Source organism: Pseudomonas sp. H1_G08 (assembly GCF_054681355.1).
The window spans coordinates 738,325-969,010 of record NZ_CP162822.1; the positions used below are offsets into that span (position 1 = coordinate 738,325).

The following is a 230,686-nucleotide window of genomic DNA, read 5'->3' on the forward strand; positions in this document are numbered from 1 at the left end:
CGCCAGCGCCGCCGGTTCTTTCGGCCAGTTTGCGATGTTGCCGGGCACTCTCGGGTTGATCGGCTGGCTCGGCTGGTCGGCCGCGCTGTTGGTGTTGGGCCTGCTGGTGGCGATGATTGTGCCGCTGGTGAGCATGCTCAAGGATAAACCCCTGCCGGTGCTTGGCCATGAACAGACTCTTTCCGAAGCGCTGCGTGAGGCCTGTTCGCACTCCGGTTTCTGGCTGCTGGCGTTCGGCTTTTTTGTCTGCGGTTTTCAGGTGGTGTTCATTGGCGTGCACTTGCCAGCGTATCTGGTGGATCAGCATCTGCCCGCCAGTGTCGGCACCACGGTGCTGGCATTGATCGGGCTGTTCAATATCTTCGGCACTTACACCGCTGGTTGGCTTGGCGGACGCATGTCCAAACCGCGTCTGTTGACTGCGCTGTATCTGTTGCGCGCGGTGGTGATCGTGCTGTTCCTGTGGTTGCCGGTGACCACCACCACAGCGTATCTGTTCGGCATGGCCATGGGCTTCCTGTGGCTGTCGACGGTGCCGTTGACCAACGGTACGGTGGCAACCTTGTTCGGCGTGCGCAATTTGTCCATGCTCGGTGGCATTGTCTTTCTGTTCCATCAGCTCGGTTCGTTCCTTGGTGGCTGGCTGGGCGGGGTGGTGTATGACCAAACCGGAAGTTATGACTTGATCTGGCAAGTGGCGGTTCTCTTGAGTCTGCTGGCGGCGGCGCTGAACTGGCCGGTGCGCGAGCGTCCGGTGGCGCGCCTGCAAGCCGCGGCGAGCGCAGCATGAGCCGGATCTGCACGCGATTCGCGCTGACCGCACTGGCTGCAGCGCTGTTGGCGCTGGTGTGGTGGGGCTGGCAACGCGGCGGTCTGGCGCTGATGCAGTTGGGCATGAGCATTTGCTAGATCGCAGCGTGGCGAGTAACGTCGAAGCCTGATGAATGCCCAAGGAAGTTCGACATGTTGATGCGCTGGTGTGCTGTTCCCGCGTTGCTGATGGCGTTGACTGGCCTGGCCCAGGCTGCCGATTGTCCTGAGCTGCTGCAAGGCTCGCTGCCCAAGCTGCGCGCCAAGGAATCCATCGATCTGTGCAAGCAGTACGCCGACAAACCGCTGGTGGTGGTCAATACCGCCAGCTTCTGCGGTTTCGCGCCGCAGTTCGAAGGGCTTGAGGCGCTCAACAAGCGCTATAAGGATCAGGGGCTGGAAATGCTCGGCGTGCCGTCGAATGACTTCAAGCAGGAGTCCAAGGACAGCGCCGAAACCGCCAAGGTCTGCTACGCCAATTATGGCGTGACCTTCAACATGACCGAGCCGCAGAAGGTCCGTGGCGACGACGCCACGCATCTGTTTCAGGTGCTGGCCGCGCAGAGCAATGCGCCGAAGTGGAATTTCTACAAGTATGTGGTCGACCGGCAGGGCAAGGTCGTGGCGAGTTTTTCCAGCTTGACCAAGCCGGATGATCCGGAATTTATTGCGGCGATCGAAAAGGCCATTGCCTCCAAGCCGCTGAAGCCCTGAAGCCCTGAAGCCTTGTGATGGTCCTGTAGGAGCTGACGAGTGCAACGAGGCTGCGATCTTTTGTTCTTGAAATTCCAGGATCAAAAGATCGCAGCCTCGTTGCACTCGTCAGCTCCTACCGGTTTGTTCGATGCCCAGGCATGAAAAAGCCCCGCCTCTGCGAAGAGAGCGGGGCTTTTTCGTGGGCGAGGGGTTAGCCTCGCCACGGTGCATCAGAAGCGGTATGTCGCGCCGACACCGAAGCCGTTTGCCGAGTTTTCATACTTGGCATCGTAAGTCTGGCCACGCGCGTTTTCGTTGCGGATGTTGACCGACTCTTCTTTCAGGTACGAGTACGCGACGTCGATGGTCAGGTCGTCGGTCGGGCTCCAGCCGGCACCGATACTGAAGATGGTGCGGTCGCCAGTCGGGATACGCGGCGAGCGGTCTTCGTTATTGGTTGGCGACTGGTCGAAGGTCAGACCGGTACGCAGGACCCATTCCTTGTTCAACTGGTACGAGGTACCCACGGCATAGGCCCAGGAGTCATGCCAGTTCTGGTCTTCGTTGATCGAACCGAACTGACCGGCCAGCAGAGGCTGCACGCCGGAGTTCTTCACGGTGATCTTGTCCAGTTGGCTCCAGCGGGTCCAGGTGGTGCCGGCGTAGACGTTCCAGCGATCGTTGATCGCCTGGGTGACCGACAGGTCCACGGATTCCGGCGTGGTGATCTTCAACGAAGCGTCGTACTTCTGGTTGGCGCCAACGCCCACCAGCGCCAGAGCGTTGTAGTTGACCTTGGTGTCGCCTTCGAGCTTGTAGTCGACCTTGGAGTGATAGGTCAGGCCGACACGGGTGGTGTCGGTGGCCTGGACCAGCAAGCCGACGTTGTAGCCCAGCGCGGTGTCGTCACCCTTGATCTTGACCTTGCCGTCCGGCAGTGCCTGGGTGATCGACAGGTTGGATTCCAGCGAGCCGTCGATGCGGTTGATGGTCGGGCCGAAACCGATCGACACCTTGTCGTTGAAGGCGTAGCTGACGGTTGGCTGGAAAGTGATGACTTGCACTTCGGACTTGCTGCCGAAGTAACGACCGGCGAAGCCGTTTTCGTAATCCGTGATCAGACCGAACGGTACGTACACACCGAGGCCGAATGCCCAGTGATCATCGATCGGTTTTACATAGAAGCCCATCGGTACGGCAGTGAGGGGCACCATGTCGCCCTTGTTGCTGCCGCCATTAGGGCTGGAGCTGGTATCGCTGATATCGGTATGCGCGTCGACCAGGGCGACGCCGCCGGTGACTTGTTCGCGCTTGATGCGCGCCATGCCGGCCGGGTTGCCATAAACAGTGCTTGCGTCGTCGGCAGAAGAAGATCGCCCGGCAAAACCAGTCCCCATCCCACTGATGCTTTGTTCGTTGAGGGCAAAACCTGCCGCGAAGATTTGTGTGGAGGCAAGGGTAACGGCGAGGCTAAGGGTGGTTTTGAGCATGACTTTTTTCATTATTAGAACTCCTGGTGATCACCGGGGCGAAAATTACCAACATTTTCGTCCCAGCGCTATAGCTTGTAAGCCTTGAGTTAGAGCGGTTTTGTAGGACAATCCGACCAAAATGGCGACTTGTTGCGAGAACTTGTGAAACCGCCCGGTCAGCAAGCGACCTGATTCAACGGTGAAACACAGGTTTGCCAGGCATAGGTGAAGTCGCGCAAACGGCCTTGCGGTTGAAAGGTCTGGCGCCAGATGCGCGCCATGCCGAGCAGGTCGGTCGGAGCGGGGAGGATGGGGTTCTGTTCTTCTACCAGCAGCCAGGCGATGGCCGTGGCGTAACGCAGGTTGACGGTCAGTTCCAGATGCGGGCCGCTGAGGAATGCATGCTGACTGGCGAGGCCGCGTACCAGGCTGGCGCGCTCCGGGTCGAGCGCCAGATAATCGTCCCAGAGCGCCTGATGGCGATGCTCGGCAATCCGGTAGAGGCCGTGGCCGCGGCGGTCGTGCAGGGCAGAGCCGAGGGCGGATTGGCTGGCAGCGATACCCAGCAGCAGGGATTCGGCGGTTGCGCAGTGGCGTCCCAGATAGATCAATGTGGGACGGATCACATAGCGGCACAGTTCGCTGGCAGCGATACCCATAACACCCTCGGTTCTTGTTGTTGAGGGCGAGTCCTGAAGGGGCTTTGGCAGCAGTGGATCGAATCAGGCTCGCCGCAAGCGGGTCAAGCCGCTTGAGTTGAAGTGTAGTGTCATATTCAGCGTGTAAAGGACTGTTTTTAAAATATTTCCGCCATCGCATACCGGGCGTTAGATCGGAACATGCTTAGAAGCGTTGCGCTAAAAGTGAAATATCAGGCAATAAAAAGCCCCGCTTTTCAGCAGGGCTTTGCTTTTGCAGCCTGTCCGGCTTTCAGGCAACCAGTGCCTGACGGGTACGCTCGATCACGGCCTGCAGCGGTTCGGCGCTGGAGTATTGATCGGGGTACAGACGCTCGCTGTGACGAGCGATACCGTGTTCATTGACTACGGTGAAGCTGAAGCAGCCTTTGCGAGCGGCCATGATCAGGCAGTTCATTGGAGCAAAAGCGTTGGTTAGGGTGCGAATGGCATCCTGAGTCTGGATTTGAGTAGACATAGTTATTAGGTGTTCCTACAAATGACACGGATAAGAACCGTGCAACGTTAAAACGTTCCAGTAACGTTGATCACCATTGATCGAACGAAGAACCCGACTGGAACAAAGCAGCCAGTTTGAAGCGCTGATAAGTGAGCGCGCTTGGGCTGGCAGGTAGGTACTTAGGAGGACAGGCATCACAGCGAGGGCAAAGGTTCTGGGCCCGGGGTGAAGATCCTGATCAATTTGCAGGTTGGTTCGGTCAGAGTAAGTGTTCTTCGCAACGCCCTTTGCTTTCGTTCAAAGGCAGCGTCGTCGCAAGAGTTACCTGGAAACCATCGAGGGGTCGTTCCCGCTTTTTTCGGCAGTGTCTTCCTGTTGGAAGTTGACCGTGGGAGATGTTCGACCGGAATTGACTTTCAGCTTGGTACTAACGCCGCGGATAGTAACGGATCCGTTCGGGCGAAGCAAACCCCATGACGAAAAAAGCTTCGCACGGAATGGTCGTGTCACACCGTCCGTCGGCGTGCATGCTTTTCGCAGAGCCTTTCGGTCGTTCGCAGCTGCGCAAAATGACCCCAAAAAGCGCACGCATATAACCGGCGCACAGGTACTTGTGCACATTAGTTGCGCAGAGCGTAACGCAACTGTCACATCGATCCTGACTCCAGTCGCTGCCTGTATCAAAAGTTTAAGTCAATGAAAAATATCGTCTTTTTTTGTTGGTGAAAAAATCGTCAGTTTGACTGCGAGCCCCATTCCATAAGGCTTTGCGAGGATCACAGAGCGGTTGTCCACTGACTTATCCACAGCTTCTGTGGATTGTCCCTAGCGCTTGCTCTAGGACGGGCGTGCCGGGTTTTTTTCGACTTTACCTGTAAGAAAAAGAGAGTAAAGTGGCGCGCCTTCCGATCTGTCCCGCAGTGCTTTATGAAGTTTCGCTCAGTATCAGACTCTGTTACCTCCAATCCGACCTCTGTTACCGCTCCCAAGCGTTTTTCCGTACGTGTGGCTGAGTGGCTGCTCGATGCGCCGCGCCTGAGCGACAGCCCCAGCGCCAAACACCTCGCGGGCCGCCTGCTCAAGCAACCGGCCCGTGAAGGTGTAGTCGCTGCGCAAAGCCGTCTCGGCCAATTGATCTGCCGTGAGTGCGGCAATGCCCGTGACCGGCGTATCGGTCAGGAGCTGCTGCGTCAGGCCGCCCGCGCCGGTGACCGTCGCGCACAGCAGGAACTCGGTCTGATCGAAGACTGAGCTGTCCAAGCCCAGACACCTTGGTTAACCTTCAGGCTTTATCCGATTGGCAGGAGTCGCTATGGCTATGGACTTGACCAGCATATTGCTTGGTCTTGCGGCAGCAGGGGTGCCGCTGCTGGCGCTGGCCTGGCAACTGCAACGCCGGGCCAGCAATGCCCAGGCCGATCTGGCCTTGCTCGAGGAGCGCCTGGCGATGGCGCAACTGGCCCAGGACGGCCTCACCGCGCAGCTTGAAGCGAGCCGCGATGAAATCGCCGATCTCGGCCAGGCCAATGCCGCCAAACAGGCAGACCTCGCCGCCCTGCGCCGCGAAGTCGAATTGCTGCAGATCGAGCGCGATGACGCCCGCGATGCCTCCCACGCCTGGAACCTCGAACGCGCCAACAAGGACGCTGAGTTGCGCCGCCTCGACGCCCACGCTGCCTCGCTGAGTGCCGAACTGCGCGAACAACAGGAAAGCCATCAACAACGTCTCAACGACCTGCAAGGCTCGCGCGATGAGTTGCGTGCGCAATTCGCCGAGCTGGCCGGCAAGATCTTCGATGAGCGTGAGCAGCGCTTTGCCGAAACCAGCCAGCAGCGGCTCGGGCAGTTACTCGATCCGTTGAAAGAACGCATCCAGTCCTTTGAAAAACGCGTGGAAGAAAGCTATCAGGCCGAAGCCCGCGAGCGCTTCTCGCTGGCCAAGGAGCTGGAGCGTTTGCAGGCATTGAACCTGCGCCTGAGCGACGAAGCGACCAACCTGACTCGCGCGCTCAAGGGCCAGAAAACCCAAGGCAATTGGGGCGAACTGATCCTCGAGCGCGTTCTTGAGCATGCAGGTCTGGAGAAGGGCCGCGAGTACCAGACCCAGGTCAATCTCAAAGGCCCGGACGGTGAACGCTTCCAGCCCGATGTGATCATTTATCTGCCCGGCGACAAGCAAGTCGTGGTCGACTCGAAAGTCAGCCTCACGGCCTATCAACAATATGTTGCGGCCGATGACGACACCCTCGGACAGATCGCGATCAAGCAGCATGTATTGTCGCTGCGCAATCATGTCAAAGGTCTGGCCGGCAAGGATTACAAGCGTCTGGAAGGCCTGCACAGCCTCGATTTCGTTTTGTTGTTCGTACCGATCGAAGCGGCATTTTCCGCTGCGTTGCAGGCTGAGCCTTCGCTGTTTCAGGATGCTTTCGACCGCAATATCGTGATCGTCAGTCCGACTACGCTGTTGGCCACGCTGCGGGTGATCGACAGTCTGTGGAAGCAGGAACGGCAGAGCCAGAATGCCCGGGAAATCGCTGAGCGGGCGGGTTGGCTGTACGACAAGTTCGTGTTGTTTATTCAGGATCTGGACGAAGTGGGCAATCGTCTGCAGCAACTGGACAAGGCTTACAGCTCAGCGCGTAACAAGCTGACAGAGGGGCGCGGTAATCTGGTCAGCCGCAGTGAGCAGTTGAAGTTGCTTGGGGCGCGGGCGAGCAAGAGCTTGCCGGCGGATTTGCTGGAGCGGGCGATGACGGATGTTGATGGGTTGGTTGAGTTGCCTGAGTAAATCCAAAGGCTCGTTTTTTTCTGGCTGATTGGGGGCATATCCGTTGCTGCGGGCGTGGCGGCTGGCGGTTTCGCCTGACGGCGACTTACTTTTTTACAAGCGCCAAAAAAAGTAAGCAAAAAACGCTAGCTCCTGCGTTCGGCCCTCGCAGGCTCGGGTTCCTTCGCTCCGGGATCGATCCGGGCGCAGCGGCTACGGTTTGCTTCGCTGCACCTCCTTCCGCTGTGTCTGGCTGCGCCAGACGGTCGCTGCGCTCCCACGCCCGGATCAATCCCTCCGCTCAGCCTTCCGACGTCGCCGGTGGATCAAGATCAAAAGCACTCGAGCTTGCGCTCATTGTTGAGTGGGGCGGCTGCGCCGCGGGCAGCTGCGCTGCCTTGCTTTTGCTTTTGTGGGAGCGAGCCTGCTCGCGAAGGCAATTTGCCGACCAACCATTTCACTCAGATATCGACGGTCCAACTGTAGGAGCTGCCGAAGGCTGCGATCTTTTGCTCTTGCTCTTGCTCTTGCTCTTGCTCTTGCTCTTGCTCTTGCTTTTGCTGTTCTGTGGGAGCGAGCCTGCTCGCGAAGGCGTCTGCAAGGTTACCTTTTACAACGGCAAATACCGACTCAGCAGTGCCCGCAACGCCGCCGGCTTCACCGGTTTGGCCAGGTAATCCAGGCCCGCAGCATGCACTTGCGCTACGGTCTCCGGGCGTCCATCCGCGCTGATTACCACGCCGGGTACCGGCTCGCCCAGGCGTGTGCGCAACCACGCCATCAGCTCTGTGCCGGTATCGCCGTGGTCGAGGTGATAGTCGACCAGCGCCAGTTGCGGCCGCACGCCTTCATTCAATATCGCTGCGCATTCTTCGCGATTGCGCGCCGTCCACACTTGGCAGCCCCAGCGGCTCAACAGGCTGTTCATGCCGATCAGGATGCTGTCTTCGTTATCGATGCACAGCACCTGCGCGCCGCTGAGCATTTTGCTGTTCGGTTCGACCGAGGCGCTCGCCGCAGGTGTTTGCGTGCGCGCCAGCGGTACCGTCACGCTGAATACACTGCCGCGCCCCGGCCAGGAGCGAACGCGCAGGGTGTGCCCGAGCACGCGGCACAAGCCGTCGGCGATCGCCAGACCCAGGCCCAGACCTTTTTCGGCGCGGGTCTGGTGGCTGTCGAGGCGTTTGAATTCTTCGAAAATCACTTGTTGTTTGTCTTCCGGAATCCCCGGGCCGCGATCCCAGACTTCCAGACATAACTCGCCACCGCGCCGACGCACGCCCAGCAGCACCGGGCCTTTGGCGTAGCGGAACGCGTTGGTGAGGAAGTTCTGCAGAATCCGCCGCAGCAGTTTGATGTCGCTGTCGATGCGCAATTGACTGCCGCGCACCCGGAACGTGAGCTTTTGCTCTTGGGCCAGCGCCTTGAACTCCGCGCCTAGGGTGTCGAACAGTTCATTGACGACGAACGCTTTGCGGTCCGGGTTGATCTTGCCGTTTTCCAGGCGCGAGATGTCCAGTAGATCGCTGATCAGGTCTTCCGCCGAGCGCAGCGAGCTGTCGAGGTGTTGCACCAGCTGCTGCGCCTCTGCGCTCAAGCCTTCGTTCTGGTGGGAGAGGGCGGCGGAGAACAGCCGTGCGGCGTTCAGCGGTTGCATCAAGTCATGGCTGACAGCGGCGAGGAAGCGGGTTTTCGACTGGTTGGCCGCCTCGGCATTGCCCTTGGCTTCGGTGAGCGCGACGTTGAGTTGCGACAGTTCCTGGGTACGCTCGCTGACCCGTTGTTCCAGCCCTTCGTTCGCCTCGGTCAGCGCCTGTTCGGCTTCGCGGAACGCGGTAATGTCGGTGAAGCTCATGACAAATCCGCCGCCGGGCATCGGGTTGCCGATCAGCTCGATCACCCGGCCATTGGGAAACAGCCGTTCGGAAGTGTGCGCGCGGCCCTGACGCATCCAGTGCAAGCGTCGCGCGACGTGCACTTCCGCTTCGCCGGGGCCGCACAAACCGCGTTCGGCGTTGTAGCGAATGATGTCGGCAATCGGCCGGCCGACGCTGATCAGGCCGTCGGGGTAGTTGAACAGCTCCAGATAACGCCGGTTCCACGCCACCAGTTTCAGCGACTGGTCGACCACGCTGATGCCCTGGGTGATGTTCTCGATCGCGCCTTGCAGCAGCGCTCGGTTGAACTGCAGCACTTCCGAGGCTTCGTCAGCGATTCGGACTACGTCCTCCAACTGCATTTCCCGACCTTCGATGGCGGCCTTTACTACGGCGCGCGTCGAAGAAGCGCCAAGGACACCGGCGAGCAAGCGTTCGGTGTGGGCAATCCATTCGCTGTCGGCGTTCTGGTTGGGGTTGAAACCCTTGCCCTGACGGTAGGCGAAGCGAATGAAGCTCTGCCGCGCACGTTCTTCGCCGACGAAACGCGCCGCCAGTTGCAGCAGATCGTCGATCTGCACCGCCAGCATCGAACGGGCATTAGGCCGCGCGCTGATTTCCTGACCGATGAAGCGCCCGGCTTGCCAGTGCTCGGAAACGCGCGTGCGCGACAGCACCGAGACCCAGGCGAACAGGGTGAAATTACCCGCCAGCGACAGCACCACGCCTTGGGTCAACGGGGTGATCGGCAGGTTCAGCGGATTGCTGTGCAGCCACGCCAACCCCGGAAAACTCGCCAGCGACCAGCCGAGACTGTGCGCGGCAATCGGCAGCACCAGCGTGTAAAACCACAGAAACGTCCCGGTAGCGAGCCCGGCGAACACGCCACGGCGGTTGGCCTGTTTCCAGTACAGCGCGCCGAGCATGGCCGGCGCCAGTTGCGTTACCGCCGCGAAAGCGATCTGGCCGATGGTCGCCAGGCTTGCGGTCGAGCCGAGCAAGCGATAACTGACGTAGGCCAGCAGCAGAATCACCACGATGCTGACCCGGCGCACCGAGAGCATCCACTGGCGGAACACTTCGAACGGGCGCTCGGCGTTGTTGCGGCGCAACAGCCACGGCAGCAGCATGTCGTTGGAGACCATGGTCGACAGGGCGACGCTGGCGACGATCACCATGCCGGTCGCTGCCGATGCGCCGCCGATAAACGCCAGCATCGCCAGCGCCGGATGGGCCTGGGCCAGCGGCAGGCTGATCACGAACGAGTCGGGCAGCACATCGCTGGGCAGCATCATCTGACCGGCAAGGGCGATCGGGACTACAAACAGTGCGGCCAAAGCCAGATAGGCGGGGAAGACCCATTTCGCCAGTCGCAGATCCTGCGGGTCGATGTTCTCCACCACGGTCACGTGAAATTGCCGCGGCAGGCAGATGATCGCCATCATCGCCACGCCGGTCTGCACCACCATCGATGGCCAGTTGATGGTTTCCTTCCAATACGCCTCAAGGCGCGGGGCGAGCATCGCCTGATTGAACAGGTCGTCGAAACCGTCATACAGGCCGTACGTGACGAAGGCGCCGACGGCGAGAAAGGCGAACAGCTTGACCAGCGATTCGAAGGCAATCGCCAGCACCATGCCACGGTGATGTTCGGTGGCGTCGAGGTTGCGCGTACCGAAAACGATGGTGAACAGGGCTAGCACCAGCGACACGATCAGCGCCGTGTCCTGAGCGCGGGTGCCCATGGCATCGGCGCCGGCGCCGATCAACAGGTTCACGCCAAGGACAATGCCTTTGAGTTGCAGGGCGATGTAGGGCAAGACGCCGACGAGACAAATCAGCGCCACCACCACCGCCAACGATTGCGACTTACCGTAGCGCGCGGCGATGAAGTCGGCGATGGAGGTGATGTTCTCCTGTTTGCTGATCATCACCATTTTCTGCAGGACCCACGGCGCGCCGACCAGCAGCAGGATCGGCCCGAGGTAGATTGGCAGGAATGACCACAGTTGTTCCGCCGCCTGACCGACCGCGCCGAAGAACGTCCAACTGGTGCAGTAAACCGCCAGCGACAGGCTGTACACCCAAGCGCGCACCCGTGGCGGCAACGGCGTGCTGCGACGGTCGCCGTAGAAGGCGATGGCGAACATGATGGCCATATAGGCCAGGGCAACGACGGCGATCAGCCCGGTGGACAACGACATGCAGCACTCCCGACAAAAGACTCCCCGGCACTCCTGCCCGGGCGGACAGTCTCGCACGCGCGCGGCGGTTAGTCAGTGTCGACCAAGGTCGTGGCGTGGCGGGGTGTCGCAGGCGGGGTACCGGGTGGTTTTTGTGGTGCCCGGGCGGGCCTCTTCGCGAGCAGGCTCGCTCCCACTTTCTGGAATGCATTCCCTTGTGGGAGCGAGCCTGCTCGCGAAGGCGTCAGTCCTGCCGCAATGCAATATCGATCAACCGATGCAACTCATCCACCTCCAGCGCCGTGGCCGAAAACAGAATCCGGAACACCACCGGCGCCACCACCAGATTGATCAAGCGGTCGACACTCGGTGTGTTTTCATCCGGATAGCGATCGACAATGGTCTGCAACTGCGCACCGATGATCGCCACGCAATAGCCGGGCGTAGCGCTGGCCTGCACGTCGCGCATCATGTTGCGCCCGACCTCCGAGCTCATCTCGTCGAGATATTGCTCGGCCCAGGCGCGGATATCGCCGCGCAGGCTGCCAGTGTTCGCCGGCTCGCTGTCCGGGCGCATGCGGGCGAGGGCGACGTCCGCCAGCAACGCCGCCAGATCACCCCAGCGGCGGTAGATCGTCGACGGCGTAACCCCCGCGCGGGCGGCAATCTGCGGGACGGTCACGGTGGAACGTTCCTGCTCTTGCAGCAGCGCATTGACCGCCGAATGAATCGACTCCTGCACCCGGGCACTGCGGCCACCGGGGCGTAAACCTTCTTTAATAGCCATGCGGCAGACCTTAACACAAAGAATTTGCTTTAAGCGCTGGGCGGTAGCACACTCCGCAAAAGCAAAAAATTAGCTTTTGCGGAGTATGCCCATGACCAGCCCCTTGAATAGTGTCGCTTCCCACCGGTCCAGCTTGTGGTTTCTGGCGATCACCTTACTCAGTTTTCTCGCCGCTTCCACCGCTCCGACGCCGTTGTATCACTTGTATCAGGATCAGCTGCATTTCTCGGCAGCGATGTTGACGCTGATCTTCGCCGTTTACGCTTTCAGTCTGTTGGCGGCGTTGCTGACGGTTGGTTCGCTTTCCGACCATCTCGGACGCAAACCGGTGATCTTCAGTGCAGTGCTGCTCAATGCGCTGGCGATGCTGCTGTTCATTTATGCCGACAGCGTGTCGTGGTTGATCAGCGCACGGGTGCTGCAAGGTTTCGCCACCGGCATGGCCACTGCCGTATTGAGTGCAACGCTGCTCGACACCGACCGTCAGCAGGGGCCGCTGATCAACAGTGTCGCGCCGTTACTCGGGATGGCTTTGGGCGGTTTGGGCTGTGGCTTGCTGGCAGAATTCGCACCGGCGCCGTTGCAGCTGACCTATTGGTTGCTGTTGGCGTTGTTCGTGTTGCAGGGCGTTTATGTCTGGCGCCTGCCGGAAAGTGTCTCGCGGCAAGGTGGGGCGCTGGCGTCTTTGCGACCGACTTTGCACGTGCCGGTGCAAGCGCGTTCAACGTTGTGGCGAGTGCTGCCGCTGAACACCGCAACCTGGGCGCTCGGAGGTTTTTATGCCTCGCTGGCACCGTCGTTGGTGCGCACCGCCACTGGCTCTACCTCCAATCTGATCGGTGGCGCTACGGTCGCGGCGCTCACCGTGACCGGTGCGTTGATGATTTTCATGATGCGCAATCGTCCAGCCGCTCAGGCGCTGCGGCTGGGTGCGAGCTTGCTGCCGATCGGGCTGGTCCTGATCCTCCTCGGCGTGCATGGCGCCAGTCTGTCGCTGTTTTTCTTTGGCACCCTGGTCGCCGGTTGCGGCTTCGGTTCGGGTTTCCTCGGTGCGGTACGCAGTCTGGTGTCGCTGGCCTCGCCACACGAGCGAGCCGGGTTGATGTCGGCGTATTACGTGCTCAGTTATCTGGCGTTCTGTCTGCCGGCGCTGCTGGCCGGGCATCTCGCTCGCAGTTTCGGGTTGCTGGCGACCACTGATGGTTACGGCGTTGTATTGATCGTGCTGGCCGTGGCTGCGCTGCTGCTCAGTCTGCGTCCGCAGACAGGCAGAGTTTGCAGCGCTCCTTAAGCGCGTGTAGATACTTATCTGCAAAACAGATAACAGTTAGAGATATTACCCGTTATATCGATATTCGATTCGGATCTACCATTGACTCAACCTCACCAGAGGACAGGAGTTCATGATGATTTGCCCCAACAGTGTCACCCCCGGCTACAAACCTTTCAGCCAGCTTCAGCATCCGCGCGAAGTGATCCGCCAGTTCACGCCGAACTGGTTCGCCGCGACCATGGGCACCGGTGTGCTGGCATTGGCGCTGGCCCAGTTGCCGCTGGCCATTCCCGGATTGCGCGCTGTGGCCGAAGGGCTGTGGCTGTTCAACATTCTATTGTTCAGCTTGTTTACTGCTGCCTACGCCGCGCGCTGGATTTTGTTCTTTGACGAGGCGCAGCGGATTTTCGGTCATTCGACTGTATCGATGTTCTTCGGCACCATTCCCATGGGCCTGGCGACGATCATCAACGGCTTTCTGTTGTTCGGGCTGCCGCGCTGGGGCGACGGTGTCATTCAGCTCGTTGAAGTGTTGTGGTGGATCGATGTAGCGATGTCGCTGGCCTGCGGTGTGTTGATTCCGTACCTGATGTTTACCCGTCAGGAACACAGCATCGATCAGATGACTGCGGTCTGGTTGCTGCCGGTGGTGGCGGCGGAAGTGGCAGCGGCCAGCGGCGGTTTGCTCGCCCCGCATCTGACCGACGCCCATGCGCAACTCGTCGTACTGACCACCAGCTATGTGCTCTGGGCTTTCTCCCTGCCGGTGGCGTTCAGCATTCTGACCATCCTGTTGTTGCGTATGGCCTTGCACAAACTGCCCCACGAAAACATGGCCGCGTCGAGCTGGCTCGCCCTCGGTCCGATCGGCACCGGTGCGCTGGGCATGTTGCTGTTGGGCGGTGAGGCGCCAGCGATTTTTGCCGCCAATGGCCTGGCTGGCGTCGGTGAAATCGCTTCGGGCCTGGGCCTGGTGGCGGGGATTACGCTGTGGGGGTTTGGTCTGTGGTGGATGTTGATGGCGCTGCTGATCACCGTGCGTTATCTGCGTGACGGCATTCCGTTCAACCTCGGCTGGTGGGGCTTCACCTTCCCATTGGGCGTGTATTCGCTGGCAACGCTGAAACTGGCAAGCGTCCTCAGCCTCACGTTTTTCAGTGTGTTCGGTACGGCGCTGGTGATTTTGTTGGCGGCAATGTGGCTGATCGTCGGCAAGCGCACCGTGCAGGGCGCGTGGCGTGGCGAGCTGTTTGTCTCGCCGTGTATTGCAGGTTTGAAGAAATAATCCGAAAAGTTTAGGTAAGGTGTGGCCTGGATCGTGGTGCGGGATTCCAATAACAAGCACCCAGGCCTCACTACCTAACATCAGGAAACACGGAAGATGAGTCACCCCTCACAGTTCAACCTGTTGCGCACCCGGCGCTTTTTGCCCTTCTTTATTACCCAGTCGCTCGGCGCGTTTAACGACAACGTGTTCAAGCAGTCGTTGATCCTCGCCATCCTCTATCGGTTGACCATCGAGGGTGACCGCTCGATCTGGGTCAACCTCTGCGCGCTGCTGTTTATCCTGCCGTTTTTCTTGTTCTCGGCGCTGGCCGGGCAGTTCGGGGAAAAATTCGCCAAGGACGCGCTGATCCGTCTGATCAAACTCGCGGAAATCGCCATCATGGCCGTAGGATCGATCGGCTTTCTCTTCGATCATCTGTCGTTGATGCTGGTGGCGCTGTTCGCCATGGGCACGCACTCGGCGCTGTTCGGCCCGGTGAAGTATTCGATCCTGCCGCAGGCCTTGCGCGATGACGAACTGGTCGGCGGCAACGGTCTGGTGGAAATGGGCACGTTTCTGGCGATTCTCGCCGGGACCATCGGCGCCGGGATCATGATGTCGACCGAGCACTACGCGCCGGTAGTCTCCGCCGCGATCGTCGGCATTGCCGTGCTGGGTTATCTGGCCAGCCGCAGTATTCCGCGCGCGGCGGCCTCGTCGCCGGAAATGCGCCTGAACTGGAATATCTTCAGTCAGTCCTGGGCGACGTTGAAACTCGGTCTGGGCCAGACGCCTGCGGTGTCGCGCTCGATTGTCGGCAACTCGTGGTTCTGGTTCGTCGGGGCAATCTATCTGACGCAGATCCCGGCCTACGCCAAGGAATGGATGCACGGTGACGAAACCGTGGTCACGCTGATCCTGACCGTGTTCTCGGTGGGCATCGCGCTGGGTTCGATGCTCTGCGAGAAGCTCTCCGGGCGCAAAGTCGAGATCGGTCTGGTGCCGTTTGGCTCGTTTGGCCTGACCGTGTTCGGCCTGTTGCTGTGGTGGCATTCCGGTGGGATCCCGGACAGCGTCACCGGCCATAGCTGGATTGCGGTGCTGGGCTTCGTGCACACCTGGGCGGTGTTGATCGACATCCTTGGCCTCGGCATTTTCGGTGGCTTCTATATTGTCCCGCTGTACGCGCTGATCCAGTCGCGTACGGCTGAAAACGAACGGGCGCGGGTGATTGCCGCCAACAACATTCTCAACGCGTTGTTCATGGTGGTGTCGGCGATTGTTTCGATCGTTTTGCTGAGCGTCGCCAAGCTGTCGATCCCGCAACTGTTCCTGGTGGTGTCGCTGCTGAACATCGGCGTCAACGCCTACATCTTCAAGATCGTTCCGGAATTCAGCATGCGCTTCATGATCTGGCTGCTCAGCCATTCCATGTACCGCGTCGAACATCGCAACCTTGAAGCGATCCCGGACGAGGGCGCGGCGCTGCTGGTGTGCAACCATGTGTCGTTCGTCGACGCCTTGCTGATCGGCGGGGCGGTGCGTAGGCCGATTCGCTTTGTCATGTACTACAAGATCTACAACTTGCCGGTGCTGAACTTCATCTTTCGCACGGCGGGCGCTATTCCGATTGCCGGACGCCAGGAAGATATCCAGATCTACGAAAAAGCCTTTACCCGCATCGCTCAGTATTTGAGGGACGGTGAGCTGGTGTGTATTTTCCCGGAAGGCAAATTGACCGCCGATGGCGAGATCAACGAGTTTCGCGGCGGCGTGACGCGGATTCTCGAAGAGACCCCGGTGCCGGTGATTCCGCTGGCGCTGCAAGGATTGTGGGGGAGTTTCTTCAGTCGCGATCCGAACAAGGGCTTGTTCCATCGCTTGTGGTCGCGGGTGACGCTGGTGGCGGGGCCGGCTATTACCGAAGGGACCGAGCCGGCGAAGTTGCAGGTGTTGGTGGGGGAGTTGCGCGGATCCGTCAGATAGTTGTTGACTGGACGGCCCTCATCGCTGGCAAGCCAGCTCCCACAGGTTCGATGGTGTACACCAATCTTGTGGGAGCTGGCTTGCCAGCGATGGGGCTGGTGGCTTAAGCGCTGACCTTGAGCCCGATCAAACCGGTGACGATCAACGCCACACTGGCCAGCCGAATCAATGCCATCGACTCGCCGAACAAAATGATCCCGGCGATCACCGTGCCCACCGCACCTACGCCGGTCCAGATCGCATACGCCGTACCCAATGGCAATTCCTTCATCGCCAGACCGAGCAAACCAAGGCTGATGGCCATGGCGGCAACGGTGAGGGCGGTGGGAAGCGGGCGGGTGAAGCCGTCGGTGTATTTCAGGCCGACGGCCCAGCCGACTTCGAACAGGCCGGCGCAAAACAGAATGATCCAGGACATGCAGGACCTCCATCGATTGACGGGGTCGTCCCCAGATGAATGACTCGATCGAGCCGCAGGGTCGTCCCCGCGTTGCGCAATATAGTGACGAGCATTAACCCGGGGATCAAGTTTTCAGCCTCAGTCGACAGCCCGTTGCGCGAGGTTGTCGCGGTCTTCCTTCTCGCTCATGCGCCGGAAGTACGTCGACAGCAGCGCCCCGGAGATATTGTGCCAGACGCTGAACAGCGCGCTCGGCACCGCCGCCAGTGGCGAAAAGTGCGCACTGGCCAATGCCGCGCCCAGTCCCGAATTCTGCATGCCGACCTCCAGTGCCAGCGACTTGCGCTGAGCCAGAGGCAAGCCGAACAGGCGTCCGGTGAAGTAGCCGAGCAGATAACCGAAGCTGTTGTGCAGCATCACCACGGCCATGATCAGCAGGCCGGACTCGGCGATTTTCGCCTGACTCGCCGCGACCACGGCGGTGACGATAATCACGATGCTGACCACCGACACCAGCGGCAACACATCCACCGCATGCCGCACCTTGTCGCCGAGCAGCCGCTGCGCGACCACGCCGAGAACGATCGGCAACAGCACCACTTGCAGGATCGACCAGAACAGCTCCATGAACGATACCGGCAGCCACGCCGAGGCCAGCAGCCAGATCAGCGCCGGGGTCAGTAGTGGGGCGAGGAGGGTAGTGACCGCGGCAATCGCCACTGAAAGCGCCAGATCACCGCGTGCCAGCCAGGTCATCACGTTTGAAGAGGTGCCGCTCGGGCAGCAGCCGACCAGAATCACCCCGACGGCGATTTCCGGCGGCAGGTGGAACACCTGGCAGAGCAACCACGCCACACCGGGCATGATCACGAAATGCGCAACCACGCCCAGCGCCACCCGCCACGGATGGCGAGCGACGGCAGCGAAGTCGTCGAGTTTGAGGGTCAGGCCCATGCCGAACATCACCAGACCCAGCAGCGGTACGATCGCGCTTTTCAGGCCAATGAACCACGCCGGTTGCAGGAAGGCCACGACGGCGAATATCAGAACCCAGTAAGCGAAGGTATTGCCGACAAAGCGGCTGAGTGCAGCCAGTGCGCGCATGGCTTGATCCTTATTATTGGTTACACCACAAAACATTGTGGGAGCGAGCCTGCTCGCGAAAGCGGTGAGCCAGATACATTAATGTTGCTGGCGCACCGCATTCGCGAGCAGGCTCGCTCCCACAGGTTAGATGCTCGTCAGAGTCAGATCCCCTGCGGCATCTCTTCCCCACCCAACGCTTCAACCAGCGCCGGCAGGAAGTCGCCGAAGGTCAGCATCATCAGGGTGAAGCTGGCATCCAGTTGGCCCAGGGCTTCGTCGCCACCGTCCTGTTCCGCCTGATCCTGCAACAGATCCTCGAATTTCAGGCGCTTGACGGTCATCTTGTCGTCGAGCATGAACGACAGTTTGTCCTGCCAGGCCAGCGACAGCTGAGTGACGACTTTGCCGGTGCTCAGGTGCAGCTGGATTTCTTCGCTGGTCAGGTCCTGACGCTTGCAACGGACAATGCCGCCGTCTTCGTGGGTGTCGCGCAGTTCGCACTCGTCCAGTACATAGAAATCGTCGGCGGCTTTCTGTGTGGTGACCCACTCGGTCATCACCGCAGTCGGTGCCATTTTCACGGTCAGCGGACGCACGGGCAGGGTGCCGATCACTTCGCGCAGCGTCGACAGCAGGTCTTCGGCGCGTTTCGGGCTGGCCGAGTTGACCAGGATCAGGCCCTGTTTCGGCGCGATCGCGGCGAAGGTCGACGAGCGACGAATGAACGCGCGCGGCAGAAACGCCTGGATAATTTCATCCTTGATCTGGTCGCGTTCCTTCTTATAGACCTTGCGCATCTGCTCGGCTTCGATCTCTTCGACCTTTTCCTTGACCGCGTCACGCACGACGCTGCCCGGCAGAATACGTTCTTCCTTGCGCGCAGAGATCAGCAGGAAATCCCCGCTGACATGCACCAGCGGCGCATCTTCGCCCTTGCCGAACGGTGCGACGAAACCGTAAGTGGTCAGCTCCTGGCTTGCACACGGCCGCGCCAGTTTGGTCGCCAGTGCAGTTTCCAGCGCCTCGGCATCGACAGGCAGGTCTTGGGTCAGGCGATAGATCAGCAGGTTCTTGAACCACATGGGGCGAGTCACTCCTTTATACAAAGGGGGGCATTATTGTCTTCGCCGGGGCGTAGGCCAACCCTTCTCTAAGCCTTTGGAAGGCCTCGGAAAATTATTTAAAAAAGTGCTTGCCAGAGGTTGGGGTGCTCCGTAGAATGCGCGCCACACCGAAGCGAAGGGTGATTAGCTCAGCTGGGAGAGCGTCTGCCTTACAAGCAGAATGTCGGCGGTTCGATCCCGTCATCACCCACCATTCGTTTCAAGTGTTTAGCGCAGCGGTAGTTCAGTCGGTTAGAATACCGGCCTGTCACGCCGGGGGTCGCGGGTTCGAGTCCCGTCCGCTGCGCCATATTCGGTAACCTGGACCACTGAACGCCAGGTAACCACGGAAAAACCCGCTGATGCGGGTTTTTTTCTGTCTCAAGGTTGTACCCGCGGGATGTATCGTTTCACCGGTTTTCAGATTTTTTTGAAAAATATTCAATTAAATCAACACTTTACGAAAACTTGTGGCATAATGCGCCCCGTAACGAAGCGAAGGGTGATTAGCTCAGCTGGGAGAGCGTCTGCCTTACAAGCAGAATGTCGGCGGTTCGATCCCGTCATCACCCACCATTCGTTTCAAGCGTTTCGCGCAGCGGTAGTTCAGTCGGTTAGAATACCGGCCTGTCACGCCGGGGGTCGCGGGTTCGAGTCCCGTCCGCTGCGCCATATTCGGTATCTGGAACTGAACGCCAGACACCACAAAAAGCCCGCCTTGTGCGGGCTTTTTGCTGTCTGCGATTTATGAAATCGCCGCGCTACTGCGCCGCATTGCGGGCATGCCGATAATCGCTCACCGCCTCATACACCGCCCTGCGCAAGCGATTGATCCCGCCAATCGGCCGATGCGCCTCAATGCCGAACCACGGGTTGAACGACAGGTTGTCGCATTGCAGATTCAGCGCCGGCGTATCGAAGTCCTGTGCGGGCAGGGTGATCCGCGCCACCGTTGCAAACGGCGCATCCTGCTCACGCCACTCAATGCTGGTGTCTTCGATCGGCATGTACTTGTTCGCGTCCTGGCGCTGGATCTGCAAGGCGAAACACGCCGGCACCCGATCCGTGGATAACTGTTGATTCAGTGCACTGCGCAGAAAATTCGGCAAGTCGTGATTCTGTTTGGGCAAGGTATACGCCGGGCAACGCTCCGGATCCGGCACGACGCGGAATTTCGCATTGGCCTCACCGAACTTGTAGGGTGATACAGAGAAATATGTAGTCTCGGTCGGACTGTCCGGCGGCGCTGACAGGGTTGCCAACGCGATGAATAGATGGCGGACCTGCCAGGTGCGCGGATCCCACGTCGGAAAAAACGCCATGACCTTCTTGCCGTCAGCCTGCGCCGCTACATTCTGACGATACTCGGCGACATCGCTGACAAAGAAATTCGGATGGCTGAACATCACGAAATCCTGTTCATGCTGGTCCTGGCGGTTGCCGAGCAGTTGCTTGCCAGGAACCTCGAACAGCTTGATTGCCATCCCGCGCGCGTCGCGAATGCTGTCGAATTGCGGGTAGGCATTACCGTTGGACAACCGGATCAGCGCCTGCCAGGTCTTGCCCGGCTCGCTGAACACCCCCTGCCGCAGCGATTGCGCCAGTTCCGGTAACACTTGCACTTGCGCCTTCACGCAGCCATGCGCCTTGGCGTGGGCATCGCGCAGATAACGCGTGCTTTCGCGATGCTGGTCGACGATGCGCACAGCGGTTTGAATGATGTCCTGGGTCATCGCCGCTTCGCCTGGTGGAATCTGTTCCTGCGCCGACACCGGCCCACGATGCTGCCAAGCGGACCACGCGGCGGCGATGGCCCAGCCGAGCAGGCCGATGATCAGCAGGATCAGCAGCGTCTTGCCAAGCAAACGCCCCAACCAGAGCCAGAAGCGCGCCAGTGGCGGCAGTTCTTTTTTGAATGTCGGCATGATCATGGCAACTGCGCCTCCAGTGGTCCGCCCAGTACTTTCAGATATTCGAGCAGCGCCCAGCGCTCCTCGGGTTGCAGGAGGCGGCCGATCACCCCGTTGCCGCGCGCGCCGGCGCGGAATTCGTGGCCGCTGTTGTGGTTGCCGCTGATGCGCGTGTCGAACAGAAAACCGTTGGTGAAAGGTTCGGTGCGATAGCCGAGGTGGCGCGGGTCGTATTCGAGCGTGCCTTTATAGAAGGTGGTGGCGCGCTCATCCTGCGGTGACAGCAACTGATAGATGCTTGGCACCGAACCGTTGTGCAGAAACGGCGCAGTCGCCCATACGCCGGCCAGCGGCCGGGCCTTGTAAGCGACTTTCTCGCGCACGCCGATCGGCAGGCCGAAACCATCCATGCGCGGTTTTTCTTCCGGCGTGATCTGCGCGTCGCGATAGGCACGGTTTTCCACGAACGCGGTGACGTAAGCCAGGCCCTTGGCCACCGACAATTGGCTCAGATCAAGCGGCGCTTTAGGTTCGGGGTGCAGTCTGACGTCCATTTTTTCCAACTCTTTGACATCCCATTGCAGCGCGCTCAGGTCGAAACGATGGCTGGCAACGTTGTTGGCCGCATTCGGATCGGTACCGATCACCTCCACGGGAATCATGTGCAAGTGCTGCACCCAACGTTCGCCTTCCTGCGATTGGCGCGGGACATGGCAGCCGGCGCAGTTTTCCGCGAACAGCGCGCGGCCTTTGGCGGCCAGCGGCTTGTCGATCGCACCGAACAGATCTTCCGGCCAGGTCGGCGGCTTCAACTGCTGCAAGGTTTCTTCGATGGCGTGCAGATCGCGCACGCGCACGCTGGAGGGGTAGCGCTCAGCACCTTGCAGCGGCTGGCCGTTGCCGTCGAAGAAATTCAATGTGGCTCCGACGCCGAGCGCTTCGCCGATATTGCGCGCCATCGGCTGCTGGGCCGAGCCATTCCACTGCACCCAGTCGAACGTCCACATGTCCCACAGCTGCGGATAATCCACCGGGGCATCGGCTACGCGGTAGTTGGCAGGGGAAATCGCATCGCCAAACGTCGCGTTGGCAATCCGGCCGAACGCATCGGTGCGCCCCGGGCCTTCCTCGGTCGGGTACAGGCCGCGATGGGTGTCGTTCCACGCCACTTTGACGAAGGTGTTCAGCGAGGTCTTGAACTCCTTGCGCAATTGTTCGCGGCGCGCTTCGTAATCATCCCCGAGCACCTGACGGGCGAAGCGCTCGAACTTCCACGGGTTGTAGTAAGTCGAGGCGAGACTGGCGACCAGGGCCTGTCCGAAACTGCCACCGCGCAACGTAGGAACGCTGGAAGGCAACACGTGCTGTGCGCTGCCGCCATCGATACGTACGGCCTGGCCTTTGACGCGCAACTCGCCGGTGTGGCAAGCGGCGCAGGTGATGTCCAGATAATGCTCCGAGGCGTTGCCGGGATTTTGGTGCCGGGCAAAACCGACGGGAAGGTTGCCGGGGTTGTTCGCGCTAGCTTTCTGCTGCGGGTCGACCAGGAAGCCGAAACGGGCGAGATATTCAGGGGAGGCGAAGCGCTGCTCGGAGAACGGCAATTCCAATGCCTGGAACCACTCGTAACGCAGGCCTTTGACTTGCGTTCCTTGCGGCGTGAAGTAGTAGGTCTGCCGTTGCTCTTCGCTCCATTGATCCAGGTAACGTACCTGTTGCGGCGGGGTGTAGAAGGGCAACTTCGGGTTGGCGACGTAATAGACAATCACCGCAACGGCGATTATCGCCAGCACGATCACCAGAGTGAGAACGCGGAATAGAAGGCGCAAGTTAAACATCCTTGTCGAATTGTTGCGCTGTTATGCCTGAGCCATGACTGCTGGGCAAGTGGCCATTACGCCAGACGCTGAGGCAAGCTCCGATGACGCTTGTCGTCCGTGGATGACAGAAGCTTCATCCAGCCGTTGCCCAAATGCGTTTTAATCCCTGAACTTATCGGAAGATTCCTGCTCTCATGCCGGTAGCCATTGGTCGTGGCGGCCTGATAAGCTCGCGGCTTTACTCGATTGCCCATTCGGCGCATGAACAAGGAAATAGCATGAAACAGCATCGGTTGGCGGCGGCGGTAGCCCTGGTTAGCCTGGTACTCGCGGGTTGTGACTCGCAGACCAGCGTAGAGCTGAAAACCCCGGCGCAAAAAGCTTCCTACGGCATCGGCCTGAACATGGGCAAAAGCCTTGCCCAGGAAGGCATGGATGATCTGGACTCCAAAGCGGTAGCCCAGGGCATCGAAGATGCCGTTGGCAAGAAAGAACAGAAGCTGAAAGATGAAGAACTGGTCGAAGCCTTCGCCTCGCTGCAAAAACGTGCTGAAGAGCGTATGGCCAAGATGAGTGAAGAGTCGGCAGCCGCCGGCAAGAAATTCCTCGAAGAGAACGGCAAGAAAGCCGGTGTGACCACCACCGCTTCCGGCCTGCAGTACGAAGTAGTGAAGAAAGCCGACGGCCCACAGCCTAAGCCGACCGACGTCGTAACTGTTCACTACACCGGCAAGCTGACCAACGGCACCGTGTTCGACAGCTCCGTAGAGCGCGGCAGCCCGATCGATCTGCCAGTCAGTGGCGTGATCCCGGGTTGGGTTGAAGGTCTGCAACTGATGCACGTTGGCGAGAAGTACAAACTGTACATCCCTAGCGATCTGGCTTACGGCGCTCAGTCGCCAAGCCCGGCAATCCCGGCCAACTCGGTTCTGGTTTTCGACCTGGAACTGCTGGCCATCAAGGATCCAGCCAAAGAAGACGCCGCTGCCAAGTAACACGCAACGGCTCGAAAACAACGCCTCGCACATGCGGGGCGTTGTTGCATCTGCAGGTCAGGGAAGGTAAACAGAGCGAACTGACAGCGATCAGCACAGTCATAGCTTTGAGGCTGCCCGCGCTAGACGCCCTGAGCTGCCAAGTCAATGAAATATTGGGCTTTTTTATGTGAGTAAAAAACGCCCGATCTGAGCGCAGCCCTTATGAAACGGGGCTCTTAGCGCTGAAATGCAGCTCTGTTCACAAGGTTATCCACAATTTGTGTGGATAACATTTCAACGGGAAGAATAGATGAAAGCTCCGTGGAATTTCGCTCGATTCCTGCCGTTGGCCGGTCGCCTGCTGGCCCGTGGACGCTTGCCGACCCTGTTGTTTGCCGTGGCCAGCAAAGGCGCCGCGCAAGGCAATCGCCTGGGCAAACTCAAGGATGATCTGCGCTTGCTGCAGTCGCTGTGCCTGGCCTACTGGCGTGGCGAGTATCGCGCGATCAGTGCCAAGTCGCTGATTTCGGTGGTGGCCGGCCTGATGTATTTCCTCAGCCCGGTCGATGCCATTCCGGATTTCATTCCCATGTTCGGCATGCTCGATGACATCGCTGTCCTCGCCTGGCTGATGAAAACCCTCGATGACGAGCTCAACGCCTTCCGCCTGTGGCGCAAGCGCCAGCAACCCGAGAAGCTGGCGGTGGTTGAGCGCCTTCCTGATACCCCTGAACAATTGCAGCTGCAAGGCCCGAAAAAGCCCTGACTGACGAAGACTGCCTACAGATAGATACCACTCGCGACCTTGGCCGCTGTTAGGATTACACTTCTAGGGAAAAGTGCCGACTCGCTAAGTGGTGTTGTCCTACGGGGTAGTCATGGATATTCAGATAATTGCACGCGATGGCGAACCCGAATACGCGGTTCTGCCGTGGGCTCAATATCAGGCTTTACTGAAAGCAGCAGGGATCAACGCAACACCGGTGCAGCAGCCAGCAGCGCCGCTCGCCGCCTCGCCGGAGCCGATTCTTCCGGGTCTGGATCAATTACGCAGTTTGCGCGAAGGGAAGGGCATCGCCATCGAGGCGCTGGCCCGCACGGTAGGTATCAGCCCGTCTTATCTGGCCATGATCGAAAGTGGTGAGCGTCAGCCCGACGCCGCGATTCGCCGCAGCCTGGCCTGGGAACTGACGGTGCCGGGTTGGAGGGACGAATCGTGAGCGTACGCATCAGTCGTCAACATTGGGACGGATTGCTGGGGGAACTGGACCAGGCGCGTCGTCAGCGCCATCTTCTGACTTATCGAGCCTTGCTTGAGCGTTTGCAGCTGCCGACGCCGGCGATGCAGACACTGACGGCTGCGCTGGAGCATCTGGCCGCACTGGACGCCAAAGCCGAACAGCCGTTGCGCAGTTCGCTGGTCATCAGTCAGGGCGCCAGTCGTTTGCCGCGTACCGGTTTTTTTGAATGTGTCGAGCGTCTGGGGCGCTTTTCCGGGCCGTCGGATGGCGTTGCAGCGGCGTCCTGGCATGCGTCGGAAGTGGTGCGCGTCTTCGAATACGAATACCCGGAATCGGCGGAGGCCTGAGTGTTTCTGCGCCTCAAGGCGCGGGCCGGTTATTGGCTGGCCCGCAGGTTGTTTCGTTGGTCGTGGTTCGTTCGCCAACCGCGTGGCTGGCGCTGGCTCGAGGGCCAGTTTGCACGCATGGCCAACCTCGGGGATGTCGGTGCGCAAAGCTTTTATGGGCACATTCTGACTTTTCGCGGCGTCGGGTTGGGCGCGCGTGAAGAAGGCGTGCGTTTACTGCGTCTGGCGGCGTTGGCTGGTGATGGTAAAGCGGCGTATCAAGTCGGCGTGATCAGCCTCGCCGGTACCCCGAGCAAAGCACCGGATCCCGCTGAGGCCGCTCGTTGGTGGAGCATGGCCGCCGAAGCCGGCCACCCGTTGGCCGAGCTTAAGCTGCAACAGCTGATGGCTGGTGATTCAACGCAGTAATTCCATGTATGTCTTCTAAGTAAACGCGGCGTGAGGTTTTCCTCACGCCGCGTTTACGTTTTTGCCTGCACGTTTTTCGCTGGATGTTGGATTGCAGATTAGTCCTACATCCTTTGCCTACTCGCCTGACTTCTTTCCTTTCTGATCCCCCGCACAGTTCCCGCGACTAATTTCTTGCGCGAGGGACCGCTCATGCTTCAGCCCGTTTTTCAGCCCACCTTGTCTGCCTGCGTGTGTTGATGGAAGCCATCGCTCGCATCGAGCAGGAACTCGACAGTTTCCCGCAAACGCTCAGCCTCTACCGCAAACAGCTCGATCACTGGCTCAGTCGCAGGGTGGACCAGATCAGCGAGGCAGCAGACCTGCCATCGCTGGTGGGCATGGAGCGGATCATCCGCTTCGGCGATAGCCGCACGGCGGTCAGTAGCAGCGACGAGGAGTTTTCTTCCAGCGTTGTCCAGTGCCCGCAGGGCGGGCTCATGCAGATCGAGAGCAAGTTCGAATCGGTCTACGACATCCCGCTGGGCAACATTTCCGTCGATGTGGTCGACGTGGATAGCGGCAAGACCGCGCCGGTCACCCTTGATCAGCAGGGCAAGGGCGAATTCAGAGGTGAAGAGGGCAAGTTCTACCGCGTTCTTGTGCACAGCGCTGTCACCTCCAATCAAGTCGCGAAGCTGTTCGAATCCTATGACGGTTTGACCGGCGAGCTGGACGGCTGGCTGCGTAGCGAGGGGCAAGGTTTCAAGCCGCAGTGGTCACAGTCGGTAGCGGCCGCAGCCAGCAACGGCATGCTCGCCGGCAGTTGGGCGGCCATCGAGGGGGTATGGGACAGCCTCGGACTGCTCTCGGAAATTCTTCAGGAACCCGGCAAGTTCGCCGAGCGTTTGGGCAGTGGCGCGGCTGATCTGATCGAGCTGGCACAGACCGCTCCGGATCTCATGGAAAAGCTGCAGTTGCTGGTCAGTGACGAAGCGGCGATGTGCTTGCTGCTGCGGTCGGCAAGCCTGTGGCTGGACATGCTGCCGCCCAGCGAGATTGCCGGCAAGTCTGCTGAAGTGGCGTCGATGATGATCGTGCAACTGATCATCGATGTGTTGATCAGCGTGGTGCTGACGTTTGTCGGAGCGGGGGCGGGGATCGCTTATCTGACGCTGCGTCTGGCTGACCGCGCAGCGCAGCTGTTCAACGTCGCCAAGCGTCTGGTCAAGGCGCTGTTCAGCATCGTCAACGCCTTTATTGAATACGTCGACCGCTACAAAGCCGTTGCCGCGCGGGGCATCGCCGCCGGGGTGAAAAAGGGCCGGATGCAATTGCGCTGGGATGCCAAGCGCAACGCCATGTTGAAGAAAGACGAGCCCCACGACGACGTCCCCGACCAGGCGAAAAACCCCAACGGCGACGCCGCGGACTGCGTCCCCAATACCTGCAAAAACGGCTGCCCGGTGTCGATGGTCACCGGCGAAGAACTGCTGACCCTGACCGACGCGGTGCTCGATGGCGTGCTGCCCTTCGAGTTCACCCGCTTGTACCGCAGCAGCGCGGTCGAGATCGATATGGGCCTGGGTTTCGGCTGGAGCCACACGCTGGCCCATCGCCTTGCCTTCGACGGCGATGGCGTGATCTGGATCGACCACGAAAACCGCCGCACTCGTTTTCCCCTGCCCAACGTCGCGCGCCCAGCGATTCACAACAGCCTGTCGCGGGCGGCGATCTTTCTCGGCGATGAGCCGGAAGAACTGATTCTGGTTTTGGCCGGCGACAGCGCGCGCTTTTATCACTTTCGCGCCGGCCGGCTGACGGCGATCAGCGATGTCTACGGCAATCGTCTGACCCTGCAACGCGATCGCTCCGACCGCATTCAGCGTCTGGACAATGGCGCCGGCCGCGCGCTGCTGTTGCGTTATGACCGCACGCAGCTGGTGGCAGTCGATTATCAGGTGTTCGTCCAGGGCGAGTGGACCACCGAGCAAAACCTTGCCACCTACAGCTTCGATGCCCGGCAACGCCTGCTGGTCGCGACCAACGCGGTCGGCGACAGCGAGCGCTACGACTACGACGACCACCACGTCATCCTCCAGCGCCAGTTGACCGGCGGTGCGAGCTTCTTCTGGGAGTGGCAGCGCGAGGGCAAAGCCGCCCGCTGCGTGAGGCACTGGGCGTCGTTCTCGCAGATGAACACCCGTTACGTCTGGAACGATGATGACGCCAGCGTGACCGTGCATTACGTCGACGGTACCGAAGAAGTCTACGTCCACGACGAGCGCGCACGGCTGGTGCGGCAGGTCGCGGCCGATGGCGGCGAGCAGCTCAAGGCTTATGACCAGCAGGGGCGATTGATCGCCGAGCAGGATGCGTTGGGCGCGGTCACCGAATATCGCTACGACGAACTCGGACGGCTGATCGCGCTGATTCCGCCGGACGATGCACCAACGTCCTACGAGTACCGCAACGGTTTTCTCTACAAGCGTTGCCGTGGTGATGCGGTGTGGATCTACCGGCGCAACGCTGAAGGCGCCGTTACCGAAGCGGTCGATCCCCACGGCCAGGTCACCCATTACTACTACAACCTGCGCGGGCAATTGCTGTCGCTGCGTTATCCGGACAGCAGCCGCCACCGTTGGGTGTGGAACGAGCTCGGCCAGCTCATCGAAGAAACCCTGCCCGATGGCGGCGTGCGGCGCTTTTCCTACGATGCGCTGGGACGGCGGATTACCACCCATGACGAATTTGGTGTTGTCAGTCGTCAGCAGTGGGACGCGGCCGGCCGACTGATCCTGACGACTTCTCCTACGGGAAGCACGCGCGCCTACAGCTACGGCGCCTACGGCCAGATCACCGCTGAGCGCGACGAGCTCGGGCGCATCACCCGCTACGAATATGACGACGACCTGCATCTGGTCTCGCGGCGGATCAACCCCGACGGCACCCGCGTGCAGTACCGCTATGACCATGCGCGGCTGTTGCTGACCGAAATTGAAAACGAATCGGGCGAAAAATACCGACTGGATTACACGCCGACCGGATTGATCCGACAGGAAACCGGGTTTGATGGGCGGCGCACGGCGTATGTCTACGACCTCAACGGGCACCTGCTGGAGAAGACCGAGTGTGGCGAGCAGGGTTTATCGCTGGTCACCCACTACCAGCGCGATAAGGCCGGGCGCTTGCGGGTCAAAACCCTGCCCGATGGCGCCAAGATCCGCTACGACTACGATCGCCTCGGTCGGTTGATCGGCGTCGATGACGGGCAAAACCATCCGCTGGCCTTCGAGTACGACCGTCAGGACCGGCTGATCACCGAGCATCAGGGCTGGGGCACCTTGCGCTACGCCTATGACGCCTGCGGTCAGCTCAAGCGCCTGCGCCTGCCGGACAACAGCAAGCTCGATTATCACTACGCCAAGGGCGGTGCGCTGTCAGCCATCGACCTCAACGGCACGCCGCTGACCCGGCATGTGTATCAGTCCGGTCGCGAACAGCAACGCCAGCAAGGTCTGCTGCTCAGCGAATACTCCTACGACGATCAGGGCCGCTTGCTCGCCCACGCTGTAGGCCATCGCCACGCCTCGCTGTACCGCCGCGATTATGCCTACAGCGCCAACGGCAATCTCGAGCACATCGCCGACAGCCGCCACGGCCAGCGTACTTATGGCTACGACGCCCTCGACCGGTTGATCCGCGTACGTCACTCACGCGACGAACTGCCCGAATCCTTCGCCCACGACCCGGCCGGCAACCTGCTGATGCAGGACCGCCCCGGCCCTGCGCAGATCAAGGGCAATCGCCTGCTGATGCAGGGCGACCGTCATTACGACTACGACGCCTTCGGCAACCTGATCCGCGAACGCCGTGGCCACGGCCAGACCCTGGTCACCGAATACCGCTACGACTGCCAGCACCGCCTGATCGGCCTGACCCGCCCCGACGGCCAGACCGCCACTTATCACTACGACGCCTTCGGCCGGCGCATCCGCAAAACAATCGACGGCGCCGTCACCGAATTCTTCTGGCAAGGCGAACACCTCGTCGCCGAAAGCAGCGCCACGCAATACCGCAGCTTCCTCTACGAACCCGGCACCTTCCGCCCACTGGCGATGCTCGACGGCAAAGGCCCGAAAAAAGCCTGCCCGTTCTACTACCAACTCGACCACCTCGGCACCCCACAGGAACTCACCGACTACAGCGGCGAAATCGTTTGGTCCGCGCAATACGACGCCTACGGCAAAGTCGCCGCCGTCACCCTCGCTGGCGAAGACTACCTCGACCAACCGCTGCGCTTTCAGGGGCAGTACTTCGATGTTGAAAGCGGATTGCATTACAACCGGCATCGGTATTACGACCCAAGGCTTGGGCGGTATCTGACGCCGGATCCGGTGAAGCTCACGGGTGGGTTGAATCAGTACCAGTACGTGCCGAATCCGACGGGGTGGGTGGATCCGTTGGGGTTGAACGGATGCCCGCCAGATGGAGACGGAAAAGGGAATCCAACGGCACCATGCGGGAATGCAAAGGTTGATACCAGAGAACCTCTTCCACCGGATATAGAATGGTCGAGTCCTAGCGTTAAACGAGCTTCTGCGCTGCTGGATCAAGGTGCTAAGGACGTTACTGTTAACAGTCGAGCTGAAGCTGAAGAATTGTTCAGAGGGAAATATTTAGGTCAAGGATATAGGAATGCTGAAGAGTTCAATTCCGTTACCGCCAAAGACTATTTCCAAACGCCCTTTGGGAAAGAATCGTACTATCACTGGGATGACACAGCTGTATCTAATGTTGTGAATCGAAAAGTTTACATGGCAAATCATAGTCCTGACGATCCGCATGCTGTCATGCCTCATCTACAATTGCATCCAAAGGACGGCAAAGTAATCCGAATTTACTGGCCAAACTCATTTGCAGGTCAAAAATGAAACAGCAGAAGAAAATCGCTCGTAGCGTATGGTATGGACTCGAAGGGACGAGCTACGACAATATTGCACAAGAACTTCCGTGCAAAGATCACTCAAGTCGAAAATGGGTCTCAATATATGCTATATACAAATATTCTTTCTCAGGCGATCCGCATCAATATTACGATTTTATTCATAAATCGAAAGGGTTTAGGTTTTCGATTGTAGTGTTTACTCTGGCTATTAAAGAAATTGGCTCCAGCGATGGTATTGATGATCGGGATGTCGTGATATTAAACTTTGTGCCTGTTAATTCTGAGGAGGATATCTATACGGTTTTGGAACGGCTCGCGATCAATCCGGAATTATTCTGCCCCCCATGGCGGTGCGGGTATCCGATTTGATTAGTCCATTGCCACCGCCGGCGTAGAGCACACAACGCGATGTTGATGGAGTCTGTGAACTAACGAATTCACACGAGAGTAATATGGGGCGAGCCTCATCAAACGGAAAAATGAGCATTTACAAAGTGATTTCTAGAAAAGTATGGTGGGGGCTGGAAGCTAGAAATTACACAGAGATAGCCCAAGAGATGCCTTCGCATGATCGTTCGCTTCGGAAATGGGCTGCCATTTATGCTGTGTATCACTTGAATTTTATGGATAGGCACCCAGGAGAACGCTATTACGACTTCCTTGAGGATTCCAAGAGCTCTAAGTTCGTCTTCATTGAGTTCACCGTGCCAGTTCATATTTTGGAAACCAGAGATAGTTCTGGTGCTAGCGATACCACAATTACAAAACTGAAAAAAATGGAGACGGAGGACGAAATAAATGCCTTTCTTGAATTGAATGGGATCAATCCAGAGTTGTTCGTTCCCCCTTGGGCTTGCGACTATCCGATAGATTGAGAATTAGTAGTCACTACTTAGTACACCTCCCGTATCTGAAGAGGGTGCCATCTGATTGCTAGATTTTGATTTTGAACTAAATGGAGTTCATGATGCGCTACTGTGCTGGGGTATAACCAACTAGCTGTGATGTCTGGGCCGGAGGCGCTATAGCATCGAGCAAATACACACTAAACCCCACAACCCCCTTCGCATGATGCTTAGCCTGCGAAGCCATCTCCGCAAGCTGGCTGGCATCAAGCGCTGCACAAGCCTCAGGTCGCAGATGCACCACCCCAATCGATAACGACAACAACGCAAACTCCTGCCGCACACCCTGTCGGTTTGGCGCTACAAAACAACCGGCTTCCAGATGCTCGGGCCGATAGAACCGGCGGCATTGGCTTTGGAAATCGTCGAGCAGTTGGTTGAGGCGTTTGCGCCAGTCTTCGGGGCCGAGGACGAGGAGGAAGTCGTCGCCGCCTATGTGACCGACAAAGTCGCGGGTGGGGTCGATGCGTTCGTTGAGGCATTGCGCGAGGCAGAGCAGGACTTCGTCGCCGCGACCGTAGCCGTAGATGTCGTTGAAGGGTTTGAAGCTGTCGATGTCGACGTAGCAGATGATCGATTCGCGGGCCTGTTGCAGCAGGCGGGTGAGGCATTGCTGGATCGGTACGTTGCCCGGGAGCAAGGTGAGGGGATTGGCGTAGCGTGCTTGCTGGATTTTCAGTTCGGTGATCAGTTTCAGCACGTCGATCACTCGGCCGAGGCCTAGATAACCGCCGTTGAGGGTGATGATGAAGTCTTCTTCGATGCGCTGGCGGGCGCGGCTGGTGATCAGGCGGCTGACTTGCTGCAGCGACTGGCTGATTTCCACGGCGAGGAAATCATCGTTCATCAGGCGGCTGATCGGTTTGCGCGCGAACAGATCGGTGGCAAACGGTTTGAGCAGTGCGTCCGACAGCGAGTGGCGATGGACGATGCCGCAGGGCTGGCCTTGTTCGTCGAGCACCGCGAGCGAATTGAGGTTGGCCTGGCGGCGAAAGGCTTCCAGTACCGTCGCGGTGGGCGTATCGCGTTGCACGGCGGGCTGGTCGTTGAGCAGGGCGCTGAGGTCGCTGCCTTCGTCATTCAGTGCGACGGCGCTGCTGTCGTGTTTGGGCATCATCGCGCGAGCGTCGCGGGACGGATGTTCCTGAGGGCGGCCGAGCAGGTAGCCCTGCACCAGGTCGACGCCCATTTCAGTCAGCACCGCGAGTTCTTCCGGTAGCTCGATGCCCTCGGCGATGACTTGCGCGCGCGAGGCTTTGGCAATTTGCAGAATCGAACCGACAAACTCTCTTTTCAACGCATCCTGATGAATGCCATCAATGAAGTGCCGGTCGATCTTCACGTAATCCGGACGCAATTCCGACCACAGGCGCAGGCTCGAATACCCTGCGCCCAAGTCGTCCAGCGCAATGGAAAAACCCATCGCCCGGTAGTGATGCAGGGCGGTTTGCAGCAACTGGAAGTCATCGATTGGCGTCTGCTCGGTGAGCTCGATGACCACTTGGCTCGGCGCAATGCCCAAGTCCTGCAGCAGTTGCAACGTACGCCCGGGTTGGTGCGCGGCTTCGAGCAAGGATTCTGGAGACACGTTAAGGAACAGCTTGCCCGGCAGTTGCTGCTCATTGAACCGTCGGCAGGCGCTTTGTCGGCAGGCGATTTCCAGTTCACTCAATCGACCAGCCTGTCGCGCCACGGCGAACAGGGCAATCGGAGAGTGAAGAGGGCTGTTGGACGGGCCACGGGTGAGGGCTTCGTAACCGAGAATGCGGCGTTCGGAGAGACAGATGATCGGCTGGAACAGGCTGTGTAAACCGCTTTGAGTCAGGATCGAGCTCAAGGCGCTCAGCTGTTCGGTCGTGGTCATGGCAGTCTCTGGCGATAAAAAAAGGACCGGGAGCGCTTGCTCCCGGTCCTTTATTGCACGACAGAATGATGACTGTTTGATGACGATCCGGGGATCGTCAGCACTAAATTGCCATCACTTACTTCTTGGCCACCTGATTGCTCAGTTTCAAGTAATCCAGCAGCACGCGCCCGGTTTCGCTCAGGTAGGCATCGTCTTCTGGTTTGACCTTGTCCGGCTCGGCAGCGGCCAGTGCGTCTTCGTCTTCTTTCTTCAGCTCTTTGAGCGGTTCTTCGCCTTTGGCCTTGCGACGGATGTTCTCCATCGCCAGTTGCTTGGCGTCGATATCGGCGTGCTGGGCACGACGATCGGCTTCGTTGAGGCTGACAGTTTTTTCTTCCATCAGTTTCTGCGCCAGGGCCAGCTTGTCGCGGATGAACACGAACTCGGCATCCTTGTTGGTGCGCGAGTCATGTTCGGACTTCAACTGGGCGAGGAACGGCTTGAACGGATCGGCCGCCGGCTTGATCGCCGCGCGAATGGTGTCCCACGGCATGGCTTCCGGCAGGGCACTTTCGCCGATTTCCTTGGTGTCGATCAGCGACGGGTAGTCGATGTCCGGCAGTACGCCCTGATGCTGGGTGCTCTGCCCGGAGACACGGTAGAACTTGGCCAGGGTCAGTTTCAGTTCGCCGTGGTTCAGCGGCTGAATGGTTTGCACAGTGCCTTTACCGAAAGTCTGGCCGCCGATGATCAATGCGCGGTGGTAGTCCTGCATGGCGCCGGCGAAAATTTCCGACGCTGAGGCGGACAGGCGGTTGACCAGCAGCGCCATCGGGCCTTTGTAGAACGCGCCCGGGTTTTCATCTTCGAGCACGTCGACACGGCCGTCGGCGTTACGCACGAGTACGGTCGGACCTTTGTCGATGAACAGGCTGGTCAGCTCGGTGGCTTCCTGCAGGGAGCCGCCGCCGTTGTTGCGCAAGTCGATGACCACGCCGTCGACTTTGTCCTTCTGCAGCTCGGTCAGCAGCTTCTTGACGTCGCGAGTGGTGCTCTTGTAGTCCGGATCGCCGGCACGGAATGCCTTGAAGTCGAGGTAGAAGGCCGGGATCTCGATCACGCCAAGTTTGTAGTCCTTGCCGTCCTGTTTCAGGCTGAGAATCGACTTCTTCACGGCCTGGTCTTCGAGCTTCACCGCTTCACGGGTGATCGGCACGATCTTGGTGGTCTGGTCGTTCGGCGCATTGCTCGCCGGAATGACTTCCAGACGCACCACGGTGCCTTTAGGACCGCGAATCAATTTGACCACTTCGTCCAGACGCCAGCCGACCACGTCGACCATTTCCTTGTTGCCCTGGGCGACGCCGATGATCTTGTCGGCCGGAGCGACTTGCTTGGTCTTGTCCGCCGGGCCTGCCGGCACCAGACGCACGACTTTCACTTGATCGTTGTCGCTCTGCAACACGGCACCGATGCCCTCGAGGGACAGGCTCATGTTGATGTCGAAGTTTTCCGCGTTATCCGGCGACAGATAGTTGGTGTGCGGGTCGTAGGACATGGCGAAGGTGTTGATGTACGCCTGGAAAATGTCCTCGGCACGGGTCTGGTCGAGGCGCGCCAGCTGATTCTTGTAGCGCTTGGTCAGGGTTTCCTGGATCTGCTTCGGCTCTTTGCCGGCGATCTTCTGGCGCAGCACTTCGTCCTTGACGCGTTTGCGCCACAGGTCGTCGAGTTCCGCGGTGGACTTGAGCCAAGGCGCGTCCTTGCGATCGATCAGCAAGGTCTCCTTGGTGTTGAAGTCCATCTTGTCGACGCCTTTGTTCAGCTCGGCAAGGGCGAAGTCCAGACGCGCTTTGACGCGGTCCAGGTAGCGCTTGTAGATGGTGAACCCGGCGTTGAGGTCGCCGCTTTTGAGGAAGTCGTCGAACTGGGTCTTCCACTTGTCGAATTCGGCGATGTCGCTGGCCATGAAATAGCTGCGCGACGGGTCGAGCAGCTTGATGTAGCTGTCGTAGATGATCACCGAGCGCGCATCGTCGAGCGGCGGCTTGCTGTAGTGGTGACGCTTGAGCAACTCGACGACGTTCAGGCTGGCGATGACTTCATCGCGATCAGGCTGCAACTTGTCCCAGCTGTTGGCTGCGAATGTGGTGCCCGACACCGGCAACAGGCCGATACCGATGAAAAGAGCGAGGGCGGTGCTGGGGAGCAGATGCTTCATGCTGATTCGACGCGGGGACAATTGATAACGCATATTAGGCCGTCTTTGAAGTCGCCGGTTCTTTGAGAGCCGGTCGCATAATGCAAAAAGCCCGGCGCTACAGCTTCGGGCTCAGTCCAGACTCACTATGGAGGCAGTGTGAAGGCATTGCAAGGCGTTGAAGGTCAAGTGGCATGGGTTGAAGAGCCGAGTCCGACGTGCGATGTAGGACAAGTCCGCATCCGGGTGGCGGCAGCCGGCCTCAATCGCGCCGATTTATTACAGAAAGCAGGGCTTTATCCGCCACCACCCGGGGCCGGCCAAGTGCTTGGTCTTGAGTGCTCCGGGGTGATCAGCGAGGTCGGCGCGGGCTCGTCCTGGCAGGTTGGCGACCGGGTTTGCGCCTTGTTGGCCGGGGGCGGCATGGCTGAAGAGGTGGTCGTCGACGGACGGCATGTACTGCCCGTGCCCGAAGGTGTTTCGCTGATCGAGGCGGCGGCATTGCCCGAGGTGTACGCCACCGTCTGGCTGAATGTGTTTCAACTTGCAGCGCTGAAACCCGGTGAGAAAATTCTCCTGCACGCCGGCGCAAGTGGAATCGGTTCAGCCGCCATTCAGCTGTGCAAAGCCTTCGGTAACCCTTGCTGGGTCAGCGTCGGTTCCGCCGAACGCCTGGCTTACTGCGAAGCATTGGGTGCGCAGGGCGGCGTGGTGCGCACCGATGAAATTGAAAGTCTGCGCGACTTCGGGCCGTTCGATGTGATTCTCGACCCGGTGGGCGGCAATTATGCGGCGCTGAACCTCAAGCTGATGGCGCTGGACGGACGTTGGGTGCTGATCGGTTTGATGGGCGGGCGCGAGGCGAAGATGGATCTGGCGCAGGTGTTGGCCAAGCGTGTGCAACTGCTCGGTTCGACGTTGCGCAGCCGTAGCGATCAATTCAAGGCCGATCTGCTCAGTGATCTGGGCCAGCATGTGTGGCCGCTGTTTGCCGAGGGCCGCTTGCGTCCGCAATTGGCCAGAGCCTTTGCGGTGAAGGATGCCGAAGCAGCGTTTGCCCAACTGGCGAGCAATACGGTGGCGGGCAAGTTGGTGTTGGTGATCAATGAGGGTTTGAGCTGACAGCAAAGCAAGGTCAAAAGATCGCAGCCTTCGGCAGCTCCTACAGAGGCACGCATTCCAAAAGTAGCAGCTGCCGAAGGCTGCGATCTTTTGCTTTTATTTCCAGAGGTGGATCGGCCAGCCGGCCTTTTCTGCGTGCTCAAGCAGCACCGGATCCGGATTGACCACGTGTGGAAAATCCACTTTCAACAGCAGCGGCAAGTCATTGCGCGAATCGGAATAAAAACTCGCGCCCTCGAGGTTTTCTTCTTCGGCGTCCAGCCATTCCAGCAAGCGGGTGATCTTGCCTTCGCGGTAGGTCAACGTGCCCACGGTATGGCCGCTGTAAACGCCGTGCGCGACTTCCAGTTCAATCCCTAGAATCTCGTCGATGCCGAGTCGATCGGCAATCGGTCTGACCAGGTGCGTGCCCGACGCCGAGATCACCAGAATCCGGTCGCCGGCCTTGCGGTGCGCGGCGATGGTTTTGGTCGCGTCGCTGAAGATGATCGGTTCGATAAAGTCTTCAACCCACGGCCCGACCAGGTGCTCGACTTCTTCTGGCGTACGGCCGATCAGCGGTTCGAGGCTGAACGCCATGTAATCTTCCATACGTAATTTGCCATGGCTGTAGGCGTCCATCAGTTCGTTGTTCTTGCGCATGAACGACTCGGGATCGACCCAGCCCAGGCGCCCCATCTGCTCGCTCCAGAGGGTGGCGCAGTCGCCGTGGATCAACGTTTCGTCCAGATCAAAAATTGCCAGGGCCATCAGTGCAGTTCTCTCTTCAACGTCAGCAAAGTCATCAGGCTACCTCACACAGGGCCGTCGGATCGATGGAAAGTGCCAGGCGTTGTCCGTCGGGATGCAGATCGGCGGCGGAGCGGTTGAGTACGTCGACCACCAGTTCCACCCCGCGCGCTTCGACGCGATAGCGAATGACGTTGCCGAGCAGGCTGTGGCTGCGGATCTGCGCGTCGAGTTCGCCGTCAAGGCTCAGTTCGATGGCTTCCGGGCGGATGGCGATGCGATGGTTGACCGGCCGTTGCAACAGCTTCGAGGCGGCATCTGCGTCGAGCAGGTTGTAGTTGCCGATGAAGCCGGCGGCGAATACATCGACCGGAGCGGTGTAGAGGGTTTCGGCGTCGCCGCTCTGGACGATCTTTCCCTGGTTCATCAGGAAAATCCGGTCCGACATGGTCAGCGCTTCTTCCTGATCGTGGGTGACGAAGATCGTGGTCAGGCCGAGTTCGCGCTGGATCTGACGAATCTGTTCGCGCAGGTGTTTGCGAATCCGTGCGTCGAGCGCCGACAGCGGCTCATCCAGCAGCAACAAGCGCGGGCGGGTCACCAGCGACCGGGCGAGGGCGACACGCTGGCACTGCCCACCTGACAGTTGATGCGGATAGCGGCTGGCGAAGTCGTGCAGTTCAACCAGTTTCAACACTTCAGAGACGCGCTTGTGGCTGTCATCGGCGTTGACCTTTTGCATGCGCAGGCCGAAGGCGACGTTCTGTTCGACGGTCATGTTGGGGAATAGCGCGTAGCTTTGAAAGACCATACCGATGCCACGTTTCTGTGGGCTCAACGGCACGAGGTCGACACCGTCGAGGAGGATCTTGCCGCCATCCACCGGGGTCAGGCCGGCGATGCAACGCAGCAAAGTCGACTTGCCGCAACCGGACGGGCCGAGCAGGGTGACGAACTCGCCTTTGTTGATTTCGCAATCGATGTCGCTGAACACCGTGGTGCCGGCATAACTTTTCTGCAGGTGTTGGACGCTGACGTAGCTCATTCGCTTTTGTCCTTGTTCAAGATGTTGGCGATCCAGGTCAGGACCAGCACGAAAAAGAAATACGAAATGACCAGCGCACTGGTGAAGTGACCGCTGCTGTTGCGCATGTTGTTCAGGTACACCTGCAAGGTTTCGTAGCGGGTGCCGACGAGAATGTTGGCGAACACGAACTCACCGAAGAGGAACGAGAAAGACAGTAGCAGCGCCACCATCAGGCCTTTGCGCAAGTTCGGCAGCACCACCAGAAACGCCGCTTGAAAGGTGCTGGCGCCGAGCAGTTGCGCGGCGTCCATCAGGTCGCGCAGGTTGATCGCTTGCAGGTTGTTGGTGATCGCGCGGTACATGAACGGCAGCGCTACGGTGAAGTAGCAGCCGATCAGAATCCACGGTGTGCCGACCATCGCCATCGGCCCGGAACCGTAGAGCTGCAGCAGCCCCACCGAGGACACCACCGGCGGCACCGCGAAGGGCAGCAGGATGAGGATGTTCATCAGCGCATCGAGTTTCGGAAAGTAGTAATGCACGACAAACAGCAGCGGCAGGATCAGCACCACCGATAACACCAGCGCGCCGACACAGACGATCAGCGACTGCCCGAATGCGTGGAGAAAGCGCGGATCGCTCCACAGCTGGATGTACCACTTGAAGGTGAAGCCGCTCGGCAGAATGGTCGCCGACCAACTGCTGGCGATCGAATAGACCAGCGTGCCCAGCAGCGGCAACAACAGGATGGCGAACAGCAGATAGACCACGACGCGGTGGTAGAGGCCGGCCGGGCCGGATTCAGCGCGAGACATGGTAGCTCCTCTTCAACAGCAATTGATGCACGACGGTGACAATGGTCATCAGCGCCACGAGCACCACCGCCAGCGCGCTGGCCAGGTTCGGGTCAAGGGAAATGTCGCCGGAGACCATCGCCGCAATACGGATCGGCAGAACGTTGAAGTTGCCGGTGGTCAGCGCATAAACCGTGGCGTAGGCGCCGAGGGCGTTGGCCAGCAGGATCACGAACGTGCCGAGCAACGCCGGGGTCAACACCGGCAGGCCGATGTGCCGCCAGAACTGCCAGCCGTTGGCGCCGAGCAGTGCGGCGGACTCGCGCCAGTCCTCCCGCAGAGCGTCGAAAGCCGGGTAGAGGAGCAGCACGCCGAGGGGAATCTGGAAGTAGGTGTAGAGGATGATCAGGCCGGTTTTCGAATACAGGTTGAAGTCCTGAATGATCCCCGACTGCTTGAGCATGATGGTGATGCTGCCGTTGAAACCGAGCAGGATGATGAACGCGAACGCCAGCGGCACGCCGGCAAAATTGCTGGTCATGTTGGCGAAGGCATTCACGAAGTTGCGCAGCTTCGAATCGACGCGGCGTAGTGAATACGCACCAAGCACGGCGATGATGATGCCGAATACGCTCGACCAGAAACTGATCTCCAGGCTGTACTGGATTGCCTGCCGATAGAACTTCGAACCGAAGATCTTGCTGAAATTGGCCAGGCCCCAGCCGGACTCTTCCGATTGCAGGCTGTTGATCATCACCCAGACCAGCGGGGCGATTTCGAAGACGATAAAGAACAGCGCGAAAGGCACCAGACACAGCGCCGCGAGCCATTTGCCGCGAGTCATGGCATTCACTTGAGCAGCTCCCGGCACACAGGTTTGTCGTGGGGCACGCCGAGCAGCTCGCAAACCGTGCCGCAGAGCTCGGTCTGCTTCGGTGTGACATCAGGGTTGAGGCTGAACGCCTCGCCGAGGACGAACAGCGGCACCTGACGTTCTTCCGCCAGCAGGCCGTTGTGCGAGCGATCGTTGTTCATGCCGTGGTCGGCGGTCACCAGCACCTGATAACCAGCGTCGAGCCAGGTCTGCAGATAGTCGGCGAGGATGACGTCAGCCGAGCGCGCGCTGTTGCGGTATTGCGCGCTGTCGAGGCCGTGCTTGTGCCCGGCGTCGTCGATGTTCATCGGGTGGATCAGGAGGAAATCCGGCGCATGACGCAGGCGCAGGTTCTCCGCGTCGGCGAACAGGTGCGAATCCGGATAATGGTCGTTCCAGTAGAAATGCCCGTGCTGGATCGGCAATGTCGGATCGTCGGTGTGGCGGTCGCGCGCGGCCACGAACGGTGAGCGGTTATACAACTCGCTGACCCAGTGATACGCCGCAGCGGCGGTTTTCAATCCGGCATCACGGGCGTAGTGATAGATGCTGCGCTGGTTGGACAAGCGCGAGACATTGTTGTGGACGATGCCGCTGTCGATCGGCGGCACGCCGGTGAGGATACATTCGTAAAGCGGTCGGGACAGGGCCGGCAGTTCGCACTCCAGTTGATAGAGCGCCGCGCGTCCTGCGCCAACATAAGCCTGCAGATGCCCCATGGCGTGACACGCAACCTCGTAGTTGAGGCCGTCGAGCACGACAAGGATGACGTTGTGCTTCATAGGGGCAAGAACTCCGCGAAATTCAGATATTCCGAAATCAACCCGATCCCCTGTGGGAGCGAACCCGCTCGCGAATGCAATACATCATTCAACAGTGATGTCGACTGACGCGCCGCCTTCGCGAGCAGGCTCGCTCCCACATTCGGATCTTCAGCGGATCCCGAACAGGGGGATCACAGGATTACTTCATCTCTACGATGACTTCTTCGTTCCACTGCTGCGGCAGGGCTTTGGAGGTCTTTTCCCACGCGTCGGCGTCCTTGACTGGCGTAACGTTTTTGTATTGCTCGTTCGGCAGCAGTTTGGCTTTCACGTCTTCCGGCAGTTGCAGGTGTTCGGCGCGGATCGGCCGGGCGTTGCCGCGGGCGAGGTTGGTCTGGCCGGCGTCGCTGAAGATGTATTCGCGCGTCAGCTTGGCGGCATTGGGGTTCTTCGCGTACTTGTTGATGATCGTGGTGTAGCCGGAAATCACCGAGCCGTCGGATGGAATCAGCACTACGTAATCATCCGGGTTGGCCATCTTGGCTTTGTAGCTCAGGCCATTGAAGTCCCAGACCACGCCGACTTCAATCTCGCCTTTTTCCATAGTGGCGATGGTCGGGTTGGCCATCGACAGACGACCCTGTTTGGCGAGGTCGGCGAACAGCAGCAAGGCAGGCTTGATGTTTTTCTCGTCACCGCCATTGGCCAGTGCGGCAGCGAGGACACCGTTGGCGGCCTGGGCAGCAGTGCTCACGTCGCCGATGGAGACTTTGTATTTACCGGTTTTCAGGTCAGCCCATTTGGTCGGCACGTCGGAGCCGTTCAGCAGCTTCTTGTTGACGATGAAGGCGATGGTGCCGGTGTAGGCCAGTGCCCAGTTGCCGTCCTTGTCCTTGGCCCAGTCCGGAATCTGATCCCAGGTGCTTGGCTTGTACGGTTGCACCACGCCTTGCTTGACCGCGATCGGGCCGAAGGCGGCGCCGACGTCACCGATGTCGGCGGTGGCGTTGTCTTTTTCAGCTGCGAATTTGGCGATTTCCTGGGCCGAGCTCATGTCGGTGTCGATGTGTTTCAGGCCGTATTTCTTGGCCAGGTCTTCCCAGGTGCCTTTCCAGTTGGCCCAGTCATCGGGCATGCCGACGCTGTTGACGGCGCCTTCCGCTTTCGCAGCGGCTTCGAGGGTTTTCAGATCGGTGTCGGCCGCCATGGCGGCGCTGCACATTGCAATGGTCGAGCCTAACAGTGTTGCCAGGAAAAGCTGTTTCATTCCGAAGCTCCTTGGTCGTGTTCAACGCTGCGATTGCGGTTGTGTTGGTCTAGGTCAGCAATACCTGAGCCAATTTAGGCGGGCTGGATGACATTTTGATGTCGATGGCCTTATGGCTGATCTTTTCTCCGCCCGGGATTGGCGGTTGCCAAACAAGCGTAGACCATGACGCAGGCCCGATAAGCAAGGGACTTGGCCGATGTATTGCAAGCCGTGAAAACGACCGTTGGGTAGTTTTGTCATCTGTCGGTCATCTGCACTGCCTAGGCTTGCAACACACGAAAGCGCTCTGAGCAGCGCCCGGATTTGCCCTGAAACAGTGCTGGTCTAGTCCAGATAGGTAACGTTGATGCGCGATGAGGCAACGAAAGCGGTGACAGCGATTGGCCAGGTGCTGCAGGAGCAGATCGATCATGGTTTGCTGGGGGCCGGGAGCAAGTTGCCCGCTGAACGCAAGCTCAGCGAGTTGTTCGGGACGACGCGGATCACTGTGCGTGAAGCGCTGTTGCAATTGGAGGCGCAAGGGCAGATTTATCGTGAGGAGCGGCGCGGCTGGTTCGTGTCGCCGCCGCGTCTGGCGTACAACCTGATGCAGCGCAGTCATTTTCACGCGATGGTCAGTGCGCAGGGGCGTGAGCCGTCGACCGAGGTGATTTCGGCGCGGTTGCAGCCGGCGTCGGCGGCGGTGTGTGCGTGGTTGCAGCTGCCGGCGTTGTCGAGCGTGATCCAGATTTGCCGCTCGCGGCGGATTGATGGCCGACTGGTGTTGTATGTCGAGCACTACCTGAATCCGCAGTTTTTTCCGGGGATTCTTGAGTTTGATCTGAATCAGTCGATCACTGAGTTGTATGCGCGGCATTTCGATTTGCACTATGGGCGGGTGCGGTTTGAGATTGTGCCTACGTCTTTATCTGTCGATGCGGCGGCGGCTTTGCGGGTGTCGGTGGGGAGTCCGGGATTGAGGATTGCTCGGGTCAATTATGATCAGCATGGGCGGCTGATTGATTGTGATCTGGAGTTTTGGCGGCATGATGCGATTCACGTAGGGGTTGATGTGGTTTGATCTTTTTTGACCTTGGCGGCCTTTGGGCCGACCAGGTTTTGGGGGTTTGGGTGAATATCCGTTGCTGCGGTAACGGCTTCTTATGGTTCCGCCCTTACGGCGGGTCACTTTTTCAAACGCCAAAAAGTAACCAAAAGGCTGCGCCCTGACGTTCGGCCCGCTCGCTGGGGCTCGGGGTTCCTTCGCTGCGGGATCGATCCTGGCGCAGCGGCTCCGGTTTGCTTCGCTGCACCTACACTCGCTGTGTACGACTGCGTCGTACGGTCGCTGCGCTCCCACGCCCGGTTCAATCCCTCCACTCAGCCTGCCGACGGGCTCCGAGATCAAGATCAAAAGCGGTGCTCGAGCTAACGCTCATCGTGTGTAGGAGCTGCCGAAGGCTGCGATCTTTTGTTTTTGCTTTCGCTTTTCTGTGGGAAGCGAGCCTGCTCGCGAAAGCGGCCTGTCAGCCGACCAATCTCTGTCGGATGTACTTAATCCCTGTGGGAGCGAGTCTGCTCGCGAAAGCGCCCCCACAGTCACCCCTTCCTACTTGCCCACCGCCGCATTCCCATACAGATAATCCGTCGCCAACGACGCCAGTGTCCTCACCCCAACCACCAGCGCCGACTCATCCACAAAGAACCCCGGATTGTGATTCGGCGCGGCTTTGCTCATGTCCTGGTCCCGCGGGGTCACTCCAAGAAACACAAACAGTCCCGGCGCTTCCTTGGCGAAGAACGAGAAATCTTCCGCCCCACCCACCAGCGGTCCCTGCACCACATCATCCTTGGCCGCCCACTTCAATGTCGGCAGCATTTTCTCGGTTAGTGCAGGGTTGTTAATCGTCGGGTCGTATTTTTCGATGATGGTGACGTCGGCTTTGGCGCCGCCGCTTTCGGCGATTTTCTCGATGGTCTGGCGTACGTCGCTGTGCAGTTTCTGGCGGATGCCGTAGTCGTAGGAGCGGATGGTGCCGGTCATGTCGAGTGATTCGGGGATGATGTTGTAGCGGGTGCCGCCGTTGATGGTGCCGATGCTGACCACCGACGGGTAAGAGGAAATGTCGGTGCGGCGGCTCACCACGGTTTGCAGGCCGACGATGGTTTGCGCGCCGACGGTGATCGGATCGATGCCGTCCCAGGGGCGGCCGGCGTGGGTTTGTTTGCCGTGGATCTTGATGCGCAGGTCGTCGGAGCTGGCCAGGGTCGGGCCGGGGCGGTAGGCGATCTGGCCGGCGGGGACGCCGGCCCAGACGTGCAGCCCGAACACTGCGTCTGGTTTCGGCGATTTCATTACGCCTTCCTCGACCATCATCTTCGCGCCCCAGGTGTTTTTGCCGTCGGGAATGAAATCGCTCGGGCCTTCCTCGGCGGGCTGGAAGTAGAACACCACGGTGCCGGGCAGGGTGTCGCGCATGCCCGTCAGAATTTTCGCTGCGCTGAGCAGGATGGCGGTGTGGGCGTCGTGGCCGCAGGCGTGCATGACGTCGACTTCCTTGTCGAGATACGTGCCTTTGGCTTTCGAAGCGAACGGCAAGTCGGAGATTTCCTTGACCGGCAGCGCGTCCATGTCGGCGCGCAGGGCCACGGTCGGGCCGGGCAGGGCGCCTTTGAGAATGGCGACCACGCCGGTGCGCGCGACGCCGGTTTTCACTTCCAGGCCCATGGCTTGCAGCTGTTTGGCGACCAGTTCAGCGGTGCGTTTTTCGGTGTTGCCGAGCTCCGGATGAGCGTGAAGGTCGCGGCGGGTTTCCAGCAGCTCCGGTTCGAGCTTCTGCGCCTGCTCGGCGATGCGCGTGCGAGCGCTGTCCATCGTCGCGGCGCTGGCGTGGCTGGCGACCAGGGTGAGCAAAAGGGTCTGGGCAATACGCGTCAGTTGCATGGGCTTCTCCTTGATTATTGTTGTTGGCTTCCTTGCCTGTGACAAAGGCTTTGCACGCAAGTGCGATCGGGTCCGGAAAGCGCTATGCGCTCCGACAGATTTACGTTTGAGCATAAGTTATCAGCGAAAACTCCTACCGCTTTATCAGTTCCGTCCGGCGTGACAGATAAAACGCGGGCGATAACCATGTACCGCACCGCACAACATCTATTTCCATAAATTTCTCCAGGTGCCGGTCACGTTATTGGCTGTTTGAGGGTAACGAGTCAGTGCGACAAAACTATTGTCCATGGAGGACTTATAAATGCAGCGTAATGGAATAACGCTTCCGCCGATTGTTGTGCGTCCGGATAAACAAGATGAATATTTACATTATTTAGGTGCAGGGGACGGCTCGGGACCAGGCATTAACTTTGCGCCGCTGGGTGAAATACTCGATATGGAAAGTATCTATAAAGATACTTCCAGGAATATTGCTCAGGTCATTGAAAATGAACTTGCAGAAGCGCGGGCGGCAGGTGATCAAAGTGTCTTGCCGCCTTTGGATGCGCTGGCGCGGGAGATGCAATTCAGGGATTCCCTGATCGCCAGGAAGTTTGGTGCGCTTTTGGTGGCCAAGGACGTGGCCATCGAACGTTTCGGCCACGCCCAGGTTGAAACCTTTTTCAACGGAGGCCGCTTACCGCAAGTCAATCGGCGAAGCGCCAGCGTCAGCGTACGGCAGGCTTATAGCGCTCTGTTCAACGCCAAGTTACTGGTTGAAGGCATTGGCGTGTTGAACAGCCAGTCGGCCACGGTCAAGGGCATGATTGCCGTGGTGCAAGCGCAGGAAGCCGAGCGGATCGCTCAGGAGCAGGCGCGGTTGGCGGCGGAATACGCCAGGCAGGTTGCACAGGAACAGGTCCGCGTCGCTCAGGAGCAGGCGCGGCGGCAGGCGGAGGAGCTGGCGCGGCAGGCCGCGGCCGATGAAATCAGGCGGCTCGAAGAGGAACAGGCCCGTCTGGCGGCTGAGGCACTAGAGCGCAAGCGTGCCGAGGAACAGGCAGCGCTTGAGGCTGAGGCCGAAGCACGCAGGGTTGCTGAGGAAAAGCGCCGGCAGGACACCTCCGGTGGGCACAGTAGCCTGTTGCGCTTTCAGGGCAATACCAGCCACGCCCAACTGGTATTTGCGACGTCCGCTGGTGCGGTCGCGATTGCAGACAACCTGATGGCGGGTTTTGCCGCTTCGATTCGCGCGGCGGTGGCCGGTTTATCGGAGGTGGCTGCCGGCGCGGCGTCCGGGCTGATGGTGGGGGTGAGTGCGTTTGTCTACTCCCCGGTGTTGGGCAATGGGGAATTGCCTGAACGCTTTCTGCTCAGCCTCCCACTGGCAGATCTGCTGCCCGGTCAACTGCCTGATCTGGACAGGCTGGCAAGCGAAAGAGCACGACTGAATCTGCCGGTACGTTTGAGCGCCCGGCCGCTGACGGGCTCTCTCGCCGAACTGCTTGTCGTTCCGGTAGCGGGGACAAAACGGCCTTCCGGCGTTCGCGTGGTTGCAGCTGATTTCAACGCGGGGAACAACACTTACAGCGCGACGCTCACTGACATCCCGCCGACAACCGCGGTCTGGACTCCCGCAGTAACGCCGGCAGACAGTTCAACGCTGTTCCCCATCGAGAATCCGTCCCCACCTCGATATATCGGCGGCAACCTCGTGCCGATTGAAGGACGGATCGACGCTCACCCAGGGCGGGGCAGCATTCGTTTCGACGACTTCATTCTGGTCTTCCCGTCGGAATCGGGCCTGCCACCGCAGTACGTCATGTTCCGGGATCGACGCAATGATCCAGGGGTGGCGAGTGGTCATGGAGCGCCGGTTGCGGGTGGATGGCTGGAGGCGGCTACGCAAGGTGAGGGGGCGGCAATTCCCTCAAAAATTGCAGATCAATTGCGAGGCAAGAATTTCAAGGATTTCAGGGCATTCAGGGAGACTTTCTGGAAAGCGGTGAGCGCTGATGCGGAACTGGCGATGTCGTTTGATCCAGGTAGTCTCAGTGCAATGAGCAAAGGCCGATCACCGTATGTGAAAGCGGGCGATCGGGTTGGTAAACGAGTGAAGTTTGAGTTGCACCACGTCTCATCGTTATCGGATGGTGGGCAGTTGTACGATATTGACAACCTGCGGTTGCTAACTCCGAAACAGCATTTGGCAGTTCATAAGGGAGGCGAGTAATGAAAAAATTAATGATCAATGAAATGTCCGAAGAGCAATTCTTGCATTTCGTACAAAAGATATACCAATCGGATTACGCGACTGAGAAGGGGCAAACCTCAGCTGTAATGGAGTTTGAACGACTGAGCGAACATCCAGCGGGTTCCGATTTAATCTACTACCCAGAATCGGGAAAAAGCGGTCCGGAAAATATTGTGGCGGAAGTCAAAAGGTGGCGGGCCGCCGAAGGAAAACCTGGTTTCAAAGCCAGATAAAACTAGCCCCCTATTGGTATTACCTGCCAATAGGGGGCCATCTCTGTTCAGCTTTCCTTTTTGATTTCCACCCCAGGCGTAATCACCTGCACACTCATCCTTGGCGTCGCCAGATCCAGCCCCGCCTCATCCAGTTGCCTTTTCAGCGACAAATTGAACGCCCGGGAAACTTCCCACTGCTTGATCGGCGCAGTCTTGAACCGTGCGCGCAGAATCGCGCTGCCGGACTCGAAACTTTCCACACCCTGAATCTCCAGCGGCGACCAAATATTGCGGCGCTGCAACGGATCGCTGCGCATCTTCTGGCCGACGTCGCGCATCAGTTTGATCGCGTCGTCGATTTCCATGTTGTATGGCACGGCGACGCGGAAGATCGCGTAGCCGAATTCCCGCGAGTAGTTCTTGATGCTTTTGATTTCGCTGAACGGGATGGTGTGGACGATGCCGTCGATATCGCGCAGGCGTACGGTGCGGATGGTCAGGCCTTCGACGGTGCCGAGGTGGCCGCCAACGTCGACGTAGTCGTCGATGGCCAGCGAGTCTTCGATGATGATGAACAGGCCGGTGATCAGGTCAGCGACGAGCGACTGCGCGCCGAAGCCGATGGCCAGACCGATCACGCCGGCACCGGCCAGCAGCGGTGTGACGTTCATGCCCATGTTCGCCAACGCTACGATCAGCGCGATGATGAAAATCGCCACGAACAGCACGTTGCGGATCAGCGGCATCATCGTCTGCGCCCGTGCATTCGCCAGGCCTTTGCGCGAGCGGGTGAGGGCGTGGTGCACGGCGGTGTCGGCGAGTATCCAGATCAGCCAGGAGAAAATCAGCGTGCCGATCAGGCTGAACAGTTTGACGCTGATGTCATGGCCATCGCCTTCGGCGAACGCGATCAGCGAATGGCCCCAGACGCGCAGGCCCAGTTCGATGAAGATCAGCCACACCAGCAAATGCGTCAGGGTGTAGAAGAAGTTTTTCAATCGTTCCGAGTACAGCGCATGGCGTTTCGGCCCGCGCTGCGGTTTCAGCGAATGGCGGCGCACGAGGCCGTTGATCACCATGCACAGCACCAGCAGAACCGTGCAGATCAGCGACTGGCGCAGCGCGGTGCTGGTGTCGCCGGCGGAGACAAACGTGGCGAACAGCGAGATGCCGACCAGCACCAGTGCCGGCACGTACCAGAAGGTGCCGAGGATTTCGATGGTGTCGCTGAGGGCGCGGCGGGTCAGGCGCCGCGACAGCGGTTGGTTGCGGATCAGGTGCGCGATCGGTCGGCGGAATCGCAGAATGAACAGGCCGGTCGACAGCGCCGCGAGCACATTGGCCGTGGTCGCGGCGGTGTGCGCCAGATGTACGCCCAGGCTCTCGACCAGGCGCGGATCGCTCAGCGCTTCACCGAACGCGGCGAAGCTGCCGATCAGCCACAGCGGCCGAAACGCTTGATGACGCAGGATGTACAGCGCGCGATGGCGATGCGGGCCGTCGAGCAGGGAGAAGGCGATCACGCAGATCGCCGAGAAACAGGTGCCGACCACCAAGGCATAGGCCAGCACCATCGCCAGGCTTTTGCCCAGCGAAGACGGCAGCACGTAGCTCATGTACACCGTCATTACCAACGCGATCAGCCACGGCCCGAGCTTGCGCAGGGCAAAGCGCAGCATGTCGAGGGCCTTGGGGTGTTGCGGCAGTTCTTCGGTGAGGCCGAAGCGCAGACGCACGCGGTGGCTGAGCCAGATCAGCGCGGCGGCGAGCAGGCTCCAGACCATCAGGATCACCGCGAAACCGAAGATGATCGGCAGCCATTCATTGGCCGGCAGCAGCTTGCTGGTCAGTTCGTCCTTGGCCAGATCGAATTCGTTGGACCAGCGGGTGAGCGGGCTGTCGGCGCCGGAAAACTGCTTTTCGAAGTTGGCGAGGGTGCCGCCGATCAGGCCCAGCACGCCTTCTTCGGGGGTGGCCTGCGCTTTTTTCGTAGCGTCGCGCAGCTTCTTCAGATCGCTGAGCAACTGCGCGCGTTGCTTGTCGTTTTCCAGCGACTTGATCACTTCGTCCAGTGACTGGCCAAGAGGTTCTACGGCTTCAGGCTGCGGTTTGGAAGTGTTGAGCAGGCCGGGCAGACCGACCGCTTGGGCGGGCGCCAGCGGCAGCAGTGTCATCAGGCAGACAAGCAGCAGACCGGGCAAAGCAAAAAGACGAGCGAACACCAGAAGACAACCTCGCGATAGGCGGATGCGCTGGAGTGTACGAGGCCCTTTGGCTCAATGCGAGCCGGGCGCGGTCATTCGTTGAGTTTGGCGAGGATCTTGTAGACCACCGTGGCGAGGATCATCAGCATGCCGATCCACATGGCGAACACCCCGGCGTTCTTGTCGCGGAAGTTGAAGCCGATGGCCAGCAGGATCATTCCGCTGAGGATGGGAATGAGCATGGCGTGGAAGGAGGACATCGAGATCATGAAGACTGCCTTGTCTGTGGGGGATGTTTGCAGTCTAGGCGGGTTTTCGAGGCGGGGTGTGATGTGGCTCAGGAATGCATCAGGCCGGGAGGATTCTGCTGTCTGCACAGGCGATTTCGCGAGCAGGCTAGCTCCCACAGGTTGATTTGCATTCCAAGGGGAGATGACTGGCTCCCACAATGAAATGCAGTTCAATTGTGGGAGCGAGCCTGCTCGCGAAGCTTTTCAGCCTTTATGGCAATTCGCGACTGGCATAGAACGCACTGAGCACTTTGACCAGATGCGCCAGGTCATGGCTGCCGCACAGCTCGCGAATCGAATGCATGGCGAAGGTCGGCAGGCCGATGTCGACGGTGCGCACGCCCAGATGGCTGGCGGTGATCGGGCCAATCGTCGAGCCGCAGCCCATGTCGCTGCGCACCACGAAGCTTTGCACCGGGACTTCTTCGGCCATGCACAGATGGCGGAAGAAACCGGCGGTTTCGCTATTGGTGGCGTAGCGCTGGTTGCTGTTGACCTTGATCACCGGGCCGGCGTTGAGTTTCGGGCCGTGATTGGCGTCGTGCTTGTCTGCATAGTTGGGATGCACGCCGTGGGCGTTGTCGGCGGAGACCAGCAGGGATTTCTGAATGGTGCGGACGAACTCGTCGCCTTCTGGCAGCAGGCGGCGCAGAGTCTGTTCGAGCATCGGGCCGTCGGCACCGCACGCCGAGCACGAGCCGACTTCTTCGTGGTCGTTACAGACCAGCACGCAGGTCTCGTCGGTTTCGGCGGTGAGCAACGCTTGCAGGCCGGCGTAGCACGACAGCAGGTTGTCCAGACGCGCACCGGCAATGAAATCGCCGTTCAGGCCGATCACCGCAGCGCTTTGCGTGTCGTAGAAACTCAGCTCGTAATCCAGGACCACGTCGGCGTTCAGGCCGTGTTCGCGAGCCAGTTGATCAGTGAGCACGGCGCGGAAATCGACGCGCTCGTCACCGGCAAATTGCGCCAGGATCGGCGGCAGTTCGGTCTGCGCGTTGATCGCCCAGCCCTGGTTGGCTTCACGGTTGAGGTGAATGGCCAGGTTGGGAATGATCGCGATGGGTGCCTTGAAGTCGATCAACTGACTCTCGACCTTGCCGTCACGGCGGAAGGTCACGCGGCCGGCCAGCGACAGATCGCGGTCGAACCACGGCGCCAGCAGCGCGCCGCCGTAGACTTCGACGCCCAGTTGCCAGAAGCCCTGACGTTGCAGTTCCGGTTGCGGCTTGACCCGCAGACACGGGCTGTCGGTGTGCGCGCCGACCAGACGGATACCGTCGTGCAGTGGCGAGTTGCGGCCCATTTTGATCGCGACGATCGAGGAGTCGTTACGGGTAACGTAATAGCGGCCGTTGGCCTCGGTGGACCATGGCTCGCGCTCGTCGAGGCGCACATAACCGGCGGCCTCCAGACGCTGAACGAGGCTGGCGGTGGCGTGGAACGGGGTAGGGGAGGCCTTGAGAAAGTCGATCAGGCCCTGGTTCAACTCTGCGCGCATAAGAAACTCCAGACAGCAATGGGCGGCAGTTTAACGCATCACTCAGCGCCATTGGGCAAGTGGTTTGCGCAAGCACGCTCAGGAGTGCTGATCGATGCGCTTGCGCAGGTAGGCAATGATGGCTTGTTGATCATCCTTTCTGGCGGGTTTCGGCAGGTGCTTCGGCCAGCCCTTGCCGCTGCCGAAGAAGGCCTTTTGCGTGACGCTGTCCCAACGCAGGATTTCCCGCGACGCCGATTCCCACCATTCGTGACGGCAGATCTCGTAATACGGATGGGCAGGTGCAGCACTGCCGAACAGCAACGCCCGGCCGACTTTCTTCATGCCGCCGCGCTTTTTGCGCAGCTTCCACTTGATGCGCAGGCGCTCCCAGGTTGAGGGAACGGGTTTGCTGCGCGGAACCTCGTTGCACAGCGCTGGCAGTTCGAGGTGGAAGGCCTCGCCATAGCGGGCGAAAAAATGTTTCTGCATGGCGTGGAAGAAGTTCTTGTCGGCGAAGTAGTGATAGATGAATTTCTTCGCTTCCTGGATCGGCTGGTCGCGCATGGCAAAAGACAGTGCAATCTGTTCGATCGTATGGATGTCGAACGAACCCTGCGTCCACTCATCGATCAGCCGGACCGATTTCTCCAGCAGCGCTGCATCGCCATCGGTGACGCCGCACAAGCCGCTGTTGTAGAGCTTGAAGCTGTTCGTCGACGAGATGCCGTGGACTTGCAGGCAGCGCGCGAGTTTTTCGTAGTCCGCCCGGTTACAGACGTAACTCCAGTCATATTCGAAGCGGTCCATCACGTAACGGCCGGGCGTGATCATGCTGAACAGCCGGTGCGGCGAATCGAGAAACAGCGTGTCGGTGTCGACGAACAGGGTTTTTTCGGCGAGTGTCAGGCCCAGTGCAATGGCGCACGCTTTGCGGCGGTGGTGGTAGCCGTTCTCGCCCTGCCACTGGATCAGGGTCTGCTCGCTCAAAGGGACGGTCTCGACCGGCCAGCCGGCATAGTCCTGCGGACGATCGGTCAGGACTCGGATGCACAATGATTCACCTGGCTGCAGTTGTGCCAGGGCGGTGAGGATGCTGAATTTCGCCTCGCGCCGATAAACGTCTTTGTCGCCATAGATCAGGTAGAGCAGCTGGTGCGGTACTTTTTCCAGGGGGGGAAGGCTTCGCGCATAAGCGGCTCCATACGGCGGGGGGCGCGAGTTTACCGTATTGCTCCGCTGATTTGCAGGCCGGACACTTGCTTCAAAGTGTTGCCAGGGAGGGCGTCAACCGGTGATCAATCTGCCAGAGAGGAAGACTTCACGGCGTTGCTTGCGACCGACGTACTCATGTTTGCTCAACTGATAGACAGCCTCGAACCTGTCTCTCGATAAGCCAGGCAATGCACTGAGGTATTGATCTACCAGGCGATCGTAGGCGGCTTCGGTGATGAATTTGTAGATATCCCGACGATAGAAGAAGCCGAGTTGAAAACCGAGTGTTTCACTTGCGTGCGCGGTCGGGCCTGCGAAGCAGTTTTCAAAGTCGATGGCTTTGAGTGGCCTGTGCGTTTGCTCGGGCACCATGATGTTGCCCACCCAGAAATCCATGTGGGTGATGTTCTTGCTGGCGAGCGAGCTGAGCAGTTGAAACGCGTCGAGGATAAAGGCTTCGATGTTTTCGGGATTGCGTCTGATGCACTCGGCCCCATCAATATGGCCTTCGAGCAGATGAGTCAGCAGGAAGAACTCCTCGGTCAGGCCGAGTCTGCTGCGGGTATAGCCATACCCCTTCAGTGAAGGCATCTCCACGCCCCGGCGCTGAGCTTCGAGGGAATTCATCAGCTCTTCGAGAGGCCAGTCGAAGCGCCCGTTGCGTTGTGGTTTGTTCAGGCTCACCCGCACCTTTGCCTTGAACGTGTCCAATGGCTGGACCTTGGCAAATAGTGGTGTTTCACAGGACGATAACGGTGCGCTGGCTCGGGTCAGTTTGTGCGCGCGGCGTTTTTTAATGAGCTGCTCCAGGGCCTGGCGTGCCTGGATGCTGGGTGCTTCGCTCAAGTGCAGGGTCGTGTTACCGAATGCGTAGACGATCGGGTATTCGGATTGAAGTGTTTTGCTGCAGAACACGGGAAAGGCCTCCTGCCTGATATCGAAGTGCCATGATTTTATATTTGATTACAATTTTATGACAGTTCTTTACGTCAATCTATTGCCGGTGGATTTTTGGCAGGACAAAAAAAGCCCTTCATTGCGAAGGGCTTTTAAAGTATTCACGCAGTTCAGAACGGAGCCGGGCACTCGAAGCGCAGGCGCTCGCCGGTCTGCGGATGAGTGAAGCTGAGCATGCTCGCGTGCAGGCACAGACGCGGCCAGGCCGCCAGCGCTTGCTCGTGGGCGTAGAGTCCGTCACCGAGCAGCGGATGGCCGATCGACAACATGTGCACGCGCAGTTGATGCGAGCGGCCGGTAATCGGTGTCAGTTCGACACGGCACCAGTCGCCGCAACGTTCCAGCACCTTCCAGAAGGTCAGCGCGTGTTTGCCGAATTCGTGATCGACGACATGCCGTGGCTTGGTCGGTGGGTCGTAGCGCAGGGGCAGATCGATGCTGCCGCTGTCCAGCTCCGGCTGACCCCAGGCCAAAGCGGTGTAGGCCTTTTCGGTTTCGCGATCGTGAAACTGCCGCGACAGTTCGCGATGAGTGTCGGCGTCACGGGCCAGCAGGATGATCCCGGAGGTTTCCCAGTCCAGGCGATGAACGATGCGCGCTTCCGGGTAGCCGTTTTCCTGCAAGCGGGTAATCAGGCAGTCCTTGTTGTCGTCAGCGCGACCGGGCACCGAGAGCAGCAGGGTCGGTTTGTCGACCACCAGTACGGCGGCGTCCTCGTGGATGATGCGGATGTTGGACAGCGGCATTAAAACAGCCTCGTAACAAATGCCAACGGCGGCTCGGGACTGCTGATAACTCTGTAGGAGCTGCCGAAGGCTGCGATCTTTTGACTTTGAAGATCAAAAGATCGCAGCCTTCGGCAGCTCCTACACGAGCATCAACAGCCCGAGCCGCCGTAGCGACTGCCAAATCGACTCAGCGATCGGGCAGGGTGATGTTGAGTTCCAGAATCGAGCAACTGCCCTGGCTTTCCAGTGCAACATGTACGTCGTCGTTGCCGATGTTGACGTACTTGCGGATCACGTCGACCAGTTCCTTCTGCAAGGCTGGCAGGTAATCCGGCGTGCTGCGCTGGCCGCGCTCATGCGCCACGATGATCTGTAGACGCTCTTTCGCTACCGAGGCGGTACTTGGCTTTTTGTTGGCACGAAAGAAGTCAAAAAGGTTCATTACCTACCTCCAAACAGGCGCTCGAAGAATCCCTTCTTCTCGACATCGAGGAATCGGTGGGCTTTTTCTTTGCCCAGCAGGCGGTCGACGGTATCGCTGTAAGCCTGACCGGCATCGCTCTGGTCGTCGAGAATCACCGGCACGCCCTGGTTGGAAGCCTTGAGCACCGCCTGGGATTCCGGGATGACGCCGAGCAGGGTCACCGAGAGGATCTCCTTGACGTCTTCAACGCCAAGCATCTCGCCCTTCTCGACACGCTCCGGGTGGTAGCGGGTGATCAGCAGGTGTTCCTTGATCGGCTCTTCGCCACGTTCGGCACGGCGCGATTTGCTCGCCAGCAGGCCGAGCATGCGGTCCGAGTCACGTACCGAGGAGACTTCCGGGTTGGTCACGACGATCGCTTCATCGGCGAAATACATGGCCAGGTGCGCACCTTTCTCGATGCCCGCCGGGGAGTCGCAGACGACGAACTCGAATTGTTCCTTGAGCTCCATCAGGACTTTTTCCACGCCTTCGACGGTCAGCGCGTCTTTGTCGCGGGTCTGGCTGGCCGCCAGCACGTAGAGGTTTTCCAGGCGCTTGTCTTTGATCAGTGCCTGTTGCAGGTTGGCTTCGCCGTTTACCACGTTGACGAAGTCATACACCACGCGGCGCTCGCAACCCATGATCAGGTCGAGGTTACGCAAGCCCACGTCGAAGTCGACGATCACTGTTTTGTGGCCGCGCAGAGCGAGACCGGTACCGATAGCGGCGCTGGTGGTGGTCTTACCCACACCACCCTTGCCGGATGTAACCACGAGAATCTTGGCCAAGGTGTTTCACCCCTAAGGAAGAAGGACTGTTCAGCCCCTGAAAAACATCTCTTGAAAACTACTGCAGTCGGACAGCCTTGGCTGGAATTTGGCTTTGAGCCTTTTTCCTACTTCGTTTGAGCCGTTTTCGCTACGTTTTAGAGATGCTTGGAAAATGCGGCAGTATCCGTTAAAGCCGAATGATGTTCAACACGTCGCCTGACAGGCTGACCTGGACGCCCGAGCCCCACATCGGATCACGACGCAAATCCTCGGAGACCTTGTAATGACCGGCGATGGAGATCAGTTCAGCGCTCAATTGCTGACAGAAAATCCGTGCCTTGGTGTCACCTTTGACGCCGGCCAGCGCACGGCCGCGCATCGGGCCGTATACATGGATGTTGCCATCGGCGAGAAGTTCCGCCCCCGGACTGACCGATGAGACCACGACCAGATCGCCACCCTGGGCATATATCTGCTGGCCACCACGTACTGGCGTGGTGATTACTCGGGTCGGTTTGACGGTCGGCTCAGGTGGCTTTTCCGGCTTCTTTTTGACTTCGGCTTCCGGCGTCTCCAGCGGACGCTCGCGGGCGCCGGAGGGCGGTAGCACGGGGATGTCGATGGCGATGGCGGCGGCGATGTCTTCGATGCGGCTGGCACGAATGGCCAGGGTACGCAGACCGTGCTGACGGCAGACGCGCATCAGCCCCGGCAGGTCAACCGCGCCCTGGTTCGGCGGCAGTTTGTCCAGCGCCAGAACCAGCGGTGCATTGCTGAAAAAATTCGGCGCCTGGGCGACTTTGGCGGCCAATTGCCGATCGAGGCTTTCGAGGTCGTTACGGGCCAGTTCCAGCACAGTGATGGCCAGCATGCTGCCCTTGAGCTGGAATACGGGATCTTGGTCTAACGGGTCGGTTTGGCTCATGTCGGCATACAACGGCTTGTCACTAAAAGTGCCGAGACTTATAACGAGAACGCCCGCGAGCCGCAAGCCGGGTCGAACGATGTAGAATGCGCGGCCACTGTATTTACGGAAGCTTTAATGGATCGCCCGCGTTTTCGAAAAGCATATCTTGCTCCGCGCTTCTGGCCGCTCTGGTGCGGCCTGGGGCTTTTGTGGCTGATCGTGCAGTTGCCGTATCCGGCGCTGCTGACCATCGGTCGAGTTTTGGGCGCGTTGATGTATCGCGTCGCCAGCGACCGGCGAACCATCGCCCGGCGCAATCTTGAGTTGTGCTTCCCGGAAAAATCCGCCGCTGAGCGCAAACGCCTGCTCAAGGAAAACTTCGCCTCTACCGGCATCGCCTTCTTCGAGATGGCGATGAGCTGGTGGTGGTCGCGCGAGCGTCTGGCGAAACTGGCCCACGTCGAAGGCCTTGAACATCTGCAGAAAGCCCAGCGCGAAGGCAAAGGCGTGATCCTCATGGCCGCGCATTTCACCACCCTGGAAATCGGTGCGGCGCTGCTCGGCCAGCAGCACACCATCGACGGCATGTACCGCGAACACAAAAACCCCTTGTTCGACTTCGTCCAGCGCCGTGGCCGCGAGCGGCACAATCTCGATTCGCTGGCGGTGGAGCGCGATGACGTGCGCGGCATGCTCAAACTGCTGCGCTCGGGGCGGGCGATCTGGTATGCGCCGGATCAGGATTACGGCGCCAAGCAGAGCATCTTCGTGCCGCTGTTCGGCATTCAGGCCGCCACCGTCACTGCGACGACCAAGTTTGCACGGCTGGGCAAAGCGCTGGTGGTGCCGTTCACTCAGGAACGTCTGGCCGACGGCAGTGGTTATCGCCTGGTGATCCATCCGCCGCTGGAAGACTTCCCCGGCGAGAGCGAGGAGGCCGATTGCATCCGCATCAATCAGTGGGTCGAGAGTGCTTTGCGTGCCTGCCCCGAGCAGTATCTGTGGGCGCATCGGCGCTTCAAGAGTCGCCCACCGGGCGAGCCGAAGCTTTATCCCAAGCGTCGTTGATTCACCCGTACTGACAAGCACTGTGGAGTGTTGCGATGAGTCCTGCTGAACCGGTCACAGGTTTGATTCTTTCCGGCGGCGGGGCTCGGGCGGCTTATCAGGTCGGGGTGCTGGCGGCGATTGCCGAGTTGCTGCCGGTCGGTGCGGACAATCCGTTTCCGGTGATCGTCGGCACCTCGGCCGGGGCGATCAATGCGGTCAGCCTGGCCAGTGGCGCCACGGATTTTCGCGCCGCCATCGAACGCCTGACCCAGTTCTGGCAGGGCTTTCGCAGCCACCGCGTGTTGCGCAGCGACTGGCCTGGAGTCATCCATCAAGCCAGCCGCTTCGTCAGCCACAGCCTGCTCGGTCTCGGTCGACAGATGCCGGTGGCGCTGCTCAACAGTTCGCCGCTGCGCGAACTGCTCGAGGAAAAACTGCACCTGCCCGGCATCGCCGAATCCATCGCGCGCAAGCAATTGCATGCGGTGGCGGTGACCGCGTTCGGCTACGAGTCGGGGCAAGCGGTGACGTTCTATCAGGGCGGCGGCACCATCGACGCCTGGCTGCGGCACCGCCGCATTGGCGTGCCGACGCAATTGTCGGTCGATCACCTGTTGGCCAGTTCGGCGATCCCGCTGTTGTTCGCGCCGGTGAAAATCGGCGAGGAATATTTCGGTGACGGCGCAGTACGCCAGTCGGCGCCGATCAGCCCGGCGCTGCATCTGGGTGCCAGTCGCGTGCTGGTGGTGGGCGTCAGCGGCAACCCGCGCGGCGTTGATCCGCAGCAGCCGCTGGAGCGCGCCTACAGCGGCCAGCAACCGACGCTGGCGCAGATCGGCGGGCACATGCTCAACAGCACGTTTATCGACAGCCTGGAAAGCGATATCGAGTTGCTGCAGCGTCTGAATCAGTTCAGTCATTTGCTCCCGGCCGGCACACCCACTCGTGCACTGGGTGTGGCGCCGGTGGAGGTGCTGGTGATTGCCCCAAGTCAGCCGATCGACGAAATCGCCGCGCGGCATCGCCAGGAGCTGCCAGCGGCGTTGCGCCTGTTTCTGCGCGGGCCGGGCGCGACGAAGACGAGCGGGGCGGGGGTGCTCAGTTACCTGCTGTTCGAGGCGGGGTATTGCAGCGAGTTGATCGAGTTGGGGCGGCGGGATGCGTTGGCCAAGCGTGAGGAGCTGTGCCGGTTTTTGCGGATTTCCGAAGCCGTAGTTCCCGCCTGAAATCTGCGGTGAGGCCTTCGCGAGCAGGCTCGCTCCCACATTGGAACTCGGTCTGAATGTGGGAGCGAGCCTGCTCGCGAAGCTTTTAGGGTCAGAAGTGGAACTTGACCAGGAAGCTCGTGGTGCTCTGATCGGTCTTGAAGTACTGGCTGTCCTTGATCCCGTACTTGTCCGACCAGTAGTCGTACTCGACACCGACATACAACTGCTTCTCGCCGAAATTCAGCGCCTTGCCCAGGTCGTATTTGACCTGCGGGTTGAAGTGCAGGTTGGCGTGGTAGTCGCCCTTGGAATTGGAGTCGTTGTCGACCACCCAGTCCATGAAACCGTCGATGAGGATGTTCGATTTGCCCACCGGGATGGTGTAGGACCACACCGGGGTGATCTGCCAGACATTGTCACCGGCGCGTGCGCCCTGGGTGTGACGCTGGTAGAAGTTCAGCTGGAAGTAATCGAAGCCCGGAATCGCCAGGTCGAAGCCCGGACCGATCAGGTACGACTCGGTATCGCCTTCACCGAACTCGTAGGTCATGGCCAGCAGCACGTCAGTCACCGGACCAAAGGCCAGTTTCTGATCGAAGATCTTGCCGAATGACAGGCGCGGGCTGAGCTCGCCGTAGTAGGTGTTGGAGCCGACGCCGCCATCATCCTTGCCGTTGTAGAAGATCTTGTCGATGAACAGGAAGTTGTCCCCATACTTCCAGGCATCGGCGTGCTCGAAGGTCACGGTCTGCTGAATGCGCGGGTTGACCTGGAAGTCCTTGCCATACAGGTAGGTCAGGCTGTTGTTCTGCCACTGCAGCAGGCCTTCGGCCATCGCCTGGCCGCCGGCGAACATCGATCCGGCCAGCATCAGGCTGGTGCACATACGTTTCATTCGGTTGCTCCCAAAGTAGGTGTTCCACGTTATTTTTTTAAGATCGGCGCTCTGATGTGGCGCCTTTTTTCGTACCGCAAATTTCATCCGATCGGTCAGCTTTGAATGCTGGTAGCAAAAGCTGCGCCAAGGCTTTTGAAAAACCAAAAAACGCCCGTTCGGCTGCTGAAAAACAGTCGACGAGCGTGTTTTCGGGATGCCTCAGGACTGACCGCAGCCGGGATAAGTTGGCTTTTCGGTCAGAAATTGAATTCAGGCTTTTTTTTAGAGCGAATTCGGAAGGCCGCGGAGAATACTGACTCCTCGGCCAACGCTCAAGTGCCCCGCAACAGAGCACCGACGGCAGGCATGGCGCACGGTTGCGGGCCATCTCAGAAGTGCACCTTCAGCAGCAGGCTGGCGGTGTTCTGGTTGGTATCGAACGCGTGGCTGTTTTCGATGCCGTATTTGTTCTTCCAGTAGCTGTACTCGGTGCCGACGTACAGCTGTTTCTGGTTCCAGCCCATGGCTTTGCCGAGGTCGTATTTGATCTGCGGATTGATGTGCAGGTTGGCGTGGTAGGTGCCGCGCGAGTTTTCGTCGTTGTCGACGACCCAGTCGAGGTAGCCGTCGATCAGCACATCGGAATTGCCCAACGGAAAGCTGTAGGACCATGCGGGGGTGATCTGCCAGACACCATCGCCGGGCCGCGGGCCTTCGGTCTGGCGGCGGAAAATGTTCAGGGTGACGTAGTTGAAGCCGGGCACTTTCAGGTCGAAGCCGGGGCCGATCAGATAGGCCTCGCTTTCGCCTTCGCCGTACTCGTAGGTCATCGACAACAGCACATCCTTGATCGGGCCGAACTCGATCTTGCGGTCGAGGATCTTGCCGAAGGAAAAGCGCGGGGTGAACTCGCCGTAGAAAGTATGCGGCCCTTTGTTCGGGTCTTCCTTGCCGTTGTAGAAGATCTTGTCGACGAACAGAAAGTTGTCGCCGTACTTCCACTTGTCGGCGTGCTCGAAGGTGACCGTCTGCTGATACGAGGGGTTGATCGCGAAATTCTTGCCGTACAGATAGCTGAGGCTGTTGCTCTGCCACAGCAGCAGATCGCCGGCCATGGCCTGACTCGCGGCCAGCAGGCCGCCACTCAACAGAACGTTGCTTTGCGTGCGGATCATCTGTTGCTCCCTGTTGTTTTTATTGTTTGAGGCACAAGCAGTTGCGTAGTCCCTGTGGGAGCGAGCCTGCTCGCGAAGCGGTTGTGTCAGTCGCCATCAATGTTGAATGACACAGCGCTTTCGCGAGCAGGCTCGCTCCCACAGGTGGTGTGGTGGTTTCAATCAGTGCGCATGGCAATCGTTGATCGCCGTACGCTCCTTGCCGCCGAGGATGTTGAACAGCAGGTTCAGGGTCAGCGCGCTGAGGGTGGCCATGGCGATGCCGCTGTGGGTGATCGGGCTCATCCACATGGGCAAGTGGGCGAAGAATTCCGGACGCACCACCGGGATCAGGCCCATGCCGATGCTTACCGCGACCAGCAACTGATTGCGGCGGTCACCGATGTCGGCCTCTTGGAGGATCTTGATGCCAGTGGCCGCGACCATGCCGAACATCGCAATCGCCGCGCCGCCCAGCACCGCCGGTGGAATCGATGCCACCAGAAACGCCGCTTTCGGCAACAAGCTGAGGACGATCAGCAGGCCACCGGCAACGATGGTCACCGAACGGCAGCGCACGCCGGTCATCTGCACCAGGCCGATGTTCTGCGCGAACGAGGAGTGGGTGAAGGTGTTGAAGAAACCGGCGAAGAACGACGCGCCGGCATCGCACAACAAGCCACGACGGAGCATGCGCGGGCAGACTTCCTGGCCGGTGATCTTGCCCAGCGCGAGAAACATCCCGGTGGACTCGACGAAGATGATCACCACCACCAGACACATCGACAGAATCGGTGCCAGCTCGAATTTCGGCATGCCGAAATGCAGTGGGGTGACGAACTGAATCCACGGTGCGCTGGCCATGCCGCTGAGGTCGACCATGCCGATCACGCCGCACAGTACATAGCCCAGGCACATGCCGATCAGCACCGAAATATTGACCCAGAATCCGCGCATGAAGCGATGAACCAGCAGAATGGTCGCCAGCACCAGCGCAGCGATGGCCAGATAAATCGGCGAACCGAATTGCGCGGCGTCGACACCGCCACCGGCCCAGTTCACGGCCACGGGGAACAGCGATAAACCGATCGAGGTGATGACCGTGCCGGTCACCAGTGGCGGGAAGAAACGCACGACCTTGGACATGAACGGCGCGATCAGCATGCCGAAGAAACCGGCAGCTATCGTCGCACCGAAGATCCCTTGCAGACCGATGCCGGGCATGCCGGCCATGGCCACCATGCTGCCGACCGCAGCGAAACTGGCGCCCATCATCACCGGCATGCGAATGCCCATCGGGCCGATGCCGAGCGACTGCACGATGGTGGCGATGCCGGCGACCAGCAGGTCGGCGTTGATCAGGAAGGCGATTTCTTCACGACTCAGGCCAGCGGCCTGTCCAATGATCAGCGGCACCGCGATGGCACCGCCGTACATCAGCAGAACATGTTGCAGACCGACCAGGATCAGTTGCAAAAGGGGCAAACGCTGAATGGCGGGTGCGTCGGGGATGCGCGCTTTGGACAGCTCGGACATGCAACACCTCGGATCTTTTTTATTCTTGTGATTAACAGCTGCCGGGTTGCTTGCAGCTGTTTCTTTGCATCAGGCAGACCGCGGAGCGGCCATTCGCGGGCAAGCCCGCTCCCACACAGGCTATGCAAAACCCTGTGGGAGCTGGCTTGCCAGCGATGCTTTTAACGATTAATTGGTTTGTGCTCCCTGGGCAATCCAGGCACCGATCAGGTCACGTTCCTGCTGGGTCATCTGGGTGATGTTGCCCAGTGGCATGATCTGCGTGGTGATGGCTTGCGCCTGAATGCGCGCGGCGTTCTGGCGGATCTGCTCGGGGGTGTCGAACATCACACCGGCCGGGGCTGCGCTGAACAACGGGCTGGTCGGCTTGGACGAATGGCACACCGTGCAACGCTCTTGAATCACGTTGTGCACCTTGTCGAAACCGGGGCCGGCATTCGAGGCTTGCGCGGGTGCCGCCGCAGGGGCTGCGGGTGCCGCAGGTTGCGCCGCTTCGGCCGGTTTCGCGCCACCGCCCAGTGCCGTTTCCGGCAGCGGTTGGTACTCGATTTTCGCCGGTGCCTTGGCCACTTCAGGTGCGCTCGACATCGGCGCCGGGCCAGTGACGTAGGCCAGGCAGATCATGCCCACCGCTGCCACCGGCAGGGTCCAGGCAAACTTGTGGCTGTCGTGACGGGTGTTGAAGTAGTGACGCACCAATACCGCCAACACCGCGATCCCGGCGAGGATCAACCAGTTGTACTGGCTGCCGTAAGTGCTCGGGAAGTGGTTGCTGATCATGATGAACAGCACTGGCAGGGTGAAGTAGTTGTTGTGACGCGAACGCAGCAGACCCTTGGCCGGCAGGGCCGGATCCGGCGTGCGGTTCTCGGCAATCGCCGCGACCAGTGCCCGTTGCGCCGGCATGATGATGCGGAACACGTTGCCGACCATGATGGTGCCGATGATCGCGCCGACGTGCAGGTACGCACCCCGACCGCTGAACACTTTGCTGAAGCCATAGGCGGCGGCAATGATCAGCACGAACAGGATGAAGCCGAGCAGGGCGGGTTTCTTGCCCAGGGCCGAATCGCAGAGGAAGTCGTAGACAAACCAGCCGACGATCAGCGAGCCGATACCGATGGCCACGCCTTCAGGACCGCTGAGGCCACTGCCCGGTGCCACGAGGTAGAGCACCGGATTGGAGTAGAACACCACGCACAGCAGCGCGATCCCCGACATCCAGGTGAAGTAGGCTTCCCACTTGAACCAGTGCAGGTTGTCCGGCATGGACGGTGGGGCCAGTTTGTATTTTTCCAGGTGGTAGATGCCGCCGCCGTGGATCGCCCACAGATCACCGGCCAGACCGGTTTTCGGGTTGACGCGGTTGAGGTTGTTCTCCAGCCAGACGAAGTAGAACGACGCGCCGATCCAGGCCACGCCAGTGATCATGTGAACCCAGCGCACGCTCAGGTTCAGCCATTCCAACAGATGTGCTTCCACAGTCTTTACCTCTCGCCTGTCACTCTTGTTGTCGAGTGATCAGACCTTCTCTTATTGGTGGGGGGCGAGGATCAACCGCTCATCCTCTTTGAAAAAATGCTCATCGCAGTTATTGCCTGTGCCACTGCGATCAACCACCAGGAAGTCATCCCGCTTTTCGATCGTCAGCACCGGGTGGTGCCAAACGCCGCGATGGTAATTAATGCCCTGCCTGCCGTTGGTGACGAAGGCGCGGACCAAGCCTGATACAGGTTCATCGCCAACTGGCGCGACCACGATCAGAAAGGGGTTGCCGAGCAGCGGTATGAAAGCCTGGCTGCCCAGCGGATGGCGTTCCAGCATGCAAACGGTCAGCGGCATGTCCTGCGCGTCGGCGCGGAAAATGCTGATGATCGCGTTGTCCTCAGGCGTCGCGGTTTCGACCGTCGCCAGTTTGTGGAAGCGCATGGTCGAACCGTTGTTGATCATGAAGTGATCGCTGCCGTCGGTTTCGATCACGTCACCGAAAGGGGCGAAGGCTTCTTTGGTCAGCGGTTCAATCGTCAATGTGCGCATGCTGTTCTTCTTATCCGGATTCTGTGTTGTTAGATCTATCGCCATCGCGGGCAAGCCCGCTCCCACAGTGGACTGTGGCGTTCACAAAACCTGTGGGAGCTGGCTTGCCAGCGATTGGGTTCAACCTTGTTTAGCGACCTTGCCCAATACACGCAGGCGACTCACGCCACCATCCGGGAACACGTTCAGGCGGATGTGGGTGATCGGGCCGAGTGCCTTGATCTGCTCGACGAAGGTGTGTTCGGCGTGCATTTCCAGCTTCTGGCTTGGTAGCAGTTCGCGCCAGAACAGCGACTGGGTTTCGATCTGGCTGTCGGTGCCGCCCTTGACGAACGCGCCCTGGATCGAGCAGGTGTCCGGGTAGTTGCCTTTGAAGTGCAGGGTGTCGACGACGATTTTTTCGATCTCGCCCGGATGACCCAGGGCGACGATCACCCAGTCATTGCCCGGCGTGCGACGACGCGCGGTTTCCCAGCCGTCGCCCATGTTGATGCCACGGCCCGGGTTGAGGATGTTGCTCATGCGGCCGAAGTGTTCGTCGGAGCAGGCGAGGGCGCGGCCACCGTTAAGGGCTGCGGCCAGATCGACCTGCTCGTTGTCGCCCACAGCGGACCAGTCGCGGAACGGAATGCCGTACACGCGCAGACGGGCCACACCGCCGTCCGGGTAGATGTTGAAGCGCAGGTGGCTGAACGCTTTGTCGTTGCTGATTTCGTGGTAGTGGTGGCTGTTGCCCTGCAACTCGACGGCCGACAGCACTTCGGTCCACTGGGTGTTTTCATCCGGCTCGCCCGAGGCCAGGAAGCACGCTTCCAGCGAGGCCGATGGCGGGTAGTTGCCGGTGAAGAATGAAGTGTCGATGTCCACGCCTTTGATCGAGCCCGGTACGCCCAGACGGATCACCGCGCTGTCGAAACCTTCGAAGCGCTTGCGGCGCGACTCCCAGCCGTCCATCCACTTGCCGTTGTCATCGAACACGCCCTCCTTCCATACGGCCGGGGTCGGTTGGAACAGACGATTGGCGTCTGCGAACCAGTCATCGGTGACCGAAATGATCTTGGTGCCCAGACGGGCGTCGGCCAGGTTGACGTATTTTTCGAAAGGTACGGCGTAAGCTTTCATTCTTCTTGTCTGCCTTTGATAAGTTGGCTGGGGATGCTCGCAGGGCCCTGGGCGTTTGCGCGTTCATTCACGCTCGGGCCAGGCTTGCTAAAGAGTCAGTAAACGGAACAGGGCAATCTTGTTGATCTCCGCCAGCGCGCATTTGAACTCGGCTTCCACCGAATTGTTGATGCGCGTTTCGAACGCCGCGAGGATCTGATGCCGGTTGCTGCCTTTTACCGCCATGATGAAGGGAAACTTGAACTTGGCTTTGTAGGCGTCGTTCAGCTCGGTGAAGCGCTGGAACTCTTCGGCCGTGCATTGGTGAATACCGGCGCCAGCCTGTTCATTGGTGCTGGCTTCGGTCAGTTGGCCCTGGACGGCAGCTTTGCCGGCCAAGTCCGGGTGAGCGTTGATCAGGGCCAGCTGGCTGGCATGATCGGCGCTCAACAGGATATCGCTCATGCGCTGGTGCAGGGTTTCGATCTCGTCGATCGAAGCGTCCGCACCGAGGTCGTAGGCCTTTTCGGCCACCCATGGCGAATGTTCGTAGATGTCGGCGAAGGCTTTGACGAAAGCGTCGCGGCTCAGGGTCGACGGTTGCAGGGTTTGAAAGCGGCTCATTTTGCAGTCCCTTGGTACGGGTGGGTTTCTTGCCAGTGACGCGCGATGTCGACGCGACGGCTGAACCACACCTGTTCATGACTTTTGGCGTATTCGATAAAGCGCTTTAGCGAAGCGAGGCGACCAGGACGGCCGATCAGGCGGCAGTGCAGACCGATCGAGAGCATTTTCGGCGCCTCGGCACCTTCGGCGTAGAGCACGTCGAACGCGTCTTTGAGGTATTCGAAGAAATCGTCACCCTTGTTGAAACCCTGCACTTGCGTGAAGCGCATGTCGTTGGTGTCGAGGGTGTAGGGGATCACCAGATGCGGCTTGCCGGTCGGGTTGTTCGGTTCCCAGTAGGGCAGGTCGTCGTCGTAGGTGTCGCAGTCGTAGAGGAAACCGCCTTCTTCCATGACCAGGCGACGGGTATTCGGCCCGGTACGGCCGGTGTACCAGCCCAGCGGACGCTCGCCGGTCAGTTCGGTGAGGATGCGGATCGCTTCGAGCATGTGCTCGCGTTCCTGCGCTTCGTCCATGTACTGGTAGTCGATCCAGCGGTAGCCGTGGCTGCAGATTTCGTGGCCGGCCTCGACCATCGCACGGATCACGTCCGGGTGACGCTGGGCGGCCATGGCCACGGCGAAGATGGTCAGCGGAATATCGAATTCCTTGAACAGCTTCAAAATGCGCCAGACGCCGGCACGGCTGCCATACTCGTAAAGCGATTCCATGCTCATGTTGCGCGCGCCCTGCAGCGGCTGGGCAGCGACCATTTCCGACAGGAAGGCTTCGGATTCCTTGTCGCCGTGCAGAACATTGCGCTCGCCACCTTCTTCGTAATTGAGCACGAAGGACAGGGCGATCCGGGCATTGCCCGGCCAGTGTGGGTGAGGAGGGTTACTGCCGTAACCGATCAGGTCGCGTGGGTAGTCAGCGCTCACTGCAGTCTTCCTTCTTGTACGTTGACAGATTGGTGTGGCGGCCTGGCAGGCTGGCGTCACAGCGATGGGCTGATTGTATACAACTTTATTTACATTTTGTAAGCCTGAATTTTCGCATTTTTCACCGGCTGTCATCTTTTGCTGTTAATGGTTCCGGCCTGCAAGAAACCTGCCTGACCAGTCAGCTAATGAATAGAAGGTTCAATGATCAGGCGCTTTGGCTACAGATTGGCGATAAAGGCCCGGATGGCGGGGGTGAGGCGAAAAATGTCGTTTTTATTGTGTACAATTTTTTTGAAAAGTGTCTTAATTAGTCGCTCGCCGCAGCGTTTCGTGCTCCGAAACGGTGCGGTCTCCTTTTCAACTGACTTCGGGAGGCGCGAGGTCTGACCGCTTGTTGCGGCCGGGCGCGCAGAATCAATGGGACGTTTGACAACACACGTTTTGGACGCTGCACACGGTTGCCCGGGCAGTTCGATCAAGGTCGAGCTGTACCGCGTTGAAGGTTCGCACCTGGAATTGGTCGCCAGTGCGACAACCAACAGCGATGGCCGGGTCGATGCGCCGTTGCTGCAAGGCGATGATTACCGCACCGGGGTTTATCAGGTGCAGTTCCATGCCGGCGATTACTACCGCGCCCGGGGCGTGCAACTGCCCGAGCCGGCCTTCCTGGACGTGGTGGTGCTGCGTTTCGGCATCTCCGCCGAGCAGGAGCACTATCACGTGCCCCTGCTGATTTCGCCTTACAGCTATTCCACGTATCGGGGCAGCTGACCCCCAAGCAGCTGCCCCCACCGGGAAGCGACTGCGCATATAGCTTCTTTGGTCTTTCGCCCGCTCACACTGCGGGCTTTTTTTATGCCTGTTTACAGCTCATCTGCCGGTGCAGGCGGGTAGCTGCTCAGCGCTCGCGGATAATGAATACCGAATCTGGCGTGGACGCGACCTTCAATACGCCCCCGATCAGCCATACCACTTTGTTCTGCGCGGCTGCATCGGTCAGTGCCTTGAAGGCGTCCTGACCGATTCTGGCGGGCAAGCCAGGTTCCGTCAGTTCGTTGCCAGGCACATGAGTCAGGCCGGCCTGACTGATCGCGCCCAGTTTCAAAAAGAAGATCTGATCGTGACCGGCTCGTTTGAAGACCAGCGTCGGCATTCTGTGCTCATAAGTCAGTGGAAACAGCTCGTAACCACAGCCGACCAGCAACGCGCCGAGCAATCGCCGCAGATTCAGATCCGAGGGATAGGTCTTGTAATGATTCCAGGCAGAGGGGAAATGCTGCGGATCGAAGCTCAGGCGTTGCAATTCGCTGTCGGTCTGGGAAGGCATCGGAATAAGCCGTTTGCTTCCCAGGTCGATGTCCGGCGCAACGGCCAGCATGTTCAGCGGGTCGGCAAAATCGGGAGCTGTGGAAAACGGCAGTTGTTTCCACTGATGCAGAACGGCCTGGACATTGATCAATCCGGTGCCGGTAATCGTCTCGGAGTGATCGGCGAGTTCGAACAACCTGCGGGCGACGGCCCTTGCTGTTGCTTCAGAGAAATCGGGGAACGCGCGAGCGACGGACGTTGATATCGGCTCTTCAAAAAAGCGTTTGCCCGGATGGACCTCACCCGGATCACTGCCGATGCGAAAAGTCGCTACCGGCTGTCGCTCGGGCATGTTTATCAGCATGCTTTCGAAAGTATTGAAATCTGTCGGGACAAACTCGGGATGACATACGAAATACACTTTGGGTGTCGTGTTCGAGCCGACAGGGACGATTGGATAATGCAGCCAGCCAAGCTGTACCGATTCGATGTGCACAGGTTTGTTCAGGTGCCCCCAGGGCAGCCAGAAATATGGGGTCAGCTCCTCAGGCGGAGTCGTGGCTTTCGGCGCGGTTAGCGTTTCTGTGGCCTCGGCAAGTCGTGGACGCTTGCTCGGGCCGGGGACTGCGTTGTCGGACTGGCTGGCTTCGGGCTTGGTACCTGATGGCTTCGTCCCGGGCGTTTTCCGCCGCCAGAACACGGTGCCGGGGATTTGCTCGAAGAAAACGTCGGGTGCATTGGTCGTTGAGGCAAACGCTTGTTGATATTCACCGTCCTGGTTTTTGCGCACCATGACGGTGCCGTCTACCGTGGTTACGAAGGTCTGCCTGAGTCTGTTGTAACGAAGGCCTTCTGTCGCCATTTCCGGCTTGGTCAACGTCATGGCGTCGGCCGGCGAGATGTATGAGGGCAAGTGTGGCGTGGCGGACGCAGGCCGGTTGGAGGGCCTCTCGGGCCGCTGGATTTGCCAGATCGCCTGACCCTCGGTTCGCGTCAGAGGCAGGCCGGGCACGCCGGGCGCGAAGGTCAGTGGCACATGGTAGTTGCCTTGCCCGTCCTGCTCGACGACAAACTGGCCTTCATTGGCGATTTGAGCGTAGGTGCGCTGATCCGGTCCAGTGAACAAGCCATCGTTCTGCGTCACCGGCACCAATTCGTGGAAACGCTCTTGCGGCCAGGCGATTGCGTTCCGAGTGGCGCTGAAATCATGCGCTGCATCTGGCAACGCTTGAAGGCTGACCGTGGGCACTGCGTTGGCTGCGGCAGAGGTGGCTGGCGCTTGGCTGATCGCCGGCGAATCGATGCCCAGGAGCAGGGCGTCAGGCATGTCCAGGCCCACATTTCTGACGAGGGGCGGTGATCCGGGGTGTGTGGCATCGGGCGAATCGGGCGATTTTATGGTCGGGATTTTTTTGGGTGATTTGGCCATGGGAAATACTCGGAAAAAGAGCGCGCAGACGCGTGCGGGTGCCGCGTAGACAGTACGCTGATAAAAAAAGGGTGTTTGTTGACGGGTTACCGCGAATTACGCGGGAGGCACTTTCATCAGCGAAACAGGGCGGAAAATGTTGGTCTGGTGACTGCAGCGATTCACTACTCTTAACGCAGACTTTTCGATGCGGGATTTGTCGGCACGCAATACCCAGCCATGGGCGGCCAGGTTGTAGCCCACGCGCGCGGTTTCGTCGTTGACGCAGATAACGTTCCAGACTTTGACTTCGTCGTTGGCCAATGCGGCAAGATATGGCGGGAGCGCTTTTGAGGCGTCGGGCTCTTCGAAAAAACGTGCATCAAGCCCATCCAGATAAATGCGATCAAAGACCAGATCGACCGTGTGCACAACTCCACCGGTTGTAATAACGCGGATTTGATCTATCAGATCTTCGCTTCCATAGACCGGCAGATAAAAAGTGGTGGTGCCGATGGAGAGCCGGTTTTCTTCCAGCCTTATTTCGACCTTGCCGAGCTGCGTTGCATCAAGTTCCCAAGTGGATGAATAGGGCAGGCGAACTTTGGCATCGGCAAGTGCGCCGGGAGTCGAGAGTTTGATGGTCATGTCCGGGAGTACGTGGATGAGATAACTCGAACCTTCTCCTTCGTAGTTGTCCATGTCGGTTTGCACGGCCAGTCGAATCGGCGTTGCGCAAACTCTTGTACGGCCCATCGGTTCAGCTGCTTTTTCAGCCAGATTGTGAAAGTAGCGCTGAGAGCGAACCTCGAGCGGCAGTGTCATCTGGGTCACCCAATCCCGCGATACCGTGAAATCCGTAAAGGCAGGTGCGATTTCGGTTTGCGCTGTAAGCTCGGCATCTGCAACAACGCCATCCTTGAAGATCAATACGTAACGGCTGAACGGACGAACAGCCATGGTGCGCAGGATCTTCGTAATATTGTCGTGATCGTCTTCGTTACGCGCAGCGGAGTAATAATTGAGCTTGATGCTTTTCGCGCCGAAGTGATAGACGAGATGGCAACCAACAGTCAGGTGATATGACTTGGGGTTGTCCGAGAAAAAATGCGCCTCCGCTTTTGTCAGCTCGTCGCTGCGGAAATCCAGATATATCCGGGTAATGACATCAGAACGTAAAACTGCGTAAAAAGTGGTTGTCTTGCCGGTTCTCGGGACGTAATAGGCAGCGGGTTTGCGGTGGCGGATCCAGCATTCCGCTGCATAAATAATGATCGGGTTTACCGGTTTTCCTCGTTTGAGGAAAATTTCGGTTATTTCTACGGTGTGGCCGTCCGGGATTGTGTCTGGCAGATCAAGTCTGAAATGGAAATCATCGCTGGATACGAAAACCAGGTTTTTGTTGCTCAACTTTCTAGTGTGTTCGGTGTTCGTATAAACGTCATGAATGGTCAACACGTTTTTGAGGTGGTCAGACGTTTCGAAACCTGAGCGGATGACCAGGTCGTTACCCTCGATATCAAAGGATTCAATCAACTCCTTGCGCCAGTTCATGACGATGTAGCTGGTCTGTTCACCATCATCGACAATGGAAAAACGGCCCGCCACATGCGCAATGTAATATTGATCGGTGCCGGCGCCTCCCGACGCTTTTGCTCTTTCGTGAGAGAGAAATATCTGGTCGTCACCAGCGCCAGCGTCAATGCTGTCACAGCCCCGGGATTTGATGATGTTGTTTTGCGCGGAGCCCGTTACCACGCTTGCCGCGCGATGGACTGTCTCAACGTTTTCGATGCTGTCCAGCAAACTGTGCAGGATAGATATCCGGTTATTGTCGGCATCGACATCGCTCGTGATGATCTGCAATGTTCCAGCCAGCAGATCTACGTCATAGCCAGTTCTGTTGGTATTTCGGGAGGAGTAGCTGCCGCCGAGTACCAGTGTGTCATTTCCTGCGCCGCCGCTCAGCGTCGAATGATCTGCGACATGGCGACCCCTTTCAAGGAAGTCCGCTGCGTTCTCAAACAGGAACTGGTCATTTTCTTCGCCGCCCGAAAGTTGTTTTTTTCCTGACTTGTAATGGAAGGTGTTGGGTTTTTTTTCTACCCCTTTGATCGAGTCGTTGCCCTCGCTGATGAACCAGAGAACGTTCTTGCCCTCTGCGGCGACCCCCAACTCCGCGCCGGGTGTATCTTTTGTAACCCCTGCGCGTGCATCAATGATGTCATCGGTGCCTACCACTTCAGGGACATTGACCGATTCCCACGCATCCTGTTTGGTCCACCAGTTTCGTTTCCAGACCCGCGTTGGTTTCAGACGCACATCGAACTTGCCGTTGACGATGGCTTCGGTGGTCTCTTTCAAGGGGCCATCGAGCAGCGTTCTGGCGGACTTTTTCAGTTGCAGAGAGTGCTGCAACAGCGTCTTTGCCTTGATATAGCGGTTTTGAACGCTTTGATCGACCTCCATCATGCAGAACGAAAACCAACCGCTACGCCACCGTTCATCGACAGTCAATTCAATGTAGTCATCTATATCGTCAACGATACGCACCGCACCGTAGACCTGTGAGCCGATGGCGAGGATCGCGCCGGCTGCAAGTCCGACAGGGCCGGCAAACGAGAACCCGGCCATAGCGGCGGACCCGAGGATGACAGTCATGGCTGCACTGGTAATGCTCAGGCCAGCGCTGACGTAATGATCCATCGCTTCTTTGCCGGTGGCATTCTGAGCGGCGTTCATCGACCTCACGGCGGTAAAGATGTCGAAGGGCAGCGTCAGCATGCCGCCGACCAACCCTCCCGATCGACCCAATCTGAGTGCAAAGCGGGTTTTGGCGAAGTCCCGATAAGCACTTTGCCCGGCTGTGAGCATCTGCGTGGCTATCTTGCTCACCGCGACATCGGCCGCGATGGAGCCCAGCTCCGATACAATGCCTGCGCTGTTTATCGCTATTTCAGCAGTGTTTTCGGCTTTGATCGCATCGACAACGCCGCGAATTCCCATGAAGATGCCGAAGCCCTGGATGCCCACGCTGGAGCCCAGCGTCGCGTAACTTTTGGTCAATGCGGCCCAGCGGGGATGATGTTTGGGGACGTGCACGTGTTGCAGATCAAGCGACTGTGCGGCACTCAGAAGTTTGACAAGTTTGTCGCGGTAATTGCCGGATACAGTATCTGCAGCACTCTCCCTCAAGAGCCGGGGAGCGGTGAGCGGGCGCTGGCTGGCCATTTCAAACAGGAGCGTGGGCAACAAGTAGCTATCGCTGCCCGTTGAAGTTTTCAGGTAGTGTTCAACTTTATTGGCGTCGAACTGCAGGCTATTGATAAAAGAGCGTTTGGGGCGGCGAAAGAAACTGTTCTCGCCATTCAACGGATGACCATCAATGGTCGCGCCTAATCCGTCGAGTGCGGTACGGGTAATTGAAATATCGCCAATTTCCAAGGGGCCGAACACTTCGTCCACCATTTGCAACTGACTCGATTTTTCGTTAGTTCGGCTCTGATCAATGGTTGAGGGCTTGTATTCGTTGGCTTCATAGCCCAGATCCATGATTATTACGGTATCGGAAACAGGTTGCAGGTCCGCATGTATTGAAGGGTCGGTTTGTGCTGTTGCTTCGCTTATCAGTGTGGCCATTAGAACTTCCTTGTTCCGGCAATTGTCGTTAAGGCGAAGAATATTACGTTGGCTTTTCCAGAGCTGTATATCGGGGGGTTGTTGCTATCTATTGCATATCAAAGATTGAATGTTGTTCGAGTTGAATTGATTCAAAACAACACATCATCCCGCCCGAGGTCCGTTCCGGCAGGATGATCAATAGTGGCGCTTTTCAGTGGCTGCCAAGCAACGACGCGGCGCCAGCACCACCAAATAGTCCGGCACTGACCCGATTGAACCAACTCTGGCCTTTGCCGCTGCGCAGATAACGTGCGGCGCCATGGGCGCCCAGGCCATAGGCCAGCTTGCAGCACAGATCGAGCACTACCCAGGTCGCGATCATGATCAGCAATTGCGGCAGAAAAGGTTGCTCAGCGCGGAGGAACTGCGGCAGAAACGCGGCGAAAAACAGGATGTCCTTCGGATTGCTCGCACCCAGTACAAAGGCGCGTCCGAACAATGTGCGAAAGCGCGGCACCGGTGCAGCCTCAGGTACTTCGGCGCCCGTCGATGGCTGCCGCGACTGCTGCCAGCTCTGCCAGGCGAGGTAGAACAGGTACAGCGCACCGACTATTTTCAGTGCGCTGAACAACTGCTCCGAAGCCATTAGCAATGCGCCGAGGCCAAGTGCCGACGCGCTGAGCAGGCAGATCGAGGCGATCACGCCACCCAGGAACGCGGGGTACGACCGGCGCAAACCGTAATTCAGACTGTTGCTGATCATCAGCAATGACAGCGGTCCCGGGATCAGGATCACCACCAGCGCAGCGCCACTGAACAGCAGCCAGGTTTCCAGACTCATCGTATTGCTCCTTTGTTGTTATCGGGATGTGCAAAAGCCCCACCGCTGAGGGTGAGGCTGGTTTGAAGCCTGAACCGCGCAGCGTTTACAGGAAGATGAACTTGGCGATGAAGATCGCGCAGAGCACCCACAGGCTGACGGAAATTTCCTTGTACTTGCCGGTGCCAGCCTTCAACGCGACGTAAGTGATGAAGCCCAGCGCGATGCCGTCGGCGACCGAAAAGGTCAGCGGCATCATGATCGCCGTGACGATCGCCGGAATGGCGTCGGTCGCTTCGTCCCATTCGATGTGGGCCATACCGCCCATCATCAACATCGCCACGTAGATCAGTGCACCTGCCGTGGCATAAGCGGGAATCATGCCAGCCAGCGGTGCGAAAAACATGGCCGCTATAAATAGCACACCCACGGTAACTGCGGTAAGACCAGTCCGACCACCAGCGGCCACGCCAGCGGCACTTTCCACGTAACTTGTCACAGGTGGAACCCCCACCACGGCGCCGAATACGCTGGATGCGCTGTCAGCCTTCATGGCTCGGGAAAGATTTTCGATGCGACCGTCAGCGGCGACAAGGTTGGCGCGCTGGGCCACGCCCATCAGCGTACCGGCGGTGTCGAACATGTGCACGAAGAGGAAGGCGAGCACCACGCTGATCATGCTGACGTTGAACACGCCGGCGACATTCATTGCCATCCAGGTCGGTGCCAGGCTCGGCGGCGCGGACATGATGCCCTCGTAGTGCACCAGACCCAGGCCCCAGCCGGCGAGCGTGACGGTGATGATGCTGATCAGGATCGCACCGAACACACGGTGGTAACTGAGGATCGCGATCATCAGGAAGCAGATCGCGGCGAGCAGCGGGCCAGGTTCACGCAGCGAACCCAGCTTGATCAGCGTCGCCGGGCTGTCGACGACGATACCGGCCGTCTTCAGACCGATCAGGCCCAGAAACAGACCGACACCGGCGCCCATCGCGAACCGCAGGCTGACCGGGATACTGTTGAGCAGCCACTCGCGGATCCGCGAAAAGGTCAGGAACATGAACAGCACGCCCGAGACGAACACCGCGCCGAGGGCGGTTTCCCAGTTGTAGCCCATGGTGCCGACCACGGTGTAGGTGAAGAAGGCGTTGAGGCCCATGCCCGGTGCAAGCCCTACCGGCCAATTGGCATAGAGCCCCATCAACAGGCAACCGAGCGCAGCGGCGATGCAGGTGGCGACGAAGGCCGCACCGTGGTCGATGCCGGCATCGGCCATGATGTTCGGGTTGACGAAAATGATGTAAGCCATGGTGATGAAGGTTGTCAGACCGGCAATCAGCTCGGTCTTCACCGTGGTGCCATGCAAGCTGAGTTTGAACAGACGCTCCAGCAGGCCATTGCGTAATGGCGGCGTGAGCTCGAGCGGCGGTGCTTCGGATTTGCGGCTTTCCACAGCGAGTACTCCTCAAGAGTTTTATTGTTATTTCCAGGGCCGGACCCATGAGGGGTGGCAGCGGCCCTTTGAGGCATACGCGAATTTGTTGACCGTATAGTCAGGAACTCGCACGCAGTGGATTATGCTTTTGTGTACAAATAAAGCAAATATTGTTTTTTGTTTTGTCGGCGATTTTTTTGCCGATAGGGATATATGGCTATCAGGATGGCTACGCGAGCAGGCTCGCTCCCAGAGGAGAATGCGTTCCAATGTGGGAGCGAGCCTGCTCGCGAAGAGGGCGGTCCTATCACTCGAGATGCGTCTGACTTCCCCCAAGCGCCAGATTCACCGCCAACCACCCATTCACCGCCGCTTCCCCAGCCTCGGCAAACACCCGCTCGAGCAATTTCACCTGCTCACGGCGCAGCGCTTGCTCGAACTTCGCGCCTTCCGCCGTCAACTCAAGCAGGCGCTTACGCTTGTCCGTCTGCGAAGCGACGCTGTCGACCAGGTGCATTTCCTGCAACTGGCGCAGAGGCATGTTTAGCGCCTGTTTGCTCACGCCCAGCAGGGCCAGCAACTCTTTCACGCTGAGGTTCGGATAGCGCGCGATGAAAAACACGATGCGTTGATGCACTCGCGAGAGGCCGCGGCGCTCGAGCATTTCATCCGCCTTGGCAGTGAACGCCTGATAGCCGAAGAAAAACGCTTCCATGGCCTGTTGCTGAGTGGAGGGGTTCTTAAGGTCAAGCATGTTGACGTACTCGCTCAAGCTGTCGTAATTTCAGTCAACAAGTTTGACTCATTTCCTGCATGCCTTGCTACGGTGACCTCCATGGCTTTTTCCGAACGTGTCTCGCGCCTTAAAAGTTCTTTGATCCGAGAAATCCTCGCCGCCGCCCAGCGTCCGGAGGTCATGTCGTTCGCCGGCGGCTTGCCCGCTGAGGCGATGTTGCCGAAGGTGGAGTGGGACGAGATGCCGCTGTCGCTGGGGCAGTACGGCATGAGCGAAGGCGAGCCGGCCTTGCGCGAGGCGCTGGCGGCACAGGCGAGGGCGCTGGGCCTCGAGTGCGATGCGAGTCAGGTGCTGGTGGTCAGTGGTTCCCAGCAAACTCTGGATCTGGCGGCAAAACTGTATATCGACAAGGGCACGGAGATTTTGCTGGAGGCGCCGACTTATCTGGCCGCGCTGCAAATCTTCCAGCTGTTTGGCGCCGACTGCCTGACCGTGCCGCAGGAAGCGGACGGCCCCAACCTCGCGCAATTGCGTAATCGTTTAGAACAGCATCGCCCGGCGTTTATCTACCTGATCCCGACGTTCCAGAATCCTTCCGCCGTGCGCTACAGCGAGGCCAAGCGCGCAGCGGTCGCGGCATTGCTCGATGAATTTGGCGTCACCCTGATCGAAGACGAGCCATACCGCGAACTGACTTTCGATGGTGGCAGTGCCAAACCTATTGCGGCGCGCCTGAAAAAAGCCAGCTGGATCTACACCGGCACCGTGTCGAAAACCTTGCTCCCGGGTTTGCGTGTCGGTTACTTGATCGCCAGTGCGGATCTGTTCCCGCACCTGCTCAAACTGAAGCAATCGGCGGATCTGCACACCAATCGCATCGGCCAGTGGCAGGCGCTGCAATGGATCGGCTCGCAGAAGTATCAACAGCATTTGAGCGAGTTGCGGGATTTCTATCGGCAGCGGCGCGATGCGTTTCAGTTGGCGCTGGAAGAGCATTTTGCCGATCTGGCTGAGTGGAACATGCCCCAGGGCGGGCTGTTCTTCTGGCTGACGCTGAAGCAACCGCTTGATACGCGCACTTTGCTTAACGAGGCGTTGGCCAATGATGTGGCGTTCATGCCGGGTGAGCCGTTCTTTCCCGAGCCGGACAAGCATCATGGGCATTTGCGCCTGAATTTCAGCCACATCGATCCGGCGCGGCTGGATGAGGGGTTGAAGCGGTTGGCGGCGGTGGTGCGGCGGGCGCAGATGGAAAGGGCGGCCTGATAAGCAATAAACCGGCTGGAGGGCCGGTTTATCATTGTCTGAGTTTTGTGATGATTTGACGGGCCTCATCGCTGGCAAGCCAGCTCCCACAATTCTTGTCTACAACCTGAGATCAATGTGGGAGCTGGCTTGCCAGCGATGGCGCCATCAGCCACAGCACATCAATGTCAGACCGCCGCAAACCGCTTATCCAGATAATCAATAATCACCTTGGATTCATACATCCAGGTGGTTTGTCCGTTCTCTTCGATACGCAGGCAAGGCACTTTGATTCGGCCACCCTGTTCCAGCAGGGTCTGGCGATCCTGCTCGTTGTTCTTCGCGTCTTTCAGCGCCACCGGCACATTCAGGCGATGCAGGGCGCGGCGGGTTTTCACGCAGAACGGGCAGGCGTGAAATTGATACAGCGTCAGGTCCTTCGCGGCAGCGTCGACTTGCGCCTGAGCAGCGGTGGGGCGTTTTTTCTTCCCCGGGCGGGTAATAAAGTCGATGAAGATAACCAGTTGGCCGAGGCCGACACGAAGCGCTTTGACGAACACGTTGAAAGCCTCACGGTGCAAATGAAGAAGGCGCGCAGCTTACCCGATTTTTCACGGGCGAAAAAAAACCGGCGATCAACGCCGGCTCTTTTCTGTTGCGAATTACTTGATGAGGCTGAGGAATTCGCTACGGGTTGCCGCGTTTTCACGGAATTCACCGAGCATCACCGAAGTGATCATCGACGAATTCTGCTTTTCGACGCCGCGCATCATCATGCACATGTGCTTGGCTTCGATCACCACGGCCACGCCCAGCGCGCCGGTGACTTGTTGCACCGCATCGGCGATCTGGCGGCTGAGGTTTTCCTGAATCTGCAGGCGACGGGCGTACATATCGACGATCCGCGCAACCTTCGACAGGCCCAGCACTTTGCCGCTCGGGATATAGGCGACATGCGCCTTGCCGATGAACGGCAGCAGGTGGTGTTCGCACAACGAATACAGCTCGATGTCCTTGACCAGCACCATTTCGCTGTTGTCGGAGCTGAACAGGGCACCATTGGTGACCTCTTCGAGCGTCTGTGCATAACCGCGGCAGAGGTACTGCATGGCTTTGGCGGCACGCTTTGGCGTGTCGAGCAGGCCCTCGCGGGAGACGTCCTCGCCCAGTTGGCCGAGAATCGCGGTGTAATTCTGTTCCAGGGACATGAAACTACCTGTGGGGATTTTCGCAAAGGGCAAGGGTACGGTGGCGGACACAACCCTGCAAGTTCGGTGTGATGGCTTTATTCGTCGCGACCTTCCATCATCGTCCGTTTCAGCATCACATAAACCGCGCCGGCGCCGCCGTGACGGGCCTGGCAGGAGCAAAAGCCGAGGACTTGGGCGTGCTGGCGCAGCCAGGTGTTGACATGGCTTTTGATCATTGGCCGCTTGCCATCGAGGCGCACAGCCTTGCCATGAGTCACGCGTACGCAGCGGATTTCGAACTTGGTCGCTTCGGCGAGAAAGGCCCAAAGCGTTTCCCGGGCCTTTTCCACGCTCATGCCGTGCAGGTCGAGGCTGCCTTCGAACGGGATCTGCCCGACCTTGAGCTTGCGCATCTGGCTTTCCTGCACGCCGTCGCGGGACCACATCAGTTCGTCTTCCGGGCCGACGTCGATCACGAACTGGTCGGACAAGCCGTCAATGATGGTGGTTTCGCTGCGCACGGTGGCGGACTGACGCAGCTTGGCAATCTGCGCGCGGTCAGCCTTGGGTTTGCCGGTGTCGGCGCGTTCGTGCTTGATCGGCTTGACGCCCTGGATCGCACTTTTGAACAGAGAAAAATCGTCGTCTTGCATGTCAGCCTCCGCGAAGGGCGGCCAGTTTACCCAAGTCGACAGAAAACGGCCCGGCAAAAAGCCAGGCCGTTGGGTCAGTCGTGTTTTTTCATCAGATGCGGGGCCATGTTCAGTTCCCGCGATTGCCGTGCGCGACGGCGGCAGCGGCGCCACAGGGCAACGCCGAAATACAGAAACAGCAAGCCGACGGCGAGCATGATTGCCGAGCCCAGCGGTGATGCGTTCAGGTCACCCAGCGCCGGCGGGCGGCCGAGCAGGCTGGCTGCCCCGGCCATCGCCAGCAGCACGCCGAACGTCGCCAGAATGGCCGAGATCGCCGCGCCAAATCGAAAACGCCAGTTGCTTTGGCCTTTGGGCCGCAAACGGCGTGCGTCAAATCCATCGGATAACTTCATTCCGACCTTCCTCAATGGTATCGGCCCTTCGACCGGGAGTTGACCGGGTTGTTCCTGAGGCTATGGCATTTGCGGCAAATCAGCGGATATAGCGGATGAGCGGCGCCAACGCACCGCTCGCAAGGGCAGGATCAGATCAGGTCCTGAGTCTTGGCCAGCGTGGCGAAGTTGTCGGCCATGATCGCCATTTCCGCTTCCTGCACGCGTTCGGCGCTGAGTACACCGCCCTTGAACGGCAGATCGCGTGTCGCGCAGGCGTCTTCGACCAGGGTGCAGCGGAAACCGAGATTCTTCGCCGCGCGCACGGTGGTGCTGACGCTGGAGTGACTCATGAAACCGCAAACGATCAGGTCCAGCGAGCCGAGGTTCTGCAGGCGCTCGAGCAGTTCGGTGCCATGGAACGCGCTCGGCAGCAGTTTGCCGATAATGGTTTCATCACCCTGTGGTTCCAGACCAGGGATGAACTCGCCACGTTCGCCCTGCGGGTCGAACAGGCCACCCACGGTGCCGAGATGACGCACGTGCACGATCGGCCGACCGGCGGCACGGGCTGCGGCAACCACTTGTTTGATGTTCGCGACGGCCGCGTCCATGCCGCTCAGGGCCAGCGGGCCACTGAGGTATTCCTTCTGGGCATCGATGATGACCACGGTGGCATGGCTCAGTGTGGCCGCTGCGTAACCGCGGCCGCTGAGTTGAAACATCGTTTTTGGAACGGACATTCTGGGGCTCCTCGGGGTGGGGCTTTTGCGACATTGTCCTCTGGCTGAGCGGTTCTGTGAATCGCTACCATCGTAGGCGCCGTCGTTCTTGGCCTGCAGCCTTGTCAAGTTACACGTTCCGTTCAATGCCTGATGCAAAAAAAGAAATCTCCTACCGTTGCCGCGCGGTTTTTCCTGCGTCGTCGTCGCGCGTTTTGGCTGCTAGAATCGCCAGTCGTTTTTTCTGGAGTTCTACGCCGTGATCACTTCCCGACTTCGTACCCTGCGCGACCACATCCGTTGGGCCGTCAGCCGCTTCCATGGGGAGGATCTGTTTTTCGGTCATGGCACCGACAACGCCTGGGACGAGGCGCGCCAGTTGGTACTGGGCGCTTTGCACCTGCCTTGGGAAATCGCCGACAGCTATCTTGATTGCGCGCTGGAAGATGACGAACTGGTCAATCTGCAGCGCTTGCTCAAGCGCCGCATCGAGGATCGCGTTCCGACCGCCTATCTGCTCGGTGAAGCTTGGTTCTGCGGCATGTCGTTCATCGTCGACCCGCGCGTGTTGATCCCGCGTTCGCCGATTGGTGAACTGATCGAAAACCGCTTTGCGCCGTGGATCGGCAACGAACCGGCGCGGATTCTCGACCTGTGCACTGGCTCCGGCTGCATCGGCATTGCTTGCGCTTACGAATTCCAGAATGCCGAGGTAGTGCTCGCGGACCTGTCGTTCGAGGCGCTGGAAGTGGCCAATCAGAACATCGAGCGCCATGGCGTCGATGAGCGCGTCTATACCGTGCAGGGTGATGGTTTCGACGGCTTACCGGGTCAGCGTTTCGACCTGATCGTGTCGAACCCGCCCTACGTCGACGCGGAAGATTTCGCCGACATGCCAGACGAGTATCAGCACGAGCCTGAACTCGGTCTGGCCTGCGGTGATGATGGTCTGAATCTGGTCCGGCGCATGCTCGCCGAAGCGGCGGATCACCTGACCGCGAAGGGTTTGCTGATTGTCGAGGTGGGCAACAGCCAGGTGCACGTCGAGGCGTTGTACCCGGAAGTCGATTTCGCCTGGCTGGAGTTCCAGCGTGGTGGGCATGGTGTGTTCATGCTGACAGCGGAGCAGTGCCGCGCGCATCAGGCCCTGTTCGCGTCCCGCGTCTAAGGTTGTGACAGATCGTTCCCACGCTCCGCGTGGGAATGCATCAATGGACGCTCTGCGTCCGCTTTTGGGACGCGGAGCGTCCCGGGCTGCATTCCCACGCAGAGCATGGGAACGATCAGTACGCGCTCAAGCCCTCAGCGGTGCGTAGCAATCCAGATCAACAACCCCGCCTGAAACACCGCAAATGCCACCAGACACGTAATGGTGAAACGCAGCCCGGCATCTTCGCGCTTGAACTTGCTGACTTTTTCTTCCTGCTTCTTCAGTTTCACTTCCTGCTCGGCCAGGTTCTGTTCGGCCTGCTGGAGCATCTGCGCGGCTTCAAGAATTTCGACGATCTGCAGCTTTTCGCTGTTCCAGTCACCGAGCAGATCACCGACCTGCACGGCCTTGATGCTGCCTTTCAAATGCTGGGCGTCGGCGTAAGCCACATCGAAACCGTGCACGCGCAGGAAATGGTCGCGACGCAAGCGAGTGTCTTCGTTGAGCGCGTCCTTGTTGTTCAGGTCCATGCCGTCGACGGTGTAGCCGGGCCAGCGCTTTTTCGCCCAATTGATGCCTTGCGCAGCCATGAAGCGGCCGATACCGCGATTCAGCGGTTCAATCTGCAAGCCGCTATCGGGACCGAAGCTCACCCGTTTGCTCGCGTGGTCGACCCACACATCAAGATGATTCTGCTCTTTGCGCACGCGCTGGTTGGGCAGCTTGATCGCCATGCGCATCAGGCTGCGCTCTTTGCTGTTGCGCTCGGCGTAACCGAATTCGACAAAGCGCAACGGCCGGCCGCCGGTATTGCGGTCGGTCTGCAGCGGCGCCAGGCGGAGCATCTTGTGGTGCTCGGCCTGAACGTCCGCCCACGGCAGTTCGACCGCTGGCGGTGCGTCTTTTTCAGCGCTGGTGTCGGGTGAAGTCTGGGTTTCAGTCATAACGGCGAGATCCTGTCCAAGCCCTGCTTGCCGCCAGACGTTGCGCTGGCGACAAAGGCTTATCGGCCGTTTTCTGTGAGGCTGGAGGGTAAAACGCAGTTAACTTGCACGAATTCCGTCAATAAATTCGATGACGGCGGCGCCCAGTTCGGCGGCCAGGGGCAAATTCGGGTCCTTGTAGGAGGCCAATTGCCGCTTCATATCGTTGTGGACGATGCGCAGCACGTGATTCATACCGTCGATCACTGTCAGTTGCGCGTCCGGTTTCGCCGCCTTGAGCAGCTTCGCGTCCTCGGTGCCGACCTGAATGTCGTTGCTGCCCTGGACAATCAGCGCCGGCATTTTCAACTGGGCAAAGGCCTGCGCCGGGTCCTGACGGAACAGCGAAATCAGGTACGGCTGCACGCTCGGGCGAAAGATCACCTGCAACGGCTGCGGCACGTTGTCATCGGTATGGCCGGCCTTGAGGCTGTCGAGCAGTTCGTTGCTGCGCAGCATCAGTGGTGGCGGCAGGCTGCGCGCCAACTGTTCGCGGATGACCTGGTCGACCGGGCGCGCGCTGCCGGACAGCGAGATCACCGCCGCTGCGTCCAGCTTCGGCGCGGCGAGGCTGGCAATCAGCGCGCCTTCGCTGTGGCCGAGCAGAATCAGTTTGCCGAAACGCGGATCGGCCTTGAGCTTCTGCCCCCACGCCACGGCGTCCGCCGCATAGCCTTCTACAGACAAATCACGTTCATCGGGAGCGGCCGCCAGGCTTGCCGCAACGCCACGCTTGTCGTAGCGCACGCTGGCGATGTTGTGTTTGGCCAGCACCCAGGCCAAGCGCTTGAGGCTGTCGTTACGCCCGCCGTCGGGGTTGTTTCCATCGCGATCTGTAGGACCTGAGCCAGAAATCATCAGAACAATCGGCACCGGGCTGTCGGACTTGGGCAGTAACAGCGAACCGAAAAGTTCGCCGCTGCCGGTGTCCAGAGTGACCGGGCGCTGTAGGACTGTCGCTTGGGCAAAGCCGGTAAAGAGGGTAAGACTCAAGATCAGAACTCGCAGCATCATCACGCCATCATTGGTCAAGGTGCCGGTTGGACTCGCCAGCACCACTAAGGTTCGAGGATGAACTACTCGGTTAGCCTGCGTATACTGGCGCGCATCAAGAATTCGGGTTTGATTTCACGGAGCGTCCTGCATGTCCGGCAATACCTACGGCAAGTTGTTCACTGTCACCACCGCTGGCGAAAGCCATGGTCCGGCGTTGGTCGCCATTGTCGACGGCTGCCCGCCGGGCCTGGAGATTTCCCTGGAAGATCTGCAGCGCGACCTCGATCGCCGCAAGCCTGGCACCAGCCGCCACACCACCCAGCGCCAGGAAGCCGATGAAGTCGAAATCCTCTCCGGCGTGTTCGAGGGTCGCACCACCGGTTGCTCGATCGGCCTGCTGATTCGCAATACCGACCAGAAGTCCAAGGACTACTCGGCGATCAAGGACCTGTTCCGCCCGGCTCACGCCGACTACACCTATCACCATAAATACGGCGAACGCGATTATCGCGGCGGTGGCCGCAGTTCCGCGCGGGAAACCGCCATGCGCGTGGCGGCCGGTGCGATCGCCAAGAAGTATCTGGCCAGTCAGGGCATCGTCATTCGCGGTTACATGAGCCAGCTCGGCCCGATCGAAATTCCGTTCAAGACCTGGGATTCGGTCGAAGAAAACGCCTTTTTCAGTCCTGACCCGGACAAGGTCCCGGAGCTGGAAGCGTACATGGACCAGTTGCGCCGCGATCAGGACTCGGTCGGGGCGAAGATCACCGTGGTCGCCGAAGGGGTCATGCCGGGCCTTGGCGAGCCGATCTTTGATCGCCTCGACGCCGAACTGGCCCACGCGCTGATGAGCATCAACGCGGTCAAAGGCGTGGAGATCGGCGCCGGGTTCGCCTGTGTCGCCCAACGTGGTACCGAACACCGCGATGAACTGACGCCGGAGGGTTTCCTCAGCAACAACGCCGGCGGCATCCTCGGTGGCATCTCGTCCGGCCAGCCAATCGTTGCGCATCTGGCATTGAAACCGACCTCGAGCATCACCACCCCGGGGCGTTCGATCGACGTAAATGGCCACCCGGTCGACGTGATCACCAAGGGTCGTCACGACCCCTGCGTCGGCATCCGCGCGACGCCGATCGCCGAAGCGATGATGGCCATCGTGCTGATGGATCATCTGCTGCGCCACCGTGGGCAGAACGCCGATGTGCGCGTGAGCACGCCGGTGCTGGGCCAGCTCTGATGGCTGCGCTCAAAGCCGTCGCGGCATAACCGGCGTGGCGGCGCTTCCTTACTGGCGGCTGTCCAGTTTCTATCTGTTCTATTTCGCCTTGCTCGGATCGACAGCGCCGTTTCTGGCGCTGTACTTCGATCACCTCGGCTTCAGCGCCGCACGCATCGGCGAGCTGGTGGCGATTCCGATGCTGATGCGCTGCGTGGCGCCGAACATCTGGGGCTGGCTCGGCGATTACACCGGCAGGCGTCTGGCCATCGTGCGTTTTGGCGCGGTCTGTACGTTGCTGACCTTTTCGCTGATCTTCGTCAGTCAGACCTACGCCTGGCTGGCGATGGTCATGGCCCTGCATGCATTCTTCTGGCACGCGGTGCTGCCGCAGTTCGAAGTCATCACCCTCGCGCATCTGCAGGGGCAGACCTCGCGTTACAGCCAGATTCGCCTGTGGGGCTCGATCGGCTTCATCATCACTGTGGTGGTGCTGGGACGGCTGTTCGAATGGCTGAGTCTGGACATCTACCCAGCGGCGTTGGTGCTGATCATGGCCGGTATCGTTCTCAGCAGCCTGTGGGTGCCGAATGCGCAGCCCGCGCAAGGCAATCGGCCGACGGGTGAGGGCTTCCTCAAGCAATTGCGTCATCCCGGCGTGCTGGCGTTTTATGCTTGCGTCGCGCTGATGCAGGTCAGCCACGGGCCGTACTACACCTTTCTGACTTTGCACCTTGAACGCCTCGGTTACAGCCGTGGCGTCATCGGTATGCTCTGGGCCGTGGGTGTGGTGGCGGAAGTGCTGATGTTCATGGCCATGAGTCGCATTCTGGCGCGCTTTTCCCTGCGCCGGGTGCTGCTGGCGAGCTTCCTGCTGGCGGCGTTGCGTTGGGTGCTGCTCGGTTCGTTTGCGGAGTTTCTCTGGGTGTTGTTGTTCGCCCAGGTGTTGCATGCAGCGACATTCGGCAGCTTTCATGCGGCTGCCATCGCTTTCGTGCAACGTAGTTTCGGCGCCCGCCAGCAAGGCCAGGGCCAGGCGCTGTATGCGGCACTGGCCGGCACCGGCGGGGCGCTCGGCGCGCTGTATTCCGGCTACAGCTGGAATGCCCTCGGCGCAACATTGACCTTTAGTATTGCCAGTCTCGCAGCGCTTGCCGCTGCCGTTATCATTGCCACATGTATGCAAGAGGACAGGCCATGAGCCTTAGCCGTGAACAGCTCGCCCAGCAGATCGTTGACGCCGGGCGTTTTCTATATGGCCGTGGCTGGTCGCCAGCTACCAGCAGCAACTATTCGACACGCCTGTCGCCGAGCGAAGCGCTGTTGACCGTATCGGGCAAGCACAAGGGCCAGTTGGGTGTGGATGACGTGCTCGCTACCGATCTGTCCGGCAACAGCCTGGAGCCGGGCAAGAAACCCTCCGCCGAAACCTTGTTGCACACCCAGCTCTACCGCTGGCGCGCGGAAATCGGCGCGGTGTTGCACACCCACTCGGTGAACGCCACGGTGCTGTCGCGGCTGACCCCGGAAGATTTCATCGAGTTCGAAGACTACGAACTGCAAAAAGCCTTCAGCGGCATTTCCACCCATGAATCACGGGTGCGTGTGCCGATTTTTGACAACGATCAGGACATTGCACGCCTCGCCGCCAAGGTGCAGCCTTGGCTCGACGCCCATCCTGATTGCGTCGGTTATCTGATTCGCGGTCATGGCCTCTACACCTGGGGCGCGCAGATGAGCGACGCGCTGCGGCAGATCGAGGCTTTTGAATTCCTGTTTGAATGCGAGTTGAAAACCCGCAGCGTCATGAACCGCCAAGGCTGAGTTCATCTGAAACAGCCCGTTTGCCTGATGCCATGCGGCGCCCGACCGGTCTTCAAGAGCCGGACGGCGCCGCCGCTACCGAGGAATTGCCCATGAGCAGCCTGTCCGTTTATCACGTTTCCAGCCCTGAGATTCCCAACAAGGTGCTGACCCATTTCGAAGACATCGCCTCGACGCTGGCCGAGCAGGGCGTGCGTTTCGACCGCTGGCAAGCTGCCGCGAAAATTCAGCCCGGCGCCAGTCAGGAAGAAGTCATCAGCGCTTATAAAGAGCAGATCGACAGGCTGATGACCGAGCGCGGTTACATCACGGTCGATGTGATCAGCCTCAACAGTGATCATCCGCAAAAAGCCGAGCTGCGCGCCAAGTTCCTCGAAGAGCACCGCCATGGCGAAGACGAAGTGCGATTTTTCGTCGCCGGTCGTGGCTTGTTTACCCTGCATATCGACGATTACGTCTACGCCGTGCTCTGTGAAAAGAACGACCTGATCTCGGTTCCGGCCGGCACCAAGCACTGGTTCGACATGGGCGAACATCCGCATTTCGTAGCGATTCGTCTGTTCAACAACCCGGAAGGTTGGGTTGCCAATTTCACCGGCGAAGACATCGCCGGTCGTTTCCCGCGTCTGGAGGACTGAAACCGTGTCGATCAAAGCCATCCTCACCGACATCGAAGGCACCACCAGCGCGGTGAGTTTCGTCTTCGACGTACTGTTTCCCTACGCCGCCGAACACTTGCCCGACTTTGTGCGCCAGACCGCATCGCGTGCCGATGTCGCCGAACAGCTTGACGCCGTGCGCCGAGACAGCAATGAGCCGCAGGCCGATGTTGAACGGGTTGTTGAAATCCTCTTGAGCTGGATCGCTGAAGACCGCAAAGCCACGCCGCTCAAGGCGTTGCAAGGCATGGTCTGGGCGCAGGGCTATCAGGCCGGGCAGTTGAAGGGGCATGTCTATCCTGATGCCGTTGAAGCGCTGCAACGTTGGCATGCGGCCGGTTATCAAGTGTTTGTTTACTCGTCCGGCTCGATCCAGGCGCAGAAGCTGATCTTCGGTTGCTCCGAGGCGGGGGATCTGACACCGCTGTTCAGCGGCTATTTCGACACCACATCAGGGCCGAAGCGTGAGGCGCAGTCCTACCGCAACATTCAGCAGGCGGTGGGTGTTGAAGCCGATGAAATCCTGTTCCTGTCGGATATCGTCGAAGAGCTCGACGCTGCCCAGTCAGCCGGCATGAAAACCTGTGGCCTGGCGCGTGAAGGCGGGGAATTGGCAGGACACGTGACGGTGGACAGCTTTACCGGGATCGAACCGGAAGCGTTCTGACCATTGCACGCATCCCTGTAGGAGCTGTCGAGTGAAACGAGGCTGCGATCTTTCGATTTACGCATGAAATCAAGATCAAAAGATCGCAGCGTACCGCAGCTCCTACAAAAATCATGCGCACAAAAAACAGGCCGTGAAGCGCATGCTCCACGGCCTGTTTTTGTTTAAAGCCAATTACAGCGAGTGATAGGTCGGCAGAGCAAAACGCTGCTGGCTCTGCAGCATCGCAATTTGCGGCAGCTCGCTGGCTTGTTCGGCCAGGTCACGGCGGATCGCGCTGATCGCCCACGACAGTTGGTCGCCGGCATGCAGTTGCTGATACGAGAGTGCGCGTTTGAAGACTTTGCCGTCGCTGCTACGCAGAGTGAGCAGGATGCCACCGTCAGGACGTGGGGCAGTGCTGACTTCGTAGTTGGAGAACAGCGATGTAAATTTTTCTTGAATCAGGCTCATGTCATCAGCTCCGTATGTACTTGAATGGCAAGCATGCGGAGGTAGTTGCAGCGTTTGTGCCAGTATTGATGTGAATAAAATTCCTTTAAAATCAAGAAGTTGTAGGCATTGCATTTTGCAGGCATCGTGCAATCTGCATGAATGGCCATCGTGCATCCTGCATTTTGCGTGATTTTTCTCCGTACAACGGAACCAAACGTCCGTACCAGAATCCGCTCTTCCCCGGAGGCGCGACGGGATACAAATCATTGCAAAAACCGCGTGTACAGCCCCGCGAGCACTGACGTACTTTCCTTCTCGACCCACGGCGTAAACGCGTCGGTCGCAGTCATTACCCGATAACAAGAACAGCGGTCTGCACGTCAAGATCGAACGGGGAGCTTTTATGCGTCACGCACCAAGCGACACGATTACCTGGGGCATGATGCTCCGCAAACTGCCGATGATCGCCAAAGCCATCCCCCGGGTGGTCAAGGGCATGAAGGTGGCCAATGTCACGGATCCGACCCAAACGTGTGGTCTGGGCTGGACGTTCGAGCAGGCGACGCTGCGCAATCCCGATGGTGTGGCGTTGTTGCAGGGCGATGTTGCGTTGACCTACACGCAGGTCAACCAGTGGGCCAATCGCATTGCGCATTACCTGAGCGAGCAGGGCATCGGCAAAGGCGATGTGGTCGCGGTGTTCATCGAGAACCGTGCGGAATTGCTGGTGACAATCCTGGCGCTGGCCAAGCTCGGCGCGGTCAGTGCGCTGCTCAATACCTCGTTGATGCGCGACACGCTTGTTCACAGCATCAATCTGGTTGCGCCGGTGGCTATTGTGGTTGGCGAAGAACTGACCGCTGCCTATGCCGGCGTGCGTGATCAGGTTGCGATCGCCGCGCCGCGCACCTGGTTCGTCGCCGATCAGGACACCCACAGCCATCCGGGCATCGCGCCTGAGGGCTACGTCAATCTGATCAGCGCCAGTGCTGACGCCAGTAGCGATAACCCGCCGAGCAGCGCGCAGATTTTCTTCGACGATCCGTGTTTCTACATCTACACCTCCGGTACCACCGGCCTGCCCAAGGCCGGGGTATTCAAGCATGGACGCTGGATGCGCAGTTCGGCGAGCTTCGGCATGATCGCCCTCGATATGCGCCCGGATGATGTCGTTTACTGCACCTTGCCGCTGTATCACGCCACGGGCCTGTGCGTGTGCTGGGGATCGGCGATCAACGGCGCCTCGGGTTTCGCCATCCGCCGCAAGTTCAGCGCCAGCCAGTTCTGGAATGATGTGCGCCGCTATCGCGCGACCACCATCGGCTATGTTGGCGAATTGTGCCGCTACCTGGTCGAACAACCGGTCAGCGTCGATGACAGCCGTCACGATGTGCGCAAGATGATCGGCAATGGCCTGCGTCCTGGTGCTTGGGCCGAGTTCAAATCACGTTTTGCGGTGGAGCATATCTGTGAGCTGTACGCGGCCAGCGACGGCAACATCGGTTTCACCAACATCCTCAATTTCGACAACACCGTCGGGTTTTCGCTGATGGCTTGGGAACTGGTCGCTTACGACCATGACAGTGGCGAGCCGTTGCGCGGCGCAGATGGTTTCATGCGCAAGGTCGGCAAGGGCGAGCAGGGCCTGCTGCTGGCGCGGATCGACGACAAGGCACCGCTGGACGGTTACACCGACCCGCAGAAAACCGCGCGCGTCGTCCTCCACGATGTGTTCAACAAGGGCGATCGCTTTTTCAACACCGGCGACCTGCTGCGCAATATCGGTTTCGGCCATGCGCAATTTGTTGATCGCCTCGGCGATACCTATCGCTGGAAGGGTGAAAACGTGTCGACCACCGAAGTCGAAAACCTGTTGCTGCAACATCCGCTGATCGCTGAAGCGGTGGCCTACGGTGTGGAAATTCCCAACACCAATGGGCGTGCGGGGATGGCCGCAATCACTCCCGCCGAATCCTTGGCCACGCTGGATTTTGCCGAACTGCTGAGTTTCGTCCGGCAACGTATGCCGGCTTATGCCGTGCCGTTGTTCTTGCGGGTGAAAGTGAAAATGGAAACCACCGGGACCTTCAAATACCAGAAGACTCGCCTGAAAACGGAAGGCTTTGACCCCGGGCTCACCGGCGATGACCCGATCTTCGCCTGGTTGCCCGGCAGCGAAACTTACGTGCATGTCAGTGAGCAAATCCTCGCTGAAATTCAACAGGGCAAACATCGATATTGAGTGTGGCTATCGGGACGCTCGGAAAAAACCGAGTGACAGGCACCGTCGCGCTCGGGAAACTGTCGGCTTCCGATAGACCGAAATGGAGTGCCACATGTCTGACCAAAGCCGCCAGATGACCCCTGAGGAAGCTGCCGAATTCACCGAGCAGGTTTTCAACAAGGCGCGCGACGGTGATGCCGAGATGCTTGATCGCCTTGTCTCCGCCGGACTGCCGGTGAACCTGAAAAACAGCAAGGGCGACACCCTGTTGATGCTCGCCAGCTACTACGGCCATGTTGATGCGGTGAAGGTTCTGCTTAAACACAAAGCCGATCCGGAAATGCGCAATGGCAACGGCCAGAGCCCGATTGCCGGCGCTGCGTTCAAAGGCGATCTGGCGGTGGTCAAGGCGCTGGTCGAGGCGGGCGCCGAAATTGAAGGTTCTTCCTTCGACGGCCGCACGGCGCTGATGATGGCGGCGATGTTCAACCGCGTTGAAATCGTCGATTACCTGATCGGCCAGGGTGCTGACCCGAGAGCCAAGGACGCCAATGGCGTGACCGCGCTGGATGCGGCGCGGACCATGGGTGCAGTCGATACCACTGCGCAGCTGGAAAAGTTGTTGGCCTGATAAACGATCAAAAGATCGCAGCCTGCGGCAGCTCCTACACTTGATGCGTTCGCCAAGTGAACGCAGGACCTGTAGGAGCTGCCGAAGGCTGCGATCTTTTGCTTTTCTGCGCTATTCTTCGCGCCCGAAATTCTACTGTCACTACAGGATCCGCCCTCATGAAAGCCGCACTCGTCGAACTCATCAGCAAAATCAGCTCCGGCTGCATGGGCGAGGACGAGATCCTGAAAGTGGCCGACGAAGCCGCGCAGGCCTACGCCGATGCCAATGCTTTTCTGGCCGCCAATCCGGACATCAACTACGACGACACATTCCCGATCCCGCTGGGTGAGTGGGTAGTGGTCGGCAGCCTGCCGGAAACTGTGCTGTTCCAGGCCGATACCTATGTCGATCTGTTCGCACAAATCGTTGCTTCGTTTGGCCCCGGCGTGGATTTCAACCTCAAGCCCAAACAACTGGCCAAGACCGAAGCACTGACCGCACTCAACCGCATCCAGGTGCAGATGAGCAGCCTGAACAAGGAAAACGGCGGTTACACGTTGATGAACTTCAGCCAGTTGCTCGACGATGAGCTACAAATGGTCCTGGTCTACGGCAACGATGTGCCCCGCGTGCTGGAGTTATGCGCCGAGATTGGCATCGCCGCTGCGCCAGCGCTGGAAGCCTTGAAGGTCGCCGTTCACGTCTGAACGCAATAAAAGGGAACCCTGCGCGCGACCGTCTATCCTAAAAGTGCATGCCACTATTCTGGAGCGACACCATGGGTTCCACGTTCAACGGTCTGATTGGCCTGATCATCCTTGCCCTCGATATCTGGGCCATCATCAATGTGCTCAAAAGCGGCGCCTCCACCGGGATGAAAATCGTCTGGGTGTTGCTGATTATCCTCCTGCCGGTGCTGGGCCTGATCATCTGGGCTATTGCCGGGCCACGGGGTAACGTCCGGATCTGAGCTGATTTTCGATCACACGGTCATCCCTGTGGGAGCGAGCCTGCTCGCGAAGACGTTGTGTCAGTCGCCATCACCGGCAACTGATACTCCGCTTTCGCGAGCAGGCTCGCTCCCACATTGGTTTGCGCTGGTAAAAAACAACCGGAGGTTCGACCTGTCATCTTCGGCAACGTAGAATGCGCGCCTTTCCCGGGCAATCGTCCCCACGATGGCGCCCGCGCATTTATCGGAGCACTTGACCATGACCGTTACCAAGACCAGCGAGTACCTGGAAACCCTCTACGAAGGCTACGGCCAGCGTTTTCGCATGGAAAAACTGCTGCACGAAGTGCGCACCGAACACCAGCATCTGGTGATCTTCCAGAACCCGCGCATGGGCCGGGTGATGGCGCTGGACGGCGTGATCCAGACCACCGAAGCCGACGAATTCATCTACCACGAAATGCTCACCCACGTGCCGATCCTCGCCCACGGCACTGCCAAGCGCGTGCTGATCATCGGCGGCGGTGACGGCGGCATGTTGCGCGAAGTGACCAAGCACGCCGGCGTCGAACACATCACCATGGTCGAAATCGACGGCACCGTGGTCGACATGTGCAAGGAATTCCTGCCGAACCATTCCGCCGGTGCCTACGATGATCCGCGCCTGAACCTGGTGATCGATGACGGCATGCGTTTCGTCGCCACCACCACTGAAAAATTCGACGTGATCATCTCCGACTCCACCGACCCGATCGGCCCGGGCGAAGTGCTGTTCTCGGAGAACTTCTACCAGGCGTGCCACCGCTGCCTGAACGAAGGCGGCATCCTGGTGACTCAGAACGGCACGCCGTTCATGCAGATCGACGAAGTCAAAACCACCGCCGGTCGCCTGCGCAGCCTGTTCCCGGACTGGCACTTCTACCAGGCCGCCGTGCCGACCTACATCGGCGGCTCGATGACCTTCGCCTGGGGCTCGACCAACCCGGCCTACCGCAAGCTCAGCCGTGAAACCCTGCAACAGCGCTTCATCGGCAGCGGCATCGTCACCCGTTACTACAATCCGGAAATCCACATCGGCGCGTTCGCCTTGCCGCAATACGTGCTGCAAGCGGTCAACAAGCCGAGCAACGACTGATCACGCTGAAGGCGCTCTGCAAGGGAGCTTTTGTGGTGAGGGGATAAATCCCCTCGCCACAGAAGTCCGCCCTATCGATCGGATGGTTATTTTCACCGTTGGCGGCTGTAATCCTTTTGAACCAACTCTCGCGGAAAAAAGTCGAGATAGAGGTAAGCCCATTTACGGGTTGATCGAGGAGGCACTGATGCAAAAGTGGAAAGTCACTTTCGTGGATGATCACGGCGAAATTGTTGATGAAGTCTTCGAACGTGAGGAATGCCCGTCCGATGATGAAGCCGCGCGGCTGATCAAGGAGCGGCTTCTTCCGGTTGCCGCCCAGCTGGATCTCAACGACCTGCAAGGGCGCACCACCGATGCCGAGGTGAAAAACCTCAAGACCCAGAACGGCATCGAAATCCTCAGCATCACCCCTGTCTGAACACTTCCTGTCATCTCGTAAACCAGGCCTTGGCAGCGGCGCTCTCTTGGGGCTACTCTGCAGGCGAGATCAGCGAATGGATCGCTAAGGTCTGGTCTTGTCAGCTACATGCTTGTTTCCCGCGCGCAACCACGTTGCCGTAGTACTTAGGCCAAAAGGCCCGGGGCGGGAATACGGAAAGTCTATCCATCAATCGAGGGGGACGATTCATGAGCACAGCCTATCAAGAAGACATCAGCAGCAACGTTCTGCGCCGCATGAAAGAAGGCGGTTTCGATTTTTCCCGGTTTCATCCCATCGAGTTCTACGCGATTTTTCCGGACGAGGAGCGGGCGCGCAGGGCAGCAGGCAAATTTCGCGGTGAATCCATCAATGCCCAGGTCAGTGCGCGCGACGACGGCGCCTGGTCGCTGGAATTGAGCAAAGTGATGTACGCAACCTATGACGACATCGGCGATTTCGAGCAAGGCTTTTCTGCCGTGGTCGAACCGCTGGGCGGCATTATCGAGGGTTGGGGCGTGAAGCAGGAGGTGCGCAATCGTTACCGGTTGAATTGATATTGCGCATTGTTTGTCGGGCAACGGCTGACCTTCGGGTCGGCCGTTGTCGTTTCTGGCTTCTGCACATCGCAGTGGCAAAACCCTGAAACAAGAATCCCGGGCAAAAAAAAGCCACCGGAGAGGGTGGCTAAAAGGGAAGACGGGTGTGCAATAAAGTCCTGTCGGGACGGGGCTGCCAAGGCAGTTCAGATCAGTTGAGCTGACTACTTCGCGACGGCGTGCCGGGGAAGTTTTGCAGCGAATGCGCGGATTATCCGCAGTCGCGGTCGGGCAGTGAAATCAACTCTGACTATGCTGGTGATAGGCGATGCAGTGCGTCGCAATGAAGCGGGGGCAATCGGGCCGGGGCATTTGCCGCACAGGAATGGTGCGCAGCCTCCGGCGTGGATCTACAACCGATTGAAATCAAAGCGTTTATGCCGATGGCACGGGCCTTGCGAAGGCCTGTATGTCCGGAGTGACAAGGAGTACGGCATGATCCGCACCTATTTTGACGAGATGTACGATGCCGGCGGCCTGGTCCGCCCGCATTACCGGGAATTTGCCCGCTGGCTGGCCGAGACGCCCGACGAGCTGCTCGCGCAGCGCCGCCGCGAGGCCGATCTGCTGTTCCACCGAGCCGGGATCACCTTCACGCTCTATGGCGACGAGCAGGGCACCGAGCGCCTGATTCCGTTCGATACCATTCCCCGTAGCATCCCCGCCAGTGAGTGGCGGATTGTCGAGCGCGGCTGCATCCAGCGGGTCAAGGCGTTGAACATGTTTCTCGCCGACCTCTACCACGAGCAGCGCATCATCAAGGCCGGGATTATTCCCGCCGAACAGGTGCTGGCCAACGAGCAATACCAGTTGGCAATGCAGGGCCTGGATCTGCACCGCGACATCTACTCGCATATCTCCGGCGTCGATCTGGTACGCGATGGCGATGGCACTTATTACGTTCTCGAAGACAACCTGCGCACACCCAGTGGCGTCAGCTACATGCTCGAAGACCGCAAGATGATGATGCGCCTGTTCCCTGAACTGTTCGCCGCCCAGCGCATTGCCCCGATCGATCACTATCCCAATCTGCTGCTTGATACCCTGAAAAGCTCAAGTCCGATCGACAACCCGAGCGTGGTGGTGTTGACGCCGGGACGCTTCAATAGCGCGTTCTTCGAACATGCGTTTCTGGCGCGGGAAATGGGCGTTGAACTGGTGGAAGGCGCAGATTTGTTCGTGCGTGACGACAAGGTGTTCATGCGCACCACCGATGGCCCGAAAGCGGTCGACGTGATCTATCGCCGCCTCGACGACGCATTCCTCGATCCTCTGGCATTCAACCCGGATTCGATGCTCGGTGTGCCGGGGCTGCTGTCGTCCTATCGCTCCGGCAACGTGGTGCTGGCCAATGCCATCGGCACCGGGGTCGCGGACGATAAATCGGTTTACCCGTTTGTCACCGACATGATCCGTTTTTACCTCGACGAAGAGCCGATCCTGAAAAACGTGCCGACCTGGCAATGCCGCAACCCGTCCGAGCTGTCCCATGTGCTGGCCAATCTTGCGGATTTGGTCGTCAAGGAAACCCAGGGCTCCGGCGGTTACGGGATGCTGGTCGGACCGGCCGCGACGACAGCGGAAATCGATGCCTTTCGCGAGCGCATCAAAGCCAAACCCCATGCCTACATTGCGCAGCCGACGCTGTCGCTGTCGACCTGTCCGACCTTTGTCGAAAACGGCATCGCGCCGCGCCATATCGACTTGCGTCCGTTCGTGCTGTCCGGCCGCGAAACCCGTGTGGTGCCTGGCGGTTTGACCCGTGTCGCGTTGCGTGAAGGCTCCCTGGTGGTGAACTCCTCCCAGGGCGGCGGGACCAAGGACACCTGGGTAGTCGAGGATTGAAGGAAGCTTGCCATGTTAAGTAGAACTGCCTCGGATCTGTACTGGATGTCGCGTTACCTGGAGCGTGCGGAGAATCTCGCGCGCATGCTCGACATCAGCTATTCGCTGTCGCTGATGCCGCAGGACGGGCGCGGCGATGGCCTGCATGAACTCGCTATGCCGTTGCTGATCACCGGCACCTTGGACGATTACCTTGAACGCCACGGCGACCTGCACGCAGAGCGCCTGCTGCATTTCTTCGCACTGGACGCGGCCAACCCGGCGAGCATCTACAGCTGCCTCGGCGCTGCGCGGGCCAGTGCCCATGCCGTGCGCGGGCGAATCACTGCGGACATGTGGGAAAACATCAACGCGACCTGGCTGGAAATTCGTGGCATCGCCGAGCAGGGCCTGAGTCGTTATGGCATGAGCCGGTTTTGCGAATGGATCAAGGAACGTTCGCACCTGTTTCGCGGCGCCTCTTACGGCACGATCATGCGCAACGACGCGTTTCGCTTTATTCGTCTGGGCACGTTTATCGAGCGCGCGGACAACACGCTGCGCCTGCTTGATGCCCGTTACGAAATGGCCGGCGATCAGGCCGAAGCAGTCAGCGACGGCACGGCGCACGCCTATTACCAATGGAGTGCGCTGCTGCGCGCCTTGTCCTCATTCGAGGCCTACACCGAAATCTACCGCGACGCGCCCGGCGCCCGGCATGTCGCCGAATTGCTGCTGTTGCGCGCCGATGTGCCGCGTTCGCTGCGTGCCTGTACAGAAGAGATTGACCAGATCCTCGCGCAACTGCCCGGCGCCAACGGCCGCCCGGCACAACGCCTGGCGGCGGAAATGGACGCGCGCCTGCGTTACACCGGCATCAACGAAATTCTCGAAGAAGGCCTGCACGCCTGGCTGACCGAATTCATCCCGCTGGTGCGCCAGTTGGGCAACGCCATTCACAGTTCCTATCTGGAGGCTGCATGAGACTTTCCATAAGCCACGAGACCACCTATCACTACGAAGATCAGGTGCGCGCGAGCATCCAGTACCTGCGCCTGACACCCCACGACAGCGAGCGTCAGCATGTCCTCAGTTGGCAACTCGACCTGCCGCGTCCGGTGCGTGCGCAGCTCGATCCGTTTGGCAACATCCTGCATGTGCTGACCATGGACGAGCCCCACGAAGCGATCATCATCGGCGCCCGTGGTCAGGTCGATATCGATGAATTGCGCGAGGCCGAACATGAGAGCCAGTCGGCGCTGCCGTTCCTGCGCTTCACGCGCCTGACCGAAGCCGACGAAGCCTTGCGCGAGTTTGCCGCGAAGAACTGCAAGCAGCGGCGAGACCGCACCGCGCTGATCGACTTGATGCACGGTCTGAATCAGCACATGAGCTACACGCCGGGCTCCACCGAAGTCGACACCAGCGCCGCCGAAGCTTTCGCCGGTCGGGCCGGGGTCTGTCAGGATCATGCCCACGCCTTTCTAGCCTGCGCGCGCAGTCTCGGCGTGCCGTCGCGTTACGTGTCGGGTTATCTGTACAGCGAAGATTGCGAGCATCTCGCCAGTCATGCCTGGGCAGAAGCGTGGCTGGATGACGCTTGGTACAGCTTCGACGTGACCAACCAGCTGGCGCGCCCGGAGCGACACCTGAAGCTGGCGGTGGGCCTGGATTATCTCGATGCCTGCCCGGTCCGTGGCATGCGCCGGGGCGGTGGCTGCGAGCAGATGCATGCGAAGGTGTTCGTCTCGCCGACACCGGTTATTTCCGTGCAGCAACAATAGATTCGGGATACCGCTATCGCTGGCAAGCCAGCTCCCACAGGATGACCGCTGATTCGAACTCTGCGCATACCCTGTGGGAGCTGGCTTGCCAGCGAAGAGGCCAGTAATAACACCCTAAGGCTTACGGCTTAACTTTGCGCCCGGCCATATGCTTGAGATAGCCCACCAGCATTTCAAGATCGGTATCCGGCAATACCTCAGCAGAAAACCCCGGCATCTTCGCCTGCGGCCACTGGCGCAAACTCTGCGGATCGCGGATGTAGCGCTTCAAGAAATCCGCCCCGAAATACTCGGTCGGGCTATACGGAATATTCAGATCCGGACCGAACTGCGCGTCTCCGGCACCATTCAACCGGTGACAGGCCAGGCAGTTTTTTTGAAACAGGGCAAAACCCTGGTTCACCGGATCATCGGCCTTCAAGGCAGGATCGGGCAGCAGGGCAGGAAAGCGTTGGGCCACCGGCGCCATCAGCTTGATGCTGGCGACTTCGAACGGCCACTGCTCGGGGCTGATATTGCCGGCCTGCGGGTCGGTCCAGACCAGATAGAACGGCCCGGCGCTGTGCTTGCCGGCTGACAGCGGTGGCCACGGCTGCGCCGGATCCTCGATCGCCAGCCATGCCCGCGCGCCGTCCTTGTTCAGCAATGGCGCAGCGGCCAGCTCTGCGGCAAAGCCGTCCAGCGCCACCGCTTGCAAGTGATCCTCAGGTCTAACGCCCGTTAGCAAGGCGGCCAGCGGCACGGCCCGATAGGTCATGTCCTTCTTGTAGGAAACATCATTGTTGATCGTGAGAGTTTGCAGCTGAGGATGTTTGAGCAGCTCTTCGGTCTGCCAGGTGCGGCTGTTTGCGCCCAACTGCAGATCCAGTTGTGCGGCAGCCAAGGGCAAGCTCAGTAGCAAGGCACCGAGCGCAATGAGGGTTTTCAAATGATCGCCGTCCATGTCGTGGTAGTGCGCAAAGGTTGGCACAACCGCGCTGGCCCGGGTAGCGGGCCAGTCACATTTTCAACGGCGACATACAGCACGCGACGTTTGAATCAGCCGATGACCTTGGTCAGATTCGGCAAGATCAACAACAGCGTCGTGGCGAAAAGAATGAGTCCTGCTTGACGAACTTTCGGTTGTTTGAACATGGCTTGACCGCCTTTATTGTTATTTCCTGATGCGTGCCTGACTGCATTTCCCTGACGGCACGCGTTGCACTTCCTGTTGAAGCACGCCCGTCTCGGCAAAACCCGACGACCATGGCGTACATGTTCACCTTAGAGCCCGCGTCACCCTTCGCTTAGATCCATTTCATATGGGGATCTTGAAAAAAGCTTTTAAAACGGCATGAGGCGTATTGCCAGCTTCTTTGCCGCCCGCTGGCTAGACAACTCGACGACCTGAACCGGTTCACCTGAGGTCCGATGACCGTCCGTCTGAGCGTGTGCGTCAAGCGCTTTGAGCAATGTGGTCATTGCTTGCCAGGCTGCGCAGGGCGAAAGTGAAGCGACAATGAATCAGGTTCGAGGACGTCATGACTGAAGCTTTGATTTTCGATGCGTTACGCACTCCGCGTGGCAAAGGCAAGGCCGATGGCGCGCTGCACAGCGTGAAGCCGGTCAACCTGGTGGCGGGTTTGCTGAGCGCTTTGCAGGCGCGCACCGCGCTGGATACCAGTCAGGTCGATGACGTCGTCCTCGGCTGCGTCACGCCGATCGGCGATCAAGGTTCGGACATCGCCAAGACGGCGGTGCAAGTGGCCGACTGGGACGTCAGCGTCGCCGGTGTGCAGATCAACCGTTTCTGCGCTTCGGGTCTGGAAGCGGTGAATCTTGGCGCGATGAAAGTGCGCTCAGGATTCGAGGATCTGGTGGTGGTTGGCGGCGTCGAGTCGATGTCGCGGGTGCCAATGGGCAGCGATGGCGGCGCCTGGGCACTGGACCCGCAGACCAACCTGCACAGCCATTTCACTCCGCAAGGCGTCGGCGCCGATCTGATCGCCACCCTCGAAGGCTTCAGCCGGCAGGATGTCGATGCCTACGCACTGCACTCCCAGCAAAAAGCCGCACGAGCGCTGGCCGACGGCTCGTTCAACAAGTCGCTGGTGCCGGTGCAGGATCAGAACGGCATCATCCTGCTTGACCACGATGAGTTCATCCGCGCCGAGTCTACCCTCGAGGGCCTGGGCAAGCTCAAGCCGAGTTTCGAAATGATCGGGCAAATGGGCTTCGACGCCACGGCGTTGCGGGTCTACAGCGATGTCGAGCGGATCAACCACGTGCACACGCCGGGCAACAGTTCCGGAATTGTCGACGGTGCGGCGCTGATGCTCATCGGCTCCGAAGCCAAGGGCCGCGCGCTGGGGCTGCAGCCACGCGCGCGTATCGTCGCCACGGCCGTCACCAGCACAGATCCGACCATCATGCTCACCGGCCCAGCGCCGGCGACCCGCAAAGCCTTGGCCAAGGCCGGACTGCGCGTGGAGGACATCGATCTGTTCGAGGTCAACGAAGCGTTTGCTTCGGTGGTGTTGAAATTCATCAAGGACATGGCCGTCGACCCGGGCAAGGTCAACGTCAACGGCGGCTCGATCGCCATGGGCCACCCGCTGGGCGCCACCGGTTGCGCGATCCTCGGCACCCTGCTTGATGAACTGGAAGCGCGCAACTTGCGCTACGGCCTGGCGACGCTGTGTGTCGGCGGCGGCATGGGCATTGCCACCATCATCGAACGCCTCTGAGCCCCGACTTCAAGGAACCCTGTTATGAGCGAAGCCATTCGTTACGAAAAAGGCCAGGACGCTATCGTCGTGCTGACCATGGACATGCCGGGCCAGAGCGCCAACACCATGAACGCCGTGTATCGCGAGGCCATGGCCGCTTGCGTTGCTCGTTTGTCAGCGGAGAAGGACAGCATCGCCGGAGTGATCATCACCTCGGCGAAGAAAACCTTTTTTGCCGGCGGCGACCTCAATGAATTGATCAAGGTTGGCAAGCCCGAAGCCAAAGCCTTCTACGACATGGTGCTGACCCTCAAGGCGCAATTGCGCAGCCTGGAAACCCTCGGCAAACCGGTGGTCGCGGCGATCAACGGCGCTGCGTTGGGCGGCGGCTGGGAGATCTGTCTGGCCTGCCACCATCGCATCGCTGTGGATGATGCCTCGGTGCAACTCGGTTTGCCGGAGGTGACGCTGGGCCTGTTGCCGGGCGGCGGCGGGGTGGTGCGCATGGTGCGCATGCTCGGTATCGAAAAAGCCCTGCCGTACTTGCTTGAAGGCAAGAAGGTGCGCCCGCAACAGGCGTTGCAGGCCGGGCTGATTGATGAACTGGCAGCGAATCGCGATGAGCTGCTGGCCAAGGCGCGCGCCTGGATTCTCGCCAATCCGGCGGCAGTGCAGCGCTGGGACGTGAAGGGCTACCAGATTCCTGGCGGCACGCCATCGAGCCCGAAAGTGGCGCAGATGCTGGCGATTGCGCCGTCGATCCTGCGCAAAAAAACTCAAGGCACCCTGCCGGCGCCGGAGAAGATTCTATGCGCGGCGGTGGAGGGCGCTCAGGTCGATTTCGACACCGCGCACCTGATCGAAACCCGCTACTTCACCGAGCTGACGACCGGGCAGATTTCGAAAAACCTGATCGGCACGTTCTGGTTCCAGTTGAACGAAATCAACGCCGGCGGTTCCAGACCGCAAGGTTTTGCGCCCTATAAAACCCGCAAAGTCGGTGTGCTCGGCGCCGGAATGATGGGCGCGGGCATCGCTTTTGTCAGCGCCTCGGCTGGTATCGACGTCGTCCTCAAGGACATCAACTTTGCCGCAGCCGAGAAGGGCAAAGCGCATTCCGCAGCGCTGCTGGATAAAAAAGTTGCCCGTGGCCAGCTGACTGTCGAGCAGCGCGAGGCGGTGCTGGCGCGCATCGTTGCGAGCGAAAGCGATGCCGATCTGGCCGGTTGCGATCTGATCATCGAAGCGGTGTTCGAGGATCGCCAGCTCAAAGCCAAGGTATCTGCTGCCGCGCAACAGGTGGTGGGTGGCGACGCTGTCATCGCCTCCAACACATCGACCCTGCCGATCACCGGCCTGGCGACGGCCGTGCCCGATCAAAGCAAATTCATCGGCCTGCATTTCTTCAGTCCGGTGGAAAAAATGCCGCTGGTGGAAATCATCAAGGGCGCGCAGACCAGCGACGAAACTCTCGCTCGCGGTTTCGACTTCGTTCTGCAAATCAAGAAAACTCCGATCGTGGTCAATGACAGTCGCGGCTTCTTTACCTCGCGGGTTTTCGGCACATTCACCAACGAGGGTATCGCCATGCTCGGCGAGGGTGTCAGTGCGCCGATGATCGAGACCGAAGCGCGCAAGGCCGGGATGCCGGTCGGGCCTCTGGCAATCTCCGACGAAGTTTCCCTCAGCCTGATGAGCCATATCCGTCAGCAGACGGCCAAGGACTTGCAGGCAGAAGGCAAACCGCTGATTGAGCACCCGGCCTTCGCCGTGATTGACTTGATGCTCAATGAATTCAAGCGACCGGGCAAAGCTGCCGGAGGCGGTTTCTATGAGTATCCAGCCGGTGCCCAGAAGCATTTATGGCCGGAGCTGAAAACGCGCTTCGAGAAGGCCGACGGACAGATCTCTGCGAAGGATGTGCGTGATCGTCTGTTGTTCGTGCAGGCCATTGAAACCGTGCGTTGCGTGGAGGAGGGCGTGCTCACCTCGACGGCGGACGCCAACGTCGGTTCCATCTTCGGTATCGGTTTCGCCGCGTGGACCGGCGGGGCGCTGCAGTTCATCAACCAGTATGGCCTGGAGGACTTCATCGCCCGCGCGCAGTATCTGGCCGAGCAATACGGCGAGCGTTTTACCCCGCCAGCGCTGCTGCTGGACAAAGCGGCGAAAGGTGAAATGTTCTAGGGCCGGCGAGCATTTCGGGGCTTGCCTTGGCCGGGTGTTTCAGGGCAGGCTCTGGGTGTTCATTATTCCCATCACGTGTCAGGTATTTTTTATGTCGCTGCGCATCTGCATTCTCGAAACCGACATCCTGCGGCCCGAATTGATTGACCAATATCAGGGCTATGGGCAGATGTTCCAGCGCCTGTTCTCGCAGCAACCGATCGCCGCTGATTTCACTGTCTATAACGTGGTGAAAGGGGATTACCCAAGTGACGACGAGACTTTCGATGCGTACCTGGTCACTGGCAGCAAGGCCGATTCGTTCGGCACGGATCCGTGGATCCAGACCCTCAAGACCTACCTTTTGAATCGCTACGAACGCGGCGACAAATTGCTCGGCGTGTGCTTCGGCCATCAATTGCTGGCGCTACTGCTTGGTGGCAAGAGTGAGCGTGCGTCCCAAGGCTGGGGCGTCGGCACTCACAGCTATCAGCTGGCAGCTAAGGCACCGTGGATGAGCCCGGCGCGCGAAGAGCTGACACTGCTGATCAGTCATCAGGATCAGGTAACCGAGCTTCCGGAAAACGCCACGGTCATCGCCTCCAGCGATTTCTGCCCGTTCGCGGCGTATCACATCAACGATCAAGTGCTGTGCTTCCAGGGTCACCCGGAATTCATTCACGATTACTCCCGCGCGCTGCTCGATCTGCGCCAGGAAGCGCTGGGTTCGCAGATTTACAGCAAAGGCATGGCCAGCCTTGAGCAGGAACATCATGGCGCTACGGTTGCGGAGTGGATGATGCGCTTCGTAGCGCACAAGCCAGAAACGGCTCAACGCTAAAAGGGCCTGCTCCCACAATCCCTGTGGGAGCGAGCCTGCTCGCGAATCTCCGGGGCAACGCGGTCCCGGCTACAGCCACCCGGACCGCTTGAAGCTCGCCCACAAACTCACACACCCCACCGCAATAAACCCCAGCACTGCAAAATAACCGTAGTGCCAGGTCAATTCCGGCATGTTCTGGAAATTCATTCCGTAGATCCCCGCCACCGCTGTCGGGAACGCCAGAATCGCCGCCCACGCTGCAAACTTGCGTTGCACCACGCTCTGCCGTGATGCCTCAAGCAACACGCCAATCTCGATGGTCTGGCTGGCAATGTCCGCCAGCGTGGTCAGGTCTTCCATCTGCCGCGTTACATGAATCTGCACATCGCGAAAGTACGGGCGCATGTTCTTGTCGATGAACGGGAAACTGAGCTTTTGCAGCTCCTCGCCGATCTCCACCATCGGTGCCGCATACCGACGCAAGCGCACCACATCGCGGCGCAGACCGTGCAGCTTCTGGATGTCGCGCTCGTTGAGGGCGCTGCACAGCACATTGCGCTCCAGCTCATCGATCTCGGCGTGGATCGCTTCGCCCACCGGCTGATAGTTCTCGATGACGAAATCGAGCAGCGCATACAGGACGAAATCCTCCCCGTGCTCAAGCAACAGCGGGCGCGCTTCACAGCGTTGGCGCACATAGGCATACGACGCGGAGTGGCCGTTGCGTGCGGTAATGATGTAACCCCTGCCAGCGAAAATATGAGTTTCGATGAATTGCAAAACGCCGTTTTCGCGGACCGGTGAGTAGGTGACGATAAACAAAGCGTCACCAAAGGTTTCCAGTTTCGGTCGGCTGTGTTTTTCCAGCGCGTCTTCGATGGCCAGCTCATGCAGGTTGAACTGTCGTTGCAGGTTGGATAATTCCTGTGCGTCCGGTTCTTCCAGACCGATCCAGACGAAATGGCCGGGTTTGGCGGCCCAGGCAGCACCTTCGTCCAGCGCAATATTGGTGACTTTCTTACCCTCGCTGTACACCGCAGCAGCAACAACTCGACCCATGGTGGTGATTCACTTCTTCTTGGCAGATGGCAGGGAAACTAGGCTTCAGCTTAGCCGTGTCGCTGCTTGAGAGTCAGTGAAACTTCTACAGTTCACCCGGCAAAAGAAAACCCGCACGGGGCGGGTTTGGTTTCACGCGGCTTGCAGTTGCCGATCCATCGACTCGATGCACTCGCGCATCTGCTCGCGGCATCGCTCGATGAGCATGGGCATGTCGTCCATGGTCATTCCGACTGTAGGAATCGCCGGCAAGGAACGTATGAGAACGTTGCCGCTGCGCCAGCGATTCAGGCGCATGTGTTTGATATAGCTGCTCACGCACACCGGAACGATCGGCACGCCGGCGGCAATTGCCATCTGGAACGCGCCTTTCTTGAACGGCAACAAATCTTCACCGAGGTTGCGGGTGCCCTCCGGGAATACCCAGATCGAGGTGTCTTCGTTCTGCAAGGTGTGGGTCGTCGTCAGCATCGACTGCCGCGCCTTGTGCGCATTGCCACGGTCGATCAACACATTGCCGGCCAGCCAGAACAACTGGCCGAACAACGGCACCCACTTCAGGCTCTTCTTGCCGATACAAACGGTGCGACGAGGGACGACATTGCCGAACACGAACAGATCGTAGTTTGACTGATGGTTGGCGATGATCACGCAACTGTCGGGCTTGTTCATCAAACCGTTGACCTCGGACCTGACCCGCAAACGCAAGATACACATCGCCGGCAAAGCGTAGAGGCGGGCGCAGAGTCGGCTGTTGTCCGGGTTGAACGGGCGGCACAATCCAAGGATCACGCCGAGCACGCCGGCCAGAATAAAGTGCAGGCCCATCAACAACATACGAAACACAAACAGCATTTTTGCAGGCCCACCGGGACAAAAGGTGGCGCAGTGTACGGATGTGCACTGTTTTCGGCAATTGCCGCTATAGAGTCCGGAGATGGCCGATGTTTAAGCACATGTTTCAGCGTTGCCTGTCAGGCGCGTCCTAGAGCTTTCAGCGAATCTTCAACGCTGAACGTAAGAAAAAGCCCGACCAAGGTCGGGCTATTCTCTTACCGGCAGATTTTGGACGAGTCAGCCCAGATGTTGCTGATCCTGCAGGATCGCGTCGTCGAGGGTTTCCAGCAGTTGCTTGCGCACTTTGAGCTTGGTGTTCTTGTGCGCCAGCATGTTGATCTTCTTCAACTGACGCGCGGCAGCCAGCGCGGCGCCCTGCAATTCTTCGGCAGTGACGACTTTGTCGAGGAAGCCTGCATCAACGGCACTTTGCGGATCGAACATCTCGCCATTGATCACCGAGCGATGGAAAGCCGAACGCCGCAAGCGGTCGCGTGCCAGCTCAATACCGGCGTGGTGCATGGTCATGCCGATCTGCACTTCGTTGAGACCGATGCTGAACGGGCCGTCGACACCGATGCGGTAATCGGCAGACAACAGCAGGAAAGCACCCTTGGCCACGGCGTGCCCCGGGCAAGCGACGATCACCGGGAAGGGGTGAGAGAGCAGGCGGCGGGCCAGGGTCGAACCGGCCGTCACCAGCGCAACGGCCTCTTTCGGGCCGGCCGTCATCACCTTCAGGTCATAACCACCTGAGAGAATCCCCGGCTGCCCGGTAATGATCACCACGGCGCGATCCGCCACCGCCTGATCCAGCGCCGCATTAAACGCCGCAATCACATCCGGAGAAATCGCGTTGACCTTGCCATTGTTCAGGGTCAGGGTCGCGATACCGTCTTCGAGGTGGTAGGCAATCAACTCGCTCATGACGCTATTCCTTATTAGAAAGATGGGCAGACGTTACCCACCGCCGCAGGCCAGGTAAAGCGCCGTGACTGACCTGCCAGTCACCGTTTTGCGCTTCGGCCAGCGCTGCGCGCGTGTTGCCTTCTATAAAGGAAGCGCACGGCTTACCCGAGATTGGCAGGTTTGCCATCGTCCGCTCTGGCTGAACGCAACGGCCTCTCTTAAGCGCATGAAAATTCTGAAAAAAAGTTTGCCATCGGAAAAGCTTTCGACTACATTAGCGCGCCTCGACAGACAGAACATGTCTGCAGAGATACGGTGAAGTGTCCGAGTGGCTTAAGGAGCACGCCTGGAAAGTGTGTATACAGGAAACTGTATCGAGAGTTCGAATCTCTCCTTCACCGCCACATTCAGTAAATGCAAACCCCTGATTTTCCTAGAGAAAGTCGGGGGTTTGTGGTTTTTGGTGTCTGGAAAATGGTCATATGGGACCGTTGGTGCTCGGCATCCATGAAATGTGTTTTGGTGATCATTCTCTCTCCAAAGCTATACAAAACCCTGTCACCCGTCGAAATCTCCTACACGCCTCATTGACCCCCCGAACCGTCCCGAGTTTACTGTATGCGCATACAGTAAACTCACTATCAGGTTCGTATCATGAGCGTCACCATCCTCGGCCCTTTGTCAGGCGCGGGCGAACAGCTTGCGCTGTATTCGTTTCGGATTCCCGCCGGTTTTCCTTCGCCCGCGGCTGATCACATTGAAAAGCACATCTCTCTGGACGAGGTTTTTGATATTCGTGCACCGCACGTTTATCTGGCGAAGATCGAAGGCGAGAGCATGCAGGACGCCGGGATATTTTGCGGTGATCTGGTGATTGTTGATCGCAGCCTGAATGCCGAGCACGGCGATATCGTCATCGCCGGTCTCAACTCCGAACCTGTCTGTAAGCGCCTGCACATGCGCGATAACACGATCATTCTTCTTTCGGCCAACAGCAAATACCCGCCTCGCTACGTGATGGAAGGGGATGAGCTGGTGATCTGGGGTGTGGTGACTTACAGCGTGCGCGACCATGGCAAATCGTGAGCAGGTTTTCGCGCTGATCGATTGCAACAGCTTCTATGCCAGCTGTGAGCGAGTGTTCCGGCCCGATCTGGCGAAGACGCCGATTGTCGTGCTGAGCAATAACGATGGCTGCGTGATCGCGCGCAGCTACGATGCCAAACCTTTTGTGAAAATGGGCGCGCCGTACTTTCAGATTCGTGATGATCTGCGCCGCCACGGCATTCAGGTGTTCAGCAGTAATTACGCGTTGTACGGCGACATGAGCGAACGGGTGATGACGATCATCGAATCCATGGTGCCGGCGGTCGAGGTTTACAGCATTGATGAGGCGTTCGCCGATCTCAGCGGCATTCCTGGGGACCTGACAGGTTTTGGCCGAACCATTCGCTCTGCTGTTTATAAGCGCACCGGCATCCCGGTCGGCGTCGGCATCGCCCCGACGAAAACGCTGGCCAAGCTCGCCAACCACACCGCGAAACGCCTGCAAGCGCATACCGGCGGCGTGGTCGACATCTGCGATCCGTCCAAACGCGACTGGGTGCTGCGCAATACCGATGTCGGTGACGTGTGGGGCGTCGGTCGGCGGATGAAAGCTCATCTGGAAAGCATGCAAATCAGAAGTGCGATGGACCTGGCGAAGGCCGATCCGTGGACACTGCGGCGCAAGTTCAGCGTGGTGATCGAGAAGACCGCGCGCGAACTGGGCGGCACATCCTGTCTGGAACTGTCGGAAACAGAACCGCCGAAGCAGGAAATTTGCAGCAGCCGCATGTTTGGCAACCGTTTGACTACCATCGAGCCGATCAAGGAAGCCGTTGCTACTTATGTGCATCGAGCGGCGGAAAAGCTGCGTGCGCAGAGTTCGCTGTGCAAAAAGATCCGCGTGAGTATCCGCACCGGCATGTTCAATCCGGAAGAGGCGAAGTACGCCAATGGCGCGCTGATCGAGTTGCCTTATCCGACCAATGATGTGCGATTGCTGAGCAAGGTGGCGAGCGAAGCGATCGATCGATTGTTCCGGCCGGGGTTCAAGTACAGCAAGGCTGAGGTGCTGTTGATGGATCTGCGACAGCCCGGAGAATTTACCGAAGACCTGTTTGCACAGTCCCAACCTCAAGCGGCGGAGAGGGTGATGGGCGTGCTGGACCAGATCAATCTGCGCTGGGGGCATGGAACGTTGCGAGCGGGGAGTGTGCCGGCGGATCCGGCCTGGGGCATGCGGCGGGAGATGATGAGTTCGAGTTTTACGACGAAGCTGGATCAATTGTGGGTCGTTAAATCCAATTGAGGCACGGGCCAGATCTGGTGCCGCGTTACAATCGCTGCCTTCACTTATGCAGTAAAGGGACGACTTTCATGATCATTTCCACCACTCATTCCGTCGAGGGGCGGCAGATCACGGCCTATCTGGACATCGTCAGCGCCGAGTCTGTGCAGGGCGTCAACGTGATCCGCGATATGTTCGCCGGCATGCGCGATTTCTTTGGCGGGCGGTCGCAGACGTTGGAGCGGGCTCTTAAAGAAGCACGCATTCAGGCCACCGACGAACTGAAAGATCGAGCGCGGGCATTGCAGGCTGACGCGGTGGTCGGCGTGGACTTCGAGATCAGCATGCCGGCAGGCAAGGGCGGCATGGTCGTGGTGTTCGTCACCGGAACTGCGGTCAAGCTGCGCTGATCATTGTGTTCAAGGCAAAGTCCACTCGCACAACGAATGGGCTTTTTCGCGTCAATCAGCCTTGTGGCTTGAGCAACACAGCGCCTCTTGAGTCATAGGTCAGCGGTGTATCGATGGCAACGAGGGGCGGCGTCCCGTCAGGCTGCGCCGATGGTGCGGGCTCGCTGGGATGGTAGACGACGCCCGGTTGCAGAAGCGGTTTGTCTGGGTATTTGATGGTGATTTCACCCGAGGCGATCTTTTCCTTGAGTTTTTCCGCACCGGCCTTGCCGGCAGCGATCTGCTCGTCCGTGAGTTTTACGACTGGCATGTTCGGGAATCCATTGATCTGCATGATCTCTCCTTGAGATTCATTTGTAGGAGTAAGGGCAGCGGCCGTTCGATGGAAATCTTTAGCGAATGATCGTTCACGACGCTTTTTTCCATTCGTCGGTGATCAGTCTTTCTGAACGGCAAGTCCAGTAGTGACCAGCTAGTCTCAAAAGCGCTGAGGGGCGATATTTTCCAGGCAAAACTGTTTTGTCGGTGTCGACCCAGTTGCGTAGGGGAGAGTCTATGTCAGGTCCATTTATCGAAGATGATGGCGCAGAGTTTTCATTCAACAATTGTGTGCGCTGCGGTCAGTCGGAGTATCAGTCGGGGTTTGGCGAGGATCCGGTGAGCATCGGCAAAATCAAATCCACGGCCCCCAAAGGGCCGAAAGCGAAATTCCTGCCCAAGGTCACGGCAAGGACCAGAAAGTGATTTCATCCTGCACCCCGTCACTGAACGGGGTTTTTTATGTGCGCAAGAATAGGGGTTTGAAATCTCTGGCAAGCATTGACATTAATGTCGGTTTTTTTTCACAAACTTTTCACGTTGGCCAACGTAGTGTGAAGCCATCCGTTAGAAAGCAAGTCTCCAGCCCGTCTCCCCAGCGGGCTTTTTTTTGCCCGGCATAAAACCTTTTCCCTGATCGCGGTCCAAACGACGCTGTCGCCTGCGTCTGGACTTTCCTGGGCCGAGCGCATTAAATCCCGCTCCTTTTCGTCATCCCGTTTATTTGAGGTTTTCGTCATGCGTTTAACACTGCCTGCTCTGGTTCTTGGCCTTCTGGTTGCTCAAGGTGCGATGGCTGCCGGTGATGGCACCGCTGCGCTGGGCGGTGGCCTGGGTGGCGCGCTGGGTAACGTGGTCGGTCAGAAAATGGGCGGCAGCACCGGTGCCGCCATTGGCGCTGGCGTCGCGGGCGCAGCAGGCAGTGCCGTCGCCGCACGCAAGGGCAGCCGCACCAAAGCGGCGATCGGCGGCGGTGTCGGTGCAGCCGGCGGTTCGGTGATCGGCAACAGCCTGGGCGGCCGCAACGGCGCCACCATCGGTGCAGGTCTGGGCGGCGCGGCCGGCGGCGCAGTCGGCAGCAACCTGGGCAAAGGTCACAGGCGCCACTGAGACTGATGGCCTGTCAGAAAAAGCCCGACTCGATGTCGGGCTTTTTCATGGCTGAACGTTTCATGCGAAATCATCTCCAATCTGCATACGCCCCGCTTGGGCGGACTGTCCCGATTCGGGAACTGCGAGGTTCATATGCGATTGTCATTATCTGCACTGTTTTTTGGCTTGGTCGTGGCGCAGGGCGCGATGGCGGCCGGAGACGGCACCGCTGCCGTAGGCGGTGGTCTCGGCGGTGCGCTGGGTAATGTGGTTGGCGGACAACTTGGCGGCAGCACGGGCGCAGCGGTCGGCGCAGGTGTTGGCGGCGCGGCCGGCAGTGCCGTCGGCGCGAACAAACGCAACCGCACCGAAGCCGCGATTGGCGGCGGTCTTGGCGCAGCAGGGGGCTCGGTCGTCGGCAACAGCCTCGGCGGCTCCACCGGCTCCGCCATTGGCGCGGGCCTGGGCGGCGCAGCAGGCGGCGCGGTAGGTAACAATCTTGGCGACGACGACGGCGGATCTCATTCCGGCGGCCACAAGCACAAGAACAAACACAAAAATAAACATCGCTGATTGATCAACGAAAACCCGGCCTGGCGCCGGGTTTTTTGTGTCTGGCCGTCAGGCAGAGGAACGATTGGCGGCAGGGCTTTTCGAACGTGATACATCCCACACGCTCAAGAGGTGCGCCATGACTCCCGAAACCGAAGGCAAAGAAGAGAAGGGCCCGAGTGGTTTGCCGTTTATCAATGATCCGGGGAATGAAGATCCCGGGTCGCTGATGGATGATGCGACGGTGCCGTTGAATGATGCGGATGAGGCGGATATGGAGTATGAGGAGGATGGGGATGAGCAGTGAGGGGAGGAGGGTGGATTGAAAGTTTGGATTTGGTTTTGAGGGCCTGAGTGAGCAGGCCCTTTTTGTGGTGAGGTCTAATCGATTTCTTTTGAGTCGGCTAATACATATAGGTTACTTATGGCTGACAATTTTTTTATTTTTTTTAGATTTATATATTCTTCTAACTCTTTTTCGATAATTTTTTTGTCGCAATATTTTTTATATTTTGATGGTCTCTCGCGAGCGAAGTTGTATAGCCGCCAAACATCAAATCCATTGATTTCACCATTAGGGCCATAGTTAAAATCTACACTTCCGGTCGATAAGTTGATTCGGCACCCAATGCCATGCAATTCATATTTAACGCCTCGAGTGACCCTCCCGCATCGCTTTATTGCCTTGGAGCGCCAAAGCCTTCGAATATCTCGAGTGCCAAATTTTCTCTCAAATACCAGAGTGCTGGACTCAACCATAGCGATAAAATCATTTATCAGGATTTCCAAAGTTTCACTTTGTTCACTCATCTTCTTCTGCGATGCTCCAATCTGTCTAAACCTACGTTGTTTGCTGACTCTAGTACATCCTCAATGCTGTTTAGAGTTTTGTCGTATTTTATGAGATCGGTTATGAGTCTGATTGTCACATTGGTCGAAGTTTGCCGTGCAGCTGCTGCGCGATGGTGTCCGTCCAGAATGTATAAATTCCCGTCATGTTCTACGACGTCGATAGGTTCCACTGAGTCGTATCCGTTACGCATTTGGCTTTTATAGTCCTCGACTGTCTTGGTTGAGGTCTTTCCCTCGATTGTATGTACTCTTTTCAAAATTTGTGGATCTATATCGTGAGCAATGGCCGGTAGATCAGGCTCCCCCTCATCAACCTTAACCCCATCACTCGCCCCCGGAACCTCACACCCAGGCTTCTTCGGCGGCGGGCAGTTGGACGTCAACCCCAACGGATCCACCCACCCCGTCGGATTCGGCACGTATTGGTACTGATTCAACCCACCCGCCAGCTTCACCGGGTCCGGCGTTAAATACCGCCCTAGCCTCGGGTCGTAATACCGATGGCGGTTGTAATGCAGGCCACTTTCAACATCGAAGTACTGCCCCTGAAAACGCAGCGGTTGGTCGAGGTAGTCTTCGCCGGCCAAGGTCACAGCGGCGACTTTGCCGTAGGCGTCGTATTGCGCGGACCAGACGATTTCGCCGCTGTAGTCGGTGAGTTCCTGCGGGGTGCCGAGGTGGTCGAGTTGGTAGTAGAACGGGCAGGCTTTTTTCGGGCCTTTGCCGTCGAGCATCGCCAGTGGGCGGAAGGTGCCGGGTTCGTAGAGGAAGCTGCGGTATTGCGTGGCGCTGCTTTCGGCGACGAGGTGTTCGCCTTGCCAGAAAAATTCGGTGACGGCGCCGTCGATTGTTTTGCGGATGCGCCGGCCGAAGGCGTCGTAGTGATAAGTGGCGGTCTGGCCGTCGGGGCGGGTCAGGCCGATCAGGCGGTGCTGGCAGTCGTAGCGGTATTCGGTGACCAGGGTCTGGCCGTGGCCTCGGCGTTCGCGGATCAGGTTGCCGAAGGCGTCGTAGTCGTAATGGCGGTCGCCTTGCATCAGCAGGCGGTTGCCCTTGATCTGCGCGGGACCGGGGCGGTCCTGCATCAGCAGGTTGCCCGCCGGGTCGTGGGCGAAGGATTCGGGCAGTTCGTCGCGCGAGTGACGGACGCGGATCAACCGGTCGAGGGCGTCGTAGCCGTAGGTGCGCTGGCCGTGGCGGCTGTCGGCGATGTGCTCGAGATTGCCGTTGGCGCTGTAGGCATAATCGCGGCGGTACAGCGAGGCGTGGCGATGGCCTACAGCGTGGGCGAGCAAGCGGCCCTGATCGTCGTAGGAGTATTCGCTGAACAGCAAACCTTGCTGGCGTTGCTGTTCACGACCGCAGTGGTAGACGTGGCGCGTGAGCGGCGTGCCGTTGAGGTCGATAGCGCTCAGCGCACCGCCCTTGGCGTAGTGATAATCGAGCTTGCTGTTGTCCGGCAGGCGCAGGCGTTTGAGCTGGCCGCAGGCGTCATAGGCGTAGCGCAAGGTGCCCCAGCCCTGATGCTCGGTGATCAGTCGATCCTGACGGTCGTACTCGAAGGCCAGCGGATGGTTCTGCCCGTCATCAACGGCAACCAAGCGCCCGAGGCGGTCGTAGTCGTAGCGGATCTTGGCGCCATCGGGCAGGGTTTTGACCAGCAAACGCCCGGCCTTGTCGCGCTCATAGTGGGTGACCAGACTGGGGCCGAAATCACCAAACTCGGTCTTCTCCAGCAAATGACCATTAAGGTCGTAGGCATAAGCCGTGCGCCGCCCATCAAACCCGGTTTCCTGTCGGATCAATCCGGTCGGCGTGTAATCCAGTCGGTACTTTTCTCCGGACTCGTTTTCAATCTCGGTCAGCAACAGCCGCGCATGGTCATAGCGGTACTGCACGTGGGTGCCGTCAGGATTGATCCGTCGCGAGACCAGGTGCAAATCATCGTCATATTCGTAGCGGGTGATGCGCCCGAGCTCGTCGCGCTCAGCGGTGATCTGGCCGTAGGCGCCGTAGCTGTAGGCGCGCGTGCTGCCCGTAGGAGAAGTCGTCAGGATCAGTCGGCCGGCCGCGTCCCACTGCTGACGACTGACAACACCAAATTCGTCCTGGGTGGTAATCCGCCGGCCCAGCGCATCGTAGGAAAAACGCCGCACGCCGCCGTCCGGCAGGGTTTCTTCGATGAGCTGGCCGAGCTCGTTCCACACCCAGCGGTGGCGGCTGCTGTCCGGATAGCGCAGCGACAGCAATTGGCCGCGCAGGTTGTAGTAGTAATGGGTGACCTGGCCGTCGGGATCGACCGCTTCGGTGACGGCGCCTTCAGCGTTGCGCCGATAGATCCACACCGCATCACCACGGCAACGCTTGTAGAGAAAACCGTTGCGGTACTCGTAGGACGTTGGTGCATCGTCCGGCGGAATCAGCGCGATCAGCCGTCCGACCTCGTCGTAGCGGTATTCGGTAACCGCGCCCAACGCATCCTGCTCGGCGATCAACCGGCCCTGCTGGTCATAGGCCTTGAGCTGCTCACCTCCATCGGCCGTGACCTGCCGCACCAGCCGCGCGCGCTCGTCGTGGACGTAGACTTCTTCGGTACCGTCGACGTAATGCACTGTCACGCTGGCGTCGTCATCGTTCCAGACGTAACGGGTGTTCATCTGCGAGAACGACGCCCAGTGCCTCACGCAGCGGGCGGCTTTGCCCTCGCGCTGCCACTCCCAGAAGAAGCTCGCGCCGCCAGTCAACTGGCGCTGGAGGATGACGTGGTGGTCGTCGTAGTCGTAGCGCTCGCTGTCGCCGACCGCGTTGGTCGCGGTCAGCAGGCGTTGCCGGGCATCGAAGCTGTAGGTGGCGAGGTTTTCCTCGGTGATCCACTCGCCCTGGACGAACACCTGATAATCAATCGCCACCAGCTGCGCGCGGTCATAACGCAACAGCAATGAGCGGCCGGCGCCGTTGTCCAGACGCTGAATGCGGTCGGAGCGATCGCGTTGCAGGGTCAGACGATTGCCGTAGACATCGCTGATCGCCGTCAGCCGGCCGGCGCGAAAGTGATAAAAGCGCGCGCTGTCGCCGGCCAAAACCAGAATCAGTTCTTCCGGCTCATCGCCAAGAAAGATCGCCGCCCGCGACAGGCTGTTGTGAATGGCTGGGCGCGCGACGTTGGGCAGGGGAAAACGGGTGCGGCGGTTTTCGTGGTCGATCCAGATCACGCCATCGCCGTCGAAGGCCAGGCGATGGGCCAGCGTGTGGCTCCAGCCGAAACCCAGGCCGATGTCTATCTCGACCGCGCTGCTGCGGTACAAGCGGGTGAACTCGAAGGGCAGCACGCCATCAAGCACTGCGTCGGTCAGGGTCAGCAGTTCTTCGCCGGTGACCATCGACACCGGGCAGCCGTTTTTGCAGGTATTGGGGACGCAGTCGGCGGCGTCGCCGTTGGGGTTTTTCGCCTGGTCGGGGGCGTCGTCGTGGGGCTCGTGGCGCTCAAGGCGCGCCATGCCCTGGGATTTTTCCCGCGCGAGCGGCGCCGGATTCGGCACGCGGAGCACCACCGCGTCGGCCTGACGAATGTTCAGCGGAATCGATGGCGTCGGCTTCAGCTCCACTTCGCGGGCATGGAACATCAGCGGCTTCAGCGTGCTCGCGTGCTGTTTGAGTTCCGGTGTCGAAGTCAGCTCAGCCAGACGCAAGGCTGAGGCGGCCAGCCACTCCCGCGCCCTTGGCGATTTGATCTTCGCCAGGACCTTGCTGCTCAAACGCAGCGATACGCCGGCACCGCCCGCCACGCGCATCAACAGGAAGCTGATCAGCAACTCGGTGCGAACTTCGGCCACCACCTCGGCGAGGTATTGCGGCGGCAGCATTTTTAGCCAACTGGTGAACGCGGCCAGATGAATGAACAACAACGGCTCGTCGCTGAGCATCAACAAGGCGTTGGCGATCGCTTCGTTTGAAGCGGCAAGCAGCGCCTCGAGTTCGACTTCGCTCAGGTATTCGAGGAGCTTTGCGCTGTGCTCCTGCAGATCGGCAAGTAGGGCGAACAGCTGTTGAATGTCATCCCAGACGCCATTCAGGGCTTTTTCCAGGCCGCGCCAATCGGCCCGCTGCAACTGCCCGTAACGATCAAGAAAACCGGCGCTGGAAAACTCCGTCCACTGCGGCTGGAAGCCTGTCCATTCGCTGCGCAGCCAGCCTTCAAGGCCGGCAATGACCCCTTCATATGAGGCATACAGGGCGCGGACATGGGCGGAGGAAACGTTGGGAAAGAAGGTGACGCGATAGCGCTGGCCGCGCATGCAATCGGTCACCTCGAGGATCCCGCTCGGGCCAATGGTGTAGCGCTTTGGTTCGCCGAAGGTCAGCACGCCGTCGACGTCGCTGAGCAGCGGTTCGAGGGTCACCGGGGTGTCGCCGATCGGCACGAAGCGCGCTGCTTCAAACAGATGCACCAGGGTCAGCGGTCCGCTGGCCGAACACATGACCACCGATGAACTGACAGGTGCGCGCGAAGTGATCGGCGCGCTCAGTTGTACGTCATTGCCAACCTTGAACACCTGCTCGATGTCCAGCGCCGTCCCGGTCCAGAATTGCTCGGCCCAGGCGTCGTAGTTGTTCAGGCACAGGCGGAACTCGTCGATCAGCGCTTCAAAATCTGGCTGCTTCGGATTCAGGGCGGCCACCACCAGCAGTCCGATGCTGTTGTTCAGGGCCAGGAGCTGATCGGGTTGAAACATTCGCAGTCGCTCGCGCATATGAAGAAACGGGAGCGCGGACTTTGCGGGGGATCAAAAAGGAAAGAAGTCGGGGAAGTAGGCAGTGTCTGTAGGAGTTTTCGCTAAATGCGAAAAGGCGTCGATGGCATTGCCCGTTGCTCAATGTCCATCGGCCTCGCTATGCTGCTGAACCCATTAATCAGATCCGCGTTGCGGCACGTTGCCTGTCGCCCGGGATGTCTTTGTTAACGGATCCGATGATGAATGCACCGCTGAAGACGTTCGGCCCGATCAAGGCCGTGATTTTCGATATGGACGGTTTGCTGCTCGACACCGAGGGCATTTACACCGAGGTCACCTCGCTGATTGCCGGGCGCTACGGGAAAACCTTCGACTGGAGCGTCAAGCAGAACATCATTGGTCGCGGTGCCAATGACCTGGCCAACTACGTGGTGCAGGCGCTGGAGTTACCGATCACTCCGGAAGAATTTCTGCAGATCCGCGAGCCGCTGATGCGCGAGCGTTTCCCCAAGGCGCAAGCGATGCCGGGGGCCGAAGCGCTGGTGCGTCACCTCAAGGCGCACAACATCCCGATCGCAGTCGGCACCAGTTCGTCGCGCCAGTCGTTCGGGCAGAAAACCACCTTGCACCGTGAGTGGTTTGCGCTGTTCGATTTCATCGTCACGGCGGACGATCCGGAAGTCGGCGCGGCCAAACCGGCGCCGGATATCTTCCTCACCGCCGCCCGGCGCCTGGGCATCGCGCCCGGGGATTGTCTGGTGTTCGAGGATTCGCCGTTCGGCGTCACCGCCGCGAAAGCGGCAGGCATGACCGCAATCGCCATCCCCGACGCAGCGATGGCTGATGAGAAATATGCTCACGCTGACGGCATTATCCGCTCGCTGAAAGCATTTATGCCCAGCGCCTTTGGCTTGCCGACGCTGGAACTGGCTTGACCGTCCGCACAAAAACGCCGTCCTTCCTGTAAAGAAGGGCGGCGTTTTTTCTTGCCGGTCTGTCAGGCGCCGAAACCACCGTCGATGGTCAGGCTGGCACCGGTGATGTAGCCGGCTTCCGGCCCGGCCAGGTAGGCGACGAAGCTGGCGATTTCATCGGCGGTGCCGTAACGACCGACGGCCATCAGCGGGATCAGGCTGTCGGCGAATTCGCCATGGGCCGGGTTCATGTCGGTGTCGACCGGGCCAGGTTGCACGTTGTTGATGGTGATGCCGCGAGGGCCGAGGTCGCGGGCTAGGCCTTTGGTCAGGCCGACCAGTGCCGATTTGCTCATCGCGTAGACACCGCCACCGCCGAAGGGCATGCGGTCGGCGTTGGTGCTGCCGATGTTGATGATCCGCGAGCCTTCGCCCATGTGTTTCGCCGCTTCCTGGGACGCAATGAACACGCTGCGCACGTTGATGGCCAGGGTCTGATCGAAGTCTTCGAGTTTGAAGTCTTCCAGCGGCGCGATGGCCAGTACGCCGGCGTTGTTGACCAGAATGTCCAGGCGTCCAAACGCTTCGACGGTGGCGCTGACGGCGTGGCGAATCGCGCTGGCATCGGCGCTGTCTGCCTTGATCGCCAAGGCTTTGCCGCCGTTGCCAGTGATGCTGTTCTGCAGTTCTTCAGCTTTGGCGGCGGAGCTGACGTAGGTGAAAGCGACAGCGGCGCCTTCAGCGGCCAGACGTTTGACGATGGCCGCGCCGATGCCGCGCGAACCGCCTTGAATCAGAGCGACCTTGCCGCTGAGGTGTTGAGTGGTCATGTTCGATCTCCAAGTGTTCAAGGCGGAATGCCTTGGTGTTGGTGCCGAGTATCGGCCTGGTATCGACAACCGGGTAGACCATGATTGCTATAGTCTGTGTAAACCAGAAGTTTATAGTGGCGATCATGGAAACATTCAGCAGTATCGAATGCTTTGTGCGCAGCGCCGAAGTCGGCAGCTTTGCCGAAGCCGCGCGACGCTTGAGCCTGACCCCGGCGGCGGTCGGCAAGAGCGTGGCGAAACTGGAAGCGCGGCTTGGCGTGCGGCTGTTCCAGCGTAGTACCCGCAGCCTGACGTTGACCGAAGCGGGGCAGCTGTTTTTGAGTGAAGTCAGCGCCAGCCTGACCACCATCCAGAATGCCGTAGCCAACCTGGCCAGTGCCGGCGGGCAACCGGCCGGCACGCTGAAAGTCAGCATGGGCACGGTGTTCGGTCGTCTGTATATCGTGCCGCTGCTCGGTGAGTTTCTGCGGCGCTATCCGGCGATCAACCCGGACTGGCATTTCGATAACCGCCAGGTCGACCTGATCGGGCAGGGCTTTGACGCGGCGATTGGCGGCGGCTTTGAACTGCCACAAGGCGTGGTTGCGCGCAGGCTGACACCGGCGCATCGGGTGTTGGTGGCATCGGAGGACTATCTGCAAAAACATGCCCCGATCAGCCATCCCGATGACCTCAGGCAACACGACGGCATTCTGATTCGCTCACCGCAGACCGGGCGCGTGCGTTCCTGGCAACTGACTCACCGCGATCAGCAACACAGTCCGCTGACATTGCGGACGCGGATGACCATGAGTGATTCCGAGGCGGCGTGCGCGACGGCGATGCAAGGTTTGGGCATTGCGCTGGTGAGCATGCCGTTTGCGGTCGCGTATCTTCAGGCAGGGACGTTGCAGCGAGTGCTGCCGGACTGGTTTGTCGATGACGGCAACATTTCGATCTATTACGCCGAGCACAAATTGTTGCCGGGCAAGACCCGGGCGTTTGTGGATTTCGTGATTGAACAGTTTGCTGAGCAGGGACTGGGGCGGCGGTTTAGTGCTATCTGAGCCAGGCATCAAACCGAGTTGCGGCTATCGCGGGCAAGCCCGCTCCCACAAGTTTTGAGTTGTTCACACATCTTGCAAACAACACAAAACCCTGTGGGAGAGGGCTTGCCCGCGATGAACGATAACTCGGTTTATCGAGCAAAGCGCTGCGCCCAGCCAACAATATTCTTCGGTCGTGGCGTCGCATAAGTGCGCACCTTGGACGTCGACAACTTCAAACGCACCAGCGACTCGGCAATCATCACGGCGGCTGTCACGCCATCCACCACCGGCACGCCGGTGCGCCGGCGAATCTGCTCGTCCAGCCCGGCCATGCCGCCGCAGCCCAGGCAAATCACCTCGGCCTTGTCCTGGGTCACCGCCAGTTCGGCCTGCTGCACGATCGCTTCCAGTGCGCGCTGCGGTTCATGTTCCAGCTCCAGAACTGCCAGACCACTGGCGCGCACCGAGGCACAGCGATCCCACAGGCCGGACAATTTCAGCCGATCCTCGATCAGCGGCACGGTGCGATCCAGCGTGGTCACCACCGAGTAGGCATGGCCGAGAAACATCGCGGTGCTGGCCGCCGCGTCAGTGATATCTACCACTGGCACGTTGAGCAGTTCCTGCAAACCTTCGCGGCCATGTTCGCCGTAGCCGGCCTGGATCACCGCATCGAAGGGTTGATCGTAAGACATCACTCGATCCATCACGGCGATGGCGGCCAGGTAACTTTCGAAATTGCCTTCAATCGATTCGGCGCCGAAGTACGGCGTCAGGCCGACGATTTCGGTACCGGGCGAAGCGACGGCCTGTGCCGAGCGGGCGATGGCGTCGGTGATGGATTCGGTGGTGTTGACGTTGACCACGAGAATACGCATGGAAAATCCTTATTGCGGGCAGTGGTGCGGCCCGAAACCGGGCCGCGAAGGGATCAGTGGCTGACGTTATCCACAGCGATGCACTCGCCGCTGACGTCGGCGTAATGCGTGTGGCGTTTGGCGACGATCAGGTAAAGCATGCCGGCGATACCGGCACCGATCAGCCAGGAGAACGGTGAGACGCTGTGGAAACCGGGCACCAGCGCCAGGATGATGGCGATCAGCGCTGCAGGAATAAACGCCGCCACCGCGCGGAAATTGATGCCGCGGCTGTAGTAATAAGCGCCGTTGGGGTCTTCGCTGTAGAGCTGCGGCACGTTGATCCGGCCTTTGCGGATCAGCCAGTAGTCGACCATGATCACCCCGTACAACGGGCCGAGCAGGGCGCCGAGGCCCGACAGGAAATACACGATCACCAGCGGACTGTTGTAGAGGTTCCACGGCAGGATCAGCACGGCGATGGTCGCGCTGATCAACCCGGCGCGGCGGAAGGTCAGGTACTTCGGCGCCAGGTTGCTGAGGACGAACGCCGGGGCGACGAAGTTGGCCATGATGTTCACCGCAACGGTGACGATCAGAAAAGCCAGGCAGCCGAGCACCAGAAAGAACGTGTTGGGGATTGAAGCGATGATTTCGGTCGGGCTTTCGATGATTCGCCCGTTGATCTGGAACTGCGCGCCACACAGCAACACGGTAATCGCGGCGAATACCAGAATGTTCACCGGCAAGCCCCAGAAATTTCCCACCTTGATGGTTTTGCGGCACGGCGAAGAACGGGCGAAGTCGCAGAAATTGAGGATCAGCGTGCCGTAGATCGCCAGCCACAACGCGCCGCCGGCAAAGATGTTGCGCCACATCTCGCCACCGGTCAGCGGCTCGCGGATCGACCAGGCAATGGTCGCGTTGGCCTGGAAGTACATCCACCCGGCGAGCGCAGCAACGGTCAGCAGAATCACCGGCCCGGCAAATGCCTCGTAACGGCGCACCATCTCCATGCCGTAGGCGAGGATCGCCAGTTGCACCAGCCAGATTGCTACAAAGCACACCCAGCCCAGACTCGACAGGCCCAGAATTGAGTCGTGATCGTATTCGGCAAAGCCCGGATGCACGGCGGTCAGCAGGACGCGGAATACCACCGAGGCGAGGTACGTCTGAATACCGAACCAGGCGATGGCGATAACCGCCCTGATCAATGCAGGAATTTGCGCACCGTGGATGCCGAAACTGATCCGGCTGATCACCGGGAACGGCACCCCGGTTTTCTGCCCCATGTACCCGGACAGGTTCATGAAGAAGTACACCAGCGCCGCGCCGATCCCCAGTGACAAGAGGATTTGCCAGCCGCCCAGACCCAGTGCATACAAGCCGATGGCGAACGAGTAGTTGGCGATGTTGTGCACGTCATTCGTCCACAGGGCGAAGATGCTGTACTGGCCCCAGCGTCGCCCTTCGGCTTTGGTCGGCGCCAGATCGCTGTTGTGCAGGCGCGGGCTCAGTTGCAGCGGCTCGCTCAGTCCGTCATCAAGCAACGGTTGATCAAGCGTGGAGGAGGGCAGATTCAGCGCGATGTTATTCGAAAGACTTGAACGCATTCCGGCAGGCTCCTGACGTTCGGCCACCGCGATGACTGTGCATGAGCGCTCAGGCTCGACAAATCTTCGTCGCGACGGTGAAGGCATCACTGGTTACGGGGCATCTGCAGCCTGTACGGGATAGGGCGCTTCAGGCTTGCGGATCGAAAGTGTGCATGTTTTGCGGTTTTGTATACAAAACATGTATGCGACAAAGCCAGATTTGTGCCAGTTGCGAATCTATAAGCGCCAGGGCTCATTTCGAATAGTTATCAATGCGGGGTAAGTGACTGAAAAACCGGCGATATAAATTGATCGATTGGACGGGAATTTTTTTCAGGGGAGGGAGTTTGCAGAGGGGCAAGCAGATGGGGATTCTGCTGGGGGATGTAACTTTTCAGGGCGTAAAAACAGAAAGTGCACACATAAATGGCACCGATGGTGACAACCTTGTGTACACCTTTTGCGTGCCTGGCACATATCAATGTGGGAGCGAGCCTGCTCGCGAATGCGGTGTATCAGGCAACTGAAACGTTGACTGGAACGGCGCTTTCGCGAGCAGGCTCGCTCCCACAGGGGAACTCATTTCAGCAAATGATCAAGCCTTGCTCTTGCTGATGATATTCCCCGCATGCAGTCCGCATTCTTTCTGCGTGGCTTCTTCCCACCACCAGCGGCCTTCACGCTCGTGCTGGTTCGGCAGCACCGGGCGGGTGCAGGGTTCGCAGCCGATGCTGATGAAGCCGCGCTCGTGCAGGCTGTTGTAGGGCAGTTCGAGCATGCGGATGTAACCCCAGATCTCCTCGCTGGTCATCTGCGCCAGCGGGTTGAACTTGTACAGGGTGCGTTCCGGTGTCGAGAAGGCTGTGTCGATTTCCAGCACCGCCACGGCGCTGCGGGTGCCCGGGCTCTGATCGCGGCGCTGGCCGGTGGCCCAGGCTTTGACGTCGGACAGCTTACGGCGCAGCGGCTCGATCTTGCGGATGCCGCAGCATTCGCCGTGGCCGTCCTTGTAGAAACTGAACAGGCCTTTTTCCTTCACGAACGGTTCGAGTTTCGTGTAGTCCGGCGAGACGATTTCAATATCGATCTTGTAATGCTCGCGCACCTGCTCGATGAAGCGGTAGGTCTCCGGATGCAGGCGGCCGGTGTCGAGGCTGAAGACTTTGACGTTCTTGTTCAGCTTCCACGCCATGTCCACCAACACCACGTCCTCGGCGCCGCTGAAAGATATCCACAAGTCATCTCCGAATTCGGCGAATGCGAGCTTGAGGATGTCCTGGGCGGATTTGTTGGCATAGGTCGTGGCGAGTTCCACGACGTCGAACGTTGGGCTCATCAGGGCGGCTTCCTACAGGTCAATGGCGCTCGGGCGCTCTATAGGGGGCCGATGGTAACAAAAAGCTGCCGCGGCCGGGGCGTCCTCTGCGTTGCGCGCCTCGGGTGCAGACGCTAGAGTTCGGCCTCGCTTGACTCAAATAATCACTATAAACGGGAGTGTCTTGTGGAAATTGCTTGCCTGGATCTTGAAGGGGTACTGGTACCGGAAATCTGGATCGCCTTCGCCGAAAAAACCGGAATCGACGCCCTCAAGGCCACCACCCGGGACATTCCCGATTACAACGTATTGATGAAGCAGCGTTTGCGCATCCTCGATGAGCACGGCCTCAAACTCTCGGACATTCAGGAAGTGATCGCCACGCTGAAACCGCTGGATGGCGCAGTGGAGTTCGTCAACTGGCTGCGCGAGCGCTTTCAGGTGGTGATTCTCTCGGACACCTTTTATGAGTTTTCACAGCCACTGATGCGCCAGCTGGGCTTCCCGACTCTGCTTTGCCATCGCTTGATCACTGACGAAAGCGGGCGGGTGACCAGCTATCAACTGCGCCAGAAAGATCCCAAGCGTCAGTCGGTGCTGGCGTTCAAGAGCCTGTACTACCGGGTGATCGCGGCGGGGGATTCATACAACGACACGACCATGCTCGGCGAGGCGGACGCGGGGATTCTGTTTCATGCGCCGGACAACGTGATTCGCGAGTTTCCGCAGTTCCCGGCGGTGCATACGTTTGAAGAGCTGAAGCAGGAATTTCTCAAGGCCTCTAATAGAGAGCTGAGTTTGTAGTCGTCTGGAAGGACGTCTTCGCGAGCAGGCTCGCTCCCACAAGAAAATGCATTGATGATCGTTCCCACGCTCTGCGTGGGAATGCCTCAACGGACGCTCCGCGTTCGGCTTTGGATGGGACGCGGAGCGTCCCTGGCTGCATTCCCACGCGGAGCGTGGGAACGATCATTCCTCAGAGGTTTTGCAGGGTTTCCAAGAGAATTCTGACTTTGGTCATCGACTCCTGATACTCCGCCTGCCAGTCCGAATCGGCAACAATCCCGCCGCCGCCCCAGCAGCACACCTGGCCATCCTTGACCAACAGACTGCGAATAGCGATGGAGCTGTCCATCTCACCGCGCACGTCCAGGTACAGCAACGATCCGCAATACAAACCGCGCCGGGTTGGCTCCAGCTCGTCGATGATCTGCATCGCCCGTATCTTCGGTGCGCCGGTGATCGAGCCGCCGGGGAAGCTGCCAGCGATCAGGTCCAGCGCATCACGATCCGTCGCCAATTCACCGGTCACGCTGCTGACCAGATGATGCACATTCGGATAGATCTCCAGGCTGAACAACTCCGGCACCCGCACCGAGCCGATGCGGCAGGTGCGCCCGAGGTCGTTGCGCAGCAGGTCGACGATCATCAGGTTTTCCGCGCGATCCTTGGGGCTGGCTAGCAGTTCGGCGGCGTTGGCAGCGTCTTCGGCTGGAGTCAGGCCGCGTGGGCGAGTGCCTTTGATCGGTCGGGTTTCGACTTGGCGCTGGCTGACTCTGACGAAACGTTCCGGTGACAGGCTCAGCACCGCGCCGCCGTCGGGCAGGCTCTGGAAGCCGGAGAACGGCGTCGGGCAGGCCTGACGCAAAGCGCAGTAAGCCAGCCACGGATCGCCCTGGCATTGCGCGCGGAAGCGTTGCGCGAAGTTGACCTGATAGCAGTCGCCGGCCTGGATGTATTCCTGAATGCGTTCGAACGCCTGACGGTAATCGTCGGCCGAAATATCAGCGGCCATCGGGGCGCTCAGTTTGAAGGGAGCCATCGCGTCAACTTGCGGCTGAGTGAACAGCGCGACCAATCGCTGCCGTTCACTGTCGACAAGCGAAGGATGAAAGACCAGTTGGCTGGTTTGCCCGTGGTGATCGCTGATCAGCGCCCAGTCGTACAGGCCAAAACGCGCATCGGGCAGTTGCAGGTCATCCAGTGCCTGACTCGGCAGGTTTTCCAGATGCCGGCCGAAGTCGTAGCTCAAATAACCGATCAGTCCGCCGGCGAACGGCAATTGGTACCCGGCAGGCAATTGTGCTTCGCCCAAGCGGCTGAGATTGTCACGCAGGCGCTGGAGGAAATGCGCGCCGCTCTCGTCCGGCAACACCGCCAGTTGTTCCAGCGGCCAAGCGCTGAGCAAGTCATAACGGCCGCGTTCAGCGCTCGGCCGGCCGCTGTCGAGCAGCACGGCGCCGGGTGCGTTGCGAATGGCCGCGAAATAGTCGGCCGGATTGGCGCGGTAGGGCAGTGGGTGTACGGAGCAGGTCAGCATGGGCGGGGCAGATCGGCCGTTGAGGCGGGGTGGGGATTGTAGTCCTCTGCGCTGCCAGATCAAAGTCAAAAGCCTCCCCCTCACCCCAACCCTCTCCCCCAAGGGGGCGAGGGGGAAAGGGAGCAGATCGGGGGCTTTTCAAAACTTGGGTTCGGCTCGATATCTTGGGGGAGGGAGCCGATCTTCATGCTTTTCAAAGCTTGAGTTCGACTCAAGACGTTCAGGTCGGCGTACCTCCAACATCCACCTCGGTCAGTCCCCTCTCCCTTTGGGAGAGGGTTAGGGTGAGGGGCTCTTGAGCTTTTAGCCTTCGACAGCTGGAATATGCCCAAACATCTCCTGGGTAAACGCCACCCGCTCTTCAACCGACTCCGTCACGCCCCGCGCCTTCAGCTCTTCCAGCCGCGCTTCAACCGCGTGGGTACGCAAGGTCAGGCCGCAATCGTTGGCGATCTGAATGTTCAGCCCCGGCCGCGCATTCAGCTCGAGGATCAGCGGGCCTTTTTCCTGATCGAGCACCATGTCCACGCCGATATAACCCAGCCCACACAGCTCATAGCAGCCGGCGGCGAGTTTCATGAAACCGTCCCAGTAGGGCAGTTGCACGCCATCCACCGCGTTGGTGGTGTCAGGGTGTTTGGTGATGATGTTGTTCAGCCAGGTGCCGCGCAGCGTAAGGCCGGTGGCCAGATCGACGCCGACGCCAATGGCGCCCTGGTGCAGGTTGGCCTTGCCGCCGGACTGGCGGGTCGGCAGACGCAACATCGCCATCACCGGGTAACCCATCAGTACGATGATGCGGATGTCCGGCACGCCTTCGTAGCTGATGCTCTTGAAGATCTGATCCGGGGTCACGCGGTATTCGATCAGTGCGCGGTCGCGGTGGCCGCCCAGCGAGTACAGGCCGGTGAGGATGCTGGAGATGTGATGCTCCAGCTCTTCGTGGGCGAGGATCTTGCCCGACACCGTGCGATAACGGCCTTCGAAGCGGTCGGCGATGACGATGATGCCGTCGCCACCCGCGCCCTGCGCCGGTTTGATCACGAAGTCGCTGCGCCCGCCGATGATCTCGTCGAGCTTGTCGATTTCCTTCTCGGTGGAGATCACCCCGTACAGCTCCGGCACGTGAATGCCGGCGGCGATGGCGCGTTCCTTGGTGAGGATCTTGTCATCGACGATCGGGTACAGGCTGCGCTTGTTGTACTTGAGCACGTAGTCCGCGTTTCGGCGGTTGATGCCCATGATGCCGCGCGCCTCGAGGGCCTTCCACGTCTTCCAGAAACCGAACATCAGACGTCAGCCTTCTTCAGGAAGGCCTTGAAACGTACCAGTTCGGTCAGGCGGTAGCCGCGATAGCGACCCATCGCCAGCATGAAACCGACCAAAATCAGCAGGATCGCCGGGAAGGTAAACACGAAGTACACCAGCTCCGGCACGGTCATGATCAGGTGCGCGAGGGAGGCAGCGAACAGCGTGCCGATCGCGACTTTCAGCGCATGGTTGGCGCCGCGTTCTTCCCAGGTGATCGACAGACGTTCGATGGTCATGGTCAGAATCACCATCGGGAACAGCGCCACCGACAAGCCACGCTCAAGCCCCAGCTTGTGGCTGAACAGACTGATCGCCGCAATCAACACCACCACGAACGTCAGCACCACCGACAGGCGCGGCAGCATTTGCAGCTTCAGATGTTCGAGATACGAGCGCAATGACAGGCCCAGCGCGGTGATCACTGTGAACAGCAGGATGCCGAAGCCCAGCTGCGTTTCGCGGAAGGCCAGGGCGATCAGCACCGGGGTGAATGTGCCGAGGGTCTGCAGGCCGACCAGGTTGCGCAGGATCAGGATCACCAGCACGCCGATCGGGATCATCACCATGATCATGAAGGTCTGCTGGGTCTGCAGCGGCAAGCCGTACAGCGAGTAATCGAGGAAGTTGGCGTCAGTGTTTTCGTCGGTCAGCTTGGCCAGACGAATCGCGTTCATCTCGCTGTTGTTCAGGCTGAAGGTCACGTTGGCTTTCTTGCCGCCGTCGACGGTGATCAGGTTTTCGTCACCGGTCCACCACAGCAGGCGATCGGTCGGCAGGCCTTGCTCACCGGTTTCCGGGTTGAAGTACAGCCAGTCGTTGCCGTTGAAGCTGCGCAGCCACAGTTCGGGAGTCTGAGGCTGATCGGCGACGAGGCGGACGGTGTGGACTTTTTCTACCGGAACGTGGGCAATCGACAGCAGCAGTTCGACGATCTTGGCTTTGTGCGAAGTCGACGGATCGCCGGCCAGCAGCAATTTGACGTTGTCGTCGTTGACGTTGTTGACGCGCTTGATCGCCTCGCCAATAAAGGTTTCGACGTCGGCCGAATGTTGGCGGATCGGCGCGAGCAGGGCTTCGGCGGCGATTTTTTCCGGGCCTTCGATGACCATGCTGTCACGGAAGGTCGGGCCTTTGACCTTGGATTTTTCCGCGGTGTAGCGCTTTGTCAGCACCAAACGGTAATACAGCGTCTGGTTGCCCTTGGCGCGACGGGCCGACCAGGTCACCTTGCGGTTGCCGTCGATGCGGTTCACCGCTACGCCGTAGTTATTGGAGATGAAGCTTTCGTTGAGGCTCACGTAATCGCGGCTCAACGGCGGCACGAACATCTGGATCTTCACCGGATCCTTGGTGCTGGCGACGAACTCGACCTTGGCGTCGATGTTCCACAGGTCGTCGGTGGCGTCTTCGGTCACCGGGATGCCGAGCACGAAAATCTGATAGGCCGTAACCGAAACGCCCAGCAGCACCAGCACGGCGATCAGGATTTTCAGGTGGAAGGTTAGAGAACGCATGGAAATTACTCGGCGGTGTGAGCGGCGATGGTGCAGGCAGGTTTGCCGGCAGCGTATTTAAGACTGGGGTCGACCAGCGCGTCGAAGCGTTTCAGCGCCTCGGAGCCGATCAAAAGCGGGTATTGGAACGCACTTCGGTCGGTGAGGTTCACTTCGATGCTGCGCAATGCCGAACCCATGCAGATATCCAGCTCGATAACCGGGCGGGCGGTGTACTGCTTGCCTTCTTCCGGATCGTAATCGCCGGCGCGGCGCTTGATCTTGCTGACTCGCGCCAGTGGCCGTTCGATGGGGTGCGAATGCGCGGTGTCGATGGCCAGGTAGAAGCGTACCCAGGATTCACCGTTGCGTTTGAAGCGTTTGATGTCGCGGGCACTCAGCGAGGCGGTTTTCGCCCCGGTGTCGAGTTTGGCCGCAACTTCGAGATTGATGCCGTCAAGCGAAGCGTATTCGTTGAGGCCGTACACGGTTTTTTCCCCCGCGGCGGCGAGGCCGGGCAGGCAAAACAGAGCAAAAAAGGTGGGGAAAGGCTTGAGTCTCATAAATCCTGGTGCGCAGCGTTCCGTTATCGGTTCAGGTGCCCGCACAACCGTGCGCAAGCCCCCGCGTGTGCCTGGCAGCTTTTTATGGCAAGCCGTACAAAAGACCCGCAAATGCGGGCGGCATTCTAGCACGGTGGTTTTATGGCGCCAGCGCTTGCGCCGACCCAAAACCTGCAAGGGGTGCCACCCTTGTGGGAGCGAGCCTGCTCGCGAATGCGCTGTGTCATTCGATGCAGAAGCCGACTGACCTGCCGCCTTCGCGAGCAGGCTCGCTCCCACAGTAATAGATGATCGATTGGCAGCGGTTATTAGACGATTGTCGACAATACCTATTTATCCTTTGACTCATCGGGCCAGATTGGCTAGTTTTTGCCGCATTGGATTTAAAGGTGTCGACAATCATGCTGGATCAACTCGATCCCCCTGTCATCAGTGGCGACGATTCCGAGACGCTGTCGGAAAACGTCTTCCGGCGCATCCAGGCCGCAATCGTCAAAGGTGAAATCGCCCCGGGCAGCAAGATTTCCGAGCCGGAACTCGCGCGCACCTATGGCATCAGCCGAGGCCCGCTGCGTGAGGCGATCCATCGTCTGGAAGGCCAGCGCCTGCTGGTGCGCGTGCCGCACGTCGGTGCGCGGGTGGTCTCGCTCAGCCATGCCGAATTGATCGAACTCTATGAAATCCGTGAATCCCTTGAAGGCATGGCCTGCCGCCTCGCCGCCGAGCGCATGAGCGTCGAGGAAATCGACGAACTGCGCCGGGTCCTGGAAACCCACGAGCGCGATGCGGCGTTTCAGGCCGGCGTCGGTTACTACCAGCAGGAAGGCGATTTTGACTTTCATTACCGGATCATCCAGGGCAGCGGCAATCGCACGCTGACGCAGATGCTCTGCGGCGAGCTGTATCAACTGGTGCGCATGTACCGCATCCAGTTTTCCACCACGCCGAACCGCCCGCACCAAGCCTTCGCCGAACACCACCGCATTCTCGATGCCATCGCCGACCGTGACGGCGAACTCGCGGAATTGTTGATGCGCCGCCACATCGGCGCCTCGAAACGCAACATCGCCCGTCACTACGAGGACGGCGCCCACAACAAGACAGCCACTGAACGAGGTGATGCATGACTTCCAACCTGAACACGCCGGGCCAGCGCTTCCGCGATGCGGTCGCCAGCGAGCATCCTTTGCAAGTGGTCGGCGCGATCAACGCCAACCACGCGCTGCTGGCCAAACGCGCCGGTTTCAAGGCGATCTACCTGTCCGGTGGCGGTGTAGCCGCAGGTTCTCTGGGCGTGCCGGACCTGGGCATCACTGGATTGGACGACGTGCTGACCGACGTGCGCCGCATCACCGATGTCTGCGACCTGCCGCTGCTGGTGGATGTCGACACCGGTTTTGGCTCGTCGGCGTTCAACGTCGCGCGCACGGTCAAGTCGATGATCAAGTTCGGCGCGGCGGCGATTCACATCGAGGACCAGGTTGGCGCCAAGCGCTGCGGCCATCGCCCGAATAAAGAAATTGTCAGCCAGCAGGAAATGGTCGATCGCATCAAAGCCGCCGTCGATGCGCGCACCGACGACAGCTTCGTGATCATGGCGCGTACCGATGCATTGGCGGTGGAAGGTCTGGAATCGGCACTCGATCGTGCGGCGGCGTGCATTGAGGCCGGCGCTGACATGATCTTCCCGGAAGCGATTACTGAACTGGAGATGTACAAGCTGTTCGCCAACCGCGTGAAAGCGCCGATCCTGGCCAATATCACCGAGTTCGGCGCAACGCCGCTGTACACCACCGAACAACTGGCCGGCGCCGACGTTTCTCTGGTGCTGTATCCGCTGTCGGCATTCCGCGCGATGAACAAGGCGGCGGAAAATGTCTACACGGCGATCCGCCGCGATGGCACGCAACAGAATGTCATCGACACCATGCAGACTCGCATGGAGCTCTACGATCGTATCGATTACCACACGTTCGAGCAGAAGCTCGATGCGTTGTTTGCACAGAAGAAAGGCTGAACAAAACCCTGTGGGAGCGAGCCTGCTCGCGAAGACGGACTGACATCCAACATTGATGTCGACTGATCCAGCGCTTTCGCGAGCAGGCTCGCTCCCACAAGTTTTCCCCATACAAATTCAAGAAGATTGGAGAACACAATGGCCGAAGCAAAAGTACTCAGTGGCGCCGGGCTCCGTGGCCAGGTAGCCGGGCAAACCGCACTGTCCACCGTGGGCCAGGCCGGAGCCGGGCTGACCTATCGCGGCTACGACGTGCGTGAACTGGCCGCCGACGCGCAATTTGAAGAAGTCGCGTATCTGCTGCTGTACGGCGAACTGCCGACCAAAGCGCAACTGGCCGACTATCAAAGCAAACTTAGCAAGCTGCGCGACCTGCCGCAGGCGCTCAAGGAAGTGCTTGAGCGCATTCCGGCTGACGCGCATCCGATGGACGTCATGCGTACCGGTTGCTCATTCCTCGGCAACATCGAACCGGAGAAGGACTTCGCCGAACAGCGCGACAAGACCGACCGCCTGCTCGCCGCTTTCCCGGCGATCATGTGCTACTGGTATCGCTTCAGCCACGACGGCAAGCGCATCGACTGCGTCAGCGACGAGCCGACCATTGGCGGCCACTTCCTGCATTTGCTGCACGGCAAGAAACCGAGCGAACTGCACGTCAAAGTCATGAACGTGTCGCTGATCCTCTACGCCGAGCACGAATTCAATGCCTCGACCTTCACCGCACGGGTTTGCGCCTCGACCCTTTCCGATTTGTATTCCTGCGTAACAGCGGCAATCGGTTCGCTGCGCGGTCCATTGCACGGCGGCGCCAACGAAGCGGCGATGGAAATGATCGAGCGCTTCTCGTCGCCGGAAGAGGCGATCAAAGGCACCCTCGGCATGCTCGAGCGCAAGGACAAGATCATGGGCTTCGGCCACGCGATCTATAAGGACAGCGACCCGCGCAACGAGGTGATCAAGGGCTGGGCGAAAAAACTCGCGGACGAGGTCGGCGACAAGGTGCTGTTCCCGGTTTCCGAGGCCATCGACAAGACCATGTGGGAGCAGAAGAAACTGTTCCCGAATGCCGACTTCTATCACGCCTCGGCTTACCACTTCATGGGCATCCCGACCAAGCTGTTCACGCCGATCTTCGTCTGCTCGCGCCTGACCGGCTGGGCCGCGCACGTGTTCGAACAACGCGCCAACAACCGCATCATCCGCCCAAGCGCCGAGTACACCGGCGTCGAACAGCGCAAGTTCGTGCCAATCGAACGTCGCTGAAATGGTGGGCTGACCCGGAACCAGAGAACACCGCTAGACCCTGTGGGAGCGAGCCTGCTCGCGAAGACGGACTGACATTCAACATTGATGTCGACTGATATACCGCTTTCGCGAGCAGGCTCGCTCCCACAGTGGACGGTGTGTAACTCAGGTTTCTGGCCCACCCTTTGCAATCACCGTGACCCGAGTCCTGACCCGATGAACACAGAATTCCGCAAGAACCTGCCCGGCACGCCGCTGGATTACTTCGACACCCGCGCGGCGGTCGAGGCGATTGCGCCTGGCAGCTACGACACCCTGCCGTACACCTCCCGCGTGCTGGCGGAAAACCTCGTGCGTCGCTGCGACCCGGCCACGCTTACCGATTCGCTCAAGCAACTGATCGAACGCAAGCGCGATCTCGATTTCCCGTGGTTCCCGGCGCGGGTGGTCTGCCATGACATCCTCGGCCAGACCGCGCTGGTCGACCTCGCCGGTCTGCGTGACGCCATCGCTTTGCAGGGTGGTGACCCGGCGCAGGTCAACCCGGTGGTGCCGACGCAACTGATCGTCGACCACTCGCTGGCCGTCGAGGCGGGCGGTTTCGATGCCCAGGCCTTCGAGAAGAACCGCGCCATCGAAGATCGCCGCAACGAAGACCGTTTCCACTTCATCAACTGGACCAAAAAGGCCTTCAAGAACGTCGATGTGATCCCGCCGGGCAACGGCATCATGCACCAGATCAACCTGGAGAAAATGTCCCCGGTGATTCAGGTGCGCGAAGGCGTGGCGTTCCCCGACACTTGCGTCGGCACCGACAGCCACACGCCGCACGTCGATGCGCTGGGTGTGATTGCCATCGGCGTCGGCGGCCTCGAAGCCGAGAGCGTGATGCTCGGTCGCGCGTCGTGGATGCGCCTGCCGGAAAGCGTTGGCGTCGAACTGACCGGCAAGTTGCAACCGGGCATCACCGCCACCGACATGGTCCTGGCCCTGACCGAATACCTGCGCAAACAGAAAGTCGTTGGCGCCTGGTTGGAGTTCTTCGGTGAAGGTGCAGCAGCGCTGACCCTCGGCGACCGCGCGACCATCTCCAACATGGCCCCGGAATACGGCGCCACGGCGGCGATGTTCTACATCGACCAGCAGACCATCGATTACCTGAAACTGACCGGTCGTGAAGACCAGCAGGTTCAATTGGTCGAGCAGTACGCCAAACTCACCGGCCTGTGGGCTGACAGCCTCAAAGGTGCGCAATACGAGCGCGGTCTGACTTTTGATCTGTCCTCGGTGGTGCGCAACATGGCCGGCCCGAGCAACCCGCACGCCCGCGTCGCGGTGTCCGATCTGGCGGCCAAAGGCATCTCCGGCCAGTGGGATGACGTGCCGGGGCAAATGCCCGACGGCGCGGTGATCATCGCCGCCATCACCAGCTGCACCAACACCAGCAACCCACGCAACGTCATCGCCGCCGGCCTGTTGGCGCGCAATGCCAACAAGCTCGGCCTGACCCGCAAGCCGTGGGTCAAATCCTCGCTGGCGCCCGGTTCGAAAACCGTGGCGCTGTACCTCGATGAAGCGGGGCTGACCACTGAGCTGGAACAGCTCGGTTTCGGCGTTGTGGCATTTGCCTGCACCACTTGCAACGGCATGTCCGGCGCCCTCGATCCGCTGATCCAGCAAGAGATCATCGACCGCGATCTGTACGCGACCGCGGTGCTTTCCGGCAACCGCAACTTCGACGGCCGCATTCACCCGTACGCCAAACAGGCATTCCTCGCCTCGCCGCCGCTGGTGGTTGCCTACGCGATCGCCGGGACCATCCGTTTCGATATCGAGAAGGATGTGCTGGGCGTGGTCGATGGCCGGGAAATTCGCCTGAAAGACATCTGGCCGAGCGATGAAGAAATCGATGCGGTGGTGAAGTCTTCGGTCAAGCCTGAGCAGTTCCGTCAGGTCTATATTCCGATGTTCGCCGTGCATGAAGACACCGGGCCGAAAGTCGCGCCGTTGTACGACTGGCGCGAAATGAGCACCTACATTCGCCGTCCGCCGTACTGGGAAGGCGCACTGGCCGGCGCCCGTCCGTTGAAGGGCATGCGCCCGCTGGCGGTGCTGCCGGACAACATCACCACTGATCACCTGTCGCCATCGAACGCGATCATGCTCGACAGCGCCGCCGGCGAATACCTGGCAAAAATGGGCCTGCCGGAAGAGGACTTCAACTCCTACGCCACCCACCGTGGCGACCACCTGACCGCACAGCGCGCGACGTTCGCCAATCCGAAGCTGTTCAACGAAATGGTCGTGGAAAACGGCAAGGTCAAGCAGGGTTCGCTGGCGCGTGTCGAGCCGGAAGGCCAGGTCATGCGCATGTGGGAAGCCATCGAAACCTACATGCAGCGCAAGCAGCCGCTGATCATCATCGCTGGTGCCGACTACGGTCAGGGTTCGTCCCGCGACTGGGCGGCGAAAGGCGTGCGCCTGGCCGGTGTCGAGGCGATTGCCGCTGAAGGTTTCGAGCGCATTCACCGCACCAACCTGGTGGGCATGGGCGTGTTGCCGCTGGAATTCAAACCCGGCACCAACCGCCACACCCTGGCCATCGATGGCAGCGAAACCTATGACGTGATCGGCGAGCGCAAGCCGCGTGCGGATCTTACGCTGGTGATCAATCGCAAGAATGGCGAGCGTGTCGAAGTGCCGGTGACCTGCCGTCTCGATACCGCTGAAGAAGTGTCGATCTACGAGGCCGGCGGCGTGTTGCAGCGCTTCGCGCAGGACTTCCTCGAAGGCTCGGCGGTCGCCGTTTAAATCAACTTGTGGGCATGGGATTTTCAAGTCCCATGCCTTCGGTAAGGAGCACCATGGCTCACGCACCACAAATAAAAATCCCTGCGACTTACATGCGCGGCGGCACCAGCAAAGGCGTGTTCTTCAGCCTCAAGGATCTGCCCGAAGCAGCGCAGGTCCCAGGACCGGCGCGCGACGCTTTGTTGCTGCGAGTGATCGGCAGCCCCGATCCCTACGACAAGCAAATCGACGGCATGGGCGGCGCGACGTCGAGCACCAGCAAAACCGTGATCCTGTCGAAAAGCACCCGCGCCGATCACGACGTCGATTACCTGTTCGGCCAAGTGTCGATCGACAAGCCGTTCGTCGACTGGAGCGGCAACTGCGGCAACCTCTCGGCGGCGGTCGGTTCGTTCGCCATCAGCAACGGTCTGGTCGACGTCAGCCGCATTCCGCACAACGGTGTGGCGGTGGTGCGCGTGTGGCAGGCCAACATCGGCAAGACCATCATTGCCCACGTCCCGATCACCAACGGCGAAGTGCAGGAAACCGGTGATTTCGAACTCGACGGCGTGACCTTTCCGGCGGCGGAAGTGCAGGTTGAATTCATGGATCCGGCGGCGGAAGAAGAGGGCGGCGGTGGCTCGATGTTCCCCACCGGCAATCTGGTCGATGAGCTTGAGGTCCCGGGTGTCGGCACGTTCAAGGCGACCATGATCAATGCCGGGATCCCGACGATATTCGTCAACGCCGAGGACATCGGCTACACCGGCACCGAGCTGCAAGGCGCGATCAACGGCGATCCGCAAGCGCTGCTGATGTTCGAGACGATTCGTGCTTACGGTGCGTTGCGCATGGGCCTGATCGCCAATCTGGAAGAAGCCGCCAAGCGGCAGCACACGCCGAAAGTCGCATTCGTCGCCAAGCCTGCGGATTACGTAGCGTCGAGTGGAAAAGCGATTGCCGCTGGTGATGTCGATCTGCTGGTGCGCGCGTTGTCGATGGGCAAGCTGCACCACGCCATGATGGGCACGGCGGCAGTGGCGATCGGCACGGCGGCAGCGATTTCCGGCACGTTGGTGAATCTCGCTGCGGGAGGCATTGAACGCAACGCGGTGCGTTTCGGGCATCCGTCGGGGACTTTGCGCGTGGGCGCTGAAGCGACGCTGGAGAATGGCGAGTGGGTGGTGAAGAAAGCCATCATGAGCCGCAGTGCGCGGGTGCTCATGGAAGGTTACGTCCGCGTGCCCGGAGATTCCTTTTAAGCGACAGCAATATCCTTGTGGGAGCGAGCCTGCTCGCGAAAGCGATGCATCAGACATGCAAATGTTGACTGACGCTCAGCCTTCGCGAGCAGGCTCGCTCCCACAGTGGATTGCATTTCAATCATAAGAAATCGTTAGCCCTGAACCGAGGTCCCATCAACGAACCACTTCACGAGTGAATCGAACATGAGCGCCAACGTCGACCTGAACAACCGCCCCGATTACGACGCAGTTCTGCAGGACATCGCCGACTACGTCCTCACCTTCAAGCCCGAATCCGCCGAAGCGCTGAACACCGCGCGCAACTGCCTGATCGACACGCTGGGCTGCGGTCTGCTGGCTCTGCGTTTTCCCGAATGCACGAAACACCTCGGCCCGATCGTCGAAGGCACGGTGGTGCCGTTCGGCGCACGAGTGCCGGGCACCAGTTATCGCCTCGATCCGGTCAAGGCCGCCTGGGATATCGGCTGCATCGTCCGCTGGCTCGACTACAACGACACTTGGCTTGCCGCTGAGTGGGGGCATCCATCGGACAACCTCGGTGCCATCCTCGCCGTAGCCGATCACCTGTCACAGAAACGCGTCGCCAACGGTGAGGCGCCGCTGACGGTTCGTGATGTGCTGGAAGCGATGATCATGGCCCACGAGGTTCAAGGCGTGATCGCTCTGGAAAACTCCTTCAACCGGGTTGGACTCGACCACGTCATTCTGGTGAAAGTCGCCTCGACCGCCGTCAGCGCCAGACTGATGGGTGCCAATCGCGAGCAGCTGTTGTCGGCGCTGTCCCATGCCTTCGCCGACGGTCAGGCGCTGCGTACCTATCGCCATGCGCCGAACGCTGGCTCGCGCAAATCCTGGGCGGCGGGGGATGCGGCGAGTCGCGGCGTGCGTCTGGCCGACATCGCCATGCGCGGTGAGATGGGCATTCCCGGTGTGTTGAGCGCGAAGCAGTGGGGCTTCTATGACGTTTCGTTCAGCCACACCAACAACGATCTGGCGCTGAAACCCGCGGACAAACGCGCTTTCAGCTTCTCCCGGCCGTTCGGCAGTTACGTGATGGAAAACGTGCTGTTCAAGATCAGTTTCCCCGCCGAATTCCATGCGCAGACGGCGTGCGAGGCGGCGGTGACCCTGCATCCGCAGGTGCGCAATCGCCTGCACGAGATCGACCGCATCGTCATCACCACCCATGAATCGGCGATCCGCATCATTTCCAAGGTCGGCCCGCTGGCCAATGCCGCCGACCGCGACCACTGCCTGCAATACATGACCGCCGTGCCGCTGGCATTCGGCAATCTGGTGGCTGAGCACTACGAAGACGACTTCCACAAGGCGCATCCGATCATCGATGTGCTGCGCGAAAAAATGCTCATCGTTGAAGAACCGCGCTTCACCCGTGAATACCTTGAGCCTGACAAACGCTCGATTGCCAACGCCGTGCAGGTGTTTTTCAAGGACGGCAGCAGCACCGACAACGTCGTGGTGGAGTACCCGATCGGCCATCGCCGCCGCCGCGCCGAGGGCATTCCGTTGCTGGAGGACAAGTTCAAGGCCAACCTGGCCACGCGTTTCGCCGGCCAGCGTTGCGCTGAGATATTTGCGCTCTGTGAGGATCAGGCGCGGCTTGAAGCCACCGCGGTGAATCGATTCATCGATCTGTTTGTGCTCTGACAGACCGCGTTATCGTTCTTCGCGGGCAAGCCCGCTCCCACAGGGAATTGTGATGAACACAGAAATTGTGAACGCCTTCAGAACCTGTGGGAGCGGGCTTGCCCGCGATAGCGTCAGATCAGGCACCGCAAACCTACTTGAACCGCCGCTCAACGCCTTTCTCCACCAGAATCTTCGCCGAAATCTCTTCCACCGAGAAATGCGTGGAATTGATATGCGGAATGTTTTCGCGGCGGAACAGGTTTTCCACTTCGCGCACTTCGAATTCGCACTGGGCGTAGCTCGAGTAGCGGCTGTTGGGCTTACGCTCATTGCGGATCGCGGTCAGGCGGTCGGGGTCGATGGTCAGGCCGAACAGCTTGTGCTGATGCGCGCGCAGGGCCGTCGGCAGGGTCAGGCGCTCCATGTCGTCTTCGGTCAGCGGATAGTTGGCCGCGCGGATGCCGAACTGCATGGCCATGTACAGACACGTCGGCGTTTTGCCGCATCGCGACACGCCCACTAGTATCAGATCGGCTTTGTCGTAATAGTGGGTGCGCGCGCCGTCATCGTTGTCGAGGGCGAAGTTCACCGCCTCGATGCGCTCCATGTAATTGGAGTTGTGCCCGATGGAATGGGACTTGCCGACGGTGTAGGAAGAGTGCTCGGTGAGCTCCTGTTCGAGCGGCGCGAGGAAGGTCGAGAAAATGTCGATCATGAAACCATTGGACGTTGCGAGAATCTCACGAATGTCCTGATTAACGATGGTGTCGAAGATGATCGGGCGAAAGCCGTCGGTTTCAGCGGCTTTGTTGATTTGTTGTACCATGGCCCGCGCTTTTTCCACGCTGTCGATGTAGGGCCGCGTGAATTTGCTGAAGGTAATGTTTTCGAACTGCGCCAGCAGGCTTTGACCCAGGGTTTCGGCGGTAATGCCGGTGCCATCGGAGATGAAGAAAGCAGATCGTTTCATTTGCACCTTGGGCCTTAAGCTAGTAACGAATCTTGGATATGATAGGCGCGATTTGCCGGCCGCCATTGGCCCGCATTCTCACTTATTTTCCAGGTCCAGGCCATACAACCGGCCAAGGCTCCCCCGGGCCGCCGGTTTCTGAGCTTTTCCAACACAGTTAGTGGAGAGATCACCTTGGTAGAGTACGTAGTTTCCCTCGATAAGCTCGGCAAACACGATGTTGAGCATGTGGGGGGCAAGAACGCATCCCTGGGCGAGATGATCAGTAACCTGGCAGGCGCCGGTGTTTCGGTCCCCGGCGGCTTCGCCACGACGGCTCAGGCCTATCGTGACTTCCTCGAACTGAGCGGCCTGAACGAGCAGATCCACAAGGCCCTCGACGCGCTCGACGTCGACGACGTCAATGCCCTGGCCAAGACCGGCGCGCAGATCCGTCAATGGATCATGGACGCCGAATTCCCGGAAAAACTTAACACCGAGATCCGCACCGCGTTCGCCGCGCTGTCGGTGGGCAACCCTGACGTAGCCGTGGCCGTGCGTTCTTCTGCTACCGCCGAAGACCTGCCGGACGCCTCGTTCGCCGGTCAGCAGGAAACCTTCCTGAACATCCGTGGCGTGGAAAACGTAATCCGCGCCGCCAAAGAGGTGTTCGCTTCGCTGTTCAACGACCGTGCGATTTCCTACCGCGTGCACCAGGGCTTCGACCACAAACTGGTCGCCCTGTCGGCTGGCGTGCAGCGCATGGTGCGCTCGGAAACCGGCACCGCCGGCGTGATGTTCACCCTCGATACCGAATCCGGTTTCCGTGACGTGGTATTCATCACCGGCGCCTACGGCCTGGGTGAAACCGTCGTACAAGGCGCGGTCAACCCGGATGAGTTCTACGTACACAAAGGCACACTGGAGGCCGGTCGTCCGGCGATCCTGCGTCGCAATCTGGGCAGCAAAGCCATCAAGATGATCTACGGCGACGAGGCCAAGGCCGGTCGTTCGGTCAAAACCGTCGATGTCGACAAGGCCGAACGCGCGCGTTTCTGCCTGACCGACGCCGAAGTCAGCGAGCTGGCCAAGCAGGCGATGATCATCGAGAAGCACTACGGCTGCCCGATGGACATCGAGTGGGCCAAGGACGGTGACGACGGCAAGCTGTACATCGTGCAAGCGCGTCCGGAAACCGTGAAAAGCCGCACCCAGGCCAACGTCATGGAACGTTACCTGCTGAAAGAAACCGGCACCGTGCTGGTGGAAGGCCGGGCGATCGGCCAGCGCATCGGCGCCGGCAAAGTACGGATCATCAAAGACGTCTCGGAAATGGACAAGGTCCAGCCGGGCGACGTGCTGGTTTCCGACATGACCGACCCGGACTGGGAACCGGTGATGAAGCGCGCCAGCGCCATCGTCACCAACCGTGGCGGACGTACCTGCCACGCGGCGATCATTGCCCGTGAGCTGGGCATTCCGGCGGTGGTCGGTTGCGGCAACGCCACCCAGCTGCTGAAGGATGGCCAGGGCGTGACCGTATCCTGCGCCGAAGGCGACACCGGTTACATCTTCGAAGGCGAACTGGGCTTCGACATCAAGAAGAACTCCGTCGACGCCATGCCGGAGCTGCCGTTCAAGATCATGATGAACGTCGGCAACCCGGATCGCGCCTTCGACTTCGCCCAATTGCCGAACGCCGGCGTCGGTCTGGCGCGTCTGGAATTCATCATCAACCGCATGATCGGCGTGCACCCGAAAGCGCTGTTGAACTACGACGGTCTGCCGCAGGAAATCAAGGACAGCGTCGACAAGCGTATTGCTGGTTACAGCGACCCCGTCGACTTCTACGTCGACAAACTGGTGGAAGGCATCAGCACCCTGGCTGCAGCGTTCACGCCGAAAAAAGTCATCGTGCGTCTGTCGGACTTCAAGTCCAACGAATACGCCAACCTGATCGGCGGCAAGCTCTACGAGCCGGAAGAAGAAAACCCGATGCTGGGCTTCCGTGGCGCTTCGCGTTACATCAGCGAATCTTTCCGCGATTGCTTCGAGCTCGAATGCCGCGCGCTGAAACGCGTGCGCAACGAGATGGGCCTGACCAACGTGGAAATCATGGTGCCGTTCGTCCGTACTCTCGGCGAAGCCAGCCAGGTGGTCGATCTGCTCGCCGAAAACGGCTTGAAGCGTGGCGAGAACGGTCTGCGCGTGATCATGATGTGCGAGCTGCCATCCAACGCGATTCTGGCTGAGGAATTCCTCGAATTCTTCGACGGTTTCTCGATCGGCTCCAACGACCTGACCCAACTGACGCTGGGTCTGGACCGTGACTCGGGGATCATCGCGCACCTGTTCGACGAACGTAATCCAGCGGTCAAGAAGCTGTTGGCCAACGCCATTCAGGCCTGCAACAAGGCTGGCAAGTACATCGGCATCTGCGGTCAGGGTCCTTCGGACCACCCGGATCTGGCCAAGTGGCTGATGGAACAGGGCATCGAGAGCGTGTCGCTGAACCCGGACACCGTGCTGGAAACCTGGTTCTTCCTCGCCGAAGGTCAGGCGCAGGCTTGATCAACATGTGAACGGGCCGCGCCCCCTGTAGGAGCGAGCCTGCTCGCGAAGACGGAGCAACATTCACCATGGATGTTGATTGATACACCGCTTTCGCGAGCAGGCTCGCTCCCACATGGGCCGGGCCTTGAGATTGAAGTAGGGCGGGCTCCATCGGATGCCGCCCTTTTTTGTGCAAGAGCATTATGCAAAGCAGCAGCAACCTGTTTCCTGTCGCGCTGATCAGCGCCGAGCGGCGCGGCGATCTGAGCGAAGACGTCTATCGATTGAAACCCGGCAACAGCCCGGACTGGTCCGTGGAGATCGCCGTCACCCGCCTGGGCATGGCCGATGACACGGCGCCACGCGGCGTGCCGGTGATTCTGTTGCACGGCAGCTTTTCCAATCGGCGCTTCTGGTTTTCCCCCAAAGGCCTCGGGCTCGGCGCGTATCTGACGCGGCTGGGCTTCGACGTGTGGATTCCGGAAATGCGCGGTCACGGCCTGTCCCAGCGCAACGAGGACTATCGGCGCAACCGCGTGGCCGATTACGCCCGTTACGATCTGCCGGCGATTGCCGCGTTCGTGCGTGAGCAGAGCGGACAGATCCCGCACTGGATCGGCCGTTCGCTGGGCGGCATCACCCTGGCAGCAGCGCTCGGCGGCGAGTATCTCGGCGAACCGGCCGTGGCCTCGGCGGCGTTTTTCGGCACCCAGGTCAGCCGCACCTATTGGCCTTTGAAAATCCCACCGGTGGAGTGGGGCGGGCGCTTTATTCTCAAGCGTTTCGCGCAGTTGTCCGGCTCACGCCTCAAGCGCGGCCCGGAAGACGAACCGATTGGCCTGGCCATCGAAAGCATGCGCTGGTACGGCTTGTTCGGTCGCTTCGGCGACAAGGACAAGGACTGGTGGGCCGGACTTGCCGAGGTTCAGGTACCGGTGCTGGCGGTGACGGCAGCGGGCGATCATCAGGATCCGGCGTGGGCTTGCCGCAAGCTGTTCGAGCAGATCGGCGCCGAGCACAAGCAGTTCATCAACCTGGGCCGCGAGCAGGGCTTCTCGGATAATTTCGGCCATGTCGAAATGCTGGTGAGCAAAGCTGCGCAGGCTGAAGTGTGGCCGCTGGTGGCGCGCTGGTTGAAGGATCAGCAGACACCGTTGCTTGCGCAGCCAGCGAATCTGGCCGCTGCAGTGTGAGGGGCGTTCCGTTCAGCCTGGCTTGCGGCTAAGATATGACGCATTGTGCGGTTCCGGTCATATTTCGTGACTGTTTAGCGATAACGTTTCAGCCGCGGTTCAGGTTCGCTCAGCGACCATGGCATGGACTAAGGTAAACAGCGACCGCCGGAACTCGTCTAATCAGAATGCGGCATCCTTGATCGTCTTCCTTGTTACAGGAGTTTTTCGATGGAACATTACCTTACGCCTGACCTGTGCGACGCCTACCCGGAGCTGGTGCAGGTGCTGGAACCGATGTTCAGCAATTTCGGCGGCCGGGATTCCTTCGGCGGCGAAATCGTGACCATCAAGTGCTTCGAAGACAATTCGCTGGTCAAGGAGCAGGCCGAACTCAACGGCAAAGGCAAAGTGCTGGTGGTTGATGGCGGCGGTTCGCTGCGCCGCGCCCTGCTGGGCGACATGATCGCCGCCAAGGCCGCGCAGAACGGCTGGGAAGGGCTGGTGATCTACGGTTGCATCCGTGACGTCGACGTCATCGCCCAGACCGATCTCGGCGTGCAGGCGCTGGCCAGCCACCCGATGAAAACCGACAAGCGCGGCATCGGCGACCTCAACGTCCCGGTGACTTTCGCCGGCGTGACGTTCCACCCAGGCCAATACATTTATGCGGACAACAACGGCGTGATCGTGTCGCCGAGCCCGCTGAAGATGCCTGAATAAGCTTTTCGACAAGGGATGCGGATGTTCGAGGAAGAAAACGCGCAATGGGGGCTGGTGCATGCCCTGGTGCTGGACGGCAAGGGCGGTGCGCGTTCGATAGCCCGGACTGAGCTCGACGATTTGCAGCTGCAGGCCCATGAAAGCCTGTGGCTGCACTGGGATCGCAGCCATCCGCAGACCCGTACCTGGCTGCGCAAATCCAGCGGGCTCAATGAATTCACCTGCGATCTGTTGCTGGAAGAGAATACCCGCCCGCGTCTGTTGCCATTGCCCGACTCCGAGCTGTTGCTGTTTCTGCGCGGGGTCAATCTCAACCCTGGGGCCGAGCCGGAAGACATGGTCTCGGTACGGATTTTCGCCTCCGCTCAGCGCGTGATTTCCCTGCGCTTGCGCCCGTTGCGCGCTACGGATGAGTTGCTGGCGCTGCTGGTTGAGGGCAAAGGGCCGAAAACTTCTTCGGAATTGATGCTGTATCTGGCGCAGTTCCTCACCAATAAAGTGCAGGATCTGGTCACGTGCCTGTCGGAAGTGGTCGATGAAGAGGAAGAAAAACTCGACGCCGACGAACGGTATACGCCCGAGCACGGGGCGATTTTGCACATCCGCCGTCGGGCCGCCGGGCTGAAGCGTTTTCTTGCGCCGCAGCGGGATATTTTTGGACAGCTGACCCGGATAAAATTGCCGTGGTTCGTCGAAGACGACGCCGACTACTGGAACGAATTGAACAACAGCCTGACCCGTTATCTGGAAGAGCTCGAATTGACTCGAGAGCGTGTGGGGCTTGTGCTGGAGGCCGAAGATCGGCGTTTGAGCGTGCACATGAATCGCACCATGTACCGCTTCGGCATCATTACCTGCATCTTTTTGCCGATGAGTTTCATCACCGGTCTGCTCGGGATAAATGTCGGCGGTATTCCGTTTGCCGAAAGCCCGTATGGTTTCCTGATTGCCTGCCTGACGGTACTCGCCCTGGCGTTCGGTCAGTGGTGGTTGTTCCGTCGATTGCGCTGGGTGTGAACATGGCGCATGTGACCCGAGTAAAACTGCCCGCGTCTTTCACAGACATCACGAGAGGTGCGTATGCACGATCCGTTTGAACAGTCTTTGCGCGACATGCTCAACGCTTCGCCGTCCAGCCGCGACGACGATGCCTGCCTGGGCCGCGTACTCAAAACCGCCAACCGCCAGGTTGGCGCCGGTGATCTGTTCAGCCTGCTGGGCCGCTGGCTGCCCGCGCTGATGATCGCCCTGAACAATGGCTCGGCGCATGTCTCGCCGGTTTCCCGTCTTCGTAAAACCACTGCTCGCACTGCTGATAAGGCTGATTGAATATGGAACTTGATCTCTGGACTCAGAGCCTCGTCACTGCAATGACTGCGTTGTGGACCAAAGTCGCTAACTTCATTCCGAACCTGTTCGGCGCACTGGTTGTGCTGCTGTTGGGTTTCGTCGTGGCCAAACTGCTCGACACCTTGCTCTCCAAATTGCTCGCCAAACTCGGCCTTGATCGTCTGATGGGCGGCACCGGGCTGACCAAGCTGATGTCGCGGGCCGGGCTGCAGGTGCCGATCTCGACGCTGATCGGTAAAATCGTCTACTGGTTCGTTCTGCTGATTTTTCTGGTTTCCGCGGCAGAATCCCTTGGCCTTGAGCGAGTTTCAGCTACGCTGGACATGCTGGCGTTGTATCTGCCGAAAGTATTCGGCGCCGCGCTGGTATTGCTGGTCGGTGTCCTGCTGGCGCAACTGGCCAACGGGCTGGTGCGCGGCGCAGCAGAAGGCGTAGGCCTGGACTACGCTTCCGGGTTGGGACGGATCGCGCAGGGGCTGGTCATTATCATCAGTATCTCGGTGGCGATCAGCCAGCTCGAGGTCAAGACCGACCTGCTGAACCATGTAATTGTCATCGTTTTGATTACCGTTGGTCTGGCAGTTGCGCTGGCCATGGGTTTGGGAAGCCGGGAAATTGCCGGTCAGATTCTTGCGGGAATCTATGTGCGTGAGCTGTATGAGGTTGGGCAACAAGTGCGTGTTGGCGAGGTCGAAGGCCAGATCGAAGAGATCGGCACGGTTAAAACCACATTGCTGACCGATGAGGGTGAGCTAGTCTCTCTCTCCAATCGGATCCTGCTGGAACAGCATGTGAGTAGCCGCTAAACCGGCAAACCCTGCTAATGTATGCCGCCGCAAAATGCCAGCCGAGGCTGGTTGTGGCGGACATTGACCTGACTGTCGGCACGACTTGTTTTGAATAAAGCCCAACCGCTATCCACGCGCTACGACCCCCGCGAGCTCTCTGATGAGGAGTTGGTCGCGCGCTCGCATACCGAGCTGTTTCACGTAACGCGCGCCTACGAAGAGTTGATGCGGCGTTACCAGCGAACATTATTTAACGTCTGCGCGAGATATCTTGGGAACGATCGCGACGCAGACGATGTCTGTCAGGAAGTGATGCTGAAGGTGCTGTACGGCCTGAAGAACTTCGAGGGGAAATCGAAGTTCAAAACCTGGCTTTACAGCATCACTTACAACGAATGCATCACGCAGTATCGGAAGGAACGGCGTAAGCGTCGCTTGATGGACGCTCTCAGTCTGGACCCTCTTGAAGAAGCGTCTGAAGAAAAGGCGCCGAAGCCGGAGGAGAAGGGTGGGCTTGATCGCTGGCTGGTGTATGTGAATCCGATTGACCGCGAAATTCTGGTGCTACGATTTGTCGCAGAGCTGGAGTTTCAGGAGATCGCAGACATCATGCACATGGGTTTGAGTGCGACAAAAATGCGTTACAAACGCGCTCTAGATAAATTGCGTGAGAAATTTGCAGGCATTGCTGAAACTTAGTTCAGCGCAAATATCTCTTACGTGTAGGCAAGTTCTGATAGACTTGCCGCCGAGTTGTCCCCCGGTTTGCGGGACTGCTTCACAATCACCAGATGGGGATTTAACGGATGAAACTGAAAAACACCTTGGGCTTGGCCATTGGTTCTCTGATTGCCGCCACTTCGTTCGGCGCTCTGGCACAAGGCCAAGGCGCAGTTGAAATCGAAGGCTTCGCTAAGAAAGAACAATTCGACAGCGCTCGTAACTTCAAGAACAACGGCAACCTGTTCGGCGGTTCGATCGGTTACTTCCTGACCGACGACGTTGAACTGCGTCTGGGCTACGACGAAGTGCACAACGTACGTGCCGACGATGGCAAGAACGTCAAAGGCGCTAACACCGCTCTGGACGCTCTGTACCACTTCAACAACCCAGGCGACATGATTCGTCCATACGTTTCGGCCGGTTTCTCTGACCAGAGCATCGACCAGAACGGTTCGAACGGTCGTAACCGTTCCACCTTCGCCAACGTTGGCGGCGGTGCCAAGCTGTACTTCACCGAGAACTTCTACGCCCGTGCCGGCGTTGAAGCTCAGTACAACATCGACCAGGGCGACACCGAGTGGGCTCCTAGCGTCGGTATCGGTGTGAACTTCGGTGGCGGCTCCAAGCCAGCTGCTGCTCCAGTTCCAGCACCTGCTGAAGTCTGCTCCGACAGCGACAACGATGGCGTTTGCGACAACGTTGACAAGTGCCCGGACACCCCAGCCAACGTAACCGTTGACGCTGATGGCTGCCCAGCAGTTGCTGAAGTTGTTCGTGTTGAGCTGGACGTGAAATTCGACTTCGACAAGTCGGTAGTCAAGCCTAACAGCTATGGCGACATCAAAAACCTGGCTGACTTCATGAAGCAGTACCCATCCACCACCACTACTGTTGAAGGTCACACTGACTCCGTCGGTCCTGACGCTTACAACCAGAAACTGTCCGAGCGTCGTGCAAACGCCGTTAAGCAAGTTCTGACCAACCAGTACGGTGTTGAATCGTCCCGCGTTCAGTCTGTTGGCTACGGCGAATCCCGCCCAGTTGCTGACAACAAAACTGAAGCTGGCCGCGCTGTAAACCGTCGCGTAGAAGCGCAGGTTGAAGCTCAAGCTAAGTAATTAGCTGCCGCTGATGGAAAAGCCCGGCTCAGGCCGGGCTTTTCTTTGTCTGCGATTTGGCTTCGCCGCTTAAAAGCGCGTGCGCGCGTTACGCCGTGCAGGAGCTGCCGAAGGCTGCGATCTTTTGCTCTTGCACGACACCAGCCACCGCACCAATCACCAGAATCGCCGGGCTCTTCAATTCAAACGCCGAGGCATCCTCAGCCATCGCACTCAGGTCACTGCGACATTCACGCTGATGCGCCAACGAGGCGTTTTCGATCATCGCCACCGGCGTATCCGCCGCCATCCCTCCCGCCAGCAGCTGATCACGAATCTCGCCCAGCTTGGCCACGCCCATGTAAACCACCAGCGTCGTCCCGCCTTGCGCCAGCGCCTGCCAGTTCAACTGGCTGTCATCCTGGGTGTGCGCAGTCACCAACGTTACTCCGCGCGCCACGCCCCGCAACGTCAGCGGAATATCGCACTGCGTCGCCCCGGCCAGCCCGGCGGTAATGCCATTGACCAGTTCCACTTCAACCCCGCGCTCGCGCAACCACTGCGCTTCTTCGCCACCGCGGCCGAAAATGCACGGATCGCCGCCCTTCAGGCGCACTACGCATTTGCCCTGGCGTGAATAACGCAGCATCAGCCGATGAATGAATGCCTGTGGCGTCGAACGGCAGCCGCCGCGCTTGCCAACGGGAATAACCCGCGCAGTCGGGCAGTGTTCCAGCACGGCGTCGTTGACCAGATCATCGATCATCACCACATCGGCCTCGCGCAACGCCCGCACCGCTTTGAGCGTCAACAACTCCGGATCGCCAGGGCCTGCGCCCACCAGCCAGACTTTCGCATTCATGGTGTTGTCCTCGTTAAATGACCGCGACCGGCCGCGCTTCGGCAGCCAGCAGACGCTTGATTTCCGGCACGCAGGAACCGCATTGCGTACCGCATCGGAGATTGTTTTTCAGGCCTTGCAGATCCAGGCCCTGGCGAATGCCGGCGCAGACTGCGTTGAGACTGACGTTTTCGCAATTGCACAAGGTCTTGTCGCTCGCAATGGCGCCGACAGCGCCCGGCGGCGCGCTCATCGGCGCGAGCAGCCAGCGCCGCAGTTGTTGGTCGGCACGGCCCTCCAGCCACAGGCTTTGCAGCCAGTGTTGCGCAAGGGTTTCGCCGGCGAGGCGAATCGCAGTGATACGGCCGTTTTCGATACGCACCCGCTTGCCGATGGCTCGGCGAGGGTCGTCGTAGGCCAGAACCGGGCCATCCAGCAGCGAGAGGCATTGGTCGATCTCGCCCAGCAACTGTGGATCGGGCGCCTCAGCGTGTGCAGCGCGTATCAGCAACGCTGGCCGCTCACGACCGACAAGGCTGAGGCTGACGTAGGAAAACGCCTCGCACAGCGGTCGTAGCGTCTCGAAATGCCGCTGAACATCACCCTCGATCAAAGCGAACAGTTGCCACGGCAGGTTGACTGCCTCCAGACGCACGCCGCTGTGCTTGAGCTCCGGTTGCCTGGACAGCGGATCAAACGCCGACAAGGTCAGCGTGTTGACGCCGCCCTTGAGATAGCGATCGCCCCAGTGCATCGGCAGAAACGCCTGGCCCGGACGCACGCTGTCGTCGCTGCCGACCGCAACAATCAGGGCGCCACGGCGGCTTTTCAGATTGACCAGATCGCCGGGATGCAAGCGGTGCCGACGCATTTCGTCCGGGTGCAGGCTCAGCACGGCTTCGCTGACGTGGCCGAACAATTGCGCGGCGGTGCCGGTGCGGCTCATGCCGTGCCACTGGTCACGCAGGCGACCGGTGATCAAAGTCAGCGGGAAGCGCGCGTCGCGTTGTTCCTTGGCGGCGCGGTACGGATCGGCAATGAACTGCGCGCGGCCGCTGGCCGTAGGAAAGACGCCGTCTTCGTAGAGTCGTGGCGTGCCTTGGCGGGCGCCGGCAGGGAAGGGCCATTGCTGCGGGCCGATCTCGTCGATCAAGGCATGACTGATTCCGCACAGATCCAGGTCTCGCCCTTGGGTCAGCGCTTTGAATTCATCAAACAACTGCGAAGGTTGATGGAAAGCGAACAGGCTCGGCTGCCTGGGGCGCAGACGTTTCTCCAGACGCTGTGCGAAATCCACCGTGATTGCCCAGTCCGGCCGCGCTTCGCCCGGTGCGACAACCGCTTTGCGCACGTGGGAAATACGCCGCTCGGAGTTGGTCACCGAACCTTCTTTCTCGCCCCAACTGGCGGCGGGTAACAGCAGGTCGGCAAACGCAGCGGTTTCGGTGGTGCGAAAGGCTTCCTGCAACACCACAAAAGGGCAGGCCTCAAGCGCTGCGCGGACTGCGCTCTGGTCTGGCATCGATTGCGCCGGGTTGGTACAGGCGATCCACAGTGCTTTGATTTTGCCGCTGCGCAGGTTTTCGAACAGTTCGATGGCGCTCAGGCCCGACGCCTCGGGCAAGCTCTCCACGCCCCAGTACGCCGCCACTTCGGCGCGATGTTCCGGGTTGGCGGCATCGCGATGGCCCGGCAACAGATTGGACAGACTGCCGGTTTCCCGCCCACCCATGGCATTTGGCTGACCCGTCAGGGAGAAAGGTCCTGCACCGGGTCGGCCGATTTGCCCGGTGGCCAGGTGCAGATTGATCAGCGCGCTGTTTTTTGCGCTGCCGGCGGTGGACTGATTCAGGCCCATGCACCACAGCGACAGGAAGCTCGGCGCAGTGCCGACCCATTCTGCGCATTGCTGCAGTTGCTCGATGCTGATGCCGCACAGTTGCGAAACCATTTGCGGCGTGTAATCGCGGACCAGGGTTTTAAGATCGGCGAGGCCTTCGGTGTGCGCCTTGATGAAATCGCGATCAATCCAGTCTTCCCACAACAGCAGATGCAAAATCCCATGGAACAAAGCGACATCGGTGCCCGGAAGAATCGCCAGATGCAGGTCAGCCAAATCGCAGGTATCGGTACGACGCGGGTCGATCACGATGACTTTCATCTGCGGGCGACGGGATTTGGCTTCCTCCAGCCGACGGAAAAGTACCGGATGGGCGTAGGCCATGTTACTGCCGACGATCATCACGCAGTCGCTCAGCTCCAGGTCTTCGTAACTGCACGGCGGTGCGTCGGCGCCGAGGCTGCGTTTGTAACCGACCACCGCCGAGGACATGCACAGCCGCGAATTGCTGTCGATGTTGTTGGTGCCGACCAGCGCCCGCGCCAGTTTGTTGAAGGCGTAATAGTCCTCGGTGAGCAACTGCCCGGAGATGTAGAACGCCACGCTGTCCGGGCCGTGTTCGGCGATGGTTTCGGCAAACACATTGGTCGCGTGGTCGAGGGCGGTATCCCAGTCAGTACGGCTGCGCGCCAGGCCTTTGCCCAGGCGCAGTTCCGGGTACAAGGCGCGGGCGGCGAGGTCGCCGGTCAGGTGCAGCGTCGAGCCTTTGCTGCACAGTTTGCCGAAGTTGGCCGGGTGCGCCGGATCGCCGCTGACGCCGAGGATGCGCTCGCCGTCATGCTCGATCAGTACGCCGCAGCCGACCCCGCAGTAACAGCAGGTCGAGGCGGTCGTCTGGCGGTTCATCAGATGGCGTCCCGCAGGGCCAGTTGCACCCGGCCATTCTCGACCCGCGCCGGATGATGGTGCGCACAGCCGATGTCCGGCGCCTGGGCTTCGCCGGTTGCGAGGTCGATCTGCCAGTTGTGGAGCGGGCAGGCCACGCGCTTGCCGTAGATCAGGCCTTGCGACAATGGCCCACCCTTGTGCGGGCAGCGATCATCGAGGGCGAAAACCTCGTCGTCGCTTGTACGAAAAATCGCGATGTCTCCTTTCGGCCCGGCAATGATCCGCGAACCGAGGGCGTTGATCTCTTCCAGCGCACAGATATCGAGCCAGTTCATGCCGGCACCTCCAGGTTTTTCACGGGGATCACGTCGAATTCTTTCTTCAGTTGCGGCTGCGCCAGGCGCTCTTTCCATGGGTCCTGTTCGAACGACAGGGAGAATTGCAGGCGCTCGTTGAGGGCCTTGCGCCGCTCGGCGTCTTCGAGCACGTTCTTCTTGATGTGCTCCATGCCGACCCGTTGCAGGTAGTGCACGGTGCGCTCAAGGTAGAAGGCTTCTTCGCGGTAGAGCTGGAGGAATGCGCCGTTGTATTCACGGACTTCCTCGGCAGTCTTGAGCTTGACGAAGAACTCGGCGACTTCGGTCTTGATCCCGCCGTTGCCACCGATGTACATCTCCCAGCCGGAGTCGACGCCGATAATTCCTACGTCCTTGATGCCCGCTTCCGAGCAGTTGCGTGGGCAACCGGACACCGCCAGCTTCACTTTGTGCGGCGACCACATGTTGAACAGGTCGTGCTCGAGTTCGATGCCCAGTTGCGTCGAGTTCTGCGTGCCGAAGCGGCAGAACTCGCTGCCAACGCAGGTTTTCACCGTGCGGATGGATTTGCCGTAGGCGTGGCCGGACGGCATGTCGAGGTCTTTCCAGACGCCGGGCAGATCCTGTTTCTTGATCCCCAGCAAGTCGATGCGCTGACCGCCGGTGACCTTGACCATCGGCACGTTGTACTTGTCGGCCACATCGGCGATTCGGCGCAGTTCTGATGGGTTGGTGACGCCGCCCCACATGCGCGGCACGACGGAATAGGTGCCGTCCTTCTGGATGTTGGCGTGGGCGCGTTCGTTGATCAGGCGCGATTGCGGATCGTCCTTGGCCTCGCCCGGCCAGGTGGAAATCAGGTAGTAGTTGAGCGCCGGGCGACAGGTCGCGCAGCCATTCGGTGTGCGCCAGTTCAGGTAACTCATGGTCTCGGCGATGGTCAGCAGGTGTTCCTGACGGATCGCCTGACGAATCTGCCCGTGGTTGAGGTCGCTGCAACCGCAGATGGCTTTTTCGCTTTTCGGTTTGACGTCCGCCGCGCCACCGACGGTGTTAATCAGGATCTGCTCGACCAGCCCGGCGCAGGAGCCGCAGGAGCTCGCAGCCTTGGTGTGTTTCTTCACTTCATCGACGCTGAACAGGCCGTGTTCCTGGATCGCCTTGACGATGGTGCCCTTGCACACACCATTGCAGCCGCAGACTTCGGCGCTGTCGGCCATGACCATGGCTTTGTCCTGGCCCTGATGTCCTACGTCGCCTAATGCATTTTCTCCAAACATCAGGTGATCGCGGATTTCGCCGATGGCGTGATTCTCACGAATCTGCCGGAAATACCAACCGCCATCTGCCGTATCGCCGTACAGACAGGCGCCGACCAGCACGTCATCCTTGATCACCAGTTTTTTGTACACACCGCCGATCGGGTCGGAGAGGGTGATGGTCTCGGTGCCTTCGCCGCCCATGAAATCGCCGGCGGAGAACAGGTCGATGCCGGTGACTTTCAATTTGGTCGAAGTCACCGAGCCCTGATAGCGAGCGAAACCCAGTTGCGCGAGGTGATTGGCGCAGACCTTGGCCTGTTCGAACAGCGGTGCGACCAGACCGTAGGCGATGCCGCGATGGCTGGCGCATTCGCCGATTGCGTAGATGCGCGGGTCGTAGGTTTGCAGGGTGTCGTTGACCAGAATCCCGCGATTGCACGGAATGCCGGCCTTTTCTGCCAGTTCAGTGTTGGGACGGATGCCGGCGGCCATTACCACCAGATCGGCAGGGATGATGTCGCCGTTCTTGAACTGCACCGAGCCGACCCGGCCATTGCCGGCGTCGTGCAGGGCTTGGGTCTGTTCGCACAGGCGAAAATGCAGGCCACGGGATTCCAGCGCCGATTGCAGAAGCTGGCCGCTGGTCTTGTCCAGTTGCCGCTCCAGCAGCCATTCGCCGAGGTGCACCACGGTCACGTGCATGCCGCGCAGCATCAGGCCGTTGGCCGCTTCGAGGCCGAGCAGACCGCCGCCGATGACCACGGCGTGCTTGTGGGTCCTGGCGGTGTCGATCATGGCCTGGGTGTCGGCGATGTCGCGATAACCGATCACGCCCTGCAAGGTGTTGCCGGGGATTGGCAGGATGAACGGAGTCGAGCCGGTGGCGATCAATAGACGGTCATACTCGGCCTCGGTGCCGTCCTCGGCGATTACCCGGCGTTTGACCCGGTCGATCTCCACCACTTTGCGGTTGAGCAGCAACTTGATGTTGTTTTCCAGGTACCAGTCGAGGTCGTTCAGCACGATCTCTTCGAAGGTCTGCTCACCGGCCAGCACCGGCGACAGCAGGATGCGGTTGTAGTTGGTGTGCGGTTCGGCGCCGAAGACGGTGATGTCGTAGAGCTCGTCGCTCAGCTTGAGCAGTTCTTCCAGGGTACGGACCCCGGCCATGCCATTGCCGATCATCACCAGTTTGAGTTTTTTCATCAGGTTCTCCGGGAGCTGCGGCTGGCCTCTGGTGGGCCGTCGGGCCTTGCTCGACAAATTTTGCGCAAACAAAAAAAGGCGTCCCGCTAGTTGCCTAGCGAGGACGCCTTTGTCCTGGTCCCGTTCTCTCGGGAAGCGCAGCCTTCGTCGTTGAAGGTTGGGCTTTATGTATGGTGATTGGGGTAATGCAGTGGTTGTGCCAACTTGTTATGGCGCCGCAATTGCTGGTTTTTTTGCCCGATTGGAGCTGGCTCGATGCACTTTCTCGAGGCGTGTTGCGCTTTTTTGGAGCGCAGGATCAAAAGATCGCAGCCTTCGGCAGCTCCTACAGGTGTACGCAACCAACTGTAGGAGCTGCCGAAGGCTGCGATCTTTTCAGGGCTGATGAAACAACAGAACCAGCAGCACCACATTCCCCAGCAACGACACCAAAGCCATCGTCCGCCAGACCTTCAACGGCTCCCGCTCCAACAAAGGCCGGGGCCGCACACTCAAACTTTGCCGCTCACCCTGTTCCAGCACCAGCAGCCACTCTTCAGCGGTTTCGAAGCGTTGCTGCGGATCGGCGGCGACGCCGCGTTCCAGACTTTGCGCCAGCCAGTCCGGCAAGTCCGGGCGATAGCGACTGGCATTCACCGGCACGCCAAATCGGGGCCGTTGAAACGCTTCGATCTCGCCATAGGGGAAATGCCCGGTGAGCAGGTAATAGAGAGTGACGCCGACTGAATACAAATCCTGCTGCGCATTCGGTGGTTCGCCACGAAACGCTTCGGGGGCGATAAAGCTTGGCGTCCCCGGCAGCGTCGCCGGCGCGTCTTGCGACAGCCCGGGGCAGTAAGCCAGACCGAAATCCAGCAGGCGCAGCTCGCCATCGTCACCTGACAGCAGGTTTTCCGGTTTGATGTCGCGATGCAGAATCTGCCGCCGATGCAGCAGCCCGACCGCGCGCAACAGCCGCTCGGCGATGTCCTGCCACTGCGCCAAAGGCAACGGGCCGCTGTGTTGAAACACGTCGGCCAGCGTCGTCCCGGCGTATTCGCGCATCACGTAATACAAATGCTGACGGTGAGTGCAGGCATGGATTTGCGGAAAATGCCGGCCGGCCACGCGCTTTAGGAACCATTCCTCGGACAGCAGCGCCTGCCCGGCTTGCGGGTCGTCGGCCAGGCGCGTCGGCAAGGTCTTCAACAGCCAAGACTGGCCCTGACCATCAAGCACGCGATACAGCAATGATTGCTGGCTCTGGCCGATGATGCCTTGCACCTGCCAGCCTTCAAACGCTTGCCCGGGTTTCAGCGCCGGCGGCAGCGGCCATTGCTGCAATTGCACCAGCGCATCGCCGATGCTCGCTTCGCCCAGCGCATCGACGCGCACCAGCAGGGCACTGGCGTTGTCCTGACTGCCGGCCAGATGCGCGGCGTTGACCAAGGTTTGCGCCGCGCTGGGCAGATCCACTTGATCGCGCAGAATCGCCGCGATCGCGGTATCGCCCAAGGTCGACCAGACGCCGTCGCTGAGCAGCACGAAGCTTTCGCCCTCACGCAGTTCGCCGTCGAGGAAATCCAGGACCAGATGCTGATCGAGCCCGAGCGCACGTTTGAGCACGTGTTGCATGCCCGGTTGCTCCCAGACGTGATCCTCGCTGATGCGCTGCAAGCGCTCGGCGTGCCAGCGATAGACCCGGCAATCGCCGACATGGGCGAGGGTGAAGCGTCGACCACGCATCACCAGCGCGCTGACCGTGGTCAGCAGCGGTTGCCCGCCGCCGTTGGCCTGCAGCCAGCGATTTTGCGCGAGCAGCAGGCGATCCAGCGCCTGGGCCACGCTCCAGGTTTCCGGCGTGGCGTAGTAGTCCAGCGCCAGGGCCTGCAAGGTCGAACGCGCGGCGAGGCCGCCATCGGCGCACTGGCTGACGCCGTCGGCGATGGCGAAAAGATAACCCTTGCTCACCGCCAGTGCCGGCGCCGGTGTCACTGAACGCAGGGCGTCCTGATTCTCCGCGCGCGGGCCGGTGGCGCTGGCTTCGGCGAAGCTCAGTTGCAGGGCCATTGGGGCCTCAGACCCGCGCCGCTGTCACCGCCGCCGAACCCCAGGTGGTTCTCCAGCGACGCTTGACGCCGTGCAGGCCAAACCATGCCAGCACGCCGAGGCTGGCGAACAACCACAGCGCCAATTGATAACTGCCGGTGCTTTGCTTGATCGCGCCCATGCCGGCCGCCAGGGCGAAGCCGCCAATTCCGCCGGCCATGCCGATCAGCCCGGTCATCACGCCGATCTCCAGACGAAAACGCTGCGGTACCAGTTGGAAAACCGCACCGTTGCCGGCGCCCAAGCCGAGCATGGTGCAGACGAAAAGCGCCAGCGCCGCGTAGGAACTTGGCAGATTGAAGCCCACCGCTGCGATGCAGATGGCAGCGACGGTGTACATCGCCAGCAAGGTGCGGATGCCGCCGAAGCGATCGGCCAGCGCGCCACCCAATGGCCGCATCAGGCTGCCGCCGAACACGCAGGCAGCGGTGTAGTAACCGGCGGTTACCGGGCTCAGACCGTATTGATCGTTGAAGTAACCGGGCAGGGCACTCGCCAGGCCGATGAAGCCGCCGAAGGTGACGCTGTAGAAAAACATGAACCACCAGCTGTCGCGATCACCGAGGGCCTTGAAGTAGTCGGCCATGGCTTTCGGCTTTGGCCGCTGGGGAGCGTTTTTTGCCAACAGGGCGAACAGCACCAAAGTCAGGACCAGCGGGATCAGGGCAAACCCGAAGACATTGCTCCAGCCGAACGCGGCGGCAATCACTGGCGCCAGCAGCGCGGCGAACACGGTGCCGGAGTTGCCCGCACCGGCGATGCCCATGGCTTTGCCTTGGTGCTCTGGCGGATACCATTGCGAGGCCAGCGGCAGGGCCACGGCAAACGACGCGCCGGCCATGCCGAGGAACAGGCCGAGGATCAGCGCCTGTTCATAACTGTGGATGCCCAGTTTCCAGGCGCCGAACAGCGCGCAGATGACGATGACCTGGCCGATCAGCCCGGCGGTCTTCGGCGACAAGCGATCAGCGAGCATGCCCATGGCGAAGCGCAACACCGCGCCGGCCAGAATCGGCGTGGCGACGACAAGGCCGCGTTGCTGGGTGGTCAGGTGCAGGTCGGCGGCAATCTGCACCGCCAGCGGGCCGAGCAGGTACCAGACCATGAAGCTCAGGTCGAAATACAGAAAGGCCGCGAACAGGGTCGGGGTATGGCCGGATTTCCAGAAGCTTGAATTCATCGCGCACCTCGGCTGAAAAGAGTCTCGAAAGGAGTCATGCACAGCAGGTGGAGCGCCTCACGGCCGCACCACCGGCCCCGTTCTGTGGGGCCAAAACGCAAAAACGCCGCTACCTGATTCGCCGAGGGGCGAACGGGGTGAGCGACGTCTTTGTCGTAGGTGGGGCAACCGCCGTTGGTTACCTGTGCGGTTTACTTAGCGAGATTTGTGCCAACAGCTGAAAAGCAAAAGCCCCTCACCCTAGCCCTCTCCCAGAGGGAGAGGGAACCGAGCGGGGGATGTCCGAATCATTTGCCGATCTGAACGATTTCGAGTGAATCCATAATCGACTCGGTCGTTCAGGTCGGCGGACAGCGCAAGACAACGCGGTCGGTCCCCTCTCCCTCCGGGAGAGGGAACCGAGCGGGGGATGGCCGAATCATTTGCCGATCTGAACGATTTCGAGTGAATCCATAATCGACTCGGTCGTTCAGGTCGGCGGACAGCGCCAGACAACGCGGTCGGTCCCCTCTCCCTCCGGGAGAGGGCTAGGGTGAGGGGCTCTTGATTTGCAGCGAAAACTTCAGCCCAGCAACTCGCTCATGGCAATGATCTGCTCCGCCACCTGAATCAGCTTCTGCTGGCGGCTCATCGCCTGGCGGCGCATCAGCGTATAGGCCTCTTCCTCGTTGCAGTCCTTCATCTTCATCAGCAAACCCTTGGCCAGTTCAATGCGCTTGCGCTCGGCCAGTTGCTGATCGCGCGCCTGCAATTGCGCGCGCAAGGCCTGGTCACTCTCGAAGCGCGCCATCGCCACGTCGAGAATCGGCTGCAACCGTTGTGCGTGAATGCCTTCGACGATGTAGGCACTGACCCCGGACTTGATCGCCTGACGCATCACCCCCGGGTCATGTTCGTCGGTAAACATCACGATCGGCCGGGGCTGGTCGCGGCTGACCAGCACCACTTGCTCCATGACATCGCGGCTCGGTGACTCGGTATCGATCAGGATCACGTCCGGGCGCACCGTTTCGACGCGCGCCGGCAGGTCGATGGTCAGGCCGGACTCGTCGATTACCTCGAAGCCGGCCTCGGTCAGCGCCGCTTTCAGGCGTCCGACTTTTTTCGCGGTGTCGTTGATCAGCAGAATGCGCAACATGTTCGCGGTCTCCTGTCAGCGCTGGGCGAGAAGGGGGGCGGTGTCGCTCAGGGCATGCAGTTTGAAACTGCGCGCATAACCCGCCGGGTCGCTGCCGTCCCAGACCTTGCCGTCGAGCAACTGGCTGCTGCGCAGGTCTGCGTACGAAGTCGCAACACCGACAGCGCTGGCGGCCTCGCGATACAGATCCAGACGCTGAACCTGGCGGGCTACGGCCAGATAATCCGGATCCTCGCGCAACAGACCCCAGCGACGAAACTGGGTCATGAACCACATGCCGTCGGAGAGGTACGGCAGATTGACCTCGCCACCGCCGTGAAAACGCAGCGCATGCGGGTCCTGCCAGCGATTGCCGAGGCCGTCGGCGTAGTCGCCCATGAAACGCGGCTCGATGCAGGCGGCGGGGGTGTCGAGGTATTCGGTGGCGCTGAGCAATTGCGCGGTACTGCGGCGGTTTTCCGGGCTTTCTTCGATGAAGCGGCTGGCCTCAAGAATGGCCATGACCAGCGCCCGCGCGGTGTTGGGGTATTGCTCGACAAATTCCCGGGTGCAGCCGAGGACTTTTTCCGGGTGGTCGGGCCAGATGCTCTGGCTGGTCGCCAGGGTGAAACCGAGATTCTGCTGCACGGCGCTGGCCGCCCACGGTTCGCCGACGCAAAAGCCGTCGATGCGCCCGGCTTGCAGGTGCGCAACCATTTGCGGCGGCGGCACCACCACGCTGTCGACGTCCTGCAACGGATGAATGCCCTGGCTCGCCAGCCAGTAATAAAGCCACATCGCATGGGTGCCGGTGGGGAAGGTCTGGGCGAAGGTCAGTTTTGCGCGGCTTTGGTGCACATGCTGATCGAGCGCTTCAGGACTGTTCACGCCAGCCTGTTGCAAACCATGGGACAGGTTCAGGCTCTGGCCATTCTGGTTCAGGCCCATCAGCACTGCCATGTCGGTCGGGGCGACGCCGCCGATGCCCAGGTGCACCGCGTAAATCAGTCCGTACAGGCTGTGCGCGGCATCCAGTTCGCCGCTGACCAGTTTGTCGCGCAGGTTGGCCCATGAGGCCTGACGTTTGAGGTTCAGCGTCAGGCCGTAGGGCTGGGCGAAGCCCTGGGTGGCGGCGACCACCACCGAGGCGCAGTCGCTCAGCGCCATGAAGCCGAGATTGATCGCGCTCTTCTCCGGCGCATCGCTGCCATTGACCCAGGCCAAAGGCCCCAAGGACGTTTCGTTCATACGCTACCTCAAAAAAAACGTCGTCCCGGATTCTGCGCAGGCAAAACCCGGGGACGACGCCATTGTCCTGGCCTGCGCGCCGTCATTGGTCGGCAGACTGATGAGCGGGGTGGTGCAAGGCATATGCCAGTCGCCTGATTCGCGCAGGCGCCTCGCGCCGGGGGACGATGCCCGGCTATAATCGCCGCCTCTTTTCGCCGCCCGAGTCATTGCCGCCCATGTACACCCTGGCCCGTCAGCTGTTGTTCAAACTTTCCCCGGAAACCTCCCACGATCTGTCGCTGGATCTGATCGGCGCGGGTGGACGTTTGGGCCTCAACGGCTTGCTGTGCAAGGCACCGGCGAAAATGCCGGTGACCGTCATGGGGCTGGAGTTCCCGAACCCGGTAGGGCTGGCGGCAGGTCTGGACAAGAACGGCGCGGCCATCGACGGCTTTGCGCAACTGGGTTTCGGTTTTGTCGAGATCGGCACCGTGACCCCGCGTCCGCAGCCGGGCAACCCGAAACCACGCATCTTCCGCCTGCCGGAAGCCGAGGCGATCATCAATCGCATGGGCTTCAACAACCTCGGCGTGGATAACTTGCTGGCGCGGGTCGCTGCGGCGAAATACCAGGGCGTGCTGGGCATCAACATCGGCAAGAACTTCGACACCCCGGTCGAGCGCGCGGTCGACGATTACCTGATCTGCCTGGACAAGGTTTACGCCCACGCCAGCTACGTCACCGTCAACGTCAGCTCGCCAAACACCCCGGGCCTGCGCAGCCTGCAGTTCGGCGACTCGCTCAAACAATTGCTCGCGGACCTGGCCACGCGCCGCGCCGAACTGGCTCTGCGTCACGGCAAGCATGTGCCGCTGGCGATCAAGATCGCGCCGGACATGACCGACGAAGAAACTGCGCAGGTTGCCCAGGCGTTGATCGAAACCGGCATGGACGCGGTCATCGCCACCAATACGACTTTGAGCCGTGTCGGTGTTGAAGGCATGGAGCATGGCGACGAGGCGGGCGGTCTGTCGGGTGCGCCGGTGCGTGAAAAGAGCACCCATACCGTGAAGGTGCTGGCGGGCGAATTGGCCGGGCGTTTGCCGATCATTGCTGCGGGCGGGATTACCGAGGGCAAACACGCGGCGGAGAAAATTACTGCTGGCGCGAGCCTGGTGCAGATCTATTCGGGCTTCATCTACAAAGGCCCGGCGCTGATTCGTGAATCGGTAGACGCCATCGCCGCGTTGCGCTGAGGATTGCCGAGGCCTTGGGGAGCCTTTGTGGCGAGGGGATTTATCCCCGCTGGGCTGCCCAGCAGCCCCAAACCTTGCACATTGATATGCCAGTTAAATTGAAATTCCGACTTCGCGACTGCTGCGCAGCCGAGCGGGGATAAATCCCCTCGCCACGTGGCTCCCGGTTAACCCTTTTTGCAGGCATTAAAAAGGGCTCCTCGAAGGAGCCCCTGGGCCGTAGCCCGCCGTCCGGGAGGGACGTGCGTGGTTAATTCAATGCAAATTCAGATTGTCGTGTCGGAATAAATGCCCTGTGTCAGCCGACGGCGTGAAGTTCGTTGAGTCTGTGGATTCCCGCAGTGCCGGTCATACCGTCCCAGTTGTCGCCGCGTCCTTCTCGCCAGCCGTTGATCCAGGCTTGACGTACCGACGGTAGAGTAAATGGGCAAAGCTCACGGGATTTGCCACCAACGCCATATTGATATCCGCGCAAAAATGCTCTTTCCAACGGATCACGCTTAAGTCTTCTCATAGGGTGTTTCCCTCACTTGTTGACTGTAGTGTCGCGTTGACCTCAATTGAGGTCTGGCAGAAAAAACCTGCCATCGTGCGGCTCGCTGCCGGCGTGGCGAGCCAAGGTGTTGACGCCGTTGCGACGTCAACCTGTGTTCAGTTCTAACCAATGAGTCACACCGAGGGAATGATCGTTTTGTCATAAGCACGTAACGTAAAGGATGCTATGGCGATAAATAACCGCGTATTTATTCAACGTTCATTGCGCAAACCCCGGTATGATCGGCGCCCCGCTGGCTCAGGGGGTTAATCCTTTAGTGAGAATGACCCACGTTTGCGCTTGGGTAATATTCGACGAAGGGTCGCTTTCAGTCTTTTTGTTTCACCAACTTTTTTATCTGTCCCGGCATCTAAGCTCTTTTAACCCGAGCAGCGGGGATGGAACGGCACACCTTCGTGCCACGCGGGCGCTCTTTCAGAAAAGCGCCTGATTGAAAACCGGGTCGGCAATGCGTTGCCGGCCCACTAGCCAAAGGCTCTGGAATTACCATGTCCGATCGTTTCGAACTCTTCCTCACTTGCCCCAAAGGCCTTGAAGGCCTGCTCATCGAGGAAGCCGTCGGGCTTGGCCTTGAAGAAGCGCGCGAGCACACCTCCGCCGTGCGTGGCATGGCGACCATGGAAACTGCTTATCGCCTGTGCCTCTGGTCGCGTTTGGCCAACCGTGTGTTGCTGGTGCTCAAGCGTTTCCCGATGAAGGACGCCGAAGACCTCTACCACGGCGTGCTCGACATCGACTGGCAGGATCACATGCTCAGCGACGGCACCCTGGCCGTCGAATTCAGCGGCCACGGCTCGGGCATCGACAACACCCACTTCGGCGCGCTGAAAGTCAAAGATGCCATCGTCGACAAACTGCGCACGCCACAGGGTGATCGTCCATCCATCGACAAGCTCAACCCGGACCTGCGCATTCACCTGCGTCTGGATCGCGGCGAAGCGATTCTCTCCCTCGACCTGTCCGGCCACAGCCTGCACCAGCGTGGCTATCGCTTGCAGCAGGGCGCGGCGCCGCTGAAGGAAAACCTCGCGGCGGCAATCCTCATCCGTTCCGGCTGGCCGCGAATTGCCGCCGAAGGTGGCGCACTGGCTGACCCGATGTGCGGTGTCGGTACGTTTCTCGTCGAAGCGGGGATGATTGCCGCCGACATGGCGCCGAACCTGCGTCGCGAGCAGTGGGGCTTTACCGCGTGGCTCGGTCATGTGCCGGCACTGTGGAAAAAACTCCACGAAGAAGCCGTCGAGCGTGCTGACGCCGGTCTGGCCAAACCGCCGCTGTGGATTCGCGGTTACGAAGCCGATCCACGACTGATTCAGCCAGGCCGCAATAACGTTGAGCGCGCCGGCCTCAGCGAGTGGATCAAGATCTACCAGGGCGAAGTGGCGACCTTCGAGCCGCGCCCGGATCAGAACCAGAAAGGTCTGGTCATCTGCAACCCGCCGTACGGCGAGCGTCTCGGTGACGAAGCCAGCCTGCTGTATCTCTACCAGAACCTCGGCGAGCGTCTGCGTCAGGCCTGCCTGAACTGGGAAGCGGCGGTGTTCACCGGCGCCCCGGATCTGGGCAAGCGCATGGGCATTCGCAGCCATAAACAGTATTCGTTCTGGAACGGCGCGCTGCCGTGCAAGCTGCTGCTGATCAAGGTCCTGCCCGATCAGTTCGTCACTGGCGAACGCCGCACTCCGGAACAGCGTCAGGCCGAGCGCGAGCAAGCGGCTTACGATCAGACCCCGGACGAGCCGCAAGAGCGCAAGTTCAACAAGAACGGCAACCCGATCAAGCCGACGCCAGCCCCGGCGCCAGTGATCGAACAGCCGCGCCTGAGCGAAGGCGGGCAGATGTTTGCCAATCGCTTGCAGAAAAATCTCAAGGCGATGGGCAAGTGGGTCAAGCGCGAAGGCATAGATTGCTACCGCGTCTATGATGCCGACATGCCGGAATACGCGATGGCCATCGACCTGTACCACGACTGGGTGCACGTTCAGGAATACGCCGCGCCGAAATCCATCGACCCGGAAAAAGCCTCGGCGCGCATGTTCGACGCTTTGGCGGCAATCCCGCAGGCGTTGAATGTCGACAAGAACCGCGTGGTGGTCAAGCGCCGCGAGCGCCAGAGCGGCACCAAGCAGTACGAGCGTCAGGCTGCGCAGGGCAAGTTCGTCGAAGTCAATGAAGGTGGCGTGAAGCTGCTGGTCAACCTCACCGATTACCTCGATACCGGCCTGTTCCTCGACCACCGGCCGATGCGCATGCGCATTCAGAAAGAGGCGGCCGGCAAACGCTTCCTCAATCTGTTCTGCTACACCGCGACCGCCAGCGTGCACGCGGCCAAGGGCGGCGCGCGCAGCACCACCAGCGTCGACCTGTCGAAAACTTATCTGGACTGGGCGCGGCGTAACCTGTCGCTGAACGGCTTCTCGGACAAGAACCGTCTGGAGCAGGGTGATGTGATGGCGTGGCTGGAAAGCAGCCGCGACGAATACGACCTGATCTTCATCGACCCGCCGACGTTCTCCAACTCCAAGCGCATGGAAGGCATCTTCGACGTACAGCGCGATCAGGTGCAGTTGATCGACTTGGCGATGGCGCGGCTGGCACCGGGTGGCGTGCTGTATTTCTCCAACAACTTCCGCAAGTTCCAGTTGGAGGAAAACCTCGCCGAGCGTTATGCGGTCGAGGAAATCAGCGCGCAGACCATTGATCCGGATTTCGCCCGCAATACCAAGATCCACCGCGCCTGGAAAATCACGGCTCGTTGACGCTTTCACTGGTTGGATCCACAGAGCCTTGATTTTTAACGGCTCGGTGGATCCAGCGGTGCTGGCTAAATTAGTGGCTAATAGCTATAACTCACACACCGCCAATGGGGTTTTCCCGTGAATCTGGCGGAGTGAGTCGTGCTTATGCCGTTGCACCCCGTGCGCCCGAAAATCCTCGGTTTCATCAGTGAAGACGTCTCAGCCTGGCTGGTCGCTTTGCTGGTGTTGCTTGCCGGCGGGATTCTCACCGGGCTGCTCGCGTGGGGCACCTTCAACCAGTTTCAGCAACAATCGCGTCAGCGCTTTCAACTGCTGGCCAACGAACGCTACAGCCGTATCGCCGAACGTTTTCAGGACCAGGAGCAACGTCTCGATAGTCTGCGCCGGTTCTTCGCCAACTCCGAATCGGTGTCCCGCGCCGAATTCGACGGCTACTCCCGCCCTTTATTGCTGCGCACCCAAGCCTATACCTATGCCCCGAGAGTCAGTGGTGCCGAACGCGCCGCGTTCGAACAGCAGGTGCGTGACGAAGGCCTGAGCAACTTCACCATTCGCGAGCTCGACGCCAATGGCGAGCTGCAACTGGCGGCAGCGCGCGACGCATATGTGCCGGTGCTGTACACCCAGACCCAAAGCCGATTGGCGCCACCACTGGGTTATGACTTGCTCGCCCAACCCTTGCGCCGCGAAACCCTGCAACGCGCCGACCAGCTCGGCAGCATGGCGGTGTCGCAACCGATGCACCTGGTCGGGATTGAGCCGTCCTACGCGCGTGGGGTGTTGCTACTGGCGCCGGTCAGTCGCGCCGGAGAATCGCAGCCGTTCGGCTATGTGATGGCGGTGATCAGCATGCGCCAGTTGCTCGCCGATGGTTTGCCCGATGCCCTGCACGATTACCTGTCGGTGCGCATTCTCGACCTGTCGACCCAAGATCAGCACGAGGCGCTGTTCGAATCGAGCAACGAGGCGGTGCCCGGCGATCTGGCGGCGACGCGCTTGCTGCGCATGGCCGACCACGACTATCAGGTCGATATCCTTCCGAGCGAGGCGTTCATGCAGGCCAACCATTCGTCGGTGGGCAGCGTGATCATTCTTGGCGGCTTGCTCAGCGCATTGCTCAGCGCCTTGCTTTACGTGCTGGTCAGCCAGCGCCAGCGCGCGGTGCGGCTGGTCGAGGTGCGCACCCAGGAATTGCACGAGCGCGAGCAGGAACTGCGCGGCACCCACGGTCAGTTGCGCGGCGTGCTGAATGCCGCCACTCAGGTCGCGATCATTGCCACCGACCTGCGCGGCGTGATCAACACTTTCAATCCCGGTGCCGAGCAAATGCTCGGCTACAGCAGCGCCGAAGTGGTCGGGCGCATGACCCTGGAGAACCTGCATTTACCCAGGGAACTGGCGGCGCGTTCGGCCGAGTTGAGTGCGCGCTACGGCAAAAGCATCCCGACTTGCCACGCGATGCTGGTCGAGGGCGGCGAAGTCGGCGGCCATGAAGCACGCGAATGGACCATGGTGCGCAGCGATGGCAGTCATCTGCCGGTGAACATGCTCGCCACGCCGGTGCTTGACGAGCAAGGCCTGTGGGTCGGTCATCTGGCGATCTGCATCGACATCACCGAGCGCAAACGCGTGCACGAAGTGCTGGCAGCACGCGACACGTTGCTGAAGAAGCTCAGCGCCCATGTTCCGGGCGGCATTTACCAATTCAAAATGGAATTCGACGGACGCTTCAGCGTGATCTACGCCAGCGATGGCATCCGCGAAATCTACGAGCTGGAGCCGGATGTGCTGCTGCTCGACTCCGAGGCGATTTTCAGCCGCATTCACCCGCAGGACGCGATTCGCGTGCGCTCATCAATCCGCGAATCGGCGGAAAATCTCAGCCCGTGGCGCGAGGAATACCGCGTGCAACTGCCCGAGCGCGGCCTGCGCTGGGTGCGCGGCGAGGCGACGCCTGAAGAACTGCCGGGCGGCGGGGTGCTGTGGCACGGTTATATCTCGGATATCTCCGATCTCAAGCGCGTGGAAGAAGAATTGCGCGCGTTGTCGATCACCGATTCGCTGACCGGCATTCACAACCGTCGCTATTTCCAGGAACGCCTGACCACGGAGATGGCCCGGGTCGAGCGGGGCGGCGGCGAGTTGTCGGTAATCATGCTCGACATCGACCACTTCAAACGCATCAACGACCATTACGGCCACGCCGTCGGCGACCGTGTGCTGCAAGCAGTCTGCGAGCGAATTGGCCATCGTCTGCGTCGCACCGATGTGTTCTGCCGTTTGGGCGGCGAAGAGTTCATGGTGCTGTGCCCGGACATCGACGGCGAGCACGCGTACATGCTGGCGATGGAGTTGTGGGAAGGCCTGCGCAGCGCGCCGGTGGATGTGGTTGGCGTGGTCACCGCCAGTTTCGGCATCGCCAGCTGGCGGCCGGGGGAGGGCGCGGATGCGTTGTTGCTGCGCGCTGACTCAGGGGTTTACGCAGCGAAGCAGAATGGCCGGGATCGGGTTGAGCGGGAGATGAGCTGATTCGAACCTGACACCTGACCCTGTGGGGCAGAGGGGATCTGGCGCTGATTTTCTGTGGGAGCGAGCCTGCTCGCGAAAGCGGTGTGACAGTCACTGAACATGCTGACTGAACCGACGCCTTCGCGAGCAGGCTCGCTCCCTCAATTGCATCTGCTGCGCCTACAGCACCGAAGCGGTCTGCGGCAGCTTTGGCTGTTTGTACAGATCCAGCAGCACCTGATCGAGCACCGACGAGGCGCCGAACGGGGCCTTGTCGTTGAGGATCGCTACCACCGCCCAGGTATTGCCGTTCACGTCACGGCTGAAGCCAGCGATCGCGCGCACGGTGTTCAGGGTGCCGGTCTTGACGTGGGCTTCGCCGCGCATCGCCGTGGTTTTCAGGCGTTTGCGCATGGTGCCGTCGGTGCCGGCAATCGGCAGCGAGCTGATGTACTCGGCGGCGTACGGGCTGTGCCAGGCGGCTTGCAGCATGTTGGCCATCTCACGTGCACTGACCCGCTCGGCCCGCGACAGACCGGAGCCATTCTCCATCACCAGATGCGGCGCGGTGATGCCTTTCTTCGCCAGCCACTGACGTACCACGCGCTGCGCTGCCCGGGCGTCGTCACCGTCGGCATCGTTGCGGAAACGCTGGCCAAGGCTGAGGAACAGCTGCTGGGCCATGGTGTTGTTACTGTATTTGTTGATGTCGCGGATGATCTCGGCCAGATCCGGCGAGTACGCACGGGCAAGCAGTTTGGCGCTGCTCGGCGTCGGCGCCAGACGATCCTTGCCCTGAATGCTGCCACCCAGTTCCTTCCAGATCGCCCGCACGGCGCCGGCGGTGTAGGTCGCGTGGTCGAGCAGCGACAGATAAGTCTGCGAGCTGCAGCCTTCGCCCAACTGGCCGCCAACGGTCACGGTCACGCTGCCATCGGCCTGCGGCACCGGGTTGTAGCGCACGCCGCCGGTGCATTGCTTGGACGGCAGGGCTTTGACGGTGTTTTCGATGCGGATGTTCGCGATCGGCGGCTCCACGGAAATCAACACGCGGCCACCGTCATTGCGCGCAACAAAGCGCAGGGCCTTGAGGTTGACCAGCAGCGAGTCGGGCTTGACCAGGAACGGCTTGTTGTCGTCGTTGCCGTCATCGTTGAATTCCGGCAATTGCGGCTGCACGAAGAAGTTGCGGTCGAGGATCAGGTCGCCGGTAATCTGCGTGACGCCGTTGGCGCGCAGGTCGCGCATCAACAGCCAGAGTTTTTCCATGTTCAGCTTCGGGTCACCGCCGCCCTTGAGGTAGAGGTTGCCGTTGAGAATGCCGCCGCTCAGGGTGCCATCGGTGTAGAACTCGGTTTTCCACTGATGGTTGGGCCCGAGCATTTCCAGCGCCGCGTAGGTGGTGACCAGTTTCATCGTCGAGGCCGGATTGACCGAGACGTCGGCGTTGAACACCGTCGGCGTGCCCGGACCGTCGAGCGGCACCATCACCAGCGACAGCGCAGTGGGCTGCAGCTTGCTGGCCTTGAGGGCTTTTTCGACGTTCGGGGTGAGGGAAGTGTTGATGGTGGCAGCGGAGACAGGCAGGGCCAGAGGCAGAAGAAGGCCGGCGAGAAACAGTGGACGCAACGATTTGATCATATGCAATAAAACCCTGCAAAAGAGGGGAAAAAAGACGAGGACATGGATGAAAAGGCCCTCAGTGGTCATGAAAGTGTCGGCATTATGCCCCAAGCTGTAACAGCTTGTGCCGTGTCGGGGCCGGCCAAGTGGTTATTTTTTTACAGGCGGTCGGCCGCAGCGACCAGAGAGTCGGGCAATCGCCGGCTTAAACTGGTAAAGTGCCGGCCGTTATTACTTAAGAGGATTGTTCCAATGGCGACTAACCGTTCCCAGCGTCTGCGCAAAAAACTGTGCGTAGATGAATTTCAAGAGCTGGGTTTCGAACTGAACCTGGACTTCAAAGAAGACTTGTCCGAAGAAGCCATTGACGCTTTCCTCGAAGCATTCATCAAAGAAGCCATGGCAGCCAACGGTCTGGGTTATGTTGGCGGCGACGACTTCGGTCTGGTGTGCCTGCAGAAGCGTGGCTCGGTCAACGAAGAGCAGCGCGCTGCCGTTGAAGCCTGGCTGAAAAACCGCTCCGAGCTGACCAAGTACGAAGTCAGCCCGCTGCTGGATGTGTGGTATCCGGAAAAGCCGATCAACGCGGCCAAGTGATACTGAAAAAAACGGCGACCTGAGGGTCGCCGTTTTTTTTCGTCTGGTGTTTAGGTGATACGGCTTGGATTTGATGGTGGACTCGCCCCTCACCCCAGCCCTCTCCCGAGGGAGAGGGAGCCGATCTGTGGGCTTTTCGGGATGTGAGTTCGACTTGATATCCCTCGTCGGCGTATATCTTCCGAGCACCTTGGTCAGTCCCCTCTCCCTTTGGGAGAGGGTTAGGGTGAGGGGCTTTTGATCTTAAGCTCTGCGCCAATTCAAAATCACCAGCGTCAAAACCCCCGCCACAATCCCCCAAAACGCCGAACCAATGGAATACAGCGTCAGCCCGGACGCCGTGACCATGAAGGTGATCAACGCCGCTTCCCGTTCCTTCACCTCGCTCATGGCAATGCTCAAGCCATTGATGATCGAGCCGAACAGCGCCAGCGCCGCAATCGACAGCACCAGTTCTTTCGGCAACGCGGCAAACAACGCTGCCAACGTGGCGCCGAACACCCCGGCAATCCCGTAGAACACCCCGCACCACACCGCTGCGGTGTAGCGCTTGTTGCGATCTTCATGGGCATGCGGGCCGGTGCAGATCGCCGCGCTGATGGCCGCGAGGTTGATGCCGTGGGAGCCGAACGGCGCCAGCAACAGCGAGGCGATGCCGGTGGTGGTGATCAGTGGCGAGGCCGGGACGTTATAGCCATCGGCGCGCAGCACGGCGATGCCGGGCATGTTCTGCGAGGTCATCGCCACCACGAACAGCGGAATGCCGATGCTGATGGTTGCGGCCAGGGAGAAGTGCGGCGTGGTCCAGACCGGGGTGGCCACTTCCAGATGAAAACCGTTGAAATCCAGCAGCCCCATGAAGCCCGACAGCGCGGTGCCGATCAGCAGCGCCGCGAGCACCGCATAGCGCGGCGACAGGCGCTTGACCAGCAGATAAGTGAAGAACATCCCCAACACCAGACCGGTACGGTGTTGCGCGGCGACGAAGATTTCGCTGCCGATCTTGAACAGAATCCCTGCCAGCAAGGCCGCCGCCAAAGAGGCCGGGATCTTTTTTACCAGCCGTTCGAAGCTGCCGGTCAGGCCGCAGATCGTCACCAGCACCGCGCACGTGATGTAGGCGCCGATCGCCTCGCCGTAACTGACGCCGCCCAGGCTGGTGATCAGCAACGCCGCGCCGGGGGTCGACCAGGCGATGGTGATCGGTGTGCGATAGCGCAGCGACAGACCGATCGAACATACGGCCATGCCAATCGAAATCGCCCAGATCCACGAAGAAATCTGCCCGCTGCTCAGGCCGGCCGCTTGCCCGGCCTGGAACATCAGCACCAGCGAACTGGTGTAGCCGGTCATCATCGCGATGAAACCGGCGACGATGGCGGAAGGCGAGGTGTCGGCAAGAGGGCGCAGGCGGGCGTGGGTAGCGTCGGTCATGACGGCGGTGTTCCTTATACCAATGGAGATGTCCGCCACAACACAGAACCTCTGTGGGAGCGAGCCTGCTCGCGAAAGCGCTATGTCAGTCAACATTCATAGTGAATGTGAAATGGCTTTCGCGAGCAGGCTCGCTCCCACGGGGGATTGCGGTCATGCAGCGGATTCTGCGATCAAGCCTAAACTCAAACCTGACAAACCGTTGCAATACAGCCGCAGGCGCAAACAGCCGTACAGTCGTGTTGCCACCATTCATTGTGTACAATCGCGCTGTTTTTTACGCGATACTTGCCAGCGACCTACTGTGCCGTATTACAGTCACGGTCTATTCGCCGCAGCTTTCCCGACTCGAGTGCCCATGAACGAACAGTTGCAACCCCTCAAGAAACAACCGCGAGCAGGCAAAGCCGGCCGCAGCGGAACCCAGGACGATATTGTCTACGCGCATATCTTCGAGGCCATCCTCGAACAGCGTCTGGCGCCCGGCACCAAATTGAGCGAAGAAGCGCTGGGGGAAATCTTCGGGGTCAGCCGCACCATCATTCGCCGCGCGCTGTCGCGTCTGGCCCATGAAGGAGTGGTGCTGTTGCGGCCGAACCGTGGCGCCGTGGTCGCCAGCCCGAGTGTTGAGGAAGCGCGTCAGGTGTTTCTCGCCCGGCGTCTGGTCGAGCGGGCGATCACTGAATTGGCGGTGCAACATGCCACTGCCGAGCAGATCGCCGAGCTGCGGCAGATGGTCAACGATGAGCGCGACAGTTTCTCGCGCGGCGATCGCGGTGCCGGTATTCGGCTGTCGGGCGAATTCCACCTGAAGCTGGCGGAGGCGGCGATGAACGCGCCGTTGATCAGCTTCCAGCGCAGCCTGGTGTCGCAGACTTCATTGATCATCGCCCAGTACGAAAGCGGCAACCGCTCGCATTGCTCGTACGATGAACACACGCAGTTGATCGACGCGATCGAGAAACGCGACGGTGAGCTGGCGGTGAACCTGATGATGCATCACATGGACCACATCGACAGCAAGCTCAACCTCGACGAGGAAGGCGCGTCGGATGATCTGCATGCGGTGTTCTCGCATTTGTTGCAGACCAAGAAGCCAGGGCGTCCAGCGGCCAAGCTCTGATCTGAAACCGAGTCGCGGCTTTCGCGAGCAGGCTCGCTCCCACAGGGGAATGCATCTCAAAGGTGGGAGCGAGCCTGCTCGCGAAGACAATCTGACCGGCAACAAAAATCCCCCGGGGTAAACACCACCGGGGAATGATCAGTGCGAAGAGGCTTAGCGCTGATGCACCAGCGCCCCCGCCGCATACGTCTGCGCCACCGTTCGGTCATCCCCCAGCGTCATCAGTACAAACAAGGTTTCGGCAATGTTATTGGACTGCTTCAAGCGGTAGCTGAGCAGCGGCGTGGCGTTGTAATCCAGTACCAGAAAGTCGGCATCGGAGCCCGGTTGCAGGTTGCCGATCCTGTCTTCCAGGCGCAGCGCCCGCGCGCCACCCAGCGTCGCCAGGTACAGCGACTTGAACGGGCTCAACCGCGCGCCTTGCAGCTGCATCACCTTGTAGGCTTCGTTGAGGGTTTGCAGCAGGGAGAAACTGGTGCCGCCGCCGACGTCGGTGCCGAGGCCGACATTGAGCTTGTGCTTCTCGGCCATCGGCAAATTGAACAGGCCGCTGCCGAGGAACAGGTTCGAGGTCGGGCAGAACGAGATCGCCGAGCCGGTTTCTGCCAGTCGCGCGCATTCTTCGTCACACAAGTGCACGCCGTGGGCAAACACCGAGCGTTCGCCGAGCAACTGGTAGTGATCGTAGACGTCGAGGTAGCCCTTGCGCTCCGGAAACAGCTCTTTGACCCACTCGATTTCCTTGAGGTTTTCGCTGATGTGGGTCTGCATGTACAGATCCGGATATTCCGTGAGCAGTTGCCCGGCGAGGGTCAGTTGTTCCGGGGTGCTGGTGGGGGCGAAGCGCGGCGTCACCGCATAGTGCAAACGGCCCTTGCCGTGCCAGCGCTCGATCAGCGCCTTGCTGTCGACGTAGCTGGATTCAGCGGTATCGACCAGATAATCCGGGGCATTGCGGTCCATCATCACCTTGCCGGCGATCATGCGCAGGTCGAGCTTCTCGGCCGCCTCGAAAAACGAATTCACCGATTGCGGATGCACGCTGCCGAACACCAGCGCCGTGGTGGTGCCGTTGCGCAGCAGTTCCTTGATGAAAATATCGGCCACTTCGTCGGCGTGAGCCTTGTCGCCAAACTGGCTTTCGCAGGGAAAGGTGTAGGTGTTCAGCCAGTCGAGCAGTTGCTCGCCGTAGGAGCCGACCATGCCGGTCTGCGGCAGGTGAATGTGTGTGTCGATAAAGCCCGGGGTGATCAGCGCATCCTGATAATGGTTGATCTCGATATCCGCCGGCAGGGTTGGCAGCAGTTCGCTGGCGTGGCCGAGGGCGCTGATCTTGCCGTCGTCGATCACCAGCAGGCCATCCTCGAAATATTCATACGAGGCTTCGATGCCGACTTCGGCAGGGTCGGCGATGCTGTGCAGGATGGCGGCGCGGTAGGCTTTGCGAGTCAGAGGCATGAGGGTTCTCTAATCAGTTTGAGGCTTTGAGTTTGGCGGCCTGACTGCGGCGCGAGGCGGGCAGCAGTCGGGCAATCGGTTCGGCGCGGGTGCTGTGCTGGCCGAAATTGGCGTTGTAAGTGGCGATGATTTCGCCGGCGATGGAGATGGCGATTTCCACAGGCAGTTTGCCTTTGACTTCGCCGATGCCCATCGGGCAGCGCATGCGCTGCACCACGCTCGGGTCGAAACCACGATCACGCAGACGGTGTTCGAATTTGGCGCGTTTGGTTTTCGAGCCGATCAGGCCGAACCAAGTGAAATCGTTACGCTTGAGAATCGCCGCGGTCAGCTCCAGATCGAGCTGATGGTTGTGGGTCATGACGATGCAGTAGCTGCCGGCAGGCAGATCATCGACTTCGTCCACCGGCTCTTCGCTGACGATTTTACGCACGCCGTGGGGAATGTGTTCGGGGAACTCCGCCTCGCGCGAATCGATCCAGCGCACCCGGCAGGGCAGGCTGGCCAGCAGCGGCACGAGGGCGCGACCGACATGGCCGGCACCGAACACGGCAATCTGCGCCTGCACCTGGCCCATCGGTTCGAACAGCAACACCGTAGCGCCACCGCAGCACTGGCCGAGACTGGCGCCGAGGCTGAAGCGCTCCAAATGGGTGTCCTGCTTACCGCTGGCGAGCATCTCGCGGGCGATCTGCATGGCTTTGAATTCCAGATGCCCGCCACCAATGGTGTCGAACAGGCGGTCGGCACTGACGACCATTTTCGAGCCGGCGTTGCGTGGCGTCGAACCGAGTTCTTCGATGATCGTCACCAGCACACAGGGCTCGCCCTGATTCTGCAGGTCGGCGAGGGCGTCGATCCAGTTGTACATGTTCACCTCGACATCTTCGTTGTCTGTGCCGGCCTCTTCGCGAGCAGGCTCGCTCCCACATTTGGAATGCATTGCCAATGTGGGAGCGAGCCTGCTCGCGAATGGCCGCGCCTCGGTCCTAGAGCGGAGCCAGCTCGGTTTCAGCTTCGACAGCCTTCACCGCTTTGAGCTGACGCATCTGCTCGCAACCCCACAACACCCGCTCCGGCGTGGCTGGCGCGTCGATTTTCGGCTGATGCTGATAATCACCGAGGCTCGCCACCGCGTCCTTGATCGCGCACCAGGCGGCGATGCCGAGCATGAACGGCGGTTCACCGACAGCTTTGGAATGGAACACCGTGTCTTCCGGGTTCTTGCGGTTTTCCACCAGCTTCACTCGCAGATCCAGCGGCATGTCCGCCACCGCCGGGATCTTGTAGCTGGCCGGGCCGTTGGTCATCAGCTTGCCTTTGTTGTTCCAGACCAGCTCTTCCATGGTCAGCCAGCCCATACCTTGCACGAAACCACCCTCGACCTGACCGATGTCGATCGACGGGTTCAGCGAGGCGCCGACGTCATGCAGGATGTCGGTGCGCAGCATCTTGTACTCGCCGGTCAGGGTGTCGACGATCACTTCGCAGCAGGCTGCGCCAAAGGCGAAGTAATAGAACGGACGGCCCCGCGCCTGACTGCGGTCGTAGTAGATTTTCGGGGTCTTGTAGAAGCCAGTGCTCGACAGCGAAACCTGATTGAAATACGCCTGCTGGATCAGCGCTTCGAACGTCAGGATCTGCTCGCGCACCCGCACGTGGCCGTTGCGGAATTCGACGTCTTCTTCGCTGATCTTGTAGTGCCGCGCGGCGAATTCGACCAGGCGTTGCTTGATGGTCTGTGCTGCGTTCTGCGCGGCTTTGCCGTTCAGGTCGGCGCCGCTGGAAGCAGCGGTCGGCGAGGTGTTGGGCACTTTGTCGGTGTTGGTCGCGGTGATCTGTACACGATCGATTTCGACCTGAAAAACTTCCGCCACGACCTGAGCGACTTTGGTATTCAGGCCCTGACCCATTTCCGTACCACCGTGGTTCAGGTGGATGCTGCCGTCGGTGTAGATGTGGATCAGCGCACCGGCCTGGTTCAAGAAGCTCGCGGTGAAGGAAATGCCGAATTTCACCGGAGTCAGCGCCAGGCCTTTTTTCAGGATCGGGCTGTTGGCGTTGTAGCGACGGATCGCTTCGCGGCGCTCGGCGTACTGGCTGCTTTCTTCCAGTTCGGCGGTCATCTCTTCGAGCATGTTGTGCTCGACGGTCTGGTAGTAGTGGGTGACGTTGCGCTCGGTCTTGCCGTAGTAGTTGGCCTTGCGCACCGCCAGCGGGTCGAGCTTCAGGTGCCGGGCAATCGCGTCCATCACTTCCTCGATGGCGACCATGCCTTGCGGGCCACCGAAACCACGATAAGCGGTGTTCGAGGCGGTGTTGGTCTTGCAACGGTGACCGTTGATGGTGGCATCGCCGAGATAGTAGGAGTTGTCCGAGTGGAACATCGCCCGGTCAACGATCGAGGCGGACAGGTCCGGCGAGCAGCCGCAGTTGCCGGCCAGCTCCATGTTGATCCCGTGCAGACGGCCGTTGCTGTCGAAGCCGACGTCGTATTCAACGTAGAACGGGTGGCGCTTGCCGGTCATCAGCATGTCTTCGACGCGCGGCAGGCGCATCTTGGTCGGTTGGCCGGTGAGGTGCGCGACCACCGCGCACAGGCACGCCGGGCTCGCAGCCTGGGTTTCCTTGCCACCGAAACCACCGCCCATGCGGCGCATGTCGACGACGATTTTGTTCATCGACACGTCGAGCACTTCGGCGACCAGTTTCTGCACTTCGGTCGGGTTCTGCGTCGAGCAGTAGACGATCATGCCGCCGTCTTCAGTGGGCATCACCGAGGAGATTTGTGTCTCCAGATAGAAGTGCTCCTGGCCGCCGATGTGCAGCGTGCCCTGAATGCGGTGTTCAGCCGTGGCCAGTGCAGAGGCCGAGTCGCCGCGCTGGTGGGTGTGGCTGTCGAGCACGAAATGGCGCTTGCGCAGGGCTTCGACGACGTCGAGCACCGGTTCCAGATCCTCGTATTCGATGATCGCCGCCATCGCCGCCTTGCGCGCGGTTTCCAGATCTTTCGCCGCTACCGCCAGCACTGGCTGGCCGACGAACTGCACGTCATCGATGGCCAGCAGTGGGTCGCCCGGCATCAGCGGGCCGATGTCTTTCAGACCTGGCACGTCTTCGTGGGTAATGACAATGCGCACGCCTTCGAAGGCGTAGCACGGCGACGTGTCGATGCTGAGGATTTTCGCGTGGGCGCGGTCCGACAGGCGCGCATACAGATGCAACTGGTTGGGGAATTCCAGGCGATCGTCGATGTACTGCGCTTCACCGGACACATGCTTGGCGGCGCTGTCGTGCTTGACGCTGCGACCGACACCGGTGGTCAGATCCTTGGCGAACAATTCGGCCAATTCAGCCTGGGTCTTCTCTACGGCGTGATGATTAGACATAAGCGGTCACCCGAGTCTCGATGTGCGGTGTTTGCAGTTCGATGAAGTATTTGCGCAGCAGGTTCTGCGCGCTGAGCAGGCGATATTCCTTGCTGGCGCGGAAGTCCGAGAGCGGCGTGAAGTCTTCGGCCAGCGCGGCGCAGGCGCGTTCGATCACGGCGTTGTTGAACGGCGCGCCTTGCAGCACGGCTTCGCAGTGCGCAGCGCGTTTCGGAATCGCCGCCATGCCGCCGAAGGCCACCCGGGCGTCGCTGATCACGCCGTTTTCCACACGCAGATTGAACGCAGCACAGACGGCGGAGATGTCGTCGTCCAGACGCTTCGACACTTTATAGGCGCGGAACAGCTGCTCGGCGCTGGCGCGCGGGACGATGATTTTTTCGATGAACTCGCTTTCCTGCCGCGCCGTGACGCGATAGTCGATGAAGTAATCTTCCAGGTTCAAGGTGCGGCGGGTTTCGCCTTTGCACAGCACGATCTGCGCGCCGAGGGCGATCAGCAGCGGTGGCGAGTCACCGATCGGCGATGCGTTGCCGATGTTGCCGCCGAGGGTGCCTTGATTGCGGATCTGCAACGAGGCGAAGCGGTGCAGCAATTCGCCGAAGTCCGGGTACTCGGCATTCAACGCCTCGTAGCAGTCGGAAAGGGCGGTAGCGGCGCCGATTTCGATGCGGTCATCGAAGGTTTCGATGCGCTTCATTTCGGCGACGTTGCCGACGTAGATCATCACCGGCAGGGTGCGGTGGAACTGGGTGACTTCCAGCGCCAGATCGGTGCCGCCGGCGAGCAGCCGCGCTTGCGGATAAGCGTCGTAGAGGTCGGCCAGGTCAGCGACGGTCAGCGGCACCAGGCAGCGTTTGTCACCGCTGTTGAGTTCACCGATATCGGTCGGTGCGATGGCCTTGAGGCGGGCAATGGTTTCGGCTTCGCGGGCGTCGAACTGATCCGCTGGTTTGCCGCAGCAGGATTGTTCGGCAGCGGCGAGAATAGGCCGGTAGCCGGTGCAGCGGCAGAGGTTTCCGGCCAGCGCTTCGTGGGCCTTGGCCTGATCCGGCGCATCGCTGTTCTTTTGCAGGGCGAACAACGACATGACGAAACCGGGAGTGCAGAAGCCGCACTGCGAACCGTGGCACTCGACCATGGCTTTCTGCACGCTGTGCAGTTCGCCCTTGTGCTTGAGGTCTTCAACGCTGATCAGTTGTTTGCCGTGCAACGACGAAACGAAGGTCAGGCACGAGTTGAGGCTGCGATAGCGAATATGCTCACGCCCGCTGTCATCGGTCTGCAACTCGCCAACCACCACGGTGCAGGCTCCGCAGTCACCGCTGGCGCAACCTTCTTTGGTGCCGGGCTTGCCCACATGTTCACGCAGGTAATTGAGCACAGTCAGATTCGGGTCCAGGGCGTGCTCGCTACGGAGTTCCTGGTTAAGTAAAAACTGGATCACGGAAGGCCTCGCAGACTCATTATTGTTGTTAACCGACGTGAACCGAATTTAGCAGGTCTGACTTTTCGGTCAATGGTTTTCTGACTTAAAGGTCAGAAAAACCGTTTCGTCGATCAACAGCGTGTCTATTCAGTATTGACCTTCATCGGTCACTGCGCTTTTTTGCGGGATTCGTGCCAAAAACCGCTGAGTGGGCACTCCGCCATGACCGCGCATTTGCGCTACACTGCGCCGCTTGTGCAGATCGATAGAGTTTGAAGGACAACCATGACGTTCAAGGCGCCGGACAGCCTCGCCGAGCAAATCGCTCACCACCTCGCCGAACGCATCATTCGTGGCGAAATGAAGCCAGGAGAGCGCATCCAGGAACAGAAGGTCACGCTGGCGCTCAACGTCAGCCGCGGTTCGGTCCGCGAAGCCTTGCTGATCCTCGAGCGCCGTCACCTGATCGCGATCCTGCCGCGTCGTGGCGCCCACGTTACCGAGCTGACGCCGCACAAGGTGCAGAGCCTGTGCACGCTGATGAGCGAGCTGTACATCCTGCTCGGCAATTCCGTGGCCAACGGCTGGCAAGTGCAGTCGGACATGGCGCCCTTCGTGCAGATCCAGCAGCGCCTGACCGCCAATTACGAACGCGGCGATATCCGCAGCTTCGTCGATGACAGCTTCGCGGTGATGCGCGCCGCCTATCCGTTTGCCAACAATCCGTACCTGCAAGAAACCGTCGAGAACCTCCAGCCGGCGATGAGCCGTGCGTATTTCCTCGCCCTCGAACAGCGCAAGGCGGAAATGAGCGAATTCCTCGAACTGTTCGAACGCTTGCTCGCTGCCGTACTCGCCCGTGATTTGCCGCAGATCCGCATCGTGCTCACGGCGTATGCCCAGCGCAGCTGCGATCTGGTGGTGTCTGCGCTGACGGTTGCCTGAGCGTGCGGCTGAAGTGCATCAAACTGGCGGGGTTCAAATCCTTCGTCGACCCGACCACGGTGAACTTCCCCAGTAACATGGCGGCGGTCGTCGGGCCGAACGGTTGCGGCAAGTCGAACATCATCGACGCCGTGCGCTGGGTGATGGGCGAAAGTTCGGCGAAGAACCTCCGTGGCGAGTCGATGACCGATGTCATCTTCAACGGCTCGACCAGCCGCAAACCGGTGAGCCAGGCCAGCATCGAGCTGGTGTTCGACAACTCCGACGGCACGCTGCTCGGCGAATACGCCGCCTACGCGGAAATTTCCATCCGCCGCAAAGTCACCCGCGACAGCCAGACCACGTATTACCTCAACGGCACCAAATGCCGTCGGCGCGACATCACCGATATTTTCCTCGGCACCGGCCTCGGTCCGCGCAGCTACTCGATCATCGAACAGGGGATGATCTCCAAGCTGATCGAATCCAAGCCCGAAGACCTGCGTAACTTCATCGAAGAAGCCGCCGGCATCTCGAAATATAAAGAGCGCCGCCGCGAGACCGAGAACCGCATCCGCCGCACCCACGAAAACCTCGCCCGACTCACCGACCTGCGCGAAGAACTGGAGCGCCAGCTCGAACGACTGCACCGTCAGGCCGAGGCGGCGAAAAAGTATCAGGAACTCAAGGCCGAAGAGCGTCAGCTCAAGGCGCAACTGTCGGCGCTGCGCTGGCAGGACCTCAACGAGCAGGTCGGCCAGCGCGAGTCGATCATCGGCAACCAGGAAGTCAGCTTCGAAGCGCTGGTCGCTGAACAGCGTAACGCTGACGCCGCCATCGAACGCCTGCGCGACGGTCACCACGACCTGTCCGAGCGCTTCAATCTGGTGCAGGGCCGCTTCTATTCGGTCGGCGGCGACATCGCCCGGGTCGAGCAGAGCATCCAGCACGGCCAGCAGCGTTTGCGTCAGTTGCAGGACGATCTGAAAGAAGCCGAGCGCGCGCGTCTGGAAACCGAATCGCACCTTGGCCACGACCGCACGCTGTTGCTGACCCTCGGCGAAGAACTGGACATGCTCACCCCCGAGCAGGAAGTCACCAGCGCCGCCGCCGAGGAAGCCGCTGCGGCCCTCGAAGAAGCCGAAACCACCATGCACGGCTGGCAGGAGCAGTGGGACGCGTTCAACCTGACCGCTGCCGAACCGCGCCGTCAGGCTGAAGTCCAGCAATCGCGGATCCAGCAGTTGGAAAGCAGCATGGAGCGTCTGGCTGACCGGCAGAAACGCCTCGCTGAAGAGCGCGCGTTGCTGTCCGCCGACCCGGAAGACGCGGCGATCATGGCGCTCAATGAGCAGCTCGCCGAGTCTGAAGCGACCCTGGAAGATTTACAGACCAGCGAAGAAGCGCAGGTCGAAAAGCTCGAACAACTGCGTCAGGAGTTGCAGCAGGCGTTGACCGCGCAGCAGCAGGCGCAGGGCGATCTGCAGCGGCTCAACGGGCGTTTGGCGTCGCTGGAAGCCTTGCAGCAGGCCGCGCTCGACCCGGGCACCGGCACCGCCGAATGGTTGAAGGAACACAATCTCGCCGAGCGTCCGCGTCTGGCCGAAGGCCTGAAGGTCGAGGCCGGTTGGGAGCTGGCGGTGGAAACCGTGCTCGGCGCCGATCTGCAAGCGGTACTGGTCGACGATTTCAGCGGCTTCGATCTGTCCGGTTTCACCCAAGGCGATTTGCGCCTGCTCAGCCCGGCCAGCGATGGCGTGCGGGTGGCGGGCAGCCTGCTGGACAAAGTCGAGGCGCAGATCGATCTGTCGCCGTGGCTCGGCCAGGTCAAACCGGTCGACAGCCTTGAACAGGCGCTGGCGTTGCGCGGTCAGTTGAGCGCCGGGCAAAGCCTGATCAGCCGCGACGGCTATTGGGTCGGACGACACTTTTTACGCGTACGTCGCGCCAGCGAAGCGGAAAGCGGCATGCTCGCCCGTGGCCAGGAAATCGAAGACTTGCAGCTTGAACGCGAAGAGCGCGAAGCCACCGTCGAGGCCATGGAAACCCGCCTGCAAACCTTGCGCGCGCAACAGCGCCAGCAGGAAAACGGCCGCGAACATCTGCGCCGCTTGCTGCAGGACGAAGCGCGCCAGCAAGGCGAACTGAAAGCACAATTGTCCGCTGGCAAGGCCAAGGCCGAGCAACTGACATTGCGCCGCACCCGTCTCGATGAAGAACTGGTCGAGCTCGCCGAACAGCGCGAGCTTGAGCACGAGCAGGTCGGCGAAGCGCGCATGCAATTGCAAGAAGCGCTGGACACCATGGCGCTCGACACCGAGCAGCGCGAGTTGCTGCTGGCCCAGCGCGACAGCCTGCGCGAGCGCCTTGATCGCGTGCGTCAGGAAGCCCGGCAGCACAAGGATCACGCCCATCAACTGGCCGTGCGTCTCGGCTCGTTGCGCGCCCAGCATGACTCCACGCGACAGGCGCTGGAGCGTCTGGAGATGCAGGCCGAGCGTCTGACTGAAAAGCGCGAACAGTTGAGTCTGAATCTGGAGGAGGGTGAGGCGCCGCTGGAAGAGCTGCGTCTGAAACTTGAAGAACTGCTCGACAAGCGCATGACCGTCGATGAAGAACTCAAGACTGCGCAGATCGCCCTGGAAGACGCCGATCGTGAATTGCGCGACGCGGAAAAACGCCGCACCCAAGCCGAGCAGCAATCGCAGTTGATTCGCGGCCAGCTCGAACAGCAACGCATGGAATGGCAGGCGCTGACCGTACGGCGCAAGGCTTTGCAGGATCAATTGCTCGAAGATGGCTACGATCTCAACGGCGTGCTCGCCACATTGACCGCACAAGCCAGTGAACGCGAGGCCGAAGAAGAACTCGAACGCATCAACGCGCGGATTCAGCGCCTGGGTGCGATCAACCTCGCGGCCATCGATGAATACACGCAACAATCGGAGCGTAAACGTTATCTGGATGCGCAGGACGCCGATCTGGTCGAGGCGCTGGAGACCCTGGAAAACGTCATCCGCAAGATCGACAAGGAAACCCGCAACCGTTTCAAAGATACCTTTGATCAGATCAACGGCGGTTTGCAGGCACTTTTCCCGAAAGTTTTCGGTGGCGGGCGCGCGTATTTGGAACTGACGGGCGAAGATCTACTCGATACAGGGGTGACGATCATGGCGCAGCCGCCCGGGAAGAAGAACAGCACCATCCATTTGCTCTCCGGCGGCGAAAAGGCCCTGACTGCACTGGCCCTGGTTTTTGCCATCTTCAAGTTGAACCCGGCGCCGTTCTGCATGCTCGATGAGGTTGACGCGCCACTGGATGACGCTAACGTTGGACGCTACGCACGCTTGGTCAAAGAGATGTCGCAGACCGTGCAGTTCATCTACATCACCCACAACAAGATCGCCATGGAAATGGCCGAGCAGTTGATGGGTGTGACGATGCATGAGCCGGGCTGCTCGCGACTGGTGGCGGTGGATGTCGAGGAGGCGATGGCGATGGTGGACGCCTGAGTCGGTGTGGTGTCGGAATAGTTTTGGAGGTCTGTAGGACTTTTTACTGACATCGGCCGGATGGCCAATCGACATATTCGCGCAAGCCAAATGAGACAGACGGTGTAAAGTTGTCTTTGGTCGTGCTAGTTTAATGTCAATTTTTCGTATACGTGGGCAAAACGCCTGTCAGAACATAGAGTTGGCGCCACGTTTTAAAGCGGTTTACGCAGTGTAAACCCCTTATTTTTCAGCATTTTTTATAGAGGCACGGGATTACATGGAAATCGGTCTGCGCGAGTGGCTGATCGTCATCGGCATCATTGTGATAGCCGGTATTCTTTTCGATGGCTGGCGCCGTATGCGCGGTGGCAAGGGAAAGCTGAAATTCCGTCTCGACCGGAGCCTGTCCAATCTGCCGGACGAGGACACCAGCGCCGAGCTGTTGGGCCCGGCCCGCGTCCTGGACACGCACAAAGAGCCGCAACTGGACGAGCACGATCTGCCGTCGGTGAGCATGCCCAACCGCGAAGCCCGCGAGCCGCGCGAGTCCGGTTCGAAACGTGGCAAGCGCGGCAGCAACGGCCCGGCGCAGGGCGACTTGAACCTCGACCTCGATCTGGACGGCGGCCCGAGCTTCAGCAGCCGTGACGACGATTTCGCCGAAGACAGCAAGCCTGCAGCGGCCGTGGCGGAAAAAGATCAGCCGCAAGCCGAAGAAGTCCTGGTGATCAGCGTGATCTGCCGCGACCCGGCCGGCTTCAAAGGCCCGGCGCTGCTGCAGAATATTCTCGAAAGCGGCCTGCGTTTCGGCGAGATGGACATTTTCCACCGCCACGAAAGCATGGCCGGCAACGGCGAAGTGCTGTTCTCCATGGCCAACGCGGTCAAGCCGGGTATCTTCGATCTGGACGACATCGACCACTTCAGCACTCCGGCGGTGAGCTTCTTCCTCGGTCTGCCAGGCCCGCGTCATCCAAAGCAGGCCTTCGACGTGATGGTTGCGGCAGCCCGCAAGCTGTCCCAGGAATTGAACGGCGAATTGAAAGACGATCAGCGCAGCGTACTGACCGCGCAGACGATTGAGCATTACCGTCAGCGCATCGTCGAATTCGAACGCCGCGCATTGACCCAGAAGCGCTAAGGCCAGATCAAAAGATCGCAGCCTTCGGCAGCTCCTACAGAGGATCGCGATACTGTAGGAGCTGACGAGTGCAACGAGGCTGCGATCTTCTGGCCCCGCCGCCGATAATGGAATAAAACTGGAGCAGCCTCGGCTGCTCTTTTGCTTTATGAGAGAACACCCATGACCGCCGCCAAAACCCGCATTCTAGAGCTGCGCGCTGAGCTGGATCAGCACAACTATCGCTATCACGTTCTCGACGAGCCGAGCATTCCCGATGCCGAATACGACCGCTTGTTTCACGAGCTCAAGGCACTGGAAGCGGCCAACCCGGAACTGATCACCAGCGATTCGCCGACCCAGCGCGTCGGTAGCATGGCGTTGACTGCGTTCACTCAGGTGCGTCACGAAATCCCGATGCTCAGCCTCGGCAACGCCTTCGAAGAATCCGACATGCGCGAGTTCGATCGCCGCGTCAACGAAGGCCTCGACGTGCCGGCCGGCGATCTGTTTGGTGGCGGCGCGGCGGTGGAATACAGCTGCGAGCCGAAGCTCGATGGCCTGGCGGTCAGCCTGCTGTATCAGGATGGTCTGCTGGTGCGCGGCGCCACCCGTGGCGATGGCACCACCGGCGAGGACATCAGCGTCAACGTGCGCACCGTGCGCAATATTCCGCTGAAGCTGCACGGCGAAGGCTGGCCGGCGACGCTGGAAGTGCGTGGTGAAGTGTTCATGTCCAAGGCCGGTTTCGAGCGCCTCAATGCTTCGCAGCTGGAAATCGGCGGCAAGACCTTTGCCAACCCGCGCAACGCGGCAGCGGGCAGCCTGCGCCAGCTCGATTCGAAGATCACCGCCAATCGTCCGCTGGAATTCTGCTGCTATGGCATCGGTCAGGTATCTCACGATATCGCCGACACCCACATCGGCAACCTCCAGCAGTTGCAGAAGTGGGGCATGCCGATCAGTCACGAACTGAAGCTGGCCAAGGGCATCGACGAGTGTCTTGAGTATTACCGCGACATCGGCGCGCGCCGTAACTCGCTGGCCTATGAAATCGATGGCGTGGTGTTCAAGGTCAACAGCATTGCCGACCAGCGTGAACTGGGCTTTCGTGCGCGCGAGCCGCGCTGGGCGATCGCGCACAAATTCCCGGCGATGGAAGAACTCACCGAGCTGCTCGACGTGGAATTCCAGGTCGGCCGCACCGGTGCGGTGACTCCGGTTGCGCGTTTGAAACCGGTGAAAGTCGCCGGCGTCACCGTGGCCAACGCCACGTTGCACAACATGGACGAAGTCGCGCGTCTGGGCCTGATGATCGGCGACACGGTGATCATTCGCCGCGCCGGCGATGTGATTCCGCAAGTGGTGCAGGTAGTTACCGAGCGTCGCCCCGATGACGCGCGCCCGGTGGCCATTCCTGAAAGTTGCCCGGTGTGCGGCTCCCACGTTGAACGCACGCAACTGGTCAAGCGCAGCAAGGGCAAGGAAACCTTCAGCGAAGGCGCGGTGTATCGCTGCGTCGGCCGACTGGCCTGCGGTGCGCAACTGAAACAGGCGATCATTCACTTCGTCTCGCGCCGGGCCATGGACATCGAAGGCTTGGGCGACAAGAGCGTCGAACAACTGGTCGACGAAGGTCTGGTCAGTTCGCCGGCCGATCTGTATGCGCTGAAGTTCGACGACATCGTCGATCTGGAAGGCTTCGCCGAGGTGTCGAGCAACAAGCTTCTCAAAGCCATCGAAGACAGCAAGCAACCGAGCCTGGCACGTTTCATCTACGCCCTCGGCATCCCCGATGTCGGTGAAGAAACGGCGAAGGTGCTGGCGCGCTCGCTGGGTTCGCTGGAGCGCGTGCAGCAGGCCTTGCCGCATGTGCTGACCTATCTGCCAGATGTCGGCCTGGAAGTGGCGCACGAGATTCACAGTTTCTTTGAGGATGCGCACAACCAGCAGGTCATCAGCGAATTGCTCGGCCATGGTTTGCAGATTCAGGATCAGGGCGAATTGGGCGCCGAATTCGCCGCCAGTACCACGTTGGGCGGCTTGCTCGACAAGCTGCACATTCCTTTCGTTGGCCCCGGTGGTGCGCAGAAACTGGCCGATCGCTTCGGTTCGCTGGAAGCGGTGATGAACGCTGACTGGCTGGATATGCGCCAGGCATTGCCGGAGAAGCAGGCCAACTCGGTGCGCGAGTTCTTCGCCTCGCCTGACCATCGGCAACTGGCCGAGCGGGCCGAGCAGCAGTTGCGCGATTTCGGCATGCATTGGCAGAGCGAGAAGAAAGTCGTCGAAGGTCTGCCGCTGTCCGGGGAAACCTGGGTGCTGACCGGCAAGGTCGAACTGATGAGCCGGGATGTGGCCAAGGATCATCTGGAAAGCCTGGGTGCCAAGGTCGCCGGTTCGGTGTCGGCGAAAACCCATTGCGTGGTCGCAGGCCCGGGTGCCGGCTCGAAACTGACCAAGGCCAACGAGCTGGGTGTGAAGGTCATGGACGAGGAAGCGTTTATCGCCTTCCTCAAAACCCACGGCGTCGCCGTCTGACCGGATGAACCCCTGTGGTGAGGGGTTTTATCCCTGTCCGGATGGACACCTGTGGCGAGGGGATTTATCCCCGCTGGGTCGCGCAGCGACCCCAAAACCCTGCAGCTGATCATTTTATCTGTATCGCGTGTACGGTTTTTTGCGACTGCTGCGCAGTCGAGCGGGGATAAATTCCCTCACCACAATGGTGCTATCACCCGGCTGCGCGGTTATGGGTGGGAACGATGTTGTCTTCAGAATGATCTAGTCTTGGCCAGTCCCAGGGAGAGATCGCCATGCACCGCTTTTTCGAGCAGCTCAGTTCCCGCATCATCGCGCCGTTCGTGGCCGGATCCTCGCGCAACAGCAAAGTCTGGCCGTGCCGTTGCGGCCAGTCGCTGTTCTTTCGCAACAGTCAGTGCCTGGCCTGTAACGCCTTGCTCGGTTATCAACCTGAACAAAGTCGCCTGACCTCGCTGCAGCCGGGGCCGGAAGAGGGCACCTGGACGCTCGACGTCGATCCCGACGCCGGACTGTTCCGCCGCTGCGCCAACCTCGACATGCCCGCCGCGTGCAACTGGCTGCTGCCGGCCAACGATCACGACACCTTGTGCATCGCTTGCAGCCTTAACCGCACCATCCCTGATCTCTCCGTCGCGGAAAATCCCGAACGCTGGCGCAAGGTCGAAATCGCCAAGCGTCGACTGGTCGCGCAACTGATCACCCTCGGCTTGCCGGTCATCCCGAAAACCGTCGACGAAGAAACCGGATTGGCTTTCGACTTCATCGGTGTCGACCTCGAAGGCAACGCGCCGATGACCGGCCACGCCAATGGCCTGATCACCCTCGACATCAAAGAGGCCGACGATGCGCACCGTGAGCAGGTCAGGGCGGCGATGCACGAACCTTACCGCACGCTGCTCGGGCATTTTCGCCATGAGGTCGGCCACTACTACTGGGATCGCCTCATCGCCAACGGCCCTTGGCTGGAGGCGTTCCGTAATCTGTTCGGCGACGAACGCGCCAGTTACGCCGACGCGCTGGACCGGCACTACCAGCAAGGCGCACCGCTGGACTGGCCGCAGCACTACGTCAGTGCCTACGCGACCATGCACCCGTGGGAAGACTGGGCGGAAACCTGGGCGCACTACCTGCACATGATGGACGCCGTGGATACTGCGCTGGGCTTCGGCATGAGCGCGCGGGAAATGGACTTTGACTATCAGCCGTTTCCGACCAGCACCCTGTACGACCCGGAGCACCCCGGCGGTGGCGCTTTCCTGTCATTCGTCAATGCGTGGATCGAGCTGGCGGGCATGCTCAACGAACTGTCGCGCAGCATGGGCCAGCCGGATTTCTATCCGTTCGTACTGCCGGCAGCGGCGATCGCCAAGCTGCACTTCATTCATCTGGTGATCCAGGATGCGGGCGGTCGCGCAGACGAAGTCCTGGCCCTGTAGAAGCTGGCGCAGGCTGCGATCTTTTGGCGTCACCGCATGTCCTTGAACCTGTTGGTATTTTTTATCTGCAACCAACGGTTGTAACTTCATCTCAGACAGGTACAATGGCGCGGCTCGCCGACAGGCAAGCGTCGTTATGGTGACCCCATCGGTCCCCCCGCAACGATTACCCGTGAACCTGGTCAGATCCGGAAGGAAGCAGCCACAGCGGGAACATTGTGTGCCGGGGTGTGGCTGGTGGGGGCACCACCTTAACGAACCTACCGAGAATTCAGAGAACTGCATGGGTTTGCCCACTGCGGTTTTTTTATGCCTGCGATTTGGCTAGTGGCGTTGATCCGCCAGCAAAAATGCTCGGATCAGCCGGGCAGCTTCCAGTGCCCTTGCGGCTGTCGACAGCGAACAGTGGCATACTCCCCCGCCTGGCAACGAGAGGTAAGGCAAGTGGGTGAAATTGACGATCTGACCCGGGAAAAGCTGCGCGAATGGCAGTTGCGTCGTCTGGAAGTCAAAGCACAGATGCAGGATCAGCCCGCGCGCACGCTGGAACTGTCGCGAGTGCTCGACCTGATGGATGAAGAACACGCTGCGATTCTGGCGGCATCTGCTGTTTTCAACGCGGCAGACGAGCCTGAACAGTCGATCCCGGTCGAGGCACAATCGGCGATCGTCGAGCACGCATCAGCCTCGCCTACCGCAAAGTACGACCTGCAACTGCAAGCCACCGCTCAAAGCCCTGAACACCTGCGCAAACTGCTCGAAATGGCCCTCTACGAAGTGCAGGCGCAGATCGATGCGGCGGCGGTGGCCAGCGGCACTGAACGACGCGGCATGTCCGGCACGCTCGGCGACTACTCCTTCGAGCTGCGCATCAGCCCCGAGGCCGGCAGTGAAGGAAACTTGCCGCAGTCCCATGAAATGCACGACGAGAATGACCAGGACTGATCTGGTGTTGTATTAAGGCCCAGGCGGCGAGGTTGTATGCACCCGGAACATTTTGATTTGGCCACCCCGGTATTTCTGCCCATCACCCATGATGCGTGTACGGCGCTGTTGCAGCCCGAGGGTGACGCGGCACTGGCCAACCTGAGCGACCCGGAACTGGCGGCGGTGCTGGTCATCCAGAACCTTGCCCAGGCCACGGAAAAGGACCTGAGCGCCAGCGCAGCGGAGAAAATTCTCGCCAGACTCATTGACTGGTCTGTCACCTCCCGGCGCTCCGGATCGGCGGGACTGCTTGCAGAGGCGCGGCGTCTGTTCGATTCGCGCAAATTGTATTTCGGCCTCAATGCGCTCAAAGGCCTGAACCTGCGCTTTCTCATGGCCGATGAAGTCACAGCGCAGGAATACCTGTTGCCCGGCGGGCAGTGGGATGTGGACTACAAGATCCGCCATCAGCAACAGAACAACCCGTTTCGCCAGCAAATGGTCACGCCACGCGAGCGTGAACACTGGTTAAGTGCGGCGCAGGACAAACTGCTGCGAACCTTCCGTGCCAACCTCGACGAAGACCTGCACGTGCAGGGTTATGCGGGCATCGGCAAGAGTTACATGCTCAGCGCGCTGATCGAATGCCTGCGCTCGAAACGCACCCTGGTACTGGCGCGCACCCCGGCGAAACTGGCGACGTTGCGCAAGCACATCGTGCAAGTGCACGACACGGAAATTGGCCAGACCTTCTACGATTTTGCCCAGGCCCAGTTGCTCGGCCCCCGATCGCACATGGCCAGGACGCCAGCGCGGATCCCGAGCAGGCAGGCGCTGGCGCAGGAACTGAATATGTTCGGCTTTCGCCACCACGATGGGCAGGGCACTCTGGAGGTTTGTCTGCGCGTGCTGGAGCTGTATTGCGCCTCAAGAGATCACACGCTATCCGCCAGGCACCTGCCGCATTTTCAGCAGCCGTTGACCGGCGCAGACTCACAGGCGCTGCTGGAATATTCCAGTCGCCTGTGGGTATATCTCGAGGCCAATCCGGCGTGGGCCAGCCAGAGCGGTTTTCCGACGTTGCTCATGATCAAGCGCGCCAGTCTGGCCGGTTGCCGCGTGCCGCCGCGCTACACCCATGTGATCATCGACGAAAGCCAGGACGTGCCGGCGTCGCTGCTGCAAATCATCGAGCGCGGGCAGCAGGTACTGATCACCCTCGGCGATGAGTATCAGCAGGCCACGGGCGAGGCGCCCAAGCGCAAGCGTGAAGTTCGTCAGAGCGATATCTGCTATTCGGTGCGTTCGGGGCGCAATGTCGAGCGCCTGGTCAATCCGCTGATCTCGCGCCACACGCACAAGAGCAAAGTGCCGTTCGAAGGCGCTCGTCACGCCGACGTCGATATCGAGTACTACCCGCAAGCCTTCGTGCCGCCCGAAGGTTGCGTGGTGCTGACCGCGTCACCCTGGGACACGATGATGTGGGCCATCCATCTGCACGACTCCAGTTGCGCCTTCAGTTTTCCCGACCGGGAAGCGCAGGACGACATCAAGCATTTCATGACCACCGCCATCGAGCTGTTCCGCCGCGATTTCTACAACGCCGGGTCCAGCGAGAAAGGACCGCACCCGTATTTCAGCGACATGGCTGATTGGCAGCAGGTGCGCGCCGCCAACCAGTTCGATGAAGCTTTCTTGTGGATCGAGGCGCAGTTGCAAAACGGCTTCATGATTGCCGACCTGACTCGCCTGAGCCAAAAGATCATCGAGCCAGGCAAAGCCTGTCTGTTGATGATGGCCGAGCGGGCTGGCGGCATGGAGTTCAAGCGCGTGCTGTTGACCCGGACGTTGCTCAGTAACGAGAAATTCAAGGATGCCTACGAGTTCGATCAGCGCATCTGCGCCGTGTACATCGCCGTGTCCCGTGCCCGGCAGCAGCTTTATCTGCCTTACGACGTGGTCGAGTGGATCGATTATCACCACAGCCGCGAGCCAAAATTCCGCGAGTCGCACGGTTATTGACCCGGCCAATCCTGTGGGAGCTAGGGTGTGGTTGAAGAGGCGCCGGTGTACAACCTGATTATGTCGTCGATCTCGCCGGACATTTTCATTCGCAGCAGCGTGCGCAGGATCCGCTGCACCGGCACGTTCGGGTCGTTCCTCACATAGCAGCCGATATTCTGTTCCTGCAGCACCGCGACCCCTTGCAGCTGCTGCTCCGGCAACAGGCGCTGATTGATCCAGTCCAGCGTCCACTGATTGCTCACCGCATAGCGGTATCGCCCGGCGAGGAGCTTTTCCAGTACCTGTTCCTGATTGCGCGCGTCTTCGCGTTGCAACTGGTCGGCGTCAAACAGCGGTTGCAGGGTAGGGTAGCTGTAGCCGAGAACGGTGCCGATGGCCTGGCGCGGCAACTGGGCGGGATTGATCTGCGCCGGTTGTTCCTTGCGGCTGATCAGCAGGTCGCGCTGGAACCACAACGGCACGCTCCAGATGTAATCGCCGGACTGATTCGGCAGCCACGACTGTGCGGCATAGCAGCGCACGTCGATGTCGCCGTGCTCCATGGCGCTCTGAACCCGCGCGCGCGGCAGGACGACGAATTGCGCTGGCGCGCCAACCTGGGTCGCCAGGCTGAGCAGGACGTCATGCAGGATGCCCTGGGTCGGTCTGCCGCCTTGCAGTTGCACCATCGGCATCGCCCAACTGTCCGGCACGGCGAAGCGCAACGGCGCTTGCGCTGCCATCGCGTTGAGGCTGATACCCAGCAATGCCGCCACGGCCCACCGCATAGACGCTCCGGTAATTCCCCATCCCGAGCTGATAAAAGCCTCTGCTGATGCAGCTTAGCCATATTAGACGAGGACACCGGATGCAATTTTGCCCTTGCTCCGCTAGCATTAGCCGCTTCTGCTTCCTTCGCTGCGACGGTTTTCGATGAGTTATCAGGTTCTTGCACGTAAATGGCGTCCACGCTCGTTCCGCGAAATGGTCGGCCAGACCCATGTGCTCAAGGCTCTGATCAATGCCTTGGACAGCCAACGGCTGCACCACGCCTACCTGTTCACCGGGACGCGCGGGGTCGGCAAGACCACCATCGCGCGGATCATTGCCAAGTGCCTGAACTGCGAGACAGGTATCACCTCCAGCCCCTGCGGCGAGTGTTCGGTATGCCGCGAGATCGATGAAGGCCGTTTTGTCGACCTCATCGAGATCGACGCCGCCAGCCGCACCAAGGTCGAAGATACCCGCGAACTGCTCGATAACGTGCAGTACGCGCCAAGCCGTGGGCGCTTCAAGGTCTACCTGATCGACGAAGTGCACATGCTTTCCAGCCATTCCTTCAATGCGCTGTTGAAAACCCTCGAAGAGCCGCCGCCCTACGTCAAGTTCATCCTGGCGACCACCGATCCGCAGAAACTTCCGGCAACGATTCTTTCGCGCTGCCTGCAGTTCTCCCTGAAGAACATGACGCCCGAGCGTGTGGTCGAGCATTTGACCCACGTGCTCACGGCGGAGAACGTACCGTTCGAAGACGATGCACTGTGGCTGCTCGGTCGCGCTGCTGACGGCTCGATGCGCGACGCCATGAGCCTGACCGATCAGGCCATCGCGTTCGGTGAAGGCAAGGTCCTCGCGACCGACGTGCGGGCCATGCTCGGCACGCTGGATCACGGTCAGGTCTATGACGTGCTGCATTCGCTGATCGAGGGCGATGCCAAGGCGCTGCTCGAAGCCGTGCGGCATCTGGCCGAGCAAGGTCCGGACTGGAACGGCGTGCTCTCGGAAATTCTCAACGTGCTGCACCGCGTGGCCATCGCTCAGGCGTTGCCGGAAGGCGTCGACAATGGCCACGGCGACCGTGATCGCGTATTGGCCCTGGCCCAGGCGTTGCCGGCCGAAGACGTGCAGTTCTATTACCAGATGGGCCTGATCGGTCGTCGCGATTTGCCGCTGGCGCCGGACCCGCGTGGCGGTTTCGAGATGGTCTTGCTGCGGATGCTCGCGTTCCGACCGGCGGATACGGCGGACGCGCCGAGGCAACCGCTAAAGCCAGTGGGGATCAGCCAGGCCACAGTTGATTCCGCAAACTCAGTGGCTGCCGCGCCGAAGCCTGCGCCGGTGGTCGCTGCGGCTGCTGCGCCAGCACCCGCGCCCGCGCCCGCACCAGTAGCAGCGCCGGCTGCCGAGCCAGAACCGGATGTGCCGGTTGTCGAAGCGCACCCGGAGCCTGAGCCAGTCGCCGTCGAAACCGTGGTCGATCTGCCATGGAACGACCCGGTGGAAGCCGAGGCCGAGCCGGCGCCAGTTCAGCAACCCGCCGTCGAACCGGTGCTGGAAACCGCCGGCGAGCAGCCTGAACTGCCGCCGATGCCGCTGCCGACCCCGGACAGCGTGGTCCCGGATGCGCCGGAGTGGGCCGCTGCGCCAATTCCCGAGCCGTCCGTCGCCGACGTCGATGCCGCTACGCCGGGCATGGACATCGACGACGAACCGCCGCTGGATGAAGACTACATCGAGCCGGACATGGATTCGGCCTACAGCTACCTCGACGAACTGGCCAGCGAACACGCCGCCGATCCCGAGCCTGAGCCCGAGCCGGAACCTGCCGCCGCGCCGGCCACCGGCCTGGCCCTGCAATGGCTGGAGCTGTTCCCGAAGCTGCCGATTTCCGGCATGACCGGCAGCATCGCCGCCAACTGCACGTTGATTGCGGTCGATGGCGATCACTGGCTGATGCACCTCGATCCGGCTCACAGCGCCCTGTTCAACGCCACGCAACAGCGTCGTCTCAACGACGCGTTGAACCAGTTCCACGGGCGCACGCTGACCCTGACCATCGAGCTGATCAAGCCCGAGCAGGAAACCCCGGCCCAGGCCGCCTCGCGCCGCCGCGCCAATCGCCAGCGTGAGGCGGAGGAATCGATCCACGGTGATCCGTTCATCCAGCAGATGGTTCAGCAGTTCGGCGCAGTGGTGCGAAGCGATACTATTGAACCTGTCGACGCCTTGGTCACCCAAGGCTAATAACTGAAGGTGCTCGGCCAAGATGGCCGGGCGCTGTTTTATCCAAGTACGTTTGAGGTGATTCCCATGATGAAAGGTGGCATGGCCGGCCTGATGAAGCAGGCGCAGCAGATGCAGGAAAAAATGGCCAAGATGCAGGAAGAACTGGCCAACGCCGAAGTCACCGGTAAGGCCGGCGGCGACATGGTCACCGTGGTGATGACCGGTCGTCACGACGTCAAGAGCGTGAGCATCGACCCAAGCCTGGTCGAAGGCCTGAGCGAAGACGACAAAGAGATGCTGGAAGCCGTGGTCGCCGCCGCCGTCAACGACGCCGTGCGCAAAATCGAAGCCAACAGCCAGGAAAAAATGGGCAGCATGACCGCTGGCATGAACCTGCCAGCGGGTATGAAACTGCCATTCTGATTCGCCTTTGGGCGGCAGATGAGCTACACAAAATGCCAGGCATTGCGCCTGGCATTTTTGTTTCTGCCTGATGGACATATGCCGGCTGGACTGACGCCTTCGCGAGCAGGCTCGCTCCCACATTTGGAATGCATTCCCCTGTGGGAGCGAGCCTGCTCGCGAATGAAGTCACCTCGGCACAACTGAAGAAACATCGAACACACCACCGCTACCAAGGTCTGCTCCCTATACACCGAATTCCCCATTCACAGGAGACGCTGACATGTCCGACCCTCTCACCCTCAATCAACGCTTCGTCCTCGCCTCGCGCCCGAGCGGCGCGCCGACCCCGGAGAACTTTCGTCTGGAGCGCGAGGCGCTGCCGGATCTGCAGGACGGTCAGGTGCTGTTGAAAACCCTGTACCTGTCGCTCGACCCGTACATGCGCGGACGTATGAGCGACGCACCGTCCTACGCTGCGCCAGTGCAAATCGGCGAAGTCATGACTGGCGGCGCGGTCAGCCGGGTCGAGCAGTCCAATCACCCGAAATTCCACACCGGTGATCTGGTGGTTGGCGCCACCGGTTGGCAGAGCCACAGCATCAGCGACGGTCGCAACATCATGCCGATCCCGGCCGGCCTGCCGAGCCCGTCGATGGCCCTCGGCGTTCTGGGCATGCCGGGCATGACCGCGTACATGGGCCTGATGGACATCGGCCAGCCGAAAGAAGGCGAAACCCTGGTGGTGGCTGCGGCGTCCGGCGCCGTCGGCTCGGTGGTCGGGCAAGTGGCGAAGATCAAAGGCCTGCGCGCGGTCGGCGTGGCCGGTGGGGCCGAGAAGTGCAAATACGTCGTTGAGGAGCTGGGTTTTGATGCGTGCATCGACCACAAGGCCGATGACTTTGCCGAGCAACTGGCCAAGGCCTGTCCCAACGGCATCGACATCTATTACGAGAACGTCGGCGGCCATGTCTTCGACGCGGTCGTGCCGTTGCTCAATCCCAAGGCGCGCATCCCGTTGTGCGGCCTGATCGCCGGCTACAACGCCGCCGAAGCGCCAACCGGCCCGGATCGCCTGCCGATGCTGCAACGCACGCTGTTGACCAAGCGTGTGCGTATTCAGGGCTTCATCGTCTTCGACGATTACGGTGATCGTCAGCCGGAATTCATCAGCCACATGGTGCCGTGGGTACGCGACGGCAAGGTGAAATTCCGCGAGGACGTGGTCGAAGGCCTAGAGCAGGCGCCCGAGGCGTTCATCGGTCTGCTGGAAGGGCGCAACTTCGGCAAACTGGTGGTCCGGGTCGCCCAGGACTGAGGATTTGACGCTGGCCAGAGGCGCGGGTATAAACCGCGTCTCGTTGTTTAGTCGGACTGTTTACCCATGAGCTTCAGCCCCTTGATTCGCCAACTGATCGACGCTCTGCGCACCTTGCCAGGCGTGGGTCAGAAAACCGCTCAGCGCATGGCGTTGCAGTTGCTCGAACGTGATCGCAGCGGCGGTACCCGTCTGGCCCAAGCCTTGAGCCAGGCCATGGAAGGCGTCGGCCATTGCCGCCAATGCCGCACGCTGACCGAAGACGATCTGTGCCCGCAATGCGCCGACCCGCGCCGCGATGACACGCTGCTTTGCGTAGTCGAAGGGCCGATGGACGTTTATGCGGTGGAGCAGACCGGCTTCCGTGGCCGCTATTTCGTGCTCAAGGGGCACTTGTCGCCGCTGGATGGCCTGGGGCCGGAAGCGATCGGTATTCCGCAACTGATGGCGCGGATAGAAGAGGCGGGGACTTTTACCGAAGTCATCCTCGCCACCAACCCGACAGTGGAAGGCGAGGCGACGGCGCACTACATCGCGCAGTTGCTCAACAACAAAGGCCTGGTCGCCTCGCGGATTGCCCATGGCGTGCCGCTGGGCGGTGAGCTGGAGCTGGTCGACGGCGGCACGCTGGCGCATTCGTTTGCCGGGCGTAAACCTATCTCCCTGTAAGTCTCTATCGCCCTTTCGGGCCACATCGCTGGCAAGCCAGCTCCCACAGTGTTGGATGTGACCCACAGCATATGTGTCCACACCGAACCCTGTGGGAGCTGGCTTGCCAGCGATGGCCGCGCTGCGGTCGATCTGATTCACACAATTTCATTGATAACCAAGCAAGCGCTCGGTTAACGTCGGCGAACCCTTCCGTGGAGCTCGCCCATGCCTGCCTTTCAGGAATACTTCGACCCCAGCCACCAATTGGTCCGTGACAGCGTCAGACGTTTCGTCGAACGCGAGATCCTGCCGGACATCGATCAGTGGGAAGAAGCCGAAAGCTTTCCCCGTGAGCTGTACCTCAAGGCCGGTGCGGCGGGCATTCTCGGTATCGGCTATCCCGAGGCGCTCGGCGGCAGCCATGAAGGCGATCTGTTCGCCAAGGTCGCTGCCAGTGAAGAGTTGATGCGCTGTGGCTCAGGCGGGCTGGTAGCGGGGCTGGGGTCGCTGGATATCGGTTTGCCGCCGATCGTCAAATGGGCGCGGCCTGAAGTGCGAGAGCGGGTCGTCCCCCAAGTGCTCAGCGGTGAGAAAATCAGCGCCCTGGCGGTGACCGAGCCCGGCGGCGGTTCCGACGTCGCCAACCTGCAAACCCGCGCCGTGCGTGACGGCGACTTCTACCGGGTCAGCGGCAGCAAGACCTTTATCACCAGCGGCGTTCGCGCGGACTTCTACACTGTCGCGGTGCGTACCGGTGCGCCGGGATTTGGCGGCATCAGCCTGCTGTTGATCGAAAAGGGTACGCCGGGTTTCAGCGTTGGTCGGCAGTTGAAGAAAATGGGCTGGTGGGCGTCGGACACCGCTGAATTGTTCTTCGATGACTGCCGCGTGCCGGCAGGCAACCTGATCGGCGCCGAGAACATGGGCTTCGCCTGCATCATGGGCAATTTCCAGAGCGAACGCCTGGCGCTGGCATTGATGGCCAATATGACTGCGCAATTGGCGCTGGAGGAGAGCCTGAAGTGGGCGCGCGAGCGTGAGGCGTTCGGCAAACCCATCGGCAAATTTCAGGTGATCAAACATCGCCTCGCCGAAATGGCCACGGCGCTGGAAGTGTCGCGGGAGTTCACTTACCGGCAAGCAGCGAAAATGGCGGCGGGGCAGAGCGTGATCAAGGAGATTTCCATGGCGAAGAACTTCGCCACCGACACCTCGGACCGGATCACCACCGAAGCCGTGCAGATCCTTGGCGGGCTCGGTTACATGCGTGAAAGCCTGGTGGAGCGGCTGTATCGGGATAATCGCATTCTGTCGATTGGCGGCGGAACGCGGGAAGTGATGAACGAAATCATCAGCAAGCAGATGGGGCTCTAAGTCCTGCGGTGTAGCTGCCGGCCCCTTCGCGAGCAGGCTCGCTCCCACAGTTGAAATGCATTCCCCTGTGGGAGCGAGCCTGCTCGCGAAAGCGGCCTGTCAGACGCTGCTTATTTATCGGTCAACGCAAACTGCGTCAGGCAAAACGTCGGAATGCCCATGTCCTGCAAGCGCTGCGAGCCTTGCAGCTCTGGCAAATCAATGATCGCCGCCGCTTCATGCACCCGCGCGCCCATGCGGCGAATCAGGTTGGCTGCTGCGATCAGCGTGCCGCCGGTAGCGATCAGGTCATCGAACATCACCACCGAATCGCCTTCACACAGGCTGTCGGCGTGCACTTCCAGAAACGCTTCGCCGTACTCGGTCGCATAACCTTCGGCCAGTACGTCCGCCGGCAGTTTGCCTTGCTTGCGGAACAGCACCAGCGGCTTGTTCAACTGATAGGCCAGCACCGAACCGATCAGAAAACCACGGGCATCCATTGCGCCAATGTGGGTGAAGTCGGCTTCGACGTAGCGGTGGGCGAAGCTGTCCATCACCAGGCGCAGGGCCGTCGGCGACTGGAACAGCGGGGTGATGTCGCGAAAGATCACGCCCGGTTTCGGGAAGTCGATCACGGGGCGGATCAGGGATTTGATGTCGAAGGAGTCGAAGACCATCGGGGTGTCCTGGCAGGGCTGCAAACGGCGCAGTATACCCGCGGCTGAAACGATTCGCTCAACCGCGGGTCGTGATCAGCCTTCGATCGAGCCGCCGGCCAGCGCACACAGCTGGATCGGGTCGAGGATGTGAATCTCTTTGCCCTCGGCGGCGATCAATTCGTTCTGCTGGAAACGGGTGAACACCCGCGACACGGTTTCCACCGCCAGGCCCAGGTAGTTACCGATCTCATTGCGCGACATGCTCAGACGGAACTGATTGGCCGAGAAGCCGCGAGCACGGAAACGTGCCGACAGGTTGACCAGAAAAGTAGCGATGCGCTCGTCAGCGGTCTTCTTCGACAGCAGCAACATCATTTGCTGGTCGTCGCGGATCTCGCGGCTCATCACCCGCATCAACTGGCGGCGCAGTTGTGGCAATTGCAGCGCGAGTTCGTCGAGGCGTTCGAAGGGAATTTCGCAGACCGAAGTGGTTTCCAGCGCCTGGGCCGAGACCGGGTGTTTTTCGGTGTCCATGCCCGACAGGCCAACCAGTTCGCTTGGCAGGTGGAAGCCGGTCAGTTGCTCTTCGCCGGCATCGCTCAGGCTGAAGGTCTTCAGCGCGCCGGAGCGGACTGCATAAACGGAATCAAAGGTGTCGCCCTGGCGGAACAGGAACTCGCCCTTCTTCAGCGGGCGGCCGCGTTTAACGATTTCGTCGAGCGCATCCATGTCTTCCAGATTCAGAGAAAGTGGCAGGCAGAGCGGGGCCAGGCTGCAATCCTTGCAGTGGGCCTGGTTGTGAGCGCGCAGTTTGACTGGCTCGGACATTTCTTCAATCCTTGTGGGAAAACACACATAAGCCGTAAGGGTAACCCACGGGAGGACATTCAGGCCAGCACGCGGCGGCGTTGTCCTACAGACATAAAGCCGCAGCACCGCCGGCCGATAACCCACTATCAGTACTCATCCAAGGAAGGCCCCGATGACCGCCATTGGCACGCTAAGCCCCGGTAGCAGCGGCATTGCTGCTTCGCCGGAGGTAACCGGTCCCGACGCTGCAATCGACCGCGACGACGCCTTGTCGAATACGGCAACCCCGACCTTGGTCGAGGGCGTCAAAGTGTCGCTGTCCGGCGCGGCCATCGCCAAATCCGCCGCTGTCGGCGGCGAAAACAGTGACATCGACAACAGTGGCTTGCCGGAGAACATCCAGCAGTTGCTGAAGATGATTCGCAAGATCCAAAAAGAAATCATCGAGAAAAAAGCGCGCATGGCGGCGGTCATGTCAGACAGAACCCTCTCCAACGAGGAAAAGATCAACAAGCTCGCCGCATTACGTGGCGCCATCGCCGCCCTCAACAGCGGCCTGATCACCGCCAACCTTTCCTTGTCGAAGGTCATGAACCAGTCGGCGCTCAATCCTGACCAGAACCTCAAGGTCGGCTCGTTGCTGACCAAGCCTTAAATCACTCGGGAGAAACGCTGGCGGTTCTGCTGCTCCAGGTACGCATCGAAGACCATGCACACCGAGCGAACCAGCAATCGACCCGCCGGCAACACCTCGATGCGCTCGCGCTCAAGCCTGATCAGGCCATCCTCGGCCATACCTTGCAACTGCGGCCACAGCGCGCCGAAATAGCCCTGGAAATCGATGTTGAACTGCTGCTCGATCTCGGCGAATTCAAGTTTGAAATTGCAGATCAGTTGCTGAATCACTGCGCGGCGCAAGCGGTCGTCGGCGTTGCACACCAGGCCGCGACTGGTCGCCAGCTGCGCGCTGTCCAGGCTGTTCTGATAGGCAGTGAGGTCGCTGTTGTTCTGGCAGTACAAATCGCCGATCTGGCTGATCGCCGACACCCCCAGACCAATCAGGTCGCAATGGCCGTGGGTGGTATAGCCCTGAAAGTTGCGCTGCAGGGTGTGTTCTTCCTGAGCGATCGCCAACTCGTCATCGGGCAGGGCGAAGTGATCCATGCCGATGTAGCGGTAGCCGGCAGCGGTCAGTTGCTCGATGGTGCGCTGGAGCATCTCCAGTTTGTGCGCAGGGCTCGGCAAGTCGAGACTGTTGATCCGCCGTTGCGGCATGAAGCGTTCTGGCAGGTGTGCGTAGTTGAATACCGAGAGGCGATCCGGTTGCAGACTGATCACTTCCTCGACGGTGCGGGCGAAATTGTCGGGCGTCTGCTTCGGCAGGCCGTAGATCAGATCGATGTTGATCGAGCGAAATTGCAGGGTTCGCGCCGCATCGATCACCGCGCGGGTTTCTTCCAGACTTTGCAGGCGATTGACCGCACGCTGCACCGCCGGGTCAAGGTCTTGCAGGCCAATGCTGACCCGATTGAAACCCAGTTCGCGCAGCAGGCCCATGGTCGACCAGTCAGCCTCGCGCGGGTCGATTTCGATGCCGTAATCGCCCGAGTCATCGTTGAGCAGATTGAAATGCTTGCGCAGGTGCGCCATCAACTGACGCAACTCGTCGTGGCTGAGAAATGTCGGTGTGCCGCCACCGAAATGCAGTTGCTCGACGGTTTGCGCCGGGTCGAGGTGGCAGGCAATCAACTGGATTTCCTGCTCGAGCCGTTGCAGATAAGGCTGCGCACGGCCGCGATCCTTGGTGATGACCTTGTTGCAGGCGCAGTAGTAGCAAATGTTCGCGCAGAACGGCACATGCACGTACAGCGACAGCGGCCGCTGCGCCTTGCGGCTGTCGCGCAGGGCGTGGAAAAGGTCGAAAGTGCCGACCTGACCGTGAAATTGCACGGCGGTCGGGTACGAGGTGTAGCGTGGCCCCGCCAGATCGTAGCGGCGGATCAGATCAGAGTCCCAACGAATGGCGTCGAGCATGCGGGCATTCCCCCGGATAGGCTGGCAGTGTGGCGAGTCTAGGGGAGGGCGTTACAGGGCATCTTGATTTGCATCAACGGCGAGGATTTGTGTTGTTCGTGCGGGCGTCTTCGCGAGCAGGCTCGCTCCCACATTGGATTTGCAGCGTACTCAAGACCTGTGGGAGCGAGCCTGCTCGCGAAGGCCGCCCCACACATTTAATGGCCCATGAGCCAATGCTGATGCGGGCCGGGAAGGGTCCACAGGCCAAACAGGATCACCAGCAAGCCACCCGCCATGCGCACGCTGCGTTTGCGCAGGATCGCGGTGACCCGTTCAGCCGCCAGCCCGGTGGCGAGCAGCACCGGCCAGGTGCCGAGGCCGAAAGCGAGCATCAGCAACGCACTGTCCAGCGCATTGCCCTGACTCGCGCTCCACAGCAAGGTGCTGTAAACCAGCCCGCACGGCAGCCAGCCCCACAGCGCACCGAGCAGCAAGGCGCGGGGCAGGCTGGAAACCGGCAGCAAGCGATTCGCCAGCGGTTGAATGAAGCGCCACAAGCCACGCCCGAGCGCTTCGATACGGGTGAGCCCGCTCCACCAACCGGCCAGGTACAAGCCCATGGCAATCAGCAGCAACCCGGCCAGTACGCGCATGAACAGCGCCGCCGGGCTGTTGGCGACTGCCCAGCCGGCGAGGCCGATGAGCAATCCCGCCGTGGCATAACTGAGAATCCGCCCGAGGTTATACGCCAGCAACAGACGAAAGCGCCGGCTGCGCTGCTCCTTGGGAATCGCCAGGGTCAGCGCGCCCATCAGGCCGCCGCACATTCCCAGACAGTGGCCGCCTCCGAGCAGGCCGAGGATCAGCGCCGAGACCAGCAGGGGCGCCAGTTCAAGCATGGGGCGGCACCTTGTCGTCCGGTTTGCCGGCGTTGGCTTCGTCCACCGCGGCGGTGTGGTTGGGGTCCTGATCGTCAAAAAGGATGCTGTGTGCCGGGCCGTCGAGGTCGTCGTACTGGCCGCTGTCCACCGCCCAGAAGAAGATGTACACGGCGATGGCGACGATGAGCAAGGCAGCGGGAATCATCACGTAGAGAGCTGGCATCGGTAACTCCAGGCCCGCGCGGCTCAGGCCGGCAGCGGGCGGGTTTGGGTCGGGCTGCCGGCGGCCGGCGCGCTCGGCAGGCGAGTCAGGCGCAGGGCGTTGAGCACCACGGTCAGCGAACTGATCGACATGCCGACCGCCGCCCACACCGGAGTGATCCAGCCGAGGGCGGCGAACGGCAACATGAGGCCATTGTACAGCGCTGCCCACAGCAGGTTTTCGATGATTACCCGGCGCGTGCGTCGCGCCAGCGCGAAGGCCTGTACCAAGGCGTCGAGGCGGTTGGACAGCAACACCGCATCGGCGCTGGTTTTCGCCAGATCGGTGGCCGAGCCCATGGCCACGCTGATATCGGCCGCAGCCAGCACCGGCACGTCGTTGACGCCGTCACCAAGCATCAACACTTTGCGTCCTTCCTTGTGCAGTTGTTGCAGCACTTGCAGTTTGTCATCGGGGCGCAAGCCGCCACGGGCCTCGTCGATGCCCAGTTCGGCGGCGACACTGGCGACCATCGGCGAACTGTCGCCGGACAATAGCAAGGTGCGCCAGCCCCGCGCTTTGCAGGCCGCGAGCAGGGCGGGAGCGTCGTCACGCAGACGATCATCGAGCACTAGCCACGCCAGCGGCCCGTGGGTGTCAGCGAGCAGCAGCCATTGACCGGCTTCATCGGGCATCGACGGCAGCGCCGCGCCGCTGAGGGCACAGGCAAATTCGGCCTGACCGATGCGCAAGCGTTGCTCACCGACCACGCCTTCAAGGCCCAAGCCGGGTGTGCTGTGCACGTCCTCAGCGGCCAGCGGCGCACGGCCGAAAGCGCGGGCAATCGGGTGTTCCGAACGGTTTTCCAGCGCAGCGGCAAGGCTCAGGCATTGCTCGCTGTCGAGCCTGCCGAGCGGGCGAATCGAGCGCAGCACCAAGCGGCCTTCGGTGAGCGTACCGGTCTTGTCGAAAATCACCGTGTCGATCTGGTTCAAGCCTTCCAGCACATGGCCGCGTGTCAGCAGCAGGCCGAGTTTGTGCAGGGTACCGGTGGCGGCGGTGAGGGCGGTCGGCGTCGCCAGTGACAGCGCGCACGGGCAGGTCGCCACCAGCATGGCGAGAACGATCCAGAACGCCCGCGCTGAGTCCAGCTGCCACCACAGCAGGCCGATCACTGCCGCCGCAATCAGCGACAGCAGCAAAAACCATTGCGCGGCGCGGTCGGCGATTTCGGCCAGACGCGGTTTCTCCGTCTGAGCGCGATCGAGCAGGCGCACGATCGCGGAGAGACGCGTGTCCTGTCCCAGCGCCTGCACTTGCACGGTCAATGCGCCTTCGACGTTGAGCGTGCCCGCAGTGACCGCATCACCGAGCGTGCGTGGCTGTGGCAGGTATTCGCCAGTGAGCAGCGATTCGTCGATGCTCGACTGGCCATCGATGATCTTGCCGTCAGCCGGCAGAATCGAGCCCGGCTGCACCAGAATCCGCTCGCCTACGCGCAACTCGCTGAGCAGGATGCGTTCGCTCTGGCCATCGCTATCCAGGCGCAGGCACGAGGCCGGTAACAGGTTGACCAATTGCGCGGTGGCGGCAGCGGTGCGTTCGCGGGCGCGGCGTTCCAGATAGCGTCCGGCGAGCAAAAACAGCGCGAACATACCGACCGCATCGAAGTACAGCTCGCCGACCCCGGTGATCGACGTCCAGATTCCGGCGATGTAAGCGCTGCCGATCGCCAGCGACACCGACACGTCCATGGTCAGGTGGCGGGTACGCAAATCGCGCATTGCGCCTTTGAAGAACGGCGCGCAGCTGTAGAACACGATCGGTGTGGTCAGAAACAGCGCGACCCAGCGCAGGATCGTGTGCAGCTCGGGACTGAGGTCGATGTTGAATTCCGGCCAGGTGGCCATGGTCGCCATCATCGCCTGAAACCACAGCAACCCGGCGACGCCGAGCTGGCGCAGGGCCAGGCGATTCTCGCTGGCCAATTGTTCGCTGGCACGGTCGGCCTGGTACGGGTGGGCGGCGTAACCGATTTGGCGCAGCTCGGCGAGGATCTGGCTCAGCGGCAATTGTGCGTCGGCCCAACACACGTGCAGGCGATGGTTGGACAGGTTCAACCGCGCTTCGGCGACGGCGGGCAGGGTGCGCAGGTGTTTCTCGATCAGCCAGCCGCAAGCGGCGCAACTGATGCCTTCCATCAACAAGGTGGTTTCGGCCAGATCGCCTTCGTGGCGCACGAAGGGCTGCTGCACGTCGGCGCGGTCGTACAGCGCCAGTTCATCGCTCAGTTGCACCGGCAGCGCTTCGGGATTGGCCGACGCTTCGCTGCGATGCTGGTAATAGCTTTCCAGACCACCGGCGACGATGGCTTCGGCTACCGCCTGACAGCCCGGGCAGCAGAACTCGCGGGCCTGCCCGAGGACGACGGCGGTGAAGCGGCTGCCGGACGGGACGGGCAGGGCGCAGTGGTAGCAGGGGATTGGGGTGGTCATGGCATTGATGAGGGTGTGAGCTCTTGCATTGGGAGTGTTCGCTTGCCCTCACCCCAGCCCTCTCCCGGAGGGAGAGGGAGCCGATCGATGTGAGCCTGAAGAGCGGCTTCAGTCGCCGACATTGTCACTGTCATACGCCCCGCTTCCAAGCAACCGAGATCAGTCCCCTCTCCCTCCGGGAGAGGGCTAGGGTGAGGGGCTCTTGATTTTGATTCACTTCTTCAGATCTTCCGCACCCTGCAATGGCTCATCACCCAGCAGCAGTTCCTTGTCATGACTGACCAGTTCTTCTTCAAACATGCGCCACACGTGCTCGTCCTGGCTGCCGAGCAACTCGACAAAGCGCCGCCCTTCGACCTTGTCGCTCAACTGGCCGATGTAGCGCCCGCTCTCGCTGCCACTGCGGGTCAGAACGATCTTGCGATCCTTCTCCGGCTGGGTTGGCGAGATCAGGTTCAGCTCCAGCGTTTGCGGCTGGCTGTCACCGTTCAAGCGCAAGTCGACTTCCCCGGTCACATCATCCAGATGCACCGCTGCACGCAGCTTCAGGGTTTGCGCCAGCAACTCGCGATCCAGTGAACGGTTGATGCCTTTGCCTGCTTCGTAATAGTTGTCGTTGACCAGATTGTCCGGGTTGTTCACCGCGATGGTCACCATCGACAGGGTCAAGGCCACCGAGCAGGCCAGAATCGCGATGATGATCCACGGCCAGAGGTGCTTGTACCAGGGACTTGCGGCGTTTGCAGCGGGCATGTTCAAAATTCTCTCAACGGATTTGTGGGCCGATGAATCGGCTCTTGGCTTCAACGTGGACGCTGTCGTCATCGGCGTCCTTGAGGATGAATTTCACCTCGTTGGTGCTCGATGGCAGTTGTTCCGGTGCGCTGGACAATTCGACCGGCATGCTGACGATATCCCCGGCGGCAACCTTGATCTCGCGCTTGCCTTGCAGGCGCAGGTCCGGCAGGCCCTCGGCTTGCAGCAGGTAAGTGTGGTCGCGCTGATCCTTGTTCATGATCTTCAGGCTGTAGACGTTCTCGATCCGGCCTTCAGCGTTTTCGCGGTACAGCACGCGGTCTTTGCTGACGTCGAAGCCGACCAGCGAACGCATGAAGAACGCGGCGACCAACAGGCTGATCATCGCCAGCAGCACCACGGCGTAGCCGATCAGGCGCGGTCGCAGTTTATGGGTTTTCTGCCCGGAGAGGTTGTGTTCGGTGGTGTAGCTGATCAGCCCGCGCGGGTAATCCATCTTGTCCATGATGCTGTCGCAAGCGTCGATGCACGCCGCGCAGCCGATGCATTCGATCTGCAGGCCATCGCGGATGTCGATGCCGGTCGGGCAGACCTGCACGCACATCGTGCAGTCGATGCAGTCACCCAGCCCCAGCGCCTTGTAGTCGATGCCTTTCTTGCGTGGGCCACGACTTTCGCCACGGCGCGGGTCGTAGGAAACGATCAGCGTGTCCTTGTCGAACATCACGCTCTGGAAGCGCGCATACGGGCACATGTAGATGCACACCTGCTCACGCAACCAACCGGCATTGCCGTACGTGGCGAGGGTGAAAAAACCGACCCAGAAATACGACCAGCCATCAGCCTGGCCGGTGAAGAACTCGATGACCAGTTCGCGGATCGGCGAGAAGTAGCCGACAAAGGTCATGCCGGTGACAAAACCGATCAGCAGCCACAGCGAATGCTTGGCCAGTTTGCGCAGGAATTTGTTGGCGCTCATCGGCGCCTTGTCGAGCTTGATGCGCTGGTTGCGGTCGCCTTCGGTGACCTTTTCGCACCACATGAAAATCCACGTCCACACGCTCTGCGGGCAGGTATAACCGCACCAGACACGCCCGGCATAGACAGTGATGAAGAACAGGCCGAACGCGGCAATGATCAACAGGCCCGAGAGCAGGATGAAATCCTGTGGCCAGAAAGTCGCGCCGAAGATGAAGAACTTGCGCTCCGGCAGGTTCCACCACACCGCCTGATGACCGCCCCAGTTCAGCCACACCGTGCCGAAATACAGCAGAAACAACGCCGCACCGCCAAGCATCCGCAGATTGCGGAACAGGCCGGTGAAAGCCCGGGTATAGATTTTTTCTCGTGAGGCATAAAGATCGACGCTGTTGTTCGCGTTCTTGCTCGGTGGCGTGACGTCGTGTACCGGAATCTGATTGCTCATCATTGCATCCCACGGCAGTGGAAAAATGCCTCGGTCGATACGTGCCAACCGAGGTCAAAAAGGCTGTTGCAGTAGCGCGATGATACGCCTGCCGCTCCGGCTCAAGGGTGCGACCTTTGGTCGCGTTGGGTAAAAAATGCGGATGGTGTAGCGATTGCGCAAAAGCCTGACGCAGATCAATTGACTTGTTGAGTATGGACGCTTTTGCCAAAGTGGCTAGTTCATCCTTTCAATTGTTTGTTCACGCCACTGCCGTTGATTTCGCAAGTTGAATAACACCCGTGATTGTTTTCGTCCAGGCGACAACTCAGGCCGGACGCTACGGGCTTCTATTGATTCGTATGTTGTAAGTTGTTGGGTCTGAAATATATTCACTCGATTGTTGTAGGTGAAGGCTTTGAAGTTTTCGCGGTATTCGAATAAGTTCTGTTCGCGCGAAACTTCTTTTGCGTACCGAAAATTAATTGAAATGGAATTTCAAGCATGGCTTTGAATAAATTCATGAGCACCTTTATGGGTGCTTGTCTGGTAGCTTCGGCTATTACCGCTCAGGCTACAACTGGCATGCCGAAACATATGGTCTTTGCTTCGGATACTCAATATCCGTGGACAGACAAGACTGATATCCGCGAGCCCGAATCGGATTCAGAATTCACGGCGCGCTCGAAATGGCTGATTGAAACCCAACTTGCAAGCATTGCCGAATTCAGAAATCTACACGGCTCCCAAGCGCAGGTTCCTTTGATGATCAATGGCGATATAACCGCTTTTGGTCATGGCTGGCAGCGCTCGTTCATGAAGGATTCGCTGAACAGGCACTTCAAGGGTGAATATCTTTACGGCTTGGGTAATCACGACTATGAAAACAATGTTGATGATTGCTTTACCAATAACTGTGCTGCAGGAAGTATTGTCGAGTTCAAAGAACATCATGAAGGTAAAGTCGATAACTTTGATCTGAAAATCACTGACGGTTTTCTGAGCAGGACGTATGCCGGTAGTCTCGCCTATTCGAAAAATATCGGCGAAGTGCATATGGTTCAGCTTAATAACGAGCCGACCTACACCACCCGGATTGCTCATCCGTTGAACCCGACAACGTTCGAAATCAACGACGCACTGGACTGGCTCGAGACCGATCTGCGACTGGCGCGAGCGTCGGGCTACGCCATCATTATCAATATGCATAAACCCTTGCGGCACCAGGGCAGCCCCGAGCAGAAGAAGCGTTTCCATGACATGGTCAACAAGTACCAGGTGACGGCCATTTTCGCCGGCCACCTGCATACCGAGGGAGGAAGTTCCTACTGGGAAGGCAGCGTCCCCATGTATCTCAGCGGAAGCACCTCTCAGCAAACCTACCTGACTGCGAATTTCACCGAGGATCGCAAGCATTTGCAGATCTATCTGGTGAAGAACAACCAGTGGCGTGAGCGGACGCTGATCGATACCACGGTTGTGCATTCAATCTTTGCCCAACGCCCATGAAAAAAGCCCCGCCGGTGATAGGGCGGGGTGTTCAGCAGTCAGTTATTGGCAGCGATCCATGGGTTGATCAGATTGACGCCGCTGAGTTGAAAGTCCGCAATGTTGCGAGTTACCAGCGTAAGCCCGTGCACAAGCGCGGTGGCGGCGATCAAGGCGTCGCATTCACTGCTGCGGTCGGGAACATGCAATCGTGCGCACCGGGTGGCGACGCTGGTATCGACAGGCAGGATTCTTCCAGAGAACGCCGGTTTGACGTGATGTTCCAGCCAGTTGCGCAGCAGCTGGCCTTGTGAAGGGTCACGACGTTCGATACGCAGGGCGCCCGTTTCCAGTTCCAGCACAGTGATTGCAGATAGATACAGGCTGGCTGGGGAAACGCTGTTTGCCCATTTCACCACATGCCTGTCGGCTTGTTTTTTCCGCAGCTCGGAAACTACATTGGTATCCAGTAGGAACATCAGGAAAGGTCCACGCTGCGAGGAGTGATTACAGCGCGCTCGGGTTCGAATTCGATTTCAAGCGCATTCGGCATCGCCAGCAGCTCAACGATGCTGGTCTCGCAACCGGTCAGTTTCTGGTACTCCTCAATGCTGAGCAATACGTGGGCAGGCCTGCCTCGGTCAGTAATGATTACTGGACCTTGACGCGTGGCTTTTTTGGCTGCACTGGTGTCCTGATTGAACTCGCGGCTGGAAATGGTGGTGATGGCCATCATGTTTGGCCTCCAGAAATTCTGATGTAGGAACGTTACTATTTTGAGGTTTTCACCGCAATCGAAAAGGCAGGTCGGGGACGATCGGTTTGTCAATTTCATAAGGGCACCGGCGAAGGCGCCTCCCGCCAAGGCGTGAGGCACTGGATACAGGGCGTAAATTCGGTGTTTTTGCTGCCCTTGTCAGAGCAATCTACCGCCGCCGAGGCCGTCGAGTCCGCCACCGTCGCCGGGGCTGTTCATGGTTTGCTGCGATACCTCGAGTAACGGTTTCACAGATGTTCGTTCGAACCCTGCCCTATGGGTAGAGCCGGGTTGAGGCTGATTTTGCAGTGCGCTTTGGTGATCTTTCGACATTGGGCTTCATCCTTGAAGTGGACCCGATATGGATTATCGGGGCGAAAAAAACCTACCGTGCATCGCAGCTCAGGTCCATTGAGCAAGCGTTTCGAATCATGAATGCCAGCATGAAAAAAGGCCCCGCCAATTCCCATTGGCGGGGCCTTTTTTGCTTCAAGCGTTGGCCTTACTCAGCCTTCGCCTCCGGTGCTTTTTCACCGTGAGACAGGCTGTAAACATACGCCGCCAGCAGGTGCACCTTGTCATTGCCCTGCAGTTGTTCCTGCGCAGGCATCTGGCCCTGACGACCGTAACGGATGGTCTGCTGCAGTTGCGCGAAGCTCGAGCCGTAGATGAATGCGCCCGGATGGGTCAGGTCGGGCGCACCCATGGCCGGCGTGCCTTTGCCGGCAGGGCCGTGGCAAGCCACGCAGTTGGCGGCGAAGAGTTTCTGGCCGTTGGCCGGGTCGGCCTTGGTGCCTTCCGGCAATTTACGGCCGTCGAGATTGGTCACCACGTAAGCAGCCACATCGGCCACGCCTTGCTCACCGATCACTTCCGCCCACGCCGGCATCACCGCGTGGCGGCCGCCCATGATGGTGGTCTTGATGGTTTCCGGCTCACCGCCCCAGCGCCAGTCGGCGTCGGTCAGGTTGGGGAAGCCATAGGCGCCCTTGGCGTCGGAACCGTGGCACACCGAGCAGTTGGACGCGAACAGACGGCCGCCCATCTTCAGTGCTTGCGGATCCTTGGCGACTTCCTCGATCGGCATCGCCGCGAACTTGGCGAAAATCGGACCGAAGCGCGCGTCCGAACGGGCCATTTCCTTTTCCCACTCGTGGACGCCGGTCCAGCCAGTCTGGCCGTTGGCGAACGCGGTCTGTTTCTCGGTATCCAGATAGTTGTAGCCCGGCAGCAGACCTTTCCAGTTGCCCAGACCCGGGTACAGCACCAGGTAGCCCAGAGCGAACACGATAGTGCCGACGAACAGCATGAACCACCATTTCGGCAGCGGGTTGTCGTACTCCTCGATCCCGTCGAAGGAGTGGCCGACCGTCTCGTCCGTCTGTTCGCTGCGTTGGCCCTTGCGGGTCGACAGCAGCAGCCAGGTCAGGGCGAAGATCGTACCGAGACTGAGGACTGTGACGTACAGACTCCAGAATGTAGTCATTCTTTGTTACTCCTAGAAGCTTGCTCGACGTGCTTGATGGCTTCGGGATCATCCGCAAAAGGCAGCATGGTCGCGTCGTCAAACTCCGACTTGCGCTTGGGGCTGAACACCCACAAGGCCAGACCGATGAAGGCCACCATCACGACCACGGTGCCCAGGCCTCGAATCATCCCGATATCCATCAGATTCACCGTTTGCTTTTGATGATGGTGCCCAGGCCTTGCAGATAGGCCACCAGCGCGTCCATTTCGGTTTTGCCCTTCACGGCATCCTGTGCACCGGCGATGTCTTCGTCGGTGTACGGCACGCCGAGGGTGCGCAAGACTTCCATTTTTTTCGCGGTTTCCTTGCCGTCGAGCTTGTTTTCCACGAGGAACGGGTAAGCCGGCATTTTCGACTCGGGGACCACGTTGCGCGGGTTGTACAAGTGCGCACGCTGCCAGTCATCGGAGTAACGACCGCCCACACGGGCCAGATCCGGGCCGGTACGTTTGGAGCCCCACAGGAACGGGTGGTCCCAGACGCTTTCACCGGCGACCGAATAGTGGCCATAGCGTTCAGTTTCAGCGCGGAACGGGCGGATCATCTGCGAGTGGCAGCCGACACAACCGTTGGCGATGTAGACGTCGCGGCCTTCCAGTTCCAGCGCCGAACGTGGCTTCATGCCCTCGACCGGCTTGTTGGTGACGTCCTGGAAGAACAGCGGAACAATTTGGGTCAGGCCACCGACGCTGACGGCGATGACCATGAAGAAGGCCAGCAGGCCAATATTCTTCTCGACAGCTTCATGCTTCATCAGTGAGCTCCAACGACGGCAATCTTGGCGGCGGCTTCGGCTTCAACCGGATCCGACGCACGGACAGTGCGGTACACGTTGTAAGCCATCAGCAGCATGCCGCTGGCAAAGAAAGCACCGCCCAGCGCGCGGACGATGAAGCCCGGGTGGCTGGCCTGCAGCGCTTCGACGAACGAGTAGGTGAGGGTGCCGTCATCGTTGATTGCACGCCACATCAGGCCTTGGGTGATGCCGTTGACCCACATCGACGCGATGTAGAGCACGGTGCCGATAGTGGCAAGCCAGAAGTGCGCATTGATCAGCCCGGTGCTGTGCATCTGCGCGCGGCCGAACAGTTTCGGGATCATGTGGTAGATCGCGCCGATCGAGATCATCGCTACCCAACCGAGGGCGCCGGCGTGTACGTGGCCGATGGTCCAGTCGGTGTAGTGCGAGAGCGAGTTGACGGTCTTGATCGCCATCATCGGCCCTTCGAAGGTCGACATGCCGTAGAACGCCAGCGACACCACGAGGAAGCGCAGGATCGGGTCGGTGCGCAACTTATGCCAGGCGCCCGACAGGGTCATCATGCCGTTGATCATGCCGCCCCAGCTTGGCGCCAGCAGAATTATCGACATCGCCATGCCCAGCGATTGTGCCCAGTCCGGCAGGGCGGTGTAGTGCAGGTGGTGCGGGCCGGCCCAGATGTACAGGGTGATCAGCGCCCAGAAGTGCACGATCGACAGACGATAGGAATAGATCGGGCGTTCGGCCTGTTTCGGCACGAAGTAGTACATCATCCCGAGGAAACCGGTGGTCAGGAAGAAGCCCACCGCGTTGTGGCCATACCACCACTGGATCATCGCGTCAGTGGCACCGGAGTAAGCCGAATACGACTTGAACAGGCTGACCGGCAGCGACATGTGGTTGACGATGTGCAGCATCGCGGTGACAACGATGAACGCGCCGTAGAACCAGTTGCCGACGTAGATGTGCTTGGTTTTGCGCTTGGTGATGGTGCCGAAGAACACCAGACCGTAAGTGACCCAGACAATTGCCAGCAGAATCGCGATCGGCCATTCCAGCTCGGCGTATTCCTTGGTGGTGGTGTAACCCAGCGGCAAGGTAATGATTGCGCCGACGATCACCGCTTGCCAGCCCCAGAAGGTGAAGGCAGCGAGGCTGTCGGAAATCAGTCGCGTCTGGCAGGTTCGCTGCACGACATAGTAGGAAGTGGCAAACAGTGCACAACCGCCGAAGGCGAAAATCACCAGGTTTGTGTGCAACGGGCGCAAGCGTCCAAAGCTCGTCCACGGCAGACCGAAGTTCAGTTCCGGCCAGACCAGTTGCGAGGCGATGAAGACACCGAGCCCCATGCCAAGGATCCCCCAGACCACCGTCATGATGGCGAACTGGCGGACTACCTTATAGTTATAAGCAGTCGGACTGATTGCTGTGCTCATTCTAAGGTTCCACGGTTTGGGTATTTTTATAGGGATAAAATCGGCCGCAAGTATGTATAAAGCAGGGGGTCATTGCAACGCGCCATGACCTGGGTCAATGCTTTCCAACGCTGATTCTGCGGCCTTTCCATGCGCCGCGTAGGGTCAAAAATGGCCTCTGACAAAATGTCGCAGTGCGCGTAAAAAGCTCGCAATCCTGATCGCCGTCAACGGTGCCCGTTCACAGGTCGTGATCGGGAAATTGCGGGCAATCGGCGCAACAGCCGTTATCTACCTGCGTTTGCGGCGAATCCATCAACCGGTTCACGGCGCGCATCGTTCGGGATTGATCTGGAAACCGACTTCAGCCGGTCCGCTTCGATGAAGCGTAGACCCGAATCCGGGGTTCCGAAAGGAGAGGATCCAAGGGGTGCGACAATGCGTCGCAAAGGGACGGGAAACTGCCGCAGCGAGAAAGCTGCGGCAGTGGTGTACGCAATTGCTATTTCTTGTTGTCTTCAGTTATCAGTTTTTCTGTGTTCAATCCGTGGCTCAGGCTGTACACATAAGCGGCGAGCAATTGCACTTTATCGTTGCCCAGCAATTCGTTCTGCGCTGGCATATGCCCCTGACGACCATGGCGAATGGTCTGTTCCAGTTGAGTCAGGCTGGTGCCATAAATGAAGCCGGCCGGATGGGTCAGGTTTGGCGCGCCCATCGCCTCAGTGCCCTGGCCGGTGGCGCCATGACAGGCAACGCAAGTGGTACTGAACGCTTGCTGCCCGGCTTGCAGATCTGCCTTGCTGTCGGCAGGTAGCGGCAGGCCCGCCAGTTCGTGGCGCACATACGCGGCAACGTTTTTCACCCCGGCCTCACCGAGCACTTCGCCCCAGGCCGGCATTGCCGCCATGCGGCCGCCCATGATGGTGGTCTTGATCGTCTCGGCATCGCCGCCCCAGCGCCAGTCGCTGTCGGCAAGGTTAGGGAAGCCGAACGCACCCTTGGCATCCGAGCCGTGGCACACCGAGCAATTGGAGGCGAACAGACGACCGCCCATTTTCAGCGCCTGCGGATCCTTGGCCACTTCTTCCAGCGGCATCGCCGCGAATTTGGCGAAGATCGGCCCGAACCGGGCGTCCGCCTTGTTCATTTCCTTTTCCCATTCGTGCACGCCGGTCCAGCCATCCTCATAGCCGGGCAGGATGCCTTTCCAGTTGCCCAGGCCCGGATAGAGAATCAGATAACCCACCGAGAACACCAGCGTGCCGGCGAACAGCATGAACCACCACTGCGGCAGCGGATTGTCGTACTCCTCGATGCCGTCGAAGCTGTGGCCCATGGTCTGGTCGACGCTGCCCTTGGTCTCGCCCCGACGGGTGCCGATCAGCAACCAGGTCAGGCCGATCAGGCTGCCAATGGTCAGTACGCAGATCCACGTACTCCAGAAGGTGGTCATGGCCGGGTACTCCTTGTTTCAGGGGCTGAAATTGTTTCGGGTAGTGGCTCGTCGGCGAACGGCAGCAGGCGTGCTTCGGCGAATTCCGGGGTGCGCTTGCGGTTGAACACCCACAAGGTCAAACCGATGAAGGCGACGAACACCACGACCGTGCCGAGGCCGCGGATCAGGCCTGCACTCATTTCAATGACCATGGCTCACCTCTTGCTCTTGATCGCAGTGCCGAGCACTTGCAGATAGGAAACGAGGGCGTCCATTTCGGTCTTGCCCTTGAGGCTGGCAACCGCGCCGCTGATGTCGTCATCGGTATACGGCACGCCGAGGGTACGCATGGTTTTGAGCTTGGTTTCGGTGTGGCTGCTGTCGACCGCTTGGGTGACCAGCCACGGGTAGGCCGGCATCTTCGACTCCGGCACGACGTTGCGCGGGTTGTACAAGTGCGCGCGGTGCCAGTCATCCGAGTAACGCGCGCCGACCCGGGCGAGGTCCGGCCCGGTACGTTTCGAACCCCACAGGAACGGGTGATCCCAGACGCTTTCGCCGGCCACCGAATAGTGCCCGTAGCGTTCGGTTTCGGCGCGGAACGGACGGATCATCTGCGAGTGGCAACCGACGCAGCCTTCGCGGATGTAGATGTCGCGACCTTCCAGTTGCAGCGCGGTATAGGGCTTCATGCCCTCCACCGGTTTGTTGGTGACGTCCTGGAAGAACAGCGGGACGATCTGGGTCAGGCCGCCGATGCTCACGGCGAACACCATCAGCAGCATCAGCAGGCCGACGTTCTTTTCAATCGTTTCGTGTTTCATGGCGGACTCCTCAGGCCATCTGCGCGGCAGCGACGACGTCGGCAGGCTGCGAGGCCCGCACGGTGCGCCAGGTGTTGTAAGCCATCAGCAACATGCCGCTTAAGAAAATCGCCCCGCCGATCAGCCGCACGACAAAGCCCGGATGGCTGGCCACCAGGGTTTCGACGAAGGAGTAAGTCAGCGTGCCGTCCTCGTTGACCGCGCGCCACATCAGGCCCTGGGCGATGCCGTTGACCCACATCGAGGCGATGTAGAGCACGGTGCCGATGGTCGCGAGCCAGAAATGCGCGTTGATCAGGCCAACGCTATGCATCTGCGCCTTGCCGAAGATTTTCGGGATCATGTGGTACAGCGCGCCGATGGAAATCATCGCCACCCAGCCGAGGGCGCCGGCGTGAACGTGGCCGATGGTCCAGTCGGTGTAGTGGGAGAGGGCGTTGACGGTCTTGATGGCCATCATCGGACCTTCGAAGGTCGACATGCCGTAGAACGCCAGCGACACCACGAGGAAGCGCAGGATCGGGTCGCTGCGCAACTTATGCCACGCGCCCGAAAGGGTCATCATGCCGTTGATCATGCCGCCCCAGCTCGGTGCCAGCAGAATCAGCGACATCACCATGCCCAATGACTGTGCCCAGTCCGGCAGCGCGGTGTAGTGCAAGTGGTGCGGGCCGGCCCAGATGTACAGGGTGATCAAGGCCCAGAAGTGCACTATCGACAGGCGATACGAGTACACCGGACGTTCGGCCTGTTTCGGCACGAAGTAATACATCATGCCGAGGAAGCCGGCGGTGAGGAAAAAGCCCACAGCGTTGTGGCCGTACCACCACTGCACCATGGCGTCGGTTGCACCGGCGTACACCGAGTAGGACTTGGTGAAACTCACCGGCAACTCAAGGTTGTTGACGATGTGCAGGATCGCCACGGTGATGATGAACGCGCCGAAGAACCAGTTGCCCACATAGATGTGCTTGGTCTTGCGCTGCATGATCGTGCCGAAGAACACGATCGCGTAGGCGACCCAGACGATGGTGATCAGGATGTCGATCGGCCATTCCAGTTCGGCGTATTCCTTGGAGCTGGTGTAACCCAGCGGAAGGCTGATCGCCGCCAACAGGATCACCAGTTGCCAGCCCCAGAAGCAGAACGCGGCGATTTGCGGCGCGAACAATTGCGTCTGGCAGGTGCGTTGCACCGAGTAGAAGGAGCTGGCGAACAGCGCGCAGCCACCGAAGGCGAAGATCACCGCGTTGGTGTGCAGCGGGCGCAGACGGCCGAAACTGGTCCAGGGCAAATTGAAGTTGAGTTCCGGCCAGACCAATTGCGCCGCGAGAAAAACCCCGAGGCCCATGCCGACGATGCCCCACACCACCGTCATAATGGCGAATTGGCGGACCACCTTGTAGTTGTAGGCGGTACTGATAGAAGTGTTCATGGTTCCCCATCCACGGTTCAGCCGAAGTGAGCGCGCAAACGACGCGAATCCTTCGCCTGGAGTTATAGGCAGACTAAAAGCGAGGCAAGCATGGACAAACAGCACAAGGCCAGTATTGACGGGGATCAATGGGCGCAGTGTGTGCTCGATCATGGGTGGCTTTGGGATGCCGCTGTTGGTGAGGCTTCGGCAACGCTGATTCTGGCGCACGGGGCGGGGGCGCCGATGGATAGCGACTGGATGAACGACATGGCTGGGCGCCTTGCCGGGCTTGGGGTCAACGTGTTGCGCTTTGAGTTTCCGTATATGGCGCAGCGGCGGGTGGATGGGGTTAAGCGGCCGCCGAATCCTGCGCCGAAACTGTTGGATTGCTGGCGGGAGGTGTTTGCGCTTGTGCGGCATCATGTCGCTGGGGTTTTGGCTGTTGGCGGTAAGTCGATGGGTGGGCGAATGGCGAGTCTGGTGGCGGATGAGCTGGGGGTGGATGCGTTGGTGTGTCTGGGATATCCGTTTTATGCGGTGGGGAAGCCGGAGAAGCCTCGGGTTGAGCATTTGGCTGGTTTGAAGACTCGGACGTTGATTGTGCAGGGGGAGCGGGATGCTCTGGGGAATCGCGAGGCGGTTGAGGGGTATTCGTTAGCGCCGGCGATTGAGGTGTTTTGGTTGGTGGGGGGGGATCATGATTTGAAGCCGCTCAAGGCTTCTGGCTTTACGCATTCCGATCATTTGGCGGGTGCTGCGCAGAAGGTGGCTGAATTTCTCGGTGACTGATTTTGAGCCGGGCCGGGATTTTGCGTTGCATGAAGACCTGCTCCCTTTCCCCCTCGCCCCCTTGGGGGAGAGGGTTGGGGTGAGGGGGCTAGCTTTTGATCTTGCTCTTGGGGGCATATCCGTTGCTTTGGGAGCTGCGGCTGGCGGTTTCGCCTGACGGCGACTTACTTTTTTACAAGCGCCAAAAAAAGTAAGCAAAAAACGCTAGCTCCTGCGTTCGGCCCTCGCAGGCTCGGGTCCCTTCGCTCCGGGATCGATCCGGGCGCAGCGGCTCCGGTTTGCTTCGCTGCACCTCCTTCCGCTGTGTCTGGCTGCGCCAGACGGTCGCTGCGCTCCCACGCCCGGATCAATCCCTCCACTCAGCCTTCCGACGTCGCCGGTGGATCAAGATCAAGAGCACTCGAGCTTGCGCTCATTGTTGAGTGGTGCGGCTTCGCCGCGGGCAGCTGCGCTGCCTTGCTTTTCTGTGGGAGCGAGCCTGCTCGCGAAGGCGGCCTGACAGCCGACCTGATTCTTCCTGATGTACACCGCGCTCCTTGTAGGAGTGAGCCTGCTCGCGATGGCGGTCTCCCAGTCGACCAATCTCTACCGTTTGGACCAAATCCCTGTGGGAGCTGGCTTGCCAGCGATGGCGGCCTCCAAGCCGACCAATCCCTCACTGATGTACCCGATCCAAATGTGGGAGCGAGCCTGCTCGCGAAGGCGGCCTGACAGCCGACCTGATTCTTCCTGATGTACACCGCGCTCCTTGTAGAAGTGAGCCTGCTCGCGATGGCGGTCTCCCAGTCGACCAATCTCTACCTTTTGGACCAAATCTCTGTGGGAGCTGGCTTGCCAGCGATGGCGACCTCCAAGCCGACCAATCCCCCACTGATGTACCCGATCCAAATGTGGGAGCGAGCCTGCTCGCGAAAGCTCCCTTCCAGACGACATCAAACCACCTGCCTGTCAGAGGCAATCCCTGCATTTAAACATCATCAAATAGCCACGTTTAAACTACACGGCCCGTTACGCCATCCCGGCTACAACTCCTTGCGCCATTGCCTACGCCTACGCCAGAATCCGCCGGCTTACGCGCCATGAGGTTGGCTATATCGTTTCTCGGTCACTGACAGAAAGCAGTGATCGGGTTTGGTAGCCCGTCTGTAATGGCCGTATGTCTACGCCTTCAGACCGTCCTTTTTTTGGGGGCATGGTTATATGGTGGTCATGCGTGGGGCTCGTTCGCGAGCGCCGGGTTCCTATTGCAGCCGGTCTACCAACCCGCGTATGGCCGCCACCCTCGTTTGGTAGCGAAGGTGATGGCTCCTTCAGTCTGCGATAGGAGTTTCATCATGTTCAAAGTCACCCCCAACCCGCCACCCCCCCACGACCGCGCTCTCGATCCGCAAAAAATCCAGGAAGCCACCGACCGCGCCCTCGATTACTACCTCAAACCCGAAGATCTGGCCGCTCCACCAAGCTCTCCAAAATATCGCCCGATCTATGTCGTGGACCCCACGCTGGATGACGAAACCCTGTTGATCGAAGCCTGCGAGTCGCTTTCATACGCGCATGCCATGGCCGGTAACATCGCCAACTCGATAGGCGGCCCGGAACGCAAACCACTGCTGGCGCTGCAACAGGTAATCATGCTCAACGAACTGTTGGTCAATCGACTGCTGGATAAGCTGAAGTTGCCTCAATAATTTCGCTGGCTGTTATGGCCTCTTCGCGAGCAGGCTCGCTCCCACAGGGGATTGGTGTCTGGCACCTAGTCTGTGATCAGCGCAGATCCAATGTTGGAGTGAGCCTGCTCGCGAAGCGCCATACGGCTGAAAGGGCGGGGATGCAATCTGATCGAAACGTTGTCGCGAAAAATCACAAATCATCCCTAAGCAAGTTGAAAGTACCTATAGGCTGCGTTCGGTATCCATGGCTTTTGAACTTTGCTTCAAATGTACCTTTAGCAATCCCCTTGGTGGGATGGATGTCGATAGTGACCGTGGCTTCATCAGCATCAACATAAGTAAATCCATAAAACCCAGAGGGTCCAGGTGACGAGTGGCCGTGCTGGAATGTCAGCCCGTCTTCTAACGTATAAGTTTTATGGAACGGGGCGTCACTGGTATAGGGGATCGAGAAAGAGTAGAGAAAGATGTTCTTCTCCTCCAGCGTTCCTGTAGATCCTGAGATTGACCAGCTCTTTTCGCCCGTCGGAATAAAATGACGTAGTTCAAAAGAAATTATATTGGCCGTTGTTTCAGGGTTGGTGCCGAATTGCCAAGTGAAAACATTAGACTGTTTTGGAATGGCACCTGGTTTTGGGATGAGGATGCTATGTTTGCTCATTTTTTAGCTCCTTGGTCATATCGTGATAATGAAAACCATCTGTTCAACGATTTATAGATATGCCCCTGAAACTTGAATGTCTACTGTAAGACCTGACAGTAGACATACGCTGTGTTCTGTGGATTTCCGCCAGGATTTCCGAATGTGCAGCGCAAAACTTTCTGATGAAGTTCAATATTAGATGTCTGGGTTTGGCAGGCGGCGCAATGCATGACTGAACTACTCAAGCACAGTCTCAACCTACTCAAATCCTATTGAGTAGTTCATTGACACAAGAAAAAACCCGGAAGGCTCACGCCATCCGGGTTTTTTCATTCCAGCCTTCCAATCAGCGGTTAAACCGCGCCACCAACGAATACTGCGTGTTGGCCGTCTTCGTCAGTTCTTCACTGAGCAACGCCGAGTTGTGCGCTTGTTCCGAGGTCTGATCGGCCAGTTCCGAGATATTGCTGATGTTACGGCTGATCTCTTCAGCCACGGCACTTTGCTCTTCGGTCGCGGCGGCGATCTGGGTGGTCATGTCGGTGATGTTGGCCACCGCTTCGCTGATGCCGACCAGTGCCTGATCCGCTTCCAGGACCCGCGCCACGCCTTCTTCAGCCTGGCGATGCCCGGCTTCCATGGTTTGCACGGCGCTGGAGGCAGTCTGCTGCAACTTGGCGATCAGGGCGTGAATCTGCCCGGTGGATTCGCTGGTGCGTTGCGCCAGTTGGCGGACTTCGTCAGCCACGACCGCAAAACCACGGCCCATTTCACCGGCACGCGCTGCTTCAATCGCAGCGTTGAGGGCGAGGAGGTTGGTCTGGTCGGCGATGCCTTTGATCACGTCGACCACGCCGCCGATTTCGTCGCTGTCCTTGGCCAGTTGCGTCACGGTCAGGCCGGTTTCGCCGACGACCACCGACAGACGCTGGATCGCTTCGCGGGTTTCGCCGGCGATGTCGCGGCCGCGGCCGGTCAGGCGGTTGGCTTCCTGGGTGGCGTCAGCGGTGCGCTGTACGTGGCTGGCGACTTCCTGGGTGGTGGCGGCCATCTGGTTGACGGCGGTGGCGACCTGTTCGGTTTCCACGCGCTGGCGTTCCAGGCCGGTTGAGCTGTTGTGTGCCAGGGCGTCGGACTGCTTGGCCTGTTCGGTCAAGTGCTCGGCGGTGTCCTGCAGGCGGGTCAGACAGGTTTTCAGGCGTGCTTCCTGGCTGAGGATCGACATTTCCAGACGCGCCTGGGCGCCACGGCTGTCGGTGTACATCTGCGCGATCAGCGGGTCGGAGGTGGTCTGTTCGGCCAGGCGCAGCAGGCGCTTGAGCCCGCGTTGCTGCCATTGCAGGCCCATCAGGCCCAACGGCACCGAAAGACCGGCGGCGAGGGCGAAGCCCCACTGCGAGTTCAGCGTCGCGCCGATCATGAAGCTCAGCTGGCTGACCAGAATGAACGGCAGCCAGTCCTGCAGGAGCGGCAGCCATTTGTCCGTCGATGGAATCGCCGACTTGCCCTGGTTGATGCGTTGGTAGAGCGCTTCGGCGCGGCGGATCTGTTCGGCGGTGGGCTTGACGCGCACGGACTCGTAACCGATCACCTGGCTGCCGTCGAACACCGGTGTGACATAGGCGTTAACCCAATAGTGGTCACCGGATTTGCAGCGATTCTTGACGATGCCCATCCATGGCAAGCCTTGTTTCAGTGTGCCCCACATGTGCGAGAACACCGCCGATGGCACGTCAGGGTGGCGGACCAGATTGTGCGGCGCACGGATCAGTTCCTCCCGCGAAAACCCGCTGATCTCGACAAAATCGTCGTTACAGTAGGTGATCATGCCCTTGGCATCGGTGGTGGAAATCAACCGTTGCTGAGCTGGAAAGGTCCGCTCGCGTTGTGTAATGGGCTGGTTGTTACGCATGGTTTTTCAATCCGCAAGGCTTTGAATGGTTGTCGGCGCCGACAGGTTTTTATTGAAGTTTTTTTTCAGATTTAAGTACGCCGTCGCAAAACCGCGCTTGCGTCAACTGGCCAGCATCGGATAGGTGAACAGGCCGAAGTGCAACAGATTCAGGCCGAAATGGGTGGCGATCGCCGCGCCCAGTCCGCCGAAACGGTAGGCCAGACCATAGCCGACCCCGGCCAGTCCCGCCAGCAACACCCAGGTCCAGCCAGCACCGACATGCACCAGACCGAACAATAGCGATGCCGACAGCAGTGCGAGGTTGTCTCCGTAGGGCAGGTGCTTGAGGCGACGGCTGAGTCCGCCCTGTATATAGCCGCGAAACAGTGCTTCCTCGACCAGCGTCACCAGCAGCAGATTGTTCAGCACCCACAGCCAGGCCTGATCCGGCCATTTCGGTGCCCAGGCGATCACGCCAAGTAAAAGCGCGCCGCCGAGGGCGAGAATCGCACATAGCGTCAGGGCGAGGGCGGTGGCATAGACCGTCAGGCGCAACGATCGCCGCGCGACGATCCACGGACAAACCAGCAGCAACCAGAAGCCCACCAGCGGTTTGTCGAGATTGAAGTACATCGCGAACGGCACCGCGTTGTCAGTGAAACGTTGCGGATTGATCACCCGGCCGTTGGCGAAGCCCGGCAGCCAGTGCAGCGCCAGTGCCACGGCCAGAACGATGAACAGGCCATGGCCGAGCCAACGCGCGACCGGCACCTCTTGCTGACGCACGGCGAACGCGGCGAACAGCAAAAGCCCCACGGAGATCAATGCCAGCCAACCGAGCTGGCCGTAGCTCAGGGCCAGTCCGTAACCGAGGCCGAGCAGCGCGAGGTAGAGCCAGGGCAGCGCCTTCATCGAAAGTCCTTGTGCGAGATTTCTGGAAGGGGCTTTCTACACGGGCGAGGGAGGTGGGACAAGTGAAGGTGTGGCAGTCATGCCAGACACAAATCAAATGTGGGAGCGAGCCTGCTCGCGAAAGCGGTCTTCCAGATGACGTCACTGGCGACTGACACTCCGCTTTCGCGAGCAGGCTCGCTCCCACAGGTTTTGCATTCGGCTGGATATCAGCGCAGGCCCAGTTTGGCCGCTGCGCGTTCGGTAATCTCGGTGCGCAGCTTCAACGAAGGCGCCGCGCGTAACCGCGCTTCATCGACAACTGCACTCGGTGCCACGTCCGGGCTGCCGGCATTGAACGGCGGTGCCGGGGCATATTCCAGTTGCAACTGCACCAGTTGCGCTGTGTCGGCATCGACCAGTTCCGCCGCCAGCACCAAGGCAAAATCGATCCCGGCAGTGATTCCGCCACCGGTAAACAGATTGCCGTCGCGTACCACCCGATCCTTCACCGCAACCGCGCCCAGCGTCGGCAGCAACTGGTGATACGCCCAATGCGTGGTCGCACGTTTGCCCTGCAGCAGGCCCGCCGCGCCGAGCACCAGCGAGCCGGTGCACACCGAGGTCACGTAACGTGCCTGGGCGGCCTGATGTTTAATGAAGTCCAGCGTCTGCTGATCTTCCATCAACGGCCCGACGCCACTGCCGCCGGGCACGCAGATTACGTCCAGATCCGGGCAATCCTCGAAAGTCGTAGTCGGTTTCAGCAGCAGCCCGGTGCTGGATGTCACTGGCATCAGATCCTTCCAGATCAGGTGGACCTGCACGCCGGGCAACGAGGCGAGGACGTCGTAGGGGCCGGTGAGGTCGAGTTGCTGGACCTGCGGGAATAACAGAAAACCGATCTGCAGCGTCATCGTTCTTGCTCCGTTGAAAGAAGTGGACGACTTCACTGTAGGCGGGTAGGTTCTGGCGCATACGCCAATAACCCCACGAATTACGCCAAATGCCTAAAGCCATTCACGTCCTCGCGTTTGCCAATATGCAGATTCTTGATGTCACCGGGCCGTTGCAGGTGTTCGCCTCGGCCAACGATCTGGCCCGCCAGCGCGGTTTGCCCACGCCCTATGCGCCGAGCGTGATCGCCAGCGGCGGCGGGGCGGTGATGTCATCGGCGGGGTTGGCGGTGCTCGCCGAACCGTTGCCGCAAACGCCCAGCGACACATTGATCATCTCGGGTGGCTGGGGCATTTATGCGGCATCGGAAGATCTGCAACTGGTCGACTGGGTACGCGAACATGCGCGCGGCTGCCGGCGCGTGGCTTCGGTATGCACCGGGGCCTTTCTACTCGCCGCCAGCGGTTGGCTCGATGGCCGCCGCGTGGTCACGCACTGGACGCGCTGCGAGCAACTGGCCGAGCAACATCCCAATCTGCGCGTCGAAGCCAATCCGATTTTCATCAACGACGGCCCGGTGTGGACGTCCGCCGGGGTCACGGCCGGTATCGATCTGGCGCTGGCCATGGTTGAAGAAGACCTCGGCCGCGACATCGCCCTCGACGTCGCCCGGCACTTGGTCGTCTTCCTGAAACGCCCGGGCGGGCAGTCGCAGTTCAGCGTGACGCTGTCGCTGCAACAACAGGGCAACCGCTTCGATGAACTGCACGCCTGGATCGCCGAGAACCTGACCTGCGACCTCGGCATCCCGACCCTCGCCGAACAGGCCGGCATGAGCGAACGCAGCTTTATCCGCCACTACCGCGCCGACACCGGCCAGACCCCGGCGCGGGCGATCGAATTGATCCGCGTCGAAACCGCCCGCCGACTGCTCAGCGATACCGGTTTGCCGGTGAAACGCATCGCCGCCAATTGCGGCTTTGGCAGTGAAGAGACGCTGCGGCGCAGTTTTCTGCGAGCGATTGGCGTGACGCCGCAGGCTTATCGGGAGCGGTTTTCGGTCAGCGTTGCAGCAGATCCAGTATTGCCTTGAGGGTTTCCTGCGGCGCTTCTTCGGGAATGTTGTGGCCGACACCCGCGAGCACGCGCCGCTCATAAAAGCCGCTGAAATGCTCGGCATCTTCATCAATCAGCGAAGGCGGGCCGACGCCATCATCGCCACCGCACAGCGAAATGCTCGGTACGCGGATCACCGGCTGTGTGGCCAGCGCTTCTTCCATCCACTCCAGGGTTGGATCGCCCGGGGCGTAGCCGAAGCGATGCCGATAGGAATGAATCACCACGTCGACAAAGTCAGGATTATCAAAAGCGCCAGCGGTCAGCGGGTAGCGTTCGTCCTTTCGCGCCCATGTCGGCGACCACAGCCGCCAAAGCAACTGACACAACGCCCGGCGATTCTGCTTAAGTCCTCCGACGCCACGCGGCGTGTGGAAGTAGTACTGATACCAGAGCCGATGCTCGTCTTCCGGGTCCAACGGCTGGTTCGCATGGGCGATGTCCTGCACGAGGTAGCCGTCGCCGCTGACCAGTCCGCGCACCCGCGCCGGAAACAACGCCGCGACAATACACGCTGCCCGACCGCCCCAGTCATAACCGCAAAGCGTGGCCTGTTCGATGCCCAGCGCATCCATCAGATCGAGCAAGTCCTGCGCCATCGCAGCTTGCTGACCGGAGCGCAGGGTTTGCGCACTGTTGAACCGGGTCGGCCCGTAACCGCGCAAGTACGGCACGATGACGCGGTAGCCTCGCGCGGCCAGCGCCGGGGCGACTTCGTCGAAGGTGCGCGGGGAATAGGGGAAGCCGTGGAGCAGAATTACCGGGGCGCCGTTGTTCGGACCGTGCTGTTCGTAGGCAATGGTCAGGGTTGGGGTAAGAACGCTCTCGATCATGACGAACCACTCCGTTTGAATCGTATTCAGACACTCTGGATCTGCGAACGGAATGCGGGTCACCGCTGCGCAGGTTTCACCATGAATATGGGCCTGAGCCAGTTGTCTGGCATGCAGGCCCGTTGTGGAAAAATCCCGTCCAGTCAGGGATCGGTCTGACATGCGCTGACGAAAAAACAGCCCTACGGCTGCCAGGAACTCTTCTCGCCACTCAACTTGCGATCAAGAAAACTCGCCGCACTGATCAGCGCCAGATGCGTCAGCGCTTGCGGCGTGTTGCCCAGATGCCGGCCATGGCTGTCGAACTCTTCGGCGTATAGCCCAAGCGGATTGGCATATCGCAGCAATTGCTCGAACTCCAGGTGGGCTTTTTCCACCTGGCCGGCGCGGGCCAGGCATTCGACGTACCAGAACGAACACGCGGCGAACGCGCCTTCGGTGCCGCTGAGGCCATCGATGTTGGCGTCCTCGTTGCGATAGCGATAGACCATGCCGTCACGCACCAGGGTTTTTTCGATTGCTTCCAGAGTCGACAGCCAGCGCGGATCCTTGGCGCTGACGAAGCGTACCAGCGGCATCAGCAGCATCGAGCCATCCAGTGCGGTGCCGCCCTTGTACTGAACGAAATGCCCGCGCTCTTCGTCCCAGAAGTTGTCCCAGATGTCGGTGTAGATCGCTTGCCGGGTGTCATCCCAACGGGCGAACGGCGCCGGCAGCGAACGCTTGGAAGCCAGACGGATCGCCCGGTCCAGCGCCACCCAGCACATCAGCCGCGAGTGCAGGAAATGATGGGTCTCACCGCGCATTTCCCAAATGCCGACATCTTCGCTCTGCCAGTTTTCGCAGACCTGATCGACCACTTCGCCGACGTGCCGCCAGCCTTCGTGGGAAATCGCATCACCGTACTTGTTGACCAGATACACGGCGTCCATCAGCTCGCCGAAGATGTCCAGTTGGACCTGATCGTAGGCACCATTGCCGATCCGCACCGGTTGCGCGCCGCCGTGACCGGACAGGTGCGTGAGTTCGGTTTCCGGCAACTCCTGCTGGCCGTCGATGGCATAGAGGATGTTGAGCTTCATCGGTTTGCCGCAGCAATCGCTGACCCGTCCGCGCAGCCATTGCATGTAGTGGTTGGCTTCATCGACAAAGCCCAGGCGCATGAACGCGTAAACCGTGAACGAGGCATCGCGGATCCACGTGTAGCGGTAATCCCAATTGCGCTCGCCGCCGGGAGTTTCCGGCAGGCCGAAGGTGGCGGCGGCGAGGATCGCACCGTGGCGACGCGAGGTCAGCAGTTTCAGGGCGAGGGCGGAGCGATTGACGATTTCCCGCCAGCGCCCGCGATAGTTGGATTGGCCGATCCAGCCGCGCCAGTATTTGAGGGTGCGCTCCATGCACAACTCGCCGGCGCCTTCGGCAAAACGCGGATCGTCGCTGCCGCCGAGCATGAACGCGGCGGTTTCATGGTGCTTGAGGGTGAACTGCGCGACGGCCGCTTGCGCGTCGATCTGCAGTGCCTGATCTGAAGCCAGGCGTATCGACGGCTGGCCAGCGGCGTGGAACGTTACGTCTTTTTCGTCCATTTCTGCCCGGGTGTCGGCGCGGCCATAGTCGTGGCGCACCGCGCAACGCAGATTGAACGTCGCCGAGCCGCTGACCACGCGCACCCGGCGCATCAGCAGCGGCAGGGCGTCGACATCGTCTCCGATGGGCAACAGATCGGTGATTTCCACCACTGCGTGCTCACTTAGCCAACGGGTCTGCAAGACGTTGGTGTCGGGCAGATAAATCTGTTCCCGGCGCGCATCCGGCAAGTCCGGCGCGAGCTGGAAAATCCCTGCTTCAGGGGTATCGAGCAGCGAGCAGAAGATCGTCGGGCTGTCGAACTCCGGCCAGCAGAAAAAATCCACGCTGCCCTTGTTGTTGACGAGTGCGGCGCTGCGCATGTCGCCGATGATGCCGTGCGCACCGATGGCGCTTTGTTGTTCCATTTCTGCCTCAGCCATTGCCACGAAACTCCGGATAGAGGCTCATCCCGCCATCGATGAACAGGGTGGTGCCGACGATGTAATCGGACAGATCGGAAGCGAGGAAAACCACTGCGTTGGCGACATCCTCGACATCGCCGATGCGTCCATAGGGAATCAGCTCAAGAAGTTTGTCGCCGGCCGCGCCTTCAGTGGCTTCTGTGTTGATGGCCGTGCTGATCGCACCGGGCGCGATGCTGTTGATACGGATGCGCTGGTGGCTGACTTCCTGAGCGAGGCTCTGCATCAACTGATCGACGCCGCCCTTGGACGCCGCGTAATTGACATGCCCGGCCCATGGAATGCGCTGGTGCACCGAGCTCATGTGAATGATCTTGCCCGCCGCGCGCGACACGCCTTCGCGCACGCCCTGACGCTGGAAAATCCGCAACGCCGCCCGTGCGCAGAGGAACTGCCCGGTGAGGTTGACGCCGATCACCGTGTTCCAGTCGTCGAGGGTCATGTCCACGGCGGCAGCGTCTTTTTGCAGACCGGAGTTGGCCACCAGAATGTCCAGCGAGCCGAAGGCTTCGACGGTCTCGGCGAACAGCCGCTCGACCTCGTCCTCTTTCGAAACATCGGCGCCGATAGCGAGGGCCTTGCCGCCCTTGGCGTTGATTTGCGCGGCCAGTTCTTCCGCAGGTTCAGCGCTGCTGTTGTAGTTGATCACGACCGCAGCACCGGCCGCAGCGAGTGCTTTGGCGGCGGCATGGCCGATGCCGGAGCTGGCACCCGTGACCAGCGCCACCTGATGAGCGAGGGAAATCTGCATGACGATTCGCGCCTTGGTTCCAGAGACTTAAGTAGCTGACTGATGGCAGACGCTGAGAGTTCATTTGCTGGATGCGGTGATTGCGCCGGCCCCTTCGCGAGCAGGCTCGCTCCCACCGGGGGACGGCATTTCGAATGTGCGAGCGAAGGGGCCTTCACAGACCGCTAACAATTGCGCGCTTCCACGGCATTCAAGGCTATGGCAACTTGGCCGCCCCTGATGAGGCTGCAATCGATGGCAAATCCCTACCGCGAATTGTTCACCGCCCCCGGCGCCCGTGCGTTTGTGCTGGCCGGGATGCTGGCGCGCATGCCCATTTCCATGACCGGCATCGGCCTCATCACCATGCTTGCGCAGTTGAACGGCGGTTATGCGCTGGCGGGGGCGGTGGCGGCGACGTTTGCCTTGGCCACGGCGTTTTGCGCGCCGCAGGTATCGCGGTTGGTGGACCGTTATGGTCAGGGGCGGGTGCTGCCGATCGCAGCGCTGACCGGTGGCGGCGGGTTATTGAGTTTGCTGCTGTGCACGCGTTTGCAGGCGCCGGACTGGACTTTGTTCGTCTTTGCCGCGCTGGCCGGGTGCATGCCGAGCATGTCGGCGATGGTGCGGGCGCGCTGGACTGAAATCTACCGTGGCCAGCCGCAATTGCAGACGGCGTATGCCCTGGAGTCGGTGCTCGACGAAGTGTGTTTTATCGTCGGGCCGCCGCTGTCGGTGGGCTTGTCGGTCGCGGTGTTTCCCGAGGCCGGGCCGCTGGCGGCGCTGTTGGCCTTGGCCATTGGCGTGACGGCGTTTGTCGCCCAGCGCAGCACCGAACCACCGGTGCACGCGCAGGAGTCGCAGCATCAGGGCTCGATCATTCGCTCGACCGACGTGCAATGGCTGCTGGCGTTGATGCTGGCGATGGGCGTGATCGTCGGAGTCATCGATGTGGTCAGCGTCGCTTTCGCTCAACATCAGGGCCAGCCGGCAGCGGCGAGTATTGTTTTGTCGGTGTACGCGATCGGCTCATGCCTGGCCGGCATCGCCTTCGGTGCGATGCGTTCGAAACTGCCGTTGCCGCGCCTGTTTCTCTACGGCGGTGTGGCGACGGCGGTGACCACGCTGCCGCTGCTTTTGGCGAGCAACATCCTCGGCTTGTCGATCGCGGTATTTATCGCCGGGCTGTTTTTTTCGCCGACGTTGATTGTAGCGATGGCGTTGATCGAACGCATCGTGCCGCCGGCCAAACTGACCGAAGGCCTGACCTGGCTGGTGACCGGGCTGAGCATCGGCGTGGCGATCGGCGCCGCCGGTTCCGGCGCGCTGGTCGATGCGTTTGGCGCGCGCAGCGGATTCTGGCTGGCGATTGCGGCGGGGGCGGTGGTGCTGGTTTCAGCGTTTCAAAGTTTCCGTCACTTGAAATGAAATTCCACTGTGGGAGCGAGCCTGCTCGCGAATGCGTTGTATCAGGTATGAAGATATTTACTGACACACCGCCTTCGCGAGCAGGCTCGCTCCCACAGTTATTTTGCGGTGTTACCAGCCTCGTCCTGAGTTGATCCAGAAGTTGACTGACAGCGACGTCGACACCGACTCCACCTGATGGAACCAGCCCTCGGGCAGGAACAGCAGATCCCCAGCCTCCAGCGTCACCCGCAAAAACGTCACCTCCCGCGCTGCCGGGAAGCGTTCATAGTCCGGCGCATCGGGGTTGAAATCGCAGCCATCCAGGCCACCCTTGGGCGCGGTCGACCAGGTGCCCAGTGCCTCGCGGTGATGCGGCGCGGCAAGGGTGAATTTTTTCTGCCCCCAAACCTGCGCGAAGAGGTTGTCGGTATCATCGCGGTGCAATGGCGTCAGCGTGCCCTTGGGGCCGATCCAGATACGTGGCGGAATGAACAGCGACGTGTCGAAGTAGGGCGGGTACTGGATCTGCTGCAGCAACTGCGCGGGCAGGATGTTGTTGCCCATGTACGCCGGCGGCTCGCCGTCCGCGCCTTTGACTGCCGGGCTGTCCAGTGAGGCGATGAACTCGGCCATCGAGGTCGAGCGGAAATCACGCTCGGTGGAAAAGGTCTTCTTCACGTAATCGCCATGACGGGTGATGCCCTGCAGTTCGGCGAAATGCACCAGCGACTCCTCGCGGCTCAGGCTGAACAGTGGCCAGTCGTGCAGGGCATTGCTGATCACCAACGGAATGCCGTTGGGCAGATACCGGGTTTCGAATTCGTGCCGGCTCAACTCGGCGCGTGTGCGACGTTCGACGCTGGTCTGCCGAGGCAGCGCGGCAGTGAGCTTTTCGCTGAAGCGTGGCGGCGTCGGGTAGCGCTTGTTCATGTCGACCTTTTCCACCGTGCCGCCTCCCTGGCGGGCGTGGTCGATGATCTGCGGCAGCATTGTCGCCAGGCCCATGTTGCCGCCGATCTTCAGGCGCCCGCTGGCGAACAGTTCCTCGACGTTGGCCACGCCGGCCATGATCCCCAAAAAGTCCTTTTCCGCGACTTCGATGGTCACGTCCGGGCTGGGGTGGCGACCGGCTGCGGTGCGCTGGCTGGTCTTGATGTCATACCAGTACGCCTGTTGCGCACTGAAGATGAACTGGAAAACCCCCTCGATGCCGACCGCGCCGGCGTTGGCGAACAACTTGCCCAGAATGCTCTGCAGGTCCACGGTGATTCCCTCGCGATTGTTGTTTTTTTCCTGAACAGGCAACGAGCGGCTGGCGGGGGAATTTAGCGACCGGGCGACTAATTTGTCCGGCGAGTGATCCGTCTTTCTTGCAGACACATTTTTCAAGGAAAGCGCGGTGACCAAGCTGACATTGCTGTGCCTGCCCTATTCGGGCGCCAGCGCCATGGTTTACAGCCGCTGGCGGCGTCAACTGCCGACGTGGCTGCAATTGCAACCGGTGGAACTGCCGGGACGTGGCGCGCGGTTCGATGAACCGCTGCAAACCGACATGCGCGCACTGGCGCGGCAACTGGCGCGCGAGCACAAGCCGGGGTTGCAAGGCCCGTATGCGTTGTTCGGGCATAGCCTCGGTGCGTTGCTCGCCTGCGAAATGGCCCATGCCTTTCGCGAATTGGGTGTGCCGGAGCCGCTGGCGCTGTTCGCCTCCGGCACCGCCGCACCGTCCATGCGCAGCGATTACGACCGCGGCTTTGCCGAACCGCGCAGCGATGAGGAACTCATCGAACAGTTGCGCACCTTTCAGGGCACCAGCGAAGAAATCCTCGCCAATCAGGAATTGATGAGCCTGACCCTGCCGGTGCTGCGCGCCGATTTCATGATGTGCGGGCGCTTCACGCCTGCCGAGCGGCCCCTACTCAATTGCCCGGTGCACGTGCTCGGTGGCAAGGAAGACCGCGCCACCACCGAACAACTGATCGGCTGGAGCAAAGAGACCCTGGGCAGTTTCTCGGTGGACATGATGACCGGCGGGCATTTCTTCATTCATGAGCACGAAGCGCGGGTCATTCGCACGATCAAGAGCCATCTGGAAGTGCATCACCGACGCCTTGCGCAGGCCGTGCAACCGGCGTTCTGAGACGCGCCTCATCTATCATTTTCAGGAGGCCAGTCATGGCTGTTGCTCTGGGGTTTTCCGTGCGGCCATTGCTGCCGCAGCGCGGACGTTTGCCGCTGTTGGTCGAGGCGGGCGATGCCGACACCGATCTGTTGGCGGTATTCGATGAATTGAAGGCCTTGGTCGACGAGCATTTGCTGCGCGACGGTGGCGTGCTATTTCGCGGTTTTCGCCTCGATGGCGCCGAGC

At 60.0% G+C, this 230,686-nt stretch carries 200 protein-coding genes, 5 tRNA genes and 1 other RNA gene (2 of these 206 running past the window's edge); 99 read left to right on the forward strand and 107 right to left on the reverse strand.

Translation table 11 applies throughout. The annotated features are described in order from the left end of the window. The 3 genes in view from AB4N85_RS03425 to AB4N85_RS03435 are tightly spaced (at most 54 nt apart) and all read left to right on the forward strand, a layout consistent with a single transcriptional unit that may run on beyond the window. Window positions 1–790, forward strand: partial view of an MFS transporter gene (locus AB4N85_RS03425; RefSeq protein ID WP_252869037.1) — the 3' portion only. The gene continues 419 nt to the left of window position 1, outside the view; the window shows 790 of its 1,209 coding nt (coding positions 420–1,209); the start codon falls outside the window, past its left edge; it ends in the stop codon at window positions 788–790. Next, complete coding sequence (locus AB4N85_RS03430; RefSeq protein ID WP_269084999.1) at window positions 787–909, forward strand: hypothetical protein; 123 nt, start codon at window positions 787–789, stop codon at window positions 907–909. Before AB4N85_RS03425 ends, AB4N85_RS03430 begins: the two co-directional genes overlap by 4 nt. A gap of 54 nt (window positions 910–963) precedes the next feature. Then, complete coding sequence (locus AB4N85_RS03435; protein ID WP_041479535.1) at window positions 964–1,524, forward strand: glutathione peroxidase; 561 nt, start codon at window positions 964–966, stop codon at window positions 1,522–1,524. A gap of 212 nt (window positions 1,525–1,736) precedes the next feature. Here AB4N85_RS03435 and AB4N85_RS03440 read toward each other — a convergent pair whose 3' ends face one another. The 3 genes from AB4N85_RS03440 to AB4N85_RS03450 form a co-directional block, all read right to left on the reverse strand. After that, window positions 1,737–3,008 carry an OmpP1/FadL family transporter gene (locus AB4N85_RS03440; RefSeq protein WP_056783953.1) on the reverse strand — a complete coding sequence of 424 codons (1,272 nt, stop codon included), beginning with the start codon at window positions 3,006–3,008 and terminating at the stop codon, window positions 1,737–1,739. A gap of 146 nt (window positions 3,009–3,154) precedes the next feature. Next, window positions 3,155–3,637 carry a hypothetical protein gene (locus tag AB4N85_RS03445; protein WP_073472662.1) on the reverse strand — a complete coding sequence of 161 codons (483 nt, stop codon included), beginning with the start codon at window positions 3,635–3,637 and terminating at the stop codon, window positions 3,155–3,157. A gap of 271 nt (window positions 3,638–3,908) precedes the next feature. After that, the gene (locus AB4N85_RS03450; protein WP_016773719.1) at window positions 3,909–4,133 is read right to left on the reverse strand and encodes a hypothetical protein; all 225 of its coding nucleotides are present in this window, start codon (window positions 4,131–4,133) and stop codon (window positions 3,909–3,911) included. 909 nt (window positions 4,134–5,042) lie between these two features. On the opposite strand from AB4N85_RS03450, the gene AB4N85_RS03455 reads away from it, so the two are divergent. Both AB4N85_RS03455 and AB4N85_RS03460 read left to right on the forward strand, forming a co-directional pair. Next, the gene (locus AB4N85_RS03455) at window positions 5,043–5,366 is read left to right on the forward strand and encodes an SEL1-like repeat protein (protein ID WP_024012181.1); all 324 of its coding nucleotides are present in this window, start codon (window positions 5,043–5,045) and stop codon (window positions 5,364–5,366) included. Window positions 5,367–5,541: 175 nt separating this feature from the next. Then, the gene (locus AB4N85_RS03460) at window positions 5,542–6,906 is read left to right on the forward strand and encodes a DNA recombination protein RmuC (protein ID WP_163012219.1); all 1,365 of its coding nucleotides are present in this window, start codon (window positions 5,542–5,544) and stop codon (window positions 6,904–6,906) included. 589 nt (window positions 6,907–7,495) lie between these two features. Here AB4N85_RS03460 and AB4N85_RS03465 read toward each other — a convergent pair. Both AB4N85_RS03465 and AB4N85_RS03470 read right to left on the reverse strand, forming a co-directional pair. Beyond that, the gene (locus AB4N85_RS03465; protein WP_252869038.1) at window positions 7,496–10,966 is read right to left on the reverse strand and encodes a hybrid sensor histidine kinase/response regulator; all 3,471 of its coding nucleotides are present in this window, start codon (window positions 10,964–10,966) and stop codon (window positions 7,496–7,498) included. A gap of 223 nt (window positions 10,967–11,189) precedes the next feature. After that, the gene (locus AB4N85_RS03470; RefSeq protein WP_236169115.1) at window positions 11,190–11,732 is read right to left on the reverse strand and encodes a TetR/AcrR family transcriptional regulator; all 543 of its coding nucleotides are present in this window, start codon (window positions 11,730–11,732) and stop codon (window positions 11,190–11,192) included. Window positions 11,733–11,835: 103 nt separating this feature from the next. On the opposite strand from AB4N85_RS03470, the gene AB4N85_RS03475 reads away from it, so the two are divergent. From AB4N85_RS03475 to AB4N85_RS03485, 3 genes are all read left to right on the forward strand, one after another. Continuing rightward, a complete protein-coding gene (locus AB4N85_RS03475; protein WP_252869540.1) occupies window positions 11,836–13,023 on the forward strand; it encodes an MFS transporter in 1,188 nt (395 codons plus the stop codon). A gap of 115 nt (window positions 13,024–13,138) precedes the next feature. Then, window positions 13,139–14,290 carry a TDT family transporter gene (locus AB4N85_RS03480; protein WP_252869039.1) on the forward strand — a complete coding sequence of 384 codons (1,152 nt, stop codon included), beginning with the start codon at window positions 13,139–13,141 and terminating at the stop codon, window positions 14,288–14,290. A 96-nt stretch (window positions 14,291–14,386) separates the two neighbouring features. Further along, window positions 14,387–16,258 (forward strand): MFS transporter, encoded by a 1,872-nt coding sequence (locus tag AB4N85_RS03485; RefSeq protein WP_252869040.1) that lies wholly within the window; start codon window positions 14,387–14,389, stop codon window positions 16,256–16,258. 103 nt (window positions 16,259–16,361) lie between these two features. Here the strand turns inward: AB4N85_RS03485 and sugE are convergent, their stop codons facing one another. The 3 genes from sugE to rdgC all read right to left on the reverse strand — a co-directional run bounded on the left by sugE (window position 16,362) and on the right by rdgC (window position 18,826). Next, entirely contained in the window at window positions 16,362–16,676 is a 315-nt protein-coding gene (sugE, locus tag AB4N85_RS03490; protein WP_041479526.1) for a quaternary ammonium compound efflux SMR transporter SugE, read from the reverse strand. A 120-nt stretch (window positions 16,677–16,796) separates the two neighbouring features. Beyond that, entirely contained in the window at window positions 16,797–17,762 is a 966-nt protein-coding gene (locus AB4N85_RS03495; protein WP_130900882.1) for a bile acid:sodium symporter family protein, read from the reverse strand. A 143-nt stretch (window positions 17,763–17,905) separates the two neighbouring features. After that, window positions 17,906–18,826, reverse strand: coding sequence for a recombination-associated protein RdgC (rdgC, locus tag AB4N85_RS03500; protein ID WP_024012190.1), 921 nt, complete (start codon window positions 18,824–18,826; stop codon window positions 17,906–17,908). Window positions 18,827–18,985: 159 nt separating this feature from the next. Between rdgC and AB4N85_RS03505 the strand changes: the two genes are divergently transcribed. The 4 genes from AB4N85_RS03505 (at window position 18,986) to AB4N85_RS03520 (ending at window position 19,519) form a co-directional block, all read left to right on the forward strand. After that, window positions 18,986–19,061 (forward strand) — tRNA-Val (locus AB4N85_RS03505). Window positions 19,062–19,080: 19 nt separating this feature from the next. Further along, a tRNA-Asp gene (locus AB4N85_RS03510) sits at window positions 19,081–19,157 on the forward strand. 190 nt (window positions 19,158–19,347) lie between these two features. Continuing rightward, window positions 19,348–19,423 (forward strand) — tRNA-Val (locus AB4N85_RS03515). Between the two features lie 19 nt (window positions 19,424–19,442). Continuing rightward, window positions 19,443–19,519, forward strand: a tRNA-Asp gene (locus tag AB4N85_RS03520). Between the two features lie 89 nt (window positions 19,520–19,608). Here AB4N85_RS03520 and AB4N85_RS03525 read toward each other — a convergent pair. Further along, window positions 19,609–20,778 (reverse strand): catalase family protein, encoded by a 1,170-nt coding sequence (locus tag AB4N85_RS03525; RefSeq protein WP_252869041.1) that lies wholly within the window; start codon window positions 20,776–20,778, stop codon window positions 19,609–19,611. Further along, window positions 20,775–22,586 (reverse strand): di-heme-cytochrome C peroxidase, encoded by a 1,812-nt coding sequence (locus AB4N85_RS03530; protein WP_252869042.1) that lies wholly within the window; start codon window positions 22,584–22,586, stop codon window positions 20,775–20,777. Before AB4N85_RS03530 ends, AB4N85_RS03525 begins: the two co-directional genes overlap by 4 nt. A gap of 269 nt (window positions 22,587–22,855) precedes the next feature. Between AB4N85_RS03530 and AB4N85_RS03535 the strand changes: the two genes are divergently transcribed. The 8 genes from AB4N85_RS03535 to AB4N85_RS03570 all read left to right on the forward strand — a co-directional run bounded on the left by AB4N85_RS03535 (window position 22,856) and on the right by AB4N85_RS03570 (window position 31,352). Continuing rightward, a complete protein-coding gene (locus tag AB4N85_RS03535) occupies window positions 22,856–23,572 on the forward strand; it encodes an FKBP-type peptidyl-prolyl cis-trans isomerase (protein WP_016773732.1) in 717 nt (238 codons plus the stop codon). 292 nt (window positions 23,573–23,864) lie between these two features. Next, on the forward strand, window positions 23,865–24,320 hold the full coding sequence (locus AB4N85_RS03540) for a YkvA family protein (RefSeq protein WP_016773733.1): 456 nt from the start codon (window positions 23,865–23,867) through the stop codon (window positions 24,318–24,320). 112 nt (window positions 24,321–24,432) lie between these two features. Then, window positions 24,433–24,774, forward strand: a complete 342-nt coding sequence (locus AB4N85_RS03545) for a helix-turn-helix domain-containing protein (RefSeq protein WP_056783977.1) — start codon at window positions 24,433–24,435, stop codon at window positions 24,772–24,774. Further along, a complete protein-coding gene (locus tag AB4N85_RS03550) occupies window positions 24,771–25,142 on the forward strand; it encodes a hypothetical protein (RefSeq protein WP_003223109.1) in 372 nt (123 codons plus the stop codon). The genes AB4N85_RS03545 and AB4N85_RS03550 overlap by 4 nt, the downstream gene beginning before the upstream one ends. Then, window positions 25,143–25,550 (forward strand): SEL1-like repeat protein, encoded by a 408-nt coding sequence (locus AB4N85_RS03555; RefSeq protein ID WP_252869043.1) that lies wholly within the window; start codon window positions 25,143–25,145, stop codon window positions 25,548–25,550. Window positions 25,551–25,789: 239 nt separating this feature from the next. Further along, window positions 25,790–30,463 (forward strand): RHS repeat-associated core domain-containing protein, encoded by a 4,674-nt coding sequence (locus AB4N85_RS03560; protein WP_460067018.1) that lies wholly within the window; start codon window positions 25,790–25,792, stop codon window positions 30,461–30,463. Beyond that, on the forward strand, window positions 30,460–30,846 hold the full coding sequence (locus tag AB4N85_RS03565) for a hypothetical protein (RefSeq protein WP_130929273.1): 387 nt from the start codon (window positions 30,460–30,462) through the stop codon (window positions 30,844–30,846). Before AB4N85_RS03560 ends, AB4N85_RS03565 begins: the two co-directional genes overlap by 4 nt. A 110-nt stretch (window positions 30,847–30,956) precedes the next feature. Next, a complete protein-coding gene (locus AB4N85_RS03570; RefSeq protein WP_236169463.1) occupies window positions 30,957–31,352 on the forward strand; it encodes a hypothetical protein in 396 nt (131 codons plus the stop codon). A 97-nt stretch (window positions 31,353–31,449) separates the two neighbouring features. On the opposite strand, the gene AB4N85_RS03575 is transcribed toward AB4N85_RS03570, so the two are convergent. Both AB4N85_RS03575 and AB4N85_RS03580 read right to left on the reverse strand, forming a co-directional pair. Then, window positions 31,450–33,246 (reverse strand): bifunctional diguanylate cyclase/phosphodiesterase, encoded by a 1,797-nt coding sequence (locus AB4N85_RS03575; RefSeq protein ID WP_252869045.1) that lies wholly within the window; start codon window positions 33,244–33,246, stop codon window positions 31,450–31,452. 118 nt (window positions 33,247–33,364) lie between these two features. Then, window positions 33,365–35,449, reverse strand: coding sequence for a carboxy terminal-processing peptidase (locus AB4N85_RS03580; RefSeq protein ID WP_162245411.1), 2,085 nt, complete (start codon window positions 35,447–35,449; stop codon window positions 33,365–33,367). A gap of 138 nt (window positions 35,450–35,587) precedes the next feature. Between AB4N85_RS03580 and AB4N85_RS03585 the strand changes: the two genes are divergently transcribed. After that, window positions 35,588–36,550, forward strand: a complete 963-nt coding sequence (locus AB4N85_RS03585) for a zinc-binding dehydrogenase (RefSeq protein WP_252869046.1) — start codon at window positions 35,588–35,590, stop codon at window positions 36,548–36,550. 96 nt (window positions 36,551–36,646) lie between these two features. Here the strand turns inward: AB4N85_RS03585 and AB4N85_RS03590 are convergent, their stop codons facing one another. From AB4N85_RS03590 to AB4N85_RS03615, 6 genes are all read right to left on the reverse strand, one after another. Next, window positions 36,647–37,300: an HAD family hydrolase gene (locus AB4N85_RS03590; protein ID WP_073472633.1), complete on the reverse strand. Its 654-nt coding sequence runs from the start codon at window positions 37,298–37,300 to the stop codon at window positions 36,647–36,649. 34 nt (window positions 37,301–37,334) lie between these two features. Next, window positions 37,335–38,324 carry an ABC transporter ATP-binding protein gene (locus AB4N85_RS03595; RefSeq protein ID WP_073472631.1) on the reverse strand — a complete coding sequence of 330 codons (990 nt, stop codon included), beginning with the start codon at window positions 38,322–38,324 and terminating at the stop codon, window positions 37,335–37,337. After that, window positions 38,321–39,121: an ABC transporter permease gene (locus tag AB4N85_RS03600; protein WP_016773742.1), complete on the reverse strand. Its 801-nt coding sequence runs from the start codon at window positions 39,119–39,121 to the stop codon at window positions 38,321–38,323. Before AB4N85_RS03600 ends, AB4N85_RS03595 begins: the two co-directional genes overlap by 4 nt. Continuing rightward, complete coding sequence (locus tag AB4N85_RS03605) at window positions 39,108–39,944, reverse strand: ABC transporter permease (RefSeq protein ID WP_162245414.1); 837 nt, start codon at window positions 39,942–39,944, stop codon at window positions 39,108–39,110. The genes AB4N85_RS03600 and AB4N85_RS03605 overlap by 14 nt, the downstream gene beginning before the upstream one ends. Window positions 39,945–39,949: 5 nt before the next feature. Further along, a complete protein-coding gene (locus AB4N85_RS03610; RefSeq protein ID WP_252869047.1) occupies window positions 39,950–40,756 on the reverse strand; it encodes an alkaline phosphatase family protein in 807 nt (268 codons plus the stop codon). Between the two features lie 181 nt (window positions 40,757–40,937). Continuing rightward, window positions 40,938–42,005, reverse strand: coding sequence for an ABC transporter substrate-binding protein (locus tag AB4N85_RS03615; protein ID WP_150638735.1), 1,068 nt, complete (start codon window positions 42,003–42,005; stop codon window positions 40,938–40,940). 349 nt (window positions 42,006–42,354) lie between these two features. Here AB4N85_RS03615 and phnR point away from each other — a divergent pair, with 349 nt between their 5' ends. After that, window positions 42,355–43,068, forward strand: a complete 714-nt coding sequence (gene phnR, locus AB4N85_RS03620) for a phosphonate utilization transcriptional regulator PhnR (protein ID WP_236169468.1) — start codon at window positions 42,355–42,357, stop codon at window positions 43,066–43,068. A 528-nt stretch (window positions 43,069–43,596) separates the two neighbouring features. Here the strand turns inward: phnR and AB4N85_RS03625 are convergent. After that, window positions 43,597–44,931, reverse strand: coding sequence for an amidohydrolase (locus AB4N85_RS03625; RefSeq protein WP_252869048.1), 1,335 nt, complete (start codon window positions 44,929–44,931; stop codon window positions 43,597–43,599). Between the two features lie 304 nt (window positions 44,932–45,235). Here AB4N85_RS03625 and AB4N85_RS03630 point away from each other — a divergent pair, with 304 nt between their 5' ends. Together AB4N85_RS03630 and AB4N85_RS03635 are read left to right on the forward strand one after the other, a co-directional pair. Continuing rightward, complete coding sequence (locus tag AB4N85_RS03630) at window positions 45,236–47,146, forward strand: S-type pyocin domain-containing protein (RefSeq protein WP_252869049.1); 1,911 nt, start codon at window positions 45,236–45,238, stop codon at window positions 47,144–47,146. Next, a complete protein-coding gene (locus AB4N85_RS03635; RefSeq protein ID WP_076566779.1) occupies window positions 47,146–47,400 on the forward strand; it encodes a bacteriocin immunity protein in 255 nt (84 codons plus the stop codon). Before AB4N85_RS03630 ends, AB4N85_RS03635 begins: the two co-directional genes overlap by 1 nt. Window positions 47,401–47,447: 47 nt before the next feature. Here AB4N85_RS03635 and AB4N85_RS03640 read toward each other — a convergent pair whose 3' ends face one another. The 9 genes from AB4N85_RS03640 to minC form a co-directional block, all read right to left on the reverse strand. Continuing rightward, entirely contained in the window at window positions 47,448–49,604 is a 2,157-nt protein-coding gene (locus tag AB4N85_RS03640) for a mechanosensitive ion channel family protein (RefSeq protein WP_252869050.1), read from the reverse strand. Between the two features lie 74 nt (window positions 49,605–49,678). Then, a complete protein-coding gene (locus AB4N85_RS03645) occupies window positions 49,679–49,855 on the reverse strand; it encodes a hypothetical protein (protein ID WP_016773747.1) in 177 nt (58 codons plus the stop codon). A gap of 232 nt (window positions 49,856–50,087) precedes the next feature. Next, window positions 50,088–51,377, reverse strand: coding sequence for a M18 family aminopeptidase (locus AB4N85_RS03650; RefSeq protein WP_016773748.1), 1,290 nt, complete (start codon window positions 51,375–51,377; stop codon window positions 50,088–50,090). Window positions 51,378–51,455: 78 nt separating this feature from the next. Continuing rightward, entirely contained in the window at window positions 51,456–52,529 is a 1,074-nt protein-coding gene (locus AB4N85_RS03655) for a hypothetical protein (RefSeq protein ID WP_460068316.1), read from the reverse strand. Between the two features lie 114 nt (window positions 52,530–52,643). Next, window positions 52,644–53,486, reverse strand: coding sequence for a protein kinase family protein (locus tag AB4N85_RS03660; protein WP_252869052.1), 843 nt, complete (start codon window positions 53,484–53,486; stop codon window positions 52,644–52,646). Between the two features lie 152 nt (window positions 53,487–53,638). Continuing rightward, window positions 53,639–54,274: an RluA family pseudouridine synthase gene (locus tag AB4N85_RS03665; protein ID WP_024012204.1), complete on the reverse strand. Its 636-nt coding sequence runs from the start codon at window positions 54,272–54,274 to the stop codon at window positions 53,639–53,641. A gap of 169 nt (window positions 54,275–54,443) precedes the next feature. After that, window positions 54,444–54,698: a cell division topological specificity factor MinE gene (gene minE / locus AB4N85_RS03670; RefSeq protein WP_003223146.1), complete on the reverse strand. Its 255-nt coding sequence runs from the start codon at window positions 54,696–54,698 to the stop codon at window positions 54,444–54,446. Further along, window positions 54,698–55,510 carry a septum site-determining protein MinD gene (minD, locus tag AB4N85_RS03675; protein WP_056784017.1) on the reverse strand — a complete coding sequence of 271 codons (813 nt, stop codon included), beginning with the start codon at window positions 55,508–55,510 and terminating at the stop codon, window positions 54,698–54,700. Before minD ends, minE begins: the two co-directional genes overlap by 1 nt. A gap of 169 nt (window positions 55,511–55,679) precedes the next feature. After that, window positions 55,680–56,417, reverse strand: coding sequence for a septum site-determining protein MinC (minC, locus tag AB4N85_RS03680; RefSeq protein ID WP_041479318.1), 738 nt, complete (start codon window positions 56,415–56,417; stop codon window positions 55,680–55,682). A 117-nt stretch (window positions 56,418–56,534) separates the two neighbouring features. Between minC and AB4N85_RS03685 the strand changes: the two genes are divergently transcribed. Together AB4N85_RS03685 and AB4N85_RS03690 are read left to right on the forward strand one after the other, a co-directional pair. Then, entirely contained in the window at window positions 56,535–57,467 is a 933-nt protein-coding gene (locus AB4N85_RS03685) for a lipid A biosynthesis lauroyl acyltransferase (RefSeq protein WP_041479319.1), read from the forward strand. Window positions 57,468–57,502: 35 nt separating this feature from the next. Then, window positions 57,503–58,675, forward strand: coding sequence for a patatin-like phospholipase family protein (locus tag AB4N85_RS03690; RefSeq protein ID WP_457263875.1), 1,173 nt, complete (start codon window positions 57,503–57,505; stop codon window positions 58,673–58,675). A gap of 91 nt (window positions 58,676–58,766) precedes the next feature. On the opposite strand, the gene AB4N85_RS03695 is transcribed toward AB4N85_RS03690, so the two are convergent. From AB4N85_RS03695 to puuE, 8 genes are all read right to left on the reverse strand, one after another. After that, on the reverse strand, window positions 58,767–59,552 hold the full coding sequence (locus AB4N85_RS03695; protein WP_056784020.1) for an outer membrane protein OmpK: 786 nt from the start codon (window positions 59,550–59,552) through the stop codon (window positions 58,767–58,769). 371 nt (window positions 59,553–59,923) lie between these two features. Next, a complete protein-coding gene (locus AB4N85_RS03700; protein WP_460067036.1) occupies window positions 59,924–60,709 on the reverse strand; it encodes an outer membrane protein OmpK in 786 nt (261 codons plus the stop codon). A 162-nt stretch (window positions 60,710–60,871) separates the two neighbouring features. Beyond that, a complete protein-coding gene (locus tag AB4N85_RS03705) occupies window positions 60,872–62,224 on the reverse strand; it encodes a nucleobase:cation symporter-2 family protein (RefSeq protein ID WP_252877736.1) in 1,353 nt (450 codons plus the stop codon). Between the two features lie 168 nt (window positions 62,225–62,392). Continuing rightward, window positions 62,393–63,706, reverse strand: coding sequence for a urate hydroxylase PuuD (locus AB4N85_RS03710; RefSeq protein ID WP_236169474.1), 1,314 nt, complete (start codon window positions 63,704–63,706; stop codon window positions 62,393–62,395). A 51-nt stretch (window positions 63,707–63,757) separates the two neighbouring features. Beyond that, the gene (locus tag AB4N85_RS03715; RefSeq protein WP_016773758.1) at window positions 63,758–64,261 is read right to left on the reverse strand and encodes an ureidoglycolate lyase; all 504 of its coding nucleotides are present in this window, start codon (window positions 64,259–64,261) and stop codon (window positions 63,758–63,760) included. A gap of 120 nt (window positions 64,262–64,381) precedes the next feature. After that, window positions 64,382–65,383 (reverse strand): allantoicase, encoded by a 1,002-nt coding sequence (alc, locus tag AB4N85_RS03720; RefSeq protein WP_024012212.1) that lies wholly within the window; start codon window positions 65,381–65,383, stop codon window positions 64,382–64,384. A gap of 87 nt (window positions 65,384–65,470) precedes the next feature. Then, window positions 65,471–65,986, reverse strand: a complete 516-nt coding sequence (gene uraD, locus AB4N85_RS03725) for a 2-oxo-4-hydroxy-4-carboxy-5-ureidoimidazoline decarboxylase (protein WP_016773760.1) — start codon at window positions 65,984–65,986, stop codon at window positions 65,471–65,473. Continuing rightward, complete coding sequence (gene puuE, locus AB4N85_RS03730) at window positions 65,983–66,909, reverse strand: allantoinase PuuE (RefSeq protein ID WP_056784025.1); 927 nt, start codon at window positions 66,907–66,909, stop codon at window positions 65,983–65,985. The genes uraD and puuE overlap by 4 nt, the downstream gene beginning before the upstream one ends. Window positions 66,910–67,329: 420 nt before the next feature. Here puuE and uraH point away from each other — a divergent pair, with 420 nt between their 5' ends. Then, window positions 67,330–67,683, forward strand: a complete 354-nt coding sequence (uraH, locus tag AB4N85_RS03735) for a hydroxyisourate hydrolase (protein ID WP_041479332.1) — start codon at window positions 67,330–67,332, stop codon at window positions 67,681–67,683. Window positions 67,684–67,810: 127 nt separating this feature from the next. Here the strand turns inward: uraH and AB4N85_RS03740 are convergent, their stop codons facing one another. From AB4N85_RS03740 to AB4N85_RS03760, 5 genes are all read right to left on the reverse strand, one after another. Next, window positions 67,811–69,649: a hypothetical protein gene (locus tag AB4N85_RS03740; protein ID WP_252869056.1), complete on the reverse strand. Its 1,839-nt coding sequence runs from the start codon at window positions 69,647–69,649 to the stop codon at window positions 67,811–67,813. Between the two features lie 96 nt (window positions 69,650–69,745). Then, window positions 69,746–73,267 carry a calcium-binding protein gene (locus AB4N85_RS03745; protein WP_460067042.1) on the reverse strand — a complete coding sequence of 1,174 codons (3,522 nt, stop codon included), beginning with the start codon at window positions 73,265–73,267 and terminating at the stop codon, window positions 69,746–69,748. A gap of 193 nt (window positions 73,268–73,460) precedes the next feature. Beyond that, window positions 73,461–74,090, reverse strand: a complete 630-nt coding sequence (locus tag AB4N85_RS03750; RefSeq protein ID WP_041479336.1) for a LysE family translocator — start codon at window positions 74,088–74,090, stop codon at window positions 73,461–73,463. Window positions 74,091–74,175: 85 nt separating this feature from the next. Next, window positions 74,176–75,525: an NCS2 family permease gene (locus AB4N85_RS03755; RefSeq protein WP_024012217.1), complete on the reverse strand. Its 1,350-nt coding sequence runs from the start codon at window positions 75,523–75,525 to the stop codon at window positions 74,176–74,178. A gap of 289 nt (window positions 75,526–75,814) precedes the next feature. Then, window positions 75,815–76,261: a MarR family winged helix-turn-helix transcriptional regulator gene (locus tag AB4N85_RS03760; RefSeq protein WP_076567817.1), complete on the reverse strand. Its 447-nt coding sequence runs from the start codon at window positions 76,259–76,261 to the stop codon at window positions 75,815–75,817. 81 nt (window positions 76,262–76,342) lie between these two features. Between AB4N85_RS03760 and AB4N85_RS03765 the strand changes: the two genes are divergently transcribed. Further along, window positions 76,343–77,509 (forward strand): aminotransferase-like domain-containing protein, encoded by a 1,167-nt coding sequence (locus tag AB4N85_RS03765; RefSeq protein ID WP_252869058.1) that lies wholly within the window; start codon window positions 76,343–76,345, stop codon window positions 77,507–77,509. Window positions 77,510–77,676: 167 nt separating this feature from the next. On the opposite strand, the gene AB4N85_RS03770 is transcribed toward AB4N85_RS03765, so the two are convergent. The 5 genes from AB4N85_RS03770 to AB4N85_RS03790 all read right to left on the reverse strand — a co-directional run bounded on the left by AB4N85_RS03770 (window position 77,677) and on the right by AB4N85_RS03790 (window position 80,448). After that, window positions 77,677–78,048: a glutathione S-transferase N-terminal domain-containing protein gene (locus AB4N85_RS03770; RefSeq protein ID WP_095180792.1), complete on the reverse strand. Its 372-nt coding sequence runs from the start codon at window positions 78,046–78,048 to the stop codon at window positions 77,677–77,679. 102 nt (window positions 78,049–78,150) lie between these two features. Further along, window positions 78,151–78,696 (reverse strand): GTP cyclohydrolase I FolE, encoded by a 546-nt coding sequence (gene folE, locus AB4N85_RS03775; protein ID WP_011062625.1) that lies wholly within the window; start codon window positions 78,694–78,696, stop codon window positions 78,151–78,153. Between the two features lie 77 nt (window positions 78,697–78,773). Further along, window positions 78,774–79,331, reverse strand: coding sequence for a Smr/MutS family protein (locus AB4N85_RS03780; RefSeq protein WP_236169480.1), 558 nt, complete (start codon window positions 79,329–79,331; stop codon window positions 78,774–78,776). Window positions 79,332–79,405: 74 nt separating this feature from the next. Further along, the gene (locus tag AB4N85_RS03785) at window positions 79,406–79,726 is read right to left on the reverse strand and encodes a hypothetical protein (RefSeq protein ID WP_041479344.1); all 321 of its coding nucleotides are present in this window, start codon (window positions 79,724–79,726) and stop codon (window positions 79,406–79,408) included. Window positions 79,727–79,857: 131 nt separating this feature from the next. Continuing rightward, window positions 79,858–80,448, reverse strand: coding sequence for a cysteine hydrolase family protein (locus AB4N85_RS03790; protein WP_016773772.1), 591 nt, complete (start codon window positions 80,446–80,448; stop codon window positions 79,858–79,860). A 238-nt stretch (window positions 80,449–80,686) separates the two neighbouring features. Here AB4N85_RS03790 and prmB point away from each other — a divergent pair, with 238 nt between their 5' ends. After that, complete coding sequence (gene prmB, locus AB4N85_RS03795; protein WP_236169481.1) at window positions 80,687–81,595, forward strand: 50S ribosomal protein L3 N(5)-glutamine methyltransferase; 909 nt, start codon at window positions 80,687–80,689, stop codon at window positions 81,593–81,595. Between the two features lie 134 nt (window positions 81,596–81,729). On the opposite strand, the gene AB4N85_RS03800 is transcribed toward prmB, so the two are convergent. Further along, complete coding sequence (locus tag AB4N85_RS03800) at window positions 81,730–82,521, reverse strand: hypothetical protein (RefSeq protein WP_125918579.1); 792 nt, start codon at window positions 82,519–82,521, stop codon at window positions 81,730–81,732. 99 nt (window positions 82,522–82,620) lie between these two features. After that, window positions 82,621–83,574, reverse strand: a complete 954-nt coding sequence (locus AB4N85_RS03805) for an alpha/beta hydrolase (RefSeq protein ID WP_041479390.1) — start codon at window positions 83,572–83,574, stop codon at window positions 82,621–82,623. A gap of 130 nt (window positions 83,575–83,704) precedes the next feature. Here AB4N85_RS03805 and aroC point away from each other — a divergent pair, with 130 nt between their 5' ends. The 5 genes from aroC to mtnC all read left to right on the forward strand — a co-directional run bounded on the left by aroC (window position 83,705) and on the right by mtnC (window position 87,925). Beyond that, entirely contained in the window at window positions 83,705–84,796 is a 1,092-nt protein-coding gene (gene aroC, locus AB4N85_RS03810; RefSeq protein ID WP_252869060.1) for a chorismate synthase, read from the forward strand. Window positions 84,797–84,830: 34 nt separating this feature from the next. Then, a complete protein-coding gene (locus tag AB4N85_RS03815) occupies window positions 84,831–85,976 on the forward strand; it encodes an MFS transporter (RefSeq protein ID WP_024012224.1) in 1,146 nt (381 codons plus the stop codon). Continuing rightward, a complete protein-coding gene (locus AB4N85_RS03820; protein WP_095180814.1) occupies window positions 85,973–86,599 on the forward strand; it encodes a methylthioribulose 1-phosphate dehydratase in 627 nt (208 codons plus the stop codon). The genes AB4N85_RS03815 and AB4N85_RS03820 overlap by 4 nt, the downstream gene beginning before the upstream one ends. Before the next feature lie 92 nt (window positions 86,600–86,691). Then, window positions 86,692–87,237: a 1,2-dihydroxy-3-keto-5-methylthiopentene dioxygenase gene (locus AB4N85_RS03825; RefSeq protein ID WP_252869061.1), complete on the forward strand. Its 546-nt coding sequence runs from the start codon at window positions 86,692–86,694 to the stop codon at window positions 87,235–87,237. A 4-nt stretch (window positions 87,238–87,241) separates the two neighbouring features. Further along, window positions 87,242–87,925, forward strand: coding sequence for an acireductone synthase (mtnC, locus tag AB4N85_RS03830; protein WP_252869062.1), 684 nt, complete (start codon window positions 87,242–87,244; stop codon window positions 87,923–87,925). A 174-nt stretch (window positions 87,926–88,099) separates the two neighbouring features. Here the strand turns inward: mtnC and AB4N85_RS03835 are convergent, their stop codons facing one another. Beyond that, a complete protein-coding gene (locus AB4N85_RS03835) occupies window positions 88,100–88,378 on the reverse strand; it encodes a DUF3509 domain-containing protein (protein WP_016773780.1) in 279 nt (92 codons plus the stop codon). 385 nt (window positions 88,379–88,763) lie between these two features. Between AB4N85_RS03835 and AB4N85_RS03840 the strand changes: the two genes are divergently transcribed. The 10 genes from AB4N85_RS03840 to AB4N85_RS03885 all read left to right on the forward strand — a co-directional run bounded on the left by AB4N85_RS03840 (window position 88,764) and on the right by AB4N85_RS03885 (window position 97,912). After that, window positions 88,764–90,602: a long-chain-acyl-CoA synthetase gene (locus tag AB4N85_RS03840; protein ID WP_460067057.1), complete on the forward strand. Its 1,839-nt coding sequence runs from the start codon at window positions 88,764–88,766 to the stop codon at window positions 90,600–90,602. 94 nt (window positions 90,603–90,696) lie between these two features. Next, window positions 90,697–91,215, forward strand: a complete 519-nt coding sequence (locus AB4N85_RS03845; protein WP_150741359.1) for an ankyrin repeat domain-containing protein — start codon at window positions 90,697–90,699, stop codon at window positions 91,213–91,215. Between the two features lie 158 nt (window positions 91,216–91,373). After that, entirely contained in the window at window positions 91,374–91,904 is a 531-nt protein-coding gene (locus AB4N85_RS03850) for a hypothetical protein (RefSeq protein ID WP_150741360.1), read from the forward strand. Between the two features lie 71 nt (window positions 91,905–91,975). Beyond that, a complete protein-coding gene (locus AB4N85_RS03855; RefSeq protein WP_016773784.1) occupies window positions 91,976–92,167 on the forward strand; it encodes a PLDc N-terminal domain-containing protein in 192 nt (63 codons plus the stop codon). Window positions 92,168–92,408: 241 nt separating this feature from the next. After that, complete coding sequence (speE, locus tag AB4N85_RS03860; protein ID WP_016773785.1) at window positions 92,409–93,284, forward strand: polyamine aminopropyltransferase; 876 nt, start codon at window positions 92,409–92,411, stop codon at window positions 93,282–93,284. Between the two features lie 187 nt (window positions 93,285–93,471). Then, on the forward strand, window positions 93,472–93,705 hold the full coding sequence (locus AB4N85_RS03865; protein WP_056784063.1) for a hypothetical protein: 234 nt from the start codon (window positions 93,472–93,474) through the stop codon (window positions 93,703–93,705). A 209-nt stretch (window positions 93,706–93,914) separates the two neighbouring features. Beyond that, window positions 93,915–94,262 carry a ribonuclease E inhibitor RraB gene (locus AB4N85_RS03870; protein ID WP_003223226.1) on the forward strand — a complete coding sequence of 116 codons (348 nt, stop codon included), beginning with the start codon at window positions 93,915–93,917 and terminating at the stop codon, window positions 94,260–94,262. A gap of 477 nt (window positions 94,263–94,739) precedes the next feature. Further along, complete coding sequence (locus AB4N85_RS03875) at window positions 94,740–96,149, forward strand: circularly permuted type 2 ATP-grasp protein (protein WP_041479359.1); 1,410 nt, start codon at window positions 94,740–94,742, stop codon at window positions 96,147–96,149. Window positions 96,150–96,161: 12 nt separating this feature from the next. Further along, window positions 96,162–97,112, forward strand: coding sequence for an alpha-E domain-containing protein (locus AB4N85_RS03880; protein WP_016773788.1), 951 nt, complete (start codon window positions 96,162–96,164; stop codon window positions 97,110–97,112). After that, complete coding sequence (locus tag AB4N85_RS03885; protein ID WP_056784068.1) at window positions 97,109–97,912, forward strand: transglutaminase family protein; 804 nt, start codon at window positions 97,109–97,111, stop codon at window positions 97,910–97,912. The genes AB4N85_RS03880 and AB4N85_RS03885 overlap by 4 nt, the downstream gene beginning before the upstream one ends. Before the next feature lie 121 nt (window positions 97,913–98,033). On the opposite strand, the gene AB4N85_RS03890 is transcribed toward AB4N85_RS03885, so the two are convergent. Continuing rightward, window positions 98,034–98,855, reverse strand: a complete 822-nt coding sequence (locus AB4N85_RS03890) for a c-type cytochrome (RefSeq protein ID WP_252869541.1) — start codon at window positions 98,853–98,855, stop codon at window positions 98,034–98,036. Window positions 98,856–99,432: 577 nt separating this feature from the next. Here AB4N85_RS03890 and AB4N85_RS03895 point away from each other — a divergent pair. From AB4N85_RS03895 to AB4N85_RS03905, 3 genes are all read left to right on the forward strand, one after another. Then, on the forward strand, window positions 99,433–100,638 hold the full coding sequence (locus tag AB4N85_RS03895; RefSeq protein ID WP_460067063.1) for an acetyl-CoA C-acetyltransferase: 1,206 nt from the start codon (window positions 99,433–99,435) through the stop codon (window positions 100,636–100,638). Between the two features lie 24 nt (window positions 100,639–100,662). Continuing rightward, a complete protein-coding gene (locus tag AB4N85_RS03900; RefSeq protein WP_460067066.1) occupies window positions 100,663–102,807 on the forward strand; it encodes a 3-hydroxyacyl-CoA dehydrogenase NAD-binding domain-containing protein in 2,145 nt (714 codons plus the stop codon). Window positions 102,808–102,898: 91 nt separating this feature from the next. Further along, entirely contained in the window at window positions 102,899–103,627 is a 729-nt protein-coding gene (locus AB4N85_RS03905; protein WP_095180823.1) for an amidotransferase, read from the forward strand. A gap of 69 nt (window positions 103,628–103,696) precedes the next feature. Here the strand turns inward: AB4N85_RS03905 and AB4N85_RS03910 are convergent, their stop codons facing one another. The 3 genes from AB4N85_RS03910 to AB4N85_RS03920 all read right to left on the reverse strand — a co-directional run bounded on the left by AB4N85_RS03910 (window position 103,697) and on the right by AB4N85_RS03920 (window position 106,432). After that, entirely contained in the window at window positions 103,697–104,668 is a 972-nt protein-coding gene (locus AB4N85_RS03910; protein ID WP_056784082.1) for a magnesium and cobalt transport protein CorA, read from the reverse strand. Window positions 104,669–104,800: 132 nt separating this feature from the next. Then, window positions 104,801–105,523 carry a 1-acylglycerol-3-phosphate O-acyltransferase gene (locus AB4N85_RS03915; RefSeq protein ID WP_252869066.1) on the reverse strand — a complete coding sequence of 241 codons (723 nt, stop codon included), beginning with the start codon at window positions 105,521–105,523 and terminating at the stop codon, window positions 104,801–104,803. Window positions 105,524–105,742: 219 nt separating this feature from the next. Beyond that, window positions 105,743–106,432: a crotonase/enoyl-CoA hydratase family protein gene (locus AB4N85_RS03920; RefSeq protein ID WP_076566844.1), complete on the reverse strand. Its 690-nt coding sequence runs from the start codon at window positions 106,430–106,432 to the stop codon at window positions 105,743–105,745. Between the two features lie 64 nt (window positions 106,433–106,496). Here AB4N85_RS03920 and AB4N85_RS03925 point away from each other — a divergent pair, with 64 nt between their 5' ends. The 5 genes from AB4N85_RS03925 to AB4N85_RS03945 all read left to right on the forward strand — a co-directional run bounded on the left by AB4N85_RS03925 (window position 106,497) and on the right by AB4N85_RS03945 (window position 109,156). Next, window positions 106,497–106,733 carry a hypothetical protein gene (locus AB4N85_RS03925; RefSeq protein WP_150638707.1) on the forward strand — a complete coding sequence of 79 codons (237 nt, stop codon included), beginning with the start codon at window positions 106,497–106,499 and terminating at the stop codon, window positions 106,731–106,733. Continuing rightward, window positions 106,729–106,818: transfer RNA gene (locus tag AB4N85_RS03930), tRNA-Ser, on the forward strand. Before AB4N85_RS03925 ends, AB4N85_RS03930 begins: the two co-directional genes overlap by 5 nt. 250 nt (window positions 106,819–107,068) lie before the next feature. After that, on the forward strand, window positions 107,069–107,500 hold the full coding sequence (locus AB4N85_RS03935; RefSeq protein WP_041479371.1) for a LexA family protein: 432 nt from the start codon (window positions 107,069–107,071) through the stop codon (window positions 107,498–107,500). After that, window positions 107,487–108,767, forward strand: a complete 1,281-nt coding sequence (locus AB4N85_RS03940; RefSeq protein WP_460067072.1) for a Y-family DNA polymerase — start codon at window positions 107,487–107,489, stop codon at window positions 108,765–108,767. Before AB4N85_RS03935 ends, AB4N85_RS03940 begins: the two co-directional genes overlap by 14 nt. Window positions 108,768–108,835: 68 nt before the next feature. Then, window positions 108,836–109,156, forward strand: a complete 321-nt coding sequence (locus AB4N85_RS03945; protein WP_016773801.1) for a YbjQ family protein — start codon at window positions 108,836–108,838, stop codon at window positions 109,154–109,156. Between the two features lie 55 nt (window positions 109,157–109,211). Here the strand turns inward: AB4N85_RS03945 and AB4N85_RS03950 are convergent, their stop codons facing one another. Next, window positions 109,212–109,490: a hypothetical protein gene (locus tag AB4N85_RS03950; protein WP_056784095.1), complete on the reverse strand. Its 279-nt coding sequence runs from the start codon at window positions 109,488–109,490 to the stop codon at window positions 109,212–109,214. 221 nt (window positions 109,491–109,711) lie between these two features. Here AB4N85_RS03950 and AB4N85_RS03955 point away from each other — a divergent pair, with 221 nt between their 5' ends. The 4 genes from AB4N85_RS03955 (at window position 109,712) to AB4N85_RS03970 (ending at window position 111,425) form a co-directional block, all read left to right on the forward strand. Then, window positions 109,712–109,900 carry a hypothetical protein gene (locus AB4N85_RS03955; protein ID WP_024012286.1) on the forward strand — a complete coding sequence of 63 codons (189 nt, stop codon included), beginning with the start codon at window positions 109,712–109,714 and terminating at the stop codon, window positions 109,898–109,900. 312 nt (window positions 109,901–110,212) lie between these two features. Next, a complete protein-coding gene (locus AB4N85_RS03960) occupies window positions 110,213–110,584 on the forward strand; it encodes a bacteriocin (protein WP_252869068.1) in 372 nt (123 codons plus the stop codon). A 135-nt stretch (window positions 110,585–110,719) separates the two neighbouring features. After that, window positions 110,720–111,139 carry a YMGG-like glycine zipper-containing protein gene (locus AB4N85_RS03965; RefSeq protein WP_024012287.1) on the forward strand — a complete coding sequence of 140 codons (420 nt, stop codon included), beginning with the start codon at window positions 110,720–110,722 and terminating at the stop codon, window positions 111,137–111,139. A gap of 118 nt (window positions 111,140–111,257) precedes the next feature. Further along, window positions 111,258–111,425 carry a hypothetical protein gene (locus AB4N85_RS03970; RefSeq protein ID WP_016773805.1) on the forward strand — a complete coding sequence of 56 codons (168 nt, stop codon included), beginning with the start codon at window positions 111,258–111,260 and terminating at the stop codon, window positions 111,423–111,425. Between the two features lie 74 nt (window positions 111,426–111,499). Here the strand turns inward: AB4N85_RS03970 and AB4N85_RS03975 are convergent, their stop codons facing one another. Together AB4N85_RS03975 and AB4N85_RS03980 are read right to left on the reverse strand one after the other, a co-directional pair. Continuing rightward, on the reverse strand, window positions 111,500–111,928 hold the full coding sequence (locus AB4N85_RS03975) for a DUF6896 domain-containing protein (RefSeq protein WP_252869069.1): 429 nt from the start codon (window positions 111,926–111,928) through the stop codon (window positions 111,500–111,502). Further along, on the reverse strand, window positions 111,925–116,703 hold the full coding sequence (locus AB4N85_RS03980) for an RHS repeat-associated core domain-containing protein (protein ID WP_252869070.1): 4,779 nt from the start codon (window positions 116,701–116,703) through the stop codon (window positions 111,925–111,927). Before AB4N85_RS03980 ends, AB4N85_RS03975 begins: the two co-directional genes overlap by 4 nt. A 239-nt stretch (window positions 116,704–116,942) precedes the next feature. Here AB4N85_RS03980 and AB4N85_RS03985 point away from each other — a divergent pair, with 239 nt between their 5' ends. After that, complete coding sequence (locus tag AB4N85_RS03985; protein WP_056784114.1) at window positions 116,943–117,638, forward strand: HAD-IA family hydrolase; 696 nt, start codon at window positions 116,943–116,945, stop codon at window positions 117,636–117,638. Window positions 117,639–117,700: 62 nt separating this feature from the next. Here the strand turns inward: AB4N85_RS03985 and AB4N85_RS03990 are convergent, their stop codons facing one another. After that, window positions 117,701–118,447, reverse strand: a complete 747-nt coding sequence (locus AB4N85_RS03990) for a 3-oxoacyl-ACP reductase family protein (protein WP_056784118.1) — start codon at window positions 118,445–118,447, stop codon at window positions 117,701–117,703. 125 nt (window positions 118,448–118,572) lie between these two features. On the opposite strand from AB4N85_RS03990, the gene AB4N85_RS03995 reads away from it, so the two are divergent. Then, entirely contained in the window at window positions 118,573–119,496 is a 924-nt protein-coding gene (locus AB4N85_RS03995; RefSeq protein ID WP_150741370.1) for a LysR family transcriptional regulator, read from the forward strand. 131 nt (window positions 119,497–119,627) lie between these two features. Here the strand turns inward: AB4N85_RS03995 and AB4N85_RS04000 are convergent, their stop codons facing one another. The 3 genes from AB4N85_RS04000 to AB4N85_RS04010 form a co-directional block, all read right to left on the reverse strand. Further along, the gene (locus AB4N85_RS04000) at window positions 119,628–120,356 is read right to left on the reverse strand and encodes an aspartate/glutamate racemase family protein (protein ID WP_150741371.1); all 729 of its coding nucleotides are present in this window, start codon (window positions 120,354–120,356) and stop codon (window positions 119,628–119,630) included. A 53-nt stretch (window positions 120,357–120,409) separates the two neighbouring features. Continuing rightward, entirely contained in the window at window positions 120,410–121,948 is a 1,539-nt protein-coding gene (locus tag AB4N85_RS04005) for an NCS1 family nucleobase:cation symporter-1 (protein ID WP_252869071.1), read from the reverse strand. A gap of 577 nt (window positions 121,949–122,525) precedes the next feature. After that, on the reverse strand, window positions 122,526–123,266 hold the full coding sequence (locus tag AB4N85_RS04010) for a phosphoadenylyl-sulfate reductase (protein WP_243241704.1): 741 nt from the start codon (window positions 123,264–123,266) through the stop codon (window positions 122,526–122,528). Window positions 123,267–123,431: 165 nt separating this feature from the next. Between AB4N85_RS04010 and thrH the strand changes: the two genes are divergently transcribed. Next, window positions 123,432–124,049 (forward strand): bifunctional phosphoserine phosphatase/homoserine phosphotransferase ThrH, encoded by a 618-nt coding sequence (thrH, locus tag AB4N85_RS04015; protein ID WP_460067083.1) that lies wholly within the window; start codon window positions 123,432–123,434, stop codon window positions 124,047–124,049. A 172-nt stretch (window positions 124,050–124,221) separates the two neighbouring features. Here thrH and pabB read toward each other — a convergent pair whose 3' ends face one another. From pabB to rloA, 4 genes are all read right to left on the reverse strand, one after another. Further along, window positions 124,222–125,565: an aminodeoxychorismate synthase component I gene (gene pabB / locus AB4N85_RS04020; RefSeq protein WP_252869073.1), complete on the reverse strand. Its 1,344-nt coding sequence runs from the start codon at window positions 125,563–125,565 to the stop codon at window positions 124,222–124,224. 303 nt (window positions 125,566–125,868) lie between these two features. After that, window positions 125,869–126,855: an alpha-L-glutamate ligase-like protein gene (locus tag AB4N85_RS04025; RefSeq protein ID WP_056784132.1), complete on the reverse strand. Its 987-nt coding sequence runs from the start codon at window positions 126,853–126,855 to the stop codon at window positions 125,869–125,871. Beyond that, window positions 126,855–128,390 carry an osmotic stress tolerance membrane protein RloB gene (gene rloB, locus AB4N85_RS04030; RefSeq protein ID WP_315435817.1) on the reverse strand — a complete coding sequence of 512 codons (1,536 nt, stop codon included), beginning with the start codon at window positions 128,388–128,390 and terminating at the stop codon, window positions 126,855–126,857. Before rloB ends, AB4N85_RS04025 begins: the two co-directional genes overlap by 1 nt. Window positions 128,391–128,395: 5 nt before the next feature. Further along, the gene (rloA, locus tag AB4N85_RS04035; RefSeq protein ID WP_041479149.1) at window positions 128,396–128,932 is read right to left on the reverse strand and encodes a retropepsin-like aspartic peptidase RloA; all 537 of its coding nucleotides are present in this window, start codon (window positions 128,930–128,932) and stop codon (window positions 128,396–128,398) included. A 404-nt stretch (window positions 128,933–129,336) separates the two neighbouring features. Here rloA and AB4N85_RS04040 point away from each other — a divergent pair, with 404 nt between their 5' ends. The 6 genes from AB4N85_RS04040 (at window position 129,337) to prpD (ending at window position 137,923) form a co-directional block, all read left to right on the forward strand. Next, window positions 129,337–130,059 (forward strand): GntR family transcriptional regulator, encoded by a 723-nt coding sequence (locus AB4N85_RS04040; RefSeq protein WP_177180867.1) that lies wholly within the window; start codon window positions 129,337–129,339, stop codon window positions 130,057–130,059. Next, entirely contained in the window at window positions 130,056–130,949 is an 894-nt protein-coding gene (gene prpB / locus AB4N85_RS04045; protein ID WP_150635869.1) for a methylisocitrate lyase, read from the forward strand. Before AB4N85_RS04040 ends, prpB begins: the two co-directional genes overlap by 4 nt. Window positions 130,950–131,087: 138 nt before the next feature. After that, on the forward strand, window positions 131,088–132,215 hold the full coding sequence (gene prpC, locus AB4N85_RS04050; RefSeq protein WP_252869074.1) for a bifunctional 2-methylcitrate synthase/citrate synthase: 1,128 nt from the start codon (window positions 131,088–131,090) through the stop codon (window positions 132,213–132,215). Window positions 132,216–132,413: 198 nt separating this feature from the next. Then, window positions 132,414–135,008, forward strand: coding sequence for a Fe/S-dependent 2-methylisocitrate dehydratase AcnD (gene acnD, locus AB4N85_RS04055; RefSeq protein ID WP_016773823.1), 2,595 nt, complete (start codon window positions 132,414–132,416; stop codon window positions 135,006–135,008). A 53-nt stretch (window positions 135,009–135,061) separates the two neighbouring features. After that, complete coding sequence (gene prpF / locus AB4N85_RS04060; protein ID WP_460067092.1) at window positions 135,062–136,252, forward strand: 2-methylaconitate cis-trans isomerase PrpF; 1,191 nt, start codon at window positions 135,062–135,064, stop codon at window positions 136,250–136,252. 186 nt (window positions 136,253–136,438) lie between these two features. Then, window positions 136,439–137,923, forward strand: coding sequence for a 2-methylcitrate dehydratase (gene prpD, locus AB4N85_RS04065; protein WP_460067095.1), 1,485 nt, complete (start codon window positions 136,439–136,441; stop codon window positions 137,921–137,923). A 133-nt stretch (window positions 137,924–138,056) separates the two neighbouring features. On the opposite strand, the gene ppsR is transcribed toward prpD, so the two are convergent. Further along, window positions 138,057–138,875, reverse strand: coding sequence for a posphoenolpyruvate synthetase regulatory kinase/phosphorylase PpsR (gene ppsR / locus AB4N85_RS04070; RefSeq protein WP_016773826.1), 819 nt, complete (start codon window positions 138,873–138,875; stop codon window positions 138,057–138,059). Window positions 138,876–139,049: 174 nt separating this feature from the next. On the opposite strand from ppsR, the gene ppsA reads away from it, so the two are divergent. The 8 genes from ppsA to AB4N85_RS04110 all read left to right on the forward strand — a co-directional run bounded on the left by ppsA (window position 139,050) and on the right by AB4N85_RS04110 (window position 147,281). After that, window positions 139,050–141,425, forward strand: coding sequence for a phosphoenolpyruvate synthase (gene ppsA / locus AB4N85_RS04075; protein ID WP_236169159.1), 2,376 nt, complete (start codon window positions 139,050–139,052; stop codon window positions 141,423–141,425). 185 nt (window positions 141,426–141,610) lie between these two features. Further along, the gene (locus AB4N85_RS04080) at window positions 141,611–142,600 is read left to right on the forward strand and encodes an alpha/beta fold hydrolase (RefSeq protein WP_460067100.1); all 990 of its coding nucleotides are present in this window, start codon (window positions 141,611–141,613) and stop codon (window positions 142,598–142,600) included. A gap of 210 nt (window positions 142,601–142,810) precedes the next feature. After that, window positions 142,811–143,302 (forward strand): ribonuclease E activity regulator RraA, encoded by a 492-nt coding sequence (gene rraA / locus AB4N85_RS04085; protein WP_016773829.1) that lies wholly within the window; start codon window positions 142,811–142,813, stop codon window positions 143,300–143,302. A gap of 21 nt (window positions 143,303–143,323) precedes the next feature. Further along, window positions 143,324–144,319, forward strand: a complete 996-nt coding sequence (locus AB4N85_RS04090) for a zinc transporter ZntB (RefSeq protein WP_150635862.1) — start codon at window positions 143,324–143,326, stop codon at window positions 144,317–144,319. Window positions 144,320–144,382: 63 nt separating this feature from the next. Then, on the forward strand, window positions 144,383–144,631 hold the full coding sequence (locus AB4N85_RS04095) for a hypothetical protein (protein WP_003223293.1): 249 nt from the start codon (window positions 144,383–144,385) through the stop codon (window positions 144,629–144,631). 2 nt (window positions 144,632–144,633) lie between these two features. Beyond that, window positions 144,634–145,458, forward strand: coding sequence for a mechanosensitive ion channel family protein (locus AB4N85_RS04100; RefSeq protein ID WP_016773831.1), 825 nt, complete (start codon window positions 144,634–144,636; stop codon window positions 145,456–145,458). Between the two features lie 90 nt (window positions 145,459–145,548). Beyond that, window positions 145,549–146,139 carry an RNA polymerase sigma factor SigX gene (gene sigX / locus AB4N85_RS04105; RefSeq protein ID WP_016773832.1) on the forward strand — a complete coding sequence of 197 codons (591 nt, stop codon included), beginning with the start codon at window positions 145,549–145,551 and terminating at the stop codon, window positions 146,137–146,139. A 107-nt stretch (window positions 146,140–146,246) separates the two neighbouring features. Beyond that, on the forward strand, window positions 146,247–147,281 hold the full coding sequence (locus AB4N85_RS04110) for an OmpA family protein (RefSeq protein ID WP_039762998.1): 1,035 nt from the start codon (window positions 146,247–146,249) through the stop codon (window positions 147,279–147,281). An 88-nt stretch (window positions 147,282–147,369) separates the two neighbouring features. Here AB4N85_RS04110 and cobA read toward each other — a convergent pair whose 3' ends face one another. The 8 genes from cobA to AB4N85_RS04150 all read right to left on the reverse strand — a co-directional run bounded on the left by cobA (window position 147,370) and on the right by AB4N85_RS04150 (window position 159,247). Next, window positions 147,370–148,122, reverse strand: a complete 753-nt coding sequence (cobA, locus tag AB4N85_RS04115) for a uroporphyrinogen-III C-methyltransferase (RefSeq protein WP_252879747.1) — start codon at window positions 148,120–148,122, stop codon at window positions 147,370–147,372. A 13-nt stretch (window positions 148,123–148,135) separates the two neighbouring features. Further along, on the reverse strand, window positions 148,136–150,847 hold the full coding sequence (locus AB4N85_RS04120; RefSeq protein ID WP_460067108.1) for a nitrate reductase: 2,712 nt from the start codon (window positions 150,845–150,847) through the stop codon (window positions 148,136–148,138). Then, the gene (gene nirD, locus AB4N85_RS04125) at window positions 150,847–151,164 is read right to left on the reverse strand and encodes a nitrite reductase small subunit NirD (protein ID WP_041479130.1); all 318 of its coding nucleotides are present in this window, start codon (window positions 151,162–151,164) and stop codon (window positions 150,847–150,849) included. Before nirD ends, AB4N85_RS04120 begins: the two co-directional genes overlap by 1 nt. Beyond that, complete coding sequence (nirB, locus tag AB4N85_RS04130) at window positions 151,161–153,614, reverse strand: nitrite reductase large subunit NirB (protein ID WP_016773837.1); 2,454 nt, start codon at window positions 153,612–153,614, stop codon at window positions 151,161–151,163. Before nirB ends, nirD begins: the two co-directional genes overlap by 4 nt. 375 nt (window positions 153,615–153,989) lie before the next feature. Further along, entirely contained in the window at window positions 153,990–155,663 is a 1,674-nt protein-coding gene (locus AB4N85_RS04135; RefSeq protein WP_252869079.1) for a bifunctional protein-serine/threonine kinase/phosphatase, read from the reverse strand. Window positions 155,664–155,670: 7 nt separating this feature from the next. Then, the gene (locus AB4N85_RS04140) at window positions 155,671–156,882 is read right to left on the reverse strand and encodes a nitrate/nitrite transporter (protein ID WP_016773839.1); all 1,212 of its coding nucleotides are present in this window, start codon (window positions 156,880–156,882) and stop codon (window positions 155,671–155,673) included. Between the two features lie 562 nt (window positions 156,883–157,444). Continuing rightward, the gene (locus AB4N85_RS04145) at window positions 157,445–158,020 is read right to left on the reverse strand and encodes an ANTAR domain-containing response regulator (RefSeq protein ID WP_007916390.1); all 576 of its coding nucleotides are present in this window, start codon (window positions 158,018–158,020) and stop codon (window positions 157,445–157,447) included. A 15-nt stretch (window positions 158,021–158,035) separates the two neighbouring features. Continuing rightward, window positions 158,036–159,247, reverse strand: coding sequence for a CmpA/NrtA family ABC transporter substrate-binding protein (locus AB4N85_RS04150; RefSeq protein ID WP_258707840.1), 1,212 nt, complete (start codon window positions 159,245–159,247; stop codon window positions 158,036–158,038). Window positions 159,248–159,465: 218 nt separating this feature from the next. On the opposite strand from AB4N85_RS04150, the gene AB4N85_RS04155 reads away from it, so the two are divergent. Then, the gene (locus AB4N85_RS04155; protein WP_071171588.1) at window positions 159,466–160,485 is read left to right on the forward strand and encodes a quinone-dependent dihydroorotate dehydrogenase; all 1,020 of its coding nucleotides are present in this window, start codon (window positions 159,466–159,468) and stop codon (window positions 160,483–160,485) included. 298 nt (window positions 160,486–160,783) lie between these two features. Here AB4N85_RS04155 and rmf read toward each other — a convergent pair whose 3' ends face one another. Next, window positions 160,784–160,999 (reverse strand): ribosome modulation factor, encoded by a 216-nt coding sequence (gene rmf / locus AB4N85_RS04160; protein WP_003223300.1) that lies wholly within the window; start codon window positions 160,997–160,999, stop codon window positions 160,784–160,786. 530 nt (window positions 161,000–161,529) lie between these two features. Here rmf and rlmKL point away from each other — a divergent pair. Both rlmKL and AB4N85_RS04170 read left to right on the forward strand, forming a co-directional pair. Continuing rightward, window positions 161,530–163,800 (forward strand): bifunctional 23S rRNA (guanine(2069)-N(7))-methyltransferase RlmK/23S rRNA (guanine(2445)-N(2))-methyltransferase RlmL, encoded by a 2,271-nt coding sequence (gene rlmKL, locus AB4N85_RS04165; RefSeq protein WP_460067113.1) that lies wholly within the window; start codon window positions 161,530–161,532, stop codon window positions 163,798–163,800. A 144-nt stretch (window positions 163,801–163,944) separates the two neighbouring features. Further along, window positions 163,945–166,329 (forward strand): sensor domain-containing diguanylate cyclase, encoded by a 2,385-nt coding sequence (locus AB4N85_RS04170; protein WP_252869081.1) that lies wholly within the window; start codon window positions 163,945–163,947, stop codon window positions 166,327–166,329. Window positions 166,330–166,488: 159 nt separating this feature from the next. Here AB4N85_RS04170 and dacB read toward each other — a convergent pair whose 3' ends face one another. After that, window positions 166,489–167,949: a D-alanyl-D-alanine carboxypeptidase/D-alanyl-D-alanine endopeptidase gene (dacB, locus tag AB4N85_RS04175; RefSeq protein ID WP_041479117.1), complete on the reverse strand. Its 1,461-nt coding sequence runs from the start codon at window positions 167,947–167,949 to the stop codon at window positions 166,489–166,491. A gap of 234 nt (window positions 167,950–168,183) precedes the next feature. Here dacB and AB4N85_RS04180 point away from each other — a divergent pair, with 234 nt between their 5' ends. Next, on the forward strand, window positions 168,184–168,528 hold the full coding sequence (locus tag AB4N85_RS04180) for a YggL family protein (RefSeq protein ID WP_056784184.1): 345 nt from the start codon (window positions 168,184–168,186) through the stop codon (window positions 168,526–168,528). A 243-nt stretch (window positions 168,529–168,771) separates the two neighbouring features. On the opposite strand, the gene AB4N85_RS04185 is transcribed toward AB4N85_RS04180, so the two are convergent. Continuing rightward, window positions 168,772–169,962 (reverse strand): benzoate/H(+) symporter BenE family transporter, encoded by a 1,191-nt coding sequence (locus AB4N85_RS04185; RefSeq protein ID WP_252869082.1) that lies wholly within the window; start codon window positions 169,960–169,962, stop codon window positions 168,772–168,774. Window positions 169,963–170,320: 358 nt separating this feature from the next. On the opposite strand from AB4N85_RS04185, the gene AB4N85_RS04190 reads away from it, so the two are divergent. After that, window positions 170,321–171,085 (forward strand): GntR family transcriptional regulator, encoded by a 765-nt coding sequence (locus tag AB4N85_RS04190; protein WP_007918375.1) that lies wholly within the window; start codon window positions 170,321–170,323, stop codon window positions 171,083–171,085. A gap of 153 nt (window positions 171,086–171,238) precedes the next feature. Here AB4N85_RS04190 and guaD read toward each other — a convergent pair whose 3' ends face one another. From guaD to xdhA, 4 genes are all read right to left on the reverse strand, one after another. Continuing rightward, window positions 171,239–172,543: a guanine deaminase gene (guaD, locus tag AB4N85_RS04195; RefSeq protein WP_236169149.1), complete on the reverse strand. Its 1,305-nt coding sequence runs from the start codon at window positions 172,541–172,543 to the stop codon at window positions 171,239–171,241. A gap of 13 nt (window positions 172,544–172,556) precedes the next feature. Then, a complete protein-coding gene (gene xdhC, locus AB4N85_RS04200; RefSeq protein WP_252869083.1) occupies window positions 172,557–173,414 on the reverse strand; it encodes a xanthine dehydrogenase accessory protein XdhC in 858 nt (285 codons plus the stop codon). Between the two features lie 118 nt (window positions 173,415–173,532). Continuing rightward, on the reverse strand, window positions 173,533–175,932 hold the full coding sequence (gene xdhB, locus AB4N85_RS04205) for a xanthine dehydrogenase molybdopterin binding subunit (protein ID WP_252869084.1): 2,400 nt from the start codon (window positions 175,930–175,932) through the stop codon (window positions 173,533–173,535). After that, on the reverse strand, window positions 175,925–177,379 hold the full coding sequence (gene xdhA / locus AB4N85_RS04210) for a xanthine dehydrogenase small subunit (RefSeq protein WP_122692164.1): 1,455 nt from the start codon (window positions 177,377–177,379) through the stop codon (window positions 175,925–175,927). The genes xdhB and xdhA overlap by 8 nt, the downstream gene beginning before the upstream one ends. 267 nt (window positions 177,380–177,646) lie before the next feature. Between xdhA and AB4N85_RS04215 the strand changes: the two genes are divergently transcribed. The 8 genes from AB4N85_RS04215 to AB4N85_RS04250 all read left to right on the forward strand — a co-directional run bounded on the left by AB4N85_RS04215 (window position 177,647) and on the right by AB4N85_RS04250 (window position 189,828). Continuing rightward, window positions 177,647–178,306 carry a GntR family transcriptional regulator gene (locus AB4N85_RS04215; protein WP_039763015.1) on the forward strand — a complete coding sequence of 220 codons (660 nt, stop codon included), beginning with the start codon at window positions 177,647–177,649 and terminating at the stop codon, window positions 178,304–178,306. A gap of 2 nt (window positions 178,307–178,308) precedes the next feature. After that, entirely contained in the window at window positions 178,309–181,797 is a 3,489-nt protein-coding gene (smc, locus tag AB4N85_RS04220) for a chromosome segregation protein SMC (protein ID WP_150635839.1), read from the forward strand. A 259-nt stretch (window positions 181,798–182,056) separates the two neighbouring features. Next, the gene (zipA, locus tag AB4N85_RS04225) at window positions 182,057–182,920 is read left to right on the forward strand and encodes a cell division protein ZipA (RefSeq protein ID WP_016773851.1); all 864 of its coding nucleotides are present in this window, start codon (window positions 182,057–182,059) and stop codon (window positions 182,918–182,920) included. 162 nt (window positions 182,921–183,082) lie between these two features. Next, entirely contained in the window at window positions 183,083–185,440 is a 2,358-nt protein-coding gene (gene ligA, locus AB4N85_RS04230) for an NAD-dependent DNA ligase LigA (RefSeq protein WP_252869085.1), read from the forward strand. A gap of 275 nt (window positions 185,441–185,715) precedes the next feature. Further along, window positions 185,716–186,879: a zinc-binding metallopeptidase family protein gene (locus AB4N85_RS04235; protein ID WP_252869086.1), complete on the forward strand. Its 1,164-nt coding sequence runs from the start codon at window positions 185,716–185,718 to the stop codon at window positions 186,877–186,879. Window positions 186,880–187,025: 146 nt separating this feature from the next. Next, an RNA gene (gene ffs, locus AB4N85_RS04240) (signal recognition particle sRNA small type) lies at window positions 187,026–187,122 on the forward strand. A 201-nt stretch (window positions 187,123–187,323) separates the two neighbouring features. Continuing rightward, entirely contained in the window at window positions 187,324–187,824 is a 501-nt protein-coding gene (locus tag AB4N85_RS04245) for a hypothetical protein (RefSeq protein ID WP_252869087.1), read from the forward strand. A 36-nt stretch (window positions 187,825–187,860) separates the two neighbouring features. Further along, complete coding sequence (locus AB4N85_RS04250) at window positions 187,861–189,828, forward strand: hypothetical protein (RefSeq protein WP_305382554.1); 1,968 nt, start codon at window positions 187,861–187,863, stop codon at window positions 189,826–189,828. A gap of 20 nt (window positions 189,829–189,848) precedes the next feature. Here the strand turns inward: AB4N85_RS04250 and AB4N85_RS04255 are convergent, their stop codons facing one another. Then, a complete protein-coding gene (locus AB4N85_RS04255; RefSeq protein WP_073474002.1) occupies window positions 189,849–190,598 on the reverse strand; it encodes a substrate-binding periplasmic protein in 750 nt (249 codons plus the stop codon). A gap of 145 nt (window positions 190,599–190,743) precedes the next feature. Between AB4N85_RS04255 and dnaX the strand changes: the two genes are divergently transcribed. The 5 genes from dnaX to AB4N85_RS04280 all read left to right on the forward strand — a co-directional run bounded on the left by dnaX (window position 190,744) and on the right by AB4N85_RS04280 (window position 196,561). Continuing rightward, the gene (gene dnaX, locus AB4N85_RS04260) at window positions 190,744–192,834 is read left to right on the forward strand and encodes a DNA polymerase III subunit gamma/tau (protein ID WP_252869089.1); all 2,091 of its coding nucleotides are present in this window, start codon (window positions 190,744–190,746) and stop codon (window positions 192,832–192,834) included. A gap of 66 nt (window positions 192,835–192,900) precedes the next feature. Beyond that, the gene (locus AB4N85_RS04265; protein WP_003223337.1) at window positions 192,901–193,239 is read left to right on the forward strand and encodes a YbaB/EbfC family nucleoid-associated protein; all 339 of its coding nucleotides are present in this window, start codon (window positions 192,901–192,903) and stop codon (window positions 193,237–193,239) included. A gap of 262 nt (window positions 193,240–193,501) precedes the next feature. Continuing rightward, entirely contained in the window at window positions 193,502–194,536 is a 1,035-nt protein-coding gene (locus tag AB4N85_RS04270; RefSeq protein ID WP_150741393.1) for an NADP-dependent oxidoreductase, read from the forward strand. Between the two features lie 66 nt (window positions 194,537–194,602). Next, window positions 194,603–195,205 (forward strand): recombination mediator RecR, encoded by a 603-nt coding sequence (gene recR, locus AB4N85_RS04275; RefSeq protein WP_016773861.1) that lies wholly within the window; start codon window positions 194,603–194,605, stop codon window positions 195,203–195,205. A 207-nt stretch (window positions 195,206–195,412) separates the two neighbouring features. Further along, window positions 195,413–196,561 carry an acyl-CoA dehydrogenase family protein gene (locus AB4N85_RS04280; protein WP_122602422.1) on the forward strand — a complete coding sequence of 383 codons (1,149 nt, stop codon included), beginning with the start codon at window positions 195,413–195,415 and terminating at the stop codon, window positions 196,559–196,561. A gap of 110 nt (window positions 196,562–196,671) precedes the next feature. Here the strand turns inward: AB4N85_RS04280 and AB4N85_RS04285 are convergent, their stop codons facing one another. Both AB4N85_RS04285 and fnr read right to left on the reverse strand, forming a co-directional pair. Further along, a complete protein-coding gene (locus tag AB4N85_RS04285; RefSeq protein ID WP_024012326.1) occupies window positions 196,672–197,220 on the reverse strand; it encodes an adenine phosphoribosyltransferase in 549 nt (182 codons plus the stop codon). A 75-nt stretch (window positions 197,221–197,295) separates the two neighbouring features. Next, window positions 197,296–198,030: a fumarate/nitrate reduction transcriptional regulator Fnr gene (gene fnr, locus AB4N85_RS04290; protein WP_016773865.1), complete on the reverse strand. Its 735-nt coding sequence runs from the start codon at window positions 198,028–198,030 to the stop codon at window positions 197,296–197,298. Between the two features lie 154 nt (window positions 198,031–198,184). Between fnr and AB4N85_RS04295 the strand changes: the two genes are divergently transcribed. Further along, window positions 198,185–198,667, forward strand: a complete 483-nt coding sequence (locus tag AB4N85_RS04295; protein WP_016773866.1) for a hypothetical protein — start codon at window positions 198,185–198,187, stop codon at window positions 198,665–198,667. Here the strand turns inward: AB4N85_RS04295 and hemN are convergent. From hemN to ccoG, 6 genes are all read right to left on the reverse strand, one after another. Beyond that, on the reverse strand, window positions 198,664–200,046 hold the full coding sequence (gene hemN, locus AB4N85_RS04300; protein WP_252869090.1) for an oxygen-independent coproporphyrinogen III oxidase: 1,383 nt from the start codon (window positions 200,044–200,046) through the stop codon (window positions 198,664–198,666). The two genes, AB4N85_RS04295 and hemN, sit on opposite strands and share 4 nt — an antisense overlap. A gap of 197 nt (window positions 200,047–200,243) precedes the next feature. Further along, entirely contained in the window at window positions 200,244–200,927 is a 684-nt protein-coding gene (locus AB4N85_RS04305; RefSeq protein WP_016773868.1) for a sulfite exporter TauE/SafE family protein, read from the reverse strand. After that, the gene (ccoS, locus tag AB4N85_RS04310) at window positions 200,920–201,132 is read right to left on the reverse strand and encodes a cbb3-type cytochrome oxidase assembly protein CcoS (RefSeq protein ID WP_016773869.1); all 213 of its coding nucleotides are present in this window, start codon (window positions 201,130–201,132) and stop codon (window positions 200,920–200,922) included. Before ccoS ends, AB4N85_RS04305 begins: the two co-directional genes overlap by 8 nt. Window positions 201,133–201,155: 23 nt before the next feature. After that, window positions 201,156–203,606, reverse strand: coding sequence for a heavy metal translocating P-type ATPase (locus AB4N85_RS04315; RefSeq protein ID WP_252869091.1), 2,451 nt, complete (start codon window positions 203,604–203,606; stop codon window positions 201,156–201,158). 213 nt (window positions 203,607–203,819) lie between these two features. Next, window positions 203,820–204,359, reverse strand: coding sequence for a FixH family protein (locus tag AB4N85_RS04320; protein ID WP_056784237.1), 540 nt, complete (start codon window positions 204,357–204,359; stop codon window positions 203,820–203,822). A gap of 13 nt (window positions 204,360–204,372) precedes the next feature. Next, the gene (gene ccoG / locus AB4N85_RS04325; protein ID WP_073474016.1) at window positions 204,373–205,788 is read right to left on the reverse strand and encodes a cytochrome c oxidase accessory protein CcoG; all 1,416 of its coding nucleotides are present in this window, start codon (window positions 205,786–205,788) and stop codon (window positions 204,373–204,375) included. A 483-nt stretch (window positions 205,789–206,271) separates the two neighbouring features. On the opposite strand from ccoG, the gene AB4N85_RS04330 reads away from it, so the two are divergent. Then, a complete protein-coding gene (locus tag AB4N85_RS04330; RefSeq protein WP_252869092.1) occupies window positions 206,272–207,276 on the forward strand; it encodes a metallophosphoesterase family protein in 1,005 nt (334 codons plus the stop codon). A gap of 38 nt (window positions 207,277–207,314) precedes the next feature. Here AB4N85_RS04330 and AB4N85_RS04335 read toward each other — a convergent pair whose 3' ends face one another. From AB4N85_RS04335 to ccoN (AB4N85_RS04380), 10 genes are all read right to left on the reverse strand, one after another. Continuing rightward, a complete protein-coding gene (locus AB4N85_RS04335; protein WP_252869093.1) occupies window positions 207,315–207,734 on the reverse strand; it encodes a type II toxin-antitoxin system VapC family toxin in 420 nt (139 codons plus the stop codon). Continuing rightward, the gene (locus AB4N85_RS04340) at window positions 207,734–207,988 is read right to left on the reverse strand and encodes a type II toxin-antitoxin system Phd/YefM family antitoxin (protein ID WP_056786773.1); all 255 of its coding nucleotides are present in this window, start codon (window positions 207,986–207,988) and stop codon (window positions 207,734–207,736) included. The genes AB4N85_RS04335 and AB4N85_RS04340 overlap by 1 nt, the downstream gene beginning before the upstream one ends. 526 nt (window positions 207,989–208,514) lie before the next feature. Next, complete coding sequence (gene ccoP / locus AB4N85_RS04345) at window positions 208,515–209,498, reverse strand: cytochrome-c oxidase, cbb3-type subunit III (RefSeq protein WP_150635810.1); 984 nt, start codon at window positions 209,496–209,498, stop codon at window positions 208,515–208,517. Beyond that, window positions 209,495–209,680, reverse strand: coding sequence for a CcoQ/FixQ family Cbb3-type cytochrome c oxidase assembly chaperone (locus AB4N85_RS04350; protein WP_016775513.1), 186 nt, complete (start codon window positions 209,678–209,680; stop codon window positions 209,495–209,497). The genes ccoP (AB4N85_RS04345) and AB4N85_RS04350 overlap by 4 nt, the downstream gene beginning before the upstream one ends. A gap of 5 nt (window positions 209,681–209,685) precedes the next feature. After that, window positions 209,686–210,294, reverse strand: a complete 609-nt coding sequence (gene ccoO / locus AB4N85_RS04355; protein ID WP_007917161.1) for a cytochrome-c oxidase, cbb3-type subunit II — start codon at window positions 210,292–210,294, stop codon at window positions 209,686–209,688. After that, the gene (gene ccoN / locus AB4N85_RS04360; RefSeq protein ID WP_024012334.1) at window positions 210,294–211,736 is read right to left on the reverse strand and encodes a cytochrome-c oxidase, cbb3-type subunit I; all 1,443 of its coding nucleotides are present in this window, start codon (window positions 211,734–211,736) and stop codon (window positions 210,294–210,296) included. The genes ccoO (AB4N85_RS04355) and ccoN (AB4N85_RS04360) overlap by 1 nt, the downstream gene beginning before the upstream one ends. A gap of 481 nt (window positions 211,737–212,217) precedes the next feature. Further along, window positions 212,218–213,171 (reverse strand): cytochrome-c oxidase, cbb3-type subunit III, encoded by a 954-nt coding sequence (gene ccoP / locus AB4N85_RS04365; RefSeq protein WP_252869095.1) that lies wholly within the window; start codon window positions 213,169–213,171, stop codon window positions 212,218–212,220. After that, on the reverse strand, window positions 213,168–213,365 hold the full coding sequence (locus AB4N85_RS04370; protein ID WP_024012336.1) for a cbb3-type cytochrome oxidase subunit 3: 198 nt from the start codon (window positions 213,363–213,365) through the stop codon (window positions 213,168–213,170). The genes ccoP (AB4N85_RS04365) and AB4N85_RS04370 overlap by 4 nt, the downstream gene beginning before the upstream one ends. Window positions 213,366–213,368: 3 nt before the next feature. After that, window positions 213,369–213,977: a cytochrome-c oxidase, cbb3-type subunit II gene (gene ccoO, locus AB4N85_RS04375; protein ID WP_003223389.1), complete on the reverse strand. Its 609-nt coding sequence runs from the start codon at window positions 213,975–213,977 to the stop codon at window positions 213,369–213,371. Window positions 213,978–213,987: 10 nt separating this feature from the next. Beyond that, window positions 213,988–215,412 (reverse strand): cytochrome-c oxidase, cbb3-type subunit I, encoded by a 1,425-nt coding sequence (gene ccoN / locus AB4N85_RS04380; RefSeq protein ID WP_024012337.1) that lies wholly within the window; start codon window positions 215,410–215,412, stop codon window positions 213,988–213,990. Between the two features lie 90 nt (window positions 215,413–215,502). On the opposite strand from ccoN (AB4N85_RS04380), the gene AB4N85_RS04385 reads away from it, so the two are divergent. Beyond that, window positions 215,503–216,183 (forward strand): alpha/beta family hydrolase, encoded by a 681-nt coding sequence (locus AB4N85_RS04385; protein WP_252869096.1) that lies wholly within the window; start codon window positions 215,503–215,505, stop codon window positions 216,181–216,183. 1,334 nt (window positions 216,184–217,517) lie between these two features. Then, a complete protein-coding gene (locus tag AB4N85_RS04390) occupies window positions 217,518–217,871 on the forward strand; it encodes a DUF6124 family protein (protein ID WP_150635805.1) in 354 nt (117 codons plus the stop codon). 172 nt (window positions 217,872–218,043) lie between these two features. Here the strand turns inward: AB4N85_RS04390 and AB4N85_RS04395 are convergent, their stop codons facing one another. From AB4N85_RS04395 to inhA, 4 genes are all read right to left on the reverse strand, one after another. Next, window positions 218,044–218,514 carry a hypothetical protein gene (locus tag AB4N85_RS04395; protein ID WP_252869097.1) on the reverse strand — a complete coding sequence of 157 codons (471 nt, stop codon included), beginning with the start codon at window positions 218,512–218,514 and terminating at the stop codon, window positions 218,044–218,046. A 328-nt stretch (window positions 218,515–218,842) separates the two neighbouring features. Then, window positions 218,843–220,408, reverse strand: coding sequence for a methyl-accepting chemotaxis protein (locus AB4N85_RS04400; RefSeq protein WP_041479077.1), 1,566 nt, complete (start codon window positions 220,406–220,408; stop codon window positions 218,843–218,845). Window positions 220,409–220,510: 102 nt separating this feature from the next. Beyond that, window positions 220,511–221,302, reverse strand: a complete 792-nt coding sequence (locus AB4N85_RS04405; RefSeq protein WP_236169426.1) for a CPBP family intramembrane glutamic endopeptidase — start codon at window positions 221,300–221,302, stop codon at window positions 220,511–220,513. 209 nt (window positions 221,303–221,511) lie between these two features. Beyond that, window positions 221,512–222,198 carry an isonitrile hydratase gene (gene inhA, locus AB4N85_RS04410; protein WP_150741403.1) on the reverse strand — a complete coding sequence of 229 codons (687 nt, stop codon included), beginning with the start codon at window positions 222,196–222,198 and terminating at the stop codon, window positions 221,512–221,514. 89 nt (window positions 222,199–222,287) lie between these two features. Here inhA and AB4N85_RS04415 point away from each other — a divergent pair, with 89 nt between their 5' ends. Further along, on the forward strand, window positions 222,288–223,271 hold the full coding sequence (locus AB4N85_RS04415; protein WP_252869098.1) for a GlxA family transcriptional regulator: 984 nt from the start codon (window positions 222,288–222,290) through the stop codon (window positions 223,269–223,271). Here the strand turns inward: AB4N85_RS04415 and AB4N85_RS04420 are convergent. From AB4N85_RS04420 to AB4N85_RS04430, 3 genes are all read right to left on the reverse strand, one after another. After that, window positions 223,240–224,127, reverse strand: coding sequence for an alpha/beta fold hydrolase (locus tag AB4N85_RS04420; protein ID WP_252869099.1), 888 nt, complete (start codon window positions 224,125–224,127; stop codon window positions 223,240–223,242). The genes AB4N85_RS04415 and AB4N85_RS04420 overlap by 32 nt on opposite strands. A gap of 182 nt (window positions 224,128–224,309) precedes the next feature. Then, window positions 224,310–226,136 (reverse strand): glycoside hydrolase family 15 protein, encoded by a 1,827-nt coding sequence (locus AB4N85_RS04425; protein WP_252869100.1) that lies wholly within the window; start codon window positions 226,134–226,136, stop codon window positions 224,310–224,312. Then, window positions 226,129–226,929 carry a glucose 1-dehydrogenase gene (locus AB4N85_RS04430; protein WP_252869101.1) on the reverse strand — a complete coding sequence of 267 codons (801 nt, stop codon included), beginning with the start codon at window positions 226,927–226,929 and terminating at the stop codon, window positions 226,129–226,131. Before AB4N85_RS04430 ends, AB4N85_RS04425 begins: the two co-directional genes overlap by 8 nt. 234 nt (window positions 226,930–227,163) lie before the next feature. Between AB4N85_RS04430 and AB4N85_RS04435 the strand changes: the two genes are divergently transcribed. Further along, the gene (locus AB4N85_RS04435) at window positions 227,164–228,336 is read left to right on the forward strand and encodes an MFS transporter (RefSeq protein WP_252869102.1); all 1,173 of its coding nucleotides are present in this window, start codon (window positions 227,164–227,166) and stop codon (window positions 228,334–228,336) included. 111 nt (window positions 228,337–228,447) lie between these two features. On the opposite strand, the gene AB4N85_RS04440 is transcribed toward AB4N85_RS04435, so the two are convergent. Then, window positions 228,448–229,581 (reverse strand): cupin-like domain-containing protein, encoded by a 1,134-nt coding sequence (locus AB4N85_RS04440; RefSeq protein WP_252869103.1) that lies wholly within the window; start codon window positions 229,579–229,581, stop codon window positions 228,448–228,450. Between the two features lie 136 nt (window positions 229,582–229,717). Here AB4N85_RS04440 and AB4N85_RS04445 point away from each other — a divergent pair, with 136 nt between their 5' ends. Together AB4N85_RS04445 and AB4N85_RS04450 are read left to right on the forward strand one after the other, a co-directional pair. Next, the gene (locus AB4N85_RS04445; RefSeq protein ID WP_252869104.1) at window positions 229,718–230,458 is read left to right on the forward strand and encodes a thioesterase II family protein; all 741 of its coding nucleotides are present in this window, start codon (window positions 229,718–229,720) and stop codon (window positions 230,456–230,458) included. A gap of 35 nt (window positions 230,459–230,493) precedes the next feature. Next, window positions 230,494–230,686, forward strand: partial view of a TauD/TfdA family dioxygenase gene (locus tag AB4N85_RS04450; RefSeq protein ID WP_016773893.1) — the beginning only. The gene runs 791 nt beyond the window's last position; the window shows 193 of its 984 coding nt (coding positions 1–193); the start codon lies at window positions 230,494–230,496; its stop codon lies off the right edge, out of view.

Bases quoted from the DNA above. Each gene is read 5' to 3' on its own strand.
- AB4N85_RS03430 (WP_269084999.1), top strand. From the start codon at position 787: ATGAGCCGGATCTGCACGCGATTCGCGCTGACCGCACTGGCTGCAGCG.
- AB4N85_RS03435 (WP_041479535.1), top strand. From the start codon at position 964: ATGTTGATGCGCTGGTGTGCTGTTCCCGCGTTGCTGATGGCGTTGACT.
- AB4N85_RS03440 (WP_056783953.1), bottom strand. From the start codon at position 3,008: ATGAAAAAAGTCATGCTCAAAACCACCCTTAGCCTCGCCGTTACCCTT.
- AB4N85_RS03445 (WP_073472662.1), bottom strand. From the start codon at position 3,637: ATGGGTATCGCTGCCAGCGAACTGTGCCGCTATGTGATCCGTCCCACA.
- AB4N85_RS03450 (WP_016773719.1), bottom strand. From the start codon at position 4,133: ATGTCTACTCAAATCCAGACTCAGGATGCCATTCGCACCCTAACCAAC.
- AB4N85_RS03455 (WP_024012181.1), top strand. From the start codon at position 5,043: ATGAAGTTTCGCTCAGTATCAGACTCTGTTACCTCCAATCCGACCTCT.
- AB4N85_RS03465 (WP_252869038.1), bottom strand. From the start codon at position 10,966: ATGTCGTTGTCCACCGGGCTGATCGCCGTCGTTGCCCTGGCCTATATG.
- AB4N85_RS03470 (WP_236169115.1), bottom strand. From the start codon at position 11,732: ATGGCTATTAAAGAAGGTTTACGCCCCGGTGGCCGCAGTGCCCGGGTG.
- AB4N85_RS03480 (WP_252869039.1), top strand. From the start codon at position 13,139: ATGATTTGCCCCAACAGTGTCACCCCCGGCTACAAACCTTTCAGCCAG.
- AB4N85_RS03485 (WP_252869040.1), top strand. From the start codon at position 14,387: ATGAGTCACCCCTCACAGTTCAACCTGTTGCGCACCCGGCGCTTTTTG.
- sugE (WP_041479526.1), bottom strand. From the start codon at position 16,676: ATGTCCTGGATCATTCTGTTTTGCGCCGGCCTGTTCGAAGTCGGCTGG.
- AB4N85_RS03495 (WP_130900882.1), bottom strand. From the start codon at position 17,762: ATGCGCGCACTGGCTGCACTCAGCCGCTTTGTCGGCAATACCTTCGCT.
- rdgC (WP_024012190.1), bottom strand. From the start codon at position 18,826: ATGTGGTTCAAGAACCTGCTGATCTATCGCCTGACCCAAGACCTGCCT.
- AB4N85_RS03525 (WP_252869041.1), bottom strand. From the start codon at position 20,778: ATGATCATGCCGACATTCAAAAAAGAACTGCCGCCACTGGCGCGCTTC.
- AB4N85_RS03535 (WP_016773732.1), top strand. From the start codon at position 22,856: ATGAAACAGCATCGGTTGGCGGCGGCGGTAGCCCTGGTTAGCCTGGTA.
- AB4N85_RS03540 (WP_016773733.1), top strand. From the start codon at position 23,865: ATGAAAGCTCCGTGGAATTTCGCTCGATTCCTGCCGTTGGCCGGTCGC.
- AB4N85_RS03545 (WP_056783977.1), top strand. From the start codon at position 24,433: ATGGATATTCAGATAATTGCACGCGATGGCGAACCCGAATACGCGGTT.
- AB4N85_RS03560 (WP_460067018.1), top strand. From the start codon at position 25,790: ATGGAAGCCATCGCTCGCATCGAGCAGGAACTCGACAGTTTCCCGCAA.
- AB4N85_RS03565 (WP_130929273.1), top strand. From the start codon at position 30,460: ATGAAACAGCAGAAGAAAATCGCTCGTAGCGTATGGTATGGACTCGAA.
- AB4N85_RS03570 (WP_236169463.1), top strand. From the start codon at position 30,957: ATGAGCATTTACAAAGTGATTTCTAGAAAAGTATGGTGGGGGCTGGAA.
- AB4N85_RS03575 (WP_252869045.1), bottom strand. From the start codon at position 33,246: ATGACCACGACCGAACAGCTGAGCGCCTTGAGCTCGATCCTGACTCAA.
- AB4N85_RS03580 (WP_162245411.1), bottom strand. From the start codon at position 35,449: ATGAAGCATCTGCTCCCCAGCACCGCCCTCGCTCTTTTCATCGGTATC.
- AB4N85_RS03590 (WP_073472633.1), bottom strand. From the start codon at position 37,300: ATGGCCCTGGCAATTTTTGATCTGGACGAAACGTTGATCCACGGCGAC.
- AB4N85_RS03595 (WP_073472631.1), bottom strand. From the start codon at position 38,324: ATGAGCTACGTCAGCGTCCAACACCTGCAGAAAAGTTATGCCGGCACC.
- AB4N85_RS03600 (WP_016773742.1), bottom strand. From the start codon at position 39,121: ATGTCTCGCGCTGAATCCGGCCCGGCCGGCCTCTACCACCGCGTCGTG.
- AB4N85_RS03605 (WP_162245414.1), bottom strand. From the start codon at position 39,944: ATGACTCGCGGCAAATGGCTCGCGGCGCTGTGTCTGGTGCCTTTCGCG.
- AB4N85_RS03610 (WP_252869047.1), bottom strand. From the start codon at position 40,756: ATGAAGCACAACGTCATCCTTGTCGTGCTCGACGGCCTCAACTACGAG.
- AB4N85_RS03615 (WP_150638735.1), bottom strand. From the start codon at position 42,005: ATGAAACAGCTTTTCCTGGCAACACTGTTAGGCTCGACCATTGCAATG.
- phnR (WP_236169468.1), top strand. From the start codon at position 42,355: ATGCGCGATGAGGCAACGAAAGCGGTGACAGCGATTGGCCAGGTGCTG.
- AB4N85_RS03625 (WP_252869048.1), bottom strand. From the start codon at position 44,931: ATGCAACTGACGCGTATTGCCCAGACCCTTTTGCTCACCCTGGTCGCC.
- AB4N85_RS03630 (WP_252869049.1), top strand. From the start codon at position 45,236: ATGCAGCGTAATGGAATAACGCTTCCGCCGATTGTTGTGCGTCCGGAT.
- AB4N85_RS03635 (WP_076566779.1), top strand. From the start codon at position 47,146: ATGAAAAAATTAATGATCAATGAAATGTCCGAAGAGCAATTCTTGCAT.
- AB4N85_RS03645 (WP_016773747.1), bottom strand. From the start codon at position 49,855: ATGATCTCGATGTCCTCCTTCCACGCCATGCTCATTCCCATCCTCAGC.
- AB4N85_RS03650 (WP_016773748.1), bottom strand. From the start codon at position 51,377: ATGCGCGCAGAGTTGAACCAGGGCCTGATCGACTTTCTCAAGGCCTCC.
- AB4N85_RS03665 (WP_024012204.1), bottom strand. From the start codon at position 54,274: ATGCCGCTGTCCAACATCCGCATCATCCACGAGGACGCCGCCGTACTG.
- minE (WP_003223146.1), bottom strand. From the start codon at position 54,698: ATGAACCTTTTTGACTTCTTTCGTGCCAACAAAAAGCCAAGTACCGCC.
- minC (WP_041479318.1), bottom strand. From the start codon at position 56,417: ATGAGCCAAACCGACCCGTTAGACCAAGATCCCGTATTCCAGCTCAAG.
- AB4N85_RS03685 (WP_041479319.1), top strand. From the start codon at position 56,535: ATGGATCGCCCGCGTTTTCGAAAAGCATATCTTGCTCCGCGCTTCTGG.
- AB4N85_RS03690 (WP_457263875.1), top strand. From the start codon at position 57,503: ATGAGTCCTGCTGAACCGGTCACAGGTTTGATTCTTTCCGGCGGCGGG.
- AB4N85_RS03695 (WP_056784020.1), bottom strand. From the start codon at position 59,552: ATGAAACGTATGTGCACCAGCCTGATGCTGGCCGGATCGATGTTCGCC.
- AB4N85_RS03700 (WP_460067036.1), bottom strand. From the start codon at position 60,709: ATGATCCGCACGCAAAGCAACGTTCTGTTGAGTGGCGGCCTGCTGGCC.
- AB4N85_RS03705 (WP_252877736.1), bottom strand. From the start codon at position 62,224: ATGTCCGAGCTGTCCAAAGCGCGCATCCCCGACGCACCCGCCATTCAG.
- AB4N85_RS03715 (WP_016773758.1), bottom strand. From the start codon at position 64,261: ATGCGCACATTGACGATTGAACCGCTGACCAAAGAAGCCTTCGCCCCT.
- alc (WP_024012212.1), bottom strand. From the start codon at position 65,383: ATGAAAGCTTACGCCGTACCTTTCGAAAAATACGTCAACCTGGCCGAC.
- uraD (WP_016773760.1), bottom strand. From the start codon at position 65,986: ATGAGCCGCTTTCAAACCCTGCAACCGTCGACCCTGAGCCGCGACGCT.
- uraH (WP_041479332.1), top strand. From the start codon at position 67,330: ATGGGACGTTTGACAACACACGTTTTGGACGCTGCACACGGTTGCCCG.
- AB4N85_RS03740 (WP_252869056.1), bottom strand. From the start codon at position 69,649: ATGGCCAAATCACCCAAAAAAATCCCGACCATAAAATCGCCCGATTCG.
- AB4N85_RS03745 (WP_460067042.1), bottom strand. From the start codon at position 73,267: ATGGCCACACTGATAAGCGAAGCAACAGCACAAACCGACCCTTCAATA.
- AB4N85_RS03750 (WP_041479336.1), bottom strand. From the start codon at position 74,090: ATGAGTCTGGAAACCTGGCTGCTGTTCAGTGGCGCTGCGCTGGTGGTG.
- AB4N85_RS03760 (WP_076567817.1), bottom strand. From the start codon at position 76,261: ATGCTTGACCTTAAGAACCCCTCCACTCAGCAACAGGCCATGGAAGCG.
- AB4N85_RS03765 (WP_252869058.1), top strand. From the start codon at position 76,343: ATGGCTTTTTCCGAACGTGTCTCGCGCCTTAAAAGTTCTTTGATCCGA.
- folE (WP_011062625.1), bottom strand. From the start codon at position 78,696: ATGTCCCTGGAACAGAATTACACCGCGATTCTCGGCCAACTGGGCGAG.
- AB4N85_RS03780 (WP_236169480.1), bottom strand. From the start codon at position 79,331: ATGCAAGACGACGATTTTTCTCTGTTCAAAAGTGCGATCCAGGGCGTC.
- AB4N85_RS03785 (WP_041479344.1), bottom strand. From the start codon at position 79,726: ATGAAGTTATCCGATGGATTTGACGCACGCCGTTTGCGGCCCAAAGGC.
- AB4N85_RS03790 (WP_016773772.1), bottom strand. From the start codon at position 80,448: ATGTCCGTTCCAAAAACGATGTTTCAACTCAGCGGCCGCGGTTACGCA.
- AB4N85_RS03800 (WP_125918579.1), bottom strand. From the start codon at position 82,521: ATGACTGAAACCCAGACTTCACCCGACACCAGCGCTGAAAAAGACGCA.
- AB4N85_RS03805 (WP_041479390.1), bottom strand. From the start codon at position 83,574: ATGATGCTGCGAGTTCTGATCTTGAGTCTTACCCTCTTTACCGGCTTT.
- aroC (WP_252869060.1), top strand. From the start codon at position 83,705: ATGTCCGGCAATACCTACGGCAAGTTGTTCACTGTCACCACCGCTGGC.
- AB4N85_RS03820 (WP_095180814.1), top strand. From the start codon at position 85,973: ATGAGCCTTAGCCGTGAACAGCTCGCCCAGCAGATCGTTGACGCCGGG.
- AB4N85_RS03825 (WP_252869061.1), top strand. From the start codon at position 86,692: ATGAGCAGCCTGTCCGTTTATCACGTTTCCAGCCCTGAGATTCCCAAC.
- AB4N85_RS03835 (WP_016773780.1), bottom strand. From the start codon at position 88,378: ATGAGCCTGATTCAAGAAAAATTTACATCGCTGTTCTCCAACTACGAA.
- AB4N85_RS03840 (WP_460067057.1), top strand. From the start codon at position 88,764: ATGCGTCACGCACCAAGCGACACGATTACCTGGGGCATGATGCTCCGC.
- AB4N85_RS03845 (WP_150741359.1), top strand. From the start codon at position 90,697: ATGTCTGACCAAAGCCGCCAGATGACCCCTGAGGAAGCTGCCGAATTC.
- AB4N85_RS03850 (WP_150741360.1), top strand. From the start codon at position 91,374: ATGAAAGCCGCACTCGTCGAACTCATCAGCAAAATCAGCTCCGGCTGC.
- AB4N85_RS03855 (WP_016773784.1), top strand. From the start codon at position 91,976: ATGGGTTCCACGTTCAACGGTCTGATTGGCCTGATCATCCTTGCCCTC.
- speE (WP_016773785.1), top strand. From the start codon at position 92,409: ATGACCGTTACCAAGACCAGCGAGTACCTGGAAACCCTCTACGAAGGC.
- AB4N85_RS03865 (WP_056784063.1), top strand. From the start codon at position 93,472: ATGCAAAAGTGGAAAGTCACTTTCGTGGATGATCACGGCGAAATTGTT.
- AB4N85_RS03870 (WP_003223226.1), top strand. From the start codon at position 93,915: ATGAGCACAGCCTATCAAGAAGACATCAGCAGCAACGTTCTGCGCCGC.
- AB4N85_RS03875 (WP_041479359.1), top strand. From the start codon at position 94,740: ATGATCCGCACCTATTTTGACGAGATGTACGATGCCGGCGGCCTGGTC.
- AB4N85_RS03880 (WP_016773788.1), top strand. From the start codon at position 96,162: ATGTTAAGTAGAACTGCCTCGGATCTGTACTGGATGTCGCGTTACCTG.
- AB4N85_RS03885 (WP_056784068.1), top strand. From the start codon at position 97,109: ATGAGACTTTCCATAAGCCACGAGACCACCTATCACTACGAAGATCAG.
- AB4N85_RS03890 (WP_252869541.1), bottom strand. From the start codon at position 98,855: ATGGACGGCGATCATTTGAAAACCCTCATTGCGCTCGGTGCCTTGCTA.
- AB4N85_RS03895 (WP_460067063.1), top strand. From the start codon at position 99,433: ATGACTGAAGCTTTGATTTTCGATGCGTTACGCACTCCGCGTGGCAAA.
- AB4N85_RS03900 (WP_460067066.1), top strand. From the start codon at position 100,663: ATGAGCGAAGCCATTCGTTACGAAAAAGGCCAGGACGCTATCGTCGTG.
- AB4N85_RS03905 (WP_095180823.1), top strand. From the start codon at position 102,899: ATGTCGCTGCGCATCTGCATTCTCGAAACCGACATCCTGCGGCCCGAA.
- AB4N85_RS03910 (WP_056784082.1), bottom strand. From the start codon at position 104,668: ATGGGTCGAGTTGTTGCTGCTGCGGTGTACAGCGAGGGTAAGAAAGTC.
- AB4N85_RS03915 (WP_252869066.1), bottom strand. From the start codon at position 105,523: ATGCTGTTTGTGTTTCGTATGTTGTTGATGGGCCTGCACTTTATTCTG.
- AB4N85_RS03920 (WP_076566844.1), bottom strand. From the start codon at position 106,432: ATGAGCGAGTTGATTGCCTACCACCTCGAAGACGGTATCGCGACCCTG.
- AB4N85_RS03935 (WP_041479371.1), top strand. From the start codon at position 107,069: ATGAGCGTCACCATCCTCGGCCCTTTGTCAGGCGCGGGCGAACAGCTT.
- AB4N85_RS03940 (WP_460067072.1), top strand. From the start codon at position 107,487: ATGGCAAATCGTGAGCAGGTTTTCGCGCTGATCGATTGCAACAGCTTC.
- AB4N85_RS03945 (WP_016773801.1), top strand. From the start codon at position 108,836: ATGATCATTTCCACCACTCATTCCGTCGAGGGGCGGCAGATCACGGCC.
- AB4N85_RS03950 (WP_056784095.1), bottom strand. From the start codon at position 109,490: ATGCAGATCAATGGATTCCCGAACATGCCAGTCGTAAAACTCACGGAC.
- AB4N85_RS03955 (WP_024012286.1), top strand. From the start codon at position 109,712: ATGTCAGGTCCATTTATCGAAGATGATGGCGCAGAGTTTTCATTCAAC.
- AB4N85_RS03960 (WP_252869068.1), top strand. From the start codon at position 110,213: ATGCGTTTAACACTGCCTGCTCTGGTTCTTGGCCTTCTGGTTGCTCAA.
- AB4N85_RS03965 (WP_024012287.1), top strand. From the start codon at position 110,720: ATGCGATTGTCATTATCTGCACTGTTTTTTGGCTTGGTCGTGGCGCAG.
- AB4N85_RS03970 (WP_016773805.1), top strand. From the start codon at position 111,258: ATGACTCCCGAAACCGAAGGCAAAGAAGAGAAGGGCCCGAGTGGTTTG.
- AB4N85_RS03975 (WP_252869069.1), bottom strand. From the start codon at position 111,928: ATGAGTGAACAAAGTGAAACTTTGGAAATCCTGATAAATGATTTTATC.
- AB4N85_RS03980 (WP_252869070.1), bottom strand. From the start codon at position 116,703: ATGTTTCAACCCGATCAGCTCCTGGCCCTGAACAACAGCATCGGACTG.
- AB4N85_RS03985 (WP_056784114.1), top strand. From the start codon at position 116,943: ATGAATGCACCGCTGAAGACGTTCGGCCCGATCAAGGCCGTGATTTTC.
- AB4N85_RS03990 (WP_056784118.1), bottom strand. From the start codon at position 118,447: ATGACCACTCAACACCTCAGCGGCAAGGTCGCTCTGATTCAAGGCGGT.
- AB4N85_RS03995 (WP_150741370.1), top strand. From the start codon at position 118,573: ATGGAAACATTCAGCAGTATCGAATGCTTTGTGCGCAGCGCCGAAGTC.
- AB4N85_RS04000 (WP_150741371.1), bottom strand. From the start codon at position 120,356: ATGCGTATTCTCGTGGTCAACGTCAACACCACCGAATCCATCACCGAC.
- AB4N85_RS04005 (WP_252869071.1), bottom strand. From the start codon at position 121,948: ATGCGTTCAAGTCTTTCGAATAACATCGCGCTGAATCTGCCCTCCTCC.
- AB4N85_RS04010 (WP_243241704.1), bottom strand. From the start codon at position 123,266: ATGAGCCCAACGTTCGACGTCGTGGAACTCGCCACGACCTATGCCAAC.
- pabB (WP_252869073.1), bottom strand. From the start codon at position 125,565: ATGCTGACCTGCTCCGTACACCCACTGCCCTACCGCGCCAATCCGGCC.
- AB4N85_RS04025 (WP_056784132.1), bottom strand. From the start codon at position 126,855: ATGTTCGGTTTCTGGAAGACGTGGAAGGCCCTCGAGGCGCGCGGCATC.
- rloB (WP_315435817.1), bottom strand. From the start codon at position 128,390: ATGCGTTCTCTAACCTTCCACCTGAAAATCCTGATCGCCGTGCTGGTG.
- rloA (WP_041479149.1), bottom strand. From the start codon at position 128,932: ATGAGACTCAAGCCTTTCCCCACCTTTTTTGCTCTGTTTTGCCTGCCC.
- prpB (WP_150635869.1), top strand. From the start codon at position 130,056: ATGACTTCCAACCTGAACACGCCGGGCCAGCGCTTCCGCGATGCGGTC.
- prpC (WP_252869074.1), top strand. From the start codon at position 131,088: ATGGCCGAAGCAAAAGTACTCAGTGGCGCCGGGCTCCGTGGCCAGGTA.
- acnD (WP_016773823.1), top strand. From the start codon at position 132,414: ATGAACACAGAATTCCGCAAGAACCTGCCCGGCACGCCGCTGGATTAC.
- prpF (WP_460067092.1), top strand. From the start codon at position 135,062: ATGGCTCACGCACCACAAATAAAAATCCCTGCGACTTACATGCGCGGC.
- prpD (WP_460067095.1), top strand. From the start codon at position 136,439: ATGAGCGCCAACGTCGACCTGAACAACCGCCCCGATTACGACGCAGTT.
- ppsR (WP_016773826.1), bottom strand. From the start codon at position 138,875: ATGAAACGATCTGCTTTCTTCATCTCCGATGGCACCGGCATTACCGCC.
- AB4N85_RS04080 (WP_460067100.1), top strand. From the start codon at position 141,611: ATGCAAAGCAGCAGCAACCTGTTTCCTGTCGCGCTGATCAGCGCCGAG.
- rraA (WP_016773829.1), top strand. From the start codon at position 142,811: ATGGAACATTACCTTACGCCTGACCTGTGCGACGCCTACCCGGAGCTG.
- AB4N85_RS04090 (WP_150635862.1), top strand. From the start codon at position 143,324: ATGTTCGAGGAAGAAAACGCGCAATGGGGGCTGGTGCATGCCCTGGTG.
- AB4N85_RS04095 (WP_003223293.1), top strand. From the start codon at position 144,383: ATGCACGATCCGTTTGAACAGTCTTTGCGCGACATGCTCAACGCTTCG.
- AB4N85_RS04100 (WP_016773831.1), top strand. From the start codon at position 144,634: ATGGAACTTGATCTCTGGACTCAGAGCCTCGTCACTGCAATGACTGCG.
- AB4N85_RS04110 (WP_039762998.1), top strand. From the start codon at position 146,247: ATGAAACTGAAAAACACCTTGGGCTTGGCCATTGGTTCTCTGATTGCC.
- cobA (WP_252879747.1), bottom strand. From the start codon at position 148,122: ATGAATGCGAAAGTCTGGCTGGTGGGCGCAGGCCCTGGCGATCCGGAG.
- AB4N85_RS04120 (WP_460067108.1), bottom strand. From the start codon at position 150,847: ATGAACCGCCAGACGACCGCCTCGACCTGCTGTTACTGCGGGGTCGGC.
- nirD (WP_041479130.1), bottom strand. From the start codon at position 151,164: ATGAACTGGCTCGATATCTGTGCGCTGGAAGAGATCAACGCCCTCGGT.
- nirB (WP_016773837.1), bottom strand. From the start codon at position 153,614: ATGAAAAAACTCAAACTGGTGATGATCGGCAATGGCATGGCCGGGGTC.
- AB4N85_RS04135 (WP_252869079.1), bottom strand. From the start codon at position 155,663: ATGGCCCTGCAACTGAGCTTCGCCGAAGCCAGCGCCACCGGCCCGCGC.
- AB4N85_RS04140 (WP_016773839.1), bottom strand. From the start codon at position 156,882: ATGAATTCAAGCTTCTGGAAATCCGGCCATACCCCGACCCTGTTCGCG.
- AB4N85_RS04145 (WP_007916390.1), bottom strand. From the start codon at position 158,020: ATGTTGCGCATTCTGCTGATCAACGACACCGCGAAAAAAGTCGGACGC.
- AB4N85_RS04150 (WP_258707840.1), bottom strand. From the start codon at position 159,247: ATGAACGAAACGTCCTTGGGGCCTTTGGCCTGGGTCAATGGCAGCGAT.
- AB4N85_RS04155 (WP_071171588.1), top strand. From the start codon at position 159,466: ATGTACACCCTGGCCCGTCAGCTGTTGTTCAAACTTTCCCCGGAAACC.
- rmf (WP_003223300.1), bottom strand. From the start codon at position 160,999: ATGAGAAGACTTAAGCGTGATCCGTTGGAAAGAGCATTTTTGCGCGGA.
- rlmKL (WP_460067113.1), top strand. From the start codon at position 161,530: ATGTCCGATCGTTTCGAACTCTTCCTCACTTGCCCCAAAGGCCTTGAA.
- AB4N85_RS04170 (WP_252869081.1), top strand. From the start codon at position 163,945: ATGCCGTTGCACCCCGTGCGCCCGAAAATCCTCGGTTTCATCAGTGAA.
- dacB (WP_041479117.1), bottom strand. From the start codon at position 167,949: ATGATCAAATCGTTGCGTCCACTGTTTCTCGCCGGCCTTCTTCTGCCT.
- AB4N85_RS04180 (WP_056784184.1), top strand. From the start codon at position 168,184: ATGGCGACTAACCGTTCCCAGCGTCTGCGCAAAAAACTGTGCGTAGAT.
- AB4N85_RS04185 (WP_252869082.1), bottom strand. From the start codon at position 169,962: ATGACCGACGCTACCCACGCCCGCCTGCGCCCTCTTGCCGACACCTCG.
- AB4N85_RS04190 (WP_007918375.1), top strand. From the start codon at position 170,321: ATGAACGAACAGTTGCAACCCCTCAAGAAACAACCGCGAGCAGGCAAA.
- guaD (WP_236169149.1), bottom strand. From the start codon at position 172,543: ATGCCTCTGACTCGCAAAGCCTACCGCGCCGCCATCCTGCACAGCATC.
- xdhC (WP_252869083.1), bottom strand. From the start codon at position 173,414: ATGTACAACTGGATCGACGCCCTCGCCGACCTGCAGAATCAGGGCGAG.
- xdhB (WP_252869084.1), bottom strand. From the start codon at position 175,932: ATGTCTAATCATCACGCCGTAGAGAAGACCCAGGCTGAATTGGCCGAA.
- AB4N85_RS04215 (WP_039763015.1), top strand. From the start codon at position 177,647: ATGACGTTCAAGGCGCCGGACAGCCTCGCCGAGCAAATCGCTCACCAC.
- zipA (WP_016773851.1), top strand. From the start codon at position 182,057: ATGGAAATCGGTCTGCGCGAGTGGCTGATCGTCATCGGCATCATTGTG.
- ligA (WP_252869085.1), top strand. From the start codon at position 183,083: ATGACCGCCGCCAAAACCCGCATTCTAGAGCTGCGCGCTGAGCTGGAT.
- AB4N85_RS04235 (WP_252869086.1), top strand. From the start codon at position 185,716: ATGCACCGCTTTTTCGAGCAGCTCAGTTCCCGCATCATCGCGCCGTTC.
- AB4N85_RS04250 (WP_305382554.1), top strand. From the start codon at position 187,861: ATGCACCCGGAACATTTTGATTTGGCCACCCCGGTATTTCTGCCCATC.
- AB4N85_RS04255 (WP_073474002.1), bottom strand. From the start codon at position 190,598: ATGCGGTGGGCCGTGGCGGCATTGCTGGGTATCAGCCTCAACGCGATG.
- dnaX (WP_252869089.1), top strand. From the start codon at position 190,744: ATGAGTTATCAGGTTCTTGCACGTAAATGGCGTCCACGCTCGTTCCGC.
- AB4N85_RS04265 (WP_003223337.1), top strand. From the start codon at position 192,901: ATGATGAAAGGTGGCATGGCCGGCCTGATGAAGCAGGCGCAGCAGATG.
- AB4N85_RS04270 (WP_150741393.1), top strand. From the start codon at position 193,502: ATGTCCGACCCTCTCACCCTCAATCAACGCTTCGTCCTCGCCTCGCGC.
- recR (WP_016773861.1), top strand. From the start codon at position 194,603: ATGAGCTTCAGCCCCTTGATTCGCCAACTGATCGACGCTCTGCGCACC.
- AB4N85_RS04280 (WP_122602422.1), top strand. From the start codon at position 195,413: ATGCCTGCCTTTCAGGAATACTTCGACCCCAGCCACCAATTGGTCCGT.
- AB4N85_RS04285 (WP_024012326.1), bottom strand. From the start codon at position 197,220: ATGGTCTTCGACTCCTTCGACATCAAATCCCTGATCCGCCCCGTGATC.
- fnr (WP_016773865.1), bottom strand. From the start codon at position 198,030: ATGTCCGAGCCAGTCAAACTGCGCGCTCACAACCAGGCCCACTGCAAG.
- AB4N85_RS04295 (WP_016773866.1), top strand. From the start codon at position 198,185: ATGACCGCCATTGGCACGCTAAGCCCCGGTAGCAGCGGCATTGCTGCT.
- hemN (WP_252869090.1), bottom strand. From the start codon at position 200,046: ATGCTCGACGCCATTCGTTGGGACTCTGATCTGATCCGCCGCTACGAT.
- AB4N85_RS04305 (WP_016773868.1), bottom strand. From the start codon at position 200,927: ATGCTTGAACTGGCGCCCCTGCTGGTCTCGGCGCTGATCCTCGGCCTG.
- ccoS (WP_016773869.1), bottom strand. From the start codon at position 201,132: ATGCCAGCTCTCTACGTGATGATTCCCGCTGCCTTGCTCATCGTCGCC.
- AB4N85_RS04315 (WP_252869091.1), bottom strand. From the start codon at position 203,606: ATGACCACCCCAATCCCCTGCTACCACTGCGCCCTGCCCGTCCCGTCC.
- AB4N85_RS04320 (WP_056784237.1), bottom strand. From the start codon at position 204,359: ATGCCCGCTGCAAACGCCGCAAGTCCCTGGTACAAGCACCTCTGGCCG.
- ccoG (WP_073474016.1), bottom strand. From the start codon at position 205,788: ATGAGCAATCAGATTCCGGTACACGACGTCACGCCACCGAGCAAGAAC.
- AB4N85_RS04330 (WP_252869092.1), top strand. From the start codon at position 206,272: ATGGCTTTGAATAAATTCATGAGCACCTTTATGGGTGCTTGTCTGGTA.
- AB4N85_RS04335 (WP_252869093.1), bottom strand. From the start codon at position 207,734: ATGTTCCTACTGGATACCAATGTAGTTTCCGAGCTGCGGAAAAAACAA.
- AB4N85_RS04340 (WP_056786773.1), bottom strand. From the start codon at position 207,988: ATGGCCATCACCACCATTTCCAGCCGCGAGTTCAATCAGGACACCAGT.
- ccoP (WP_150635810.1), bottom strand. From the start codon at position 209,498: ATGACTACATTCTGGAGTCTGTACGTCACAGTCCTCAGTCTCGGTACG.
- AB4N85_RS04350 (WP_016775513.1), bottom strand. From the start codon at position 209,680: ATGGATATCGGGATGATTCGAGGCCTGGGCACCGTGGTCGTGATGGTG.
- ccoO (WP_007917161.1), bottom strand. From the start codon at position 210,294: ATGAAGCATGAAGCTGTCGAGAAGAATATTGGCCTGCTGGCCTTCTTC.
- ccoN (WP_024012334.1), bottom strand. From the start codon at position 211,736: ATGAGCACAGCAATCAGTCCGACTGCTTATAACTATAAGGTAGTCCGC.
- ccoP (WP_252869095.1), bottom strand. From the start codon at position 213,171: ATGACCACCTTCTGGAGTACGTGGATCTGCGTACTGACCATTGGCAGC.
- AB4N85_RS04370 (WP_024012336.1), bottom strand. From the start codon at position 213,365: ATGGTCATTGAAATGAGTGCAGGCCTGATCCGCGGCCTCGGCACGGTC.
- ccoO (WP_003223389.1), bottom strand. From the start codon at position 213,977: ATGAAACACGAAACGATTGAAAAGAACGTCGGCCTGCTGATGCTGCTG.
- ccoN (WP_024012337.1), bottom strand. From the start codon at position 215,412: ATGAACACTTCTATCAGTACCGCCTACAACTACAAGGTGGTCCGCCAA.
- AB4N85_RS04385 (WP_252869096.1), top strand. From the start codon at position 215,503: ATGGACAAACAGCACAAGGCCAGTATTGACGGGGATCAATGGGCGCAG.
- AB4N85_RS04390 (WP_150635805.1), top strand. From the start codon at position 217,518: ATGTTCAAAGTCACCCCCAACCCGCCACCCCCCCACGACCGCGCTCTC.
- AB4N85_RS04395 (WP_252869097.1), bottom strand. From the start codon at position 218,514: ATGAGCAAACATAGCATCCTCATCCCAAAACCAGGTGCCATTCCAAAA.
- AB4N85_RS04400 (WP_041479077.1), bottom strand. From the start codon at position 220,408: ATGCGTAACAACCAGCCCATTACACAACGCGAGCGGACCTTTCCAGCT.
- AB4N85_RS04405 (WP_236169426.1), bottom strand. From the start codon at position 221,302: ATGAAGGCGCTGCCCTGGCTCTACCTCGCGCTGCTCGGCCTCGGTTAC.
- inhA (WP_150741403.1), bottom strand. From the start codon at position 222,198: ATGACGCTGCAGATCGGTTTTCTGTTATTCCCGCAGGTCCAGCAACTC.
- AB4N85_RS04415 (WP_252869098.1), top strand. From the start codon at position 222,288: ATGCCTAAAGCCATTCACGTCCTCGCGTTTGCCAATATGCAGATTCTT.
- AB4N85_RS04420 (WP_252869099.1), bottom strand. From the start codon at position 224,127: ATGATCGAGAGCGTTCTTACCCCAACCCTGACCATTGCCTACGAACAG.
- AB4N85_RS04425 (WP_252869100.1), bottom strand. From the start codon at position 226,136: ATGGCTGAGGCAGAAATGGAACAACAAAGCGCCATCGGTGCGCACGGC.
- AB4N85_RS04430 (WP_252869101.1), bottom strand. From the start codon at position 226,929: ATGCAGATTTCCCTCGCTCATCAGGTGGCGCTGGTCACGGGTGCCAGC.
- AB4N85_RS04435 (WP_252869102.1), top strand. From the start codon at position 227,164: ATGGCAAATCCCTACCGCGAATTGTTCACCGCCCCCGGCGCCCGTGCG.